We start from the raw sequence: 230,686 nt of genomic DNA on the forward strand, positions 1-230,686 counted from the left end.
GATGCTGAAAATCCTGAAGCATTACCATCCATCTCCATCGACGAACCAACATTGTCTATGGTGTTTTCCGTAAATAACTCTCCATTCGCAGGCCGCGAAGGTGAATTCGTTACATCCCGTCACTTGCGTGATCGTTTATTCCGTGAAGTAGAAACTAACGTTTCTATGAAAGTAGAAGAAACTGATTCTGCAGATGCGTTCAAAGTATCTGGTCGTGGTGAATTGCATTTGGCAGTATTGATTGAAACTATGCGTCGTGAAGGCTACGAATTACAAGTAGGTAAACCTCGTGTAATTTTCAAAACTATTAACGACCAATTGTGTGAACCGCTCGAAGCGTTGACCATTGACGTACCACAGGAATTTATGGGTACCGTAATGGAAAATCTCGGTCAACGTAAAGCTGAGTTGACTAATATGGTTGAATTGGCCGGTTATCTTCGTATGGAATTCGTAGTTCCGGCTCGTGGCTTGATCGGTTTTCGTGCACAATTCTTAACAGCTACAAAAGGTAATGGTATCATGAACCATGTATTCCATGGTTATGCACCATATAAAGGTGAAATCCCTTCCCGTACACGCGGTGCTTTGGTAGCATTCGAAAATGGCGAAACTACTCCATATGGTTTGAACTCCGTTCAAGATCGTGGTACATTGTTCGTTGGTCCTAACCAAGACGTGTATGCAGGCCAAGTTATCGGTGAAAATACACGTGAACTTGATATGGATGTTAACCCATGTAAGAAAAAACATGTTACCAACATGCGTTCCAGTTCCTCTGATGAAGCGGTACGCTTGACTCCACCTCGTATCTTCTCCTTGGAACAAGCTCTTGAGTGGATCAACGATGATGAACTTGTTGAAGTAACACCTGAAAGCATTCGTATGCGTAAAACAATTCTTGATCGTAACGCACGTGCGAAAGCAGCGAAGAATAAAAAATAATATCTCATGCGGATATAATGGCGCTCCTTAAGGAGCGCCTTTTTTATCTAATCTATAAGTATTTATCTAACATATTCTTACAAGTCATATATTCATGAAAATAGGTGATAATTTTATCATTTATGATTATTGGGTATAAAAATAAGTTAATATACTAAATACGCATAATAACTTGCTGATAGGGGTATTAGTATATACGAAATATTTGTAACGCTGTATAATAATAACAAGTTTATTGAAAAAGTTATTGATTATGGAGGTTCTTATGAATAAGAAAATCTTAACTTCTTTATTTGCAGTAGGTTTAGCTGCAGGTTGTGTGTGCTCTTCCGTTGATGCGCATGGCGTATTCTTTGCTAACCGCTTAGATGAAAAAGCGCTAGTACTTGGCGAAGGCCCTGTTGATGATGTGTATAGCCCAGAAATGGTAAAAAGCATCATTGGCTTAGATAACAATGGCATGGTAATTCCTGTACAAGTTATTAAACATGAAAAAAATGTAGTGGTTGTACCAAATGATAAATTGGGTATTACAGTAACTGACTTTGACTATGGTTATTGGACAAAAGACAAAGATGGTAAAACTGTTCATAAACCAATCTCTGAAGTACCAGGTGCTCAAAAAAGTACACATGCCATTAAATATGACGTTCACTACTGGAATGCAGAAGCAAAACCTTTCAATAATAAAGATGCTTTCATTCAAATCATTCCATCTGTTAACCCATTAACTCTTAGAAAAGGTGATACATATGAAATCCAAGTCTTGAAAGACGGTAAACCATATGCAAATGCACCTCTTATTAAAGACGTAATTAATGATCTTACTAATGAAAGCCAAGCAGATGCTAATGGTAAAGCAACTGTTACTGTAAGTGCTAATGGCCTTAACGTAGTAGGCGTTGAAGTGGGCTTCCCAACTCAAACTAAAGGTGAGCAAAATAAATACTTCAGTGCATTGTCCTTTATCATCAATCCTGAATAATATAGGATATAACTATTTACTAAGTGTGTGAAATAAACAAGACCTCCTAAGTTGGACTTAGGGGGTCTTTTTATATTTTTAGGGTGTACGTATAAATGCGTTCTGTGAGAGCCTCGTATTAAACGAGGTAAGAAAGAGAGATTTTTATGAAATTACGACGAAATGTATCGGCTGTGATGGCTGCGTTGGCATTAACTGGAATGACCTGCTCTGCATTTGCTACAGAAATTAATGCCACAAGTGATAAAGCGGAGGAATTGCTTGGCTTAACAATGGGGTCACCGGTACAAACAAAACCGGAAGTTAAGCATATAGAGGACACCTTGACGGTTAATGTGCATGGTAAAAGCTTAACAGATACAGGTAAAACTAAAAATGTATCAGGTATTTATAATGGCTTTGGATCACAATTGACGGTGGATAAGGATTTAATTGTACGTCTTAAGAATGATGCACCAGCCTCAAAAAGGGAACTCGGTCATTACTATATGAGCGCTGTGTATGCTGGTTACGGCGGTAAAGTACCAAGACTCAGCAAGGATAATCCTAATAGAGATTATGGAGATACTAATATTCACGTCAAAGGCAATGTAGATATCGATGCTATCGGTGTCGGTTTACAAGCTAATCAACGTGGTCATATCATTGTTGATGGTGGTGGACGTATCATCACTCATCCTTTAGAAACTTCTGATACTTACTCTGTGGTGGCAGAAGAGGGTGATGTATACGTTAATACAGGCTCTGACGGAAAACATCCAGGTTCTAAAGAATTGGTCGCTGTTGGGAATGTAGGGTTAATTAATAAGGATTATGGACGTGATCCAAATCATAACGAAACGCCAACGAATATAGCATTAGCTTTTACAACATCTAATTCTAAACTTACGGGTGCCGTACTAAATGAATATGCTGAAAGCAATAAGAACCCGCATAATTCTGGTGCTGACATTTACTTACAAAATGGAGGAACTTGGAATAATGAATGGATTGGTATGGAGCGTCCTACCCCTAAAAGAGAACGTCCATCTGGTGATAATGCAGCATATCTATATAAGGGCAGTAAGGTTCGCAATCTCGTAGGTGGATCAAGTCCATCGGCAGCCGGTATACTTCATCCTATTGATGCACGACCTATTACAATTCAAAATTATAGTGGCTATGTGAATGCTGTTTACAAGACCGGTGTTCCAGCTAGTGAAAATGGAAAGGGGAATATCGTTGTTGAACATGCTGCAGATAATAGCCATATTACGTTGCAAGGCGATGGAGCTAATTTGACTAATGATGATAGCTACCGTAAGGAAATACAAGCCTTAGCTGATAAATTACAATATACTGGCAATGATAAGAAACTGAGTACAACTGTTCAAATCAATGAAGGTATTACTAGTCCAGGTGCTGTTGCAGAGCTTGGTGCAAATCATTTTGACTCACAGGGGCGCCTTGTTGTGGGAGATACGACAAAGATTAATCGTGCTAGTGAATCATCCTTGGTAAGTGGCACAAAATCTGCTCTTACATCGACCGCTATGGCATGGAAGAGTAATACCAATGATTTACAACGCCGTTTAGGAGATCTTCGTTTAGCTAATACAAACAAAGGTGTATGGGCGAAATATATAGGCGGTAAATCTAAAATTACAGATGGTGCTGATGCACATATGACGTATAATGGTGTACAAGTCGGCTACGATCATAAGGCTTCTAATGGGTGGATTTTCGGTGGCGCTATTGATTACAGTACATCTAGTAATTCATATGCCAACGGTAGTGGTGATGGCAAACTTGGCGGCATCGCCGTATATGGCACAAAACAACATGATGATGGTCGTTATTTAGATATTATTGCACGTGGTAATAGATTATCCAATGATTATAAGCTCTACTCCGTAGGTGGACAACGTGTAAACGGTGATTACCATACATATGGCACATCCTTAAGCGCTGAATATGGTAAACGTATTAAGAAGGAAAATGGCTTCTACATCGATCCTAGTGTAGAATTTATTGTAGGCCGTTTGAATGGTGTATCCTATGATGCTTCTGTTGTCGGTGGTGGTTCTATGCATGTGAAAGCTGATGCTGTGAACTCTGCTGTAGGCAGACTTGGTATTGGCATTGGGAAAGAAACAGAAAAATCCAATATCTTCGCTAAATTAGCATTAGCGCATGAATTCTCTGGTAAGGCAAATACAACATATTCCGCGCCGGGTAATCCAACAGTACAAACAACAGTAGATTTGAAGGATACATGGCTTGATGCTGAAATTGGTGGGTCTTGGAGTGTCCGTCCTAGTACATATCTATATGGTACATTCACTAAAAACTTTGGTGCTACTGTAGAAAATACATGGCGCATTGATGCTGGGATACGACATAATTTTTAATTGAATATTGCATTAATGGTCCTTATAGCGTATGCTGTAAGGACCATTAGTATATAAGGAGTTTTTTATGATTAAGATTTTATTCATTAGGAGTTATAATGGTTAATATTTTATTCATCTGTCATGGTAATATTTGTCGTTCTACAATGGCCGAGTTTTATATGAAACATATTGTTAATAATGCAGGCTTAAGCGATTCTATTTATATCGAATCCTCTGCCACATCTCGTGAAGAAATAGGAAACGATACTCATTATGGGACTAAAGAGAAATTAGATGAAATGGGTATTCCCTATACTCGTCGCAAGGCACGCCAAGTGACAATGGAGGATTATCATAACTTTGATTATCTCATCATTATGGATGAAAATAATGCGCGTAATTTAAAGCATATTATTGGGGATGACGTAGATGCTAAGGTTTACAAGGCAATGTCTTTCGTTGGTGAAAGCCGTGATGTAAAGGATCCTTGGTATACGGGAAACTTTGACGAAACCTATGACGATATAAGTCGGAGCTGTGATGCTTTACTAGAATTGATTAAGGCAAGAATATAATAGAGATAGCCCTTATAGTTATCTAACAAGATGCTTAACTATAGGGGTCTTTCTGTATAATCCTAGTTGTTCTATATACTTTATACTATCGAACCATAGCGTAATATGGTATAATTTTTAGGTATTCATGCGCCTATAGCTCAGGGGATAGAGTGCCGGTCTCCGGAACCGGGTGCGCAGGTTCGAATCCTGCTAGGCGCACCAAATAAAAGGCTTCTCGATTTCGAGGAGCCTTTTTGTATGTCTATAAATAGTCTTTAGGACAGAGAATTATATATTCGTATATCATAATTTAGCGTACTTTAGTGTTCTAACTTTACTATCTATATTTATTACACTGAATTCCTCTAGATCTAAATTCATTCATGAGTATATTTATTGATTTATCAATGATTTCTTCATTTGTTATATATACCATCTTTTTGTAATAGACCGTACCATCAAATTCTATCCAACGACTTTTCTTACCATTTAGTTTGCAAATCTTCATTCTGCCTGCCCAGCTTCCCATACTGCGGAATTTTTTGCCCTTAGAGAAGCGTACTTCTCGAATATCTTTTAATTTATAGGTTCTTTTCATTAATCCAATGCCTATAGACACTTGATCATCTTTAAAGTAAAGAAGTTTATAACGTTCTTCAGGAGGCATAGACCTAATTATAGATAGGTTATAAGTAGCAAAAGCTACAGCAATGCCGACTAATACAAACATTAGGATTATTATATAGATTCCCATATTTTTAACTCCTTCTTATTTCTATTATAATAAAAATAGGTATCGGATGAAATAATTTGTATAATCAACTTTGAAGCGCTATTTGTTTGTATTAAGGGGAGAGATATAAATGGCGATATATGCATGAACTAGTTAGAGATAGATAAATACATAAGCTGAGGTGCTGATAATCTGTCGATATAGAGTTTTATATTTAATAATATCGAAATAACATAATAAATGTGATTTGGGTAACACATTTTGTTTTGAGAATGATGTACAATAAGGATAGCTATATGAAAATCTGAACATCCTAGCCGGAACACTAGGACATATAGGGGAGCGTTAAATTACATAGTGAATTTAACTAAGTGAAAATTACTTATATATGTATCTATAACTCATCCGTTTGAGGATGTAGCTATTTAGAGGGGATAATATGACAAATAAAATACAGGAGCTCACGGTCAACGAAACTTGGCGCGATGAGCAAGACGCATGGAACCATCGTTCCGAGTACTTTGTAGAAATGCACAATCGCGAGGATCGCAAGGCACAGGTCACTGATTTTTTAGCCTTCTTAAAGGATAAAAATTTATTACCTTCATCGAATGGCCGTACACTTGATGTAGGCTGTGGTGTTTGTGACTACGCACTTGGGTTAGCTCGGGAAGGCTATAAGGCGACTGGTATCGATTTATCTGATGGTATGATTCGCGGTGCTAAACAATTGGCAGAGTCAGAAGGTTTAGATCTTAGCTTATATATCGGACCTTGGTCTGATGAAACTCGTCGAGAACTAGGTTGGGATAAAAGCTTTGACTTGGCATATAGTATCTTCTGCCCGATTATGTTTGATGTAGAAAATATTCGCGCCATGCATGATGCAAGTAATGATAAATGCTTGTGGATTGCTTTCAGTGAACGGAGCGACGAAATGGTAGATATGTTATCTGAACATTTCTTTGGACGTGATTCTTTCCCATGGGATGGCAAGATGAAAGAGTGTTTAGATGCTATCCATGAGATGGGGCATAATGTAAAAGTAATTTATAAAACGGTTCCTGAAACAGAGGTTATGTCTCTTGAAAAGGCAGTTAATTATTTTACCATGCGACTTCATAATAATGGATGGGGAGACATGGAAGACATGAAAGAAGAGATTAGAAATCTCATTGAGCCACTAGCTATTGATGGAGAAATCCATAATAAGACTGTTGATAAAGTGGCTTGGGTTTCATGGTCTGTGAAATAGGAGAGAAACATGACAGTTGATGAGAAACGTAAGTTAGAACTAAAAACTATGTACCAGATTATTGGCATCTATTGTCATAATAAGCACCACACTCCTAAAGGACAACTCTGTGAGGAGTGTCAAAAAGTTTGGCAATATGCTGAACATCGTATAGATGTATGTCCTCATATGGAAAGCAAGACCTTCTGCAGCGTATGTAAAACGCATTGCTATGCGCCTACGTATCGTGAAAAAATACGTGAAATCATGCGCTATGGTGGACCTAGAATGTTATTTATATCACCAATTCAAGTTATTCGCCATATGTATTTAGAGTGGAAGGATAGAAAAAGGAGTCGTACTTCTTATGAAAACTGATATGATTGTAAAGACAGGAATGTTTGTAGCATTGACGGTTTTACTATCTTATATATTTGCTATTCATACTACATTTATACATATTACCTTTGGATTTTTATCAACCGCTATATTTGGTATTCTTTATGGGCCTATGGCAGCAGGTATAATGGCTGCTATTGCCTGTTTTATAGGTATGTCTTTATTTGGACAAGGAGTATTCTTTCCCGGCTTTATCATATCTGAATTTCTTGTAGGCTATGTGTATGGGTATTTTTTACACGGACGTAATGTTACATTTAAACAATTACTTTTACCGGAGACGATTGTTACTGTATGTATACATCTGATATTAAATACAATATGGCTCACAATATTTTATAACAAAGCAGTATCTGCTATATTTATTGGACGTCTTATTAAAAATATCATTTTTTTCCCTTTAGAAATTGCATTGATTTTAATTGTGTATAAAGCAGTCAGTAAGTTTATGGTACAAAAAAAGCCATAATCTTACAGTATACTAAAATGCACCCCTAACATTAGATTATATGTTAGGGGTGCATTATTATTATTGTCTTTAGACTGGTTCGTGACGTAGTCGCGAACCATAAAACCACCCGCTATGCGGGTGCGGCAACGAAAGTTATACAAAAAAATCACCTTGCTTAAGTATAATGTAGGTGTTCAAGCCGCATTATATGCAAAAGAAAGGTGATTTTATATGGCAACAAAGACACAGAGTCTTGCGCACACAAAATGGTTATGCAAATACCACATAGTATTTACACCTAAGTATAGACGTAAAGTTATATATAATCAATATAGAAATAGTTTACGTGAAATACTGAGGCGTTTATGTGAATATAAGGGCGTCAAGATTATAGAGGGGGAGCTTATGGCAGATCATGTGCATATGTTAGTATTAATCCCACCTAAAATAGCAGTTTCATCTTTTATGGGATATTTAAAAGGTAAAAGTGCACTTATGATGTTCGATAAACACGCAAACTTAAAGTATAAATTTGGAAATAGACACTTTTGGTCTGAGGGATATTATGTTAGTACGGTAGGTCTAAATGAGGCAACAGTAAAAAAATATATACGTGAGCAAGAGTTACATGACCAAATGAAGGATAAGTTAAGTGTAAAAGAATATGAGGACCCTTTTAAGGGTAGCAAGTAATACATATCCCCTTTGAGGGGAAGGTTACGAGTCAATGGCTATGCGGCTTGAACGTAGTGAAAGCCAGCGCCTTTAGACGCTGGCCTAGTACTACGGGCTTATAGCCCGTGAGCAAACCACCCGTTTTACGGGTGGTTCTGATTTGTAAATATAGCGTTTTACGCGAGTGCTTTGTCCAATACAGTTTTGATTAAAGATTTTGTTTGGGCATAGCTTTCACCAGGTTGCGCCTCGTATTGTTTGTCGAGGTCGAACCATAAGTTCGGATAGTATTCATATGGGTGAGTTTTGAAGAGCTCATGAGCATCTTGATCTTCAACCCAGTTGATATGAATATCTGCGTATGCAGGATTTTCTGCAACGAGTTCATCGATAGCACGGAATGCATTAGCGCAATAAGGGCAACCGTTTAAATGGAAACCTAATATTTCTTTCATGATATTCAGTCCTTTCAAAATAGAATCTACATATATTTCTATAATTTGAGATTTTATACATATTCATGTACCACAACATATGGTACACTACTGAGTATAACATATCTATATAAGATATTCAATTTTTTAGATATATCTGATGTGAATATTGAGAATTCGATATGCATGCATTATATAAATAAGGAGATACCTATGATTTCAGGCGCACAGTATCTGGTAAAAGCCCTTCAAGAGGAGCAGGTAGAGTTTTTATTTAACTATCCTGGGGCGGCTACTATTGATATCATGGATGAATTATATAAGCAAGATAAGGTAAAAGTGATTTTGCCGCGTCATGAGCAAGCATTGGCCCATGCGGCAGATGGATATGCTCGTAGTACCGGTAAAGTAGGGGTTTGTATGGTAACCTCTGGACCTGGTGCTACAAATCTTGTGACTGGTATTGCTACTGCTTATTCTGATAGTGTTCCTCTCGTTTGTATTACAGGCCAAGTTGACTTGGGGCTCATGGGCAATGATGCGTTCCAAGAAGTAGATACTGTTGGCATTGTACGCAATATCTGTAAATATGCTGTTACCGTTCGTGATCGTAAAGAGCTTGGCCGTATTTTGAAAGAAGCCTTTTATATTGCTCGCACAGGTCGACCAGGTCCTGTGGTTGTGGATATTCCTAAAAATATTCAAAAGGCTATGGGCTCTGATGAGTATCCTACTGAGGTTAATATTCGCGGTTACAAACCAAATACCACTGTTCACGTAGGTCAAGTTAAAAAGGCCTGTTCTATTATTAGTAAAGCTAAAAGGCCTCTATTCCTATTAGGCGGTGGGGTAAGCATTAGTGGTGCTAACGACCTTATGATGGAGTTGGTTAAAAAAACAGGGATTCCTGTAGTAACAACATTGATGGGGAAAGGTGCTATTGATAGCCGTCATCCATTGTATCTTGGTAATGTAGGGATTCATGGTGGCTATGCGCCTAATGTAGCCATAACTGATTGTGACGTGATGATTTCTATTGGTACGCGCTTTAATGATCGTATTACTGGTAAACTAAGTACCTTTGCACAAAATTGTAAGATTATCCATATTGATGTAGATGCGGCGTCTATTTCTAAAAATATTAAGGTTGATATTCCAATCGTAGCAGATGCTAAATTGGCTATAGAAAAAATCTTAGAATATATTGAACCTCACGATCTTGGTGACTGGCCTGCGCAATTACAACAACTTAAGGCTACGCGCCCTGTTACACAAGCTGGTGAAGAGGGTTTAACACCTCAAACTGTTATCGAGTACATTAATCATCACTATGAACATCCTATCGTCACAACCGATGTGGGTCAAAATCAATTGTGGACTACCCAGTTCCTTGATGTGAAAGGTCAATATCAAATGTTGACGTCCGGTGGCTTAGGGACTATGGGTTATGGTTTTCCTGCTGCATTAGGTGCGCAAATGGGAAATCCAGATAAGCGTGTATTTGCTATCTGTGGTGATGGTGGCGTGCAAATGAATATCCAAGAGTTTGCCACTGCTATGCACTACCGTTTGCCTGTGACTCTAATTATTTTAAATAATGGTTTCCTCGGAAATGTACGCCAATGGCAACAATTATTCTACGATAAACGTTACGCTTGTACGAACTTGATGATGGATGAAAGTGCCATTGTTACGCGAGACATAATCGACAATGATGAGTTTGAATATGTACCAGATTTTGTGAAATTGGCAGAAGCTTATGGCGCAAAGGCAATGCGTATTACTAAGGTTGAGGACATCGAAAAAGGGTTCCAATTGGCTGATGCTTTTAAAAATGGTCCGACTCTACTCGAGTTCATCATTCCAACGGAGCTCAATGTGTTGCCAATGGTACCAGCAGGTAAGTCTTTAAGTGATATGTTGTTGAAGGATAAAAAATAGGAGGGGCTATGGAAGTACAAATGAAAAAACGCTGTATTTCAGCGTATGTAGAAAACCAAATCGGTGTACTAGCTAAGATTTCAGGCCTCTTCGCAGGAAAAAATTATAATCTTGATACATTGACTGTAGGGGAAACTGAAGATCCTACCATGTCTCGTATGACAATTGAGCTCACATGTGACGATTTGACATATGAACAAATCATTAAACAGCTTAATCGCAGTGTAGAGGTGATTAAGGTTATCGACTTTACGGACATGCCGATTACGAAAAAAGAATTACTATTTATCAAGGTCAATAGCTGTAAAGAAGCGGATAAACAAGAAATTTTCCGCATTGCCCAAACCTTTGATCTATTAGTTGTGGATTATAATCGTAAATCTGTACTAGTACAATGTGTAAAGACCGTATCTAAAAATAATGACATGATTGCCTTATTTAAAAATATGTTCGTCAATCGTATTGAAGTTGTACGAGGTGGTAGCGTAGCTATCGAAGCATTATCTACACCTGATAGATAAGGTGTGTACTTTAGCACTTTAAAAGCGATTTAGGTCTATTCAAATATATAATACATGTATTTGAATAGACCTATTTTTTGTGGCTTAAAGCGTGTACAACTTAATATGATATAATATGTATATCGAGCATTATTGATATAGAGACCTTGGTTGTATGCCAAAGTCTTTTTATATAGGAGGTACTATGAGCTTATTAGATGATATTTTAGCCCATAATCGAGAATATGTAGAAGATCAAAATACAGGTTATGTAGATACAGATACAAAGTGTAGTAAAATGCCTAGTCGTGAAATGGCAATTGTTACATGTATGGATACACGTCTTGTTAACTTCTTAGAAGATTCCATGGATATTGGGCGCGGTGAAGCGAAAATCGTAAAGACTGCAGGTAACTGTATTACAGGTCCCTTTGATGGCGTTGTGCGTAGTTTACTTGTTTGTATTTATGAGCTAGGTGTTAACGAAATCTTTATCATTGGTCATCACGAATGTGGTATGGCAAAAACTACGGCAAAAGATCTAACAGAAAAAATGTTGGCTCGTGGTATTGCACCAGAAGCGATTCATATGGTCCGTAAAGAAATGGAACGCTGGGCTGATGGCTTTACACATCCTGCTGAAAATGTAGAGGATACAGTAGACGAATTACGTATGAATCCTTTGATTCCTAAAGATGTGCCTATTCACGGTCTTATCTTCCATCCTAGAACGGGTGAAATCGAAGTCATTGTTAATGGCTATACACAAATGAAACAATATTATGAAAAATAGTAGGGGAATTCTTTAATAGAGGTATTGTGAATTGAGCAATATAGATAGATTAGATATATTTGAGGTAGCGTGTAAACATTTTCTTACGGATCTTTCAAATTTTAAAAATCTCATTTCCACTCAAGTTCGATCATTAGATGGTCTAGAATGGGCTTTTGATAAAGGTTCCACTAAGGTTTGTAGTGCTGACGAAACGGGCTTAAAAAAACGCTGTAAGGTTGGCGTAAAATATAGATTACAGGTCGAGTTATCTCAAGCTGATGCAGAAACTATTTGGATGGAATTTAGTCGGTTTTGGAGTGCCACTACTTTAAATCAGGTTGAAAGAGTATGCAGCAATGAAGAATTAGGTCGCTATCAATTTATAGCTAATAATTCTATCGGCGATGAGCTTATCTGTGATATCTATTTACCTAATGAATGGAATATACCGCAATTAAATATGTTGGGATGTATTTCTGCTAGATATAGAAAAGTAGATATTCAAGAAGTATAGAAAAATCTTATAAAACTTAACGTTAAGTTTTATAATGTGTTCATATTAGTACTTAATACATATTTACATAAAGGACCTATATGAATAAGAGTAAACTATTAAAAACAACTGTAGCTATTGTGGTTTTGGCTGTATTAGTTACTGGAGGCTATGTATATAAAGATGCCATACAGAGTCGTATAGCTAGAACAGCGGCTGTGGTGAGTGGCCAAGAGATAAAGCCACTCCTCGATTCTGAAAGTCGTTATATTCGGCAAATTGTAGCTCAAGATAACAGCACGAGTCGTACTATTATGTGGCAATCAGATAGCAGTGAAGCTGATGCGGTAATAGAGTATCGTCTTGTTGGATCCGATATGACTCAAACGATAAGAGCTACAGACAAAGCTTTTACCGATGATGGTAGTACTACCTATATCCATGAGGGGACATTAACTGGTTTGGCGCCTAATACTAAATACGAATATCGAGTTGGTTATGGTAGTGATCGCCGTAGTGCTTGGTATTCCCTGGAAACGGCTGGCGCCAGTGTGTATGATGTTCTTATCTATCCAGACTCTCAGTCGGGGGATTATTCTCAGTGGGAACGAATTGTAAAAGATTCAGCAAAACGCAATCCGAATACAGCCTTGTATATTAGCATGGGCGATCTCGTAGATAATGGGGAGCAGGCATATCAATGGCGCACTTGGTTAAATTCGATTAAACCATTAAGTGCTAATGTACCGTTATCAACGACTTTAGGCAACCATGAGATGTATACATTAGATTGGAAAATGCGTGAGCCTTATGCGTATTTGAATTACTTCGCTGTACCACCTAATGGGAATGAAACCTTTAATCGACGTTATTATTCCTATGATTTTGGCGATGTACATTACGTTGTATTAGATACGATGTTATATGAAAGTAATCATGAGGACAATCATGATACGCATCATCCTGATTTATACGATGTACAGGTTCAATGGTTACGCCAAGATCTTGCAGCTAATACGAAAAAATGGACTGTCGTTCTTATGCATAGAGATTCATTCCAATATGCCTTTGACCGACCAGGTGCAAGTCGAGATGTTGGTTTCGATGACGAGGGTGTATTATTTATGCCTATCTTCGATGAATTTAATGTGGACTTAGTCTTATCTGCTCATTTACATACATATCGCAACCGCGGTCATGTGCGAAACTTTGATCGAGACCCATCTGGTCCATTATATATTCTTACAGGAATAGCTGGTGATGCACGACGTCCTAAGTGGAAGCAACATCCTTTAGATGTATATGTAGCACCTCAGCCTGAAACGAATAATTATATGTCTATGACAGTGACACCGAATAAGCTGATTGTAAAATCATTTTTACCTGACGGCACTCAGCTTGACGAATCAGTCATTGAAAAATAAGAAAAGACACCTTCTTTGGAAGGTGTCTTTTTTGTCTATTTTTCTCTAATCAAAGGTAGCAAGAATCTATGAGTAAAATTGATTTACAATATAACAAATAAAAATACAGTAGATTTGTATAAATACTTGCTAATTATGGTAGGTAGTATTATAATACGTGTATAGATTATAAAAATGCACAAAATATGTATAAAATATACATACAGTGTATAAAGGAGATAGAGTAATGAATGCATTACAAGATTTAATAAAAACTTATGCCTCCCAATATAAAGAACAAGTTGTGGAATGGCGCCGACATATTCATAGCCATCCAGAGTTATCTGGTGAAGAGAAACATACATCTTTATTTATTCAAAAGGTGCTTGGTGAACTAGGAATTCCCTTTGTAAACGATATTTCTGATTATGCTGTTATCGGTAAGATAGAAGGTGCTCATACAGGCCCTGTTATTGCATTGCGTGCCGATATGGATGCGTTACCCATACATGAAATAACAGGCTTGCCCTTTGCTTCACAAAATGAAGGTGTTATGCATGCCTGTGGTCATGATAGCCACATGGCAATTTTACTTGGTGCAGCGGCGATTCTACAATCTATTAAAGATCAATTACATGGGACCGTGAAACTCGTATTTCAACCTTCAGAAGAAGAAGCTTTATTTCCAGGGGCTCAAGGTATTGTCGATAGCGGCATCCTCGACGATGTGGATGAGATATATGGACTTCATGTGTGGCCTCAATTGCCAGTGGGAACTGTAGGTCTTAAAAAAGGTAATCTCATGGCTGCATCCGATCACTTCCTCGTACACATTAAAGGGAAAGCTACTCATGGTGCAGAACCTCATAATGGGGTAGACGCAATTGTAGCAGCCGCAAACTGGATTGTAAATGTGGAATCCATGGTGGCTCGCGAAACGAATCCCATGGAAAATCTCGTGTGTACAATTGGAGTGATTAATGGTGGTGATCGATACAATGTGGGCTGTGGTGATGTGTATTTTGAAGGTACTTGTCGTACCTATGAACCAGAAAAACGTGATTATATTGAGCGACGTTTGGGTGAAAGCTTACAGGCCCTAGATGTGATGTTTAAAACGGAAAGCACTTTGGATTATAAACGTGGTCATGGTGCTACTATCAATAATCCAGAGGTTATCGATTACGCCACATCTATCGTAGAAAAATATTTTGGCAAAGAAGCGGTGGTACATCCTGAATTTCCGTCTATGACGGCAGAAGACTTCTCTGCCTATCTTCATAAAATCAAAGGTGCTTTTCTTTGGTTAGGCACTGGCTTTGAAGGCAATCCAGCCTTGCATAATGCAGCTTTCACCATCGATGAAAGTATCCTTGAACCAGGTATCACAATGATGGCTGCTATTGCCGCCGAATTTTTACAAGAAAAGTAGTTAAATAAGTAGTTTGAAATAAGAGGTTATCATGAAAAGTTTACAACATACATCATTTAAAACAATGCTTCAATACGCACCAGAAGAAATTAAATACTTCTTGGACTTAGCAGCTAAATTAAAAGCAGATAAAAAAGTGGGCAAAGAAATCAAAACATTAGTAGGTAAAAACTTTGCATTAATTTTTGAAAAAGACTCAACACGGACACGTTGTGCTTTTGAGGTAGGGGCTGCGGACCAAGGTGCTCATACAACATATCTTGGCCCTACAGGTTCCCAAATGAATAAAAAAGAATCCTTAAAAGATACAGCTCGTGTTCTAGGATCTATGTATGATGCTATCGAGTTTAGAGGTTTTGATCAAGCCGATGTAGATACATTAGCTGATTATTCTGGCGTACCTGTTTGGAATGGGCTTACCGATATGGATCATCCTACACAAACATTAGCAAATTTCTTAACCATACAAGAAAATATCGATAAACCGTTGAATAAAATTTCCTTTGCTTATGTTGGACACGGTCAATCAAATATGTGCAATGCCTTGATGAGTGGTGCCGTTAAAATGGGGATGGATTTCAGACTCATTGGCCCTAAACAATACTGGCCAGCTGGTCCATTCTACGAAGAGTGCTTAAAAGTGGCTAAAGAAACGGGTGCTACTATTACTTGCACAGATGATGTAGCTGAAGGCGTTAAAGGCTTAGATGTTATTTACACTGGTGTGTGGGTAACGATGGGTGATACTTACGATATGTGGGAGGAACGTATCAATACCTTTAAACCATTCCAAGTAAATGGAGAAATGATGGTATTAACTGGCAATCCGAACACGAAGTTCTGCCACTGTTTACCTGCGTTCCACAACACAGAAACACAAGTAGGTAAAGATATTTATGAACGGTTTGGCATGAATGGCATTGAGGTGACCGAAGAGGTATTCGAAGGTTCAAACTCTTTAGCGTTCCAAGAAGCAGAAAATCGTCTCCACACGATTAAGGCAGTTATGGTTGCTACCTTTGGAGATTATCCATTGAAATAAATTCATCCTCCTAAATGGTGATGAATTGTATAGTTTGTTTCCTATTTATATTGGATAAAGGGCTATATAAATAGGTGTGAGTCACCAATAGGTGAGAAGTGAGGTTTATTATGACACCCCATAGAGTATTTATTGTTGGTCATGAAGGCACAACTGGTCTTAGAATTCATGAACGATTATCCGATCGAAAAGATATAGAGCTCTTAGCGACTGCTGATGAGGATCGCAAAAATGTAGAGGCCATTAAAGTGGTTGCAAAAAAAGCGGATCTTGTATTTCTTTGCTTACCTGATGTGGCCTCTAAGGAAATTATGGCCGCTATTGGTGATTTTCCATGTAAGGTTATTGATACTTCTACAGCGTTTAGAACTACAGCTGGTTGGGCATATGGGTTCCCAGAACTTGGTGAAAGCTACAAAACATCTATTGCAACTAAAAAACATATTGCAAATCCTGGCTGTCATGCGAGCGGTATGATTGCTTGCATAGCTCCTCTTGTAAAAGCAGGACTCGTGCCAGTGGATTATCCTTTCACCATTACATCTTTAACAGGTTATAGCGGTGGTGGCAAGAAGATGATTGACCAATATGAAAGTAGTCCTAAGGACTATTTCCTTTATGCTCCACGTCAATATGGGCTTGGTCAAGAACATAAACATTTACCCGAAGTACAACATGTATGCGGCCTTAGTGAAGCTCCAATTTTTATGCCAATTGTTGATGATTACTACTCTGGAATGGAGGTTACCGTAGGTATTCATAGTCGTTTATGTCATAAACCTGTTTGTATTGATAAGGTACAACAAACGTTAGAATACTTTTACAAAGATAGTACAATCATTACGGTTGCACCATTTACTGAAAATAGCAATAGCGGTATGTTAAACGCTAATCAATTAAGCAATACGGACAGCATGAAAATCAATGTCACTGGTAACGATGAACGCATTATGGTTCATGCCATTTTCGATAATTTAGGTAAAGGTGCATCAGGTGCCGCCGTTCAATGTATGAATATCGCATTGGGCTTACCAGAAAATACTGGTTTAGTATTAGATTAGAGAGGGAACTATGAAGGATGTAACAAATGCAATGCGGGCGCATATCTTAACGGCGGCCGTTCCATATATAAAACAATACACAGATCAGTACGTTGTCGTTAAATACGGTGGCAATGCCATGGTGGATGAAGAGTTAAAGAAATCTGTCATGAAGGATTTACTATTACTTCGATTAGTGGGGGTAAAAGTTGTGCTCGTTCATGGTGGTGGTCCAGCTATTAATAGCACCTTAGAGGCGATGCAAATTGAATCACATTTTGCTAATGGATTACGTGTTACCGATGAAGCAACGATGGATGTTGTACAAATGGTGCTAGCCGGTAAGGTGAATAAAGGGCTCGTGGCGGATTTAACGGATCTTGGTGGCAAAGCTGTTGGCCTTTGTGGCGTAGATGGCAACATGATTCAAGTTCATAAACAAAACGAAGAACTTGGTTACGTAGGTTATATTGATACTATTGATACGAGCATTATCCATGACGTAATTAGCCGTGGCTATATTCCAGTTATTTCTTCTATCGGCATGGGAGCCGATGGCAAGATATATAATATTAATGCGGATACCGTAGCCGCAAAGATTGCAGGCGCTCTCAAGGCGGAAACAATGGTGGCTATGACCAATATTGATGGTGTACTGCGAGATGTGCATGATCCAGATTCTTTAATTTCTAAAATTACGATGGCCGAGGCCGCTCAGTTAAAAGTGGATGGTGTCATTGCAGGCGGTATGATTCCAAAGGTAGATTGCTGCTTAGAGGCCATAGAAGCTGGGGCACAAAAGGTATTTATCATCAATGGTGAAATTCCACATGCTATTCTTATCGAGTTATTAACCGATGAAGGCCTTGGCACCATGTTTGTTGCTTAATATAGTAAACATAATACGGGTAATCATCTATTGGGTATCTTTTACATAGATAGACGACGGCATGACCGTACATTTGGAGGATATAATGAGTAATGCAATCGATTTTGAAAAACAAGATAAAGAATATATAGCCAATACGTATGGTCGGTTCAACGTATGCTTTCAAAAAGGGAAGGGGTCCCTTTTGTGGGACGTAGATGGTAAAGAGTACATCGACCTTGGCTCTGGTATTGGCGTAACGGCTTTTGGTGTTGACGATGATGAGTGGACTGACGCTGTTACTAAGCAGTCTCATGCGTTGAATCATATTTCTAATTTATACTATTCTTTGCCACAGATTGAACTAGCGAAACAGCTCTGCGCGAAAACGGGGATGAAAAAGGTGTTTTTCTCTAACTCTGGTGCGGAGTCTAACGAATGTGCTATTAAGGCAGCTCGTAAATATAGCCATGATAAATACGGAGAAGGTCGTCATGTAGTTGTTACCTTGGTCAATAGTTTCCACGGTCGTACTATTACCACCTTGTCTGCTACAGGACAAGATGTATTCCATCAACATTTCTTCCCATTTACGGAAGGCTTTATTCACACACCAGCTAATGATATTGATGTGGCTTTGAAAGTCCTTGCTAATCCAGCTGTTTGTGCCATCATGATGGAACCTATCCAAGGTGAAGGTGGGGTTATGCCCTTAGATAAAGAGTTTGTCCAAGCGGTAACAAAATATGCGCATGAACACGATCAACTGGTACTCATCGATGAGGTACAAACTGGTAATGGTCGGACTGGCAGCTTATATGCATACCAACAATTTGGTATCGAACCAGATGTGGTATCTACTGCAAAAGGTTTGGCCGGAGGGCTACCCATGGGTGCCACCTTATTCAATGAAAAGATGCAATATGTATTAAATGCTGGTGCTCATGCTACTACTTTTGGAGGTAATCCAATCTGCGCGGCTGCAGGTAATACCATCATTAGTCGTTTAACTCCTGAATTTCTCGATTCTGTAAAAGCAAAAGGGGAATACGTAAAGGAGACCTTAACTGATAAACCTGGTGTCATTGGTGTTAGCGGTATGGGACTCATGCTTGGCATTGAAACTACGGTTGATGCTAAAACCGTTATAGAGAAATGCATTGAAAAAGGTGTTGTATGTTTATCTGCTAAAAATAAGGTACGTCTTTTACCAGCCCTTAATATTCCACAAGAGCAACTAGAAAAAGCGATTGCTATTTTAGCGGAAGTGATTGAAGAATTAGCCGTAAAATAAGAATTCGTCTAGCTTTCATAAATATCGTTTACTATAGTTATGTAACATTGAACTATGGAAATAAACCGATGATTATATAGACTTTAGTCCGTATTCGTGTTACCCTAGAAGAAATAGTCTATATTGGAGGAGTAAATATGAATACAGAATCCTTACGTAATGAAGTATTGGTTCCAGCGGTAGCAAAAACGTTGGACATTGCGGCAAAAGCAAAACCTACAAAAGAAGAACTTATCACAACGGCAAAAATCACTGCTGCTGTGACAGTTGCAACGGCTATTGTATCCTTAGCGGTACAAGCGGTATTGCGCAACCGATAAGAAACTAAGAAAACGACATGGCGTTGCCTGTCGTTTTCTTTTACTTTTACCATGTTATTCCTAGTAATGTTGGGATTTAGTGAGGAGGCGATATCATGCATAGTCGCGATTTAATAGAGCAATATAAAGGCTACGTGCAAGATTGGCGTAGATATTTTCATAAACATCCAGAGCTTAGTAATGAAGAGTTTGAAACGACGAAGACCTTGGCTAAAGAGCTAGAGTCTATGGGCGTAGAGGTTCATGTAGATACAGACCGTGGTATCGGATTAATCGGCATTATTCATGGTTCTAAGCCTGGCAAAGCCATTGCGTTACGTGCTGACATCGATGCATTGCCTGTTCATGAACATAATGCAGTAGATTATAAATCTGAAGTAGAGGGTAAAATGCATGCCTGCGGTCATGATGGACATATGGCTATTTTACTAGGTGCGGCAAAGATGCTAATGTCTATGAAAGACCGCATCGAAGGCGATGTATATTTAGCATTTCAACCTGCGGAAGAAACTGGAGCAGGGGCTCCGGATTTCATTAAGTTTGGCGATTGGTATGATAAGGTAGATGCTATCTTTGGAGGGCATGTGTGGATCGATTTGCCAGCGGGTCTTGTGTCTGTTGAGGAAGGTCCTCGTATGGCTGCAAGTAGCCAAATTACTATTAACGTAAAAGGCAAACAAGGTCATGGTGCGCAGCCACACCAAGCGGTCGATGCTATCGTGGTGGCTAGTGCCATCGTTATGAATTTGCAAACTGTGGTTTCTCGTAATGTGAGTGCCCTTGATTCCGTCGTTGTTACGATTGGCAATATTCACTCTGGCTCAGAATGGAATGTCATTCCTGGGGAAGCTTCCATGGGCGGTACGGTTCGTTTCTTTGATCCAAACCAAGAACAATACATTGTCGATACTATTCGCCGCATTGTGGAACACACTGCAGAAGCCTATGGAGCGACTGCTACATTAGAATATATAAAAAAAGTGCCTCCTACTATTAATGATCCTGAATCCAGTGAACTTGCAGAACGTGTCGTTATTGATACATTAGGTGAGGACAAGCTTTCTAAGATGCGTAAAGTAATGCCTGGAGAAGATTTTGCATGGTATTTACAAGATAAATCAGGATGCTTTGCCTTTATTGGTATTCAAAACCCTGAAGTAGAAGCTACATACGATCATCATAATAATAGATTTAATATGGATGATACCGTATTATCTGCAGCATCTGCGGTGTATACTGAATATGCAATTCAGTGGTTAAAAGAACATAACTAAAATTCTATGTAAGAGGTTCTTATGAATATAGTTATATGTCTCATTATTATTGCTATAACAGGCATATTATTGATGAAGCGCTATCAACCACAGCCTATTTTGATTGGCATGGGAATCCTCATGATGTTCATCGCTTATGAGGGAAAATGGATTGATGCCATATTAGTTGATGGTCAATCTACAGGGGTTCTTATATTTGATGCCATGGATATCGTAAGGATAACGACATCTAATAATATAGTTAATTTGGGCCTTATGATTATGACTTGTGCAGGCTATGCAAAATATATGGAATATATTGGGGCAGGAACGCGACTCGCAGATACTTTTATCCGCCCTTTATATCGCCTTAATCGACCATATATTGTGTTAGCCCTTATGTTTTTACTCAATATGGGATTAGCTATTTGTGTTCCCAATCCTTTGAGTCTTGCTCTCCTCATGATGGTCACAATGTATCCTGTTTTAGTTCGATTAGGTGTAAGTCCTGTAGGGGCGGCTGCAGTTATTGCTACGGGACACCTTATGGATGTAGGACCTGGGGCGGTGTCTACTTTATTGATTGCAAAGGTATTAAATATTCCTGTGCCAAACTATTTTGTAGGCTATCAGTTGAGGATTTATTTCTTAGTTGCTATTGTGACTGCCATAGCGCACTTCTGGTGGCAGAGATATCGAGATCGAATTGATGGCCCTATGGATGTAAATGATCTTGAAAGCATTCCTAAAGCGCCTATTGGTCCCAAGCTATATATGATATTCCCATTATTACCATTGTGTTTTATCTTAGGCTTTAGCCAGTATGGTTTTTCTGGTGTAAAGATGAATGTTACTCTTGCCATGATGCTTGCCTTTGGCATTGCTCTAATGACAGAATTAATTCGTCATCGAAATCTGAGAACTGTACTTAAGAGCACCACAGTTTTCTTTGAAGGTATGGGGAATCAGTTCTCTTATGCAGTGACTCTTATTATAGGGGGGCAAATCTTTGCGCAAGGTTTGGTTAGCCTAGGCCTTATTGATTCGTTAGTTAGTACACTTCAAACACTATCCTTAAACTCTATTGGACTTACCTCTATTCTTGGAGGGGGTATGCTAGGACTTAGTATGGTTACAGGTAGTAACGTAGCACCATTATTCACATTAGTTCCACTAGTACCTGATATTGTATCTAATCTTAGCCTTGATCCGATTACCACTATGCTTGGCATGCAAAATGGAGCTAGCCTTGGTTTGTTCTTAAGCCCAATTAGTCCAGTTATGGTTGGTGTAGCTGGTGTAGCTCATATTAAATCGGTAGATTTACTTAGACGCACGGCTGTGCCAGTTCTTGTGGCATTACTTACAAGTTGTGCGGGAATATGGGTGCTTTTTTAATTTTAATTTAAATTTACAAAACCCTCTTTACATGTTTTGTAAAGAGGGTTATTATATTCCAATATTAAATCATATGTAATTAAAATGGTTTCCTGTTAAAGTACAAGTTTTAGTGCTTTGCGGATAAAAAGGGCCTTTCTTCGCCGGACGGTTCTAGAAGCCAGAAAGGATGTAATGAACGATCAAGTTTCTATTTCAACAGCAAATATTCGTGGTGCTTTTGGGGCATTTTTTATCCCTGGTATGTACACAGCTTTATGGGCTGGTTTTGTGCCATATTTAAAAGCAAAGCTTAGTATTGGTGAAGATGTATTAGGTTCCATGATTTTGTTGCTCGGTGTAGGTTCTTGTTTATCCATGGCTATAGCAGGTAAGCTTGTAGAAAGCTTTGGGTGTAAGAGAGTCGTTTTGTTAGCTAGCTTTATTGGTATGGTATCTCTTGCCATCGTTACTATGTGTCCTACTATTGCTACAACAACAGTAGCCCTGTTCTTTTTTGGTATTGGTGTAGGCCTTAGTGGTGCTTCTGCTAATTTACAAGCTATCCTAACAGAAAAGGTGAGCAAAAAACATTTAATGGGCGCCTATCACGGTGGCTGGAGCTTAGGTGGTTTTGCTGGTGCCGGTGTTTTGCTCGTGCTTTTAAAAATCTTATCGCTGCCTGTTAATCAAAGTATTTGGGGACTTCTCATCGTACTATTTATTGCGATGGTTGTAGTTAGCCAATTTATGTTGACCTTTGGTAGTGATCCAAATGCAAAGGTTACTAAAAAATCTAAAAGCCCATTGTCCTTTCATCCAATCGCTCTTATTTTTGGTTTATTGTCCTTTGTTTCTTACTTGGTAGAAGGTGCTGTAGGGGATTGGAGTGCATTATATTTATTTGAAGATAAAGGGATTGTTATTGAAGAGGCTGTCATGGGTGTAATGCTCTTTAATGGTACTATGTGTATAGGCCGTTTGCTTGGTAATAGATTAGGTAAACACTTAACATCAAAGCAAGTTGTTGTTGGTGGCTACTTACTTGGCTCTATTGCGATGGGGCTTATCGTGTTCTTGCCAGGTCATGCATCCATGTATACTTACTTATTATTGGGTATTTCATTAGCTATGATAGTACCAAACCTATTCTCTGCAATGGGGGAACAAAATGTCATTCCTATGACACAAGCGGTCGCAACATCCACAATGCTCGGTTATATGGGTATTTTGATGGGACCTGCCTTAATTGGTTTCATTGCGCACGGTACAAGTCTTACAGTAGCATTTATCGTATTGACTATATTGCTTGTTGTAAGTGCAGGTATTGGTAAATACGCATACCATTTAATGAGTAAAGACTGTGGTCTTAGTGAAGAACAAATTTAATAGCCTATAATTAAGGAGCTACGATTTTCGTATCGTAGCTCCTTTTTCATATTTTTATATTTTATGTATTTCTCGCATTAAAAAGCCACAGGTCTAGAACCTGTGGCTTTTAGAACTATCATTATATATTGATTAGATTAGCGATCGCCATTGAAGATGGAGTTTTTAACAAGCACATAGTCTACTTTGCGGATGGCTTGTAGAGTCGTACCGCCAGCGTAAGAAATAGCGGATTGTAAATCTTGTTCCATTTCAGTTAATGTATCGAAGATAGAACCTTTGGAATCGATGAAGATTTTTTTACCTTCTACATTTTTGCGTTCCCCTTTTTGGAACTCAGAAGCGGAACCAAAGTATTCTTTTACAGCTTTGCCGTCAACAATCTTTTCTTCCCCTGGGGATTCCTCGTGACCTGCAAAGAGGGAGCCAATCATAACCATAGTAGCACCAAAGCGAATGGATTTTGCGATGTCGCCATGGTCACGAATACCGCCGTCAGCGATGATAGGTTTAGTAGCTGCTTTTGCGCACCAGCGAACAGCCGCTAATTGCCAGCCACCAGTACCAAAGCCAGTTTTCAATTTTGTGATACATACTTTACCAGGACCGATGCCTACTTTAGTCGCATCAGCACCAGCATTTTCTAGTTCACGAACTGCTTCTGGAGTGCCTACATTACCAGCGATAATGAAGGTTTCAGGTAAGTTCTTTTTTATGTATTGAATCATTTCGATGACCGCATTGGAATGACCATGTGCAATATCAATAGTGATATATTCTGGGGTTAAGTTTGCTTTCTTAAATTCATCAACTAAAGCAAATTCTTCAGCTTTTACGCCGATAGAAATAGAAGAATATAGGTTAAGGTCGTGCATGCGTTTTACAAAGTCCATACGACGTTCTGGTTGGAAACGATGCATGATATAGAAATACCCTTCACGAGCTAATTTTTCAGCCAACTCTTCGTCGATAATAGTTTGCATATTAGCAGGTACTACTGGCAAGCGGAATGTGCGTTTACCTAATTTTACATGTGTATCACATTCGCTACGACTGGAGACAATACATTTGTTAGGAATCAATTGCACGTCTTCATAATCAAAGATGTTAGTTGTATTAATCATAGTTTCTATATCTCCTTCGAGTATTACATATTGAACCTGTACCATTATACAAGAGACTCATAAAATTTTCAATACGTTCCGAATATTTTGTTTGGTATAAGGGATAAACTGTAGTACAATACAAGTAGATTGTATAAATAATATATTCATTTATAGATATATGGTAAAAGGAGGTTGATTAATGTGGAACAGTCTAAAACCCGTATGCTTGCTGAAGCTGGCGTAGCAATTGCCATTGCTCAAGTGTTGTCATTTATTACGATTTTTCATATGCCACAGGGAGGCTCTATTAAGGCGGCAGCTTTGGTACCACTCATGATTTACGCATATCGTTGGGGCGGAACACGAGGTATCTTCGTAGGTGTTGTATATGGTATATTACACTTTATTTTAGGCTTTAAATCATCTGTTCATTATTTAAGTATTGTATTAGACTACTTGGTTGCTTACGGTGCTATTGGCGTTTGTGGTTACTTTAAAGATTCTCTTTCTGGACTTATCACTGGATCCATCGTAGGTATTGTATTGCGTTGGGGGGCATCTGTTACGAGCGGTGCTGTGGTCTTTGCTAGCTATGCTCCGCAAGGGCAGAATCCTTGGGTTTATTCCATGATTTATAATGCATCCTATATGGTACCAGATGGGCTTTTAAATATTGCAGTTTTACTATTCATCTACCAAGGTGTTAAACGAGGTTTACAACGTCGTGGATAAATTAGGTTTAATTATTTTGGCTGGAGGACTCAGCACTAGAATGGGGCAACCTAAGGCTTTGTTGTCTTGGATTAATGGTGAAAGTCTTATATCTCATGCCCTTCGTAAGGGCTTAGATGCAGATGTTCAAGATATTCTTATCTCCATTGGTGATGACGAGCAATTAGGACTTGCTATACAGACTCATATTATAGATACATTATCGAACGATGAGAAAAATAAGGTTTCTATTGTTCGTGATTCTGTTGGGCGATGCGGACCTTTAGGGGGGCTGTATAGCACTCTAGCGGTTGGTACTAGTTCTGCTTATGCAGTAATGGCAGTAGATATGCCATTCATGGAAATGGATTTGTATTATGATTGGCTCTATCAAGTAGATCATAATGATTGGAATGCCATTGTCCCATATAGTGAAAGTGGTAAATCTGAGCCGATGGCCGGTATTTATAGGCCATATATTGCGTCCTTAATTCAATCTATTCTTGTTGGCGAAAATGTATCCTTGCATCATGCTCTTGACGTCATTGGGCATGTTGAGTCCATTGATGCTACTGACTATAGCTGGGAATTAAGTAATATTAATCGCTTTGAAGATTATCAATGGGCGCGAGCTTTGGCGGAAAATGAATTTCGCCGTGTACCTTTAATTAGTGTGGTCGCATCAAAACGTAAAACAGGTAAGACAACTGTTGTAACGCGTCTTGTGTCTGAGTTACAAAAAATCGGTTTATCCGTTGGTGTTGTCAAAAGCGATAAACATGGCTTTCAGATGGATCATGAGGGAACAGATACAGATCTTGCTTATAAAGCTGGGGCTGATGCGGTTGCTATTGCAGGGCCTACTGAAACAGCGATTCGCATACGTACAAAAGAACAATCAAATCTGTATGAAATATCACAGTTTATGCCCGTAGATATAGTTATACTAGAATCACGGTCTCAAGGGATTGCCCCTATTATAGAGGTTACCCAAGAGGGACATACGGAAGAGCTTATCTCGGATTCCATGGACCGAGTGGCGACGATAGAAATTGGTAAGTTAGATCAAGACGTACCTGAATTGGTACGTCACATACAGGAAATGATGAGGAGTTTAAATGGCCGTCGTTACTGTTGAGAAGGCGCTCCAATTGTGGGATGAAGCCTTACAAACGCAAGTTCATAAAGTTGAAACAATAGATGTTAAGGCTGCGAAGGGGTACGTGTTAGCAGAGGACATTATTGCACCCACAGACGTACCTGCATTCCCAAAATCTGCTATGGATGGTTATGCCATCGCCTACGAAGAAGGTCGTAATGAATATATCGTTGACGGTATCATTGGTGCTGGTGTTGTATGGGAACATCCCGTAGACGTTGGTCATGCGGTGCGTATTATGACTGGTGCACCGGTACCAGATACATGTGATACTGTCATCATGCAAGAACAAGTGGTTGGCACTGGTGAACCACAAACTACAATTACGATTCAAGGCAAATATCATTGTGGTGATCATATTATTCCACAAGGTGAGGAGTGTGTTGCCGGCACCATTGTGATCCCACGTGGTACAGAGGTAACATCTACAGTACAAACCATTTTGACGGGGCTAGGTATGACGGAAATATCTGTTAATGCCATGCCTCGTGTATTAGTTCTTACCTCTGGCCATGAGGTTATTGAACCTGGTGAAAGTTTAACACCTGGTAAAATCTACAACTCTAATCGAGCTATGATCTGTGGGCTCTTGGAGGATTTAGGTTTTCATAAGATAACACATTATCATGTAAGTGATGCTCCGGAGGAGTTAGACTCTGAAATCAACCATGTGTTGAAGCTTAGTGAAGAAGCAGATGTTATTATCAGTTCTGGTGGTGTGTCGGTAGGCCTTTTCGATACGATGCCTCTTATTTATGAAAAACTAGGAGCAAAATCTATCTATGCCCGTATTCAAATGCGACCGGGTGCAGCATCTTATGGTGCGGTTACCCCAAAAGGTCAGATTATCTTTGGTTTGTCCGGTAATCCAGGGGCTGCCTTTAATGGGTGGCATTTAATCGTAGCACCAACCTTGAAACGCTATAAAGGTTTGGCAAACTGGACTACACCAGTGGTGGCCTGTGTTATGGATTCGGAAATTTTTAAACGCAATGCTTTTGATCGCTATGTACAAGGTAAAGTAATCTTCGGTGGTGGCGCGCCACGCTTTGTGGCTAATCGTCACTTTAACAGTAGTAGCATGTTAGGCTTATATACGGTTAATGCTTTGGCGTGTATTCCGAGAGGCGTACATGAGGTACGGCCTGGCGATACTTTTGATGTGTATCTATTAGGACTGCTACCTGCGATTTAAATTATATGAGATTAATATTTATAGACGTTTAATATTTCAAAATTTAGGATGTTACATATCTGTAATATTTAGTGATAATAATAAGACGAGGTCTCTCTAGAGGTCTCGTCTATTTGTTATATAAAATTATTTCAATTCTGTTGCTATAGGTACTGAAATTAAATCTCAATTAACTTATAATAAAGTCAACAAAAGGACAGTCCTTTTAATTATATTAATTGAGTTTTGACAAAATTTTATTTCAATCTACTTTTTAATTATTTTTACTATCAAATAGTTATATAAGGAGTGATTTCTATGAGTAAGACTTTCACAAAAAATATCCCAGTCAACGAAATTTTACATCTAGGCGATTGTTTAGAGTATAAAGAAGGGCAAGTGATTAGTATTACGATTGCCCAAAATGAACGCCTCAGTATTACCTTATTTGCGTTACCAAAGGGCGAAGAAATCTCAACGCATATAATTGTAGGCGATGCGATTGTGCAAATCCTCGATGGAGAGGCACATATCGTCGTCGGTGATGTGGAACACAATGTGAAAGCTGGTGAAACATTGATCATGCCTTCTGAAGTCCCTCATAGCCTCGATGCCCAAGAAAACTTCAAGATGCTGTTGACCGTTGTTAAATAAATATATCATAATAAATGCATCCCTTAGATTATAAGGGGTGCATTTTTAATGCGTTGAGAGAGGTCGAATGTATGAATGTCGTTGAACAGTATAATTTAACTTTACAAATAGAAGTTCTAAAAGAACAAAGCGCGGAAACATTAGCGCGTCTCTGTAACTTAGTTGAGGAGAGTGACACTAGTGACTGTGTAGAGCTATTAAAAGCGTATTCTCATATTGTAAATACAGAGTTATATTTAGCCACGTCTATACATGAGTTAGACGTTCTAAAATCAGATATGGTAGACCTTGAAAGCAATATTAAAGAGTCATTAGCACAAGCTTCTCATGACATTAGTGATGTTAAAGCTGTTAAAGAGACTAGTGATGTACAAGCTATTGAATCCTATAGCTCTGAAGACTTTGATAAGGCCTTAGAACGTACCATTGATTTCTTAACGTTTAATAAAAATATATCTAGTACACCTCGTGCTGTTATTTTAGGTGGTCAAAGTGGAGCCGGGAAAACCACAATTCATCGTGTGAAAATGCTAGAGTCAAAAGGTAATTATATTATCATTGATGGCGATACATACCGTGCTCAACACCCGTATTTTAGAGAGTTACAAGAAAAATATGGTGTTGATAGTGTAGATTACACAAAAATGTTTGCAGGTAAGATGGTAGAGGCTGTAATTGATAAATTAAGCTCTTTAAAATACAATTTAATTATTGAAGGCACATTACGTTCCGCCGCAGTACCAATTAATACAGCTACATTATTAAAATCTAAAGGCTATACCGTCGACTTTTGTTTGATTGCTACTAAGCCAGAGTTATCTTATTTGACGACGCAATTGCGCTATTTAGAAATGATGATTGTGGATCCTTTACAAGCGAGAGCCACTCCTAAAGATCATCATGATGGAATTGTAAAATCCTTGGTCGCTAATATTACTGAACTAGAACAGAGTGGAGTCTTTGAAACTATTCAAGTGTATAAACGTGATTTAGAACAAGTATATAATTCAAAATTATGTACTGAATCTGTTGGAACTGTTGTAGACCAAATTTTATTTGGTCCTTGGACTCAAGATGAATCGGCCTTGTTAGAAGAGAGTAAATCACAGGAACAGGAGTTAAGAGCGAAATTACCTTAGGGAGTAAAAGTGTAATGGATTACTTCGACTATTCATATAAACATAATTACATAGAGTTTAGTAGCAACATATATCGAGTTGGCACATACCATTACAACTGGCATAGTGAGACGGAGATTGTTATTTTATTAAAAGGCCAAATGGAGATGAGTTGTAATGGTGAGACATTTACGATGGAACCACTTGATGTGGTCATTATCTCTCCTCAAGTGGGACATGCCACATTAGCTCTGGAAGAGGATGTCATTGCCTTTGTCATTCATGTAGGAAATGAATTTTACCAACAGTATGATCCAGATTTTGGCGCCTATCAATTTGTATTGCGTTCAGATAATAGTACTCGTCACAATCAATTCTTTACAACCTTACGGCATCATGCAGCTATGACGATGTTATTGATGACTAAAGGTGAAAGCCCGGTACATCGAATGTGGATAGAGCATCATTACTTAGCGTTGGCTGGGGATGTATTTAGAGAGTTTGATCCCATTAAAAAGGTTCATGAAAATGCTAGACCTGGTGATATGAAACCCGCAACGTTCGATAAAATGATTGCCTATATTGATGAGCATTATGAGCAGAAAATAGAGTTGGAAGATATTGCAAAAATTGGGGGCTATAATGTTGCCTATACATCTCAGTTCTTTAAAAAGCAAATGGGGATTTCATTTGTTGAGTATGTATTGAGGTTAAGAATCCGTGACGCTACTGTTCGCTTAGCTGGTACGGATGAGGCTGTCGCAAGAATTGCAAGCGATTGTGGATTTGCAGATGTGAAAGCCTTTAATGTGGCTTTTAAAAAACACTTTAATATGACTCCCACAGAATATCGTAAGCAAGTCAAAAGCATTGGGCGTAAAACCGTCTTACAAGATTGGAAAGAAATTATTTCTGTAGACAATCAAGATGTTCTTGATGTATTGCATTCATTCTTGTCGTATGAAGATGATTCCCGAGCTAAGAGTGAATTGGAATTTATGAGCAAAAAATTGGAATCTTTGAAAGAAAAGTTAGCAGATGTAGTAAAGGATTTATAAAGGTATTTTGTTATATCTCTATGGCAACTAGATTCTTATAGTAACTAATTCTTATAGTAGCTAATTCTTTTAGTAGCTATATTCTTGTGATAAGAGTTTGGTAAGCAAATTATTTTGATGAATTTATGACACATATAGAAAGATTAGAATTGGGTAAATTTCTATATCAAAAAACCCTATAAAGTTATTGAAAAAGCACTACTGTTGATAAGTAGTGCTTTTTTATATGTATTTTCCGGGTGAATTTATATATTGTTATAGTCCCAAAATACAATAAATCGAGAGAAATCTATCTTTTTTCGTTGATTTTAATATAAAAATTATCTTTTAATTTGGATAGTTATATTCACTAAACTGAGTAGAATATATCTCATCAGGAGTAAAAAAATTAGTAAGTTATAATTTTGGAGGATATATGAATCAAGTAAAATTTATGGAAAACGTAGGTAAAGTTGCAACTGTTACTGCTGTAGCTATGTATGTATCTTATTTCCCACAAATCATGCATAACCTTGCACATCCAGGTACTGGTGATTGGATTCAACCACTTGTAGCTGCAATCAACTGTACATTATGGGTAGCGTATGGTTTGTTTAAAGAACATAGAGATATTCCAGTAGCATTAGCCAATGCACCAGGTATCTTCTTTGGTTTAGCAGCGGCTATTACAGCGGTTATGTAATTTTAAGAATAGATATATAATGCTATAGAAGCATAAAACTATAATTTATTAATATATAAAATAAGATTACTGTTGACCGTTATTAATTATATATATCATAATGAATGCATCCCTTTGATTAATAAGGGGTGCATTTTTTATGTAAATAATTGAGAGGTATTTGTTTGATTTTATGAGGGGTATTACGTTGTTATGGATTACTTTCACTATACCTATAAACACAATCATATAGATTTCAATAGTGATATATATAAGGTTAGTACATATCATTACAACTGGCACAGTGGCGTTGAAGTCTTGATCTTGTTAAAGGGCAGAATCGACATGAGTTGTAATAGTGAGGTTTTTACAATGGAACCTCTTGATACCATTATTATTTCCCCTCAAGTAGGTCATGCTACGTTGGCCTTAGAGGAGGATACAACAGCTCTTGTTATTCATGTGAGTAAGGAGTTTTTCCAATACTTTGATCCTAACTTCGGCATGTACCAATTTGTATTGCGCTCAGATAAAACTAATAGGGATAATGAATTCTTTACGTCCTTACGTTATCTTGCGGCACAAATGATGTTGTTAATGGTGAATAGTGAAAGTCCTGATCGTCAATTATGGTTGGAGAGTCACTTTTTAGCCATGACGAGTGATATATATCGTGAAATTGATGCGGTTAAGACTATCCCTATACATACAAAGCCTGCTGATATGACTGTAGCTACCTTTGATAAAATGATTGCCTATATTGATGAAAACTATAAGCAGAAGATAGAGTTAGAAGATATTGCTAAAATAGGCGGTTATAATGTGAACTATACATCTCAATTTTTTAAACGCCAATTAGGGGTTTCCTTTTTAGAGTATTTGTTGCGGTTGAGATTACGAGAGGCTACAGTTCGTTTAGCTAACTCTGAAGATGGAGTAGCACATATTGCAAGTAGTTGTGGCTTTGCAGATATTAAAGCCTTTAATGTGGCCTTCAAGAAACATTTCCATACAACACCATCTGAATATAGAAAGCAAGCAAAAGAGATGGGGCGTAAGACAAAATTACATGATTGGAAGGAAATTATTTCTACTCAGGAAGAAGATATTATAGACATTTTACAAACTTACTTACCCTATCAAGATGTCTCTATCGATAAGAATAGATTAGATGAGGCTAATCAAAAGTTACAGGATGTTAGAGACCAACTTGAGATGGTTGTAAAAAGATTACAATCATAATTTTCATTCTTATAATAACTTGTAATTAGCTATAATTTCATGATTTTGAAAATTAAATTAGGTGGATATACAATTATTAGGTATAGGTGATTTTGTATATTTGTTAATCCTATTAAAATATATGGTGAAAGAGCACTACGTTCTGATGGTAGTGCTCTTTTTTTTATAATCATATAGGTGAAATTGTATATTTTTAATGGGTTAAAAGAAAATAATTAAGGAAATTTTGTATGTGTTTGACAGACTTTCACCAATAAAAATCAACTTGTAAATTGGATAGTTATATACTGAAAAAAGAGTAGAATAGAATCATCGAAAGGAGCTAAGGTTCCGAAACAGAAATAATCACGTCTTAAATATTGAAGTCTTTTTGGAGGTTTGCGATGAGTACGAAGGAACAACAAGTACAAGAAATGACAAATAAGATAGCTAATTTCATTTCTTATATGGCAAAGGTATTGCCTGATGATGTACAAGAAAAAATTCATGAATTGGCACAGGATGAAAAAAATCCTATGGCCAAATCTATTTATGAAACAATGCAACATAATATGGATTTAGCAGCTCAGCTTAATCGTCCTTCTTGTCAAGATACTGGTGTATTACAATTTTGGGTAAAGGTTGGATCTAATTATCCCTTATTAGGAGAATTAGAAGATATTCTAAGAGAAGCAACTTATAAGGCTACACAAGAGGCTCCATTACGATTGAACTGTGTAGAAACTTTTGATGAGTTTAATACTGGTAAAAATATTGGCCTCACTGCACCTTATATTCACTGGGATATCATTTCTGGTTGTGATGATGTAGAAATCTTCCCTTATATGGCTGGTGGCGGGTGTTCCTTGCCAGGGTCAGGTAAAACATTGATGCCAGGCGAAGGCTATGAAGGTATTGCTAAGTTTGTTCTTGATTTGATGACAAGCTATGGATTGAATGCGTGTCCTCCACTATTGGTAGGTGTAGGGATTGCTACAACTATTGATACCGCTGCTGGATTATCTAAAAAAGCATTAATGCGCCCTGTATCTTCAAAAGCACCTAATGAAAAAGCGGCTTATATGGAACAATTGTTAGAAGATGGAATTAATAAGATTGGTATTGGACCTCAAGGTATGGGTGGGGATAAAACTGTTTTAGGTGTGAACATTGAACATGGTACACGTCATCCATCTGTTATTTCTTGTGCTGTTAGTGTAGGTTGTTGGAATCATCGTCGCGGCGATCTCGTATTTGACAAGGATGGTAATTGCACAGTTAAATCTCATAAAGGAGTGACATTATAATGGCTAAGAAAATATTAACTACACCTATTCAACAATCTGATTTAGCAGGCATTAAGCCAGGCGATGTGATTTATTTGACTGGGCATATTACAACCTGTCGTGATATGGGGCATCGTCGTGTGGTAGAAGAAGGTAAAACGTTACCGGTTGATGTTAAAGATGGGGCTATACTTCATGCAGGTCCAATTATTCGTACTTTAAGCGATAATGAATTTGAAGTTGTATCTGTAGGACCTACTACATCTATGAGGATGGAAAAATACGAATATGAATTTGTTAAAAAGACAGGTGTACGTCTCATTGTAGGTAAAGGTGGCATGGGTCCTGAAACAGCACGTGCCTGCAAAGACTTTGGTGCACTACACTGTGTGTTCCCTGCAGGTAATGCGGTTCTTGCTGCTACAGAAGTCGAAAAAGTAGAATCTGCTAATTGGCGTGAATTAGGTATGTGTGAGACTTTGTGGACTTTTAAGGTTAAAGAATTTGGTCCGCTTATCGTATCCATTGATGCAGACGGTAATAACTACTTTGAAGAAAAGAAAATAGAATATAATAAGAAAAAAGATGAAATATTAGACGAAATATATAAACACGTAGGTTTCATCAAATAATAAGATAAGAATAGCGATTTCTTTATATTATGAATAACTTCATAACTTGTAAATATATCTATATGAGAAATAATTATTAATAATATTGTTTTGTGATTTACAGCGTATCTTCATATAGATATACTATAAGAGTATGACTACCATGAAAGGAATTCTCATGGATTATAGTATTGCTATTACACTGGGATTTCTTGTATTTGCAATCGTAATGTTTGCATTGGAGAAAATTCCATTGTCTATTACGGCTATGATTGTGGCCGTTGGATTACATCTTTCTGGTGTATTAACTGCAGCGGAAGCTTTTAAAGGTTTCGTTGACTCTAATGTTATTTTGTTTATTGCTATGTTTATTATCGGCGCTGCTTTCTTTGAAACAGGTGTAGCTGTTGATGTTGGTAACGTTGTTAATAAATTTGCTAAAAATGAAACTATCCTTATTATTGCTATTATGATGCTTACAGGTATTATGTCTGGCTTCTTATCTAATACAGGTACTGCAGCGGTTATGATTCCTGTTGTTATTGGTATTTGCAAAAAGGGTGGTTTTAACCAAACTAAATTCTTAATGCCAATCGTATTTGCCGCTGCTATGGGGGGGAATATTTCTATGATTGGCTCTCCTGGTAATATGATTGCAAATTCTAATTTGCAAGAAGCCGGCCTTGGATCCTTTAGTTTCTTTGCTTATGGTGAAGTAGGTTTACCTATGCTTATCGTAGGTACTTTATTCTATGCATTCATTGGTAAAAGATTCTTACCTGAAGTTCCAACGCGTGAACCTGATCCAAACTATCAAAAAAATGCTGATTTCAGTCATGTTCCAGTTTGGAAAAAATGGGTAGCTGGTTTGGTATTGGTGTTGACTATCGCTGCTATGATTTTTGAAAAACAAATTGGCGTATCCTTAGCGGTTAGTGCCTGGGTAGGCGCACTTGTTATCGTAGCGACAGGAGTTATTACCGAAAACGAAGCAGTTAAGTCTATTGATATGAAGACTATTTTATTATTTGTAGGTTCCTTAGCTCTTGGCACAGCAATGGTAAAATCTGGGGCAGGTGCATATATTGCAAATCTTATTGTTGATGCTTTGGGGGATACACCTAATCCATTGGCATTATTAGCGGTACTTTTCTTCCTATCTGTATTTATGACAAACTTCATGTCCAATACAGCAGATGTTGCATTGCTAGCTCCAATCGGATTGTCTCTAGCATCTCAATTAGGTTTTGATCCTAAAGCGATTCTTGTTGCCATCGTAATTTCTAGCTCTCTTGCGTATGGTACACCTATAGGGATGCCTGCAAATACTATGGTATATAATGTAGCTGGGTATAGTTTTAAAGACTATGTAAAAGCAGGCGTACCGTTAATTGTAGTATCTGCAATTGTATCTTTAGTGTTGTTACCGATTTTGTTCCCGTTTAACCCATAATTATATAAAGGTTAGTCATACAAAACCGTCACCATAGGTGGCGGTTTTATTTTTGTACTATTGGGAGAGAATATTTTAGTAATAAGTTAATATAATGTATAGATAGGTAAGAATTGATTAGACATAAGGGCTACTTTCATATATAATAGATTACTGTAGTTGTACAAATATACATCTACAGTAGACATTGAATGTGGTTTCATAGTTGTTATATAGTTTTTGAGCTGGCCATGGTGCCGAGGAGGCTTTATGTTAAGCGATATTGAGATTGCCCAACAGAATAAAATGGAGAAGATTCAGGTTATTGCCGATAAATGTGGTTTAACACCTGATGATATTGAACAATATGGTCATTATAAAGCGAAAATTTCCTTTGATGCTATTCGCCGTTTAGAAGCTAAGCCAGATGGTAAATTGGTACTTGTTACGGCTATTACGCCAACACCGGCAGGGGAAGGTAAGTCTACAACGAGCATCGGCCTCGTACAAGGCTTACAAAAAATCGGTAAAAATGCTATCGCTACATTACGTGAGCCATCCTTAGGGCCTGTATTTGGTATTAAGGGTGGTGCGGCAGGTGGCGGTTATGCTCAAGTTGTGCCAATGGATGATATCAATCTTCACTTTACAGGTGATATGCATGCTATTACAGCGGCTAACAATTTGTTGTCGGCTATGATCGACAATCACATCCATCAAGGTAATGAATTACAAATCGATTTGCGTCAACTATCCTGGACTCGTGTTCTAGACATGAATGACCGTGCTCTTCGCAATGTGACAGTTGCACTCGGTGGTAAAGTATGTGGCTTCCCTCGGGAAGATCATTTTATGATTACTGTAGCTTCTGAAATCATGGCTATACTTTGCTTAGCTAAGGATTTAGAAGATTTGAAAGAACGTTTTGGTCGCATCGTTATCGGTTGTAACTTAGCAGGTGATCCTGTTTATGTTCATCAACTTGGTTGTCAAGGTGCGATGGCTCTCCTTATGAAAGATGCTATCAAGCCGAATCTTGTACAAACACTAGAACATACACCGGCCATCGTTCATGGTGGTCCATTCGCTAATATCGCTCATGGTTGTAACTCCATTGTAGCTACAAAACTAGGACTTAAGATTGGTGATATCGTAGTTACGGAAGCGGGCTTTGGCGCTGACTTGGGTGCTGAAAAATTCCTTGATATTAAATGCCGATACGGCGATATTTTCCCTGATGCAATCGTTATCGTAGCTACATTACGAGCTCTTAAAATGCATGGTGGTGTACCAAAACAAGAGTTGAATACAGAAAATGTTGAAGCCGTAACTAAAGGTTTCAGCAACTTACAAAAAGCAATTGAAAACATGCGTTATTTCAATGTGCCTGTATTAGTGGCAATCAATAAATTTGCTAGCGATACAGATGCAGAAATTGCTGAGTTGACTCGCCTATGTGATGAGTTTGGCGTGCCTGTAGAGCTTAATGAATGTTGGGAAAAGGGCGGCGAAGGCGGCACTGATATGGCGAAAAAAGTTGTAGAGTTACTTGAAGGCCCTAAGCCAACACCTAAATTCGTATATAAGTTAGAAGATAGTTTTGAGGACAAAGTTAATAAAATCGTTAAAACTATTTATGGTGGCGATGGTGTTATCTTTACGGACAAAGCCAAAAAGCAAATTAAACAATTAGCAGATTGGGGACTTGATCGTTTGCCTGTATGTATGGCGAAAACGCAATACTCCTTATCCGATAATCCAGCTCTTTTGGGCGCACCAACTGGCTTTACAATTACTGTATCCGATATTCGTGTTGCTAATGGGGCAGGCTTTATCGTATGTCGTACAGGTGACGTAATGGTCATGCCGGGCCTTCCTAAACGTCCTGCTGCTCTTAATATGGATATCGAAGCAGACGGCACAATTAAAGGCTTGTTTTAATAGAAAGTGTTTTTACATGAGGCTATGTTATGAAATTAGTAGAACAACGAGTAATAGATTTTGTGGCTGCTACTGCCTCTAAAGAGCCAACGCCAGGTGGTGGTGCTATTGCGGCATTGACTGCCGCAACGGGGGCGGCTTTAGCAGAAATGGTAGCAAACCTTACATTTGGTAAAAAAGGTTATGAAGCGGTTCAGACCGAAATGGAGGAGCTTCAAGCTAAAGCAGAAGCGATTCGCAAGCGCATGCTCGAATTATCTCAAGCTGATGCAGATGTATTTAATATCTTTATGAACGCCTTAGGATTGCCAAAGAATACAGATGAAGAGAAGGCTGCGCGTACAGCTGCTATTCAACAAGCATACAAAGATGCTGCTATGGTACCTTTTGAAATTGGAGAATTAGCGAATCAAATATTTGATTTAGCAGAATTAGCCTCTCGTAAGGGGAATCAAAATCTTATTACAGATGGTATTATTGCGGCTATTAATGCGCGTGCTGCGGTGAAATCGGCTTTTTTGAATGTGCGTATTAATTTATCTGGTATTAAAGATGAAAGTTTTGTAGCAGAACTAACATCTAAGATGTATGCCATTGAAAAAGATCTTGATGTTAAAGAGTCGTCTATCATAGGGTTATATGAATAATAAGAGATTATAATATAAATCGAATAATATAACCGAGCAAACTATAAAAGTTCGGGAAATAATATAAAGAGAGCCTATTAATACGTATAAAATAATAGACTCTCTTTTTTCTATTGTTATAATCCGAACGATAGTGTAAAATAAATGGGTGATATTTCGAGGTTTTATGTAGGAGACATTATGACAGATCAGAACCAAATAAATACAGTCGATAGTATGTTGCCCATACCACAGCTCTTTGCCTTTGGTTTACAGCATGTACTTGCCATGTATGCTGGAGCTGTCGCGGTACCGATTATCGTGGCACAGGCGATGAATTTACCTGTGGAGGACTTGATTCGTCTTATTACAGCAGACTTGTTTACTTGTGGCATTGCGACCTTAATTCAAACATTAGGCTTCGGTAATATAGGTGGGCGTATCCCTATGATCCAAGGTGTTACCTTTGCATCTGTCGGACCTATGACTATGATTGGGGCACAGCATGGTATGACTGCCATTTACGGCGCCATTATTGTAGCAGGTTTATTTACCTTTCTAGTAGCTCCATTCTTTAGTCGTCTAATTCGACTGTTCCCCCCTGTTGTAACGGGAACCATAATTACTCTTATTGGGATTAACTTAATGCCAGTTGCCATTAATTGGATGGGGGGCGGCGTAGGAAATCCAGAATTTGGAAGCTATACAAACATAGGACTTGGGTTTCTTACGTTCTTAATTGTTGTATTTGTATACAAGTTTGCTAAAGGTTTCTTAAGTAATCTTTCTGTATTAATCGGTTTGATCGCAGGCACAGCAATTGCCTTTGCAATGGGCGTTGCTAATTTTGATGAAGTTGGTCGATCTCAATGGGTTGCTTTCATTGAACCATTCTATTTTGGTTTGCCAACCTTTGACTGGGCTTCTGTACTATCTATGATTATCGTCATGCTCGTTGTCATGGTAGAGACTACAGGTGATAGTATTGCTATTGGTGAAATTGTGGATAAGCCAATAGGTCGAAAAGAATTGGCTTCTGTTATTCGTGCCGATGGTATTTCTACTTTAATAGGGGGAATTCTTAATAGTTTCCCATATACAGCCTTTGCTCAAAATGTAGGACTTATTGCGGTTACAGGTGTTAAAAGTCGCTTTGTAGTAGCTGCATCTGGAGTAATCTTAATTTTGTTAGGTTTATTTCCTAAACTAGCTGCTATAGTTGCTAGTATTCCAAATGCAGTGCTTGGTGGTGCTGGTATTGCTATGTTTGGTATGATTGTTGCCAGTGGTATCCGCGCTCTTGGCAAGGTTAGTTTTGATGGTAATCATAACTTGATGCTTGTGGCGATTAGTATTGGAGTGGCTATGATCCCTATTGCGGCGCCGAACTTTTATGCTAATTTCCCTGATTGGGCACAAATTATATTAAAATCTGGCATTACCTTTGGTAGTATTATGGCAATCTTGCTTAATTTATTACTAAATGGTGTTAATAAAGGTGACGAAATTAAAGAAATGGGTCGCCGATAATAATAACTAGATGAGAACTCTACCTCTTTCGGTAGAGTTTTTTTAGTGAATAAAATCACAGGAAAAACATTAGAATATTATGCTATAATATATAGATAATTGTAGAACTATTTTGTGATGCTTTCATAAAATAGAAATATTAATTTGTATTTACAATTAAGTGTTTATAAAAGTTATGTATATGGAATGTTCCCATAAGAAGGGAAGGGCTACGTGGCAGACGGAAAAATTATTGCTATCTCCATAAGTGAGAGAAAAGGGCAAAAAAAACATAATATTGAATCCGCCAATCTCATTGTTGATCATGGGATGGAGGGAGATGCTCATGCAGGAAATTGGCATCGCCAAATCAGCTTGCTTGGTATTGCGAGTATTGATCACATGAGGGCACAAGGTGCAGATGTCAAACCTGGTGATTTCGCTGAAAACATTACAGTAGAAGGCATGGTTCTTTATGAATTAGCTGTAGGGACTCACTTACAAGTAGGTGATGATGTGATTCTTGAAATTACTCAAATTGGCAAGGAATGTCATCAAGGTTGTGAAATTATGAAACAAGTTGGTTCCTGTATTATGCCTACACAAGGTATCTTTGGTAAGGTTCTTAAAACTGGTATGATTCATGTAGGTGATGAAGTATCTATTATTAAATAATTTCGTATTAGTAAATGAGGTGTGTTATGAAAGACGCATGGGGTCGTACAATTGAATATGTACGTCTGTCGTTGACAGATGCGTGTAATTTTTGTTGTCCCTACTGCCGACCTGCAGAAATTACTCCTCAAAGTCAAACACAACTATTATCTGTTGATGAATGGATGAATATATTAGGGGCCTTCCATCATATTGGTGTGAAGGCAGTACGCCTCACAGGCGGTGAGCCTTTGCTCTATCCACATATCGAAGAGTTACTAGGTCGTATTAAAGAAACAGGTTGGTTTGAAGATATTTCTATGACTACCAATGGTAGTTTATTAGCCTCACGAGCGCAACGGTTAAAAAAACTTGGCTTGAATCGTGTGAATATTAGTTTGGACTCTCTTGAAACTGAAGCTTTTGCCACCTGTGTTGGTAAAGCGGGACAGTTGGAGTCCGTCCTCGACGGTATACGTAGTGCTATTAATGCTAACTTTAAATCCGTTAAGATTAATACGGTTTTATCTCGTTATTGGTCCGATGATGAAGTTAAATCTTTATTACAATATGTTGAAAAATGGCCTGTTGTTTGGCGATTTATTGAATACATGCCGTTCCAAGGTGATGCCTTTCATGGGCCTACCTTTGATGAATGGAAGGAACAACTAGAACGCGTTAGTGGCGGATCTCTCACAGAGGTTCATTCTGTTTATGGCTTTGGTCCTGCTACATATTTGGCACTACCTAGTGGTAAGGCTGTAGGCTTTATATTCTCTATGTCTCATAGCTATTGTGACACTTGCAATCGTGTACGTCTTACATCTGACGGTCAAATGCGATTGTGCTTGTTGCGAGATGATGAGGCTGATCTCGTATCACTCGTGCGCAATGGTGCCTCAGAAGAGGCTTTAGCTAAGCATATCGAACGTGCTTTGCAACGAAAACAAGAACGACATGATGGTATAGGCATGGAGCAACCAGAACGACCAATGTGGCGAATCGGAGGGTAGTATGGGATTTCTTGATTTTTTAAAGCCTAGATCAAAGGAGAATGTTGAATCATGCTGGCCGGGAGGCAAGATGCTTCAAGTCCATATAGAATACAATACACAAGAAACCGTATTTACTTATTTTGGTCGTTATGGTTTACAGTTTAGCGTTCCTAAGTCTAATTTGACGAATGTTATTGTTAAAGAAGTAAGCCGCACTCATAGTGTGCTTCAACTATATAGCGGTGAAGACTGCGTAGGGACTAGTGATCTACTCCTTACTGAGGCCTGTAATATTATGAAAGATTGGGTATTACAATATTAATAATATGAATGTTGATATTTTATAGGAGTGTAATAAATTTTCTTTACATTCCTATAAAATAAGCATATAATTATTCATGTCATGGACCACTAGCTCAGCTGGCAGAGCACCTGACTCTTAATCAGGGTGTCCAGGGTTCGAACCCCTGGTGGTCCACCAGAGTAAAGAACTCACATTTTGTGTGAGTTCTTTTTTTGTGTAAATATTTTTCTTTTAGCTTTTTACATATCTTTTTAGCCTTTATATAGTTATTTACATGGTTAAAATACGTTGTGGTTTAATCTTATTTCTCTCAAACGAGTAGTCATTGATTCAATTAAGTTTATAAATTTTGATATTAATTGAATATAGTATTGATACAATATAATATATTTTATAGACAGTAAAACTATAATAGCTTATGATGGTTTTATAATAGTTTTCTCACTAGGAGGTACCAAATGGCAGTAGATGTTTCTAGAACACAAGATGTGTATAAAGATGCTGGCCAAAGTGTCAACTTCACTACTTTGTTATTAAACCGTAAAGATCATGAGGCAGAGCTTGAAGTGATTCAAGATATGGCAGATCGTATTCAAGCCATTAAACGTTCTGTTAGTATTCGCGCTAATGGGGAAGGTTTGGGCATTGCCTTTGGCTTTAGCCGTAAGGCATGGGATTATTTGTTCCCTAATGCACCGGTACCAAAAGAGTTAGAAGACTTCCAAGGCATAAAAGGTGATAAACAAGATGTACCAGCTGTAGCAGCTGACTTATTTTTGCATGTCCGCTCTAATGATGAATCTGTTACGTATACTGTAGTGGATCAAATTATGGAGTTCTTACGCCCTATTACATCTGTTGTAGATGAAACCCATGGCTTCCACTACGAACAAGGTCGTGCGATTATTGATTTTGTTGATGGTACTGAAAATCCTGTTGGTCAAGAGGCCGTAGAGTGGGGTGTTATTGGCGATGAAGATCCTGAATTTACTAACGGCTCTTATGCATTTGCACAGAAATATGAACATGATCTTGATGCATGGCGTGCACTTCCTACAGAAATGCAAGAGAAATTCATTGGTCGTCGCAAATTTAGTGATATCGAATTAGAGGATGACGAAAAAGACCCGGCAGCTCACAATGTAGTGGCTCAAGACAATCGTGATGATGAAGAACATAAGATCGTTCGTATGAATGTTCCATTTGCTCAACCTGGTCAAGGTGTTCGAGGCACATACTTTATAGGTTATGCTCGTTACTGGGATGTGACCAAAACAATGCTTACCAATATGTTTACACAAAATGATAAATTGCTTGATTATTCTAAGCCTATTACGGGCATGCTATTTTTCATTCCGTCTCTTGATACATTGGATGCTATTGCAGAAGGTGAATTATAAGGGATTTCTGATTGATAGTGGAGACTAAACATTTATCTAATTAGTTAGTAATGTTTAGTTTTATCTATCAGATTAAAATTTATTATACAATTCTATAGAAAGCGCCCCAAGTGGGCGCTTTTATGCTATAATAAATCTATTAAACTCGTAAAAATCCATTGTAGTTATAAATGAGGTATTCTATGAATTATACTAGCACCCGCGGTACCGTTGCGGTAAATGAAACATATGCATTGTTGCACGGATTGGCAGAGGATGGTGGCCTATATGTACCATCTTTATTCCCTACAAATTGCTTAACTTACAATGATGTGAAAGATAAAAACTACCAAGAAGTAGCAGCCGTTGTTTTAGCAAAGTTGTTTCCATGCTTTTCCGAAGCTCATTTAAATGAAATGATTAATTCTGCTTACTGCGATGCTAATTTCAGCACCCGTGATATTGCACCATTACACTCTTTATTGGAAAAGGTTTCTGTATTGGAACTATTCCATGGTCGCACACAAGCTTTCAAAGATATGGCTTTGTCTTTATTTCCATATCTCTTAGTAGCTGCTAAAGAGGCGGAAGGTGAGAAAAAAGAAGTTCTTATCTTAACGGCTACTTCTGGTGATACTGGTAAAGCAGCTCTTGAAGGCTTCAAGGATGTACCTGGCACTCATATTCAGGTATTTTACCCAACTGATGGCGTTAGTCCTATGCAAGCGGAACAAATGCAAAAACAAGAAGGGGCGAATGTCAATGTCACAGCCATTCATGGTAACTTTGACGATGCGCAACAATTCTTGAAACGTCTCTTTGTTGATAAAGTAACTGCAGAAGAGGTTGCTGAAAAAGGGGTTATGTTTTCTAGTGCGAACTCTATCAATATTGGTCGTTTAGCTCCACAAGTAGTTTACTATGTAAATGCCTATGCTGAACTGGTTGCACAAGGTGCAATCCATGAAGACGAAGCTTTCAACGTTGTAGTTCCAACAGGTAACTTCGGTAATATCTTGGCTGCTTACTATGCTAAAAAAATGGGGATTCCTATCGGCAAATTGATTTGTGCATCTAATCAAAATAACGTACTTACTGACTTCTTTGAAAACGGTACCTACGATATGAACCGCCCATTCTATACGACGATTTCTCCATCTATGGATATTCTTGAATCCTCTAACTTTGAACGATTCTTATATTATATTTCTGGTGAAGATAGCGAACGTACAGTAGGATGGATGAAAGATCTTAAAACAACAGGCAAATTAACTGTTAATGAAGAAGAGTTCAAACGTGTTAAGACTGATTTTGCTGGTGCCTACGTTGATGATGAAGAAACAAAAGCAATCATTGAACAAGTATACAATTCTTACGGTTATGTAATGGATCCTCATACGGCGGTTGCTATGGGGGCGTATATGAAGGAGTTGGAGAAGCATCCTGAAGATGGCGCTCGTCATACAGTGATTGCATCTACAGCACATCCGTTTAAATTTCCTACACCAATCTGTGAGGCATTGGATATCAAGGTGGGCGAGACTCCTTATGAAAGCTTAGATAATATCTCTGCTGTAACGGGTGTTGCCTTCCCTAAACAATTGGAAGCCTTACAATCCAAACCATTGCGCTTTACAAAAGCAATCGACAAAGAGAATATGAAACAAGAAATCTTAGATTTTGTAGATACATTCTCTAAATAATACAATGCCGCCTTTCCTTAGAAGGGCGGCATATCTATATGTTTTTTATTGAGTAATCATTTTTTATTGATTAACCAATTAAATTCATTTTCTCATTAAATTAACATTCATCATATATGATATGGAATTTTGTTAGTATGTATTGATGTATTCATTATTTATAGAAATATGGGTTTATAATTATATAGAGAAATATAATTATAGGAGGGGCTATGGCTAAAAAGGGCCTTATATATGCACTGTTATCTGCACTTTTGTTTAGTACGATGAATGTATTCGTAAAACTGTTGGGGACGAATATTCCACCTGGGGAGATCGCTTTTGCCCGTGGGTTCTTTGGGACTGTTGCGGTGCTCATTATCATGTATGTGAAGGGAATCCGATTTTCAAAAGAGAATCGGGGGCTCCTCGTCATGCGTGGCCTATACGGCGGTTTTGGTATGGTATGTAATTTTATCGCTTTGGTACACATAAAATTATCTGATGCAACAATTCTATTTCAGACGACAGGAATATTTGTTTTTATCTTTAGTGCTCTGTTTCTGAAGGAATCGATACCTAAAGGGGCTGGCAAATGGCTCGGAGTCATTTTGATTGCTGTCTTAGTAATGGTAAATCCTTTTAGTTATGAATCATTTTCTTGGTATGCCTTGGTAGCAATTTTAGGTGCTGCTCTAGCTGCGGCGGCTTATACGACAATACGAACTATTAGTAAACGCGGACAACATAGTAATTTTGAAATTATGGCCTATTTTATGATTACTGGTATGATTGCGGGCCTCGTCACTACAGAACAGCTCGTTATGCCTCAAGGTACAGACTGGCTAATTATCTTTGCTATCGGTGGTATTAGTGTAGTGGCTCAGTTTTTCTTGACCGGAGCCTTTGTTACGACCAATGCTGTAGTGGCTCAATTCTTGCAATACGTTGGCGTATTTATTAGTTCCTTCTACGGGTTCTTGATCTTTGGTGAAAGCTTATCCATAGCCACAGTGGGTGCTGGTATTGCCATGTTTATATCTTCTGTTATGTTGGCGCGTCTTAAAGAACAGAGTGGTCCATTAAGAGAGGGCAAGGTCATAGAGGATAAAATCAAATAAATGTCGAATATATACAATATCAGATTGTATATGACAGTGGGGTGCTGATTACATTCGTGATTAGCACCTTTTTACATAAAAGAGATAATACAAGGGTATTAGTTAGTGATTTGTGGTAATGAAATATACTAGAGCTCTTTCATTTTGAAAGTAGCTACAGACGGAGGAGCTATGTATATAAAATGGATGCATATTGAAAACTATAGGAACTTAGCCGATGTAACACTAAGCTTTCACAATGATATTAATTACTTTGTCGGTGAGAATGCAGTAGGTAAGTCTAATTTTCTAGATCTCTTAGAAATTATCATGGAGTGCCATGGGTTCATTGAAAGTGATTTCACGGATGTAAACAAGCCTATCCGCATTGATTTTGAAATATCTTTAGGTGAGTTAAATTATAAAAGCATGTATACTGCTGATGAAGGCCCCACCTACCGTTTACGACTTGAACAAGTTGTACAAGAGGTATATCCACGATTATACAGAGTCACTGATGCAGGGATTGAACCTATGGCGTTATCTATGATTCGTCATGCCTTATATGTGTGTCATCGCGATACATCAGAGCAAGAGCTATTTTCTATACCCTCTGCTGTATATATTGAATTAGGACATCTCTTACAAGCTTATGTATCTCGATTAGAAATGGCGACTGATGATTTGCAGCGTGAAATTGTCAGTTTACGCAAGGATTTAGATCCCTATTGTATGCTCAATATTCAACACCTTATAGAGGTGTTGTCTACATCTTCTGCTATAGAACGCAAGTATTCTGCTGATAATGTGCGTTTAATAATGGCTGTGGCTCTTAAAATTTTAGCTCAAATCTATATGAAGGTGAGTAGTGCGACTACAAATCTAGAAGCTTTACTTGTATATGATGGAAAGGGTCGCAAGTTTTTACCAATCTTTATCAGTGTGGATGAGCCAGAGCTACATTTAAGCCCTTATTTGCAACGGGCTGTGCTCAATTATTACCGCCAAATTGCAACTAATGAAAATGAAGAGTTTTTATCGTTGTTGCGAGATGTATTTAAAATTGATGGATTGTTAGGACAACTTTTTGTAGTTACACATAGTACAGATGCGCTTGTTGATGATTATCGGCACATTATTCGCCTTTATCGGGATGAAAATAATATGGTCTGTGCAGCTTGTGGGGTTACGTTTAACTTCCCTAAAGAGGTAGAGAAACATTTGATTATGCATTTTCCAGAGGCTAAGGAGGCGCTCTACGCTCGGTGTATTATCATTGTAGAAGGAGAGACAGAGTACGGTAGCTTTGCAGGTTTTGGTAAACGATTGGGGGTAGATTTTGATTACTTTGGCATTTGTCTTATCAATGCCCGAGGAGAGTCTTCTATTAGTAAATTACAAAAATTATTTAATAGATTCTCTATTCCAACAGTAGCTCTCTATGATCGAGATGTAGAGGGAAAGTATGCAAAAGCACATAGCAATATATTTTACACACAAGAAATTTGTTTTGAAATGGATTTTGTATCGTATTTGCTTGCGATGCAAAAGCGTTCCATAATGGATGCCATTATCAAGGATATTATTGATGATGCACGGCCAATGGTAACAAAGGACATGGCACGTCGTGGTTATGCGAAACTAGGTATTACTAAAAGTCAAATTGTACAACGATGTTTATCGAATATTTCGGATCGTAAGTTAGATGATTTACATATTTATTACTTCTCTTGGTTCTATGCCAATAAAGGGGTAATTGTAGGGCGTCGTATTAGTCAATTCTTAGATGCTTCCATGATACCACCTGCATTTATTGCAGTAATAGAGCGTGCTAAACTTCTTTCACTAGGTTTAGGTTAATGGAACAATACATTAATACTTCTAATTAATAGAGTCTGACCAAAGTTTGGTTAGGCTCTATTTTCTAGTATGTATCAAAGCGTTTTAGAGTGTAGGTATAGAAAATATGGTGCAAAAAATACGCATAATACGTGATTTATTACAATAATAGATAGAATTATGAAAAACTATATTAACTAAATTTTAAAAACTACATCGAAATTTATTGACATCTTTTTATCTTTATTTTATGATTAGTACTGTTATTAATGCATTCTCAATTAAACGTATCTAGGAGTATGAAAATGAAAGACTTTTTAAACGACTTTAAAGCATTTGCTTTCAAAGGCAATATGATGGACCTAGCTATTGGTATGATTATTGGTGCTGCTTTCACAGCATTGGTTAATTCTGTTGTAAACAACCTATTCATGCCTGTTCTCAGTGTATTCACAGGTGGTATTGATTTTAGTAATTTGTATTTGCCATTGAGCACAGGTTCTAAAGATGCATTCATGGCTGGCGCTGATATTGCTACAGCTCGTGCAGCTGGATCTGTATTGCCATATGGTACATTTATTACTGATTTGATTCAATTCTTGATTTTGGCATTTGTTGTATTCTTGATGGTTCGTGGCTTGGCTAAAATGATGAAATCCGCGAAAGAAGAGGAAGTTGCAGAAGCACCTACAACGAAAGAATGTCAATTCTGTAAATCTGAAATCAATATTAATGCAGTTAAATGTCCTAACTGTACTGCAGATTTGAACTAGTTCAAATTTAAATTATACATAAAAGGAGTGAGGTTTTGGCCTTACTCCTTTTTGTTGTATTACGTTAGCTTTCTAGTATAAAATATAATTATAATATATAGAATTTTTTAGGGAGGGATATACATGGAAAAGAAACCTCTAGTAGTAGTAAATGGACTGGTTCGCAAAGATGCGATTGCATATTTAAAAGAGCATGTAGATGTGCGCCAATGGACTGAAAAAACAGTGATGCCTCGTGAGGTACTGAAGGAATGGCTCGTTGATGCAGATGGTTTATGGTGTGTACGACCTTTAGATGTAGATGCTGATCTTGTAAAGAATGCGCCAAATTTAAAGGTTATAGCACAAGCGGCCGTAGGCTATGATAATGTAAACATTGATGAACTAACAGCGGCAGGCATTCCTTATGGCAATACACCAGGTGTTCTCAATGAAACGGTAGCAGAACTTGCATTTACCTTGATTGCCACGGCTAGTCGTCGTATTATAGAAAATGCTAACTTTGTAAAAGACGGTCGTTGGGCTCAAAGACCTTCTAATATTAAAGGTTTTGATTTAAGTCGTCGCACTCTTGGTATCATTGGCATGGGGGCTATCGGCGTGTCTATTTCTCGCCGCGCCCGTGCCTTTGGTATGACTGTTGTATATCATAATCGTAATCAACGCTTGGATGATAAGATTCATAAGACTACTTATATGGAGCTAGATGACCTTTTAGCGACTAGTGATGTAGTTTGTGTAATGGCTCCATTAACAGATGAAACCTATCATATGTGTGATGAAGCATTCTTCAAGAAGATGAAAAATACCGCTTTATTTGTAAATGTAGGTCGTGGTCCTATCGTTGATACAGAGGCACTCATTAATGCCTTAAATACAGGTGAAATTGATTATGCGGCACTCGATGTGACGGATCCAGAACCATTACCAGTGGATCATCCATTATTAGAGGTAGAAAATTGCCTCATTGTACCACATATTGGCTCTTACACAGATAGGACTCGTTATGACATGTCTATTTTGACAGCAGACAATATTATTGCCGGCGTTTATAAGAAACCTTTAAAAACATGTGTAAATGAAGAAGTAAATTATAAGAAACCTCAAATGGATGTAGAGTCTGCGCTAGAAGAGCTTAAAAAGGCTGGCGTTGATTTAACTGATTTCGACTAAAAGTGGAAGACATTAAAAGATATGCGGTTTTATACAAAATATGGTAAAATAAAAGAATATTTTTCCTATGGAGGTAAGAACGTTGGAACATAAAGACATTGAAAAAGATGTAGCTCCTGAAGAAGTTGTATCTGTTAACTTTATTGAAGCTATTATCAACAAAGATAACGAAACTGGCAAATACGGTGGCCGTGTATTGACTCGCTTTCCACCAGAACCAAATGGTTACTTGCATATTGGACATGCTAAATCTATTTGCCTCAACTTTGGTATTGGTAAACAATACAATGGCTTAACAAATCTTCGCTTTGATGATACAAATCCTGTAAAAGAAGATGTCGAATATGTAAACTCCATCATGGAAGATGTTAAATGGCTTGGATTTGATTGGAATGAACAACCACGTTATGCATCTGATTATTTTGACCAAATGTATGAGTATGCTAAGAAATTAATCACGCTTGGCAAAGCTTATGTAGATGATCAAACTGCAGATGAAATTAAACAAAATCGTGGCGATTTCTCTACTCCTGGTGTCAATAGTCCATACCGTGATCGTAGTGTAGAAGAAAATTTGATGCTCTTCGAAGAAATGAAAGCTGGCAAGTATAAAGATGGGGAAAAGGTATTGCGTGCAAAAATCGATATGGCGCATCCTAATATCGTAATGCGTGATCCTGTTATTTATCGTATTGTAAATACAGAGCATCATAATACGGGTAATGAGTGGAAAATTTACCCTATGTATGATTTTGCCCATCCTATTGAAGATGCTATTGAACGCATTACGCATTCTATTTGTACATTAGAATTTGAAGTTCACCGGCCATTATATGATTGGGTGTTAGAGGAATGGGATGATACTGAAATTCCTCAACAAATTGAGTTTGCTCGCTTGAATGTAACTAAAATGGTTATGTCCAAACGTAAATTGCGTGCTCTTGTTGAAGCTGGTCTCGTAGCTGGTTGGGATGATCCTCGTATGCCAACTATTTCAGGCTTGCGCCGTCGTGGTTATACTCCAGAATCTATTCGTGACTTCTGTGATCGTATTGGCGTTGCTAAAGCTGATAGCGTTGTTGATATTGCTTTGCTTGAGTTCTGTATCCGTGAAGATTTGAAACTCAAAGCTACACGCCCTATGGTAGTTATTGATCCTGTGAAAGTTATTATTACGAACTATCCAGAAGGTCAAACTGAACTTTGCACAGTTGAAAACAATCCAGAAAATGAAGAGTTGGGTAACCGTGAAGTTGTATTCGGTCGTGAAATCTACATTGAACGCAATGACTTTATGGAAGAACCAGTTAAGAAATTCTTCCGCTTGGCACCAGGTAAAGAAGTACGCTTGAAAGGAGCTTACTTCATTACATGCACTGATGTTATTAAAGATGAAAATGGTAATATTACAGAAATTCACTGTACATATGACCCTGAAACTAAGAGCGGTAGCGGTTGTACACGTAAGGTTAAGGGCACATTACATTGGGTTGAAGCATCTACTGCAGTAGATATTGAATCCCGTTTATATGATTACCTGCTCAAAGAAGATTCTGATGGCAAAGATTTCTTAGGTGATTTTAATCATGAGTCTTTACAAGTATTCCATAGTAAAGGTGAGGCAAGTCTTGCTACAACTGTACCAGGTGATCATTTCCAATTCTTGCGTCAAGGTTACTTTGTAACTGATAAAGACAGTACTTCAGACCATATTGTGATGAACCGTATTGTTGGTTTACGCGATAGTTGGGCTAAGGCACAAAAGAAATAATATAACGCTTATTTTATATTACTATAATGTTAAAGAACCGCTCCTTGGTGGGCGGTTCTTTAACACTGGGTTATTACTATAAATACTTTAATGACAATAGATGTTTAGAATAGCCTAAGCCATTGTTTGGCTTTAATCTCTAGATGTTGTATTGCTAGTTTATTATATTAATGCTTTCATGAGGAGAAAAATGAAAAAAATAGTACTACTTGCTACGGTAGCGGCTGCGTTGGTATCTATGCCTGCTACGGGTTCTGCAGCAAACATAAAGTCCATTTTAAATAGAAGTCAAACTATAACATATCAAGGTGTTAAATTGCCTGAAGGTGTTACTATGTATCAAAATAATCCTAAAGCGTTGTTTGCTGGGGAGGGTAAAAAAGATATTAAGTCTGTACTTCTTGGGTTGGGCGCGTCTTCTGCAGACGTATATACATTAAACATTAAAAATGAGAATGAAATGCAATATGCTGTTTATGCGAATGTTGTGTTAGGTAAACAATTATTTGGTCGCATGAGTGAAACAAAACATTTGAATACAGATTCTTCATCTCTTGGAGTATTAGTTGCGGCTATTAACAATGGCGATAGTCCTGTACTTGGTACTTTCACGGTAATAAACCCATTAGTAAAACAAGGCAATGCCTATAAAGGCACATTGAAATATAAAAGTATAGCTAATAATAATTCTTATAATGAGATATTACATATTAGTATTTCTGAAGATAAATATACAGGACCAAATGCTCATTTAATTGCTGTTGACGAAGCTAATGATAGTGTTGTATTCCCTAAAGTTAAAGGTTTATTACATACCAAATAATAAATAATTATTGAAAATATATATCAATTATTCTTGACAATTTTTCTCATCAAGAGTACTATGAGCCTATAGGAATTATTCTCATTAGAGGAAATTCTAACGATGTGCAACAGGCAGGTACTATTATGATGAATTCAATTGACCATATCATTGGATATCATTGTGCACCGGCAATTCGAGGTATTAAGCTATCGAACTTGGTTTCTATTCCACGGGACATGAATGAACAAATCCAATTTGTATTGATAGAGTATAATAAAGCGTTCAATGAAAAAGGATTGTTCTTCTTTGAATTATGTCGTTGTAAAGCGCGAAGACTATTATTGGTATTCCGTGAGAAGCAATTAAGAGACTATGTACGGCAACCTGCGGTGATGTTATTTTTGAAAGCCTACGGTTATCATGATCGAATGAGCATTATGGAGATGCTCGAACATCTTAGATATCGTATGGAAGTAAGCATTGAGTTTCCACATGAAATCGGCATTTTTCTAGGTTACCCATTAAAGGATGTGAAATGTTTTATTTCCTATCGTGGTGGGGGATACCGAATGTGCGGAGAGTGGAAGGTTTACCATGATGTGGTAAATGCACAACGCTCTTTCTTGTGTTACAAAGCATGTCGTGAATTTTGTCAAACTCAATTGATGTTGGGAAAAACATTTAGTTCATTGGTCGCAAGAACGGCCTAGGAGGTACAAGATGATTGGTGTAATTTTTTGGTCCGGTACAGGCAATACAGAACGCATGGCTTATGAAGTAGCTGAAGGTATTAAAGCTGCAGGTCAAGAAGTTGAAGTAAAATCCGTTTCTGAAGTATCTGTTGATGAAGCAGCCGCTTATGAAAAATTAGCTCTTGGCTGTGCTGATATGGGTGCAGAACAATTAGAAGAAGGCGAATTTGAACCATTCTACACTGAACTAGAAGGCAAGTTGAGTGGTAAAAAAATAGCGATCTTTGGCTCCTATGGTTGGGGTGGTACTTGGTTGGAAGACTGGGGCACTCGAATTAAAGATGCTGGTGGCGAATTAGTGGCTGATGGCGTAGCAATCTTGGGCGAACCTGATGATGATGGTAATGCACAATGCCAAGAATTAGGTAAAACATTAGCAAACGCTTAATTTGATTTTAATTACTAACATAAATACTAATAGTTAATAATAAAAGGTTGTAATGACGATAATTCGTTATTACAGCCTTTTTTGTATGTACTTATGATTGATATGATGGAGCAAAGGTCATTAAAAATTTTGATATCGATAAGTAAATGTGATGAAAATCATAATGTTTATTTATCTTTATCTCTATTTGTGTATATAAGCGCATAATTATAAATAACTTTAATACATAATTATATTGCGTTTTTGTACACATAGTCCTATAATTTAGTTAAAGAACCTAACAAAAATTTAGGTTGATACAAAAATAGTTAGGGTTAATTTTATATTAGCTATTAACCGGGCTAGCGTAATTTAAACGGGAAAGGTTAATCTATGACATTGAAAGAGGGGTTATTTCAATGAGTACATTAGAGCGAATAAAAGTCATAGCCCATGGATTAGCGGTACAATTTGGACCATCCTGTGAAGTATTGATTCATGATTTACAAGGGGATATTAATTCTTCTCTTGTATATATTGAGAATGGAACTATAACTAATAGACATGTTGGTGATGGCCCATCGCATGTGGTTTTAGATGTGCTGAGTCATGACGATGGTAGCGAGGGCAGATTTGGTTATCTCACAAAGACTAAAGATGGTCGAATATTAAAATCTTCTACCATGTATATTCGTGATGATACAGGTCGTATAGCATACTTGTTGGGGATTAACCAAGATATAACAGAGTTTGTTATGATGCATCGACTTTTGGATAGTTTGGTCAATACAGGTCAGGAAGATGCAGGATCTGTTGAAAAAATTACGACGAGTGTATCGGAACTATTAGATGATTTATTACTAGACGTAGAACGTTTAGTTGGTAAACCAGGACCATTGATGAATAAGGTGGAACGCTTAAAAGCTATTTCCTATTTAAACGAAAAAGGGGCTTTTCTTATCTCGAAGTCTTCTGAGAAGATAGCAGAGTATTTTAATATTTCTAAGTTTACTCTTTATAGTGATTTAAATACTGTAAAGGAAGAATCCTAGGAGGCAAATATGGAACGAATTCAGTGGAAACGTAATACAATGGTACCATCAAGTGACAAGTTTTTGTCCGTTATGGATGTTAGAGAGGTTAAGAAAGCTAAAGCGTTTCATGAAAGTTTTCCACAATATAGCGTTACTCCACTTGTATCGCTTAAGAATTTAGCGTCTTATATCGGTGTTGATGCACTCTTTGTAAAAGATGAATCCTACCGATTTGGCCTTAATGCATTTAAGGTATTAGGCGGCTCCTATGCGATGGCAAAATATGTGGCGCAACAAACTGGTAAAGCTGTTGAGGATGTACCATATGATGTATTAACATCAGCAAAATTAAAAGAAGAGTTTGGTCAAGCTACATTCTTTACTGCCACTGATGGTAACCACGGTCGAGGTGTAGCATGGGCAGCCAATAAATTAGGTCAAAAATCTGTAGTATTTATGCCAAAGGGCTCTACAGAATATCGTAGAAAACAAATCGAAAACGAAGGCGCTACTGTAACAATCGAAGACTTCAACTACGATGAGTGTGTACGCTTAGCAACTAAAAAGTCTAAAGAAGTTCCTAATGGTGTTGTAGTTCAAGATACTGCCTGGGAAGGTTATGAAGAAATTCCAAACTGGATTATGCAAGGCTATGGCACAATGGCTATGGAAACAGCCAATCAATTAGAAGCTGATAATTGTAAAGTTCCTACTCATGTATTTGTACAAGCTGGTGTAGGTTCCCTTGCCGGTTCTGTAGTGGGTTACTTCACTAATCTATACAGCAATGTGGCTAAAAAACCTAAATTAATTGTTGTAGAAGCGGCAGCTGCAGCTTGTTTATACAAAGGTGCTGTAGCTGATGATGGTAAACCTCGTATCGTAGAGGGTGATTTAGAAACAATCATGGCAGGCTTAGCTTGTGGTGAACCGAACACAGTTTCTTGGGATATTTTGAGAAATCATGCAGATGTATTCGTTTCTGCGCCTGACTGGGTGGCACGTTTAGGCATGCGCGTTGGTGGTGCACCAATTAAAGGTGATACTCCAATTACTACTGGTGAGTCTGGTGCAGTTCCATTAGGCCTTGTAATGGCACTTATGACGATGCCGGAATATGAAGATTTACGGAAAGAGTTAGAACTAGATGCGTCTTCAAAGGTACTCTGTTTCTCCACTGAAGGTGATACGGATCCTGAAAGATATAAAAATATTATGTGGTATGGTGAAGATCGTTAGGAGGCATTAATTATGGATTTACAAGCAATTAAACAAGCAGCGGCAACTTATGGCCCAGCGATGACAAAATTTTTACGTGAGATCGTAGCATTCCCAGGTGAAAGTGCTGAAGAAAAAGATCATGTAAAACGTATAGAACAAGAGATGAAAGACCTAGGATTTGATGAAGTTGAAGTAGATCCTATGGGGAATATTCTTGGATATATGGGTACAGGGAAAACCCTCATTGCCTTTGATGGACATATTGATACAGTTGGTATTGGCAATCGTGACAATTGGGATTTTGATCCATATGATGGTTTCGAAGACGAAACTAAAATTGGTGGCCGTGGCGTATCTGACCAATTGGGTGGTATCGTATCCGCTGTATACGGCGCTAAGATTATGAAAGATTTAGGACTTCTAAGTGATAAATATCGTGTACTTGTTGTAGGCACCGTACAAGAAGAGGACTGCGATGGCCTTTGCTGGGAATACATGATTAAGGAACGCAATATCCGTCCTGAATTTGTAGTATCTACAGAACCAACCGATGGCGGTATCTATCGTGGGCAACGTGGTCGCATGGAAATTCGTGTAGATGTACAAGGCGTATCTTGCCATGGTTCTGCTCCTGAACGCGGTGATAACGCAATTTATAAAATGGCAGATATACTTCAAGACATCCGTGAATTGAATGCTAACTCTGCTGATGAAAGCACAAAAATTAAGGGCCTTGTTAAAATGCTTGATCCAAAATTCAACCCTGACCACTATGAAGAAGCTCGCTTCTTAGGTCGCGGTACAGTAACTACTTCCCAAATTTTCTATACTTCTCCAAGCCGTTGTGCAGTAGCTGACTCCTGCGCTATTTCCTTGGACCGTCGTATGACTGCTGGTGAAACTTGGCAAAGTTGCTTGGCAGAAATCGAAGAATTACCACATGTTAAAGAATATGGTGCGAAAGTATCCATGTACGAATACGCTCGTCCATCTTGGACTGGTTTGACATATCCAATCGAATGTTACTTCCCAACTTGGGTAATTCCTAAAGATCATAAAGTAACAGAAGCTTTGGAAGAAGCATACACTAGCTTATATGGCAACGAACGTATTGGTGCAGAAGATACAGTTGAAATGCGTAAAGCTCGCCCATTAACTGATAAATGGACATTCTCCACAAATGGTGTATCTATCATGGGTCGTAATGGCATCCCTTGTATTGGCTTCGGTCCTGGTGCAGAAGCACAAGCACATGCTCCTAACGAAATTACATGGAAACAAGATCTTGTAACATGTGCTGCTGTATATGCATTATTACCATCCGTATACTGCAAAGACTAATATCACATACGTTGAATTAGATTTATTTTAACGAAAATAACTGAAAATAGTTGATATTAAGAATTTCATATGGTACCTCAACATTTGATGAGGCATCGTATAAAGTTAGATCCTAAGTAGCCCTTTAGGGAATTGAAAGAGAGGACTTACAGATGACAGACTTCAATAAAAGTATTGAAACTTTACAAAAATTAGACGTTAGTAAAATGTACGGCGAAGATTTCTTCTTAACTTGGGAAAAATCTGATGATGAATTGCAAGGTGTTTGGGCCGTAGCTGATGCATTACGTGCTCTTAGAGAACGCAATATTTCTACTAAAGTATTTGACAGTGGCCTTGGCATTTCTTTATTCCGTGATAACTCTACAAGAACTCGCTTCTCCTTTGCTTCCGCTTGTAATTTGCTAGGTCTTGAAGTTCAAGATTTAGACGAAGGTAAATCTCAAATTGCTCATGGTGAAACAGTTCGTGAAACAGCTAATATGATTTCCTTTATGGCAGATGTTATCGGTATTCGTGATGATATGTATATCGGTAAAGGGAATGCTTATATGCATCAAGTATCTGATGCAGTTAAAGAAGGTCATGAAGATGGTGTACTAGAGCAACGCCCAACGCTTGTAAACCTCCAATGTGATATCGACCATCCTACGCAAATCATGGCTGATACAGCTCATATCATCAAAGAATTTGGCGGTGTAGAAAACCTTAAAGGTAAAAAGATTGCTATGACGTGGGCGTATTCTCCATCCTATGGTAAACCTTTATCCGTACCTCAAGGTGCTATTGGTTTATTCACTCGTTTAGGTATGGAAGTTGTATTAGCACATCCAGAAGGGTATGAAGTAATGCCGGAAGTTGAAGAAATCGCTAAGAAACAAGCTGAAGCTAGCGGCGGTTCATTCCGTAGAACTAACGACATGAAGGATGCTTTCAAAGATGCAGACATCGTATATCCTAAGAGCTGGGCTCCATTCGGTGCAATGGAAAAACGTACAAAACTGTATGGTGAAAATGATCATGAAGGTATTAAAGCATTAGAAAAAGTTCTTCTTGAAGAAAATGGTAAACATAAAGATTGGGCATGTACGGAAGAGATGATGAGTCTCACAAAGGACGGCAAAGCTCTTTACTTACATTGCTTACCAGCAGATATTACAGGTGTAAGTTGTGAAGAAGGCGAAGTAGATGCAACAGTATTTGATCGCTACCGCATACCTCTTTATAAGGAAGCAAGCTACAAACCATATGTTATTGCAGCTATGATTTTCCTTAGCAAATTTAAAAATCCTGTAGAAACCTTAAAAGAATTAGAACGGAAGGGAACCGAACGAGTTCAACCGTAAAGTAAAGTTTAGGGGCCATCCGTATTGATGGCTCCTTTTATTCTTAATAGTTTGTTATGAGGCATAACATGAAAAAGAGAGTTGTAGTAGCACTAGGGGGGAATGCATTAGGCAATTCCTTACCAGAACAGAAAATTGCAGTAAAAAGTACAGCTAAAACAATCATTGATTTAGTAGAAGCTGATTGTGACGTAGTGGTAACACATGGTAATGGACCTCAAATTGGTATGATCAACAATGCGATGGCTGCATTGACTCGTGAAGTAGAAGGTCAACCAAACACTCCATTATCTGTATGTGTAGCAATGAGCCAAGCTTATATTGGTTATGACTTACAAAATGCTCTTCACGAAGAGCTCTTAAATCGTGGTATTAAAGATTTGCCAACAATGACCATGGTTACACAAGTACTTGTTGATCAAAATGACCCAGCTTTTCAAAATCCTACAAAACCAATTGGTCACTTTATGACTCAGGAAGAAGCTGAATACGCAGAAAAGAATTACGATTATGTGGTAAAAGAAGATGCGGGGCGTGGTTATCGTCGTGTGGTGGCATCTCCAGCACCAAAAGAAATTATTGAACTAGAAGCAATTAAAGGTTTAGTAGGTAAACAATTAATTGTTGCTTGTGGCGGGGGAGGTATCCCAGTAACTAAAGAAGGTAATGAACTTCATGGTGCAGCTGCTGTTATTGATAAAGATTGGACTAGTAGTTTATTGGCCCAAGAAATTGATGCTGATGTTCTCGTTATTTTAACAGCTGTTGAAAAGGTTGCCATTAACTTTGGTAAAGAAAATGAAAAATGGCTTGATGAAATAACCGTTACACAAGCTAAAGAATTTGTATCAGCTGGTGAGTTTGCAGAAGGCTCGATGAAACCAAAGGTAGAAGCCGCTATAGCATTTGCAGAATCCAAAAAAGGCCGTGTTTCAATTGTCACATTATTAGAGAAATCTAAAGATGGTATAGCAGGAAAAACAGGCACACGTATCGTATTATAATAATATATAAGTTTATAAGTATGCATTTCAACGAATCGTTGAGGAGGTGCCCACATGATTATATTAGGAAAAGGTACTGTTATTACTCGCGACGCTGATAGACCTATCATTTATGATGGTGCTATTGCTATCGACGGGACTCAAATTGTTGATATTGGTATATATGATGAATTATGTAAAACGTATGTAAATGCAGAAATCATTGATGCTCATGGTGGCCTAATTATGCCAGGTTTCATTAATGCACATCACCATATTTATTCCGCTCTTGCACGAGGTTTATCATTGCCAGGTCCGGCACCGACTAACTTCGGTGAAATCTTGGAAGGACTTTGGTTCTACTTAGATAATAAATTGACCGCTCCTGATGTAAAAGCAAGTGCATTACTTACGTATTTAGGCTGTATCGAAAATGGTGTAACTACTATTTTTGACCATCACGCAAGTTATGGTGAAGTGCCTAACAGCTTATCCATCATTGCAGATGTAGCTAAACAGTTTGGTGTTCGCTCTTGCTTGTGCTACGAAGTGTCTGACCGTAACGGTGTTGATCAGATGAAAGCCGCTGTTGCAGAAAATGTACGTTTTGGTAAAGAGGCTAAAAAAGATCCATCTAGACTCGCTGCTATGATGGGCTTACATGCATCCTTTACTCTAAGTCCTGAAACATTAGATTATGTGAAAGCACAAAATGAAGACAAGTTAGGATATCACGTTCATGTTGCTGAAGGCCCAGAAGATGTGGCAGATAGTAAAGAAAAATATGGCATGACACCTGTTAGACGCCTCGTAGAGGCAGGTATTTTAGGCCCTAAGAGCATCGCTGGTCACTGTGTACACGTAACTGACGAAGATGTGGCATTATTGAAAAACTCTCAAGCTAAGGTCGTACATAACCCAGAAAGTAACATGGGTAATGCAGTAGGCACGACAGATATCTTAAAACTATTAGATGCAGGGATCACTGTTGGGCTTGGCACAGATGGTTATACAAATGATATGCTCGAATCTTATAAAGTAGCGAATTGTCTCGTGAAACATGAGCAACATAAACCATATGTAGGCTGGGGCGAAGTACCTCATATGCTATTTGAAAACAACCGCAAAATGGCTAATGAATTCTTCGATACTACGGTAGGCATCCTTAAAAAAGGTGCTGCCGCTGACGTAATTGTTCTTGATTACGCAGCACCAACACCACTTGATGAAAACAACATCAATGGTCACTTACTATTCGGTGCTAATGGTATGTATGTGGTAACAACTATTAGTGATGGTGTACCACGCATGATTGATCGTAAATTACAAGGCATTGATAAAGCTGAAGTAATGGACGAAGTTTTAGCAACATCTAAAGGTTTATGGAAACGACTAAACCCATAACGCAAACGCTTTAAAGGAGTGTGACATTATGAGTGACATTATGTATCCGGTAAGTTTCGGAAATTTGATGAACCACATTATGACTGAGTACAAGATGTACAATCGTATTTACAATGTAAATAAAATTCATCGTACGAATCATGATCAACGCTTATCTATCTTTGGTAAATCTATTGAAAATCCTGTAGGCCCAGCAGCTGGCCCTAATACACAGTTGGCACAAAACATTGTGGTATCCTATGTAGCTGGTGCTCGTTGCATCGAATTAAAAACCGTACAAATTATGTATGGTGAAGAATTAGGTATTCCTAGACCTTGTATCTACTCTGTAGACGAAGCATATAACGTAGAGTGGTCTTCTGAATATAGCTGTGATGAAGCTGCTGATGAATATATCAAAGCTTGGTTCGCATTGAAATTAATCTCTAAAGAATTAGGTTTAGGTGATCCAGATGGATTTTTATTCATCATGAGTGTTGGCTATAACTTGGCTGGTATTAAGAGCCCTATGGTTGATAAATTCATCAATACAATGCGAAATGCATCTCAATCTCCTATGTGGGATACATGTAAACAATGGTGTCTTGACCATGTAGATGAATTTGAGCATATTGATGCTGATTATATCAACTCTATCAGTGATGAACTTTGCCAAGCAATTACATTGTCCACAATGCACGGTTGCCCAGCAGAAGAAATCGAATCCATTTGTTCGTACCTTATCAGTGAAAAAGGTCTTCATTTATACTTAAAATGCAACCCTACATTGTTAGGGCCAAAACGCATTAGAGAATTATTGGATAACGCTGGTTTTGAATACATTGACTTTGAAGATCATCAGTTTGAAGTTGACCTTCAATTCGATAAAGCTGTTCCGATGTTAGAGCGTCTTATCGCTCTTGGTGAAAAACACAATAAGATTTTCGGTGTTAAATTGACAAATACATTCCCTGTACAAATTCACAACAATGAATTGCCAGGCGAGCAAATGTATATGTCTGGTAAATCCTTGTTACCTGTAACAATTGGTGTAGCTGAGCTCTTAAGTGCTCAATTCGGCGAACGTTTGCCTATGTCTTATAGCGGTGGTGCTGTAAAACAAAATATCAAAGCTATCTTTGATTGTGGTATTTGGCCTGTAACAGTATGTACAATTCTTCTACAAGGTGAAGGTTACAATACTTTCAAAGGCTTAGCAGACGAAGTGGAATCTACTGATTACAATGCTGCTTTAAAAGTTCATAAAGATCTCATCGCTAAACTTGCTAAAGACATTAGTGAAAATAAAATCTTCAAGAAGAGCGATACAATGAAGAAAAAACGTGAAGCAATGCCATCCTTCCCAGGCACACGTAGTTCTGACTATCACTGCCGCGTAGTGTGTGGTGCTTGTGTTCGCGTATGTCCTAATAGATGTAATGAAGTCGTTACTGTAAATGATGCTAAATTGATCGTCCATGTTGATCAAAGCTGTAATGAGTGTGGTAACTGTGCATGTCATTGCGTAGAACCTTGTCAACCATACAAGGATCGCATTACATTCTTCCACAATGCTGAAGCTTTAGCAGATAGTACAAATGATGGTTTCTACATCAAAGGCACTAGCTGTGGTTATCGCTTCAAAGGTGAAGAAGCAGTATGTGACATCGATGCATTACCTGAAGAATTGAAAGGAGTCGTACATGCCTTCTGTAAAGAGCATGTGTACTATGTATCATGATTATCATACAACAAGGGGACTTGGTCTTAACTGATCGAATCCTTACCGGAGATTTATTAATTGATAGCGACAAAATTGTCGCCATCGATGAACACATTCCTGTTCCAGACGGGGCTAAAGTAATTGATGCAAAAGGTTGCTATGTGTTCCCTGGATTTATTGATCCTCATACACACTTTCAAATGACAAATGCCTTGGCGTCTACTGCAGATGATTTTGATAGTGGTACAAAAGCCGCTATTCTTGGTGGGACAACATCAATTATTAACTTTGCTTCTCCTGAGGAAGGATCCCTTTGTAAAGGTTTAGAAGTTCACAAGGAGCGTGCCTTAGGGCATTGCTCCTGTGACTACAAATTCCATATGGAGCTTGTAGAAATGAATGAAGAGGTATCTCATGAAATACCAAAGGTTGTAGAAGCTGGTGTATCATCCTTTAAAGTGTACTTAGCGTATGGCTTCCGTTTAACAGATCGAGAAATTTATGATGCTATTGAAGCTATAAAACCAACGGGTGCGCTTGTAGGGGCTCACTGTGAAAACGGTGATCTTATCGATGCCTTTGTAGCAGATAAACGTAAACGTGGTGAATTAGATGTAGACAATCATCCACTCACAAGACCGGCCATGATTGAATCGGAAGCGATTAAGCGATTTAGTACAATTGGTGCTGCATTAGAGTATCCCGTGCATATTGTGCATGTAAGTTCTAAAGAAGGCGTAGATGAAGTTCTACGTGAGCGGGCATTAGGACATCAAGTCACTTGTGAAACATGTCCACAGTATTTGGTGCTTGATGAATCACGATATAAATTACCTGATTTTGAAGGGGTTAAATTTGTGATGAGTCCTCCACTTAGAACGATACAAGATCAAATGGCATTGAAGGATGCACTAGTAAATGGTGTTTTTCAAACCATTGGTTCCGACCATTGTAGCTTTACCTTTAATGACCAAAAATTAAAGAGTCGGTATGACTTTACCCGAATTCCTGGAGGTATTCCTGGAGCCGAAGAACGGGGTATCATTGCTTATGATGTGTTGGTTAATCAATGCAATATGAGCGCTGTAGATTTTATGAAATTAGTTAGTGAAAACCCAGCAAAGCTATATGGCATGTATCCCAAGAAGGGTACATTAGCTGTAGGTAGTGATGGGGATATAACAATTGTAGATAAGCATATAGAACATGTGCTTTCAAAAGAGTCCGCCCATACAAAGGCTGACTATATACCTTACGAAGGAATATCTGTAACTGGCAAGGTTCGAGATGTTATCCTTAGAGGTCACCATGTGGTACAAGATGGATCCTTAACAGAATCATATCTTGGTGAATGTATTCCTTAATGAGAGGAGGGCTATATATGTACCGCTTTCAAGTGAATGGCACCCAATATGAGGTTCAAGAGGATCAACGTTTAATTGATTTCTTGCGAGCTGATTTAAAGTTGACGGGCACTAAAGAAGGTTGTAGTGCTGGTGCATGTGGTACGTGTACAGTAATTATAGACGGAAAAAAAGCAAAGGCTTGTGTAAGCAAACTATCTCAATTAGATGGTAAATCAATTGTCACGATTGAAGGTTTATCTGAACGAGAAAAAGCAGTATACACCTATGCTTTTGGTGAATGCGGAGCGGTGCAGTGTGGTTTCTGTATACCAGGTATGATTATTAGTGCAAAAGTATTGATTGACGAAAATAATGACCCTACACCTGACGATGTTAAAAAGGCGATATTAGGTAATATTTGCCGTTGTACAGGCTATGTAAAAATTGAAGAGGGCATTATGTTAGCTGCAAAAATGTTCCGTGAGAACTTACCAGTTCCAGAAAAGGATACAAATGGTAATGTAGGCGCTCGTTTACACCGTGTAGATGCTGAGGAAAAAGCATTAGGTACTGGACAATACTCTGATGATATCTATATGGATGGCATGATTTATGCCAAAGCATTGCGTTCTAAATACCCACGAGCTAGAGTTGATCGTGTTGATGTGTCTAAAGCTCTTGAACATCCAGCATGTGTAACGGCATTGACTGCTAAGGATGTACCATTCAATAAGACTGGTCATTTAGTACCGGATTGGGATGTACTTATCGCCGAAGGTGATATTACACGTTATGTAGGCGATGCAATTGCATTGGTAGCAACTACTGAGAAGAAGTATCTAGATGAAGTATTGGCTTTAGTTGAAGTTGATTATACTGAATTAGAACCTATACTAGATCCATTGGAAGCGCTAAAACCAGATGCTCCTCAATTACATCCAGAGGGAAATGTATTGTCTCGTCAAACGTTATCTCGTGGCGATGTAGATAAGGCTATTGCAGAGGCTGCTTTTGTAGTAACAAATCATTATTCTACGCCTCAAACCGACCATGCATTTATGGAACCAGAATGTGCCGTTGCATATCGTGAGGGAGACGAAATTCATCTGCATTCAGGTAGCCAAAATGTTTATGATGATCGGCGTGAAGTTGCTCGTATGCTTGGCATTCCAAATGAATCTGTAAAGGTTCATAGCATGCTCGTAGGTGGCGGCTTTGGTGGTAAAGAGGATATGACCGTACAGCATCATGCATCTCTCGTAGCTTGGCTTACAGGTAAACCAACTAAGGTTCTATTCTCTCGTCAAGAAAGTCTTAATATCCATACTAAACGTCATGCGATGGAAATGGATATTACAACAGCTTGTGATGCAGAAGGTAATCTGGTAGCAAGTAAGGTAAATATCATTTCTAATTGTGGCGCGTATGCATCTTTAGGTGGTCCTGTACTTCAACGTGCTGGTACTCATTCTTGTGGCCCTTATCACTTTGATAATTTTGCCTTTGATGGTGTATGTGTTTATACAAATACTGTTCCTGGTGGTGCATTCCGTGGGTTCGGCGTAACACAAACTATCTTTGGTCAAGAGCAAAATATTGATGAATTAGCTGCGTTAGTAGGCATGGATCCTTGGGAATTCCGCTATAAAAATGTTGTGCGCCCTGGTGACTCATTACCAAATGGCCAAATTTGTTCCAAAGAAACCGCTTTAGTAGAATGTTTGGAAGCTGTAAAAGATGCATATTATGCCTCTGATCGTACTGGTCTTGCGGTATGTTTGAAAAATAGTGGTATTGGTGTAGGACTACCTGATACGGGTCGCGTTATTTTAGAAGTACGTGATGGTAAAGTTCGTATTCGTACGGGTGCTGCTTGTATTGGTCAAGGCATGGCTACTATGGCAACACAAGTACTTTGTGAAACAACAGGCTTAACGGCGGATAAAGTATTTGTAGAACGTCCTGATACAGTACGCACACCAGATTCTGGTACAACTACTGCATCTCGCCAAACGCTCTTTACCGGTGAAGCAACGCGCAAAGCAAGTCTTCGCTTAAAAGAAATGTTAGATTCTAAAACATTAGAAGAACTGAATGGCGTAGAGATTTATGAAGAGTTCCTCGGTGAAACAGATCCATTTAATTCTGATAAATCGCATCCAAAAAATCACGTTGCCTATGGTTATGGTGCATGTGTAGCAACAATTGGTGAAGACAATAAGGTTGCTAATTTACATGTAGCATACGATGTAGGTCGTGTAGTGAACCCTCAATCCTGTACAGGTCAGGCCGAAGGTGGTGCCATTATGGGAATGGGTTATGCAGTTACAGAAGACTTCCCTTATAAAGAAGGGTATGTAACATCTAAATACGGTACGCTAGGACTTCTTAGAGCTACCCAATGTCCTCCAATTCATGTAAGTCTTATCGAAAAAGGGACACCAGAACAATATGCATACGGAGCTAAAGGTATTGGCGAAATCTCTAGCATTCCGATTGCACCGGCTATTGCAAATGCGTATCGTCGTATCGACGGAGAACCACGTAGGTCCTTGCCGATTAAACATACAGGTTATAAAAAATAGAATATTTGCTTAATGGTAGGGGCTTTTGCCCCTAGCCATCAAGGTTCCCACGTGAAGTCGATGAGATTTCTAAACTCTATCATGTACGATAGTATGACTATATTGTTTAACTAGTAACTAAAACGTAAGATATGAGGTGATTCTTATGAGTAAAGGTGCATCTGGTGTCGACCATGTAGATGGTATGCTGCCAATCCCGCAGTTATTCGCTTATGGTTTACAGCACGTTCTGGCTATGTATGCTGGGGCAGTAGCTGTACCAATTATTATTGCACAAGCTATGCATTTGCCAATTGAAGATTTAATTCGTTTGATTACAGCTGACTTATTTACATGTGGTGTAGCTACATTGATTCAAACATTAGGATTGGGACCAGTTGGCGGGCGTATTCCTCTTATTCAAGGTGTTACATTTGCTTCTGTAGGCCCTATGATTATGATTGGTCAACAGCATGATATCAATACGATTTACGGTGCGATTATCGTAGCTGGTCTCTTTACATTCCTTGTGGCACCATTTTTCAGTCGTTTGATTCGGCTATTCCCACCTGTAGTAACAGGTACTATCATTACTATTATTGGTATCAACTTGATGCCAGTAGCTGTTAACTGGATGGGGGGTGGCGTAGGCAATAAAAACTTTGGCGATCCACTATACATAGCTCTTGGTGTAGCTACATTTGTTCTCGTTATATTAACTTATCGATTTGGTAAAGGTTTCCTTGGTAATTTGGCAATCTTAGTTGGCCTTATTCTCGGTACAGCCTTAGCTATGATTGTTGGTATTACAGATTTTTCAGAGGTAGGACGTTCTCAATGGATTTCTGTTGTAACACCATTCTATTTTGGTCTTCCAACCTTTGACTTTGCTTCTATTGTATCTATGATTATTGTAATGCTCGTAGTTATGGTAGAAACAACTGGTGATAGTATTGCGGTAGGTGAAATTGTAGATAAACCTATTGGTCAAAATGAATTGGCTGCGGTACTTCGCGCGGATGGCTTGTCTACTATTATTGGTGGTATCCTTAATAGTTTTCCGTATACAGCATTTGCTCAAAACGTAGGTCTTATTGCTGTAACACGTGTTAAGAGTCGTTTCGTTGTAGCAGCATCTGGTGTAATTTTAATTTTATTAGGCCTTTTCCCTAAATTAGCCGCTATCGTAGCTTGTATTCCAAATGCTGTACTAGGGGGCGCAGGGATTGCTATGTTCGGCATGATTATCGCCAGTGGGATTCGTTCTCTTGGTAAAGTTAGTTTCGATGGTAACTATAACCTGATGCTAGTTGCCATTAGTATTGGGGTATCCATGATTCCTCTTGCAGCACCTCAATTCTATACACACTTTCCAGCATGGGCTCAAATTCTTTTGAAATCTGGTATCACAGCTGGTAGTATAGTAGCTGTTATTTTAAATGTAATGTTTAATGGTTTTGGTTATAAAACTGTTAACGAACCTAATCGTGCGACTCGTAAATATCGCCACTTCACACGATTCAAAGGTTATCCTAAACATTTCTACCAATAAGATATAGTTAGACGAGTTTACTCTCATGCGATTATATGTATTGTCTCTCACAGTAGAAACCTTGTTAGTATAGGTAAAACATCAATATATATGGTTTCGTTTGTTAAAAAGATCTCACTCTGATTTGGAGTGAGGTCTTTTTTTATGGAATCGTATACTACTTTGGTATATAATTAAATAATATTATTGCAAAGGAGACGCATTATGAAAGACGAGCGATTTATAGTTACATATAGAATAGAAGCGAGTACATATGAAGAAGCAAAATCAATTGCTTGGGCTGTTCAAGTGGAGCAAACTATAGAATTTCCTTATGAGTTTGTAACGGATCCATACATTAAAGAAACTATTACTGGTCGACTAGAATCTCTTGAACCTATAGTAGAAGACTCTCCTTATATCAATGTAGGTGTGATGCCAAATGCTGTAATTGACACCTCTCGTTACTATTTGGCTCGTATTTCATATCACGTAGATACCACGGCCTTAGAGGCTACACAATTTTTAAATGTTGTCTTTGGTAATTCTTCGTTACAGCCACATATTTGGGTAGTAGATATTGAACTATGTCCAACACTTTACGATGTGTTTAAGGGACCACAATTTGGCTTACAAGGAATTCGTCGATTAGTGGAAACCCCGACGCGTCCAATGATTCAAGCCGTTGTAAAGCCGATGGGCACACCGAATGTAGAATTGGCTCGTATGTGTGGCGCTTACACACGTGGTGGTGCAGATGTCATAAAGGATGATCATGGTATTTCTAATCAGTCCTTCTCTCAATATAAAGATCGTGTAAAACGATGTGCTGCTATGGTACAGGAAATGAATGCTGTACATGGTACACATACTTTATATGCTGCAAACGTATCAGGTGATGGTACAGATGTGTTAGAACGCGCTTATTTTGCCAAAGAGGCTGGTGCTACAGCTCTCATGGTGGCTGCAGGTCTCGTTGGTTTCGGTTGGTTACACAAATTAGCTACTGATGAAAACTTACGATTGCCCATTATTCATCATCCAGCTTATTCTGGTGGATTTGTAAGCCCTGGTGTATCTGGAGTAGCTGACTATTTACAACTAGGTTTATTACCTCGTATCTTTGGGGCTGATATGTCAATTTTCGTATCTTATGGTGGACGCTTTACTTTTACAGAGGAACAATGCAAGAGGATTTCCTCTTACATTAAACGACCAATGGGCTTGATGAAGGCGGCTTGCCCTGCACCAGGTGGTGGCGTTACAGATACTCGTCTTAATGAACTTGTTGAGCTGTACGGAAATGATACGATGTTCCTTGTTGGAGGCGATATGTTCCGCAGAGGGCCAGATATTGAGGCTAATATGTCGTATTTTGTAGAGCGTCTGACTAAATTATCTGAAAGAACGTAATAATAGCTTGAATTTAAATGAGTTAATACAATATTTAACTAAATAACTAAGCTATTGACTTTTACAGAAATAATAGATTTATGATTAAGTATATGGAGTGTTTTGATGAGTGAATCCTCACCGTTGGAGGTCCATGTCCTTGCCAGTGGTAGTAAGGGCAATTGTACAGTGATAAAAAAAGGGAACTCCGTCATATTGCATGATGTAGGCATCAGTTGTCGACGCATTGTCAATGGGTTAAAAGAATTACAAATTGATATGGCACAGGTAGAGGGTATATTTGTCAGTCATGAACATAGTGATCACATTGCGGGATTACAACAATTACTAAAACGATTTGATATTCCTGTGTATACGAAGCAAGGCACCTGGCGTGAAATCCAAGATAAGTTAATCGTGCCAAAGAATCGATTAATCGAGCTTACAAAGGGCAGTTTGACGTTGGGGAGTCTAATTGTGGAACCTTTTTCGGTAAGTCATGATGCGGCTGATCCAATTGGTATAAATGTGTTTGCTGGGAACGATAAGGCAACTATTGTCACTGATACAGGCGTGATTTCAGATGATATTTTACGTAGAATTGATGATACGACTCTGTTAGTGCTAGAGGCGAATTATGATCCTCATATGTTGCGATTCGGACCATATCAGCCGTTTTTGAAACAAAGGGTGGCTAGTGATGAAGGTCATTTGAGTAATGAAATGGCTGCGCAAGCACTACTCATGATGAAACGTCCTGATTTTATGCAAGTTATATTGGCCCATCGTTCTGAAAATAATAATAACTCTGTCCTTGTTACCCAAACTATTGGCAAAATGCTTGTTGATGGTGGTGTTCGTATTGGACCTGAAATGAAGTTACAACATGGTCAGCCTAATGAAATTGTGTCCATCCAATCTGTGAAGAGGTAAAAATGAGATTTTATGTAGTCTGTATCGGCAAATTGAAGGATGCTTATTTACGTGAGGGCGTAGCAGAGTTTGTGAAACGCATGCGCCCCTATGGTGGCATTACAATTACAGAGCTGAATGAAAGTAAAATTGGAGATAAGCCGAGTAATGCGGATCGCAAACAAGTCGTTGCAGAAGAAGGAGACCGTTTATTAAAAGCGGTCCCTAAAAATGCGTATACCGTATTACTTGACGTGTATGGCAAACCAATGTCCTCTGAAGAACTCGCTAAGACGGTATCTAAGCTTGAGGTGGATGGTGTTAGCGATATGGCTTTCATTATTGGTGGTGCCTTTGGGGTGAGTGATATATTACGTCAGGCTGTAAATTATAAATTATCTTTTAGCCCTATGACTTTTACTCATCAAATGGTTCGATTGCTACTTGTAGAACAAATTTATCGAGCATCAAAAATCAATCGTAATGAACCTTATCATTGGTAGAAGACGTAGACTTAAAAATTATTTGTATAATACTTTCAGAAAAAAGGAGTTTTATTATACTGTGGCGAATAGTATAATAAAGCAAGATGTATTTGTAAGGAGGAATTCACTATGAAAATCCAAGAAGTAATGAATAAATACCCTGTTACTGTTGGCAAAGATGCGCCGATTTCTGATGTAGCTGATTTATTGGTTAAATATAATTTAACAGCGGTGTCCGTAGTGGATGATGATAATAAGTTGTTAGGTATTATCTCTGAAGGTGATTTACTATATAAAAAAGTACGTCCTCATGTGCCTCATTATGTTAATGTATTAGGCGCTAGCATCTATTACAATGGCATTGGCGAATACAATGCTCAATTCAAAAAATTATTGGCATCTCACGTTCATGAGTTGATGACTGATGAAGTAATTACAACCACACCGGATAAAGATGTAGAAGAAATTGTATCTGTTATGCTTGATCAACATTTGAAAAATGTGCCAGTTGTAGATAAAGAGTATCGTTTGATCGGGATTTTGTCTCGTCGTGACATTATCAAATTGATTGCTAAAGATAACTAATTAGCATAATTATGTAAAATATGTAAAGACCACCCATTTTGGGGTGGTCTTTTAGTGTATATTGAGAAGAATTGCATTGACCTTGCATTTATGTTATTATTAGGAGTGCATAATATACTACAGAAATTTGGGCATATTGCCCTTCGAGGAGGACATATTTTAAATGAAAGCAACTGTAAATCCTGTTGATCAACACGTAGTAACGTTAACTATTGAAGTACCTGCAGCAGAAGTAGATAAGGGCATTAAACAAGCTGTAAAACGCATTGCAGGTCAAGTGAACATCCCTGGCTTCCGTAAAGGACATGCGCCTCGCCGTATTTTGGAAATGAACTTCGGCAAAGAAGCTATCTTGGAAGAAGCATTTGAAGTATTGGCTAGCCAAAACTATAGTGCTGCACTTCGTGAAAATGATATTGTGCCTGTATCTGAACCTGAAATCAAACGAGAACAATTCGAAGAAGGCAAAGATTTGATTTTCAAAGCTACTGTAACTAAACGCCCTGAAGTTAAACTTGGCGATTACAAAGGCTTAGAAGCAGAAAAACAAGATGCTACAGTATCTGATGAACAAATCGAAGAACAGTTGAACAATATTCGTGAACAACAAGCAAAAATGGTTGTTGCTGAAGAAGGCGCTACAATTCAAAAAGATGACTTCGCAGTAATCGACTTTGCTGGTTCCGTTGATGGTAAACCTTTTGATGGTGGTGAAGGTAAATCCTACCCATTACAAATCGGTTCTGGTAGCTTCATTCCTGGCTTCGAAGATCAATTAATTGGCGCTAAAGCTGGTGATGATGTAACTGTAAAAGTAACATTCCCTGAAGACTACTTCGTAGCAGAACTTGCTGGTAAAGAAGCAGAATTCAAAACTCATATCCATGATATTAAACGTAAAGAATTGCCTGAATTGAATGATGAATTTGCAAAAGAAGCAAGCTCTTACGAAACTATTGAAGAATTGAAAAAAGATCTTCGCACTAAAATGGAGGAAGAAGCTTCCCGTCGTGCAATCGATACTTACAATGCTGACTTGATTCAAACAGCTGTTAAAAATGCAACTGTAGAAATCCCAGAAGTAATGATTAAAGATCGCGTAGAACAAATGATTCAAGAATTGGCTATGAATATGGAAGGCCGTGGCTTGAAACTTGATGACTACTTGAAATTCTCCAATAAAACTATCGAAGATTTACGCTCTGAATACAAAGATTCCGCAGCTGAAAACGTACGCGCTGATTTAGTATTGGATGCTATTGCAACTGCTGAAGGTATCGAAGTAACTCCAGATGATATGAACCGTGAAATCTTCATTATGGCTCAAAACTTTGGGGCAGATCCTAAAGAAGTTTGGGATATTATTGCAAAAGAAGGTCGTGTAGCTATGTTGGCAGGCTCTGTAGCTCGCAAAAAAGCAGCTCGATTCATTATTGATAATGCAAAAGGCGCTGAAGCGGCTGAATAATAGTTTGCTCAACTAGGTACATGAAAAGGTGATTATATGTATGTACCAATCGTAGTTGAACAAGGTGAACGCGGAGAGCGTTCCTATGATATTTACTCTCGCTTGTTAAAGGATCGCATTATTTTCCTTGGTGGCCCCATCGATGATAATGTGGCAAATGCGGTTATTGCGCAAATGTTATTCCTAGAAGCAGAGGATCCTGATAAGGATATCCATTTGTACATCAATAGCCCTGGCGGTGTTGTAACTGCCGGCATGGCTATTTATGATACGATGCAATATATCAAACCAGATGTGTCTACTATTTGTGTAGGCTCTGCAGCGAGCATGGGTGCTGTGCTTTTAACAGCTGGCACTAAAGGTAAACGATATGCGTTGCCTCATGCGCGCATCATGATTCACCAACCATTAGGCGGTGTGCAAGGGCAAGCATCTGAAATTGAAATCCATGCCCGTGAGATTCTTCGCATGCGTGAAGAGTTAAATGGTATCTTAGCTTCTCGCAGTGGACAAGATATTGAAGTAGTAGCTCGCGATACAGATCGCGATAACTTCATGAGTGCTCAGGATGCCGTTGAATACGGCTTAATCGATGAGGTACTCACAAGAGAACCTGTAGAAAGCAAGTAATGGAGGCGCCCCTTGGCAAAAGATAAAGATACTATGCGCTGCAGTTTTTGTGGACGCACAAGCGAAGAAGTCCGCAAATTAGTGGCGGGTCCTAACGTGTATATTTGTGACGAATGCGTTGAAGTTTGTGAACGCATCATTGCAGATGAGTTGGGTGCGGTTGAGACGGACGACTTCAATTTAAAAGAATTGCCAACGCCTAGAGAAATTAAAGCTCATCTTGACGAATATGTTATTGGTCAAGATGATGCTAAAATCTCTTTAGCTGTGGCTGTATATAATCACTACAAACGCTTACAAACAGATAATGTAGTAGATGATGTAGAATTACAAAAGGCTAATGTATTGTTCATTGGTCCTACTGGTAGTGGTAAAACACTATTGGCTCAAACCTTAGCGAAAATGCTAGAAGTACCATTTGCTATTGCAGATGCTACAAGCTTAACTGAAGCTGGGTATGTGGGGGAAGATGTAGAAAACATCCTACTCAAAATTATTCAAGCTGCAGATTATGATATAGCTCGGGCTGAACGTGGCATTATCTATATCGATGAAATCGATAAAATTGCTCGTAAGTCTGAAAATCCTTCTATTACACGTGATGTGTCTGGTGAAGGTGTACAACAAGCATTGCTTAAAATCTTAGAAGGTACCGTTGCTTCTGTTCCTCCTCAAGGTGGTAGAAAGCATCCTAATCAGGAAATGCTTCAAATCGACACTACGAATATTCTCTTTATTTGTGGTGGAGCATTTGATGGTATGGACAAGGTTATTACTAAGCGTACCGCTAAGAAAACACTTGGTTTTGGTGCAGATGTACAGCGTAAAGAAGAACGTAATATATCGGCTATCTTAAAAGATGTTGTACCTGAAGATTTATTAAAATTTGGTTTGATCCCTGAGTTTATTGGACGTTTGCCTGTAATGGTGACATTAGATCAATTAGACAGAGATGCATTAATTCAAATTTTGACAAAGCCTAAAAATGCATTAACAAAACAATATGAAAAAATTCTATCCCTTGATGGTGTAGAGTTAACTTTCACTGAAGATGCATTAGAAGAAATCGCTGATGAAGCATTACAGCGAAAAACAGGTGCTCGTGGTTTGCGTGCTATCATTGAAAAGGTGATGAAACGCGTAATGTTTGAGGTTCCTTCCATGCCGGAAGTAACTAAGTGCATTGTGAATCGTGAATCCGTATTAAGCACAGGTGAACCTATACTCAAAAATGAGGCAGACCAAGACATCCAGTTGAAATCGTAATTCGAAGAAACTCATTTCTGTGTAGGAATGAGTTTCTTTTCATAATATATATACCTGGAGGAAGTATGAATTTACTCGAAGTTGGGATCCCTACCGTACCTCTCAGAGGCATGGTAGTATACCCGAATATCGTGATTCACCTCGATATCGGTCGAGACAAATCCATTAAGGCGGTGGAAGCCGCAATGAATGAGGACCGCATTTTAGCCGTCGTAACTCAAAAAGATGATGCTGTAGATGCGCCAACAGTTCATGATTTAGCCCAAATGGGTACATTAGTAAAAATTAAACAAATGTTGCGCTTACCAGGTGGTATAGTACGTGTTCTTGTAGAGGGCATCACTCGTATTCGTCTTATGAATATTACTAGCATGGACCCTTATTATATAGGAGACTATGAACGAGTGGCGTCTGAATTTGAAGACGATGTAGAGCTTGAAGCTTATCGTCGTTTGGTTCAAGCTAAATTTGGCGAATGGGCAGAAGAAGCTAAATCAGTTACTGATGAAGGTGTAACGCGCGTTATGGAATTACGCAATCCTTGTGAATTAGCTGACCAAGTTGCATTTCTATTGCCTATTAATAATTTGAAACGTCAAGAGTTACTTGAAGAATTATCTGTGGCTCGTCGTCTTAACATGATTGTAGGCATTTTAAATATGGAATTACAAATCTCTGATTTGGAAAATTCCATCAATAATCAAGTGCGTCAATCTATGGAAAAAGCGCAGAAGGAATATTTCTTGCGCGAAAAAATCCGCGTTATCCACGATGAGTTGGGTGATAAAGGAGATCCCGAGGAGGAGGCAGAAGAACTACGAGTTAAGTTAAAAGCACTTAACCTAAGTGAAGACGTACATACGCGTATTGATAAAGAAATTTCTCGTTACAGCCGCATGCCTCAATTGATGCCGGAAGCAACAATTTTGCGCAACTACTTAGATTGGGTATTGGCATTACCGTGGAACGAATTAACGGAAGACCGTTTAGATATCAAGGGCGCTTATGCTATGCTCGAGGCCGATCATTATGGCCTTGAAAAGGTTAAGAAACGCATTTTAGAATTTTTAGCGGTTCGTAAATTAACCGGTAAAAATAGTGGCTCTATTCTTTGTTTAGTAGGCCCACCAGGCGTTGGTAAAACCTCTTTGGCTACCTCTATTGCTAAAGCAATGAATCGTAAGTTTATCCGTGCATCCTTAGGTGGTGTTCGTGATGAAGCTGAAATTCGTGGACATCGACGTACTTATATTGGTGCTTTACCTGGTCGTATGATTCAGGGGTTAAAAAATGTAGGTACTAAGAATCCTGTATTTTTATTGGATGAAATTGATAAATTAGCATCTGATTATAAAGGCGATCCATCTTCAGCGTTATTAGAAGTATTGGATCCAGAACAAAATAGCACATTTAGTGATCACTTTATCGAAGTACCGTTCGACTTCTCTGAAGTTTTCTGGATTACTACGGCTAATGTAGCATCTAATATTCCTGGTCCATTGTTAGATCGTATGGAAATTATTGAGTTGTCCAGCTATATGGAAGAAGAAAAACTAGAAATTGCTAAGCGTTACTTAACACCTAAGCAAATTAAGAAAAATGGCCTTGAAGATTACAAGGTTAAATTATCTGATGCTGTGTTAAGAAAGGTAATTTCCGAATATACTCGCGAAGCAGGTGTTCGTACTTTAGAGAAAACAATTGCTAAGATTTGCCGTAAGATTGCTTTCAAAGTAGTTGAAGAAGGCGGAGACGCACCAAAAGTCACTACTAAGAATCTTCACGAATTCTTAGGCGCACCAATCTTTGTTGACCAAGAGCGAGAAAAGAAAGCACAAGTTGGCTATGTAAATGGATTAGCTTGGACATCTGTTGGTGGTGTAGTATTACCATGTGAAGCTACAACTATGAATGGTACCGGTAAATTGGCTTTAACTGGTAGTCTCGGCAAGGTTATGCAAGAGTCTGGTCAAGCGGCTATGAGTTATATTCGCCATAATGCAAAAGCTTTAAAGATTGAAGAAGATTTTTATAAAAAGCTTGATATTCACGTTCACTTGCCAGAAGGGGCAACCCCTAAAGATGGTCCTTCTGCAGGTATTACAATGACATTAGCTATGGTATCTATTTTGACTAACCGCAAGGTTCGTTCTGATATTGCCATGACTGGTGAAATCACATTGCGTGGCCGTGTATTACCAATAGGCGGCTTAAAAGAAAAATTATTAGCAGCCTTGTCTCATGGTATAAAAGAGGTGTTGATTCCAAAAGGCAATGAAAAGGATATTGCAGAATTACCTGACATTGTGAAAGAAGGCCTCATCATTACGCCAGTTAAGACAATGGATGAAGTATTAGCAAAGGCACTTGTGTAATGCAAAAGAAGAAAAAATCCACTAAACCAATGGGCCCAAAACCACAATATACACGAAAAGAACCAAAGGGGCCTCGTATTATAGCTGCAAAATATAATACTTCCTGTGTGAAGGCGGATCAATATCCTGAAGGGGATACTGTAGAAATCGCCTTCCTTGGACGCTCTAATGTGGGCAAGTCTTCGTTGATTAATTCTTTATGTAACTATCGTGGGTTAGCCCTCGTTAGTGGTCAGCCAGGTAAGACTAAGACGATAAACTACTTTGATATTGAATCAAAAGAGGATATTTCTGAAACCGAGGAACGCAGATATAACTGGTTTCTCGTTGACCTTCCTGGTTATGGTTTTGCAAAGACAAATAAAGGAAACCGCAATCTGTGGTCTTCCTTTATTGCCGATTATATTTTACATTCTGAACGATTGATGTTGTTGTGTTTACTTATCGATGGTCGCCATCCTGAAATGGCCATTGATAAGGTGGCCTTTGATTGGCTCGTCGAAGCTGGTGTTCCGTTACAAATTGTAGTGACCAAGGCCGATAAATTGACGGCTAAAGAAAAGTCTGCAAACTTGTCTATTATTAAAGAGCTATATCCAACGGCTACCCCGCCGATTTTGTACAGCTCTTTAAAGCATACTGGGCGTGAGCTTTTACAACAACGAATCAATAAAATTTTGGTAGGAGATGAAGCATGAGTCAAACGAACGAATTAGAGATTATGGAACGCATTGCTCTAGATTTAGAGCATGTCGAAGAGTCTCTTGCATCATCTTTTAATACCGGTGCAGAGGACTTCAATGCACTGATTCGACCGTTATCAGCAGCAGGTGGTAAGCGTTTGCGCGCTCAATTGTGTCTATTGATTGCTAATGCAGGTACATCTATAGAGCGTCAACGCATTAAAATTGCTGAGGCTGTTGAAATGCTTCATTTAGCAACACTTATCCATGACGATGTTTTAGATCAAGCTGAAATTCGCCGTGGGGAGGATACAATTCACATGCATAAAGGTAATAAGGTAGCTATCCTTAGTGGTGATTATTTATTTGCTAAAGCATTTAAAATCGTATCTGAAATGACGAATATGAAGTATCTTCAAGTATTCTCTCATATTATTACATGCCTCGTAGAAGGTGAGTTCATGCAAATGGAAGATGTATATCGCATCGATCAAGGCATAGAGCGTTATATGACAAAGACGCAAAAGAAAACAGCAGACTTCATGGAAGGCTGTATGGAGCTTGGTGGTCTCTTAGGAGATTGGCAAGAGGATGAAATTATAGAGTTGAAAAAATATGGTCATGCATTAGGCATGGCATTCCAAATTACAGACGATATTATGGATTATCGTGAAACAGCGGAAACAACGGGAAAGCCTGTAGGGAATGATCTTCGAGAGGGACTATTGACGTATCCGTTATTAAGCATCGTTAACGATGGTAATAAAGATAAATTGCTTGAAGATATTAAAGGCTTAAATAATGGTGGTAATGAGCAAGACATTATTGATTATGTTATTGCTCAAGGTGGAATTGATAATACATTAGCTGTAGCTGATAAATATTGTAAAGATGCTCTAGCGGCACTCGCTGCAGTGCGTGATTTCCCAGGGAAGGAATTTCTTGTGATGGCTGTAGAAAATCTGGCTGATAGAAAGGTATAATATGGAACCATTCGAACCAAAATCGGATTTCGAATATCCCATGCAAAAACCTTCTTTTGATAGTGTAGTTCGTCAAAAACGGCGTGAAGCAGAACAAAAGTCTGAGCAAGAACGATATAAGGTGGCAACTCAACACATTCCTGAGGATGTGGAAGATGAACCAGTTTATACGGCTATAGAGCAGAAGATGATGGATGAAGCAAGGGAATTGTCTCTTGTAGGACATCTTTCAGAGCTGCGAAAACGATTGATTATAATAGCTGTAGCAGTTATTGTGGGAACTTGTATTTCTTATTATTATGTAGACTTATTATTGGAAATACTCCTAAAACCGGCTGGCAAGCTCTATTATATGAGACCTACTGAAGCATTTCTTACATATATGAAGGTGTCTGTTGTAGGTGGCTTAGTCATAGCCGCTCCCATTATATTGCATCAGATTTGGCTATTTGTTAAGCCTGCACTAACTGTGCGAGAAAAGCAGCTATCTAACTGGATCTTACCAGTAGCAATTGGTCTATTCGGGATAGGTATTGTATTTTCTTATTTTCTCGTATTGCCTGCAGCAGTGAGGTTCTTTATGGGCTTTGCTACAGATGAATTACAGCCGATGTTTTCTATTGGTCAGTATATGGACTTTGTATTATCCTTTGTACTGCCCTTTGGATTTATCTTTGAGTTGCCGTTGATCTTAATTATTTTGGGATATTTCAACTTAATTACATCACGCTTTTTAAAAACGAAGCGAAAGATATTTATTCTTATATCCTTTATCATAGGTGCTGTCATTTCACCTACACCGGATATGTTCTCGCAAACGATGATTGCATTACCTATGATATTGCTATATGAAACAAGCCTATTTGTATTGGCTAAAATTATGAAGCGCTAAGGAGTCTTTTAGGAGGAACGATGAAAACCTACGAAAATTTAACCACATATAATCCTGGTGAAATAGAAGGCAAATGGTATTCTTATTGGGAAAATCAAGGATACTTTCACGAAGAAGTAGACACGAATAAAGAGCCATTTAGTATCGTATTACCACCTCCTAATGTAACTGGTATGTTGCATATGGGGCATGCCCTTGATAACACATTACAAGACATCCTCATCCGTTTCAAACGCATGCAAGGCTACAATGTATTGTGGATGCCAGGTACAGACCACGCTGGTATTGCTACACAAATCAAAGTAGAAGAGATGCTTGCTAAAGAAGAAGGAAAATCTCGCTATGATTTGGGCCGTGAAAAATTCGTAGAGCGCGTGTGGGAATGGAAAAAAGAATATGGTGATACTATTGTAAAACAAATCCGTAGCCTTGGCGCATCCTGTGATTGGAACCGTGAGCGATTTACTTTGGATGAAGGGTATTACCATGCAGTGCGCGAAGTATTTGTAAGTCTTTATGAAAAAGGTTTGATCTATCGCGGTGAACGCATCATCAACTGGTGTCCTCGTTGTGCCACTGCGTTATCTGATGTTGAAGTTGAGCATGAAGATGAACATGGCCATTTATGGCATATTAAATATCCTGTAAAAGGTGAAGATAATCGTTTTGTTGTTGTTGCTACAACTCGTCCAGAAACAATGTTTGGTGACGTAGCAGTAGCAGTAAATCCTGATGATGATCGTTATAAAGATCTCATTGGTAAAACATTGATCTTGCCATTTGTTAATCGAGAAATTCCTGTAATTGCCGATGACTATGTAGATGCTAGCTTCGGTACAGGCTGTGTAAAAATTACACCTGCTCATGACCCTAATGACTTTGAAATGGGCCAACGTCATAATTTGGAATCCATCGTTGTTATGAACAATGATGCAACAATGAATGAAGGTGCTGGCAAATTTAATGGCTTACCTCGTGAAGAAGCGCGTAAACAAGTAGTAGCAGAACTTAAAGAATTAGGCCTACTTGAAAAAATTGATGATCATGACCATGCAGTAGGTCATTGCTCCCGTTGTAATACAATCATCGAACCAATGGTATCTAAACAATGGTTCGTAGATATGAAACCATTGGCAGAGCCCGCTCTTAAGGTTGTTAAAGACCACGAAGTAGAGTTCGTTCCTGAACGTTTTACAAAAACATATGTGAACTGGCTTGAAAATATCCGCGATTGGACGATTTCTCGTCAATTGTGGTGGGGCCATCGCATTCCTGCATGGTATTGTGATGACTGTGGTGAAACTATCGTTAGCCGTGAAGATATTACAGAATGTCCTCATTGCCACGGTCATGTTACACAAGATCCAGATGTTCTTGATACATGGTTTAGCTCTGGTTTATGGCCGTTTGCCACAATGGGTTGGCCTAAGCAAACTCCAGAACTTAAACAATGGTATCCAACAAGTGTGCTTGTAACTGGTTACGATATTATCTTCTTCTGGGTTGCTCGTATGATCTTTATGGCTCTTGAGTTTGAACATGAAATTCCATTTAAACATGTATTTATTCATGGTCTTGTTCGCGATAGCCAGGGCCGTAAAATGAGTAAATCTTTGGGCAATGGTATTAATCCGCTTGAAGTTATCGACCAATATGGTGCTGATGCATTGCGCTTTACTCTTGTAACTGGCAACACACCTGGTAACGATATGCGTTTCTATATGGAACGTGTTGAGGCTAACCGTAACTTTGCCAATAAGATTTGGAATGCATCAAAATTTGTATTGATGAACCTTACTAATTATGATGAAAGTTTCGTTCCAACAGCAGATGATTTGACATTAGCAGACCAATGGATTGTTCAAAAATACAATGAAACAGTACAAAGCGTAACATCTAATCTCGATAAATTCGAACTTGGTGAAGCGGCAAGTTCCGTATATGATTTCATTTGGAATACGTACTGCGATTGGTACATTGAATTAGCGAAACCTCGTTTGTATAGTGAAAGCGACGAACGTGATCGTCGTACAGTTCAATATTTACTTGTAACAATCTTACGTCATATGCTCGAATTATTACATCCATTCATGCCGTTCGTAACTGAACATATTTGGCAACATTTGCCACACGAAGGGGACAGCATCGTTGTTACTAAATGGCCTGAAGCATTGAAATTCGATAATCTTGAAGGGGCAGCACGTCAAATGGAAGTTATGATGGATGCTATCAAAGGTATTCGTAACATGCGTGCTGAAATGAATGTGCCTTTAGGTAAAAAAGCTGAGGTTATCGTAGCGCCAACAGATGAAGCATTAGCTAAAACTGTAGCAGAACATAGTGACTACTTCGTAACATTGGCTTGGGCTGAGAAAGTAACAATTCTTGGTACCGATGATCCAAAACCAGAAAATGCGACTGTAACCGTTGTCAATGGTATGGAAGTATATCTCTTACTTAAAGACTTGATTGACGGTGAAAAAGAAAGAGAGCGTATTGCAAAGGAAAAAATCCAAATGGAAAAAGAAATTTCTCGTTTGGAAGGTAAATTGTCTAACCAAGGCTTCTTAGCAAAAGCTCCTGAAGCTGTAGTAGCAAAAGAAAAAGAAAAGTTAGAAGAATATAAACAAAAACAACAAGCGTTATTGGAACGTGAAGCGTTCCTTGAAACCTTATAATAGGAGGTTTATATGACATATCAGGAGGCCTTAGCCTATTTGGAGCAGGCATCTTCATTTGGTATTAAACCTGGCCTTGAACGAATTACGGCTCTTATGGATGTGTTAGGGAATCCACAAGAAGATTATAAAATTGTTCATGTTACAGGTACAAATGGTAAGGGCTCGGTTACCTCATATATTTCCTACGCACTGTTTACAAGTGGATTACGGGTGGGGCGATTTACATCGCCTCACCTTCAATCCTATACGGAGCGTATTCAAATTAATGATGGAAATATAACAGAGGAAGCCTTTGGGACATTAATTAGTCGCGTAAAGGTTGCCGTAGATACTATTATTAACAATGGAATAGAAGCGCCAACACAATTTGAAATATTAACAGCTGCCGCATTTTTATTCTTTAAGGAGCAAGGTGTAGACTATGCCGTAGTAGAAGTTGGTTTAGGGGGCTTACTAGATTCTACTAATATCGTGACTCCAAAAGTATCTGTTATTACTAATGTAACAATAGATCATCAAGCATATTGTGGTGATACTGTCGAGGAAATTGCACGCCATAAAGCGGGGATTATTAAACCTAAGGTGCCTGTAGTGACAGCTGCACAAGATACACCTCTTAATATCATTGAGGACGTAGCTAAAAAACGACATGCCAAGCTTTATGTTTTTAATAAAGATTTTGGTATTGATAGCCGCAGCGCTGTAATGGGTGGTCAAATGATTACGGTTAGTTCTAACAATGCTGCACCTGCTATGTTGTTTACGACGATGGCTGGCATTCATCAATCTGTAAACCTCGCTTGTGCATTGATGGCCGTACGCCTGTTGATGAAAGAGGATACGAACATCAGTGAAGAAACAATGCGTGAAGGATTTGCCCGCACTACGTGGGCGGGGCGCTTTGAAGTTAAACGAGGCTTAGATCGTACCTTTATATTTGACGGTGCTCACAATGCGGCAGGGGCTGAGTCTTTTGCCATGACGTACAATGAACTATTTAAGGACACACCGAAAACGGTGGTAATGGCTATCCTTAAAGATAAAGACCAAGAGGCTATTATTCGTGAAGTGGTTAAATCTGGCGACACAGTCCTCGTTGTACCTGCACCAACAGATAGAACAGAGGTACCTGAGAGCTTGGTTGAAGTGATTCGCCGTACTGTGCCTAAGGTGACGGCTCAAACTGCAGAATCTGTTGAGGCTGCGTTAGCCTTAGCATACAAACATACAAAGAATGGTGATATCATTGCTGTATGTGGTTCTTTATATATTCTAGGGGATGCTCGTCAGTGGTTTTTCCATGAGATGAGTCATTGAGGTGAGATTATGGAGCTCTCACTCATTCCTAATCAGAAACGAATTACTTTTTATATTGAACGATTAATCTATGGTGTTGTCATTGCGATGCCACTTCAGCCAATGGTGGGAGATGTACTTCTCTGGTTGGCCATAGGTCTAGCATTATATGATTTAATTTCTAGTAAATCATTGAGTCTGCCGACCGGTTATCTATCTTGGACTGTTATGATCTTTGTTATCTGGACAGGTATATCGTCGTTAATGTCACCAAACTGGGATTGGTCTATTCAGAGTTGGTTCTACCAAATTGTGGCGGGTGGGGGCATGTACTATTTAGTTCGTACCTATATTCGAACACCTAAACAGTGGAACTATTTTCTTCGTGCCTTTTTAGGTACAGCCCTTCTTGTATGCATAATCGGGGCCTATCAGTATATATTTGTTCCTAATATACATATAAAAGAATGGGTTGATGCAGCACAATTTCCTAAATTGATGCGTCGAATGGCGTCTACATTGCAAAATCCTAACTTGTTAGGGGCTTATCTATTGATGGTATTAAGTGTATGTATTAGCTATATTCTTGTTTATATGAAAGAGAATCGTACTCGTGAAGTTGTTACAATGCTGATTATTGGTATTGTATTATTTTTAACGATGTTATTAACCTATTCGCGTGGTATTTGGATTAGTTTTGCGGCCATGATTCTGTATTGGGCTATTTTCGTAGAACGAAGACTATTCTTATCTTTGTTAGTGGTACCGCTAATTCTATACTTCTATGAAGGGGAAGTTGCTTCGCGACTTTGGTCTATATTCCAAGGTCATGATACGTCATCAGATCTTCGCTGGGCTCTATGGGACAGCACAATGTATATCGTACGAGAAAATCCAATCTTTGGTATAGGGTGGAATACATTCTACTTAGTTTATCCAGAGTATAACTATTACATTCAAGGTCCTAATGTGTTGATGTATCATGCCCATAATTTATATTTAAATATATTGGCTGAAACAGGTATTCCTGGCTTGCTATCATTCCTAGCAGTTATCGTCGGTCATGTTATTACATCTGTTCGTTTGAAAGGGGATATGTTCCGACAAGCTGCACAGATAGGTATAGGTGCTTTAGCTATCGGAGTCCTTTTTAGTGGATTGTCTGATTTTGAGCTCTATAGCCATCAAGTTACTATTGTTTTTTGGCAACTCCTTGGTTGGGTTGGGGCCTTTGTGAAAGTACAACTTTCCACAAAGAAACATATGTAAAAGGTACATTTTGTATAATCAGTAAGTTTTATGGTAGAGATATAATTTCATAGTATGGTATAATTTATATATACCTTAGCAGGGTAAGCTTAAGTATATTTAACCGGTTTTCTAATGTTAGGATAATTGAACATTATTGCTTGCATTTGAAAACCGGTTTTTTGTATATCTATATTTTTATAGGAGGTGTAGCAGTCAGTTTTGTATATATTATTTTTTTTATATTGATAAGGCTCTATATGTTGTATTGAGATAGTTCGATATGCATAAAAAACAACAATATATACTATTAAAATGATAATTCCTGTGAGTTATATCGGTGTGAATAAAACTTATGTGAAAATGTAAAAACCTATGCGTTTTAGTCATAATGCACAGTCGAAGTGTGATAAAAAATACATTTTAGTCATATAAGTTGACAATACATTGGATGTGGACTACGATGAAGTCGGTTTAAGGAACGTATTAGACCAAAGAGATTCAATTGTCGTTTAACAATGTTACTCTTAAAGGAGATGGTTATGGTGATAGACATCAAAGACCGCGTAAAAAATGTGGACCTGCAAGGTAAAATTGTCACTGCTTATGATGCAGCTCAGTTGATTAACCCTAATGATAAAGTTGGTATTTCCGGCTTTACACCATCGGGTTATGCAAAAGTTGTGCCATTGGCATTGGCAGAAAGAATGGAAAAAGAACCATTCAAAATCGATTTGTGGACAGGTGCTTCTGTAGGTGATGAAGCTGATGGTGCGTTAACTCGTGCTAATGGTATTAATCGCCGTTTTCCATATCAAACCAATAAAGATATGAGAAAGGCTTTAAATGGTGGAGATGTTAAATACATCGATATGCATTTAAGCACAATGGCACAAAATATTCGTTATGGATTTTTCGGAGATTTAGATGTAGCAATTATTGAAGTATGTCAAATCAACGAAGATGGTTCTTTAGTACCGACTACCTCTGTTGGCAATTCTCCAACATTTGTTAGTCAAGCTAAAAAGGTTATCGTAGAGGTAAATGTATCTCAACCATTATCCTTAGTTGGTATGCATGATATCTATGAACCGTTGGATCCGCCACATCGTAAACCAATTCCGTTGGAACAGGCCGGCGATCGCATCGGTACAGAAGCAATACCTTGTGATCCTAGCAAAATTATTGCTGTGGTTCCAAGTGATGTACCTGATACAACAAGACCTTTAGCTGCTATTGATGATGATGCAAAGGCAATGAGTCAACATCTTATCAAATTCTTTGAACAAGAAATTGCAGAAGGTCGTTTGCCTAAAAACTTGCTTCCGTTGCAATCCGGCGTAGGTTCTGTAGCAAATGCGGTAATCAGTGGCTTGGCTCAAGGGCCTTTCACAGATTTATCTATTTATACAGAAGTAATTCAAGACGGTATGTTTGACTTGATCGATGCTGGTAAAGTAACTGTATGTTCCGGTACTGCATTGAGTCCTTCTCCAGATGGATTGAAACGTTTCTATGCGAATATTGATGAATATCGTAAAAAAATTATTCTTCGTCCGCAAGAAATTTCCAATAACCCTGGTATTGCTCGTCGTATTGGTGTCATTGCCATGAATACTGCTATCGAATTTGATATTTTTGGCAATGTAAACTCTACTCATATTATGGGTAGCAAAATGATGAATGGTGTTGGTGGTTCTGGTGACTTTGCACGTAGTGCATATCTCACTATCTTCTGTACCAACTCCGTTGCTAAAAATGGCGACATCAGTTCTATCGTTCCATATGTATCCCATGTGGATCATCCAGAACATGACACTATGATTTTCTGTACAGAACAAGGTGTTGCTGACTGTCGTGGTTTGAGCCCAGTGGAAAGAGCTCGTTTGATTATTGAAAAATGTGCTCACCCAGACTACAAACCTATGTTAACTGAATACCTAGAAAAAGCATTAGCTGCAACAAAGGATGCCCATACACCAATGTTGCTTGATGAAGCTCTTTCTTGGCATAAACGCTTCACAGAAACTGGAAGCATGAAAAAATAACCTGTTTTTTTAGGAGGATGATGAAAACATGGCTTACGAAAACTTAAAAGCCCAAATTGCTGAGTACAACAAACTTTGTGACGAAAAATGCGCAAAAACTCCAGAACGTCAAAACTTAAAATACAACCGTGTGTATACACCAGTTGATATTGAAGGCTTTGATTATGAACGCGATTTGGGAATGCCTGGCGAATTCCCTTATACTCGTGGCGTACAACCTACTATGTACCGTGGCCGTTTCTGGACAATGCGTATGTATGCAGGCTTCGCTACAGCTGAAGAATCTAACAAACGTTACCGCTACCTAATCGAATCTGGTGCAACAGGTCTTTCCTGTGCATTTGACTTGCCTACACAAATCGGTTATGACTCTGATGATGTTATGGCTGAAGGCGAAGTTGGTAAAGTAGGCGTTGCTATTGACTCCTTGGCAGATATGGAAATCTTGTTCGAGGGCATCGACCTTGGTAAAGTATCCACATCCATGACAATTAACGCTCCGGCGTCTGTTTTGTTGGCAATGTATATTGCAGTAGCTGAAAAACAAGGCGTACCTTCCACTGAATTGAAAGGTACAATTCAAAATGATATTTTGAAAGAATATGCAGCTCGTGGTACTTACATTTTCCCTCCAAAACCATCCATGCGTTTGATCACTAATATCTTCGAATATTGTTCTCAATACGTTCCTAAATGGAATACTATTTCCATCTCCGGTTACCACATCCGTGAAGCAGGTTCCACGGCAGTGCAAGAAATCGCATTTACAATTGCTAATGGTATCGCATACGTAGAAGCAGCTTTGAAAGCTGGTCTTGATGTTGATACATTCGCTGGTCGTCTTTCCTTCTTCTGGAATGCTCATAATAACGTACTTGAAGAAGTTGCTAAATTCCGCGCATCTCGTCGCTTGTGGGCAACAATCATGAAAGAACGTTTTGGTGCTAAAAAACCAAAATCCATGATGCTTCGTGTACATACTCAAACAGCTGGTTCCATGTTGACTGCACAACAAGTTGATAACAACATCGTTCGTGTTGCTCTTCAAACTGCAGCTGCTGTAATGGGCGGTACTCAATCCTTACATACAAACTCCCGTGACGAAGCTTTGGCTCTTCCTACAGAAGCATCTGTACAAGTAGCCCTTCGTACTCAACAAATCGTGGCTTACGAATCTGGTTTGGCTGACGTAGTTGACCCATTGGGCGGCTCCTACTATGTTGAAGCTATGACTAACGCTATCTATGACGAAGCTATGGCATACATCAAGAAAATTGATGAAATGGGCGGCGCTGTAGTAGCAATCGAAAAAGGCTACATCCAAAAAGAAATTCAAGAATCCGCTTACAAATGGCAAATGGAAGTTGAATCTGGCTTGCGCACAATCGTTGGCGTAAACAAATTCCAAGTTGAAGAAGAAGCTCCAAAAGACTTGCTTCGCGTAGACGCTTCCGTAGGTGTTAACCAATCTAAGAAAACTCAAGCAGTTCGTGCTAACCGCGATCAAGCCGCAGTTGATAAAGCCTTAGCTGATTTGAAAGCTGGTGCAGCTGACGAATCTGTTAACTTGATGCCATTAATTCTTGCAGCAGTTAAAACATATGCTACTTTGGGTGAAATTTGTAATGTATTGCGCGAAGTATTCGGTGAATACGAAGCTCATTCCACATTATAATATCGGCTGATTTCGGAGGTAATATATCATGGCAGAAAAACGTATTAGAGTAATTGTAGCAAAACCAGGTCTTGATGGTCATGACCGTGGTGCAAAAGTAGTAGCACGCGCACTTCGCGATGCTGGTTTCGAAGTAATCTACACTGGTCTTCGTCAAACACCAGAACAAATCGTTGAAGCAGCGCTTTCTGAAGACGTTAATGTAGTTGCATTATCTCTTCTTTCCGGTGCTCACAATACATTGTTCCCTAAAATTGTTGAACTTTTGAAAGAAAAAGGCATGGGGGATGTTCTTGTAATCGGTGGTGGCGTTATTCCTGACGCTGATATCCCTGGCTTGAAAAAAGCTGGCGTAGCGGCAGTATTCACACCTGGCACACCAACTAGCGATATCGTTAACTTTATTAAAGAAAACGTAAAATAATTGCTTGGGCAAAGAGGGGTGCAACTCGAATAGTTGGCTCCCCTCTATTCCCATATTCGAAGATAGGTGGTGAGGCGAATGGATTTAGTTAAAGGCCTTTTTGAAGGTTCTAGACTAGCCTTAGCACGGTCCATAACAGCTGTAGAAAACGAGTATGATAATGCCATCGATATTATGAAGGCAATTTACCCTAAAACGGGGAACGCACGTATTCTCGGTATTACAGGGGCCCCTGGTGCTGGTAAAAGTACTTTGACCGATAAGGTAGTTAAACATTATTTAGATCAAGGTAAAAAAATCGGCATCGTTGCCATCGACCCAACTAGCCCATTCTCTGGAGGTGCTATCTTGGGGGACCGTATTCGAATGAATGATTTAACATTAAATGAAAATGTATTCATTCGAAGCATGGGCACGCGAGGTAGTCTTGGTGGATTATCTAAAAAGACTGCAGACGTTGTAAAACTCATGGATGCCTTTGGCATGGATTTAGTAATTATTGAAACTGTAGGCGTAGGTCAATCTGAAGTAGATATTGTAAAAAATGCTGATACTACATTGGTTGTACTAGTTCCTGGTCTCGGTGATGATATCCAAGCTATCAAGGCGGGTATTCTTGAAATTGGCGATGTATTTGCTATCAACAAAGCGGATCGGGACGGTTGCGATCGTTTGAATGTTGAAATCGAGATGATGCTTGATCTCGATTCTCGCGAAGTCAAATGGAGACCTCCGATTAAGCGTACTGTTGCCAGCAAAGATCAAGGTGTAGATGAACTCATCGAAGCCTTGGATGAACATTTTGAGTATCTTGAAGACTCTGGTGAGTTGGATGCTCGCCGGGCAGAACGTACGCGTGATGAAATCATCGCAATGATTAATGAGCAAATTGGTCGTTATGTGGCGGAAAAAATAGTCACTAGCGATGAATTTAATAGCCAAGTGGCAGCTGTAAATGAACGCATGAGCGATCCATATACAGTTGTTAACGGCGTTATGTCAAATGTGCTAAAGTAGACGGCGACTACATAGCATGAGAGATTTAGCCTTATAAAAGGAGATAATCAAAATGGCTTTTAAAGTATTACAAGTGGACCACATCGGTATTGGTGTTAATGATTTAGCAGCAACTAAAGAATTCTATAAAAATGCATTAGGCATTGAACATCTTCCTGAAGACGAAATCGTAGAAGAACAAAAGGTAAAAGTATCCTTCTTCCCTTGTGGTGATGCTGAACTTGAATTCTTAGAAACTACAACTCCAGATGGCCCTATCGGTAAATTTATCGAAAAAAATGGCGGTCGTGATGGCATCCAACACGTTGCATTGCGCGTTGATAATATTGAAAATGCTATTGCTGATTTGATGGCTAAAGGCGTTCGTATGATTGACGAAAAACCTCGTTATGGTGCAGGCGGCTCCTCAATTGCTTTCTTACATCCAAAAGCAACTGGCGGTGTTTTGCTTGAATTATGTCAACGTATGAAATAATACAGTATCCAATTCACATCATTATATATGAGTTGTAGATATACATATACATATAATCCTACGTTATATATTAAATATGTATGCTTCTTGAACTTTATTCATTTATGAAATAAAATGATACTGTAACAAGTTTTATTTGGAGGTGCTATAATGGCAACAGTGCAGGAAAAAATCGAGTTATTGCACGAAAAACTAGCTAAAGTTAAAGCTGGTGGCGGTGAAAAACGCGTTGAGAAACAACATGCTCAAGGTAAAATGACTGCTCGCGAACGCTTGGCTAAATTGTTCGATGATAATTCCTTCGTTGAACTTGATCAATTCGTTAAACATCGTTGTGTTAACTTCGGTCAAGAAAAGAAAGAATTACCAGGCGAAGGTGTAGTAACAGGTTATGGTACTATCGATGGTCGTTTAGTATATGCATTTGCACAAGATTTCACTGTAGAAGGTGGCTCTCTTGGTGAAATGCATGCTGCTAAAATCGTTAAAGTACAACGTTTAGCAATGAAAATGGGTGCTCCTATTGTTGGTATCAACGATTCTGGCGGTGCTCGTATTCAAGAAGCAGTAGATGCCCTTGCTGGTTACGGTAAAATTTTCTTTGAAAATACAAATGCATCTGGTGTTATTCCACAAATTTCCGTAATCATGGGTCCATGTGCAGGCGGTGCTGTATATTCTCCAGCATTGACTGACTTTATCTACATGGTTAAAAACACTTCTCAAATGTTCATCACTGGTCCTGCAGTAATCAAATCTGTAACTGGTGAAGAAGTAACAGCTGAAGATCTTGGTGGTGCAATGGCGCACAACTCCGTGTCTGGCGTTGCTCACTTTGCAGCTGAAAATGAAGATGATTGTATCGCTCAAATTCGTTACTTATTAGGCTTCTTGCCATCCAATAATATGGAAGATGCTCCATTGGTAGATACTGGTGACGATCCAACTCGTGAAGATGAAAGCTTGAATAGCTTGTTGCCAGATAACAGTAACATGCCTTACGACATGAAAGATGTTATCGCAGCTACTGTAGATAATGGCGAATACTATGAAGTACAACCATTCTATGCTACAAATATCATTACTTGTTTCGCTCGTTTTGATGGTCAATCCGTTGGTATCATCGCTAACCAACCAAAGGTAATGGCTGGTTGCTTGGACATTAACGCTTCTGACAAATCTTCCCGTTTCATCCGTTTCTGTGATGCTTTCAATATTCCAATCGTTAACTTCGTTGACGTTCCTGGTTTCTTGCCTGGCACAAATCAAGAATGGGGCGGTATCATTCGTCATGGTGCTAAGATGTTGTATGCTTACTCTGAAGCTACAGTACCAAAAATTACTGTTATCACTCGTAAAGCATATGGCGGTTCCTACCTCGCTATGTGTTCCCAAGATTTAGGCGCAGACCAAGTATATGCTTGGCCTACATCCGAAATCGCTGTAATGGGTCCTGCTGGTGCAGCTAATATTATCTTCAAGAAAGACGAAGATAAAGATGCTAAAACAGCTAAATATGTAGAAGAGTTTGCGACTCCTTATAAAGCTGCAGAACGTGGCTTCGTAGATGTTGTAATCGAACCTAAACAAACTCGTCCAGCAGTTATCAACGCTTTGGCAATGCTTGCAAGTAAACGCGAAAACCGTGCTCCAAAGAAACATGGTAATATTCCATTATAATTCGATTCGGTAAACATATCATCGAATTTGGGAGATACCTTTCTTTACTACTTTTTTAGAAAGGGGAATGATTATGGAAGGACAAGCAGTTACTACCAATCCTTGGTTAATCATGGCGATTAATATGACAGTTGTATTTGCTGTATTGATAGCTTTAGGTATTCTTATGGAAATCGTACATTTAATCGATCCTACTAGGAAGAAAAAAGAAGCACCAGCAGCAACTGCTCCTGTTGTTACTCCAACAGCTACTTTTGTAGCTCCAGCAAATGCATCTGCTCAAAATGAGGATGAAGTAGTAGCAGCTATCGTAGGTGCCATTGTGGCGATGGGGTACTCATCTGAACAAATTGCATCTATTCGACCTACAGCAACCAGTGCTAAATGGCGCTTGGAAGGTCGCTTAAGCGGTAGAGGTTAAAATATTTTTAGGAGGCATTTGTAATGAGCAATGCTACAACAACTAACGGTAAAGCTCCATCTCAAGATGTAGTAGCAGTAATCGTTGGTGCATTAGCGGCAATGGGTTATTCCGCTGATCAAATCGCGCATATCCGTCCAATCGTAAGCTACAATTGGAAAATGGAAGGCCGTTTGCGTGGTAATCGATAAGATAATTGGCTATTTTGATAATCCGTGGGATTACTCAATTTATATGTGTAAAAATATTTATAAGTTTTGTGTAGGAACTACACATTTTGGAGGAATTTAAGATGAAAAAATTCAACGTTACAGTAAATGGTACAGCATATGATGTAGAAGTTAATGAAGTAAAAGCAGCGGCTCCTGCAGCAGCTCCTAAAGCAGCTCCAGCAGCAGCTCCAGCTCCTAAAGCAGCTCCTGCACCAGCTCCTGCTGCAGCAGCAGCTCCAGTTCCAGCAGGTGCTGAAACTGTAAAAGCTCCAATGCCTGGTAAAATCTTATCTGTAGCAGTATCTGCTGGTCAAGCAGTTAAAAAAGGCGAAACTTTGTTGATCCTTGAAGCTATGAAAATGCAAAATGAAATCGCAGCTCCACATGATGCTGTAGTTTCCGAAGTTCGCGTATCTGCTAACCAAACTGTATCCACTGGTGACGACATGGTTGTTCTTGGCTAATACCAAGTGTTGTATGACGTGGCTGCGCCACGTCATCTAACAATTTTATATTTGTGAAAGGGGAACGCATATGGAGGCTTTTGCTGTTGCGATTCAATCCGTTATTACAGATAGCGGGTTCCTCGCATTTACAACAGGCAATGCTATTATGATTCTTGTAGGTTTGATCCTATTGTATTTGGCATTTGCTAAAGAGTTTGAACCTTTATTGTTGGGTCCGATTGCGTTTGGTTGTATACTTGCCAATATTCCTCGTAATGGTTTCGAAGAAGGCGTTATGGCACTTATTAGCGCAGGTATCTCCCAAGAAATCTTCCCACCTTTAATTTTCCTAGGTGTAGGTGCAATGACTGACTTTGGTCCACTCATTGCTAATCCTAAAACATTGCTTTTAGGCGCTGCCGCTCAAATCGGCGTATTCGTTGCTTTAGGTGGCGCAATGATGCTTGGCTTCACAGCTCAAGAAGCAGCTGCTATCGGTATCATCGGTGGTGCTGACGGCCCTACATCCATTTACTTAGCTACTAAACTAGCTCCTCATTTATTAGGTGCTATCGCGGTTGCCGCATATTCCTATATGTCCTTGGTACCGTTGATTCAACCGCCTGTAATGAAACTCTTCACTACGCAAAAAGAACGCGAAATTGTTATGGAGCAATTGCGTGAAGTTACACGTTTTGAAAAAATCGTGTTCCCAATTGTTGCAACGATCTTCATTTCCTTATTGCTTCCTTCCATTACATCCCTTTTAGGTATGTTGATGTTAGGTAACTTGTTCCGTGAATCTGGCGTAACTGAACGTTTGTCCGATACTTCTCAAAATGCGTTAATCAATACTGTTACAATCTTCTTGGCAACTGGTACTGGTTTAACAATGAGTGCGGAACATTTCTTAAGCGTACAAACAATTCTTATTATCTGCTTAGGCTTAGTTGCATTTATCGGTGGTACTGCTGGTGGCGTATTATTTGGTAAATTGATGAGCTTAGTAGATGGTGGTAAAACAAATCCACTTATTGGTTCTGCCGGTGTATCCGCGGTTCCAATGGCGGCTCGCGTATCTCAAGTAGTAGGTGCGAAAGCTAACCCAGCTAACTTCTTGCTCATGCATGCTATGGGTCCTAACGTAGCTGGCGTTATTGGTACAGCAGTAGCTGCAGGTACAATGCTTGCTATGTTGTCTAACCACTAATAATTTAATAATTATTCACCCAGGTGTACCTAAATTGGTACACCTATTGGTGAATCAAAAAGCCCTTGGTCATTATGTAATCATACATAAAAGGGAATATTTGCAATAAATGCTTTTCAGATCGGTCATTAGGTGATTAGCAAGATTTCACAGAATAACCTTCTAGTGCTTTAAATATAGTAGAGGTGGTCACTTGTTATCAATTGAATTAAAAATACTGATTTGTTTTGTTTGGGCATTTATTGTTTTTTTTATTACTGCGCTGATTATCGGTGCTGAAGGTAAAGCTAAATGGTTTCAGCAGAGAACTAAATATTCTTGGTTTAACCGCCGAGGTTTTCTTGGTGAAACTTTATTATTTGGGTATCCTAAAACAAGAGAGGGATATGGGATTACTTTTATAATGGCCTCTGCCATTGGTATCGTAGGTTATATTTTATATCTCTTATAATTATGTCAGTGCATTTCTCTGAAGGGAGATGATGATGTATGGGTACTGCAGAACAAACCTTAATCGTCCTTGCAGTTATGGCTGTTTTATTCGTTACGGAAATTATTCCTCTAGCTATTACTTCTTTAGGCGGCGCAATTACATTAGGCCTTATGGGTATTATTACTCCTAAGGTTGTATTCTCTGGTTTATCTGATAGTACAGTTGTGTTGTTTGCAGGCATGTTCGTTGTTGGTGCTGCATTATTCTATACTGGTTTGGCTCAAAAAATTGGGGAAACCGTAGTATCTCATGCAGGGACTAGCGAAAATGGCTTGATGCTTGCGATTATGCTTGTAACAGCTACCATGTCCGCATTTTTATCTAACACTGGTACAACAGCTGCTTTACTTCCTGTAGTTGTTGGTATCTGTGCTGTTGCTAAGATACCTGCATCTCGTCAATTGATGCCTTTAGCATTCGCTGCAGGTATCGGTGGTATCATTACAATGGTAGGTACACCACCTAATATCATTGTAAGTGGTACATTGACTAAATTTGGCATTGAACCATTTGGTTTCTTTGAGTTTGCTTGGATTGGCATTCCTTTGACTATCGCTACTATCGTATTCATGATGCTCATTGGTAAACATTTATTACCTAAACATGAAATTACTGATGCCGGTGATGTAGAACAAGAAGTAGCTGCTGAAGATATTTCTAACGATCCTAAGAAACAATTGTTCTCTGGTCTTATTCTTTTAGGTGTAATCCTTGCCATGATTTTAGGCGAACCATTGAAAGAACACTTTGGTATTAACTTACCGTTGAGCATGGTTGCTGTTATTGGTGCAATGCTTTGCGTATTAACTGGTTGTTTGAATGAAAAACAAGCTTACACATCTATTGATTGGGTAACAATTTTCTTGTTTGCTGGTATGATGCCAGTGGCAACCGCACTTGATCAATCTGGTGCAGGTAAAATGATTGCTGATGCAGTAATTGGTGTTATGGGTTCCGATCCTAGTCCTTACTTTGCAACAGGCGTATTGTTTATTTTGTCTTGTGTTATGACGCAATTTATGTCTAATACTGCATCTTGTGCATTATTGGCTCCTATCGGTATCTCCATTGCTCAAGGTATGGGGGCTGATCCTCATGCTGTATTGATGGCTATCGGCGTTGCCGCATCCTGCGCATTCGGTACACCTGTAGGTACACCTCCAAATACATTAGTACTTGGTCCTGGTCAATACAAATTTACTGACTATGTAAAAGCTGGCGTTCCATTGATTTTAGTTTGCTTCGTAGTAAGCTTAATTATCATTCCAATGGTATGGCCATTCTTCCCTGGTAAATAATAGGGAATAGGTTACTCTACTATACAAGCACACACGAGGTCGAATCGTAAGATTCGGCCTCGTTTTTTATGATTTTAGTCTATATGATTTTAATATAGATTACATATAAGTGTAATCAAAAGCAATATGAATTAAACTAATTTGCATGATTAATTTTACACAATTGACTACATCGAAAAAAATATGATATAGTATATTGTGTAAGATATAATAATGTAATGTTGAATAAGGAGGTCATCTATGACAAAAGAAAGATTTAACATGTTAGTTGGTTCTATTGGTGCATTTATTGGTGTATTTGTATTTTTAGCCTATATCCCACAAATAATTGCTAATCTTCATGGTCAACCTAGTCAACCATGGCAACCATTATTTGCAGCAGTATCCTGTTTGATCTGGGTATTATATGGTTGGACAAAATCACCTAAACGTGATTATATTTTAATCGTACCAAACCTTGCAGGCGTTATTTTAGGTACACTAACATTCTTAACATCTTTCTAAGTGCTATAAGAAAAAAATAGTATTATTGTTATATAGTGAATAATAGTAAAGATATTACTTTACTTTATAAATATAAATGAGGTCGAATCGTATGATTCGGCCTTTTTTAGAGTGAAGTTTATATGTTAGATTAAAATATAGATAAGCGTTAAATCTGTTGTAATAAAAAAATAGTTTTTATGATAATAAATATTGATAATTGAATTCCTAGTATAATAGTACGTATTTTAATTGAAATGATAATTAGTGCATTCTCAATTATTGATTATTAAACTCAATTACATAAATGAAAAGAAATATCAAAATACATATAAATATAGGCTTTTTATGATAAAAAGGAACAATTATTATGCAAAATATTATATAATTTTTTATCATTTTCGTTTGACTTTCAATTTGAACTGTGTGATAATGAGAACATAAGTTGAGGCAAGTGCCTTTCTAAATGATAATAAAAAGTTTTGATCTATATTTTGATGGAGGTCCTAATTATGAGAGTTATTGCTGATGGTTGCATTAAATGTGGTTCTTGCGCATCTGTTTGCCCAGTTTCCTGCATTACTGAAGGCGAAACTAAATACGAAATTGGCGATGCTTGCATCGATTGCGGTTCTTGCGAATCCGTTTGCCCAGTTTCTGTAATTTCCGCTGAGTAATCACAAATAAAACACGCCCCTCATTGAGGGGCTTTTTATTTTGCCTAAATTTGCGTAACTTAGTATAATAGGACTATTAAGACTTATATTATAGTAAGGGAGTTAATCTTGTTTTATACAGTACTTATCATTTGGTTATTATTGGACCAATTAACTAAATATTATGTAATGAATCATTTTTTGTTAGGTGAATCTTTACCTGTTATTCCTAATGTATTTCATCTTACCTATATTATTAATCGCGGTGCAGCCTTTGGCATGTTAGCGAATCAACGATGGTTTTTCTTACTAGTAGCTTTTGTTCTATTAGCTGTTTGTGCTTTTTATTGGAAGCGATTAGCTAAGGGCCATTGGACTTTGCAAATCGGATCCGCCTTATTAGTCGCAGGTGCAATTGGTAATGGCATTGACCGATACATGATTCATGGGGTAGTGGACTTTTTTGATTTTCGTGTATGGCCTATTTTTAATGTGGCAGATATTGGTATTTGTATAGGTGTAGCTTTTGTTGTATTTTATTTGTTTTCATTGAAAGAGGACCATGAATAGCTTTCATTATTAGGGCTCTTTATAAATCATTGACTTGATTCGTCAATAAATATATATCTTATACTTGACTCAAAGAGGAATAGAGGATGAATGAATATATTGTAAGTGCTGAGCAAGAAGGCATGAGACTAGATGTATTTTTAACTGAACAGATGGAAGGATCTCGTAGCTATATTCAAAGTTTAATTAAAGGTGGTCATGTTACAGTAGGTGGTAAAGTAGGGAAGGCTAATCTTCGGCTTACACCTGATACTGTAATTCGTGTAGAGATCCCAGAGCCTGAATCGATTGAGGTTAAACCCGAGGATATTCCTTTAGATTATTTATATGAAGATCACGATATTGTTATTGTTAATAAACCTCGTGGCATGGTGGTGCATCCTGCAGTAGGAAATTATTCTGGTACACTTGTAAATGCTTTATTATTCCATTGTAAGGACCTATCAGGTATTAATGGTGAAATTAGACCGGGTATTGTGCATCGCTTAGATAAAGATACGTCTGGTGTTATGATGGTTGCAAAAAATGATGCAGCGCACATTGGTCTAGCAGAACAAGTAAAGGCACATTCTGCAAGACGTACGTACTGGGCGCTAGTACAGGGTAATATTGTAGAGGAAAAGGGGACTATTAAGGCGCCTATTGGGCGCCATCCAAAAGACCGTATGAAAATGGCTGTAGTCTTTGAAAACAGTAAAGATGCAGTAACACATTTCAAAGTATTAGCTCGTTATGGTCATCAAACCTTGGTAGAGTGTAATTTAGAAACAGGTCGAACACATCAAATTCGTGTTCACTTTGCTTATATTGGACATCCTGTTGTTAATGATCCGTTTTATGGATATAGACGTATGGATTTTCCTATAGAAGGGCAAGCATTACATTCTAAATCGTTAGATGTTAAACACCCTATTACAGGTGAAGAGATGCATTTTGAAGCACCGGTACCAGCTGATTTTAAGGCATGCTTAGAATTTGCTAAGACCTATCGTGAAGATAAATGAAAATAGTCTAAATGTTTACATTGATTGTTTAAGTACATATTTTTACTACTTATTTGGATATAGGGGCATAGAACAATCCTATGCTGTAAAGGGCGTATATATGGAGAAGAAACGCTTATTAATGGATCAAGACGCTATAATGCGTGCGATTCGTCGTATTAGTCATGAAATTTTAGAACGCAATAAAGGTTTATCTAATGCGTTAATTGTAGGTATTGAACGGCGTGGTGTCATTTTGGCAAAACGTTTACAAGCTGAAATTGAGCGTATAGAAGGTATTCATATTGATTGTGAGTCTTTGAACGTTGCAGTGTATCGTGATGATCGTGATGCTCGTCCTAAAGAGGGGAAACCGTGTACGATCGATACAACGGAAAAGACAATTATCCTTGTAGATGATGTTTTGTATACGGGCCGTACTATTCGTGCTGCTTTAAATGCATTAATGACGGCTGGTAGACCTAGATCTATTCAATTGGCCGTTCTCGTCGATCGTGGTCATCGTGAATTGCCTATACGAGCAGACTATGTAGGTAAAAATATTCCTACATCGCATCTTGAAAGTGTACGCGTTGCCGTCGCTGATCTGGATGGTGAAGAAGGGGTTACAATACAGGAATAATCTGTATTGTAACCCCTTTTTGAGTATTAGCATATAATAAGATGGTTTATCTTAATAAACTTAAATTATTCGACTCTTATATTTATGTGCAGAATGTTTCTATCAGATTGAAGTTTTGCTTATCTTATGTATTGTGGCGTATAGGTGTAGTCCATATGGCCCATTCGTTTAACTTCATTATGTAAGCATAAGGCCTGTACATCTGTAGCTAATGTATCAATTTGATGTATTGTTTGTCCTAACGTATTTAATTCATTAGGTGCTTTGGCCCATTTTTGAATAAGTGGTATTTCAAAATTATTTCGAAGCCATCGACGACCTCTATTGTTGAAGGCAAGTAAACGAGCATATTGTGGACCTTCTTGCATAGCCCTTTGTAGTAAATCCTTTTGTATTCCTAAGGTGAGATAGGCTCCCATTCGTTGTAAACGTGCATAGGTATAGCGCTTTGATTTTATATGCTCCATAGCCAAGTTCCACGTAGGTTGTTGAGCTGCTTTAGACCATAAGTGTTCAATACCTTCGTTGAACTCCCCAAAGCTTTCCAGCTTGGTTGTTGATGTACGACGACTTAAGGAATGGATTATATCATAGTAGCGGTTATAGTTTACATAGGCACCATTAGAAATTATATTAGTCATATCGTCTGCAATAGTCTTAGGAACGATACTGTTTATATTACAATTGTTACTACCCGCAGCCATATTTGTTATAAGTTTACGCAATGCTGTACCAGAAGGGAAATCTTTTGTAATATTTACTTCGTGATGATTTGATATGCGTAAGATTGGCATGTATTTTAAGGTAGGATGATAGTTAAGTCCTGCCCGAATATATTCAAGTCCTAATAGTGCATTGGGTGTGTTTAGTATCTCTGTATCGAGGGCTTTACGAAAGGCAGAGCCATAGGACATGCCTTCGTTAATATAGGTGCGTAATACTGCTTGAGTACTTTCACAATCCATACGTTTAGCTATATCTACGAGTGCATCTAGATTAGCCGTTTCAGAACCAAAGGAAAGGGCGTCGATATGTAAAGCTTTTACCATACGAATAGCACCTGTTCCAAAGAGTTGTGCGCTACCCAAAGAATAGAGCGTAGGTAGCTCAATAACAATGTCTGCACCACCGAGAATGGCCCAACGAGCACGATCAAATTTAGAAAAAATAGCAGGTTCACCTCGTTGTACAAAGGAACCACTCATGATACAAATGCGCAGCGCATCTGAATGCTCTTGTGCTAAGGTATATAATTGATGGGCATGTCCATTGTGAAATGGATTATATTCACAGATAATACCGATTGTTTTCATAGTGTCTCCTTTCATTAGTGTTAGTGTAACAAAGCGAGGAAATACTGTAAACAACATTTCATTATATCTAAATTAAAGGCTTATTTAGATATGTAATATTGTGTGTAAATATTAAGTTTAGTATAGATTTTCTTGTCTCTATAGGCTATAATTAACTGTAAATGCTGAATTGATGTGAGGTATATGATGAAACAAAATTGGAAACGCACATTACAAGGGGCTCTACTCGGTGTTGCTCTACTAGCAATGGCGGGATGTGGCTCAAATAATGTAATGGATACATATAGTTTTGGCCATCAAGTTATCCGTGTTGGTCAATCTGAGATTACCATTGCTTTGCCTTATGAAATGGGTAAAAGCACAAAAAATATGACTGATGATGGATATCCAATCGATATTTATGGATCCGTTACAGAGCATATGGTGATTGAAGTTGAAGCTTTGCGTGCTGGTGATAACAAGCCATTGCCTACGGTTGATGAGTTTTTGAATCGTAGTAAGTCTGAGTTCACTAAGATGGGCGCAACCATCAAGGAAGAATCTGTAGCTTTACAAGGTACATCTTCAAAGAAGCTTGATGTGACGTATACAACACAAGGGCAAACATTTAGATTTTCTCAATACGTATTCTTAGATCATGGCGTATTGTGGAATATAATCTATCAATATCCTGAAAAGGATCAGGTAGGTGCTGATATCAGCAAAGAAATTCAAAACAAGATTCAAGTTACACAACAGAAAGAGGGTTAATCGATGAACGTATTAGTAGTTAACTGCGGTAGTTCTTCCTTGAAATATCAATTACTTGATATGACAACTGAAACAGAATTGGCAAAAGGCCTTTTTGAAAAGATTGGTGATCAAGATGCTATTTTCACTCATAAACGTCCTAATGCAGATAAATTAGAACGCGTTGAGCCAATTTTGAACCATAAAGAAGCGCTTCGCATTTTGCTAGATATTTTAGTTGATGCTGAATTTGGTGTTATCTCTTCCATGGATGAAATCGATGCTGTAGGTCACCGTGTAGTACACGGCGGTGAAAAATTTGCTGACTCCGTATTGATTACACCAGCAGTTATGGAAGCGTTGGAAGAATGTGCTTCTCTTGCACCATTGCATAACCCACCAAACATTCAAGGTATTGAAGCTTGTGAAGCGATTATGCCAAATGTACCTCAAGTTGCTGTATTTGATACTGCATTCCATCAAACTATGCCAAAAGAAGCATATATGTATGCGCTTCCTTACTCTTATTATGAAGATTATGGTATTCGTCGTTATGGCTTCCATGGTACATCCCATAAATATGTAGCACAACGTTGTGCAGAATTAATGGGTAAACATATGACTGATCTTCGTATCATCACATGTCACTTGGGGAATGGTTCCTCTGTGGCTGCTATTAAAGGTGGTCGCTCCATCGATACTACAATGGGCTTCACTCCATTGTCTGGTTTGATCATGGGTACTCGTACAGGTGATATTGACCCTGCTATCGTTCCATTCTTGATGGAAAAAACAGGTATGACCTATGAAGAAATTGATAGAGTTATGAATAAAGAATCCGGTGTATTAGGGATTTCTGGTGTATCCAATGACTTCCGTGTGATTGAAGAAGCTGCTGCTAATGGCAATAAGCGCGCACAATTGGCATTGAACATGTTCCATTACAAAGTTCGTCGTGTAATCGGTGCCTTTGCTGCCGTTATGGGCGGTGTAGATGCTATCATCTTTACCGCTGGTATTGGTGAAAACGGTATTGGTAACCGCGATGCAATCTGTAATGGTTTGGAATACTTAGGTACTCGTATTGATTCTGAACGCAATAATGTTCGTGGTAAAGAACAAGAAATCAGTGCTGATGGCTCTAAAGTTAAAATCTTTGTAATTCCTACAAACGAAGAAATCATGATTGCTCGTGATACTCAACGTATTACTGCAGCATTGAAAAAATAATATAGTTCGTATCTGAACTGAGTGACTAATAGAGTCATAAAACCCCGCCTATATCTTAGATATGGACGGGGTTTTTGTAGTTTTTATGCATAGAATATCTTATAATAGTATGTATAGTTATTAATTAGTGATTTCTTTAAAAGGGGTAAAGCATGACGGTATTATATGAAGAAAAATCTCAGCGCACCAGAAGTGCAGAGTTATTGGTAGTATTTTTTGTGATTTTATTGCTGTGTGCAGCAGCTTATACAACGTATCGCAGTATTCAATTACATACGGTTTTATTAGCTGAGTACTTTATTGAAATCATGGCCATCATTGTTATGGTTAAACAGGCTGTTAGTCGATATACCTATATTTTGACAGATACAAAGCTTGTAATTGAAGAAAACTCTATCTTTAGAAATCGTCATTTTGAAGTAGATTATGACATGATTGATGGGGTGTTCAAGTTTGAACGTGAGTTGTTGACAAATATTAAATACCGCTATAAATATAGAAAATGCTCTACCTCTGATCCACGTCCTATTTGGTCCCTTGTGTATTCTATTGTAGATGGAAATAAGATTAAAAATGGCCGTTTGCTGTTGAAAGCAGATGATAGATTCTTTGAAATATTAGAAGAATATGTACCTGGTCGTATTCGGGTACCTCAAGCGGATATCGTGTTTTATGCAGCGGTGCGAGCTGATGCGGTGAAGCATGGGGAAGATGTACAAGAATATTATGAAAAATTAATTTCTTCTGAAGAAGATAAAGAAACAACTATTTAAGGGACGGTCAGTTTTAGGGGAATAGGTAGATATAACTTTTGTGCACCAAGAATTTTATGTACAAGAATTTTAATGTAAAGGAGTGTATATGGCTGGATTATATTTGGCGAGCCAATCACCACGTAGAACTGAATTATTAACACAGGTCGGGATTGATCATACTGTTGTATCCAGTACTTATGAGGAATCTAATGAAGGTTACGACAACCCTATTGAAATGGTGAAAGCCCAAGCATTAGGTAAGGCTCGTTGTGCTGTAGGTGTTCCAGATGGAAGTATTGTGTTAGGAGCAGATACTATTGTTGTCCTTGATAATAAAGTATTAGGTAAACCTTATGATGAGTCTGATGCACGCCATATGTTGGAGCATTTATCGGGTAGAGCGCATTCTGTAATTACTGGAGTCGCGTTACTCATCAAAGAAAAAGAGGTAGTTTTTTACAATGAAACAAAGGTCTATTTTAAACATTTAGCACCTTTTGAAATCGAGTCTTATATTGCTAGTGGGGAACCGATGGATAAGACTGGAGCTTATGGCATCCAAGGAAAAGGCGCACTATGGGTAGATAAAATAGAGGGCTCTTATACTAATGTGGTAGGGTTACCAGTTGAACATGTATACGATGAACTTTGCAAGGCGTTAGGGGCTAAATAACACTAGCGCATCAGATGAATCGTGTTATAATTGGCTGTGCTGTGCTGTGCTGTGCTGTGCTAAATAAATTTTAAGAGAGTAGATGTGTTTGTTGCTTGATTTACAAATGGTGTTATCTATTTGAATGGAGAGATTCTATGGAAGTACCAACAGTAAGTGTAAAAGATATGTTACCATTCCAGCGACCTCGAGAAAAATTTCTCGCCTTAGGTCCATCACATATGGCGATGGAGGAGTTGTTGGCTATTTTATTACGTACAGGGGTAAAGGGGCAATCTGCGATTTCTTTGGCAAGTGATATTGTACAATCCTTTGATGATGGTGTTTATGGTCTTAACCGAATGACCGTAGATAATCTGATCAAAATCAAGGGTATTGGTAGAGATAAAGCAGTGACGCTATGTGCAGCACTTGAAATGGGTAGGCGATTAGGAGAGTTAAAGATTAAAGAGACTTATGAAGATTTTTCGCAACCTTTTGTAATAGCTCAATATGTGATGGAGCGACTGCGTCACGAAGATGTGGAACATGTGTGGGCTGCCATGCTAACATCTCGAAATAAGCTTATTCAGTTGGAACATATCTCTAATGGTGGATTAGTATCAAGTCTTGTAGAGCAAAGAGCAGTATTTAAAAAAGCTATAGCATGCAATGCGGCGGCTATTATTCTAATCCATAACCACCCGTCAGGCGATAGTAGACCAAGTGATGAAGATATACGGCTAACGAAAATGTTTGTTAGTGCTGGTCAATTTATGGGGATTCCTGTACTCGATCATATCGTTATAGGGGATAATGAATTTACGAGCCTCAGCGAAATTGGTAAATTGAGCTGAGCCTAAATAAACTGAACAAAGCCAAATAAGATTATTAAAAGCACTCATTTTGAACTATACCTAATTTTGATGCATGGGTAAGTTCCTATAAATGAGTGCTTTTCTTTATTGTATATGAGATTTTATGTATGAAGTTATGTAATTTTTATGTATGACTTATGAGTACAGGAATTATGCATTATCAGTGCTTTTAACAAAAGGAAAGGTACTGATATCAATGGAAAAAGTCGCGTTATATATGGTAAAATGGAATGATGATGTAATGAAGGAGAAATTACTATGAGTTCCATTTTACCTACTCTAGGAAAAGATGTAAGTATAGATATTGGTTCCATACAAACGCGCCTCATGGGGGGGACGCGAGGGACTGTTATAAGCGAACCATCGATTATAGCAACTGATACAAAACAAGAAAAAGTAGTAGCCGTTGGTGATGAAGCGGCGCGCCTCGTATTGCGCATGCCCGATATGTGGCGTCCGTTAACGCCTTTAAAGGATGGATTTATAGTTGACTATCGCGTTATGCATACTATGCTTAGCTACTTTCTTAATAAGGTGTCTAATGCATTGCGTCGAGCCCGCGTTGTCGTAGGGGTTCCTTGTGGGATGACCGATGTTGAGCAACGAGCCATGATGGATGCTGTTATTCAAGCTGGTGCTAGAGAAGTATTTCTTATCGAACGACCTGTGGCGGCTGCTATTGGTTGTGGTGTGCCTATCTTTGAAGCGCAAGGATCTATGGTTATTGATATCGGCGGTGGCACTATTGATATGGGGATTGTTTCTTTAGGTGGTATCGTGGATAGCAAAACAATTCGTTTTGGTGGTTCTGATATTAATAATGCCTTATTGCGCTATGTGCGTGAGTGTTTTGGCGTTATCGTATCTGATGAGACCATATTAGATATTAAGCATACATTAGGTACAGCTATCGCTCCTTTAGAGGATGCAGAGTATGCCTTTCAGGGGCGCGATATGATGAACGGCTTAGGTAGACGTTGTGTGATTCATCAATCTGAAGTGTACCAAGTTGTAAATGAATGTTTGATAGGACTCTTGGATGAGGTTAAGCAAATGATTCGTGCTACGGCACCAGAAATCGTGGCTGATATTATGCAACATGGCATATGGCTTACTGGCGGTACAGCAAGACTATCTGGATTAGCGGATCGGATTGGTACTGAAGTAGGTGTACCTGTTCACGTTCCTGAAGCACCTGAAACAAAAGTTGTGGTAGGCCTTAATGGGGCCTCATCTGATTTGGTGAGCTTATCGCGTTTTATTGTAAATTCTAAGAATAGAAAGGGCCGAGACTAGCATGATACAGTCAGATAAAAAGTTAATTATCATCGTTGTCATTGGTTGTATCCTAATGGCATTGCTCGGCTTTGCGTGGAAGCAACGGACTAGTATTCCCTTTGTTACGGTTACCCTTGAAGGAATTACAACGCCTTTCTCTTATGGGTCAGCTCGTTTATTAGAGGGCGTCCAAACTAGCTTTACAGTACTTAATAATGCTATTTTCTCTACTATCGAACGCGAAGAGGAAGCATCTCGTAAAGCTACATTGGAACAAAAGGTAGTTAACTACGATGAAGTAGTGGCAGAGAATATTCGCCTTCGTCAGCTTTTAAACTATAAGAGTAGCCATCCAGAATTCTCCATGACCTTAGCAGGTATCATTACAAAGGATTACGGTACTTGGACAAATACTTTCACCATTGATAAAGGGAGTGAAGAAGGTATGGCAGTTAATATGGCTGTTGTTGTACCTAGTGGTGTCGTTGGTTTTATTACAGATGTATATCCGCATTCTGCTCGCGTTCAAACCATTCTTGATCCGCGTAGCGCAATAGGTATCCTTGTACAACGACCTGAATCTCGTTTGTCTGGCGTTGTAAAAGGTAATGGCAATACACCTCGTACACCATCTATGGTAAATATTGCTCGCGATGGTGATGTATTGGTAGGTGATAAGTTGATTACCTCTGGATATGGCGGAATTTATCCGAAAGGTTTACCTGTTGGCAACGTGCAATCTATCGAAAATGATTCGGAAGGATTTGTTAAAAATGCGGTAGTCACACCGAGTGTAGATTTTCATCGTTTAGAAGAAGTTTTTGTGCTTACCTCGTCTTCTCTAAGCGCACCACAAAAACCAGAACTTGAGCCTAAACTTGTGCCTCAAACACAACGAGATCAAGTAGAGGGTGCAAAGGGGGCCGTTAAACAATGATGCGTCTAGCTTTAGCTCTCTCTGGATTTTTAATATATTTTATACAAGTGCAATTATTGCCTACTATTTTCCATACAAATTGGTTACCAAACTTAATTTTGACGATAATTGTTATGATTACTTTATTTAAAGGTCGTCGTATGGGGCTGATATCCGCTGTTGTTGGGGGTATCGTACATGATGTATTGATATCTAACTTTTTTGGGCTCCATCTATTCCCTTACGTAATTGTGGTATACCTACTATCTGCCGTAAAGCATCGTATCTATGAAGAACGCTGGTATTGGTCTAGTGGTATAGTAGCTATTTGTACGCTGCTAGATGGCGTTATTCGTAGCTTTATGATATTAGCTAGTGGTGGCGATTTGCACTTTGGACTATACTTGTGGCATATGGTATTACCCGTGATGTTCTGGAATGGCTTGTTAGGCGCTATTGTGCATGGTTTGTTATGGCGTAAAGATGATGAACAACAAGGTTATATTTGGTAAGGATTAAGGGGGTGAAAGAGTGCTTGAAGGCCTCTATAAACGAAGAAAAACGAATCGCTTTGATGTACTCTTTTACATTGTAGCCGGCATATTTATAGTCTTGGCATTACGCCTGATGTCGTTGCAAATCTTGTCTGGTGGTTATTACCAAGCTAAGGCAGAAGGCAACCGTTTGCGCATGGTATCCATGACAGCTGCTCGTGGTATTATGTACGATCGAAATGGTCAGATCTTAGTAGGTTCTAGACCGGCATACACTATCTCCATTTTGCCTACGGGGAAGGCTCTAGACGAAGGTGAAGTTGCTAAGTTGGCAACTTTGCTGAAAATTAAACCAGAAGATATTACAAAAAAGGTAAATGATCATAAATATGGTTATGAGCCAATTCGTATTGCTAATGATATTTCTATGGACGTAGTTACAAGCATCGAAGAGCATCGTCATGAATTACCAGGTGTTACCATAGATGTAGAACCACTTCGCTATTATCCATATGAAACGATGGCTTCTCAGCTCTTTGGGTATGTGGGTGAAGTGAGCGAAGAAGAATTAGAAGAGCTAAAACAGCAAGATCCAAATACCCTTATTAGTGGTGGTACTATTTTAGGCCGTTCTGGTCTTGAAAAACTATATGATTCCATCTTGCGTGGCACTGATGGTGGTAAACAGGTAGAGGTTGATGCTACAGGCCGACCGGTTGCGGAGGTAGATAGAAAGCATACAGTGCCTGGATCTAATATCCATTTGACAATAGATGCAAATCTACAAAAGGCTGCTGAAGAAGCTGTTAAGAACCAATTAGAACAGTTGCGTGCCCAAGGCATTCCAGCTCAAGGAGCTGCTGTAGTAGCAATGGATCCAAATACGGGTGCCATTTTGGCCATGGTCAGCGCCCCTGAGTTTAACCCTAATTGGTTTGCGAAGGGGATTACAACGGCACAGTGGAATCAATTGAATAACGATAAGAATCATCCATTTGATAATAAGGTTATTTCTGGTGAATATCCACCAGGTTCTCCGTTCAAGATTATTACAGGTACGGCGGCTTTAGATCTTAAAAAGGTTAGCCCTGAAGAAATGATTTTTGATAGTGGTAAACATTGGCTTATCGATAAACGAAATGCAGAAGGTGAAGCATTAGGGTGGCTTAACTTTAATAAAGCTCTTGCAAAATCAGATAATGTTTACTTCTATGAAATGGGCAATCGCGTTGGCATAGAAGGACTTGTAAAATATGCTGGCTACTTTGGTATTGGCGAAAAGACAGGCATCAATCTTGTTGGTGAGGCCTCTGGTAATATGGCAAGTCCTGCTTATAAACGCAAAGTGTATGATGAAGATTGGTATTTAGGTGAAACCTTTGATGCGGCCATAGGTCAGTCTTTTACTTTGGTGACACCATTACAAATGGCTGTTATGCTCAGTGAAGTAGCAAATGGTGGCATTAAATACCGCCCATATGTAGTGAGCCGTATTGATAATAAGGATGGCACGCCAAAAGAAATCTTTGGCCCAGACAAGCTCGGTATCTTACCTGTACCAAAAAATATTATGGATCTTGTTCGTGAAGGCTTGCGTGATGTTACTAATGAAGGTGGTACAGCAGGGGAGTTGTTTAAAGGATTCCCTATTGATGTAGCTGGTAAAACAGGTACTTCAGAGAATGCACATGGCAGAGATCACGGCTGGTTTGTAGCCTATGCACCATATGATAAGCCACAAATTGTAGTGGTTGCACTTGTTGAGCAAGGTAGCTTTGGTGCGGGCTCTGCAGGGCCTATCGTACGAGATATATTGGCTGCGTACTTCAATGTACCAGTGAATAAGAAATCTAATGATACAAATAGTAAGAGCAATAAGGAAACTGCTACGGGGACAAGTATTAATAAAGGGCAAAAACCTCAGAATGCGGTAACTAGTGGACAACCAAGAAAGGATTAGTATGGGCGAGATAATCGGCGTTGTATCCGGTAAGGGGGGCGTAGGTAAGACTACGATTACCGCTTGCTTGGGTTCAGCCTTAAGCAATGTAGGGCATCGCGTATTGCTCTGTGATGGAGATTTTGGATTGCGCGATTTAGACCTTGTGTTAGGAGTGGCAAATGAAATTATTTACGACGCATTAGATGCGAGCGAAGATAAAGACTATATGGATGATGCCATCGTATCAATTGATGAAAACTTAGATTTCCTACCAGCTAGCCAAAGCGCTCGTTGGGAAGATATAGGTCGTAAAAAATATAAAAAATTAGTCCGTCGCCTCTCTGAGACATATGACTATATTTTAATTGATGCTCCTGCTGGTATTGGTAAGGGCATAGAGTCTATTTTAGAATTAGTAAATCGCTGCATCGTGGTGACGCATCCTTTATGGGTATCCTTGCGTAATGGGGCACGCATGATTCAAGTATGTCAAGAACATAATATTCGTGATTATGCTATTGCTTTTAATGCAGTACCTATCGATGGAGAGGATATCCATTTATATGATATGTTAGAAGTCCTTCGCGCTGAATATGTAGGGGCTATAATTCCTTATGATGAGGATATTTTGACCTATACACAAGATGGTCGTTTGTTAGAATTTGTTTCTAGTGAACTAAAAGCTATGTTAGCACCTCTTGTTGATTATGTAACTACCGGTGAGTGTTGGGAAGACTACGATGTACAAAAGCACTTCGATGCTTATGTAACTAAGAAAAAAACATCGAAGGAGCAAGATAGTACACCAAGTCTTGCAACAGTAGGTGAGTCTATTTTTGAGGATTCTAACAATGTTCATTACATTAATCGTGGCGGTTGGACCACGCAACGCTTATTGGTGCAAGGGAAACAAAGCTTGTGGCGCCGTAGCAAGTTGAAATAGGTGATATGATGTGGCGTAAAATATGGACAGATAGCGATTGGACTATCATCATATGTACTATATTACTTGTCGGAATTGGTCTTACAGCTATTGGTAGTGCTACCCATGTGAATCATGAAGCTATCGGTTTTGGTAGTTTAGTGGTAAAACAACTCGTATTCTTTTTAGCAAATATAGCTGTCGTTATAGGCATGCAATTTCTAGATTACCATCGCCTTAAAGGGTGGGGGAATATGATTTATGTGATTACCATGCTTATGTTAATTGCAGTCATGGTAGTTGGTACCTCCGCACTAGGTGCACAGCGTTGGATTCAACTGGGGCCAATTACTATCCAGCCTTCAGAGTTTTCTAAACTATTGATGATTATCTGTATGGCTAAAATGTTAGAACCGCGCATTGGCAAGTTAGATACTTTTAAATCCCTATTGATGCCAGTGTTATATGTAGGGATTCCTATCCTTCTCGTATTCTTACAACCTGACTTGGGGACATCCCTCGTATATATTGCTATATTTGTAGGGATGCTCTTTATATCTGGTATCAAAACAAAGCTTATAAAAATCATTGCGAGCGTGACTTTACTCTTGATGCCTTTGGGCTGGTTTGTACTGAAAGAATACCAAAAGCAACGTATTCTAGTATTTTTAAATCCAGATATTGATCCCTTCGGTTCTGGCTATCATATCATTCAATCTAAGATTGCCATCGGGTCGGGTATGATTTTTGGTAAAGGTATCTTTAATGGTACTCAAAGTCAGTTGAACTTTTTACCAGAAAATCATACGGACTTTATCTTTTCTGTAATCGGCGAAGAATTTGGCTTTGTAGGATGCATTGTAGTATTGCTATTATTGTTTATGCTTATTTATCGCAGTATTCAAGTAGCATATACCTGCAATGATAATTTTGGTATGTTATTAGCAACGGGTATTGGTACGATGTTTGCCTTTGAAGTGCTCGTAAACGTAGGAATGACGATTGGTATCATGCCTGTAACGGGGATTCCGTTGCCTTTCCTTAGCTATGGTGTTAGTGCGCTAACAACTAATATGCTGAGCATTGGCATTTTATTAAATATTGCTAGACAGCGGACAAAATATATATTTTAATATCCTTTCATAGGATTGATTGTGAAAGAAGTCTTTCATTAAAGACGGAGGATGTATGATTCAATTAGATACGTCATGGTTACAACATGTCCAAAAGCCTGCTCGCTACACGGGCGGCGAATACAATAGTATCGTGAAAGATCACAGTACTGTTGATGTAACTATGGCTTTAGGTTTTCCCGATGTGTACGAAGTGGCCATGAGTCATTTGGGCATCAAGATTTTGTATGGTCTCGTAAACCGTCGTGAAGATGCGGTAGCCGAGCGCGTATTTGCACCGTGGCACGATATGGAAGAGGAAATGCGCAAGCGTAATATTCCATTATTTTCCTTAGAAACACGTACGCCTATTAAAGACTTTGATGTGTTAGCATTTACGCTTCAATATGAAATGAGTTTTACTAACATTTTAAATATGCTCGATTTAGCAGGCATTCCTATGTATGCTAAGGAGCGTGATTTAGATTTTCCACTGCTTGTATGCGGTGGCCCTTGTGCGTATAATGTAGAGCCTATTGCTGATTTCTTTGATATCGTATCCCTCGGTGAATCCGAAGAGTGGGGCGATGAATTCATCGACTTATTTAAAGCAGAAAAAGCCAAAGGCTTCCCAGGTGGCAAAGAAGGCTTTTTGCGTAAAGTAGCCCAAATTCCTGGCACATATTGCCCGGCTTTATACGATGTAGAATACACCGAACAAGGCGATTTTAAATCGATTACGCCGCGTTTTGAAGACGTACCTGCAACCGTTGAGAAACGTATTATAGAGGATGTAGAGAATGTATTCTATCCAACAAAGCCTGTTGTACCGTTCCTTGATATAGTGCATGACCGTGCTGTATTGGAGTTATTCCGTGGCTGTACGCGTGGTTGTCGTTTCTGTCAGGCCGGTATGCTCTATCGTCCGGTTCGTGAAAAGACGCCAGAACGTTTGTTACAGATTGCTAAAGATACAATTGCCAATACGGGGTACAATGAAATATCCTTGATGAGTTTGAGCTCTGCGGACTATTCTAAATTGCCTGAACTCGTAGATATGCTCATGGAAGAGTTTAAAGATAAACAAGTTAGCGTTAGCTTACCGTCATTGCGTATTGATAGCTTCTCTATCGATATTGCGAAAAAGGTACAGCAAGTGCGCAAGAGTGGTCTTACCTTTGCTCCTGAAGCAGGTACGCAACGGATGCGTGACGTTATCAATAAAGGCGTTAGTGAAGAAGATTTGTTGGCCGCATGTACTAATGCCTTCAAATCAGGATGGAACACGGTTAAATTGTATTTTATGATGGGGCTTCCTACAGAAACAGACGAAGATTTGGCTGGTATTGCAGATCTTGCGTACAAGGTGCTTGACTTGCACCGTGATATTACAGGCAAACGTAATGGCTCTGTAACGGTGAGCGTATCCTTCTTCGTACCAAAAACACATTCTCCATATCAATGGTATGGACAACAAGATGTGGAGGAGATTCATCGTAAACAACGTTACTTGAAGTCTCTCATCAATAATCGTAACATTTCTTATCACTATCATGATGGTTATACTGGCTACATGGAAGCCGCTTTTGCTCGCGGAGATCGTAGACTATCTAAAGTTCTCGTAGAGGCTTGGAAAGCTGGTTGTAAATTTGATGGTTGGACTGAGTTCTTTAACTATGAAGCTTGGTTGAAAGCATTCGCTGACTGCGGATTGGATCCTGCGTATTTTGCACGTCGTACACGAGATTTCGATGAGCCATTGCCTTGGGATCATTTAGATTGTACTGTAAGTAAAGCTTTCTTAAAGCGTGAGTGGGAGCAAGCGGTAGCAGCTAATCTTACAGGCGATTGTCGTCGAGCTCCATGTAAGGGCTGTAATGTATGTCCAGAGCTCAATACAGCTATTATTGACTATAAGGAGGGTGGCAGAGTTGAAAAAGTTACGTTTGGCCTTAAATAAGGGCGAAGAATTACGATTCCTGTCACACCTTGATTATGCTCAAGCTGTAGAGCGGATGATACGTCGAGCAGAAATTAAAATGGCATATTCTGAAGGCTTTAACCCTCATATGAAAATTAGCTTTTCCTCTGCTCTTGCTTTAGGCGTAACGGCAGCGGCTGAATATATCGATATGGATGTGCTTGAAGAGGATAGTTTAGAGTCCATTATGGACCGTTTAAATCGCGTAGCACCTCCAGGACTTGAAGTACTAGACGGTAAAGAAATGCCTGAAAAGGTGAAAAAGATGATGGCCATCTGTAATTTTGCTATCTATGAGGTAACAGGTCCTGTGACAGATGAAAATGCTGATTGGGATGCGTTACTCAAACCTTTTAATGAAGCAACGGAAATTTCTTATGAAAAGGTAACACCTAAGAAAACTCGTACCATTGATGTAAAAGAGTTTGTAAAAGAACCCATCGTAGCCTCCGTTAAGGACGGTATGGTGACCCTTACAATGGGCATCGGCATTTATCCGCAAGGTACAATCAAACCTAGCGAAGTGTGGAATTTAGGCAAGGATCAATATAATTGGCCTATTACAACTAGCTACGAAATTCATCGTAAAGCAATTATGGTAGAAAACGAAGAAGGTCGCTATACGCCATTAGAAATTAATTATTAACTACTTACGTAAATATTAATTACCTATGTAAATCTTAGCTATTTATGTAGATGTTAGGGATTTAATATATTATTTTATATTCTGAAAGTATAAAGAAGGGAGGGATAGGATGCATAAAATTTTGGTCAATGTTATGCGCGAAGAAATTCGTATGGCTGTTATCGACGAAGAAGGCCAGCTAGTGGACTTTGTCTTGGAGCGTACCGATGATTCTCATATGGCAAATCATATGTACAAAGGCACAGTAAAGAACGTATTAAACGGTATGCAAGCGGCCTTTGTTGATATTGGGGGCTCTCAAAATGCGTATTTGAACCTTCAACAAGGGAAGGAACAGAAAATTTTGCCACGCCTATCTGTAGGGCAACAAATTCTCGTTCAAGTAGTGAAAGAAGAAATGCTCGGTAAAGGCGCCCGCGTGACTGCAGATGTCAGTTTGGCTGGTCGTTTTATGGTACTATTACCATATTCTGAAGGCATGCATATTTCCAAGAAAATTACAGACGAAACCATGCGCAGTAAACTACAAGAATTGGCAACCCCTTATGTACAAGAAGGTTGCGGTTTTATCATTCGTACTGCAGCAGCTAAGGCCAGTGCCGATGAAATCGGTCGCGATATGGAGTATCTGTGGCGGACCTGGCAACATGTGTTGAAGCGTTTTAAGGTTGCTAAGAGTGGTACTGACCTTTATAGTGATGCGGATTTTTGGTTCCGCCTTGTTCGGGACTATGCGCATCGCAATGTAGAGGAAATCATCGTTGATTCCGATATGGGTGAAGGTCGATTGATGGATCTTTTAGGTCATGGACCTACGTCGCAACAAATTAAAGTAACACGTCATCGCGATAGTACACCTATCTTTAAGGCAAACCACATTGAACCGCAATTAGAAGATCTTATCTCTCGCGATATTAATCTTCCTTCTGGTGGTTCAATCCGTATCGATCATACTGAAGCTCTTACCGTGTTTGATGTAAACTCTGCTCACTATACTGGTAAGTCTAATAAGCTGGAAGATTTAGCTTTCACAGTCAATAAAGAGGCGGCGAAAGAAATCTGTCGTCAATTGCGTTTGCGCGATATTGGCGGTATCATTGTGGTCGATTTCATCGATATGAAAGATAAAGAGCATCAACAAGAATTGTTAAAATTGTTGGGGGTACAAGCTAAGTTAGATAAAATGAAAACTGTTGTATGCGGCATTAGTTCGCTTGGCCTCGTAGAGATGACCAGAAAGCGAGCTCGCCAAGGCTTGCAAACCTTGATGTTTGATACATGCCCTCAATGCGGTGGTACGGGCTATATGTTGTCAGGTCGTACTGTGTATATGCAGATCGTGCGTCGTATCCGCGAGTTATTTAAGTCGGGACGTATTAAAACGAATCTAGAAATCGAAGTTCATCCGGAGGTGGCTCAGTATTTAACAAAGGCTATTCTCGAGGATTTAGGTGAGTCTATAGGGCGCAAGATTTCTATTGTAGTAAATCCACAAATTAGTCGAGAAGGGTATTCCTTGATGGCTATAACTGAATAAGTAAGTAGTTTGTTTATAGGTGAGTATAGTGTCTGTATTTGAAATTATATTAATTAGTATAGGCCTAGCGATGGATGCCTTTGGTGTATCTATCGGTAAGGGGCTAACAATGCCCGTAGGCGAGAATGGCCGTAAGGTAACCTTGGCATTTCTTTTTGGTTTGTTCCAGTTTCTTATGCCTCTTATTGGTTGGCTCATCGGTCGTCAATTTATCGATGTGATTGCTGATTGGGACCACTAGATTATCTTCGGACTTCTTGGTTATTTAGGTATCGCTATGATCAGAGAGGGACTTAGCGATGATGATGAAGAGGACGATGATAAGCAATTCTTGGGTGTCTGGGAAATGATGATGCTCTCCGTAGCGACTAGCCTTGATGCAATGACTGTAGGGTTGACCTTTGCATTTTTACCTATCAATGTATGGGAAGCATCTACGATGATTGGTGTTATTACCTTTGGTATATCTTTAGTGGGTGTTTACTTAGGTAAATTTATGGGCCGATTTGTTGGAAAATATGCAGATATAGTAGGTGGCGGTGTATTGATTCTCATCGGTACAAAGATACTTTTACAACATCTTGGGATTATTGGGGAATTTTAAGGTATATATATATGAAAGTGTCAGAAACTGAGCGGATTCTGTTGATTTTTGTTTGACATGACTGTGTAAATAGGATATACTATATCAGTATTAGTTCGGTTTACTGAACTTTGCAATCCGCGTGAAACAGGTTTAAACGCCCGACCGAAGTTCGGGTTGGGATACCGAATTCAGCGAGTTCGATAACAAGGAGGTGTTCTTATGTACGCAATTATTAAAACTGGTGGTAAACAATATCGCGTTGCTGAAGGCGATGTAATTACTATCGAAAAATTGGAAGTAGCTGCTAACGAGTCCGTTACATTCGAAGAAGTTTTGACTGTAGTGAATGACGGCGACGTTAAAGTTGGCGCTCCTCTTGTAAACGGTGCAAAAGTTACAGGTACAGTTCTTGAGCATGGTAAAGGTAAAAAGATCTTAGTATTCAAATACAAAGCTAAATCCAACTACCGACGTCGTCAAGGCCATCGTCAACCGTTCACAAAAGTTCGTATTGAATCTATCCAAGCTTAATTATGGTTTCCATCGGAATCCAGCGGAATAGTGATGGTCAAGTTATTGGTTGTCATATGTCCGGTCATGCAGGATATGATGAACATGGCTTCGATATCGTATGTGCTGCAGTGTCTGCCTTATCGGCAACGGCGATGTTAGGCCTCACCCAAATTGCTCAACAAGAAGGTGAGTATACGAATAGCGAAGGTCAATGTGATATAGTTCTCTCTGGTACGATTAATCAGAGTGGACAGGATATTCTGGGGACTATGCTTCTCGGTTTGGAGGAAATTAGCCGTCAATATCCAGAGTTTGTCCAAATTCACGAAATATAGGAGGTGAACTTAATGTTTACTTTTGATTTGCAATTGTTCGCACATAAAAAAGGTGTGTCCAGTACTCGTAACGGTCGTGATAGTGAATCTAAACGTCTTGGTGTTAAATGCCATGATGGTTCCATCGTAAAGAGCGGTAACATCATCGTTCGTCAACGTGGTACTCACTTCCACCCTGGTACTAACGTAGGTATCGGTAAAGATGACACTTTATTCGCACTTGTGCCTGGTAAAGTAGCATTTGAACGTGCTGGTCGTTATAACCGTAAAGTTAGCGTATACCCTGTAGAAGCTTAATTTTACATGACTATTAATCCCTAGTGGTTTCCACTAGGGATTTTTTGTTGCTTATTTTTGTTTATTATGGTGTAAGTTGTATTGGTATAATATAATATAGCTTAAAGTGATTATTAAATATATCATAGAGTCTTGAAATATGATCGGAGGCATTATGGCACTATTAGAGTTATCTAATATATCCTATGTTGTAAAAGAAAAGTCTATTATCCGTGATGTGTCTCTATCTGTACATGACGGAGAGTATCTCACTATTGTAGGCCCTTCTGGTAGTGGTAAAAGTACACTTTTAAAATTATGCAGTGATTTAATTAGCCCTACCTCAGGGGTTATTACTTATAATGGACGTGATTTAGCCACTATAGATCCAGAAAGTTATCGTAAAGAGGTTGGCTATTGCTTTCAAAGACCTTACTTATTTGCAAAAACCGTACGTCGTAATATTTTGTTCCCTTATGATATTCGAGGGATGGAACCTGATATGATTCGTATCAAATATCTTTTCGATTTACTTCATATGCCTATTGAATATCTTGAACGCCGTAATGATGAATTATCTGGTGGAGAAATGCAACGGATTTGTCTCATTCGAAGCCTTATCTTTGAACCTAAAGTATTGCTTTTAGATGAGGTAACCTCTGCATTAGACGCTGTCAACACAGCTATTGTAGAACAGGTAATCGATGAGCTCCATAAAAATGGAATGACCATCATAGCAATTACACATAGTGAGGAACAAAGCTTACGTAAGGCTAATCGCCGCATTACAATTGTAGATGGATCATTAGCTAAAGAGGAGGTATTACGGTGAGTCAATTTCATGCTATTTCAGCCATGTCATTATGCCTTGCATCTATATTAGTTATTATAAGTATGTTTATGTCCTATCGGCAGGAGTTGAAGTTAGAGAAAGATATTTTTATAAGTGCTTTGCGGGCTACCATCCAATTATTTGTTATAGGTTTTATTTTAGCTTATATTTTTAGTACTGAAAGTCCTATATTTATAATTGGTTTATTAGGATTTATGGCTATTAATGCAGCTTATAATTCTTCTAAACGTGGCAAGGGAATACCATATGCATTGTGTATTTCTTGGTTTGCCATAACCGTAGGTGCAAGCATTACATTATCGATTTTGCTTCTAACAGGTGTGCTTAACTTTACTGCTTATCAGGTGATTCCTGTTGGAGGGATGGTTATTAGTGGAGCTATGGTGGCAATTGGCCTTTGTTATCGACAAATGCTATCAAACTTTGAGTTACGCCAACAAGAGGTGGAAATTAAACTAGCGTTAGGAAGTACACCTAAGCAAGCGTCAAAAGCCATCGTGCGAGATGTTATAAAGACTGGATTGCAACCTACTGTAGATAGCGCTAAGACTTTAGGAATCGTGGCTTTACCAGGAATGATGACAGGTCTTATCTTAGCGGGGATGCCTCCACTTGAAGCTGTAAAATATCAAATGATTGTGACATTTATGAGTTTATCTACCATATCGATTGCTTGCTTTATTACTTGTCAATTAGCGTATAGAACATTTTTTAATAATAGGAATCAATTAAATAGGTAAATTTAGTGCTTTAAATATATTTTATTGTACATCAAATCAGAATATTTACTCATAACTTAGAGTAGTAGCCTTAAGGTTACTGCTCTTTTTTTATAGAAATAATGTTTATATATGATTATAGGAATAAAAATTGTTGGATATAATTCTGTATAGTTATAAAGGTTTACTTATTTTGTTTTTAACATTGCATCATTGCTATAAATGATACTGAGATTTATTATTGAAATAGATAGAGCATTGTTGATATAATGTATCAGTAAATTCTATAGTATTTCGTATTGTAAGGAGTTCTTATGAGCAATTATGACTTAGAAACAAGGGGAGGGCGCGCAGCTAAAACTACGCTACTAGGTATACTGGCTTTAGCTATTTTAATTGCCACATCTCTTGGTTCACTCTTTATTGGGATACGCTATATCAGCCTAGATGATATTACTTTATCCTTTACTAACTATGATCCTAATAGTATAGGTCAGATGATCGTTCAAACATTGCGCTTGCCACGTATGATAGCAGGTATCGTTGTAGGTATCAGCTTTGCCGTATCAGGTGCACTGATGCAAGGTGTTACCAACAATCCTATGGCAAGTCCTTCTATTTTGGGGATTAACGCAGGTGCCAGTTTTGGTTTAGCTGTTGGGATGATTTTATTTCCTTATTTAACCTTAAATGGAAGTATTTTGTTTTCCTTCGGTGGGGCCGCATTGGCAACAATGTTCATTTTAGCTCTTGCTAAACGCGTAGGTGGTAAAGCTACTCCTGTATATCTTGCACTTGCAGGTACGGCTATTAGTGCAGTATTTGTGGCTGTTACACATATGCTTGTTGTGTACTTCCAAGTGGCACAAGAGTTAAGTTTTTGGACTGCAGGCGGCATTAGTGGTATTCGCATGGAACAAGTATTACTCGTATTACCTTGGACACTCATTGGTATTCTTATTGCCATGTACGTATCTAAATCTGTTACGCTCTTAAGCTTTGGCGAAGAGGTGGCGATTGGTCTTGGTAGTAATTTAAATCGTGTACGTGTATTATCTGGTTTGACTGTACTTATTCTTAGCGGTTCTGCTGTTGCTCTAGCCGGTCCGATCGGCTTTGTAGGTCTCGTTATTCCACATATAACACGTAAACTGGTAGGCATCGATTATCGTCTTGTAATTCCATTCTCTGCACTCTTTGGTGCAGTACTTGTTATGATTGCTGACGTTGTAGCTCGTATCGTAAATCCTCCATTCGAAACACCATTAGGTGCCATTACTGCCCTTGTCGGTGTTCCATTCTTTATTTATTTAGCAAATCGTAAGGGAGGAAAATAAGATGAAAAAACGCTTTTTTGCCTACTCTTTCGTTATGACGCTCATGTTGTTAGGTGCCATGTATGGACATCTTCATACAGGCTTTAGTGATATGTCTACATCTGATCTTATTCGTATTCTCTTTGGCGGTGGTAATGATGTAGAAAAACTCACAGTTTTTGATTTCCGTTTAGTTCGCACCATCTTGGCTGTATTTATTGGTATGGGCCTTGCTATGTCTGGTGCAATTTTTCAAACTATATCTCGAAATGAATTGGCTAGTCCAAGCTTGTTAGGTGTAAATGCTGGTGCTGGTTTAGGTGTAGTTCTTTTAGTATATTTTGCAGGCTCTACAACGGCGTGGGGAATTTGGACATTACCTACTGTTGCCGTAGCTGGGGCTGTTGTGGCAGCGATTTTAATTTATCTTCTATCTTGTCGCGGTAGAGATATTATTTCGCCATATCGTTTAATCTTAACAGGTATCTCTATGAGTGCAGGATTCCATGCATTGCAAGTCTTACTCGTAACGCGTTTGGACCCTAATAAATTTTATTTAGTTAATACTTGGACCATCGGCACTATTTCGGGTAATACCTGGGAGCATGTATGGGTGCTTGCACCAATTGTCATTGTATTATCACTCATTCTTTATGCCCGTTATATGGAGTTAAATTTATTGAGCCTAGCTGATGAAACGGCGATTGGGCTTGGTGTACATATAAATCGCTCTAGATTTGTATACCTTATTATTGCAGTTCTTTTATCTGGGTTCTGTGTAGCTATCGGCGGCAGCATTGGTTTTGTAGGGCTTATTTCCCCGCATATTGCACGTCGCTTAGTCGGTGCCGATCATGCCTATTTCTTGCCATTAACAGGTCTAATTGGAGCTATTTTAGTGGTCACTGCCGACTGGATTGGCCGATCCATTATTGCGCCTGATGAAATCCTCTTAGGGATTATTGTAGCTTTAATCGGGGCACCATACTTCTTGTATATTCTAGCGAAAACAAAAGCGTAAAAGGGGAAATATAAATGAAATTAGAAATTAAAAACCTAACTACTGGTTACGGTGATACAAAAATTATAGAGAACTTAAATCTTACGATTCCAGAAGGCAAGGTAACAGCATTAATTGGTGCTAATGGTTGTGGTAAATCTACTTTACTAAAAACTATTTGTCGTATTATTCGACCAATGGATGGCGATGTCTTACTAGATGGTAAATCTATCGGTTCTTATGGTAGTAGAGAACTAGCAAAAAAGGTTGCTATTTTGCCTCAAAATCCAACGGCACCTGGTGAAATTACAGTTCGTGAACTTGTTATGTACGGTCGTGCACCGCATCAAGGCAGCTTATTTGCCCGTACTACAAAAGAGGATAAAGAAATTGTAGAGTGGGCTTTGAAGGAGACTGAATTACTTCAGTTTGCAGATCGTGGCATTACAAATATGTCTGGGGGGCAACGGCAACGCGCATGGATTGCCATGGCTATCGCTCAAAATACAGACATTCTATTCCTCGATGAGCCTACTAGCTTCCTTGATGTATCTCACCAAATGGATGTATTACATCTTGTGGAACATTTGAATAAAACGTACAATAAGACAATTATCATGGTTATTCATGAACTTAATGAAGCAGCTCGTTTTGCCGATAATTTAGTTGCCATGAAGGATGGAAAAATTCAATACGAAGGTACGCCTCATACTATCTTCCATAATGAAATGTTGAAGGTTGTATTTGGTGTAGATTCTACAATCATGAATGACCCTAAGACAGATCGTCCGTTCTGTATTCCTTATTCTATGAAAAATTATGGCCATACGGCACGTGAGGTGTAGTATGAAGCGTTTGTTAATTTCTGGTCTTTTGGGGGCTTGTATGCTCATGGGAATTGCAGGATGTGGTCCACAGGAAAATGGTATGACTCATGAAGCCATCTATGCTAATCTTGATGATAAGGTAAAAACAGCCCTTGAACGGTCAAATGATCCGAAAGACATTGATAAAGAGTTTAAGAAGCGATTAACGGCTATCCAAAAGGCAGCAGATAAAATTGTTACTGTTGAAGGAGATAAGATTATTGTCACTCATAAGCTCGGGACAACAGTTATGCCTAAAGAACATAAACGTATCGTGGTTGTTCGGACAGAAGATCCTATGATTGCATTAGATGAATCTTTTATAGGGGCAAATTTTAATGAAAAAAGCTATCTTTATAATGAATTAAGTAATCGTAATGTTCAAAATTTTAGTATTAATGATGAAACAAAGACTATCAACTATGAGCAGATTCAGGCTTTAAAACCGGATTTGATTATTATGCGTGACTCTTATGGTAAAGCGGCATATAATGCACTTTCTAAAATTGCTCCAACCATTTCTGTCAACGTAAATAAGGAAGAAGTTGCACTACTAACTATTGCTAAAGCACTTGGGGTCCCTGAAAAAGGGGAAGCTCGTTTGAAAGAATATTATTCACAGGCTAAGAAAACACGGATAGCTTTAGCTGAACATATGCAAGGGGAAACCGTAGCTTTTCTAAGAATTTTAAATAAAGAAATACGATTGTATCCGTATATGAAAAGCGATTTGAATGTCTTTATGGCTGAATTACTTAATATTAAACCGCCTGATATGGTATTAGAAACAGAACTTAACCCTACGAACAATGCGATTTCTTTAGAGCGATTACCCGATCTTGATGCAGGCTATTTAATCGTTTCTGCTGGTTACGGTGCTTCTAGTGCTAATAATCAAGGTGTAGCAGACCAACGATTGGCAAATCTTAAAAAAGATGAGTTGTGGAAAAATTTGCCTGCTGTAAAAGCCGATCATGTATTGCAAGTGGATAGTACTTTGTGGATGGCCCATGGTATTATTGCGAAAGAACGTGCTATGAAAGAGCTGTATGATACATGGGGAGAATAGGACTAAATACATTTGTAATATATAGTTAGTACTATTATGTAAGGGTTTATCTCGTGTAAAAATACATACATACATTTTAGTCATGTTCGATATAGATAATCGATATAGATTAGAAACTCCCATGATATAAAGGTTGCTTCCTCTTATGAGGTGGCAACCTTTTTGCATGTATCAAATTCCTGTGCTTTTTAGTAGGAATAGTGGTATACTATGTACAGTATCAGTGAAATACCAGAAGACTGGTTGTCATATACTTTCATAAACCTAAAGAGGGGTGGCATTGCCACTAGAAAGATTTGAGGTAAGTACTATGTATGATGTAAAATCTCCAAAGGCGGAGGAATTTATTTCCCATCAGGAAATCCTTGACACACTTGCCTATGCAGAGGAAAACAAGGAAAATAGGGAGTTGTTAGATGCTATTTTAGCGAAAGCTGCTACATTTAAGGGATTAAACCACCGAGAAGCAGCAGTTCTCTTAGAATGTCCGTTACCTGAATATAAGGAAAAGCTTTTTGCTTTAGCAAAGGAAATCAAGAAGGCTATCTACGGCGATCGTATTGTTCTATTTGCACCGTTATACTTGTCTAACTATTGTATCAATGGATGTGTGTATTGTCCGTACCACTCCAAAAACCGCGATATTAAACGTAAAAAATTAACGCAAGACCAAATCAGAGAAGAGGTTATTGCGTTAGAAGCGATGGGCCATAAGCGTATTGTAATTGAGTCTGGTGAAGATCCTCTTAATAATCCACTGGAATATATTTTGGAATCCATCAAGACGATTTACAGTATCAAAAATAAAAATGGTGAAATCCGCCGTGTAAACGTAAATATTGCAGCTTGTTCCGTTGAGGACTACAAAAAATTACATGAAGCTGGTATTGGCACGTATACATTATTCCAAGAAACATATAATAAAGAAAACTATGAAGCTTTACATCCTACAGGCCCTAAGAGCGACTACGCCTACCATACAGAGGCGATGGACCGCGCTATGCAAGGTGGTATTGATGATGTAGGCATCGGAGTTCTTTATGGTTTGGAACATTATAAATACGATTTCGTTGGTTTGTTGATGCACGCAGAACATTTAGAGGCTGTGTATGGGGTAGGTCCACATACTATTTCTGTACCTCGTATTTGTCCAGCGGATGATATCGATGTAGATGATTTCAGTAATGCTGTACCTGATGATGTATTTGAAAAAATTGTTGCTCTTATCCGCGTCTCCACACCGTATACAGGTATGATTATGTCCACTCGTGAAAGTCAATCCATGCGTGAACGTGGCTTGGCATTAGGTATCTCCCAAATTAGTGGTGGATCTCGTACTAGTGTAGGTGGTTACAAAGAAGAAGAAAAGCCAGAAGATAATACGGCACAATTCGATCGTAGTGATACGCGTACATTAGATGAAATCGTTAACTGGTTGCTAGACCTTGGGTATGTTCCAAGCTTCTGTACTGCTTGTTATCGTGCAGGTAGAACTGGGGATCGATTCATGGCTCTTGCAAAATCCGGTCAAATTCACAACTGTTGTCAACCAAATGCGTTGATGACATTGAACGAATATATCATGGATTACGGCAATGATGAAACTAAGGCTCATGGTTCTAAGGTTATTGAACAACAGTTAGAAAATATCAAAAATGATTTAGTTAAAGATAAAGCTAAAGCTTATATTGCACAGATGAAAGACGGCGAACGGGACTTCCGGTTCTAAGGAATTCACTGATATGGAGCCTCCTATTGATAATAGGAGGCTCTTTCTTGTTGAGAAAATAGCAAGCTTTAAATGAGAATAAAATATATAAAATAGTTTATTTTATTTGCATTTTAAGGTATAATAAATAAAAATGATAATGATAATACGTTGAATTCAAGAATAATATTGATTATAAACTACTGAGGGATATGATGATTAAGAAAAAACGTTGGCGCCTTTGTAAAGGTGATCAAGAGAAAGAGAATATCTTAATCCGTGAACTTGGTGTAAACCCTATTGTGGCTAAATTAATGGTGAATCGTCACATTGATGTAGACGAAGGTCGTCAGTTTTTACAAGGTACTTTGTCAGATTTGTTAGATCCATTTACATTAAAAGATATGGATGTGGCTGTTTCACTAGTTCTGGAAACAATTGAAAGTCACAAACCAATCGTCATTTATGGTGATTATGATGTAGATGGTATTACTGCAACATCAGTACTTTATCGATTTTTAAAGAAATTAGGTGCCGATGTTACCTATTACATACCAGAACGTCAAAGTGAAGGGTATGGCCTCAATTTAGAGGCTTTAGAGCACCTTATTGAACGGGGAACAGCTTTAGTCATTACCGTCGATTGCGGCATTAGCTCTTACGATATTGTAGAGGCTGTACGAGACCGTATCGATATGATTATTACGGATCATCATACGGCTCCTGATATGATTCCACGAGCCAAGGCCGTTATAAATCATAAGCAAAAGGACTGTCCTTATAAGGATAAAAACTTATCTGGCGTAGGGGTTGCTTTCAAATTATGCCAGGCCTTGTGGCTTACAAAGCACGGAGAATGGTACTTAGATGATTTAGATATCGTTGCACTTGGCACTGTAGCCGATGTAGTACCTTTGGTCGGTGAGAATCGCATCATTGTGAAATCTGGCCTTGAGAAGATGAATAGGGAACCTAATTTAGGGATTAAAAAGCTTATTGATGTAGCTGGACTCCATGAACGAACTATTACATCTGGACATATTGGTTTTACCTTAGCACCTCGCCTTAATGCAGCGGGGCGCGTAACGCATGCAACGCGTGCTGTCGAACTACTTGTGACCGATGGCGAGGATATAGCAGAGGCAATTGCAGAGGAATTAAACGAAACGAATCGTGAACGACAAGAGCTAGAACGAAATATTCACGAGTTGGCTCGTATAGATGTAGCTAATCAAGGACATAAAGCTGATTATGTAACCATTGTGGCCGGCGAAGAGTGGCATCCCGGTGTTATTGGTATTGTTGCCTCTCGTCTAGTAGAGGAGTTTTACAAACCAACCTTAGTTATCAGCATTCATGATGGCGTTGGTAAAGGCTCGTGCCGTAGTATAGATGGCTTTAACATATATGATGCATTAAAATCTTGCGAGGATATCTTGCTACAGTTTGGCGGGCATGCTGCGGCAGCAGGCTTTAGCATCGATGCAAATCGTATTGATGAGTTACGAGAACGGTTAACCAAGTATTGCAAAGCAGTTATTACAGAAGAGGAATATATTCCTGTGGTTGCTATTGATGCGGAACTACCTGTTGATGATATCGATGTCGATATCATTGACCGGGTATCAGACCTTGAACCTTATGGGATGGCCAATAGCACGCCAGTCTTTGCTATTATGGAAGCTACCGTGCAAGATATTATGCTCATGGGCCAATTAAAAAATCATTGTAAGATAATATTTGAAACTTCGAATGGTACATTAGATGCTATAGCTTGGAATCGTCCAGACTTATTTAAATTTATCTTCGTGGGAACTGTGGTAAAAGTGGCATTCTCCTTGCAAAAGAATGAATGGCAAGGCATGGTTTCTCCGCAGCTCATGATTCAAGCTATTGAACCATTGACTGAAGAGCCGATTAAGCTTTCTACAGAAGGGCTTAGACAAATGTATGTCATAATAAAACAGTCCATGCGAGGTCGTAGTCAATCGGTTTATAATGTAGAACAAGATATATTGCGCCGTAAGCCGGCGGATCAGAATAATCGCAGTGCTCTAACATCTATTGATGTATTTAAAGAATTGGGCATTGTTGAAGAATATACAAGTGATGATGGTCAATTAATGCTTAGATGGAATGCCATTGAAGGAAAATTAGATCTTGTCACATCCGTAACATTCCTTACTTATAGTGTATAGGAGGTGACATCATGACAACTGTAAATGAAGAAGGCAAAGCTTTGGTGGGACAAAGTACATTTGATAAAAGTAAAGCCTTAGCTGAGTTTATGGAGTATATCCATACGTATTTAACAGATGATGAGTGTGACCAAGTATTGAAAGCTTTTGAGCTTGCTGATAAGGCTCACGAAGGTCAGTTTAGAGCTTCCGGTGAGCCGTATATCATGCATCCTCTAGCTGTAGCAGATATTTTGGCACATTTACAAATCGACCATATTACACTTATGGCAGCTCTTATGCATGATGTGGTTGAAGATACATCTTATTCGAAGGAAGACCTAGAGGAGATGTTTGGCTCTGAAGTAGCATTCCTTGTTGATGGGGTAACAAAATTAAACCAATTCCAATATGAAACAAAAGAAGATCGCCAAATGGAAAACTATCGAAAGATGATTTTAGCCATGGCGAAGGATGTACGTGTCGTAGTTATTAAATTGGGTGACCGCTTACACAACATGCGCACATTAAAGCATATGCGTAGTGACAAACAAAAACGTATTGCTAAGGAAACCCTAGAAATCTTTGCACCTTTGGCACATCGTCTCGGTATCTTCAATGTGAAATGGGAGTTGGAAGATTTATCCTTCCGTTATTTAGAGCCGGAAAAATACTATGATCTAGTTGATCAAATGAAACAAAAACGTCAAGTCCGGGAAGACATCGTTAATGATACGATGAGTCAACTTACAAAGGCTTTAAGCGAAGCTCATATCAAGGCGGATATCAAAGGTCGTCCAAAACATTTCTACAGTATTTATAAGAAGATGAAAAAGGACAACCGCGATTTGTCTCAAATTTATGATTTGCTTGCCGTTCGTGTAATCGTTGATAGCATTCCTGATTGTTATGCGGTACTTGGCATTGCACATAGCTTGTGGAAGCCATTGCCTTATCGGTTCAAAGATTATATTTCCATGCCGAAGTCTAATATGTATCAATCTTTACATACAACCGTTATCGGCACGATGGGGCAACCGGTAGAGATTCAAATTCGTACTTGGGAAATGCACCGCGTATCTGAATATGGTGTGGCTGCTCACTGGCGATATAAAGAAGGAAATAAAAACGGCGATAAAGAATTTGATCAAAAGGTTGCATGGCTACGCCAGGTTCTTGAATGGCAAGATACTAGTAATCCAACGGAACTCGTTAACGCTTTAAAATTGGACGTTTTCTCTGGTGAGGTATTTGTATTCACGCCAAAGGGTGACGTTGTTAAGTTGCCAATAGGCTCTGTACCGCTTGACTTTGCCTATCGAGTTCATACCGATGTAGGTCATCATTGTGTAGGCGCTAAGGTAAACGGCAAAATTGTGCCGTTGGATTATACCTTGCAAAATGGTGATATTGTTGATATCATCACATCCAAAACAGGTCGTCCTAGCCTTGATTGGTTGAATATCGTAGGTTCTTCTGAAAGTAAGAGTAAAATTCGCAATTGGTTCAAGCGTGAAAATAAAGCTGAAAATATTGAAAAAGGTTTAGACTCTCTTGAAAAAGAAGCGAAACGACTGAATCATAATTGGAAAGAATTATGTGCAGACAACCGTTTACAACATGTAACGAAACAACTTAAAGCCGGTACAGAAGAGGAAATGTTTGCAGCCTGTGGCTATGGTGGCATTCCTGTAAGCACTGTTCTCTTGCGTTTAATTGAACTTTATAAAAAGTCTAAAGAGGTAGAGGAATCTAAGCGCAGTACAGAGCAAATTATTGAGAAATTAAAATCTCAAGGACAAAAGAAAACTAAAAATGGCACTGGTGTTCTCGTAAAAGGTGAAGCTGGTGTGATGGTGCGTATGGCAAAATGCTGTAATCCTGTACCTGGTGATGATATTATAGGTTACATAACCCGTGGTCGTGGTGTTTCTATTCACCGTTGTGATTGCCCTAGCATGGGACATTCTCCTGAAGACTTAGAGCGGATGATAGAAGTCTCTTGGGACGGTTCTTCTGGCGAATCTTTCCACGTAGGCATTGATATTCAAGCTTATGATCGAGCTGGTATTCTCATGGAGGTTATGGCGGTGCTTTCAGAATTGAAAATCACCATTACTAACATCAATGCTAAGGTTCAAGAAGATACAAAAAATGTAAGCATCAATTTGGTGGTTGATATCCGGGATATTTCGCAACTAGATTTCGTAATGACTAAATTGCGTCGTATTCGTGAAGTGTATACTGTTCAACGTAGTAAAGGAGGGGCTTAATGAGCGAACAACAATTAGTGCTTATGCGCATGCCTTTAGGTCCACTAGGAACAAATTGCTATGTTATCGGTGATAAAGTGATAGGTGAAGCTTTCATTATCGATCCTGCAACAGCTGAAGTACTAGATGCGCTAAAAAAACATGACTTAAAGCCTAAGGCGGTTGTACTGACACATGGTCATGGAGATCATATTGGTGGTATTCAAGAGATTGTGAATACCTATCACGTACCTGTATATATTCATAAGGGCGATGTACCGTATTTATCTGATCCTGAACTTAATCTTAGTGCTTATAGCAATCCAACGCCAATTATGGTAAAAGCGGAAATCATCGAGGTTAAACAAGGTGATCACATTATATGTGGTGATATCGATCTTGAGGTGCTTGAAACACCAGGTCATACGCCAGGAGGTGTGTGCTATTACATGGAAGGTCTTGTGTTTGTAGGGGATACTCTATTCAGAGATTCCGTAGGCCGTACAGATTTTCCAAATGGTTCTTATGAGACACTGATATCATCTATTAAGACTCAGCTTTATACATTGCCTGATAATACAATGGTGTATCCTGGTCATGGACCGGAAACAAATATAGGGTATGAAAAACAATACAACCCATTCGTTGGTCAGTAGGTTTAAACGAATTATTTTTTACAGTCGGGGGAATTTTATCATGAACACAACATTAGAAAAATTAAAAGAACGCATTAAAGACAAAAAGTACAAATTGACCACACAACGTCAAACAATCTTGCAAGCATTTATCGATGCTGAAGAAAATCATTTGAGTGCTGAAGATGTATATGTTCTTGTAAAAGAGGTGGCACCTGATATCGGGTTGGCAACAATTTACAGAACTCTTGATCTCTTCACAGAACTTGATTTGTTAAAACGTCTTGATTTTGGTGATGGCCGTAATCGTTATGAATTAAATGACGAAGAGTTCGCTCATTTCCATCATCATTTGATTTGCGTAAAATGTGGTAAAGTATCCGAGTTTGAAGATGACATGCTTGAAACATTGGAGTCTATCATCGCTAAGAAATTGAACTTCCGTACCATTGATCATCAATTGAAAGTATATGGTTACTGTAGTGATTGTCAAAATCATATGACTGAAGCAGAATTAGAAAAGCTTGAGCGTATGTCCCATCATGGTTAATGGATATCTATATACGGGTCCATTACCACTTGGCTCCGTAGTAGCTCATAACTGTGGCGCGGCGGGACTATTTTCTGATAAGGTACATCCAGAGGTTATCCTTGAAGCGCATGAAGTGGAAGGGAAGTACACATTAACTGTTACTATTGGTGATACAGTTCAGATTTTTGAAGGCCCTGTTTCCTCTATGGGGCGTCGTCAAATTGGACAAGCCTTGTTGCGCTATTTGCGTGAATATCAAGGCTTACCTGCTGAGGCTCCATGGGGAACCATGGTAGGTGTGCGCCCTACAAAGCTACTACATAAATATATAGATACATATGGCTCTGTCCACGCAGCAACTCGTCACATTCGGGACGAGTTTTCTGTGTCTATGGAAAAGCTTGCTACTTTGGGGGCCATTGGCGAATATCAACGTCCGTTTCTATCTGATACAGACGATAAAAAGGTAAGTCTCTATTGTGGTATTCCTTTCTGCGATACGCGTTGCGTATATTGTTCGTTTCCATATGGTCTCTACCAGGATTATGCTGGTAAAAGTCAATTTCTAAGGGCTTTAAACCGTGATATAGAAGATATGAAATCTATTGTTGATTCCTATAATCTAACAGTAGATACTCTCTATATGGGCGGCGGCACTCCAACAGTGCTAGAGGATGAAGACTTTCACCAAGTCCTAAAACTGTTGTCTATACTTGTGCCAGAAGGACATGAGTTTACCTTAGAAGCGGGGCGGCCAGATTCTGTTAATCCTACTAAGCTACGTTCCATGCTTGAGCTAGGTGTGAATCGCATTAGCATTAACCCGCAAACGATGCAAGATGATATTTTGCGTCGCATTGGACGCGGTCATAGCGTACGGGATGTTGATGAACTTTTACAATATGTAAAAAACAATACATCATTAGCCGTAAATATGGATTTTATCGCAGGCTTGCCTAACCAAACGATGTCAAACATGATAGAGAATATGGATTATGTATGTCAAAATCTGCCGGGAAATGTTACAATTCATACGTTAGCATTAAAACGTGGTAGCCCGTTGTACGATTTACATATGGAAGATGATATTCCTGAAGAAAATCTCGTAGCGGAAATGGTACAATATGGTAAAGAGCGTCTTGAAGCGGCTGGTTATGTGCCATATTATTTATATCGCCAACAATATATGAGAGGGCAGTTAGAGAATATCGGCTATACCTTGCCTGGCAAAGCATGCGAATACAATATTCAAATCATGGAAGAACGCCAAAGTATTCTATCCATGGGGCCCGGTAGCTCGTCTAAGTGGATGCGAGCCCCTGAATATCGTCAGCTTAAACAGCATATGCCAAAAGACGTAGATGTTTATCACGTAACGATAGATGCACTTTTAGAGAAACGACATAAAATTTGTGAAAGATTTTGGGAGGTTGTGTAATGGCTATAAGAAAACCAAGAGGTACACAAGACTTTTTGCCAGAACAGATGATAAATTGGCACTATATTGAACAACGTATGCGCGAAATTTGTAAAGTATACGGCTTCAATGAAATTCGCACACCTGCCTTTGAAGAAACTAAATTATTTTTGCGAGGTATCGGTGAAACTACAGATGTAGTACAAAAAGAGATGTACACCTTTACCACCGGAGATGACGGTGGTTCTAGCTTTACCTTACGCCCTGAAAATACGGCGTCTGCTGTGCGCGCATACTTAGAAAATAAAGTATATGGTAAAGAAGGTCTCACCAAATGGTATTATATGGGCCCTATGTTCCGTCATGATAAACCGCAAGCAGGCCGTTACCGTCAATTTCACCAATTTGGTGCTGAGGTATTAGGCTCTCAATCTCCAGTAGTGGATAGCGAAGTTATCTGCATGGTTGTGCAGTTGTTAAAAGATTTTGGACTTAAAGATCTCAATGTAGAGGTAAATTCCGTAGGTTGTCCGACATGTCGTCCTGTATATCGTGAAAAATTAATCGCTTTCTTTGAACCTAAAAAGGAACAATTATGTAGCGACTGCCAAGAACGTTTGTACAAAAACCCTTTGCGTATACTGGATTGTAAAAATGAAACATGTAAATCCTTGTCCATAGGTGCTCCTGAAATTCACGAACATTTATGTGAAGAGTGTCATGATCACTTTGAAGAATTAAAGACTTATTTAACAGCTGCTAATGTGCAATATACTTTAAATCCTCGTCTCGTACGTGGCCTTGATTACTATACAAAAACAGCTTTTGAGGTACAATATACTCCTTTAGGTGCTCAAAGTGCCGTAGCCGGTGGTGGTCGTTACGATGGTCTCGTAGAAGAGCTCGATGGACCGCATACCCCAGCTATCGGTTTTGCTATGGGCATGGAGCGCTTATTATTAGCTCTTGAAAAACAAAACCTATTGCCTGAACCAACTGTAGAACCATCTGCATTCGTAGTAGCTCTTGGTGATGCGGCTAAGGTAGAGGCTTTCAAAATTTGCCAAAAACTTCGCAGTCTTGATATTCCTGTTGAAATGGACGGGCAGGGCAAAAGTATGAAGGCACAATTAAAATACGCTAACAAAATTAATGCGAAATATGTTATTATATTGGGTGATGATGAATTGGTTCGTAAAGAAGCCATAATTCGATTCATGGATACTAGTGAACAAGAGACTGTATCTCTTGATACAGTGGCTGAACGTATAACTTCTTTGGTGAAAGGATGACAATTAGAATGGAAACAATGCAAGGCTTACACCGTACGCACGGTTGTGGCACCATCTCTGAACAAGAGGTAGGTAAAGAGGTCGTATTATGTGGTTGGGTTGAACGCCGTCGTGACCATGGTGGTTTGATATTCTTAGATTTACGCGATCGTTCTGGCGTAGTACAAGTAGTGGCATCCCCAGATCACAACGTAGAATCGTTCCACAAAGCAGAGGATGTTCGTAATGAATATGTGCTTTGCGTGCGTGGAACTATTACAAAACGTGATGATTCTGCTATTAATCCTAACCTTCCTACAGGTGCATACGAAATGTTCTGTGAAGAGTTGCGCGTATTGAACTCCGCTAAAACTCCTCCTTTCTATATTCAAGATGATATCGATGTAGATGAAAATATTCGTTTGAAATATCGTTACCTTGATTTGCGTCGTCCTGAAATGCAACGTAACTTGATTTTACGTCACAAGGTAACAAAAGCAATGCGCGACTTTTTTGATAGCCGCGATTTCTTGGAAATTGAAACTCCAATGCTTACTAAATCTACGCCAGAGGGCGCTCGTGACTATCTAGTGCCTTCCCGTGTAAATGCTGGTACATTCTACGCATTGCCACAATCTCCACAAATCTTTAAACAAATCTTGATGGTTGCTGGTTATGAAAAATATTTTCAAATCGTTCGTTGCTTCCGCGATGAAGATTTGCGCGCAGACCGTCAACCTGAGTTCACTCAGCTCGACTTAGAAATGTCCTTTGTTGATGAAGAAGATATATATGCATTGCTTGAAGAGATGATTGCTCATATATTTAAAACTGCATTAGGTAAAGAAATTTCTTTGCCTATGTCTCGTATTACATGGGACGAAGCAATGGATAAATACGGCTCTGATAAGCCGGATCTTCGTTTTGGTATGGCGTTTACTGATGTAACTGATCTTGTAAAAGATACAGAATTCAAAGTCTTCCGCTCTGTTATCGACAATGGTGGCGTAGTTAAAGGTATCGTTGTGCCTGGTGACGCTGGCATTCCTCGCCGTGAACTTGATGATCTTGTTGAGTATGTAAACCGTTACGGCGCTAAAGGCCTTGCGTGGGCTTGCTTCAATGAAGATGGTTCTATTAAGTCTCAAATCATGAAGTTCTTAGGTGAAGATACAATCCGCAATATTGGTGAAAAAATGGGCGCTAAAGGTGGCGACCTTGTATTGATGATTGCTGATAAACCTGCAACTGTGGCACGTGCATTAGGCGAATTACGCCTTGAAATGGCACGCCGTATGAACATGATTGACCAAGATAAATTGGCATTCACATGGGTAACTGATTTCCCTATGTTCGAATATAACGAAGACGAAAAACGTTATGTTGCAATGCATCATCCGTTTACAATGCCACGCCATGAGGATCTTGATAAATTAGAATCCGATCCTGGCAGTGTAAAAGCGATTGCTTACGACATGGTATTGAATGGCGTAGAAATCGGTGGCGGTTCCTTGCGTATCTACCAAGCTGACGTACAAGAAAAAGTATTCAAAGCAATTGGTTTGTCTATTGAAGAAGCAAGATCTAAATTTGGCTTCATGCTTGATGCATTCCAATACGGTGCACCTCCTCATGCAGGCTGTGCATTTGGCCTTGATCGTCTTGTTATGTTGATGGCAAAACGTCAATCTATCCGCGACGTAATCGCATTCCCTAAAACTCAATCTGCTTCTGATATCATGAGCCAAGCTCCATCTGAAGTAGAACCTAAGCAATTAAAAGAGTTGCATATTAAACCAGATGTAGAAGAAGAACAAGAGCAATCTTTAGTGTAAAAACATAGGCAAGAATTGATTGAAATCGAAATGTCAAGACTTGTTAATTGCCAATCTTTCTGATACTATTTAAGTATAAGATATCCCTGCCATGTGCGTGTGATATCGCAGTTTTGAGCCAACACATTTACTTTGGGAGTCTGACTCTCGTCTGAACGTTATGCCCTTACGGGACAATTGCAGGATGAGGAGGACACCCACCTGCCCTTGCAGGATCAAAACGCGGTACATTACGGCATGGTGGGGCTTTTTTGCGTGTAAAAATAGACTGAAATATCATATACTATAAATATATCTTTTGTAAGAACTAAAATTTTTTAAAGTTTTAAAAGTCCTAAATGTCATAAATGTCTTATAAATATTATTAGTGATACCAAGTTACTGACGTCATTGGGCTTTTATGACGAGTAAGACATTGTTTTTTGATTGAATAGTTATAGATATTAAAATACGATAGTTAAACTGGGTGCGAATTGAGGTGATAGAATGGATAGTTTATTTGATATGACACCTACAAATACATACGAGCCACTTCCTGTACGAATGCGTCCTACTAAACTGGATCATTTATATGGTCAAGAGAAGGCCATAGGGAAGGGGACTTTCTTGCGTGCTATGGTAGAGAAGGATACAATACCATCTATGCTTTTTTATGGGCCTTGTGGAACAGGTAAGACGACGTTAGCCGGAATCATAGCTAAGGTGAGCAATAGTCATTTTGTAAACCTGAATGCTACTAACGCTGGTATTGGTGAGTTGAGAACCATCATTGAAGACGCTCGTAAACGGGTTCGTTCTTTACAGCAACGAACAATTCTATTCCTTGATGAAATTCATCGCTTTAATAAAAGCCAACAAGATGTGTTGTTACCCTGTGTAGAGGATGGAACTATCATCCTTATTGGTGCTACTACAGAGAATCCGTTCTTTGAAGTTAATAGACCACTTTTGTCTCGTTTGCGTCTTATTACATTAGAAGCACTTACTCCAAAGGCTATTGGTCAAATTTTACGTCGCGCCATTACTGATGAAGCGGTAGGCCTTGGCAAGCGTCATCTGCAGGTAACAGATGAAGTTTTGGAAGATGTGGGGATTTTCGTCAATGGTGATGGACGTATGGCCCTTAATATTCTTGAACAAGCCGCAGCTATGGTTTCCGATGAGGGAACGATTACTATTGAGGTTCTCGAAAAGGTCGTAGGTCGTCGCATATATACATATGATAAAAAAGGCGATAGTCATTACGATACAATTTCAGCTTTTATTAAAAGTATGCGTGGTTCTGATGTGCAAGCAACGGTACATTATTTAGCGCGTATGATTGAAGCTGGAGAGGATCCTAATTTCATTGCTCGTCGTATTGTTATTTGTGCAGCAGAGGATGTTGGCCTTGCGGATCCACAAGCTCTTATACTCGCCAATGCAGCGGCTCAAGCGGCTCATATGGTAGGCTTTCCTGAGGCGCGTATTATATTATCCGAAGCTGCGTGTTATGTTGCTCTTGCACCTAAAAGTAATTCTGCTTATGTAGCTATTGATGCAGCTATATCTGATGTGCGACATAAGGATTGTGGACAAGTACCTGATCATTTGAAAGATAGTCACTATAGCGGGGCTAGTAAATTAGGTCATGGAAAAGCTTATAAGTATGCTCATAACTATTCTAATGGGTATGTAAAACAGCAGTATTTACCAACGCCTCTAGTCGATGCAACTTACTATAAGGGTATAAAGAGAGGGACTGAGGAACAGTTACTTCACGACTGGGAGAAACGTAGTAAAAATTAACTTAAAATTACGATATATGCTATAATATAATGATAAGTTAATTTACTGTAATGTTATATAAGTAAGGGGTTTGTATAGATTTATGGCAGAAGAAAATACTTCCACCAAAAGACGCACCACACGCCGTAAGCGAACAAGTACAAAACAGCAATCAAAGTCTCAAAGCTTTTCTTTGCGCAGCGAAGTGAAAGGTCTTATTGTCATTGCCTTTGCTGTGATTTCCTTTCTCGGCTTTTTCGGCTTTGAACTCGGCCTTGTAGGGCAGATTTTAACAGGTGTATTCCGTTATGGCTTTGGGCTAGGCGGTATCATTCCTTGTTTATGCGTTTTCTGGTTAGGTTGGAGATTATTATATAAGGATACATTTATTTCCATTACAAAACGAGGCGTTGTAATGACCTTGTTTTTCCTATTTTTGTTAGCTCTTGTTCCTTTGTGGCGCGTTCCTGAGGGGCAGGAACTCATTACTACACAACTGGTTAATCAAGGTGGTGTCGTAGGTGGGGCAATTGCTACATTTCTTCGTACACTATTAGGCAACTTAGGGGCTATTATTCTTGATGTATTCTTACTCATAGCTTTTGGTCTTCTTGTGACACGTTTATCTTTGCGCAGTGGATTACAAAAGGCTGCGGACAAAACGCAAGTTGGTCTAGATGTAGCTAAAGAGGTAGCTGCTGAGAAGGTCGCTGTTGCAAAAGAAGTTTTTGATGACTGGAATGAACAGCGTAAAGAAGCGGCAGAACAGCGTAAAGCTTATAACAGGGAAAAAGACACACGCTTTGCTGACGCAGCAGATCAAGCATTAGATACATTGGAAAAACAAGGCATCGCTACTGGAAGAGATCTCTTTGACTCTAGCACGACTGTAGATGTTGATACTCTTGAAGATACAGTTACTACTGTGGAGTCGCCAAAACCTCCTACATCTTGGAAGGAATTGGCTGAGATAGAAGCACGTAATCGTGCGGCTGAGCAATTGGCTAATATTTCTGAAGCATCTGGTGATGCTAAGTCTTATGAAGCTGATGACTTTGAACAATTCTCTGATACACATAGAACTACGAGTGATGATTATGTATATGTTCCCGATGAGGACTATGCATATACACCAGATGAAGAATATACGGATGAGTTTGGAACTGCAGCAAACTCTGATGACGAAGAACCAGAATTCTCCTATCAAAATACAACGATGGGTCCATTGGAAACTAATCATGGTGCTATCGCTTCTGTTGTGCCAGGAACGGGTGCGGCTGCAAGTTCCGTAAGTGCTGGGGCCGGTATATCCGGCATGGGCTTACAAGTACCGTCCATTATTAGTACTACAGAAGATACGGCACAAGTAGCTGTATCTAAAGATGGCCAAATTCATCGTTCCTATGATAGACCGTACCACTTCCCAAGCCTAGATATTTTGGCGAAAGGGAAGGGAAGTCAAAACAATGGTGAAGAAGTAGCGCAAAATGCGATGATGCTTGAACATGTATTGAGTGACTTTGGTATTACTGCTAAGGTTGTTAATGCTACACAAGGTCCAACTGTTACGCGCTATGAAATTGAACCTGCACCAGGCGTGAAAGTGAGTCGTATCGTTAACTTAACAGATGATATTGCCCTCAATTTAGCAGCGCAACATATCCGTATGGAGGCTCCGATTCCAGGTAAATCTGCCATCGGTATCGAGGTGCCTAATAAAACGACAGAAGCCGTTCATTTACGTGATGTACTTGATTGTAGTGACTTTAAAGATGCTCGTGGTGGTATTCCTGTCGGTCTTGGTAAGGATATTGCAGGGAAACCTGTTATTACGGATCTTGCGAAGATGCCTCACTTGCTCGTAGCTGGTACGACTGGATCTGGTAAATCCGTATGTGTAAATACATTGATTTCTAGTATTCTCTTTAGTCGTAAACCGGAAGAGGTTAAGTTATTATTAATCGACCCTAAAATGGTTGAATTGTCTATTTACAACGGAATTCCTCACTTGATGGCTCCGGTTGTAACGGATATGAAAAAAGCGGCAGCTGTATTGCGTTGGGCCGTTCGTGAAATGGAGGCTCGTTATAAGGCGTTTGCTGCATCTGGTAAACGCGATATCAAGAGCTATAATGAAGCGCATCCTAAGGCTGCTATGCCGTTAATCGTGTTGATTATCGATGAGTTAGCTGACCTTATGATGACGGCTCCTGATGATATTGAAGAATCTATTAGTCGTTTAGCACAAATGGCTCGTGCCGCAGGTATTCACATGGTTCTTGCTACACAGCGACCATCTGTTAACGTTATTACTGGTTCTATTAAGGCTAATGTACCGAGCCGTATTTCCTTTGCTGTAGGCTCTCAAATTGATTCCCGTACCATTCTTGATATGGCAGGGGCAGAGAAACTATTGGGGAAAGGTGATATGTTATTTGCTCCAATTGGTGCGAATAAACCTATTCGTGTACAAGGGGCCTTCATTTCTGATGATGAGGTAGAAAAACTTGTAGAGTTTGTAAAAGCTCAACGAGAACCAGAATATGATAATACGGTAACTCAAGAAGTGGAAAAGGAAGCTGAAAAAGAATCTTCTGATGCTAATGATGTTTACCGCGATGAATTATTAGAGCGAGCTGTTAATCTCGTTATGGAATCTGGTCAAGCTTCCGTATCGATGTTGCAACGTCGTTTCCGTATAGGTTATACCCGTGCGGCACGTCTTGTAGATACAATGGAAGACCTTAAAATCGTTGGCCCTAGCATGGGCAGTAAGGCTCGAGAAATTTTAATGAGCCCTGAACAAGCTAAGGCTAGATATTTCTCCGATTCTAATGATGAGCAATAATGAGCTAATTACTATATGAAATATTACGTAGACTTAGAAAGGAACGAAAATGGCTGAATTAGGCGAAGAATTACGACGTGAACGGGTAAGACGTAATCTGACCTTTAAAGATGTGGAGCAAGTGCTGCACATTAAAACAACCTATTTAGAAGCTATCGAAGATGGCAACTATGATATCATTCCTGGTCAAGTCTACGTAAAAGGCTTTATTCGAAACTATGGCAACTACTTAGATCTTGATGGGGATCGCTTGGTAAAAGTATATCAAGGACAAGTAGGTGACATAGATACTTTTTCCTTGCGTTCTGTTACGAGACGGAAGGCTCAAACGACTCCTAATTTGGTACAAAGTGAGTTCGTTGAATACCAAACATCTAAAAAGCGTATGTCTTTAGAAACGCGTCAACGAAAACGTCAACGCTCTATTGTACAAGAACGCATTATTTTGGGAATCATTCTATTTTGTATGGCATTATTTTTACTATGGTTATTCATTTTCTAATGATTGATTAGGAATGATAGAAAGGCATTTACACAGTCAATGGATAGATTTTTAGTAACAGAACCTTCGGATATGAAGGAACGTGGTTGGGCCGAATTAGATTTCGTTCTCATCAGTGGGGACGCCTATGTGGACCATCCGTCCTTTGCTCCTGCGGTTATCGGTAGATACTTGGAATCCAAAGGCTATCGTGTAGGCATTATAGATCAACCAGATTGGAATGATGTAGAGGCTTTCAAAAAACTAGGTAAACCGCGTCTAGCATCCCTTGTTACGGCAGGGAATCTAGACTCAATGCTCAATAAATTTACGGCAGCAAAGAAAATTCGCCGTCAAGATGATTATTCTCCCGGTGGTGAATCAGGGCATCGTCCGGATCGTGCTACCTTGGTATATGCCAACCGCATGAAGGAGGCTTATAGTGATGTACCTCTTATCATCGGTGGTATAGAAGCGTCCTTGCGCCGCTTTGGTCATTATGATTATTGGTCAGATACGGTACGTCGCTCCATCTTAGTAGATTCTAAGGCAGATGTACTCGTCTATGGTATGGGAGAGCTTCAAATCATTGAACTAGCCGATGCCTTAGATCAAGGACGATTTAAAGAGTCCTTGCCGTCTATACGCGGTATTTGCTACATGGCAAAGGAAATTCCAACCATCGACTATGTAGAGTGCCCATCCTATGAAGCTATTAAGGCGGATAAGATGGACTTTGCCGATGCATTTCGCATTCAATACGATGAACAAGACCCGTTCTATGGTCGTATTGTAGTCCAAAAACATGGGGATAGATATCTCATTCAGAACACACCTGCTTTACCATTGACGCAGGACGAAATGGATGGTGTCTATAACTTGCCATATACCCGAAAGTGGCATCCTAAATACGATGATAAGGGTGGTGTACCAGCGTTAAGCGAGGTTCAGTTTAGCCTTGTAAGCCAACGTGGCTGTTTTGGCAGTTGTTCTTTCTGTGCCATCACGAATCACCAAGGTCGTATTATTCAAAATCGTAGCCATGAGTCTTTGATTGACGAAGCACACAAGATGATCAACATGGATAACTTCAAGGGATATATCCACGATGTAGGTGGTCCTACGGCAAATTTCCGCCATCTGGCTTGTGATAAACAGGCTGTTTATGGTGCTTGTAAAGGGCGGACTTGTGCGGCTCCAGAGCCTTGTGAAAACTTGAATACAAATCACGATGATTATATTGCTTTACTGCGTAAACTACGTAAGCTAAAAGGTGTAAAAAAGGTTTTTGTTCGTTCCGGTTTGCGCTATGATTATGTACTAGCCGATAACAATAAAGACTTTGTGCGGGAGCTTTGTGAGTTTCACGTAAGTGGTCAGTTAAAGGTAGCCCCAGAACATGTATCTAAACGCGTTACCAATATGATGGGAAAAGCTGGTAAGGAAGAATTTCTAACCTTTAAGTCTTGGTTTGAAGAGGCGAATAAAAAGCTTGGTAAGAAGCAATATTTAGTTCCGTACTTTATGAGCTCTCATCCAGGTTGTGCGTTAGAGGATGCTATTGAATTGGCGGAATTTTTACGAGACCACCATATGTACCCTGAGCAAGTACAGGATTTTATCCCTACACCGGGTAGTCTTTCTACTTGCATGTATTATACGGGCATAAATCCACTAGATGGAAAGCCTGTTTATGTTGCTAAAAAGGGGCGAGATAAAGCAAAACAACGCGCTTTGATGCAGTTTAAAAATATTGAAAACTATGATCTTGTTAAAGAGGCTCTCATAGAAGCCAATCGACGTGATTTAATTGGCTTTGGCCCGGAATGCTTAATTCCACCGCGCCCAATTAGTGGAAATTCTAAGCGTATTAGCCAATCTAGTAAATTCCGTAATGGCAAACGAGATTGCGAACCTAGGAATCAATGCCGGACTGCCAAAAGGCGTAGTAGAGATGTGACTAAAGTTCGTACATCTAATAAAAGTTTTGGTGGTCGTTAAACCTAGAGAGTAGCTCTAGCTACTCTCATTTTAAGATACTTTATGTCTTATGGGAGGCATATATGAAACGATGGATTGCTCCGAGCATCTTAGCATTATTTGTGGTAGGAATGTTGATTTATGGTATAAACTTTTACCAACAAGAACAAATAGAACAGGCCAAAGAGCCTATTCGTGGTGAAATTATAGTCTATACGGACTTACCTAATACTTTGACAGCTATGCTTGCTGAGCGTTATGAAGAGGAACAAAAGGTAAAAGTTACTGTAATGCCTCTTACAGAGGAACAAATGTCGCTACGGTCGGCTTCTACCGTGGCTGATACTTCTGGTGATTTGGTGCTAACTTCTGAAGATAATCTCGTAGTTGGTGCCAATGCAGGTAAATATATGCCCATCGTCAATGAACGTATTGACGAGGTACGTGATAATCTAAAGGATCCAAATGGCTATTGGGTTGGTCTCTGGTACGATCCAATCGTATTTGTTCAGAATGATACCTTCCATAATGGCATTGGTAAATATATTACTACATGGGAAACATTGGGAAAACAAGGTGATTGGTCTATCGTTATGACTGATTTTGTAGCATCTCAGAATGCGGCCAATTTGCTATACAATATGGTAGAGTACAAAGGGGAACCAGAGGCTCTTGAATACTTGTATAGTTTGAAGCCTCATGTGGTTCAACATGCTAAATTTTTGTCTACTCCAATACGCTTAACTGCGCTAGGGGAGACAAATATTGGTATTGGTAACTTGTCTGATGCGGCGCAATATAGTCATCATGGGTATCCAATTAAAATCATTTATCCTAAAGATGGTACGTCTTATTATGTGACTGGTGCTGCCGTTTTAAAAAATTCAAAACATAAAGCAGATAGTGTAGAGTTTATTAATTGGTTACTATCTTCTAAAACGGCGAAATATATGGTAGAAAAGAATTTTACCTATATATTTACTAATCCTGAGATGGATGAGCCAAAAGATTCTATAGGGCATGATTTAGTGTTATGGCCTGTGAATGGTGGTTATACCCTAGAAGGTAAAAAGTTATTGTTAAATCATTGGGTTAGCCAGGTACGATTCCGTAAGGACTAAGTCAGTTGTATAAATCCAAGAAATAAATAAAAAAGAATCTAGTGACGAAAGGATATGGAATGGGGAAAAAATTAGGATATGTTAGCCTAGGTTGTGCTAAAAATTTAGTAGATACAGAGGTAATGTTAGGCTTATTGCGAGATAATGGCTATTCGATTACAGAGGACCTAAGCGAAGCAGATCTTATCGTTGTAAATACCTGTACTTTTATTGAGAAAGCTAAGGCTGAGTCTATTAATACCATCCTTGAGGTTGCTCAATATAAAAAAGATGGTGCTTGTAAGGGCCTTATCGTAGCAGGTTGTCTTAGCCAACAATATCAGGATGAATTATTCCAAGAAATTCCTGAAATTGATGCATTAATCGGTACCGGTGCATGGGATCAAGTTATGGTAGCCGTTGATGCTATTGAGCACGGCAATCGTAGTTGTATAATGGAAAATATTACGAATATCTATGATGAGCGCATGCCTCGTATTCAAACAACACCTCGTTATAGTGCATATGTTAAAATTGCAGAAGGCTGTAATAACGGGTGTACATTCTGTATTATTCCAAAGGTACGCGGTGCATTCCGTAGTCGGACTATCGAGTCTATCAAGGCTGAAGTGGAACGATTGGCTGCGACAGGGGTTAAGGAAATTGTTCTTATCGCTCAAGATACAACAAGTTATGGTATTGACCTTAATGATGGTAAACCAATGTTGACTACATTGTTAAAAGAATTAACAACTGTAGAGGGCATAGAATGGATTCGCATGCTATACCTATATCCGACATTCTTTTCTGATGAATTGTTAGATATTATCGTTAATGAGCCAAAGCTTTGTAAATATGTAGATATTCCATTGCAACATGTTAATAACGATATCTTGAAACAAATGAATCGTCGAGACGATCGTAATGATATTGAGCGTTTGCTTAAGAAAATTAGAAATGCACCGACTCATATTACATTGCGCACCTCTATCATCGTTGGATTTCCTGGTGAAACAGATGAACAATTTGAGGAACTTTGTGACTTTGTAAAAGAAATCAAATTTGATAACATGGGCGTATTTACATATTCTCAAGAGGCTGGTACACCAGCGGGTGCTCGTGAAGACCAAATACCAGAAGAGGTCAAAGAAGAGCGTTATCACGTTCTTATGTCCATCCAAGCTGCTATCTCTGAAGAGAACAATTGCGATTTAGAAGGTACCATTGATTATGCAATGGTAGAGGAAATCGAAGAAGGCGAGAATAACACATTGCTTGCAAAAGGTCGATTGAAATCTCAAGCACCTGATGTAGATGGTAATATGTACATTGAAGACTGCGGTGAAGACATTCAACCTGGTGATATTCTTAAGGTACAAGTAGAGCAAGGCTTTGCTTATGATGTAGTAGCTACAGTTGTAGAATAATACACAGTCCGATATATTCGATTGTGGAGGTGATCTGATGATTGTAGAACTTATCTCTACAGGTTCAGAATTATTGCTAGGTGATACAGTAAATACGAATGTATCATGGCTGGCACAAGAGTTGAATAAACTAGGATATACCATTGCCCATCAATCAGTGGTAGGTGATAATCCGAAACGAATGGCTGAAGTCTTTCAGCTCGCTAGTACAAGGGCTGATATCGTTATTAGTACTGGTGGGTTAGGACCTACGCAGGGCGATATTACACGTAATGTACTTGCCGATTCAATTGGTAGACCTATTGTGTTTAATCAAGAGGCCATGAATGAGCTTGAAAGGTTCTTTAAAAGTGTAAACCGTACTATACCTGATGCGAGTCGGCGAGAGGCACAATTACCAGAAGGGGCGAAGGTATTATATAACCCTGTTGGAGTTGCACCAGGTGTCGTCGTTGAAGATGGTGACACTACATACATACTTCTACCTGGACCTCCTGGAGAAATGAAGGGAATGTTTCAAGAGAGCGTAGTTCCTTATTTAAATGGTCGATTTGGTTCTCAAGGGGTTGTTACATCTTATCGTTATGGTGTATATGATATTCGTGAAATTGATTTAGAAAGCACCTTGATGGATCTCATTAAGAAGCAATCTAATCCGACGATCGCTTTGCTTATTAAAAAGGGCTACATTGAGGTTCGTATCACTGCTAAGGCTGAAACATTAGAAGCGGCGCAAGAACTATTAAATCCTTGGGATGCTATCATACGAGAGCGTTTAGGTTCTCGCGTAGGACGCGACTTAACAATTTCTATGGAAGAAACACTAGGCCGTACCTTGCTAGAGGAACATAGCACTATTAGTACTGCTGAATCTTGTACATCAGGATTGGTTGGCAAGCTTCTTACTAATGTCAGTGGTAGTAGTGAGTACTATATGGGCGGTGTCATCTCGTATAGTAATGATGTGAAACATCGTGTTTTAGGTGTACCACAAGATATGCTAGATGCGTATGGTGCTGTTAGTGAGCAAGTGGCTAAGGCTATGGCAGAGGGAGCACGAATTGTTGGTCAAACAACATATGCTGTTTCTACGACAGGCATAGCTGGTCCTGGAGGCGGTACGCTAGAAAAGCCTGTTGGTCTTGTATGGTTTGGTGTTACTGGTCCACATGGTACGGTAGCCCATAAAGCTAATTTAATTGGCAATCGAGAAGATATTAGACAAAGTGCAGCAGAGCTAGCACTTTACTATATTTATACTTATATAACAGAAAAGGGGAAATAAAATAATGGCTGTAGATGGTAGACAAGCAGCGTTGGATAACGCATTAAAACAAATTGAAAAAGATTTTGGTAAAGGTGCTATTATGCGTCTTGGTGAGGCGGCAGATCGCATGAATGTAGAGGTGATTTCCTCTGGTTCTCTAGCTATCGATATTGCTGTTGGTGTAGGTGGTTTTCCTCGTGGCCGTGTAATTGAAATTTACGGTCCAGAATCTTCTGGTAAAACAACAGTGGCTCTTCACGCTGTAGCAGAAGCTCAAAAACAAGGTGGTATTGCAGCATTTATTGATGCGGAACATGCGATGGATCCTGTATATGCTCGCAACTTGGGGGTAGACATTAATAATTTGTTGATTTCTCAACCAGATAATGGAGAACAAGCTCTAGAAATTACAGAAGCTCTTGTTCGCAGTGGTGCAGTAGATATTGTTGTAGTTGACTCCGTAGCGGCGTTGGTTCCTAAAGCGGAAATCGATGGCGAAATGGGCGATGCTCACGTAGGCTTACAAGCTCGTTTGATGAGTAAAGCTTTGCGCAAATTGACTGGTATCATCAGTAAATCCAAAACAGTTGTTATCTTCATCAACCAATTGCGTGAAAAAGTAGGTGTTATGTTCGGTAATCCTGAAACAACGACTGGTGGTCGTGCGTTGAAATTCTATTCTTCCGTACGACTTGATGTTCGTAAAGGGGAATTAATTAAAGCAAACAACGAAAATGTTGGCGCTCGAACAAAAGTCAAAGTTGTCAAAAATAAGGTGGCACCTCCATTTAAGACAGCTGAATTTGATTTGATGTATGGCGAAGGTATCTCTAAAACTGGCACACTTATTGATATTGGTACAAATATGGAAATTATTAATAAATCTGGTGCTTGGTACTCCTATAATGGGGAACGTATGGGGCAAGGTAAGGAAGCGGCTAAACAATACTTGTTAGAGAATCCACAAATAGCTGATGAAATCGATCGCATTATTCGTGATACATTGGCTGTTGGCACTGAAGAAATCGATGTAATCGGTGAAGAAGTAACTGAAGAAGTATAATCATGAGTGACGAAACGATGCAAGCTGCTATGGATCAAGCGTATCGCTTCCTAGCTCAGCGCTTCCTTAGTTCTTATGAGCTGACGCAGAAAATGAGACGTAAACAATTCGAGGACCCTATCATTGAGAGGGTCCTTGAGCGCCTTAAAGATTATGATTACATTAATGATGAACGTTTATCTGAGCAGGTATTAGCCTATTTGATGAAAGAACAGAAATACGGTGCTTATATGATTAAGCAAAAAATGAAACTTCGAGGACTTGCGATTCCTCAAGAAATTTCTGCTTATGATGAGGTAAAAGCTGCTTATCGGGTGGTAGAAAAAAAATTTGGATCTATTCTCAATGAAGAGAAGACTCCTCGGGTAAAAGTTTTTAGTTTTCTCAAATACAGGGGGTTCTCAACAAGCACAATTCAAGTTGTATGCAATGATTTTTATGAATAAATTCTGCTTTTTGAGAGGCCTTGGTAGGCTTGTAAAATCTTGACAGAAAGGGCTTTGAAGTCTAAAATTAATAATAGCCTTATTTATTTATATGATGATATGGCTAATTGATAATTTAATGCATAAAGGGCATAAAAAGGAGCATGAAAGCTCAATTTTGAGAAATAAAAAGGAGGTGAAAGAAATTTTAGAGTATAGTCTAATTGCAGTGGTAATGGTACTGATTGGACTAGGGGTAGGCTATTTTTTAAGAAAAAATATTGCTGAAGGAAAACTGAATCAAGCTGAACAAGAGGCTGCTCGCATCATTGCAAATGGTGAACGCACAGCTGAGTCTAAAAAGAAAGAAGCTTTATTAGAAGCGAAAGAAGAAATTCATAAGCTCCGTTCTGATGTAGAACGAGAAAATAAAGATCGTCGTTCTGAACTTCAACGTATGGAACGTCGTATTCTTCAAAAAGAAGAATCTTTGGATAAAAAATTAGACAATATTGAGCACAAAGAGGAAGCTTTACATCGCAAAGAAGCTGACTTAGCCCAAAGCCGTGAAAAGGTAGAAGCTTTGTATGAAAAACAAATGGCAGAATTAGAACGTATTTCTGGCATGACGTTCGAAGAAGCAAAAAATATCTTGTTAACGAATGTGGAACAAGAAATCCGTCATGAAACGGCGATTATGGTTAAGGAAATGGAGCAGCAAGCTAAGGATGAAGCGGAGAAAAAAGCGAAAGAAATTATCTCCTCTGCTATCCAACGTTGTGCAGCTGACCATGTAGCGGAAACTACCGTATCCGTAGTGGCATTGCCTAATGATGAAATGAAGGGGCGCATTATCGGTCGTGAGGGCCGTAACATTCGTGCACTCGAAACATTAACAGGTATTGATTTGATTATCGATGACACACCAGAAGCAGTTATTCTTTCCGGCTTCGATCCAATTCGTCGTGAAGTGGCTCGTATTGCGCTGGAAAAATTGATTGTAGATGGTCGTATCCATCCAGCTCGTATTGAAGAAATGGTTGGTAAAGCTCGTAAAGAGGTGGACCAAACTATTAAAGAGGCTGGTGAACAAGCGACATTTGAAGCTGATGTTCATGGCTTACATCCTGAAATTGTTAAGATTTTAGGCCGTTTGAAATATCGTACTAGTTATGGTCAAAACGTATTGAAACATTCCATTGAAGTATCTCATTTAGCAGGTTTAATGGCAGCTGAACTAGGCTGTGATGTAACTTTGGCTAAACGAGGTGGTTTAATTCATGATATTGGTAAAGCATTAGACCGTGAACTTGAAGGTTCTCATGTTCAAATCGGTGTTGATGTGGCTCGTAAATATCGTGAAAGTGCAGCAGTAATTAACTGTATTGGTGCTCATCATGGTGATGAAGAGTTCCAAACTGTAGAAGCTGTATTAGTAGCTGCCGCTGATGCTATCTCCGCTGCCCGTCCAGGAGCACGTCGAGAAACATTAGAAAACTACTTAAAACGTTTATCTAAATTGGAAGAAATCGCTGAATCCTTCGAAGGCGTTGAAAAATGTTTTGCTATTCAAGCCGGTCGTGAGATTCGCGTTGTAGTAAAACCGGATAAGATTGATGAAGCTGAGTCTACATTACTTGTTCGGAATATCGTAAAACGCATCGAGTCAGAACTTGAATATCCAGGCCAAATTAAGGTCGTAATTATTCGTGAAACTCGCGTTGTGGATTACGCAAAATAATATGCTATAAGCGATAAGTATAGGCTGCAATGTTTTCATTGCAGCCTATTGTTATCAAAGTTTCGGTAATTATATATTGCTATATACGGCGTATAGGAATCATCATTTACATTGCGTTGTAGATGATGATTCCTATGATTCGTATCAAGTTATTTATACTTTTTTAATAATTTAATTGATTAAAATGCTTTACAAATAGAGGATTTTTTATTTGTATATAGAATTAATATATATATGGGGAAGGAGGCGTTGGCTATGAGCCGATATTTTGAAAATGAGTTGATTGAACAAATCAAAGATGCTAATGATATCGTGTCAGTTGTATCCGAGCATGTAGCCTTAAAGAAACGCGGCAAGAACTATTGGGGTTGTTGTCCATTTCATAATGAAAAAACGCCATCCTTTAGTGTAGCCCCTGAAAAGGGTTTTTATTATTGCTTTGGGTGCCATGCATCAGGAAATGCTATTAAATTTCTTATGGAATTAGAGCATTTAACCTTTGTAGAAGCCCTAGAGCGGCTAGCTAATCGAGCTAATATTCCATTGCCAGAGGCGAAACTTTCACCTGAACAAAGAGCTAGAGATGAAAGACGCAAAAAACTGTATGAAGCTTCTGATTTAGCGGCTACCTTTTTCCATAATTGTCTCACTCAAACGTCTATTGGTAAAGTGGGATTAGATTATTTGAAAAAGCGAGGGCTCACACAAGAGACCATAGAAATATTTAAGCTTGGTTTTGCTCCTGATGGTTGGGATAAGTTATATCGTGCCTTTCATGAGCGTGGCATTGATGATTCCATTCTTTTAGAGTTGAATCTTGTCCGAAAGAACCAAAAGGGTCAATTTTATGATTTCTTCAGAAATAGAATTATGTTCCCCATTATGGATGGTAAAGGGCGAGTAGTTGCTTTTGGTGGACGCGTTATGGATGATAGTACACCAAAATATTTAAACTCTCCAGAGTCATCAATCTTTGAAAAAGGTAAACTCTTATTTGCCTTTGATAAGGCTTATAAATCTATTCGTGAGGAAAAACAAGCTATTCTTGTAGAAGGCTATATGGATGTTATATCCGCTCATAATCATGGTGTTACTAATGTAGTCGCATCATTGGGGACTGCTTATACAAGAGATCATGGGCATATCTTGATGAGGCAAGCTGAAGAAATCGTGTTAGCTTATGATATGGATGGTGCTGGTCGTCAAGCGGCTGCTAGGGCTATTGAATTATTGCAAAATACGGATTTTAAGGTGCGTGTCCTTGCCATGCCAGACGGTAAAGATCCAGATGATTATGTGCGTAATCATGGGGGACAGGCATTTAAGGAGTTAGTTGCTAAAGCTGTTAAACCTCTTGATTATCTATTAAGTGAGTCTTTGATTAAACACGATACAAATGATACAGAAGGGAAGCAGGCTGTTATGGCAGATGTTTTCCCATATATTGCAAATATAGATAGTCAAACACAGAGAGATGATGCTTTAAAAACATTGGCATTGCCATTATGGCTTGATAATAGTACTATTTTTAGATACTTTAGAGATTATGTGAAAAAAGGACAAATTGAATTAGTGGATACTGCATCAACACCTTTGCCAACACAGGATTTACCAAAGGGGGATGCGGAAAAATTATTGTCCTTAGCTTTCACAGATGGCGAAGTATTACAACATATGATGAGCTATTTGCCATTAGAGGACTTTGAAAAAATTGAATATCGAGGTATAATAGAAAAGCTATTCACCTTGTATAAGTCCGAAGGTCGTCTAGATGAAACTGCAATTCAATCTGTTTTATCTTCTCAAGAATACGATATTTACTCTAGGTTGGTCGTCATGAGTGACGATGAATACAAGGTACAAGTGCCTGCATTAATCCGCAAGATAAGGCTCCATTCATTGCGTGAGCAGTATAAAGCGCATTCAATTATGGCGGATCAATTAAAACGAGCAGGAGATTCGACGTTTATTAGCGAATTACATAAGTGTCAGGAAATACAGAATTTAATTAGAGAATGGTCTAAGTAAATCATTAATGGTTAAAAAGGAGAGCGCTGTGGCTAAGAAAGTACAAAAAAGTCAAATAGAGGAGATTGTTGAGCAACTTCTTGAAAAAGGCCGTAAGAGCGGTGTGTTGACACAATCCGAGATTTCAGATGCTCTTCATGAGCAGACGGAAATTACTGCGGAACAATTAGATGATATTTATACGACTTTGGGTAAATTGAATGTTGAGATTGTGGCAGATATTGATGCTGATGATACAGATAGTCATACAATTGAAACGGATGAAGATGAAGACGAAGTTTCTAGCGAGAAGAAAATTTCTATCGATTTAAGTGTTGATTCTGGTGTTAATATTGATGACCCTGTACGAATGTACCTAAAAGAGATTGGTCGCGTACCATTGCTTTCAGCTGACGAAGAAATCGTATTAGCTAAGCAAATCGAAGCTGGTGCACAAGAGGATGCTACATATAAAGATATTCAACTTAGCAAAAAGGCTAAGAAAAAATTGGTAGATGCTAACTTGCGATTAGTTGTAAGTATCGCGAAACGTTATGTAGGTCGCGGTATGTTGTTCTTGGATCTAATCCAAGAAGGTAACCTAGGTCTGATTAAAGCGGTAGATAAATTCGATTATACTAAAGGTTATAAATTTTCGACGTATGCTACATGGTGGATTCGTCAAGCGATTACGCGTGCTATTGCAGACCAAGCTCGTACGATTCGTATTCCTGTACATATGGTAGAAACAATTAATAAATTGATTCGTATTTCTAGACAATTGTTGCAAGACAAGGGTCGTGAGCCATTGCCAGAAGAAATTGCTGAAGGTATGGGAATTACTGTAGAGCGGGTACGTGAAATTCAAAAGATCGCCCAAGAGCCAGTATCCTTGGAAACTCCGATTGGTGAAGAGGAAGATTCCCATTTAGGGGACTTCATCGAGGACCAAGATGCAATTGCTCCAGACGATGCAGCTAGCTACATTTTATTGCAAGAGCAGATTGAAGATGTATTTACATGCTTAACTGATCGTGAGCAACAAGTATTGATTTTACGTTTTGGGTTGAAGGATGGTAAGCCTCGCACATTGGAAGAAGTTGGTCAACATTTCAATGTAACAAGAGAACGTATTCGTCAGATTGAAGGTAAAGCGCTTACTAAATTGCGCAACCGCGGTAAACGTGATAAAATCAAAGACTTCTTATAAGATTTTGAATCTCTTAAGGGTTGTAATGCAGTGTTGTATAGCACTGTATTACAACCCTTTTGTGTTATAATAAAGAATGGTAATATCTTACAATAAAAAGTAATTTATGATAAGACTTACGTAATAGACAAGCGTTTCATGTAATAGCGATAAGTTTTATGTAATAGATATAAGTTGAAAGCTTATGTAATAGATAGGAGATATAATGTTTACAGTTACTAAACGGTTAGAGGTGAGTGCATCTCATCAATTACAACTAGATTATCCGAGTAAATGTCAAAATCTTCATGGGCATAATTGGATTATTACAGTTCATGCACGTTCTGAAGAGTTAGATCATAATGGGATGGTCATCGACTTTACGATTATTAAAGAAAAAATTCATGGTCGATTGGACCATCGCCATATCAACGATGTACTAGGCGATATAAATCCTACTGCGGAGAATATGGCAAAATGGATCGCTGATGAATTGGGCCCAAAATGCTTTAAAGTAGAGGTTCAAGAATCTGAAGGGAACACAGCTATTTATGAACGTGATTGAGATTTTTGCCTCTATTGATGGGGAAGGTAGTCGGCAAGGCTTGCTGACTACATTTTTACGCCTTCATGATTGCAATATTCGCTGTTCCTATTGCGACACGACTTATAGCTACGGCATTGATAGTGTTTTCACAGAGATGACTGTAGCTGAGGTGGCGAATGTTATTGAAAGCTTAGGTAATCATCGCATTACTATTACTGGTGGGGAGCCCTTATTGCAAGAAGCCGCTGTAGTAGAGCTAATCGATGAGTTAAATCGTCGTAAGGCTGAAACAATGCAGGATAATACATCAGGTCAAGCTGGTTCAACTTGTATTATTGATATAGATAAATTTGATAAACGAGAGATGCTTAATGATAGCCTTTATGATTTCAATATTGAAACAAATGGCACGATTATACCGAGCTTTCACAGAGATAATGTGTGGTTTACCTATGATTATAAAACACCGTCCTCTTTAGCCGAAGAGTCTATGAATGTAGATATATTCAAGGTGGCTACAGAACGAGATCTCATAAAGTTTGTCGTTGGCTCCCCAGAAGATTTGGATTGTATGCGTCGCATAATTGAACAATATCCTACAGTGGCTCAAATATATGTATCGCCTGTATGGGGACAGATTGAGCCGGCATCGATTATCGATTATATGAAAGCATATAATTTACAGAATGTACGATTTCAACTGCAAATCCATAAATTTGTCTGGGATCCAGATGCAAAGGGTGTATAGTATTGTTAGGATGTGTAGTGTCAGTATCTTTTCTAATGCATAGTATGATATGAGGTCTGATGGAATCTTGATATAAAGGGGTAAATATGGATACAAAAAAAATAGAATCACTTATATATCAGTTGTTAGAAGCATTAGGTGAGGATCCTAATCGGGACGGTTTGTTAGAAACACCGAAACGGGTGGCTCAAATGATGGAAGAGGTATATGAAGGCATTCAGTATACAAATGCTGAAATTGCAGAAATGTATGGTAAAACCTTCGCTGTAGATACAAATCAAATGGTAGTAGTAAAGGATATTACTTGCTTCTCTCATTGTGAACATCATATGGCATTGATGTATGATATGAGTATCAGTATTGGGTATATACCAAAAGGTCGTGTCATAGGTTTATCTAAGATTCCTCGCATAGCTGAAATGTGTTGCAAGCGTTTACAATTGCAAGAAAAAATTGGTGAAGATATTGCGGAAGTAATTTCTTTAGCGACAGGGTCTGATGATGTTATTGTGCACATTATATCGTCCCACAGCTGCATGAGTGCAAGAGGCATTAAATCTACAGATAGCCAAACGACTACACTAACTACTAAAGGCGTATTTAACGAAGATCATATGATTCACCGTTTTATGCTAATGAAACAGTCTTAAGATTTGAGTTGCCTTGACTAAATGATAGTCTATTCGGTATAATTAATAGGCTAGAAACTAACTGAGGGCCTATAGCTCAGGGGTAGAGCAACCGGCTCATAACCGGTCGGTCCCTGGTTCGATCCCAGGTGGGCCCACCATTATGTTGATATCTACCGTCCTTGAGATTTCAAGGGCGGTTATTTTTATATGTAAATCATTTATTTTTGTAACTTAACAAAGCTTATTTTTGAATAGTATTATGTTTAGAAATAAATAAACGAGAACAAATATGCAAATAAATAAGCATAAAATAAGCAAAAAATAATCAAGAATAAATAATTAAGAATTAAGAATGAATAGTTAGTAATATATAATTAGTAATAGTAGAGGATGTTATGGAACCTAGACCTATGATGGACCGCCTAGAAGCGGTATTCTCAATCGTACCAAAGGCTCATGCCATTGCCGATATCGGTACCGATCATGGCTATTTAGCGGTAGAGCTCATCAACCGTCAACGCGCTGAATATGTCATTGCCGGTGATGTACATAAAGGTCCGTTAGAGTCTGCAAGATCATATGTTGAGTCTTGTGGACTAGCCGATAAAGTAGATTGTCGTTTAGGCGATGGTCTTAAAGTGACAGAAAAGGGCGAGTTGAACGGCGCCATTTGTTGTGGTATGGGTGGATTTTTAATGCGGGATATTGTAGATGCAGGCCCAGAACCATTAGAGTTCTATGTACTCCAACCACAGAATGGACAAAAAGAATTACGTCAATATATGGTTCAAAAGGGATATGTTATCGTTCTAGAAATCATCGTAGAAGATGCTGGTAAGCTCTATACAGCATTTTTAGCCGTGCGCAATGACTGCGTGGAAGCTTATACAGGTATGACTGAATATGTAGATATTTATCAATCGTTACCGGAAGACTCCTTGTTGTGGTCTGTAGGGGCTTTATTGGAACAAGATAGACCACCACTTTGGATGAAATATATAGAGTATTTAATATATCAACGACAATGTGCATTAGATGATATGACAGAGAAATTAAATCATACTGATAAATATCAGGATTTAGAGCAGGAAGTTAATTTTCTTCGTAATCTTTTAGAGAATAAATAGAAAGAAGTGAGTTGTATGATAACGGTTCAACAAGTTATTACCTTGATGGAGCAATTAGCACCGCGTTCTTATGCAGAGTCTTGGGATAATGTAGGTTTAATGGTGGGCGATCGGAATGTAGTTGTTACAGGTGTAGTGACTACGTTAGACGTAACAGAAGAAACCGTAGAATATGCTATTGAACAAAATTGTAATTTAATTGTTAGCCACCACCCATTAATCTTTAAAGGGTTGAAACAGATATCATGTGATACTGCTCAAGGGCGTACGATTAATAAGCTGATCCAACATAAGATTGCCGTATATAGTGCTCATACAAATCTTGATATCGCTCCAGGCGGTCTCAATGATATGTTGGCGAAGCAATTGGGACTTATAGATATTAAGGGCTTCATTAAAACTGGTGAAGAGGCGCTTTATAAGGTGACCACCTTTGTACCTGAAAGCTCGGCTGATGCGGTTCATTTGGCGATGGGCGATGCAGGGGCAGGCCGAATTGGCAATTACGAGCATTGTAGTTTCAGTATCCATGGGGAAGGACGCTTTGTTGGTAATGAAGATTCTCATCCTGTCATTGGGGCAGCTGGCGCTTTGACAGTGGTTCCTGAGGTACAAGTGAATGCTATCGTTGATGGTACGCATTTAAGCAAAGTCGTAGCGGCTATGAAAGCTGCTCATCCATATGAAGAAGTTGCTTATGAGGTTTTGAATATAGTCGAGCCTACTAGTTCAACTCAATATCTAGGACGGGTAGGTCGCTTGCCTAATGCATTAAACTTAGATTCTTTCCGTGAGTGGGTACAAGAAGCGTTGCCTGATGCTAACATTCGTTTTGCTGGTATTGTGCCGAAAGCGATTCAATCCATTGCTCTATGCTCTGGTGCAGGTGCAGAATTTATTAAGGATGCTGCCCGGTTACATGTAGATGCCTATATTACAGGTGATGTGAAGTATCATGAGGCGCAAATGGCTAAGGAATTAGGCTTACTCGTAGTTGATGCGGGGCATTTTGGAACTGAGTCTATAGTGGCACATGGTTTACGTGACTATTTAATCTCTGCAGGGCTTACTGTTCCTGTGAAAGCTTTCACAGAACAAAATGATTTCTTCTTTGTGTAATGATGCATTTTCTTGCAACAAATTGTTAGCTATGATAAACTGAATTGAAGCAAGTATGAAAGACGGTTGCGAGTCTATAAGACTCGAGGAAAGTCCGAGCTCCATAGGGCAGGATGCCAGATAACGTCTGGCGAGGGTAACCTTAGGGAAAGTGCCATAGAAAAGGAAACCGCCACGTAAGTGGTAAGGGTGGAAAGGTGAGGTAAGAGCTCACCAGCAGTCTGGTAACAGGCTGGCTCGGTAAACCCCATCCGGAGCAAGACCGAATAGGGAAGGGTTAAGGGTGGTCCCGCCTACCTTCCGGGTTGTGTCGCTCGAGCGTGCAGGCGACTGTACGCCTAGAAAGATAATCGTCACCGCGCAAGCGGAACAGAACTCGGCTTATTGATTGCTTGCTTCTATATTTAACATATAATTGATAGTATATAAGATTGTAGATCTTTGTTAGGAGAACTTCATGGCAATTACAGCAATTACTAGTGTACAAGAATTTGATGAGAAAGTGCTTGGCGCTAAAGGTTTAGCTATTGTTGATTTTTGGGCTGGTTGGTGCGAACCATGCACTGTTATGCGCCCAGAGATTGAAGACGTAGCAGAGCGTTTAAAAGGTCAAGTAGAATTCTTTAGTGTTAATGCAGAAGATAAAAATCTTCGCGGTATTTTGTTAAAAGAAGATGTTGATGGTATTCCATCCTTAGTATTCTTCCGCGATGGCAAAATGCTCGATTCCCTTGTGGGCTATAAAAAAGCAGATATGCTTGAGTCTCTAATAAAGGAAGTTATCTGATTAATTAATAACTAGGAATTCTTAGGAAATGAATAACATGAGGCTGTATATAAGAAAAGTTAATTTCTTATATACAGCTTTTTTGTTAAATTTCATAGTTTTCAAAAATGTTAAGTGATATAATAAAATAGTAAAAATATGATTGTCATCATGTTGGTTGAACTTCTTCAAAGTGATAGAGGACGCTAATAAAATGATTTCCGTCATAAACGTTGTAGTTTATTAAGTAATATAATTATATTGCGCAAAGTTGTTGTAAGGAGGCTATATTCCATGAAGAATCGTATAAATAGTTTGTGGACACTCTTCCAAGAACGCCGTTTGAGTCGACGAACATTTATGAAATCCTGTGTAGCACTCACTGCTATTTTAGGACTACCTCCAACGATGTTAGACACCGTTGTTAAGGCTGCCGAAATAACTGAATTACCTACAGTGATTTGGTTGCATGGTCATGAATGTACTGGTTGTAGTGAATCTTTTATCCGTTCATCCTCTCCCTTTACTTCTGATGTTATTTTGAACATGATTTCTCTTGAATATGATGATACTTTGGCGGCAGCGTCTGGTGCACCATTAGAGGAACATTTAGAAAAAATCATCAAAGAAAAAGCCGGTAAATATATCTTGGCTGTTGAAGGTGGCGTACCACTTGATGAAGATGGTGTTTATTGCACAGTAGGTGGACGTACATTTAAAGAATCCCTATTAGAAGCAGCTAAAGGAGCTGCGGCGATTATAGAATATGGTTCTTGTGCTTCTTGGGGCGGTATACAGGCGGCAAAACCAAATCCAACAAATACAGTTTCTGTATCTTCCGTTGTATCTGGCAAGCCAATTATTAAGGTCCCTGGTTGTCCTCCAATTCCAGAGGTTATGACTGGCGTAATCATGCACTATGCATTATTCGGTCAAATTCCACCTCTTGATTCTCAAGGCCGTCCTAAACAATTTTATGGTAATCGTATTCACGACACATGCTACCGTCGTGCCTTCTTTGACTCTGGACTCTTCGTTGAAAAATTCGACGACGATGCATCCAAATCTGGTTGGTGCTTGTATAAAGTAGGTTGTCGTGGACCTCAAACATATAATTCTTGTGGTAACTTACGTTGGTGGAATGGTTTATCCTATCCAATTCAATCCGGTCACGGTTGTATTGGTTGCTCTGAAAAAGGCTTCTGGGATAATGACGTATTCTACAAACGTTTACCAGATATTCCATTGGCTAATACCATCACGACTGCTGATACAATCGGTACAGTAGCTGCTGTTGGTGCTACTGCAGCAGTTATCGTTCATGGTGCTGCAACTCTTACGCGTAATAAAATTCTTGATATGAAAGAAGAAAAACGCTTAAAAGAACAAGGCTTATGGGATGAAAAGAAACATAATAATGGAGGAGGTCACTAATGAAACGCGTAGTAGTAGATCCGATTTCCCGTATTGAAGGTCATTTACGGGTTGAAATAAAAGTTGATGAAGCGAGTGGTAAAGTAGAGGATGCATTGTCTTCTGGTACTGCTTGGCGCGGTATCGAACTTGTTGCTAAAGACCGCGATCCTCGTGACCTTTGGGCGTTCGTACAACGTATTTGTGGTGTATGTACTACAACACATGCCTTGGCTTCGTTAAGAGCTGTTGAAGATGCGCTTGGTATTACAATTCCTAAAAATGCAAACTATATACGTAATATTATGCATAGTAGTCTAGATGTGCATGATCATATTGTGCATTTCTATCATTTACATGCCCTTGACTGGGTTAGCCCGGTAGCAGCTCTTAGTGCCGACCCTGCTAAAACCGCACAATTACAAAATGATGTATTGGCTACATATAATGTAAGCGGTTTAGCACCTGCTGAAACAGCATCCAAAGACTCTGCTTATCCTAAAGAGTTTCCTAAGGCTACTACAGCCTACTTTACGGCTGTACAGCAAAAGGTTAAGAAAATAGTTGAATCTGGTCAATTAGGTATTTTCTCTGCGCAATGGTGGGATCATCCTGATTATAATTTGTTGCCACCAGAGGTTCATTTGATGGCTGTATCCCATTACTTGAATATTCTTGACCGTCAACGGGATATTGTAATTCCTCACGTTGTATTTGGTGGTAAAAACCCTCATCCTCATTACATTGTAGGTGGCATGCCATGTTCTATCTCGATGAATGATATGAATGCACCTATCAATACACAACGCCTAGGAGCTGTTGAACAATCTATTGCATTAGCTAAAGACTTAGTAGATAATTTTTATTTACCAGATTTACTAGCTATTGGCAAAATCTATGTAGAAAAAGGTATGATTGATGGTGGTGGGCTTGCGAAGAAACGTGTTATGTCTTATGGTGATTATCCAGATGATACTTACACAGGCACTTCTAATGGTGACTATCATAAGAAATGTATTGTTCGTTCCAATGGCGTCGTTGAAAATTTTGCGTTAGGTGTAGATAAAGCAACCTTTATCCCATTAGAAGGTAAGGATTTTATGGATCCTCAATATCTTAGTGAAGAGGTTGATCATTCCTGGTTTACATACCCGGACGGAACAAAAACACTTCATCCTATTGAAGGTGTTACTGATCCTAAATTTACGGGTCCTAAATCTGGTACAAAAGAAAAATGGGAATTCCTTGATGAAGATAAAAAATACTCTTGGATTAAATCTCCAACTTTCAAAGGGAAAACTGCAGAGGTTGGTCCATTAGCAAAATATATTGTTGTGTATACAAAGGTAAAACAAGGCATAATCAAAGACCCAACTTGGGCTGAATCTATGATTGTTCGTCAAATAGATACAGTATCACAAGTATTGGGTGTACCAGCTCATGTATGGATGACTACTATGGTGGGACGTACGGCATGTCGTGGCCTTGATGCACAAGTAGCGGCAAATATTAGCCAATATTTCTTTAACAAACTTGTATCTAATATCAAAAATGGTGATACTACAGTAGCGGATATGACTAAATTTGAGCCAAACACATGGGATAAAGATGCTAAAGGTGTTGGCCTTGTAGATGCGCCTCGTGGTGGTTTGGGGCATTGGATACATATTAAAGATGGTCGTTCTGCAAACTATCAATGTATCGTACCATCTACATGGAATGCGTGCCCTAAAACTGCAGCTAATGAACATGGTGCCTATGAAGATTCCATGATTGATACACATGTAAAAATTGCAGATAAACCACTTGAAATTTTGAAGGTAATTCACTCCTTTGATCCATGCCTCGCATGTGCAACCCATTTATACAATAAAAAAGGCGAAAAAATTGTTTCCGTCAATACAGATGCATTGTGTAAATAAAGGGTGGTGGGCTTATGTTAATACATACTGACAAAAAGGCGTATGTCGTATTTAGTCTATGGCTGCGCATATTCCACTGGACTATGGTGCTTAGTGTAACGGCTTTATTCTGGACAGGACTATATATTGGTGATCCAGGCTTTGCTGCGATTACGGGTAACCCTGAACCAACTTTTGCTATTGATGGCTGGTTCTCTATGGAAACTATGCGGCGTATTCATTTCATTGCAGGTGTTATCTTAACATTCTCCTTTATCTTCCGTTTTGCAGGCGCTCTTTGGAACCGAGGGGATAGATTATTACCTAAATTCCGTCAAAAACGGTATTGGTACGGTCTTAAAGAAACAACATTGCACTATTTAATGATTCCTCAAAAACATGAACATCATTGGCTTCGTAATTCCTTAGCTAGAACTGCGTATATGATGGTATACATTATGTTCTTCTTTGAAATCTTAACGGGTTTTGCAATGTATTCGATGGTTAATCCTAATGGTATTCTAGGAACTTTATTTGCACCAGTGATTACATTATTTGGTGGTGAATATAAAGTCCATGTTATCCATCACTACATTGCGTGGGGATTCTTGTTCTTTACTATTGTTCATGTGTATATGGCATTCCGAGAAGACGTTATGGAGGAATCCGGCGAAGTATCTGCTATGGTTTCGGGTATGAAATATTACGCTCATGACCCAATTGATATTGAAGATCTCAATGGTAAACGCCGTCGTGGGGAACGTATTGATAAACCATCTGGTACTACATATCGTCCAAGTGATCCTAATGATCCTAGAGAAAGAGAATTACAAGAAAATGACTAATACAAGTACTGATATCATCAGTGGCTTGAAACAATACGCGGACTCAGAGGGTCCGCGTATTGATTTAAACAGCCTTTATGATGATGGAGATAATGAAATTGTCCTACTTGGAGTCGGTAATATTTTGCTTACCGATGAGGGATTAGGTGTTCATGTAGTAAAAGAATTGAAAGAATCTTTCACATTTACACCTGCAATTTCCATTATTGATGGTGGCACTATGGGGATGGAATTACTCACGTATATGCGTGGTATGAAGAAAATTCTTCTTGTAGACGCTATTAATGGTGGAGATGCTCCAGGAACTATATATGAATTTCCTCATAAGGAATTGGAACAATATTTTACGGAACATATTTCTGTACATGAAGTAGGAATGCAAGATATTTTACGCATCCGTGCTATTCAAGACGATCCATTAGAAGATGCAGTGGTTATTGGTGTAGAACCGGAATCATTGGAAATTGGTTTTGAACCTAGCGAGCCGGTACAATGTGCCTTGCCTGAGGTTAAAAAACGTATTTTGCATGTCCTACGAGAATGGGGCGTAACAGTTGAGCCTAAAGCATAAAGTGGAAATTTCATATAATGTATAGATAGCTTATAGAATGTAAAGATAGTTTCTGTATAGGAGTATTTATGATTGAAAATTATGGTAATGTTCGCGCCGTTTTAAATGAGTTGCGTTTGGCTCTAAAGAATTTGCGTGAAAATGGTGAGACATATTCGATTTATATTGAAAAAACAGGTTTAACAGAGGAAGAACAAGTTGAAGTATTAGAAACACTTGGACGCGGTCATATTACGATTAACTTTAATGAAACTGATCAACCTGTAGAATGGTATGAATCACAATTTTCTGGAATCTGGATTGGGACTTATAAAAATGGTCGCGATGATTCCATTTTACATACAGTAGAGGTCGCTAAATATCCAGTTGTAGCTGGTGCTTATATAGAAGATATGGAACTGGCGGAGGAAGATTTACAATCTTGGATTGATGCTGCTGGATTATAGTAAAGGAGACCCTTAACGGGTCTCTTTTTCATGAAAGATAGATGAAATTAGGCGTTTTTGATAATTTTATGATAAAAATTCATATATATTTTTGATTAATAGTTGATAAAGCCAGAAATAATCATATTTGTTTCTATATTAATAAAATAAATATTTTTTATAAATTACTTTATTAAGTAGTTTTACGAATAAATTTATATGAAATTAATTCGTTTAGCTTATATAAAGGATAAATGAAGTGTTTCATTGGTGTTTTACAGAGAAATAGCTTATTTACTGGCTTTATAAACATTATTAGGCCTATTGTTAACCTTTAGCATTTGCCTTAATTTACTAATTAACATAAAATATGTGAGTAAAATACTTTGGAGGATTTATGTTACTTTCTATTGTAGTGCCTGTATATAACGAAGAGGAAAATATAGCGAACTTTTATAAAGCTGTAACTGATGTTATGTCAGGTCTCACGTATGATTATGAATTAATCTTCGTGGATGATGGATCTAGTGATTCGTCAGCTATGATACTGCGTGAAATTGCATTCAATGATAAATATGTCAAAGTGTTATTGCTGGCTCGTAACTTTGGGCATCAAACGGCACTTACATGTGGACTTGATTATGCTCATGGCGATGCAGTCATTACAATGGACGGTGATATGCAGCATCCACCTGCATTGATTCCTGAACTAGTTCGATTGTGGGAATCAGGGTATGATGTGGTGCGTACCATACGCGATTCAACTGATGACGCTAGTTGGGCTAAATCTTTCACGTCTAAGTATTATTACAAATTGATGAACAAAATGGCCGATGTTCCTATTGTTGAAGGTGGGTCCGATTTCCGCCTCATGAATAGTAAAGCATTGGGCACGTTGAAACGATTTAGAGAACATGGTCGATTTTTGCGCGGTATTGTCGGCGCCTTAGGGTATAGACAAGCAGAGTTGCACTTTGTGGCACCACCTCGATTTGCAGGTGTCTCAAAGTTTAGTGTGCGTAAAATGATTCGATTTGCTCTCGATGGTGTAACCGCTTTTTCAAGGGTGCCTTTACGGGCGGCCTTGTATGTAGGTGTACTTTGTGGTGGAATGAGTTTTTTGCTCATCTTACATCTTTTGTATGTATATCTTACAGGACAAGCTTTGAATGGGTGGACAACCTTGGGCGTATCAATCTTGTTTATTGGTGGAATTCAACTCGTCGGACTGGGGATTATTGGCGAGTATGTAGGTCGTATTTTTGAAGAGGTGAAGCAACGGCCTTTGTATTGGGTTAAGTCAGCTATAAATTTTGAAGAGCATGAAGAGGCTCCGTTACTCGGACCAAGCAGTGCAGATGTTTTTATGGCACCAGAGGCTTATACCAACAAGAGCAAAGAAGACTAGCTGTATTTGTGAATGCAAATAAATAGACGGTTAGTATATTTTGAATAAATAACTTACTTTAAAAGTTTTTTGGAAAGGAAGCATATGAAGTCAAAATATAGTAAGGTTAAAATAACGGCATTAACATTAACTTTTGTGTGTGCCACAACAGCCATGGTTGGCGCAACAACATTACAATATGGTGATAAGGGCAAAAGTGTTACAGCGGTTCAACAACAACTAATTAAACACGGCTATAATGCTACAGATAAAAATGGTGTATATGGTAAGGAAACGAAGTGGGCAGTTCGTTTGTTCCAACAAGATCGTGGCCTTCCAGTGGATGGTATCGTAGGTCCTGCTACGTATAACGCATTGATGGGTGCTCCTCGTTCTACGAAGGCAGTATTGACTCAAAATGCAGCGACTAAAGCAGTAGCAACGAAATCCGCTTTTACAAACAGTAATGCGACATCCCGTCGTATTGCTGGTCAATCCATTAATGGCAAGAACGTTAAATTAAACAATATTACGAAAAATGAAACACCTAGCAGCATTCACGCAATCTTGGCAGAAGCTGACAAATACCGCGGTGTACCCTATGTATTTGGCGGTACTACTCCAAGTGGCTTTGACTGCTCCGGTTATGTTAAATATGTATTTGAAAAACAAGGTATTTCTTTACCGCGTTTGGCAGATGAACAGTATAACGTAGGTGTTGAAGTTTCTCGTGCGAACTTGAAAGCGGGGGATTTGGTATTCTTCGAAACCTATGAACCAGGTCCATCTCACTCCGGTATTTATATTGGTGATGGTAAGTTCATCAGCGCCACTTCCAGTCGTGGTGTTGCAGTAGCAGATCTTGATACTGGCTATTGGGGTGAACGTTACATCGGCGCAAAACGCGTTGTACGCTAATTTAATAACTAGCTATAAAAGAGGCTATACGAATCAATTTTGTTTTGTTGATTTGTATAACCTCTTTTTATGTTTATTATTTATGATTTAACTAGCGTTGACTAAATTTGACCTTTACTTTTATTGTAAAAAATATGGATTTAAAATTATATTTTTTACGGTTTACTTGAATTGGTGTGAAAGTGCGTAAATTCCGCATAATCTCAATGTTTTTAATAGATTTTATATCATTTTTGAGTTATAATGAAGAGTAAATAATTTTAGGAGGAATATACACATGAAGGGTAATGAACTGCGTCAAGCATACTTGCAGTTTTTTGAAAGTAAAGGACATTTAAAATTAGATAGTTTTTCTCTTATACCAGAAAACGATCCGTCTTTGTTATTGATTGGGGCAGGTATGGCGCCATTGAAGCCGTTCTTTACAGGTAAGTTGGTACCTCCTTGTCATCGTATTACAACAAGCCAAAAATGTATGCGTACTGGTGACCTTGAAAATGTAGGCCGCACAGCTCGTCACCATACATTCTTTGAAATGCTTGGTAACTTCTCCTTCGGTGATTACTTCAAAAAAGAAGCGATTCACTGGGCGTGGGAGTTCTTAACTGAAGTTATTAAACTCGATAAAAATAGATTATATGTTACTGTATATCCAGATGACCAAGAAGCGTATGATACATGGCACAATGATTGTGGCGTAGAGGAAAGCCATATTACACGCCTTGAAGATAACTTCTGGGAAATTGGTGAAGGCCCATGTGGTCCTGACAGTGAAATCTTCTTCGACCAAGGTCCTGAACATGGTTGTGATGACCCTAATTGTGCACCAGGTTGTGACTGCGATCGCTATCTTGAAATCTGGAACTTAGTATTTACTCAATTTAATAAAATGCCAGATGGTTCCTATGAACCATTACAACACAAAAACATTGATACAGGCGCTGGTCTTGAACGATTGGCTTCCGTATTACAAGGTTGTAAAACAAACTTTGAAACTGATTTGATTTTTCCTATTATTGAAGCCACTGCAAAACGGGCTGGAGTGAAATACAATGAAGATCTAAATACAGATGTTTCTTTGAAGGTTATTGCTGACCATGCTCGTGCTGTCACAGCATTGATTTCCGATGGTGTGTTACCGTCTAATGAAGGTCGTGGCTACGTATTGCGTCGTATTTTACGCCGTGCTGTACGTCATGGACGTTTACTTGGTATCGAAGGTATCTTCTTAACACCTCTTATTGATGTAGTCGTAGACATTCTAGGACCTGGTATTAAATCCATCGCTGAGAAACAAGATTTCGTTAAACGTGTTGTACAAAACGAAGAAGAACGCTTTAACCAAACATTGGAACAAGGTCTTGAGTTGTTAAACTCTTTAATTGATACATTAGCTGCTGAAAAAGCAACTGTTGTTCCTGGTACAGAAGTATTTAAACTATATGATACATATGGATTCCCTTGGGAATTAACAGAGGAAATAGCTTCTGAACGCGGCTTTACAATCGACCATGAAGGTTTTGAAGCAGCTATGAAAGAACAACGTGAACGCGCTCGTGAAGCTCGTGTAAAAGAAGATGCGAAGGTAGCAACACCAGACATTACATTCTTGCAAGATGAAGAACTTGTTGAAGATGAGGCAGAAACTGCATCCGCCGTATTGATGCTTGGTAAAGGTTCTGAACGCTTGCAAACAGCAGCTGATGGCGATGAAATTACTGTTATCGTACGCACTACTCCATTCCATGCTGAAGGGGGCGGTCAATTAGGTGATACAGGCTTTATCGTGGGCCCAATGGGTAAGGTAGAGGTTCATAATACAAAACGTTTACCAGAAGGTACTGTATATCATATCGGTACTGTTATAGAAGGTTCTATCTCTGAAGGTGACGATGTAACGCTTGAAGTGGATACAAATCGTCGTGCAGCAATGGCTCGCAACCATACAGCAACACACTTGTTACATGCAGCATTGAAAAAGGTTCTTGGCGAGCATGTTAACCAAGCGGGTTCTCTAGTAACTCCTGATTACTTGCGTTTTGACTTCACTCATTTCTCCCCTGTAACACAAGAGGAACTTGATCAAATCGAAGCACTTGTAAACGAAGAAATTTTAAAAGCTACGGACCTAGATATCGCTGAAATGTCCATGGACGAAGCAAAAGCGAAAGGTGCGATGGCACTCTTTGGAGATAAATATGGAGATGTAGTTCGCGTTGTAGAGGTTCCTGGCTTCTCCGTTGAATTATGTGGTGGTTCTCATGTAGGCAACACAGCTTTCATTAGTTCCTTCCGTTTAACTTCTGAAGCTGGTATCGGTTCTGGTGTACGTCGTATTGAAGCGATTACAGGTCGTGCAGCTCTCGATGCAGCAAAACAAGATCGTTTGACTATTGAACGCATGGCAAGCGAGCTTAAAACTAAAGCACCTCAAATAGAAGAACGCTTACACCAAGTGTTGACAGAAGCTAAAGACACAGCAAAAGAATTAGAACAAATTCGTAAAGAAGTTTCTGCAGCGGGTGCAGCTGACATCGTTGCTGGTAAAGTTGTGATAGGTGATGTTGAATTTGTTGCCGCAGCTGTAAAGGCGTCCTCCATCGATGAATTGCGTGATTTAGCTGATATGGGCCTTGATAAATTGAATGGCTCTGGTGTGGTTCTTGTAGGCGCTGCTATGGGCGATGATAAGGTAAACTTTGTATGTAAAGTATCTAAAGATGTCGTTGCTAAAGGTGCAAAAGCAGGTAATATTGTTAAAGCAGCAGCTCAAGTAGCTGGAGGTAATGGCGGTGGCCGTCCGGATATGGCACAAGCAGGTGGCAAAGAGCCAGCTAAATTAATGGAAGCATTAAAAGCTGGTGGTGAAGCCTTAAAATCTATGTTACAATAGGCATATAATTTTATAATTATACTTGTATCTGTTATAGAAATTTTTTATAATGCATAAAAAGTTACTGACTTTGTAGCTTTAATTCAAGTATAATAGTAGGTGAGATTTCACTTGTATAGTGAAATCTGCCGATGTAATAAAAAGGAGGGATACGATGAACGTTTCAGATGAAACCATGTTATTCCGTAAAGTAGACGATGAACCGATGACCGCTGAAGAGGTGCTTACGCGTGTTTATCAATCTATTCAAGAAAAAGGTTACAATCCAATTAATCAAATCTTAGGGTATCTAATCTCTGGAGATCCTGCGTATATAACAAGTTATAATAATGCGCGTTCCGATATCCGCCGTTTAGAGCGTGATGACTTGATTGAAGAATTGTTGAAAGAATACGCAAAGGCTAAACAATTATAATGAGAATTATGTCATTAGATGTAGGCAGCCGTACTATTGGTATTGCCTGTAGCGATGCACTGCTCATGACTGCACAAGGTATTGAAACCATTCGTAGAACATCTCTGGAAAAAGACTTTAATCGCTTACAAGAACTCATTTCTGAATATGAAGTACATGAACTTGTGGTAGGTATGCCGAAAAATATGAATGGTACAAAAGGTGAACGGGCTGAAAAGACTGAAGAATTCGTTGCAAAAATGAAGGAAGTCATCGATTTACCTTTTACATATTGGGATGAGCGGTTATCTACTGTTATGGCTGAACGTCAACTCATCGCAGCTGACGTGAGCCGTAAAAAGCGTAAATCTGTTATCGATAAAATGGCAGCGGTTGTAATTTTGCAAGGATATTTAGATCGCTTGCAGTTTAATAAATAAGTATTTTTCCTTAAGGAGGGTTTCCAATGGTTGACCAAAATTTTGAAGGTGAAGTGTATTATTTGGAATTTGAAGACGAACATGGTAATAAACAATACTTCACAGAAGATGTTATCTTGAGCCATGAAGGTCAAGAGTATGCCGTTCTTGTACATGTACAAGATGAAGATGCCGACCATGAAGGTCAAGATGACACATACATGATCTTGGCTCGCATCGAAACAAATGAAGAAGGCGTAGAAGAATACGTACCTTTGGATGAAGAAGATGAAAACTTTGAAACTCTAGTAAAACTGTATGAAGACATGGATGAAGACGAATAATCGTTTTTAGCATAAATTTAGCGTGTTGTCAGTGGACAATGCGCTATTTTTATTTTGTTATACATTATCATTGTTGTAAAAAGCAGAGACTTCATTCATGCTAAGGGTATAACAAATACATAAAATTAATATATTGCATAAAATGGAATAAGCGGAATCATTGCCCTTTTATATAGGGGAAATATAGAGTTTATGGTATAATGAATTGATATACTGTTATGTTACAGAAAGGAACTCAACAACGTGAGAAAAGCCTTAAGATATATTTTGATCCTAGTTATTGTAGGTATATTAATTATTGGTGGAGGCCTTGGTGCATTGTACTTTGTACCGAATACCTTTGCTCAAGATGATGGAACACAAGTAGTCGTTATTGAAAAAGGTCAAACGGGTACTGAAATTGCAGATATGCTTTTTGAAAGAGGGCTTATTCGCTCAACTCAGGGCTTTAAGCTCTGGTTATACTTGAGTGGCACCAATGATAAGCTTCAAACTGGTCATTATCAAATACCTAATAAGGTAACTGTGCGCGAACTCATTTCCTTATTACAAGAAGGTCATGTAGAATCTATTCGTATTACAATTCCTGAAGGATATACAGTTGGTGATATTGCTATCGTTCTTGAAAAGAATCAAATCATGAAGGCGAAGGACTTCTTGGCTGAAGCTAAAACTTATGTACCATACCCATACATGAAAGGTACAAAACCTGCTACATATCCTGTAGAAGGCTTCTTGTTCCCAAGTACGTATGAAATCCCCGTAGGGGCTACACCTCGTGATGTTATTCAAATGATGGCTGATGAAATGAATCGTTATCTCACACCAGCTGTGAAGAAACAAATTCAAGCTCAACATATGAGTATTCATGACTTTGTAACTTTGGCGTCTATCGTTGAACGAGAGTCGTTATTTGATGCAGACCGTCCAACCATTGCAGGGGTGTTTAAAAAGCGTCTAGCTCATGGTATTCCATTGCAATCTGATGCGACTATTTCCTATGTACTTGGTTATGCAAAGGAAAATGTAACGATTGGTGATACACAATTACAAAGCCCATATAATACATATGTATCTAAAGGTTTACCACCAGGACCAATTGCAAACCCTGGTAAAAAAGCTTTAGATGCAGTATTACACTCTGAAAATACAGATTATTTATACTTCGTAGCAGATAAAGAGGGGCATAATCACTTCTCTAAATCATACGAAGAACATTTAGCAGAGGTTAATAAAATTTATGGCGCTGACACAGTAAAAAATTCTTCTGCTAATACTGAAGTAGCTGCACAAGCTGGTCCTAACTATGACGTAGCAGTAGCGACTACAGAGCCTAATTATAATTATAGTTCTGCAGAAGCAGTGGAAGCAGATTCTCAATATGTTGATGTAGAACCTAGTTATAAATACACACCAACTACAGTTCCAGCGGCTGAGGTCCCAGATCCTGTACCAGGTTCAACACAAAATCAATCATCGACGCAAGTTACGCCAACTGCTCCATCCTATGGAAATAATACAAATACCAATACGTATGTACCAACGACGACACCTGTACCTGAATCGATGCAGAACGTTATTCCTAATGCACAACAAGTACCACAAATTCAGGTAGAATCTGCAAATCCGGCTGAACGCTCTACGTTGGTAGTTCCTAGTGGTACTAACAATAGATAATGTAGGAGATTTAATCTACTTTCATGATATTAAATGATATTTTAAATGAACAGCGTATTTACGCGATGATTAATGATGTGCCGATTTTACGAGAATCTGAGGTTCATCTATTTGAAGAATTAATAGGTTTATACCGGCCCACCTCTGTGTTAGAGGTGGGCACAGCCATTGGTTACTCCGCTTTGTTGATGGCACCATTACTCGACGAAGAGGATGGGCATATTACCTCCATTGAATTGGATGATGTGCGCTATGAAATGGCGAAATACTATATTAACCAATCCGATTATACCGATAAAATTACATTGCTGAAAGGCGATGCGTCTCAAGTCTTAACGGAACTCACAGGCGAATACGATCTAGTGTTTTTAGATGGACCAAAGGGGCAATATTTAAAACAACTTGAACTTATTCTGCCACATGTGAAAGAAGGGGGCGTCATTCTTGCAGATAATGTACTCTTTAGAGGCTATGTAAGGGGCGATAAGGAACCGCCAAAACGGTTCAAAACTATCGTAAAACGGTTACAAGAATACTTAACATATGTTGAAAATAAAGAATTGTTTAACACCACCATTTATCCCATGGGTGATGGTATGAGTGTGAGTGTGTGGAAAGGGCACAACAAATAATGGCAGAACATTTTATGGAATTGCTTTGTCCTGCAGGTAATATGGACAAGCTTAAAATGGCTATCCGCTATGGTGCGGATGCCGTATATTGCGCAGGTAAACGTTTTGGCTTGCGCGCAGGTAACTCTAATTTCTCCGATGAGGAATTAAAGGAAGCTGTAGAATTTGTACATGCGCATGGCAAAAAGATTCATGTTACATGTAATATCATTCCTCACAACGAGGACTTCGAAGGCTTAGAGGATTATTTGAAATTCCTTGAAAGTATCGGTGTTGATGCTATCATCGTTGCCGATATGGGTATCTTTAGCCTTGCTAAGCGCGTAGCTCCAGGTTTAGAGCTTCACGTAAGTACACAAGCTTCTACTACGAATTGGCATACAGTTCAGATGTGGAAAGAACTTGGTGCCACACGTGTTGTAGCGGCTCGCGAAGTATCCTTAGCAGACCTTAAAGAAATGAAGGACCATGTAGATATTGAAATTGAGTCCTTTGTACATGGTTCTATGTGTATCTCTTACTCCGGTCGCTGCTTATTGTCTAACTATATGACAGGTAATCGCGATGCTAACCGTGGTCAATGTTCTCAATCTTGCCGTTGGAAATATTCTCTTGTAGAGTCTAATCGACCTGGTGAATATTACCCAATCGAAGAAGATGAACATGGTACGTATATATTTAACTCTAAAGACTTGTGCTTGATTCACCGCATTCCAGATCTTTATGAAGCTGGTATTGATAGCCTTAAAATCGAAGGACGTATGAAATCAGTTCACTATTGTGCCACAGTGGCAAAAGTATATCGTACAGCGATTGATACATACCTTAAAGAAGGTAAAGATTGGTATGTTCGTCCAGAATGGATTGCAGAATTAGAGAAGATTTCCCATCGTCCTTATACAGATGGTTTTGCAGAAGGTCGTCCTGATGAAACGGCTCAAAACTATGGTAAATCTACGAATACGCAGAGCCATGACTTCATCGGTTTAGTTATGGGCTACAACGAAGAAGAAAAATACGTTGATCTTGAACAACGTAATAACTTCAAGGTGGGCGATAAGGTAGAATTCTGCCAACCGAAAGGGGAACTCGTTGAAACTGTTATCGAAAAAATGACAGATGAAGATGGCAATCCTATCGATGTAGCACCTCACGCACAAATGAAAGTACGCATTTACATGGATACACCACTTGAACCGTATTCCATGATGCGTCGTGAGTGCAAACCTAAAGAGGATGAATAGTTTATGAGTGGTGCAGCCTTAGAGCCGAGTAAATCAATTGGTGCATTTCCAGATGTACCCGATTTAACCACCTCTGGAGAAGAAGCGTATGTGTACTTTTACATTGATCCTAAGCATACGAATTTCATCAATCGCATCATTGAAGGCTATGAATATTTAGGTGTTATGACCTCGGTAGATACGAGTGGGCGGTGCATGTTGCGCTGCACACCATCTACAAGGCCTTTGGCGCTTGAAGTATTAAGTAGTTTATCCGACTATGTCACTATAGAAGATAAAGTATAATCATGATTGTAAATTGTATGAGGGAATTTTGTGATTATACTAGATTTACAATTATATTAAATGTATACGAATTGTAGAGAAATGAGAGTATATCTATGAAACAATCTATTTTGAAACGCACACTATTAACAGCTTGCCTTGGAGCATCTATGGCAGGTGTAGCTATGGCGGGCCCTGTAGGCCCTGTAATCATTCCTCAAGCCGGGGATGTGGTTGTTATCAACCATGGTCCTGATATGACTTTCACAGGGAATATCAATTTCGATGTTGAAAGCCAAACTAACAACAATTTACAAATTGGTTCTACTGTGATTCCTAATGTGGTATACGGTGCGGCTTTCAATAAGTCTGGCGCACCAGATACTATCATCCCGGCTCAAACGTATGTATATGTAGGCACAAAAGACGAGGCGAATGCTTTCACAGAAGCTAGCGATGCAGACAAAAAAGGTGCAAGTTGGGACGTGGAAACATTGAAGAAAACTAAATCTGGCGATGTACAATTGGCGAGCCGTGGCATTCCTGAAAAACCATTGGCTAATCAAGTGGCGACCATTAAAGATTCCATTATGCTTAGCGCTGTAGACCTCAGTACTACAGAGGTGGGACGCAATAGCAAGGGCGTTTTATATATGACCGTGCCTAAGGAATTGAAATTGACTGCTGACACAGGCATTCCTGATGATGTGCGCGAAACGATGCCAGCCATGTTCCGGGGCAAAATGGGAGACTCCCTCATGGTAAACCTCATGCCTCTAAATGAGGAAGAGAAGCAACAATTAGCGGCAAATCCACATAATGCAAATACTATCGTATTCAACCGTGGTATGAACATGGCAAAAATGATTGGATCCTCTGCACGTACAAGCAAGGTGTACACATACATGAAGGACCATTATTTGAACCTTGTTATTGTAGCGAAAGATTACGATGATAACGGTGCTCGTGGTAGCGGTGTTATGATGGTATCTAAACAAGATAACTCTAATGACGTGCTCTTAACACTCTACAAAGGTCCAGACCTTTCTACTAGCAAATTGGAAAAAGTAATTGGTGCTATGTTGTCTACAAACTTCAAACGTTAATATACAAATAAAGTATATAAAATGGCTCGAGATTCTGATATGTTCCGCCTTTACTGGTTGTCTAGTAAAGGGGGCCATATCATTCTCGGGCCGTTTTCTTTAAAATATAAATGTATCAATATAAATGAAGAGAAGATTTACAATTTATGGATTTAAAAAATTACAATTTATAGTTTTCAAGAAATTTACAGTTAAACTGTATTGAATTTTTTAGTCCTCTATGATACTATAATCTAGTAAAAGTGATGCAAAGGACATGATTCTTTTATCCCTGTGTACCAGAGAGAGGCAGATGCTGGAAATGCCTTACACATATATTAGAGTTACCCCCTTTAAACTGATTTGTCGAACCTAAGTAGGCAAATACGGCCGCCACCGTTATCGGGCTTAATGAAGTGAATTAACTATACACATATATTGGTATAGGTAGTTAACTAGGGTGGAACCGCGAATGATCTTCGTCCCTTGTTTGTAGGGATAGAAGGTCTTTTTTTATTACCCAATTTCTACAAGCTAATTACTCAATGTTTATGTATTGTGTGGTAAGTAGGTATATTGGTGAAAGTAGAAAATCAAAGCTATCCTAGTTTATAAATTGGAGGAAAGAAAAATGGCAGATGTAAAAATCATTTTACCTGATGGTAGTGCAAAGGAATACGCTGCTGGCACTACTCTTGGGGAAGCAGTAAAACAACTATCTAACAGCTTGGCTAAAAAAGTACTAGCTGCAAACGTAAATGGCGAATTAACAGACCTTCGCGAAGAACTTGTAGATGGTTCTGAAGTTGCGTTCTTAACATTCGAAGATGAAGGGGGCAAACATACTTTGCGCCATACAGCTTCTCATATCTTGGCACAAGCTGTTAAACGTTTATGGCCTGAAGCTAAATTGGCTATCGGTCCTGCTATCGATAAGGGTTTCTACTATGATATCGATATGGAACATACTTTGACTCCTGAAGATTTGGGTAAAATCGAAAAGGAAATGAGCCGTATTGTAAAAGAAAATTTACCGATTACTAAATCCGTTATGCCTCGTCAAGAAGCTATCGAATTTTTCAAAGCTAAAAATGAAGATTATAAGGTAGAATTGATTCAAGACCTTCCTGAAGATGCTGTAATCTCTTGTTATTCTCAAGGCGATTTCATTGATCTTTGCGCAGGACCTCACGTGGCATCCACTGGCAAAGTGAAAGCTTTTAAATTACAAAGCATTGCAGGTGCATACTGGCGCGGCGATGAAAAGAACAAAATGTTGCAACGTATTTACGGTACTGCATTTGAAAAGAAAGAAGAACTTGACGCATACCTTCACTTGCTTGAAGAAGCAGCTAAACGGGATCATCGTAAACTTGGTAAAGAACTTGGCTTGTTTGTTATCAAAGAAGAAGGTCCTGGTTTCCCATTCTTCTTGCCAAAAGGCATGGCTCTTCGCAACGAATTAGAAAACTTCTGGCGCGAAGTTCACCATGAATTTGAATACGAAGAAATCCGTACACCAATCATCTTGAACAAACAATTGTGGGAAACATCTGGTCACTGGTTCCATTACCGTGAAAATATGTACACTACAATTATCGACGAAGAAGAATATGCAATTAAACCTATGAACTGCCCAGGTGGTATCTTGGTTTACCAAAACGAAATGCACTCTTACCGTGACTTCCCATTGCGTTACGCTGAACTTGGTCTAGTTCACCGTCATGAATTATCTGGTGCATTACACGGCTTGTTCCGGGTACGTGCTTTCACACAAGACGATGCTCACGTATTCATGTTACCATCTCAAATGCAATCTGAGTTGATGAAAGTTATCGAATTATTCGACCGCATTTATAGCCAATTTGGCTTGAAGTACCATGTGGAATTATCCACTAAACCAGACAATGCTATGGGGGATGATGCGATTTGGGAAGCCGCTACAGAAGCATTGCGTAATGCTATCGAAGCAAAAGGCATTCCATACGTAATTAACCCTGGTGATGGTGCATTCTACGGTCCTAAACTTGACTACCATATTGAAGACTCCTTGGGCCGTACATGGCAATGTGGTACTATCCAATTGGATATGAACTTGCCAGAACGTTTCCAAATTGAATATGTTGGCGAAGATGGTCAAAAACATCGCCCTATTATGATTCACCGTGCATGCTTCGGCTCCATGGAACGTTTTATCGGTATCTTAACTGAACACTATGCAGGTGCATTCCCAACATGGATGGCTCCTGTACAAGTTAAAATCTTGCCTATCTCTGAAAAACACGTTGAATATGCTAAGGACTTGGCAAAACAAATGCACCGCGACTATGTACGTGTGGAAGTAGACGATCGCAGCGAAAAAATCGGTTATAAAATCCGCCAAGCACAAATAGCAAAGGTTCCATATATGCTTGTTGTGGGTGATAAAGAGGTCGAAGAAGGCACAGTTAACGTTCGTAAACACGGTGGCGATGAATTGGGCTCCGTACCATTCGAAGAATTCTTCAATTCTATTAAAACTGAAATTAAAGAACGCAACTAATTATTTACTCTCCTAGTAATTATAATGCTATAAATCCCCCTCACATCTTGCACAATTTAAATTAGTCTGTATAATTTAATAGTGATGAGATTATAAGAGGGGGATTTTGTATTATATTCGCTTTAATTGTTACCTGTGAGTAGCGAAAGGAAATGACTATGAAAGAAGTAAATTCATACGGTTGGAAAGCTGTTATTGGTTCCTCTATTGGCTATGCCATGGATGGGTTTGATCTCTTGATTCTCGGCTTTATGTTGAGCTTAATTTCAGGGGACTTAGGTTTGACCACAGGTCAAGCAGGTTCCCTTGTGACGTGGACCTTGGTAGGTGCTGTAATTGGTGGTTTTATCTTTGGTACCTTGTCAGATAAGTTTGGTCGTGTTCGTGTGTTGACATGGACTATTGTATTATTTGCTGTATTCACTGGTCTATGTGCTTTTGCACAAGGTTATTGGGATCTTCTCATATATCGTACAATTGCCGGTATCGGCTTAGGCGGTGAATTTGGTATTGGTATGGCCTTAGCAGCTGAAGCATGGCCTGCACAACACCGTGCAAAAGCGACGAGCTATGTTGCCATCGGTTGGCAGTTAGGCGTATTGGCCGCAGCACTGTTAACGCCCGTATTACTCCCTTATATTGGCTGGCGTGGTATGTTCATGGTTGGCATTATTCCTGCCTTTGTAGCTTGGTTCTTCCGTGCGAAATTACATGAACCAGAAATCTTTGTTCAAAGTAAAGAAATTAAGGAACACTCCCATACGAACTCATTCAAGTTATTAGTAAAAGATGTAAGAACTACAAAGACATCTATAGGTGTTGCTATTTTAACATCTGTTCAAAACTTTGGTTACTACGGTATTATGATTTGGTTGCCTAACTTCTTAAGTAAGCAATTAGGGTTTTCTCTTACAAAATCGGGTTTGTGGACTGCCGTAACTGTATGTGGTATGATGGTCGGCATTTGGTTATTTGGACGATTGGCTGATAAAATTGGCCGTAAACCGACATTTATTTTGTTCCAAGTATGTGCTGTGGCATCTATCTTGATTTACTCTCAACTATCTGATCCAACAGCTATGCTATTTGCCGGTGCTATTTTAGGGGCCTCCGTAAATGGTATGATGGGTGGCTACGGTGCCTTGATGGCGGAAGCATACCCAACAAGTGCTCGCGCAACGGCTCAAAACGTATTATTTAACATTGGTCGTGCCGTAGGTGGCTTTAGCCCAATGGTAGTAGGCATGATCATCTCACTGTACTCCTACCAAGTGGCAATCGCTTTCCTCGCGATTATCTATGTAATCGATATTTTAGCAACCGTATTCTTAATTCCTGAACTAAAAGGTAAGGAATTAGAATAAATAAATAATTTTGAAAGCTTTACATTGAAAAGAACATAGACGTTTTATATTGAAATGCATATAAAAATCAAGAGGCTCTGTCATAAGACAGAGCCTTTTATAGTATGTTTAATTTAAAATATTAGAATTATCTAGAATATTTGGTCTATTTAGAATATTTAGACTTAAGCAATTCCGATCCAGTGCCAGTATGTAAGTGCAAATACGAGTATCATTACATATCCAATAATTGTTAATGGAATACCTGTAGTCATAAATGTTTTTACGTCGAATGTATCTGTACCGTAAGCTACCATGCCTTGTGGTGAGTTTACTGGTAATACTAAACCGAAGCAGATTGCATATTGCATGAGCATTGTTACGCCAAGTGGATTAAGTCCTTCTGCGTTATGTCCCATAACGATAGAGATTACGATAGGAATCATGGCAGAAGAGAGGGCTGTAGCTGATGCAAATCCAAGATGGATTAAAATTAGGAAGGCAGCCATAATAGCAATCAAAAGGAATACGCTTGCCGTTTCAAGGGAGAAAGCATTTACGAATACTTGTGCGAGCCAGGTGGCCGCTTTCGTTTTAAGTAATACGGAACCAAGACCGATACCAGCCCCAAACATAACAATCGATCCCCAGTCGATGTTTGGCTGTGCAAATTTCCAGTCCATAATGCCAATTTTAGGGAAGAAGAATAAGGCAATTGCTATAATTGTAGTTGTTGTAGTATCGATGGTATGTAATTTACCTCCCGTTGCCCACAATGCTAATAAACCAATAGAGATGCATAATAGTTTCTTTTCATCAAATGTCATTGGACCGATTTCTTTACGCATTTTAGCGAGTTGTACATCACCGCCAACGAGCTCTTTAAACTCAGGTTTGATAAAAGCTTGCGTTACAAAGTAAGTAATAACAGCCATAATTATGGAGAACGGTGCAGCTGCTGTGAGCCAATCAATCCAACTTACAGATGTATTCATCTGTGTTTGCATAAACCCAACAGCTACGAGGTTTTGAGCGGCAGCTGTTTGAATCATAATATTCCAAAATGTATCTGCTTGTACGGCACCTACCATGAGTAGGGCTGCTACACGGCTTTTACGTTCAATACCTAAGTTTTCAACGATACCGATAATAATTGGAGCGAGACAAGCGATACGAGCCGTTGCACTCGGTACAAAGAAGGCTAGAATAAGACCTGTAATAATAACACCTAAATAGATACGGCTAACCTTTGTACCTACACTAGATAATACGAGCATGGCTATGCGACGATCTAGACCCGTTTTACGCATGGCTACGGAAATAAACATAGCGGCACCGACGAGAATCATTGCTGGGGAAGAATAACCTGAAATAATCAATTTTAAGGCATTAGCTGTGCCCATAGCTTTCGCTGGCGCTTCTGGATTTGGAGAGAAGCCTAGTAATAAGGCAGTGAGTGCCGTAATCATGGTCGCACTTACCGGATAGGATACAGCCGATGTCATCCACAAGATGATTGCAAAGGCGAGGACACCGATCATACGATGACCACCGGTAGATAATGTTTCTGGTGTAGGTAATAATAAAATGCTACCTAAAACAATAAAGGCAAGAATAAGACCTATATTTTGAATTGTTGTACGAGCCTTTTGAGGAGGCAAGCTAGTTGTTACACTCATGATAAAACCCCTTTCAGTTTGTGTAATACCTATTACTGTATAATACTTAGTTAGATAATGTTTAGTTAGATAATAATCAGTTAAATAATATCTAGTTAGATAATACATAGCTAGATAATACTCACTTAAATAATACCCAGTTAGATAATACCTTGCTAGGTAGAATATATTATATATATTATTGTATCGTATTTTTCTATAGAATTAATAATCATATTATAGAAATATTGTATACATAAAGGGGGATAGGTGTCAGTAAGTATGCCTATATACAGAACTTATAATCTCTGTTATACTAAAAGAGTTGTAATAATAAATTGCTGAGAGCAGCTTAAGATTGTTGTTGACTTTCACTATCTAATTTGTTATTATAATTAAGTAATTTATGAAGCAGAGGCCATCCGCCACTCACCTAATACCAAGAAGTATGAGGTTAATATAGAGAATTCTATTCGGATGGTGTTTGCCGTCCGTTTTTTTTATTCTCTTGGAGGTGAACGCTATTAGCAAGGATACACCACGCATTAATGAAGAGATTCGTGCTCGTGAACTTCGTGTCGTAGGTCCTGAAAACGAACAAATCGGTATTATGTCTGGCCGTGAGGCGTTGGCATTGGCTGAAGAACAGCATCTTGATCTTGTGGAAATTGCACCTAACGCTAAACCACCAGTAGCTCGCATTATGAACTACGGTAAATATCGTTATGAACAACAAAAACGCGAGAAAGAAGCGAAAAAGAAACAAAAAATCGTAACTTTGAAAGAAGTCAAATTACGTCCACATATTGAAGACCATGACTTTTACGTAAAAATGAAAAACGCATCCAAATTCTTGGCTGAAGGTAACAAAGTAAAAGTAACCATTATGTTCCGCGGTCGTGAACTTTCACATCCAGAACTAGGCATGGCAGTGTTGACACGTTTTGCTGAAGAACTCAAAGAAACGGCGTCTATTGAAAAAGCAGCTAAATTAGAAGGTCGTAACATGACCATGATTTTAGTAAGTAAATAAGGTATTGGGAGGATTATATTATGCCAAAAATTAAAACTCGTCGCGCAGCGGCTAAACGTTTCGCAGTAACTGGTACTGGTGAATTCAAGCGTGCGAAAGCTTTCAAAAGCCACATTCTTGAGAAAAAATCTCCAGCTCGTAAACGTAATTTACGTAAAGCTACATTGGTTGCAAAAGCTGACCACAAACGCGTAGCTAAATGCTTACCATACGCTTAATCGTTAACTATTAGATCGATACATCGTAATTTAGGAGGAATATACAATGGCAAGAGTGAAAAAGGGCGTTACAGCTCATGCACGTCATAAAAAGATTTTAAAATTAGCTAAAGGTTACCGCGGTACACGTTCCCGTTTGTTCAAAAAAGCTAACGAAACAGTAATGAAAGCGTTGTACTACGCTCGTCGTGACCGTCGTGCGAAAAAACGCGAATTCCGTCAATTGTGGATCGCTCGTATCAACGCAGCGGCTCGCATCAACGGTACAACTTACAGTCGTTTCATCGCTGGTTTAGCTAAAGCAGGCGTTGAAGTAAACCGTAAAATGTTGGCTGACTTGGCAGTTAACGATGCAGCAGCATTCGCTAAACTTGTTGAAGTAGCTAAAAACGCTTAATAGCATAATCATATACATTGAGGACTCTCTTTGGAGGGTCCTTTTTTATGTGGTGAAAGTAATAGATTATCAATAACTTTTATAATATGATATTCTATACATAGAATGTGTGTGATAAATATTAAAAGAGGGGAATTAAAATAATGAAAAAATTATTTTCTATGTTATTGTTAGTATGTATAGTAATACCATTACAGATCCAAGCTATATCGATGGAAGCAATTAAAAATGATAAGAACAATGTTCCTATTCTTACAGGAAAAAATGCTATTACGTATTTTGTAGATAAAAGTTCCATTAAAAGAGTAGAAGAGAATGAGTTTATTTATAAAGCACAGGCCGTTGTATATGAGGTTGAAAATAATAATAGTCGTAGAACTAACTCATATATTCACAAGGTTTTAGTTACTTATCGTTATGATATAAACCATTCTGTAGCCAGCGTATTACGTACTCCACAGTATGCACAAGACTATTCACTTCTCATATATGCTAAACAAGCTAGCTCTGGTATGAAATTAACAATAAATAGTGTGGAAGATTTTAATTATGAAGGTGTGGCTTTAGGTAATTTCGGCAATATTCCAGAACAATACGTTGATGTAGCTTTGCATGATCCTAAATATGTTGTAGGTAACTATATCTTTAAAGAAGCTTATGGTACAACTTTTGAAAATATGACTCTTCATAAGAAATAAGATAAATGAGTTTATGGAAGTAGCTAAAAACGCTTAATAGCATAATAATACAGATTAAGGACTCTCTTTGGAGGGTCCTTTTTGTATGGTGAAAGTATGATATAGCTACATTTATATTTTAGTGTAAAATACTAAATCGTTTTAGCTGTTTTATAAAGTGAAATAAACTATCAAAAAAGTAAAATATAAAAGAGGAGTTTTATTATAGCTTGTAGAACTAACATAGTAATAAACCTATTTAAGGTGCTTGTAAAAGGAGACATTATTATGGGAATCTTTAAAAAGCTATGTATGACCTCTATGTTAGGTGTTATGTTAACTGTACCAACGTATGCAACTGTTGTTACAGGCAGTCAATCAGATGTAAATTTAGATTTAAAGTATCCTTTAGTTTATACAGATCATGCTTATGCTCAAAGAGTTATTAATACAGATATTGCAAATTATGTACTCGAAGCAAAGGATATGTATTACAACCAACATATTTATCAAGTTTCTCAAAACTATAAGGTTACCTATGAGGATAGTCAAGTTGTTTCAATCCTACTAACTACCTATTATTACTACGCCGGAGCTGCTCATGGTATGTATAATACAAGAGGTCTTGTATATAATAAAGTAACAGGTCAAAGCATTCCATTATATAACTATATAAAAATTGCGAATGCAGCACAATTGGATAACGGCTTACGATCCCATGTATTAAGTTATTATACAGGTAATCATACAAAGAGCTATATTCCAAATGGATGGAGTGTAAAATATGTAACCGATAACTATTGCTTACGCGGTAAGGGGAACATTGATCTAGTTTACCAACCATATGAACTAGGACCGTACGCAGCTGGTAATACCTATATTGGTTTTACACCAAAAGCCATTGAATACTTTAACAGAATGAACTCCTGATAAAAGTATGTTGCTATATTGATCCTAACTGTATTTTGATGAATTAAATAGTATTCTTGTAATATACGACAAAAGCCTATAGTACATTTTTAGTACTATAGGCCTTTATCGTATTTACCATATTATCTTCTAAATCCGCCGCATCCTCTAGTATTAGAGTTTGGACCGCAATAATTTTGGTTGTTATTGGTGCCTGGTGCATAGTTAGTATTGTTCGTATTGTTATCGGAGTTGTATTGTGTGTTAGTGTTGCAATTGTACTGAGAGTTATTGCATACATAATCGTAAGCAAATCCAGTAGATACAACAGCGGTTACGGCTAAAGCAGTCATGATGAGTATACGTTTTGTAAATTTCATAGTAATTACCTCCTTGTTCCTATATTTATATTATACTACTATGAGTCAAATAAAATATGATATTCTATATATAATATTGGGGAGACATTATGTGAAAGGATGAGAGTTTATGATGAAACGTGCGTTAATGGCTGCACTATGTTTTAGTTTTGTGACATTAGGTAGCCAAGCAATTGATATTAATATACCAGGTGCGGATCCTACAATATCGAAGGATGCATATCAGAATTATCGTAAGACTGGTAATGAAGTCCAAAAGACTGAAAATATTATAGCTAATCAGATACGAGATGAATATGCTAATAATATGTCTAAAAAATGGACACTAGATGAGTTGCTATACTTTACAAAAGAATTGTATCATTCTACAAAACAGTCTTCTTCTGTTTTTATTCTTAAGGATAATGGGGCAAATATCAAATTTACTTTGCCAGAGAGTAGCCAGTTCGGTAAAACTATAAAAGGGGATCCATTAACTACAGATATTAAAAAAGGGAATTTTCGTTTAATTGAGGGCAACCTACATTATACTATTCGTAAGAGTGGTGAAAGCCAAGCTAAGGAAAATTCGTTCTCGTATCCTACTGTTAGAAATGCTACATGGGAGATTGGGCAGACTAAAAGTGGAGCTTTAGAAGGGGCTATTAACTTTGGTGTGAAATCTGATTCTTCGCTGTCTTATTATATTAGTTATGATTTGATTAAGAAAAAGGAACTAGAACTATTAAAGACACATGATCAGGAGTACGTGTATAAAGAGCTAATGTCACCATTAGTTAATTATGTACTACCTTCAATTGAACCAGCAAAACAAATACTTTCAAAAACAAAACCAATAACTATTAATGGATTCACGTTCCAAACGTTAAAATCAAGTGATTTAGTGTATCATGGCCCTGATAATGATGCAATTTATATCTATGATGGTAAAAAATATCGTGAAGGTATCATGGTGAGAGAATTAAAACCGGAAGAGTTGGCTAATCGTCATCAAATTAATTATAAATTGATACGATTCTTCATTATGTATAAGCCATATTCTGATTTTAAGCCAATTCAATACGCAACAGTTTGGAATGATGCTACTCCTGCTATGTATATGGAAGTTGAACGATCTGCATCTAGAATGTACATTCAATCACTATATGATGATAAATATTTATATACTCACTTTATAATGGCCGATTTAGAGTATAAAACACCATCAAAAGACTTACGCGATATAGTTCAATATGTAGACAATGCAAATGACAAAGATAAATACGCTAAAAGCCAAGCTGGAATGGGAGCTATGCTTAAAGGTATATATGAAAAATCATCTGGAAAATAAGGGAAAAATGATGAATCGTAATGATTTGATTAAGCATCTACAACAAGAATATATCTGTGATGTTGATTATCCGTGGGATAAATACCCTAATTATATCATTATTCGGCGTAGAGATAATCAGAAATGGTTTGTTGGAATTTTTACCGTTAAGGGTTATCAAGTAGGTCTGGAAATAAATGAACTCATGGATGTAGTCAATCTAAAATGTGAACCTGATTTGATTCCAAACCTAATTCATGAAAAGGGAATTTATCCTGCCTATCATATGAATAAACGCCACTGGATATCGGTGGATATAGAACGTTATGAGGATCTAGAAAAGCTAAAGATGATGGTCGATATGAGCTATCGATTGGTAGAGAAGAAGTAAAAGTATTAATTTTAATATAAAATAGCTGACTACGTTTTGTAGTCAGTTATTTTTATGGATATTATTAGAATAAAAATTATGTTATTATGAAAGAAACATGTAATCTATTATATAGGGGAATGCATATGATAACAGGAGAAATTAAGAATAAAGTAGATAAGATATGGGAAAATGTCTGGGCGGCAGGCTTAACCAATCCTTTATCTGTAATTGAACAAATTACATATTTAATGTTTATACGTGCATTGGATGATCAAGAAATTAATAATATTCGTAGTAAGACTTTACTTGGTGCAGATGTGGAATTAATCTTTCCAGAGTCGGATATTGGCCAAGCTATGCGTTGGAGTAATTTTAAATTTAGAAACGCTGATGAAATCTACAATATTGTTTCTAATTTTGTATTTCCAGCCATTAAAGCTATGAAACATGGAAAATTGCCAGATTTTGATGAACATGGAAAGTTAATACCAATTCCAGATACTGATGAAACAAAGGATGGTTTTGATTTCTTTGCTAAGCATATGTCTACAGCTACTTTCATAGTTCCGACTGCACAAGTACTTGAAAAAATTATTACTGGATTGGATGATTTATATACTCATGACATTGCGAATTTAGATATGCAAGGTGATTTGTATGAATATATGCTTTCAAAATTATCTACAGCTGGAAAGAATGGTCAATTTAGAACACCAAAGCATATACGTGAAATGATGGTTCGATTATTAAAGCCTACACCAAAGGATATAATTTGTGATCCTGCCTGCGGTACAGCAGGTTTTTTAGTATCTGCTGCGGAATATGTTAGAGCTAATCATAGTGAAAAAATGGATAGAAATGATTGGAAACACTATGAGAGTAGCATGTTTAGTGGATTTGATACAGATACAACAATGCTTCGTATATCTGCAATGAACTTAATGTTACATTCCATCAAATATCCTCAGGTTGATTATAAAGATAGCTTATCGAAACAAAATACTGTACATGATGCATATACTATTTGTTTAGCAAATCCACCTTTTAAGGGAAGTTTAAATGCTGCTACAGTTCATGGTGATTTACGCAGTATTACCAATAATACAAAAAAAACAGAGCTCTTATTTTTAGCACTATTTTTAAGAATTTTGAAAAAAGGTGGTACTTGTGCTTGTATTGTACCTGATGGGGTTCTATTTGGTTCATCTAAAGCACATGTAGCTCTACGAAAAGAAATTATTGAGAATCATCATTTGCGTGCAATAATATCTATGCCTTCAGGGGTTTTCAAACCTTATGCAGGAGTGTCTACAGCGATTATGATTTTTACGAAAACTCAAGCCGGTGGAACTGATAATGTTTGGTTTTATGATATGAAAGCAGATGGTTTTAGTTTAGATGATAAACGACAACCTATTGAAGATAATGACATTGCTGATATTATTGATCGTTTTGAACATATTGATAGTGAAAGTGAACGGAAGCGTACTGAACAAAGCTTTTTAATACCTAAAGAAGAAATCGTGGATAATGGATATGATTTATCTATTAATAAATATAAAGAGATTGAATATATCCCGGTCGAATATCCTCCAACTAGTGAAATATTAGCTAATATTAAAGCTTTAAATGAGCAAATTATGGCTGATACAGCTGAGCTAGAACGATTATTAAATGAATAAATTCATATTTGGTGAGATAATATGTATTTAAAAGATCTTGTTGAGATTCAAATGGGACAATCTCCTGACTCTAAGTTCTATAACTATGATAAAATAGGACTTCCCTTTTATCAGGGAAAAGCGGATTTTGGTAGAATAAATCCTACACCTAAAATATGGTGTATGAAATCTAAAAAAGAGGCCAAACCAAACGATATCTTAATCTCTGTTAGGGCACCTGTCGGGGATCTAAATATAAATAATGCGCAAAGTTGTATTGGTAGAGGCTTGGCTGCAATAACTTGTAAATCTGATGTTGATATGATGTATTTATATTATTATTTAAAATATTTGAAGCCTCAATTAAAACATATATCAACAGGAAGTACATTTGAGTCTATTAATCGAACTCAATTAGAAAATTTAATTATTGATTGTAAACCCTTTTCTGAACAAATCAAGATTAGTAATATCTTACAAGTTGTGCAACGACAAATTGAAGTTAAAGAAAATCTATTGAGATTGTATAATTTACTTATCAAATCCCGATTTGTTGAGATGTTTGGAAATCCTATAATAAATGATAAGAAATATCCTATCTTTAAGTTAAAAGATATTTCACAAAAAATTGGCTCAGGATTTACTCCACGTGGTGGAGATTTAAATTATATTGAGGAGGGTATAGCTTTTATTAGAAGTATGAATATTTATAATAATACTTTTAAAAAAGAAAATTTAGTCTATATCGATGAATTTTTGGCAAATCAGCTTTCCCAGGTAGAACTATTTTCTGGTGATTTATTATTAAATATTACAGGAGCATCGGTGGCTCGCTGTTGCACTGTCCCTGGCGATATTTTACCTGCAAGAGTAAATCAACATGTCTGTATTATTAGGCAATGTAGGATTTCAAGTGTTTTTTTAGAATATTGCTTAACAAATGAATCATATCAAGAGTATTTGTTATTATTATCCAATAAAAATGGAGCTACACGAGAAGCATTAACTAAAACCCAAGTAGAAAATTTAGAAGTGATATTTCCACCTTTATTAGAAATCGCTAGATTTGAAAAGATAGTGGAGCAAATCAACAAATTGAAATCTGATGTTCAAAAGTCTATTGATGAGACTCAGTTATTAATGGACTCATTGATGCAAGAATATTTTGGTTAATATTCTTTTGGTATACTAATATAAAAAAGAAAAGAGGTATACCTATGCAACAATTAATTAATGATATTTTACATGATATGAGTGAAGTTTTATCTGCTAAAGAGTTATATACTTTACAGATTGTTTTACAAAAAAATTTAAATACACAGAATAATCAAACATATCCATATACAAATATTGAGTATATGGATATGTTTATTTCTGCTAAAAGAATTGAAGGTTGTTCAGAACGAACATTAGCTTATTATAAAGCGACTATTGAACATATGCTTAGTATAATAGTTACGCCACTACGCCAGGTTCAAACTGATGATTTGAGATCTTATTTGGTAGAATATCAATTAAGAAATAATTGTAGTAAAACTACTGTAGATAATATTAGAAGAAATCTTTCTAGCTTTTTCTCCTGGCTTGAAGCGGAGGATTACATAATTAAAAGTCCAATTAGACGAATTCATAAGATAAGAACCGGTAGTAAAGTCAAAGAAACATTATCTGAAGAGTGTATCGAAAAGCTTCGAGATTCATGTTTACATATTCGTGATTTAGCGATGATAGATATTTTGTACTCAACAGGTATTCGGGTAGGTGAATTAGTGAACCTTAATATAGGTGATATAAATTTTGAAGAAAGAGAATGTATTGTTTATGGCAAAGGAAATAAACAACGTAAGGTTTATTTTGATGCTAAATCTAAAGTTCATCTTAAACGATATTTGGAACAAAGAAAGGACTATAATGAAGCATTATTTGTTACATTAGATAGTCCTTTTGAAAGATTAAAAATTAGTGGTGTAGAAATTAGACTTAGAAAGTTAGGTCGATTAGCTTTATTAGACCAGAGGGTACATCCTCATAAGTTTAGGCGGTCTATGGCAACAAGAGCTATTGATAAAGGCATGCCTATTGAACAAGTACAGAAGCTATTAGGCCATCAACAAATTGATACTACAATGCATTATGCAATGGTTAATCAATCCAATGTAAAAATATCTCATAGAAAATTTATCGGATAATCAAATTCATATTTGGTGAGCAAAATGAGTTTTATGATATTGGCTGAATTATGTGATAAAGGATCATCTAGTTTAGCTCAAAAAGATTTATTATTTGATAGTGGTATTTATCCAGTATATGGTGCAGCTGGTGAAATAACGAAAGTTGATTTTTTTCATCAAAGTAAACCTTATTTAGGACTTATTAAAGATGGAGCTGGTGTAGGTAGAGTAATGCAATTACCTGCTAATTCATCTGTTATTGGTACTATTCAATATTTATTCCCAAGAGAAAATGTTGATTTGAAGTATTTGTATTATCTTATTAAATATTTAGATTTAGGTAAATCTAATACTGGAGCAACAATTCCACATATATATTTTAAAGATTATAAAAAAAGAAAAGTTAAGGTTAGAGAATATAGTGAACAAAAACATATTGGACAAATATTGGAGTTAATTGATAGCCATTTGAGTACATATAAAAATGTTTTAGATCAATATGATTTACTTATCAAATCCCGATTTGTTGAGTTATTTGGTGATGTTGTTCTTAATACTTTGAATTGGCCGTTAGTTAAATTAAGTGACATAGCAGAATATAGAATTGGCTTGACCTATAAGCCTGAAGCGGTATCAAGTAGTGGAACAGCTGTTTTAAGATCAGGAAACATACAAAATAGCCAATTATGTTATGAAGATACTATATATGTTGATAGTAAGGTTGAGGCTAAGTTGTTGTTAAAAAAACATGATATTTTAATGTGTGCTAGAAATGGGAGCCAATCATTAGTTGGTAAAGTTGCTCTTATTGAAAATGATATATTGAATACAACATATGGGGCTTTTATGATGGCAATATCTAGTAAGTACTATGTATATTTGTTTGAATACTTTAGAAGTCAGGCTTTTAGACGACTTATTTCAGTTGGATCTACAACCACTATTAATCAGGTAACAACAAAGATGCTTAATTCTGTTGTAATACCATTGCCAGATATCGACACGGTAAATAGATTTGCTTTATATCATTCTCAAATCAACAAATTGAAATTTGCCTAAATAGTGTATAATTAAACTAAGTATTATATAAAACAGATGAAGTTATATGTATAGGGGATTATATATGGCTAATTTTGATTTTCTTAATGGGATAGTTGAATATAAAGTTTTTGCAGATGCGGCTATTGAGGCAGAGCGTGTATTTCACTCCTCTCCAGCTATGTGTGCAATTGGTTGTCGTAAGGCGTTAGAATTAGCTGTAAAATGGGTATATACTGCAGATACTAGCATGATTATGCCTTATAAAGATAATTTACAGTCACTTTTACATGCTAAATCTTTTAAAGATGAATTGCCAGAATCTTTGTGGCGCGAATTACAACCAATTGTAAAAATGGGGAATTTAGCAGTCCATTCCGATGCAAAAATTTTGCCAAGAATGGCTATTATTTCATTACAGGCCTTATTCAATTTTATTGAATGGATTGACTATTGTTATGGTTATGACTATGTGGAACGTACATTTGATGAGAATGCAATTCCTAAGACCATAGTTTCATTAGATATTAAGAAAATCAAAGAGCAAGAAAGTTTGATTGCTCAAAATGCCCATCAAATTGAAAATTTATATTTAGAAATTGAAAAGCTTTCAAAACTACTATCTTCCACAAAATCTGAGCATGTTTTAACTCGTAGTTTACCTAAAATTCCTGAAACAGAAGCTGAAACACGTAGATATATTATTGATGTTGATCTTAAATTAATGGGCTGGGAGTTTGAGGGACCTAATCCGAATGTGTTTGAAGAGTTTAAGGTCTCAAATCCCTATGTTCCTGGTGGATCAAATCTTAGTGTAGATTATCTATTAATGGGACGTGATGGTAAGCCTCTTGCATTAATTGAGGCTAAGAAAACAAGTCGCGATATAAATGATGGTAAGACGCAAGCTTTAGCTTATGCAAATGCATTGGAACGTGAATATGGGCGGCGTCCAATTATTTTCCTTTCTAATGGGTATGAGACTCATATGTGGGATGATCTTGAATGGAATATGCGTCGTGTAAGTAGTGTATATGGTGAAAGTGATTTAGAACGACTAATTACTCGTAGAAATTTAACTAAGCCTATCTTGAGTACAGTTTCAATTAATGATGATATTTCAGCTCGCTATTATCAAAAGGAAGCGATTAGGGCCGTTTGTCAAAATCTTGAAAACAAGGTTAGAAGAAGCTTACTTGTTATGGCAACTGGTACAGGTAAAACTAGAACCTCGGTAAGCTTAGTTGATGTGCTTTTCCGTAGTAACCAAGTGATGAATGTATTGTTTTTAGCAGATAGAATTGCTTTGGTAAGTCAAGCCAAGGATGCATTTAGAGAACATTTACCATCTGCATCGTTATGTAATCTTTGTGAAAGTAAAGATGATAAAAATGCTCGAATAGTTTTTTCTACATACCCTACAATATTAAATGCTATCGAAAAATCTCTTGATGGTGATGGAAAACGCCTTTTTACACCGGGTCATTTCGATTTAATAATTGTAGATGAAAGCCATCGTAGTATTTTTAAAAAATATAGAGCCATATTTGAATACTTTGATGCTATTCTTGTTGGTTTAACTGCTACGCCTAAATCTGAGGTGGATAGAAATACATTTGACTTCTTTGAGGTTGAAAACGGAGTTCCAACATATGCATATAGTTATGATGCAGCTATTAAGGACAATTACTTAGTGCCATATTATAATTTTGAGATGGAATCAAAGTTTTTAACAGATGGCATTGTTTATGATGAGCTTTCAAAAGAAGACCAGGAACGACTGGAAGATGAAGCTATGGATCAGGCAGGGGAGTTCCAAGGTAATTATTCTGCTACGGAAGTAAACTCTATTATTTATAGCACAGATACAATAGACTATGTTCTAAGAGAATTAGACCAGAATGGTATTAAAACTCATAATGGGGACTCTTTAGGCAAAACAATTATCTTTGCTCAAAATAAAAAGCATGCTCGTCTAATTGAAGAAAGGTTTAATTGGTTATATCGTTCTTCAAAAGGTAAGAAGGCACGTGTTATTGTTAGCTCTGATCAACATGCATTACATTTAATTGATCAATTTAAATTTTCAGATGGTGAACCGGATATAGCAATTTCGGTAGATATGTTAGATACGGGAATTGATGTGCCAGCATGTGTTAATTTGGTATTTTTTAAACGTATAAAATCAAAGACTAAATTTTGGCAAATGATAGGGCGTGGAACTCGACTTTGTCCAGAGAAGGAGTTTTTCGATAAAAACAATGGTGATTATGTAGGTAAGAAGTACTTTTATATCTTTGATTACTGTAAAAATTTTGAGTATTTTAGAAATCAAAAAAATACGGTAGAAGTAAAAGGTAATAGTGCTACATTAGGTGAAAGAATCTTTGCTAAGCGAGTTCAAATTATTGCACAACTACAAATAGAAAGATATGGTAGTGAAGACTATCAAAGCTGGCGTTCAGAACTTGTAGATGAGTGCTATAAAGAAATTACTGATTTAGACGTAACAAAACCGGTTGTTCGTTTACAGTTAAAATATGTGGATAAATATAGTGTTAAAACTTCATTTAAGTATTTATCAAATATTAATGAACATGAACTAATTACCTATGTTGCACCTTTGATTTGTGCTGACGTTAAAGAAAATTTGGCACGAGGATTTGACAACTTTGTATATGAAGGGATTTTGAACCTTTTTAATGGTCAATCTATTGACTATTTTAAGAAACGTGTAATAAATCTTTCCAATGCTTTACTACAAAAAATTAGTATTGAACAAATTAGAAAGAAACAAGATTTCTTAAAGTTAATAAAAGAAGATGCGTATTGGCAAATAATTGATGCTTTGCGGTTAAATCATATGAGAAAAGAGCTCAGAGATTTAGTTCAGTTTCTTGATGTTGCAGAACGTAGAGTTATTATAACAACAATTACGGATTCAGTATTATTAACTAGAGAAGGCGATACTCTTATGCCTGAAGTTTTTGAGAGCTATCAAGAAAAAGTTGAGTCATATTTCTTAACACATCAAGGCCATCCAACAATTCAAAAACTTATCAATAATTATCCAATTGACGAATCAGATTACAAAGCGTTGGAATACATTTTTACTCATGAATTAGGAAGTAAAGATGACTATGAAAAACGTTTTAAAGGTAAAGAGTTTGGACTAGTCGTTCGAGATATTGTAAAAATGAGACCAGAAGCTGCTGAAAAAGCTTTTTCAGATTTGATCAATAGTAAATCTATGAATATTAATCAGATTAACTATCTAAAACAAGTCATTAACTATATTGCTGTTAATGGATATATGGAGTCTCCAAAAGTACTGCTAGAGCCACCATTTGATAGACCTTTTGATATGTGGAAACTTTTTGATCAAGCTGAAGCTGTTGAAATTGCAAATATAGTTAAGCAGATAAAAAATAATGCTTGTTTAAAGATATAAAGTGTTGACTCAATATTATTTAATAGGAGTATATTATGTGTAATATTCTTGATAGATATGATGAACAGAATATATTGGATAATCTTCAAAATGAAGAACTTGACTTAGATTCTGAAGAGTTAAGTGATGCTAATGATGTTGTCATTTTGACCGAAGAAAAAAATAAACGAAAATTATATGTTGATAAAGTTGATAAATCTACATCTGATTTATATAGGATGATTATAGAAGGCGAACTTATATTACAGCCTGAATATCAAAGAAATTTTGTTTGGACGACAAAAACGATGTCGAAGTTTATAGAATCTTTACTTTTATCGATTCCAATACCTACAATTTTTTTGGCTGAGAATAAAGACGATACATATGAGGTTATCGATGGGCAACAACGGTTAACGACTATCTTCGCATTTATGAAGGATAATAAAGTAGAAGAAAATAATAAGGTTGATGTTGAACTTAAGGAATTTTCTGCACTAACTCTTAATGGATTAGAAACGTTAGATCAATATAATGGAAAGACATACAAGGGATTTGATGATTCGACAAGAAGAAAATTTAATAATGTTTCACTACCAGTTGTAATAATAAAAAAAGATTCTACAGAAGATATTAAATATGATATTTTTAGTAGAATAAATAGTGGCTCTGTAAAGTTAAATTCTCAAGAACTATTAAATGTTATGTATCGAGGGCCATTGATAAAAAAATTAAATGAAGTAGCTCTTGATGATAAGGTAAATAAAGTATTTGGAAATCGTCCAATATTAAAGAAACGATTTGGATATCAAGAACTTTTATTAAGAGCTAAAGTTATGTGTGCTTTTATTGATAAAGATTCTTGGAAGCTAAAAACTTGTAAAGCAAATAACCCTGATGCATTAGGTAAAGAAGAACGTAAATATTCTGGAATATTAAACAAAGCAATTCTTGAGTATTTAAAGGATAATCGTAATGATGAAAATGAGGCAGAGGAATTATCTCATTTTGTTAGAGAAAGCGTATCTAAAGTTTTATTTGTTTTTGGTGAGAATGCATTTAAACGTGGAAGTTTAAAAAATATAAATAAGAGTATTGCTGAACTTCAATTGGTTGTTTTATCTCACTTTACTATGGAGGAGATTAAGAGACATAAAATTAAAATTAAGGAGTCATTTGATAAATTTGTAGATGATGTTGATGTTACTATTTTTACGAGAACGACTAATAGTACTAGTAATGTAGAAAAGCGTTATGCATGGGGAATAATTGTTTCTAATATAATTAAAGGTTAAAGTTATGTATAATGTTATAAAAGAACGTTTTGATGCATATAAAAAAATACATGATGATATTTTACCTCATATAAATCATGAAACTGAAACTGATAAAGCAAAAGTTTTATTAGAAAATTCTTTATATTTATCAATTTTTACTACTTTTGAATGGTTTTTGCGTTCATTAATTGAAAGTTATGTAACTAATATTACGGAAGAAGGTATTTGCTTTATTGATTTATCAGAAGAAATTGCAAAAAATATTTTTTTAAGTCATCAATCTCGTATTAATGCAGTATTTAATTCTAAATTAGATAAGCAGAATAGGGCCTTTAAAAGTTTCTATTCAATGCTTAAAGATACTTATCGTAGGTCAGATTTAGAACCCTTTATTCATTTTGAATTTTTACATAAGAGTAAATTAGATGGATATTATAAAGATGTCTTTGCTCAAATATTAGGTGATCCAGATTTCTTAGACAACTTAATGGTGGAGGTTACCATTGATGATGCGGGCTTAACTAGTAAAACTAGAGAGAGTGCATCAAAATTTTTAACTGAATTTACTGAACAAGTTAGAAATAATATTGCTCATGAAAACTCTGAATTTAGAATGCCTGAACAATATTCTTTTGATAGTGTAATAGAGCGTTTTCTACAAATTGTTAAAAATTTTGAAGATACTTATAAAACTTATACTAAGTTCGAAATTACTAAAACTTCTGATAATTTACTTGATAGGGTATAATTTATATCAAAGTGAGGCATAAATGGTTTGGTCGCCAAAATTTGCTTCTAGATTTATTGAATTGAAGAAACGGTCTGACATCATGTCAGGCCGTTTCTTCATGTTTAAATGGAGTTATTAGTTGTGCAACTCTCGTTTTCCGTATAATTTCAGAACTATAGCAATAATTGCATTTAACACAAATAGAGCGGCAAAACATTCTAAAGCAGTAGTATAGCCATATCCTGCTTCATGAAAGTATGATACGAGCATAGGACCAACGATGCCCGCCAATCCCCAAGCAGTTAGAATACGGCCATGAATAGTCGATAGTTGACGTATACCGTAGAGATCCGCAAGATATGCTGGCATACAGGAGAACCCACCGCCATAGCATGTGATAATGAGAAGGATTAAAATTTGGAATGTTAGGGCACTATTGGTTTGGGCGAGTAAATAGAATGCGATGATTTCTATCATAAAGAATAGTATGTAAGTTTGTGCTCGCCCAAGGTAATCGGAGATAGTAGACCATGCAATGCGCCCTGCGCCATTGAAGATACCGATGATACCGACCAGTGATGCAGCTGCTGTAGGTGTCATACCAATGGCTTCTTGCGCCATAGGGGAAGCTAAGGATAGTAGGCCTATACCACAGGTAATATTAATAAAGAATACCCACCAAAGGGCACCGAATTGCCAGGTTTTCATGGCATCATTGGCTAGCATGCCATGGTTGTGAACGTACATAGTGGATTTATCTTGCGTAGTTCGAGTTGGTTGTTTTGGTTGAGGTGCTTTCAAATAGAGCGAAGAGGCGCCCATAATCACTAGATAGATTACACCGAGGATAATGAAGTTATTTACTAATCCAAATTGAGCAACGAGGAATTGCATAAGTGGACCTGCAATGAGTGAAGCAAATCCAAAACCCATAATGGCTAATCCTGTTGCAAATCCCGGATGATTTGGAAAGTACTTTACCAGTGTAGAAACTGGTGTTATATAACCAATACCTAATCCGATACCACCGATGATACCATAGAAGAGATAGAGTAAGGTGAGATTGTGGACACTAAGTGCATAGGCCGTACCGAATAATCCAGTTACCCAGAATAACATGGCAAGAAGGCCACTTTTCTTAGGTCCAATTTTTTCTGCAAAGGATCCAAGAAAGCCCGCAGATAGTCCGAGCATTAAAATAGCTAATGAGAATGTCCATGTTGTTTGCGATAAAGTAAAACCCATATCTGCCATAATAGGACGTGTGAGTACACTCCATGCATATACGCTACCAATGGATATGTGCAAACCAATGGCTGCCAATGCAATAAACCAACGATTTCTCATAAGAAAACTCCTTTCATATAGGTGAGATACTCAGATATAGATAAAGAAGCATTTGTTACGAGAAGGCAATAAAAAAGACCATCTGAACAAAAGCTTGCCCAGACGGTCGGCTATCACACGATGTGTGCTACTGTGCATGTAGTCAATTCTACGTATCCGTCAGCCCAGTAGGAATATATTACAAATATAGCAATTGAAAGGATATCTTGTCGGTGATCTAAGTCACTATCGTATGCACTATGAGGATTTATAAAAGCAAACAAGGAAAGAAATGTTTCGATTTCTTTCCTTGTTTAGATATGATATAATTTATATCAAAGTGAGGCATAAATGGTTTGGTCGCCAGACTTCGCTTCTAGAATTTAATGTTGAAGAAACGGTCTGACTTCACAGTCGGGCCTTTTTTCATAGCCTAATTCTGTGAAAAGCTAGCTTTTGCTAGATGTCAATTCATTTAGCTGCCATGATAATGGTCGCCACAAGTATGCCAAAGGAAATCATTAATGATAACACTTTGAATGTACTCATATTGATCACCGCCAATCTCTAGAAGATTAGCAAAGGCTGGACCCATTTAGCGGCCTCAAGTTCAATATAGATGTGTAAATAATAAAAGTAAATAGATTAGAGGTTCCTAATAGTCACCTAGGTGACCAATAGGAACCTCTTTCGTTTTGTAATTATTATAGGATAGATAAATTATGTTACAATACAAATAAGATAATAGTTTTTAGGGAGAGGGAGAGTCATATGAAACGTTATATTATGCTATTAATTCTAGGTTTATGTTTGGTAGCACCAATGCTTTCACAAGCAGTGGATATAAGACCTATCATACATGTTACGAATGTACATAATGGCCAATATGATGAAGAATTAGATGCTATTACAGCAACCAAGTTTTATGGACCGTATCAGTTCCGTGTATTGAAGGACTCTGTGGAGACTAAAGGGGAAACTAAAGATATAGATGGCAGAGCCTTTAGAACCTCTGATGGTGTCTTCATGCATGTGAAGGCTAGATCTATCAATAATACAAGTATCTCTTTAGATAAAGAGATTGAAAAAATTGTTAAAGATAGAACGATTCCTGAACCTACTGTAAAGATGGTATTGCCTATTAAGTATGATGTAACAGAGGTTGATAATGATGGTGTGCGCAGTTTACTAGCTGAATTTATGTATAGCTGGCCATTACATAATAGGACGGACATGGTATTAGTTACAGATTATGAAGACACTCGTTACTATTATAAGTTGCAGTTTTATAGAGACCAGCTACCAAATGGTGTTCGCATTGAGCAGTTGCGCCAGATGATTATGGATGCGCAGTTTAGTTATAAATAAGGTGTATTTGATCAGACTTCCGTATTTGTTTATACTAATGTATTTAGTCAGTCTGTAATATTTAGCTGAATGGGTATAGTAAAAGTAAATTAAAAAGAGGTTCCTATGAGTCAACTTGTGACCATCAGGAACCTCTTTTGCTGTGCAAGATTTTATATAGTTTTCAAACTATTATAATATGCTTTTACCTAAAGGAAATTATTATTTATTTAAGTTTCCAACAATGCTTACAATATCTTCTGCTTTGCGTGCAATATGTGTTACGCCTAGTTCTTGATGGAGAGATTCTTCTCTAAAGCCCCATGTAACACCGATGCAAAGTAGGCCGGAGTTTTCCGCAGTAGCTACGTCAACTTCAGAGTCACCTACATAGATAGATTCTTCTGGTGTAGAACCTAGTTCTTTTAATGCTTGTAGTACCATATCTGGTGCTGGTTTACGTTGTAATCCTGGTCTTTCACCGATGGCAACAGGTAAACGATCGCCAAAGTACTCTTTATTGAGTGGTGTTACACCTTCTTGGATTTTGTTGGATACGATGGCTAATTTATAACCTTTTTCACGCAATACATCTAACATATCTAGGATGTCTGGGTAAGGAGCTGTTGTGTCTTTTAAATGCTTACCATAGTAAGCTTTGAATTCATTGATATATGGCTCTAATTCATGATCAGCTACTGTACTTGGTAAACATTGACGCATTAAATATATTACTGCATTACCTAGAGAAGCCTTTACCTCTGCTAGAGACTTTTCAGGGAAATTATGTGTACGTAGTACATGATTTACAGCATTCGCTAAATCTGTAGCCGTATCGAGTAATGTGCCGTCGCAATCAAAAACGATGGTTGTATATTTCATAGGGACCTCCGATATTAAATCAATATGTACTTTTTAAGTATATGATAAATATGTAGAAAATCAAGAGAATAGACCTATTAGTTACTATAATTATGTTACAATAATAGAAGTAATAATTACAGTGTATAGGAGGCGTAGTATGACTGAAATACAAGCTCTTTTATTGATAAAATCCATCCTTGAATCTGCAGATATTCACGGTATTGAATATATCTTGAGTGAAGATTGTGAGTATATGTCTACGGGCCGTGGTATCATTGGACGAAACCGCAATGAAACTGTTGAGTTTTTGTCCTCTATGACTGAGTCCATCAAGGCTGATAATGTGCCTGTTACGTGCAAGGTGATGCATATTACCGATGTGTACGAGGAGGATGCGCTATTCCATGAGGGCCGTCACGGTTTAACCGTTTCTTATGAAAGTAACGATAATTACGTGTACATGATTTTTGTAGACGTAAATGATAAGGGCCTTGTAGACCGTATCGTTTCTAGTCAGGAGAATTACAGTATTGAGTATGACGATCTTCGCTTTGGTGATGATGAAAGAGAGTATTCTTTTACAACGCCTCCAACAACTGTGAAAGACTGGCTTACGGCCTTAAGTATGTGGTTAGAAACGGCAAATGTCGATATTGATGATTTCTATCAATATATCGATGAAGATACGCGTGTTGTATTCCAAAAGGGTGATGCTGAATCTATTACCCTTGAAAGCGGTCTTGATGTAGAGGATTACTTTGATCAATTAATGAACCAACACTTTGATGCAGTGCCTCATATTATTCGCGATGAAGAAGATGGATTAATCTTAACCTACGGCCCTATGAGTGCCATTGCTACCCTCAATGAAGAAGGTACACTAGTACTTATCAGTATTTATATCGATACACGCGATGAAGATGAAGCGACTGATGAGGTTGGTTATATCGAAGAGGACTTAACGAAGGAAACTATTATTGAAGAGGATCTATATTAGTCGATACTACTCATTTGATATATCTAATCTAATTAGGATTAATAGATAAAATAAAAACTACCAGTTAAACATATATCTTTTAAACAGATCTTCTGCTATGGAAGGATAAGCCACTAGATATTATGAATAACTGGTAGTTTTTTGTATTATTTACATTTCATCATGGTCTTTAATGAGACCAGCTTTTTTCTTTTTCCAATAGGAGTAGTAGAATGGCAAGATTACGATACAGCCGCCTAGACCCCATAATAATTGGTTAGTTTGTGCTTGGGCAAGCATCCATAAGGATGTGCCGATAGCGACGACTGGGATTAAGTAGCCACCAGGGATTGTGTAGGAACGAGCTTTGTCTGCCCATTTACGACGGAAGATAATAACAGCCAAACAAGTTGGTAGGTATTGTGTAAAACGAGATACCGCACTAATGGCTGCTAGTGTTGTAAAGGAACCAGACCAGGCAAGTAATACACTGGCAATGGCAGTAACAATCGCTGCTACATATGGGGCATTGTAACGATTGCGTTTTGCTAAAGCACTTGGTAGCATACCATCTTCCGCCATGGATGTTGCCACACGAGGTGCATAGTAAGCTTCAGCAAAGTTGATACCGCCCATAGAGATTAAGGTACCTACTAATACGATATACATGCCAATAGGACCAACGATCACATTGAATGCATCTTGTACTGGAGCCTTAGTATTTGCTAAATTTGTACCAAGTACGCCAATAGATACGGCGAGGATTGCCATATATAGGACAGATACGAGAAGCATACACATGATAATAGCACGTGGTAAATTCTTTTTAGGATTTTTCATATCCTCTGCAGCAATGGCAATAACTTCAAACCCTGTATAGGCAAAGAATAGAAGAACCGCAGCTTGAGCAAATGATCCATCTACATAGATGTCTTGAGGGAATACTGGTGTAAAGTTAGCTCCATTTATAAAGAAAATACCAATTGCAATAAATAGGGCAAGAGGGACTAGCTTAGAAATAGTGATTAAGTTGTTAACAAATTTGGATACGTTAACACCAAATATATTTACAATCGTAAGGCCTACAATTAAGATAAATGAAATGACATCCTTTGCAAAATCACCACTTAAAGCTGGTACTGCAGCACCTAATGCGGTAGCAAAGCCAACGGCCATAGCCGCCCAGGCAATAACGGTGACGATCCATTTTAGAACGCCTACTTCAAAGGCCCAGAAATCACCTAATGCATGTTTTGCATATAGATAAGGACCGCCATTACGTGTAAATAGGCTAGCTGCCTCTGCAAAGCAAAGGGCGATACAACCTGCGATAACGGCATCAAATAACAGGACGCCTAAGCTAGCGGAACCAATTATAGAATATGCTTTGTTTGGTAGTAGGAAGATACCTGTCCCTACAATACCATTTATTCCTAGGAGTACAATACTCCAAAAGTCAAATTTTCCTGTTTCTTTCATGATACAATCTTTCTACTATTTAGTTACATTTTCTTGAGTTGCTTTTACGAATGCAGTAAATAAACGCTTTGCATTTTCGTCATTTGTAGACATCATTTCTGGGTGGAACTGACAGGCTACTAACCAAGGATAAGATAAATCCTCTAACCCCTCTACAGTACCATCCTTAGCTCTTGCTACAACCTGTAATCCTTTACCGACATTTTTAACTGTTTGGTGATGATGGGAGTTCGTAATCCAAGTATTGCAACCTATAGCACTAGCTAGTTTTGATTTGGAATCAATTTCTACAGTATGGGTGCCAAGAGAAGGTGTTTGATTCTGAGAGTGTTTTATTGTACAGTTTTGATCATATTTTAAATCTTGGAATAAAGAACCACCACGATATACATTTAAGATTTGTAAGCCACGACAGATACAAAAGATGGGAATTTGCTTTTCTTCTGCTGCTTTGATTAAGGCAAAGTCAAATTGATCGCGCTCCGGAAATACATCGCCAAGACCTTGCAGAGGTTCTTCTCCATAGTGAAGAGGGTATACATCATGACCGCCGGATAATAACAAGCCGTCAAGTTTTGCTACCGTTTCGCGAGCTACATCAAGATTTTGGGTAAATGGAATTATAACAGGAATGCCACCAGTCTCCTCAATAGAACGAGGATAGTCTTGGTTTACGTAAGAACGCAATAAATCTACGTAAGGACCACCATTATCTCGTAAGATATTGCCAGATATGCCAATAAATGGTTTCGTCATAATATCACCTCATATGTGTAAAAATCTGTACAACCTGATGTTAGTGTATCAGATTTTTATGGATAAAAACACTACTAATAGATATAATTATAAGACTTATAATAGAGAAAATATGTTAAAGTTGATACATTTTACTATATTTTCTTTCCAGATATAGTTGTATAAGTTTATTGCGAAACATGATATGATAAACTACGAATGAACTGTACGGGAGGTTTACTATGGTTTTTCTAACATCTTTGCAAAGTATCATACCTATTGTGCTACTTATTTTGTTAGGATATATATTAAAAGGGCGGGGCATGTTTAATCCCACCTTTAGTGGTAATTTATCGCGATTTATCATGTCGGTTGCATTACCAGCTGGAGTATTTGTATCTGTATTGCATCACTTACATACTTCAGATATTTGGAATTTACGATATGGCATGTTAGTGGTTGTCCTAACATATGTTATTGCATATATCGTAGCTTTCATTATGATGAAAATGCTGAAAGTTCCTAAAGGACGACGTGGTATTTTTATCAATATGGTAGTAAATGATAACTGCTTATTTATTGGGTTACCAGTGCAAATTGCACTCTTTGGGCAAGATGCGCTGCCGTATTTCCTGTTATATTACATCGGTAACACTATTTCCGTATGGATGGTAGGGGTATTCCTTATAGAACTAGATCCACTACCAAATTCTGAAGTAGATTTTAATAATGGTTCCCATAAGATTGATAGTATAAATAATAGTTCAGAATCTACTGAAGGTAAAAGCAAGAAACCTAAATTTGATTGGAAGAAGTTATTACCACCACCATTGATAGGTTTTTTTGTGGCGTTAATCTTCTTATTCTTTGAAATTCCTTTACTTCCAATTTTGCATACTACCTTGAATTACTTAGGTGACATGGTAACCCCACTATCCTTGATTTATATAGGTATTGTACTTCATGATGCGGGCTTAAAAAGCATGCGTTTAAATAAAGACTCCATCGGTGGGATTGTAGGACGATTTGTCATTTCCCCGATTATCATGTTCTGTTTGATTACGGTCTTACAATATGGAGCAGGCATAGTTCTAGAACCGATTGCAATCATTACCTTTGTTGTACAATCAGCAGGACCTGTCATTGCAGTATTGCCAATTGTAGCTAATGAATCAAAAGCTGATTTGCCATTTGCTACAGGTCTAGTTATGATTAGTACCATATTATTTGTTGTAGTAATTCCAATCATAATGGAAATTTTAATAATGATAGGTATACAAGTTTAAAATAAGGAAAAGATTAAAATAAGTAAATAAAAAATAGGTTCCTAATGGTCATATAGGTGACTATTAGGAACCTATTTTTATGTAAGTATATACAGCTTATCTAAAGAATCTACCAACGAGTGGCATGCTAGCACCATCGTTTTTATTAAGGCCTTTTAAAAGAACCATGATAATTACGTATAGTAGTAATCCTTCAATACCTGTGAGTATAAAGTTAGCCCACATTGGTAGGATGTCTATTAAGTAATGGTAACTCATGAAAATAAGTATACCCATAACACCGGCACTGACCACGTTTTTCCAAAGCAGGGAAATATCAAGGAAGTAGCCTGTGTATTTTTTGATATAAATCAAGTTAAGTAATGCGGCAAAGCCAATATCAGCAACGGTTGCCCAAGCGGCACCGCCGATGCCAAGCCAAGGAATAGCAGTCAGTGTCCAGTTAAGGATGACCTTGATTATGAGGGAAATCCCCATATTTATGACTGGAATACGTGGTCTGTTGAGACCTTGTAAGATACCTGTTGTTACTTGATGTACACCTAGGAAGAATATAGAGAATGCCGTGATTTGCGTTGCTAGTTCTGCCTTAGGCGCATTGTAAATCAGTGTAACAGTTGGGGCAGCAAGTACATATAATAGCACTGTAAATGGTACGGTTGCCATAAATGTTAAACGCATAGAGCCAGCAGTGCGATCATATATACCTTGATGATCGCGTTTTGCAAAGGCATGAGAGATAGCTGGTACAATGCTTGTCGCAAGGGCTGCGGTAATGATGGTAGCCAAGTTGATGAGCGGTACCGCCATCCCAGTAAGGTAACCGAAGAGTTCTGTTACTTCGTTCATTGGGAACCCAGCATCTAATAAGCGACGTGGTACGATGAGCAAGTCGAGATTCGCCGTCAACGGTAACATGATACTTGCTAAGGAAATGGGTATGGACAATGTTAAGAGTCGTGACAAAATTTCTTTAGCTGATTCACGGGGACCATCGTAGCTTTCACCAGTACTACTAGCTTTAGGTAATTTGTAGTAATAATACAACAGCACTAGGAAGGCCCCAAAAGCACCTACACCTGCACCCAAGCTAGCTCCCCCTGCTGCGGCTGGTAAACCGTAAGGTAATAAAATAGCAGCAGCACCAAGCATAACGATAACCCGTAGTAATTGTTCTACAATTTGGCTAATCGCCGTAGGCGTCATCATTTCATAGCCTTGAATATACCCGCGGAAACAGGAAATCCATGTTACAAAGAATACTGCCGGAGCGAGCGCGATGATAGAGTAGTAGGCACGGCCTTCAGCAATGAGACCACTAGAGATTAACCAATCTGCACCAAAGTACATGGCAAGACTGGCGATAAAACCTGTTATAGTCAACATTGTAAAAGAAATATTGAATACTCTCTTAGCACCACCAAAGTCGTGTAAGGCTAATCGTTCTGCCGTCAAAATAGAGATGGCAATCGGCACACCTGCGCTCGAAATTTGTAATAGTAACAAATAGATAGGAAAGGCCATCTGGTAGATGCCGATGCCTTCACCACCCAAGATGCGAGATAGAAGAATCCAGTTGATACTACCGATGGCTTTCACTACGAAACCGGCAATTGTTAAAATTAAGGTTCCTTTTAAAAATCCACTAGCCATTGATTATAGTTTGTTAGAAGAACCTAATACATTTTTGATTTTGTGAGCTACCATGCCTTTAATAGCATCACGAGCAGGTCCTAAATATTTGCGTGGGTCAAACTCAGATGGGTTTTGAGCCAAGTATTCACGTACAGATGCAGTCATAGCAAGGCGAAGGTCTGTATCAATATTGATTTTGCAAACCGCCATTTGAGCTGCTTTGCGAAGCATTTCTTCAGGTACGCCTTGTGCACCAGGGATGTTGCCACCAAATTCATTACATTTTGCTACGAATTCAGGCAATACGGAGGATGCCCCATGCAATACGATTGGGAAGTTAGGCAATAATTCGCCAACTTTTTTCAAACGATCAAAATCGAGGTAAGGGTTGCCTTTGAATTTGTATGCACCATGGCTAGTACCAATAGCGATTGCTAAGGAGTCTACACCTGTGAGATGGACAAACTCAGCTGCTTGTTCAGGATCAGTGAAGCGAGCATCTGCATCAGATACGTTTACATCATCTTCAACGCCTGCTAAACGGCCCAATTCTGCTTCTACTACAACGCCGTGAGCGTGAGCATATTCAACAACTTGTTTTGTGATTTTTACGTTTTCATCGAAATCATGATGCGATGCATCAATCATAACGGATGTAAAACCACCATCTACACAGTCTTTACAAATTTCGAAGGAATCGCCGTGGTCAAGGTGAAGAGCGATTGGTAGATTGCTGTCTTCAAGAGCGGCTTCCACAAGTTTTACAAGGTAAATATGTTTTGCATATTTACGTGCGCCTGCAGATACTTGCAAGATAAGAGGAGATTGTTCCTCTTTTGCTGCATCTACAATACCTTGTACGATTTCCATGTTGTTTACATTGAAAGCGCCAACAGCATAGCCGCCTTCATAGGCTTTTTTGAACATTTCTGTAGTAGTAACTAATGGCATGTTGTCCTCCTTGGCCATAGGGCCTGTTATATCATGTTATTAATACCGTGACTGCTAATATTTCTAGCTCGTAAGAACTAGATGCATTTCTGTTATTGTAATCATATATCAATTCAAGTTAAGTATATCAAGAAACACTATAAAGGGCCAATATTTTTTGTATAACTTATGCATAAATTTCGTCTTGTTTTGTGACCCATGTGGGTTATTTCTGTGTGTTAGCATTTATTTAGTGGTGTTATATTAGCTCAATCGTTCAGCAATACATTCATATCCTCTGGCATTTCTGCATGCAGTTCTAGCCATTCATTTGTTATGGGATGGTAAAAGCTAACGCGCGCTGCGTGCAGTGCTTGGCGTTGGATAGATTCTAGATGACCGCCATATAAGTCATCACCAGCTAGTGGATACCCTAGTTGAGATAAATGAACTCGGATCTGATGAGTGCGGCCTGTGTGCAATACGCATTGCACATGTGTAAAGTGATTATAAGCTAATAGAGAGCTGTTAGCTGGACAAATATTACTATTATTAACCGTATCTGCAGGGTTATTGTTACAATAGCTAATTTTACTTGTATGTTTACTAATTACTGCTATATCCGTACGAGCTGGCTTTCCTTGGTTTGTACAACAACGCTCAATGATGCTCCCTGGTTTACGTCCTATTGGCCAGTTAATGCTTATACGCATAGAAGGGAGATATCCTTCTACAATGGCGTCGTAGCTTTTATAAAAATGAGTGTGTTTTTTATCAAAAGCATGTTGGACTACCGATGTTTTAGCAATGATGACAATACCTGAGGTATCCTTATCTAATCGGTGTACGGGATGGAAATCATAATGCTGATTTGTTTCTTGGTAGTAATGAAGTACACCATTTGCCAGCGTATGATCTCGTACGGTAGAAGTAGGGTGCATAAGAATACCAGCCGCTTTATTAATGACTAAAATATATTCGTCCTCATATATGATATCTAAACTCATAGGGCTTAGGCTAAACTCTTGCTCTGGAGTTAACTTCATAACGAGATGATCGCCACCGTGAATGAGCGTATTCCAGGTAGCAAATTTACCATTAACTGTTATGATGCCTTCATTTCGTAAACGGCGTCTCATGCGCTGGGAGATATGCTGTTGTTTTATAATATGATTTATAGATTGTGTGTGTACATCAGAATCTACAATTAAGTCGATTATTGTTGCTGTTTTCATACGTATTATTATAGCAAATAAAATAAAAATGAAGAATTTTTCATAATTCGTTGTATTTGTGAAGGTCGATATAGTATAATTTGAATTGCTGAATTTTATACATTATTTATGTGTGAACTTTTTACTATAATACTGTGTGTTTAGTTCTAACAGTATATTTTATGAACTATATATGTATGTTAATGACTGTATGGTTATAGCTTATTCTATAAAAGGAGAGGTTTATGAATATTAACAAGAAATCTTTATTAGTTGCATGTGTGTTAGCGGCTATGTCTACAACAACTTTCGCGGCATCTACTACAACATCTACTAGTAGTACAACGGTAACAAACCACGATACACCAACATCGACTAGTACACGTGTAACCCGTGAGCAACATACAACAACTACATCAACTTCTACTGTGCGCACAGAAAGCTCTAGCTCCACTAAAAGCACTAAAGCTAGTGTAGGCGTAATGACTCCTCAAAAACTTGAAGAACGTAGTGCACTTTCTGGTTATATCGCGGCTGATGTATCAAGTGCATTAAACCCTTATCGTGATGCACCAAAATCTTTGAAATCTGGTAAAGGTACTACTTTCAAAAATGATGAAGTTCTTGAGCATGGTGTATTAGCATCTATGAAACAAGGAGGTAAATGGGGTATTATTCGTCCAGATGGTACTGTTGCTATTGAACCTAAGTACAAAGAAATTAAAGATGTTGATTATAAAACAGGCAATGTCTTAGCTCAAGTAGATAAGAAAACAGAAACTTGGGTTACACCTAAGGGTGTGGAAATCTCTGAAGAGGAAGCTTTAAAAGAACGTGTTAAACAAGAAGCAACTCAAGAGTATCCAAGCGATTCCTATGTAGAGTTTAAAGAAAAAGGAAAATACGGCTTTAAGACTACTGACGACAAAGTAGTGATTGCTCCACAATTCCGTCAAATTGTGACTGGTTTTAGCGAAGACCGTGCTTTTGTTAAGAATGCTAAAGGTAAAATCGTAGCTATTGATGGTACTGGTAAAGAATTATTTAATGCTCCTTCTAAAGAGGTATATGCATTCCGCAATGGTCTTGCTGAATATCGTCGCTCCGTAAGTGGGTTTAACTTAGGTGGTCTTGTAGGTGGCTTCATCGTGGGCGGTATCCTTGGAGGTGCACTTTTAGGTGGTCAACATTATCACGTAGGTGGTTTTGCCTATGATGGTGCAAAACGTGGCTATATTGATCGTTCTGGTAATATTGTAATCGATAGCAAAAAAGATAAAGTATGGCCTATCACAGCTTATGGTACAGTAATCAAAGATGCTGGTAACTTATACTTTGTGAACCGTAAAGGTGAAGTTGTTATTCAACCAGGCGATTACGATGCAGGTGAAATGGATAAATTAAATGGTCTATTAGCATTAAGAGACAATAAGACTGAGAAATGGGGCATTTTCGATGTATCAACAGGTAAGCAAGTGGTATCTTTTAAATATGATTCTATTTCCTTTGCAGGGACTGATCGTTTAGTAGTTGTGAAAGATCATGTTAAAAACCTTATCGATATGAATAGTGGTAAATCCTTGTACTCTGCTCAAACAGAAGCAACTATTGAACCGTTCAACAACGATACTGTAACATGGGTTCATACTGGTAAAGAGGGCTATACAATCATAGATAATAATGGTCATATTTTATTTAGAGATACCAACAAACTTATTGAAGATGCTAAGTCCTTTAATCATGGTTTTAGTTCTGTTAAGTCTAAAGGCAAATGGGGAATTATGAACTCCAAAGGCGAATGGCTTGTACAACCTACATATGATGCGGTAAACGTTTTATAATATAATTGGTTGTAGAATTCTTTTGAATTTGTATTGTCTTTAGTTTTGGCTTAATTATTATTGTTTAGTTATAGTTCTTAGCTATAAACTAAATACAACATAATATCGTTATACAGAGACTAGCAATGTACATGTATTATGTATGTTGCTAGTTTTTTATATTATTTGCCTTGTGTATTGTATTGCATAATCGTATTAGAGAACTTCCACTATACTTATAAAAGCTTCATTAATACATAGCTAACAATTATAATTAAGAAAATCGATTTACCTAGAAAATAAGCCTGTTTTAAGGTATAATTATAGAGATGTATTCCGTTTTGGTGTAGTTTTACACTTTCACTTGGAATATGAGGATGATGAAAGTAATGCTATGAACCTTATGCCCAACAGGTTCAGGTGTAGGAGGTATAAAATGGCTAAAGATTGTTCCTTTGACGTTGTGTCTGAAGTGGATATGCAGGAAGTAGATAATGCGGTAAACCAAGCAAAAAAAGAAATTGGTACGCGTTATGATTTCCGTGGCTCTAAAGCGGAAATTAGTCTTGAAGGCGACACTATCAAAATCATCGGTGATGATGAATACAAATTGAATGCCATTATCGATGTATTAAAAGGCAAGATGGTTAAACGTAACGTAGCGATTAAAAATCTTGATTACGGAAAAGTTGAACCAGCAGCAGGTGCAACAGTTCGTCAAATCATTACTATCAAAAAAGGCATTACAAAAGAAAATGCTAAAGAAGTAGTAAAAGCAATTAAAAACATGAAAATTAAGGTACAAGCATCTATCCAAGAGGATCAAGTGCGCGTATCTGGTAAGGATAAAGATGATTTGCAAGCAGTAATCCAAATGTTAAAACAATTGGATATCCCTGTAGAATTGCAATTCGTTAACTTCCGTTCTTAATACTATATGTCCATAGGATAGGTTAGTTAGACTCGTTTGAGTTTCTAATACTATCAGTGTAGGAGGCCTTATGAAAGTGGAGGACATGAAGGGTGGATATACCACAGGTTCATGTGCTACGGCAGGTATGAAAGCTGGTTTATTGGCCCTCTTAGATAAGAATATTGTGGACCAAGTGGTCATCGAAAACCCTCAAGGTCAATATATTGAGGTTCCTATTAAAGCGGTAGAGGTTATATCTGATATAGAGGCGAAGGTAACCGTCATGAAAGACGGCGGCGACGATCCTGATGTAACTCATGGTAATGATGTGGAAACGACAGTGACCCTTGATGATACTGGTGAACTGCGATTTCGAGCTGGCTTTGGTGTAGGTACTGTAACGAAACCAGGTCTTGCTATGCCGCCAGGAGAACCGGCTATCAATCCAGGGCCCCGGGCAATGATGAAAATAGTTTTTGAAGAACATTGTGTCCATGGTCAAGGTGTAACGGTAACCGTTAGTGTTCCTAATGGTAAGGTATTAGCCAAGAAAACATTAAATCATACACTTGGTATCGAAGGTGGCATTTCCATTATTGGTACCACCGGTATTGTTAAGCCTATGAGTGAAGAAGGGTTTAAGAACTCGTTAGTGCCACAGTTGAAAGTTATGAAGGCTAACGGATGTGAAACAGCTGTTCTCGTACCGGGGCGTATTGGTCAAGATCTTGCAGAGCAAGTATTGGGTATCCATAAGAACCAAATGGCAGAAACGAGTAACTTTATCGGATTTATGCTTGAAAAGGCTGTACAGATTGGATTTAAGCGAATCTTAATTATCGGTCATATCGGTAAGTTAATCAAACTAGCTAGTGGTAGCTTCCATACTCATAATCGCATGAGTGATGGCCGTATGGAAAGTATCGTGGCCTATGCTGCTTTAGAAGGAGCATCCCAAGAGGTGTGTGAAGAGTTATTTAATTGCCAAACCACAGAGTCTACATTTCCTATCTTGGAGCGAGAAGGATTGACTGGTGTATACCAACGAGTTGTAGATCGTGCATCTCTACGTAGTGAGCGCTATATTGCTAACGAAGCTGAGGTAGGGATCATCATTACGACCTTAAAAGGCGAGATTTTGGCAATGGATAAGCATGCAAAAGAGATAGGAGAACTTGAACATTGGCACATACCTTGTATATCGTAGGCATTGGTCCGGGAAACCCTGATTATGTGGTGCCTAGAGGCCTTACTTTAATTAAACATGCTACAGTATTGGTAGGCAGTGAACGGTCTTTAGAGGACTTTCAAGAGCCTGGACAAATTACATATCCTGTAACGGGTAAACTTAGTTTATTAGCCGAACAAATTGAGCAGGAGCTCAAGAGCCATGACGTGGTGGTCATGGTTAGTGGCGATACAGGCTACTATAGCTTATTGCCCTATTTAAAGAAAAAATTTACTGCTAACCCTATTGAGGTGGTGCCAGGCATTAGCTCTATGACCTTTGCTTTTGCCCGTCTTAATGAGGTATGGCATGATGCGGATTTAATGAGCTTTCACGGTCGTCAACCGGCGCCCGAAAAACTCGTATATGAAGCAGGTAAAAAGATGGGATTCTTGACGGATCCTGAATATAATCCAGCGCATATTGCGCGTATTTTAATAGATGCAGGTTGGCCAAAAGAAACGAGAGCAGCAGCCTTAGAGCGTTTGAGTTATGATGATGAAAAAATTGTAGACTCCACGCTAGAGGTGTTAACTGAGCTTGAAGGCTTTGGTCATTCTGTAATGGTGGTACTAGGATGAGACATTTTTTCGGAATTCCCGATGAGGAATTTATCCGCGGCGACGTGCCGATGACAAAATGCGAGATTCGCAAAGCCGTTATGAACGAGGCACGCATCGAGGAGGATAGCATTGTCCTTGATGTAGGCGCTGGTACGGGCTCTATTTCTATTGAAGCAGCCTTGGCGGCTCCTAAAGGGCATGTATATGCGATTGAGCGATTTGATAAAGGCATCGATCTTATCAATGAGAATATGAAGAAATTCAATGTTAATAATATGACTGTCATCAAGTCTAAAGCTCCTGAAGGCATGGAAGAATTGCCTGAGCTTGATGCGGTTATCATCGGTGGTAGCGCTGGTGGCATGACAGGCATCATGGACGAGGCGCAACGTCTGTTAAAAGTAGGTGGCCGTCTAGTTGTAACTGCTGTAACGATGGAAACTGGCTATACAATCCTTAAAGAGTTGAAAGGTCGTCCTTTCACGTATGAAGGTTACCAAATGTCCATCAGTCGTTACCGCAAGGCTGGTCCCTACCATTTGTTAGACCCATTGAGTCCAATTTTCATTGTATCTGCAACGCGTATCGCAGAAGGAGAGTAATATGGTTGACGTATATATTGTAGGCGCAGGCCCTGGGGATCCTGAGTTAATTACTCGCAAAGGGTATCGTTTAGTGCAAGAGGCAGATGTTGTAATTTATGCGGGTTCCTTGGTAAACCCTGCCATTTTAGAGGCTTGTAAACCAGGCTGTGAAATTCATAACAGTGCTACGATGAACCTTGATGAGGTGTTGGCTGTTATGAAAGCTGCCGTTGAGGCTGGTAAACGTGTAGTTCGCCTTCACACAGGTGACCCTGCTATTTACGGTGCTATTCAAGAGCAAATGGATGCATTGGCGGGCATGGGCATTTCTTATGAAGTCGTGCCGGGCGTAAGCTCTTTCCTTGCTACAGCAGCGGCATTGAAACAAGAATATACATTGCCAAATGTATCTCAAACAGTAATTATTACGCGTATGGAAGGCCGTACACCAATGCCTCCAAAGGAAAAATTGCGCATGTTAGCATCCCACGAAGCGACAATGTGTATTTTCCTTAGTGTTCAAATGTTAGATAAGGTTGTAGCTGAACTTATCGAGGGCGGTTATGACAAAACGACTCCAGTGGCTATCGTGGTAAAAGCTTCTTGGCCAGACCAACGCATTATCCGTGGCACATTGGAAACCATTGCGGATATTGTAGCGAAAGAAGGCGTATTGCGCCAAGCTATGATTGTAGTAAGCCATGTATTAGATAGTGAATACGAATTGTCTAAACTCTATGACAAAGGCTTCGCTCACATGTACCGCAGTGCTAAGGACTAGTATGATGAAAGAGCTAGAAACTGTTGTGCCTACGACAGAAGCTAAGAAGAATAGAACGGCTATTCTTTCTGTATCTGAACGAGGGGCCAAGCTGGGTCAACACATCAAGTCTTTGGTGGCACCTCATGCGGATTGCTTTGAAAAAGAAAACCGTCCCTCTGGTGGTGAGGCTATTTATTTTGATTCCCTCAAAAATCATATTGGACAGATTTTCAAGGATTACGACCAAGTATTATGCATTATGGCGCTTGGCATCGTAGTTCGCATGATTGCACCGTATATTGAGCATAAATCTAAGGATCCTGCGGTAGTCGTAATGGACGAAGTGGGGCACCATGTAATTAGTTTATTATCTGGTCACCTTGGGGGCGCCAACGAATGGACGCAGTCCATTTCGCTGGCCATCGATGCGGACCCTGTTATTACAACCGCAACGGATGTAAACGGATTGCCTGCGCCTGACGTGTTGGCGCGCCATGAGCATCTATTGGTAGATGATTTTCAAACCTTAATCAATGTGAACTCTGCCATCGTTGGGGGAGAGCGTATTGATTATTATATCGATGAAAGCTTACCGAATGCAGAGCAACTAGAACAAGCTGCGAAAGCTCATATTGGTGAATATGGCATGGTTCACGTTGTTTCTTTGGATCAACTTGAGTCTATTCCATGTAAAAATGAAAGCGCTGAAGAGGGTTCATCTCGCGTGGTTATTACAGACAAAGTAATTGACGAGTATGGTCATCAATTGATTTTGCGCCCTCGTACGTATACGATGGGCATTGGCTGTCGCCGAGACACACCAAAGGAATTGATTCTTGACGCCATACAACAGTCGCTAGCAGCACATAAGCTTTCACCAAAGAGCCTTGTAACGGCTGCATCGGTCATCGTAAAACAAGACGAAGTAGGCCTCTTAGAGGCTATGCAAATTATGGGGTGGCCTATCGTGTTCTATACACAAGACGAGATGGCACCACTCATTGAAGAAGAAAAATTAAAAGAATCTAATTTTGTAAAAGGAACTATAGGAGTAGGAAACGTATGCGAGACAACAGCATTACTAGCGGCCAAGAGCCGAACACTAATACAGCACAAAACAATTTATCCCAAAACAACGGTAGCCATTGCACAGGTAACATCAAAGTAATTGGCATTGGCCCTGGCGATGAAGAGTTCATGACACCTCAAGCGCGCGAAGCCATCTTAGCGGCTGACCGTGTTGTAGGTTATTTGACTTATCTTGACTTGATTAAAGACCTTATTGAAGGTAAAGAAACTGTAGGCACTGCCATGATGCAAGAAGTAGATCGTTGCCAACAAGCTGTTGATTTAGCAGTAGAAGGTCATCAAGTCGTAGTTGTATCCTCTGGTGACTCTGGCGTATACGGCATGGCTGGTCTTGTGTTGGAACTTGCTAATAAAGTACCAGCAGAAAAACGTCCTTCCGTAGATATCGTACCTGGCCTTAGTGCTGTAAACGTAGCAGCATCTGTATTGGGCGCACCTTTGATGCATGACTTTGCGGTCATTTCTCTTAGTGACTTGATGACTCCATGGGATTTAATTAAAAAACGTGCTGATCTTTGTGCACAAGGTGACATGGTTATCTCCTTGTACAACCCGCGCAGTAAAAAACGTGTTACTCACTTAGACGAAGTTCGTGAAATCGTTCTTAAATATCGCGATCCTAAAACACCTGTTGGTATCGTACAAAAAGCAGGTCGCCCAGGGCAACATATGGTAATTTCTGACCTTGAGAATTTCACAAACGAAGAAGTGGATATGCAAACACTTGTTATTATCGGCAATAGTCAAACCTATGTTGAAAATGGTCGCATGATTACTCCTCGAGGCTACAAATTATGATTTGGGTTATCGCTGGTACCTTAGATGGTCGTACCTTAGCGGTAGACATCCAAGAACGGACAGGTGAAGAGGTTCTCGTTACTGTTGTGAGTCAGTATGGGGCAGAACTTGCTGCCCATAAAGGCATCACTGTTCATACGGGCCGTCTTGATCAAGAGGCTATGCAAAATTTGATTAAGAAACACAACGTACGTTTATTAATCGATGCAAGCCATCCGTATGCTGCTATTGTTACGGCTACGGCTCAAGATGCAGCAAAAGCTGAAGGTATTCCTTTTGTTCGCTTTGAACGTAAAGAGGTACCATTACCAGATTATGATAAATTACATATCGTAGTGGATGAGGTAGAGGCCGCAAATTTAGCTGGCAAATTGGCAAAGGAAAATAACAAACATGTGTATTTGACCACAGGTAGTAAGACAATGCACATCTTTGCTAAATCTGATGCTTTACAAGATTGTGAAGTGTGGACACGTATTTTGCCGACTGCAGAGGTGTTACAAATGATGGAAGACCTCAACGTGAGTCCTAAGCGTATTGTTGCTGTCCAAGGTCCATTTTCTTATGATATGAACCGCATCATGTTCCACGATACACAGGCAAGCGTTGTAGTTATGAAAAACTCTGGCCTTGTAGGTGGTGCTGATACAAAATTACAAGCTGCTATGGATCTTGGTATCCATGTTATTGTTATCGATCGTCCACGTGTTAAACTTGAAAGTCACGTGGTATCATCAAATGATGAATTCTTTAAATTATGGGAGGACACTAATGGATTACGTTAAAAATCCTAAAGCTATTGAAGATAAAAGCATGGAAATCATTTATGATTATGTAAAGGATTTAGGCTTAACAGATGATGAAGTGCGCGTTGTATCTCGTACAGTACATGCGTCTGGTGATGTCGAATATGCTCAACTCGTAAAAATGAGCCCTGATGCTGTTCAAAAAGGTATTGAAGCATTGGATAATGGTGCAGACATTTATACAGATGTAGAAATGGTTCGCACAGGTATTTCTAAGCCAGCTCTTAAAATTCGCGGCAATGAAGTGCACTGCTTAATTAAAGACGAAAATGTAGCTAAAATGGCTAAAGAATTAGGTGTAACTCGTTCCATTGCGGCTATGCGTACCTTTGGTAAACAACTAGAAGGACAAATCGTTGCTATCGGTAATGCACCAACTGCATTGTATGAAGTGTTGCGCCTTGCTCTTGAAGAAGGCATTAAACCAGCTCTTATTATTGGTATCCCTGTAGGCTTTGTAGGTGCTGCAGAATCCAAAGACTATTTGATGGAAGTATCCCCAGTTCCTTACATCACTGTAAAAGGCAACAAAGGTGGTAGCCCAATCGCTGCTTCCGTATGTAATGCATTACTTTACACAGACGTAAAACGCAATGACATGCTCTTCGTAGAAGGCAAAGAATCTAAATAGTACAAAACCCGAATCGTGTTTTAGTAGTTTTGCGATTCGGGTTTTACTGTATATATTTTTCACAATAATTGTTAAACATAAATTAGATAAACACAGTAATTATGCTATATTAAATTTCTTATAATGTAGTATCTGTAAAATAGAGTTCATTTTATAAGAGACTTATATTACATTAGGTAGGTTTTGAGAGGGGGTTCATATGGCATCTAGTAATGAACGAAAATTATTTCGTGTATCAGTGATTTGTATCTTAATCATCGCCGTTATTATGAGCATGATTATATCTCTTATTTGGGGATCAACATCCGTATCATTAGCTGAGATTTGGCATACATTATGGTCTAGTGAGCTAACTGACACATCTTCACAAATTATTTGGAATATTCGATTGCCTCGCAATATTGTAGCTGCGTTAGTGGGGGCTTGTCTAGCTGTATCTGGTGCAATTTTGCAAGCAGTTATGAAAAATCCTCTAGCAGATCCACAGATTGTAGGGGTATCCTCTGGTGCAGGGCTGGCTGGTGTTATCATATTTATTTTATTCCCTGGGTATGATCATATAGTTCCGTTGGTAGCCTTTTTAGGTGCTATGGCTGCAGCACTCATGGTGTATGCATTAGCATGGAAAAATGGAGTGCGACCTAGTCGTATTATCTTAGCTGGTGTTGCGGTCGCAGCCTTTTTAGGCTCAGGTATTTCAGCACTACTTGTATTCTTCGGTGATCGTGTACAAGGGGCATTGCTTTGGATGGTAGGAGGACTCGCTGCACGCAGTTGGCCTCAGGTAGAAGTGCTGTTTCCATATGCTATAGTTGGCCTTATTTTTGCCTGTTTAGGAGCTAAACGACTTACCATTTTAAGTTTGGGTGATGAAACTGCAAAGGGATTAGGCCTTAAGGTGGAACAAACACGGTTTATTATGACTGCAGTGGCTGCTCTTTTAGCGGCTGGTGCTGTAAGTATAGCTGGGCTTATCGGATTTGTAGGTTTGGTTATTCCCCATATGTTACGTCTTATAATCGGTAATGACTATGCATATTTACTGCCTGGATCCGCATTATTAGGCGCCCTAGTTCTTGTTGTTAGTGATACAATAGGACGTGTTATGTGGAGCCCTATAGAGGTACCAGTGGGCATTATTATGGCATTCTTTGGAGCGCCGTTCTTCTTGTATCTATTGAGGAGGGATAACTAATGAATACCGCTATTGATGTAAAACAGTTATCCGTAACTCTTGGCAATCGTCATATTCTACATGACATTAATGTATCGGTTCCTATCGGTAAAATTACGACATTAATAGGGCCTAATGGCTGTGGTAAAAGTACGCTTTTACGATCTATGATCGGATATATTCATAGCCCTCATGAATGTATTACCATATTTGATAAACCGTTACAATCATATTCTCAAAACAATCTGGCACGGCAAATGGCATTTTTGCCACAAGTACCGAATATGCCAAAGGATATGACTGTAGAAGAATTGGTATATTGTGGACGGTATCCATACCAAACATGGTGGAAAAACACGGCTAAAGAAGATCGTGAGATTGTTGACTATGCGTTACATATCACGAAAACGAATCATTTGCGAGAACAATTAATCCCATCCCTATCTGGTGGTGAACGGCAACGCGTTTGGATTGCTATGGCGCTAGCACAGCAACCAAAATTATTAGTCTTAGACGAACCAACAACATATTTAGATATTAATCACCAATTAGAAATTATGGAGTTATTGAAACGATTAAATAAGGAACAAGATTTAACCGTTCTCATGGTACTTCACGAACTAACACAGGCGGTTCAATATTCACATTATATGGCTGTTATAAAAGAAGGCCATTTAGTAGCATCAGGAGAGACAAGTAAAATTATATCGGATGAGTTGTTTAGAGATGTATTCTCTGTAGATGTACAACTTGATACATTTGATAATAAAAAATATGTGCGCGTAATAGGATTAGTTGAGTAGCTTGATACTAATAGAAAAAGAGGGCATTCCCTATTTGGGGGATGCCCTCTTTCGCATGATACAATATGTTAGAATGTAACATTAATACCGTATGCTTCTTTAACTAAACGTGTCATAGCTTCAGGTGTTTGTAGTCCTGGGTTTAATAGGAATAGTTTAGATGGTAAGTATATTACGCGGTTATTTTGTACGGCTTTTAAATTAGCCCATGCAGGATTATCTGTCATAGCTTGTTTCATAGCTTTTGTAATTTCTTCTTCTTTACCCATTGTAACAACAAAGATAATATCAGGGTTATCTGCAGTCAATGTTTCAAGAGAGTAAGGGACAGTTTTATCCTTGGTTGTACCTTCTAAGTGGGAGGCAACAACGTTTGTCATGCCTAGTTCTTTTACCATAGATGCAGTAACTGCTTCATCAGTTTCGGCAGTTACACCTTTTCCTGTGGCACGTAATACGGCAACACGTGCAGGCTGTTGATTCTTAACAGCATCTTTTACCTTGGTAATATTGCTTTCATAGGTATTAATAACAGATTTAGCCTTATCTTGATGATTGGTTAACTCGCCAAGGAATGTTAACATTGGTACATTATCTTTAATACCATCGTAATCAAAAAGTACGGTTGGAATATTATTAGCTTGTAATTGGGATTCATATTTTTTATGTTGATTTACTAAACCCAATACTACATCTGGCTTCAAGCCTAATAGTTGTTCCATGTTGATATTTGCAGTTTGACCAAGAGCGGGTAGAGCTTCTAATTCTGGGGCTAATTTATCCGTTGTATTGGCACGGCTAATGGCTTTACCATCGACAGCATAAAGCATAGATAAAACAGAATTAGATAATACAGCAATTTTTTGTGGATCCTTTGGTACAGTATAGGTTTGACCATTAAAGGTCAACTCCTTCGTAGTAGCAGAAGAGCTGGATGTGGATTTACCACACCCAGCTATTGCTAGTACAACCATGACCAAAGTGAGACTACAAAGTAGTAGTTTTTTCATGATGTACTCCTATGTACGTTATATAACGATACTAGTTAAATTATAAATTGATTATTTTTGTAATGCGTCCCAAGATTCGTTAGCACGTTCAACGAATAAGTTACGGATGTTAGGATTTTCACCTAAGCCATGAAGGTAAGTATCTACTTTGAAGCCTTCTTTTTCAAGGATGGATTTATGGGAATCTGGTTCATTACCAGCCATGTCATTGTTTGCATGGTCGCCTGCAACCATCATGAATGGCATCAATGTAACGTGCTTAATACCATGTAATTTTAATTGAGGGATAACTTGTTCAAGATTTGGAGTACCTTCTACTGTGTAGACGAATACATTTTTCATACCAAGAGTATGGATGCGGTCTTGAATTACAGAATAGTAAGCATTGGAAGGATCTGGAGTACCATGAGCCATGATAAGAAGACCGTCTTCTTTGCCTAATTTAGGGAATTGAGATTGAACAGCTTTTAATGTTTCAATAACTTGGTCAGTTTGGTTTTCTTGACCCATCCAGTACATAAGAGATGTACCAAGTGTCATTTTTTTGAAATTATCTTTGTACAAATTATATACTGCTGCATCGTAGTTGTATTCCATACCAGGAATTACATCAAGGGATGCTAATGCAACGCGAGTGTAACCGTCTTTTTTTAGTTCAGCCAATGCTTCTTCAGGAGTTGGGTATGTAATACCTTCTTTTTGTTGGATACGATCACGAATAATATGGCTTGTGAAAGCTGTAATTACTTTTGTGTTTGGATGAGCTGCTTTAATAGCATCTACAGTTGCATCGATTGTTTTCGCACGAGTATCTTTATAAGTTGTACCAAAGCTCATAACAACCATAGCATCTTTGTTTGGCAAGTTTTGTAAAGCTTCAGTATTGTGTGTACGAACACCGATTGCAGAAGCTTCTTTTAATGCTGGAGTAGGGTCTTTTACTTCAGGATTTAATTGGTATGCAGCATTAGATACAACAGGTGCACCAAAGGATACTGCAAGACCTAGAATAGCGGATGCTAAAGCTAATTGTTTTTTCATTTCTATACTCCTAATTTATAACTATAACTACACTAATATGCAATCATTCACATAGTTCTAATATAATGAGAACTATGGATTTATCGCATATATATAACTTTAAATCAATCGTAGCAGAGGGGCTAAGGAGTGTCAATAAACCCTATACCCCTAGAAGTATAGAAAAAATAAGAAAGTATTAATAAATTAATGTGATGAATATAGTATGATAGTACATTTTATAATTATATTCTTGTTGGTTATAAGGGTATGAATATGTGAATATATAAGTGATTTTATTTGATCTTTATTTAGGCATATTTTGATGGGGCCCCATAACATTACTACAAATATATTAAAAATGATGCCCTATACTTGTTTGCTCCTCGTTCCTGATGTCGCTACACAAGTACAGGTCATCATTTTTATTACTGTAGTTATGTAGGCGTCCCATCAAAATATGATATATAATAAATATAAATATAAAATTTTAGTAAAATAAAATTATCATATAAAAGAGAGAAGGACTATGTTTGTTTTTTTTTTGAGAGAGAACAAATTCTTTTAAAACAGAATGTATACGATCTACTACATAATACTAGGATAGGTAGAAAAGCTTTTTTACTTATTGTTTGGTAAGAGATCTTGGCAATTTGTAAAAGACCTATAGGTTCATATTCTATGAAATAGGAAATAGATTATGATATATGATTTATTAATTTTAGGCATTAGTATATGGTTATTATATGATATTTTTCTTATGTATAAAGCAAAGAATAAATCACAAGTCCTAATAGAGTTTATATTGCTTGCTGTATTAATTGCTGGATACTTAATAAATAAACTGTATGAAACTAACTATTTTGTATCAGATACATATTTTTATTTAGGTATGGTATTAGCGGTTATTATATATTGTTGTATATTATGGTTACATAGGTATAAATATATAAATACTGACGACGAGAGAAAAAAGAAAAATATAATTAATTCAATTCTAACAATTCATGCAATCATATTTTTATATGGATTAGTGATAGTTTGGATAGTATTCTTTTAGATTTTAATATGATTCTTAATTAAAACATGGTGTTGGACTCCTTTGAGTTTAACACCATTGGTAGATATGTTTGAGAATATTGTAAATGGAGGATGGATACCATTGAGTAAATCAGATTTTCAAAATAATTTTACTAAATATAAAGGGTAGATTATGCATCTTAAAATAAATATCCCTAATGACTGTAATTTATTCAAAGCTAATATACGAGCATTAGGAGATTCTAATATTTTTAGAAATAGACGTTTAAATATTATAACAGCAATAACATATTATGCTGCGATAGTATTTATATTCTTAATGACAATGGCTTTAGGTTTTTATGTTAACCCTAGATTATATAGCGTCTTTTTTTATGGGATTGATATGATAACTAATATATTGTTTTTAGTTGTATTGGGATATCGATGTCAAGATTATGGGATTCATAGATATATAGGTATTCTATGTGTTGTTATAATTAGTTCCATTATTACGTTATATTGTGGTGGTGATTTTTTTGTAAGCCCTAGTAATTATATTTTAGCGGTATCAGATACAACTATTTCTCTTAATAAACCCTTTTTTTTCGTAGTAATGAATAGAATGATTTTTTTATTACTTTTAATTCCTGGAAGTCAAAAGAATTCGTATGGTGATAGACCTGCATCTGGATTTTGGGATGGCTCTTATTTAGTAATGGATCCTTTAAATATTAAAATTATAAAGATTAAGATTAGAAAATTATGGAATAATTTAATTGGTAAAAAGGACTATGATGATACATTAAGGTCTGGTAATGCTGTAAAAGAGCAAAAGTTTGAGTTTATGGAAGTTCTCCAAAAAATTCTCATTAAAGATATTTTTAATTTTGAGGGCCGATCTTCTAGAGATGAACTGATGATATTTACTATGCTATTTTCTGTGCTATCAATGTTATTAAGTTATATAAATATATCTGATATATTGAATAGTTATGTTGTTAATATTTTTATAATTGACGTCTTAGTCGCTATTATTATATTAGTACCTTATATAAGTTTACTTGTTCGTCGTCTTCATGATAGTGGAAATAGTGGTTTTTGGCTTTTCTTTATGGTAGTTCCTATTGTAAACGTATATGTTTTATATATGCTATTTTTTAAGCCAACCTATAATGATGAGACAATCAAATGCTGAAATTGATTTTTTATTTATTTTTAGAGAAAATTGATAGGTTGGTATGTTTGAGAATATTGTAATTGGTCTCTTTGGCTTATTAATGGTGAATTATCTCGTCATATTTGAAGTATATTTTAATTATTATTCTTTGTGTTGCTTGTGTCTTTGATCTATGGCGTCATAATCGTTCAGGCAAAATCACAGCTGGCGATAAGAGAATGTATGATACCTTTATAGGTCGAATTAAGTTCATTGTTATGTTTTTACTTGTTTTATGTGGTGTTGCATCGGTTATACATTATTTTGGTTAATTTTGATATTTTTTCTCATTGACTTCTATAGATTAATCTTGTACTATTATTACATAGTAGTTGATAACAGTTTTCAATTGTGAAAATTGTATCATGTATGAGCGATATGGAGGTCACATATGAAAGGCATAATTATTGCATCCTTTGGATCAATTTATCAAGATGCTGTGGAGAAATCCATCGGCAGTATAGAGAAAAAAGTACGTTCCATGTATAGCGATATGGAGGTACGCCGTGTATTCTTGTCTGATGCATTAGTAGAAAAGTGGAATGAGAAATATGATGAAAAGATTTCTTCTTTCACAGAGGCTATGCAGGATTTTGCTCGCATGGGCATCGACGAGGTATACATTCAACCTATTACATTGGTGGCAGATCAGTGCTACCAACAAATGCGCAAACAAGCATTAAAGTTTTTACATAGCAATGAATATGGTTTTAGCCAGGTAAATATCGGTAAACCATTGCTTACCTCTTTAGGTGTAAAAAATTATGCCGATGATTATGAAGCAACATTAGAAAGCATTGTTCGTCACGTTAATACAAAAGCACTTAATAAATCTGTTGTGCTCATGGCGAATGGCCAAAATCAATTAGAGTTCAGTACATTGCAATTAAAGGCGATGTATGGTGCAGCACCAAACATAGTAGTATTTACTACAAATGGCTTCCCTACTTTTAAACAAGCTCTTACTTTCTTGGATCGTATGGGGCATAAAGATTTATTAGTTGTACCATTGGCTCTCATAGGTTCTACACATTTAATGGACTATCTTGGCGGTGAACGCTCCGATTCCATTTATGCTTTACTCGCTGAGGAAGGCTACAATGTTGACATCTGGAATGAAGGGCTTGGGGAAAACCCACATGTACAAGATTTATTCTTGAAACATTTAGGTCAAGCTATCCGCATGTCTGATCGGAAGCGGCCCATGCCTAGAGAATCTGTAAAACCTGTTATGACAAATTCTCGCTTGGAAGCGCAAGGTTTGATTTCTTGATATTTGTTATTACATAATTAGACATACAACACTCCACTCTTTCACATTAATAAAAATCCTCCTTGTTGGATATCCAATGAGGAGGATTTTTACTTTTACCATGAAAGATAAGAATAATTTCCATTTTATACGTACCATGGTATGCCCCTAGAGAATGGTCTATGGTATGATTAAGATACATTATTAGTTAATATAAGGAGACATTCATGAAACAAGCTATCTTAGTTGTTGCCTTTGGGTCCACTGTGGACAGTGCTCGTGTACATAATATCGATTCTGTAGTAGAACATATTCGTAAATCGTATCCGGATTATACTGTAGAATTAGCTTTTTCGTCTCGTATCATCGTTAAGCGCTTACGTGAGCGTGGTATTGAGATTCCTACTGAACAAGGGGCGTTAGAGAAACTGATTCAAGAAGGTTATACACATGTATATGTGCAGCCACTTCATTTCACCGGTGGTGAAGAGTTCGATAAATTAAAAAATAATATCCTTGCTCATGAAGGTGAAGGACAACTCGAAGTGTTGCGTGTAGGTAGACCTCTCGTATACTACATGGGACAAGAAGAGCATCCAGATGATTACCAAATTTTGATTGACCGTTTCATTAAATCTCTTAATATTTCCAAAGATGATGGTTTGTTATTGGTTGGTCATGGAGGTCTTGGTTCTGGCAATTCTTCATATGGTAATTTACAGTTTAAGCTAATCCGTAATGGACTTACGAATGTGCGTATTGCTGTACTTGAAAACGCACCATATGTGTCAGATGTAGCAATGCCTTGGGAATGGCTTGATGGTAAACGCCCAAAAACAATTTATGTACATCCTTTATTATTGGTACTCGGGGATCATGCACAAAATGATTTATTTGGTGACGAAGAGGATAGCATAGTGAATGAACTCGCTGGAGCAGGATATGAGGTTAAACCAATTCATAGTGCTCTAGGTGAATATGAAGCGATTCATGATATTTTCCGTCAACATGTGCAAGATTGTATCGACGATTTGTATGGCAAACGTAGCCCACATCGTCCTGCAATACCAAATATTAAATAGTATCTTTGTATATATTGTATAAATTGGTTATAATAAAAGATATTGCAATTATAAATAGAGTGTGACTATAAGAATAGGAGATACCCATGAAAGGTAAATTATATGGTATTGGCGTAGGCCCTGGCGATTCTGAATTAATGACTGTGAAAGCTGCTCGCATCGTAGGAGAAGCAGATATTATTATCACACCTAAAACAGAAAAGAAAGATGGTTCCGTAGCCCTTGATATCGCATCCCCATATATCCAAGAACATACAGAAATCGTTCCCGTAGTATTCCCAATGGTGTTGGATGATTCTACGCAAGAGGAAGGCTGGCAAGAGGCTAAACGCGTTATCTTGTCTTATTTGGATGAAGGTAAAAGTGTTGTATTCTTAACATTAGGTGATCCTATGTTCTACAGCACATATATGTATGTATACCGTTTGATTGAAAACACAGGGCATGAAATTGAAACAATTCCTGGCGTTACTGCATTCTGTGCTATCGGATCTCACCTTGGCTATCCAATCGTAGAGAAGGAAGAGGTATTGGCCATCGTTCCAGCTACAGCGCCTAAAGAAAAAATCGATGCTGTATTGGCTGTTGCAGATGATGCAGTTATTATGAAGGTATATAAAAACTTTGATGAAGTACAAGAAACCTTGATTAAACATAATATGGCAGATGATGCGGTTATGATTAGCCGTGTAGGTTTGCCTGATGAGCAAGTATTCGTAGGTTTAGATAATATGCCAAAAGATACTAAACTCAACTACTTATCTACAATTCTTGCAAAACGCAAGGATCGTTAACAAACACATCGTATTACGAGGTAATATCTATGAACACAGTACAGATTCCACGTGTTGTCATTGCTGGTACCAACTCTGGTGTTGGTAAAACAACTATCGTAGCGGGTTTATTGGCCGCTTATGCAAATGGTGGACGTACGGTGCAATCTTTTAAAGTGGGCCCGGATTATATTGATCCGGGCTTTCATAAAATTGCATCCGGCCGTGACAGCTATAATTTAGATACGTGGCTTGTGCCACCTCACAAGTTGACTCCTTTCTTTGCTACAATGGCACATGATGTAGACCTTGCCATTATTGAAGGTGTTATGGGCCTTTACGATGGTGGTCGAGAAGGCGTTAGTTCTACGGCTCAAATTGCTAAACAGTTAAATGCACCGGTGGTGCTTGTTATTGATTGTAAGGCTATGGGTGAAAGTGCAGCAGCTATTGCTAAAGGGTTCCGTGACTATGACCCAGAGGTAAACTTTGGTGGTGTCATTTTGAACCGCTTAGGCTCTGCTAATCATGAGCGTATGGTTCGTGAAGGGATGGATAAAATTGGTGTACCTGTTATTGGTGCCATTTATCGTGATGATCGTATGCATTCTCCAGAGCGTCATTTAGGACTTACACCAGTTACTGAAATCGATCCAACAGAGGCGATTAATACGATTCGAGAAGCTGTTGAGAAGATGGTAAATCTCGATGCACTATTGGAAATTGCTACCAATGCACCAACTATCGAACTACCAGATGCTATAGATGTTAAATCCATTGAAAAACGTGTGAAAATCGGTGTAGCTTATGATGAGGCATTCTCTTTTTATTATCCAGCTAGTCTTGCTGCGTTAGAGGAAAAAGGGGCTGAGCTTGTTTACTTTAGTCCGCTTAATGATTCGGTAATTCCCGATGTAGACGGACTTGTATTTGGGGGTGGCTTTCCAGAAATGTTTTTATTCCAGTTATCTAGCAATGAGTCTATGAAGGAATCTATCCGCCAAGCTAATGCACAAGGTATGCCTATTTATGCCGAATGTGGTGGCCTTATGTATCTTTGTGAAAGCATTCATGACTTTGAAGGCTCTGTATATAAAACTGTAGGTATTGTACCTGCCAATTGTGTGATGCAACAAAAGCTTCAAAAGGTGGGGTATGTTACAGCAACTGCAAAGAGAGATACTTTATTAGGCGCTATGAATACAGCTATTCGTGGTCATGAGTTCCATTTCTCTACAATGGAGCCAACTATAGATGACTTCCCATGGGCTTTTCATTTAGAAGGAGGCCGTAAACCTCAATCGTATGACGGCGGCTATGCAACAAAAAATGTATTAGCTTCTTACTTACATTTGAACTTTGCTGGCTCTGATGAAGGGGCACAACATTTTGTTGATACATGTGCTGCTTATAAAGCCCAAAAGTAATAGATGTATAAATGTATTTAATAGGTTTATATGACTATGTGTTATCACAATTACATTCTGTGGGACAGTTCGTATTAAAGGAGCTATTATGGAAGAACGTGGATTAATTCTAGTTAATACAGGGAATGGTAAAGGTAAAACAACAGCGGCATTAGGCGTTGTTTTACGTGCTGTCGGACAAGGTTTCAAGGTTCTTATATTACAATTTATTAAGAGCGGCAATGGCTATGGTGAATTGGCAGGTCTCGCTAAACTAGGTGATCAAGTTGAAATTCGCTCTATGGGAAAAGGCTTTATTTACTATAAACGGGATGAAGTAGGGGAAGCTGAGCTTGCTCGCCACAAAGAAGCAGCACAAGCCGCTTGGCGTACATTAGTAGAGGAAGTAAACTCCGATAAATGGGATCTAATTGTTATGGATGAAATAAATAATGCCATTAATTATGAGCTTATCGATGTGCATTCTGTAGTGGAAATGCTTAACAATAAGCCAAAAAGGCTTCATGTTGTTTTGACGGGGCGTTATGCTAAACCTGAAATCATTGATATGGCGGATACTGTAACAGAAATGAAGGTAGTAAAGCATGCTTATGAAAAGGGCATAAAAGCTGCTAAAGGAATAGAATTTTGATTTAATTCAAAAAAATCGAAAAAAATCGAAAAAGAACTTGCTAAAACTATATCGAAAATGTATAATATAGTCATAAGCACAGAGGTGCTCAATATTCTTGACATTAAGTATGTATATAAGACTAACCAGGAGGTTAACTATGGCTGTACATGATTACATTAAATCTGGCGATTTCGCTACTGAAAAACACGTTCCTGTTATCGAAACAGTTGACACTGTAAAAGCAGGTGAAACATTCCACGTTACTTTATCCGTAGGTAAAGACATTGCACATCCAAACACTGTAGAACATCACATTGATTGGATTAAATTGTACTTCGTAGCTGAGGGCACTCAATTACCATTCGAAGTTGGCGCTATCGAGTTCAACGTTCATGGTGACGGTGCAACTGCAAACGAAGGTCCTGTAGCAGCAGTTTCTGAAGGTACTTTAGCAGTAGCTTTGAAAAAATCCGGTAAATTGATTGCTGTTTCCTACTGCAATATCCATGGCTTGTGGGAATCCGAAAAAGATATCGTAGTTGCTTAATTAACTAAAACAACTAATAAAGACCAGCCCTAGGGCTGGTCTTTTTGTATATCTATGTGTTCACATAGTTTAATAATGAGGCAAAGTTAAACTTTTAATAGTAGATATTTAATGGCATTATGGCTAATACATGTTAGGATTGTTTAATGCATATTCATAATATTATAGACATATTATTTGATTTTTAATGTCCGCATAAAAAGGAGTTTTGTATCACTCCAGTGGATTAATTGCTATACATCCCTTTACAGTGCTATTTGTTTGTGGTAAAGTATATGCATATTGATATTTAGTAAACATAGTTAAATGAGGGATTATTGTGGCCTTAATCGTTAAAAAATTTGGTGGTAGTTCCGTAGCTACACCAGAAAAAATATTTAATATTGTTGATCGCGTTCTTCGTGAGAAGCAAGCTGACGATAAAATCGTTCTTGTTGTATCTGCTATGGGTGATACAACTGATGACTTGGTGGCCTTAGCTAAACAAGTTACATCCAAGCCGTATGGTCGCGAAATGGACCGCTTGTTGTCTACCGGTGAACAAGTAACAATTGCATTGATGGCAATGGCTTTTAACGAACGTGGTCAGGAATCTGTATCCTTAACAGGTGATCAAGCAGGTATTACAAGTAGTGATACGTTTAATAAAGGTCGCATTTTGGGCGTTGATCCTAATCGTGTGTTTGAAGCTTTGGATGAAGGTAAAATTGTAGTAGTTGCTGGTTTCCAAGGTATAACTGAATATGGTGATATGGTGACATTAGGCCGTGGTGGCTCTGATACAACAGCTGTTGCATTGGCAGGTGCTATGAAAGCGGATGTATGTGAGATTTTTACGGATGTAGACGGCGTATATTCTACAGATCCTCGCGTGGCGAAGGAAGCTTTCAAATTAGAAGAAGTAACGTATGGCGAAATGCTTGAAATGGCACGCCTTGGTGCCGGTGTAATGCAACCGCGTGCCGTAGAAATGGGTTTCCGTTATGGTGTACCTATTCATGTACGTTCTACATTTAGTGATAAACCAGGTACTATTATTCGGGAGGATTATACTGTGGAAGCAAATAAACACGTAATTACTGGCGTAGCTGATGATACAAATACAGCAAAAGTAGCCCTTGTAGGCGTTGAAAATAAACCAGGCGTTGCAGCGACTGTATTCAAAGCATTAGCTGCCAGAAACGTTGACGTAGATATGATTGTTCAATCTATCCGTTCCGTAGGAGAACCAAAAACTGATCTTATCTTTACAGTAGCTATGGATGATGTGGTATTAGCTCGAGAAGTATTAGAAGAATTACAAAAAGCAGTAGATATTGAAGCTGTTAATATTGATGAAAAAATGGCTAAAGTTTCCATTATTGGTGCAGGTATGTTAGGACAACCTGGTGTAGCTGCGCAAATGTTTGATATCTTGAGCCAAGAAGGTATCAATATTGAAATCATTTCTACTTCTGAAATTAGTATTTCTTGCCTTGTTGCTGAAGATCGCGTAAAAGATGCTGTTCGTGTAATTCATAATGGCTTATTGTTAGATCAACGAGGTTAATCACTGCATGGATAGTCTACGTAGTTTTATGGATGAAATGCTCAATGACCAAGGTCGTAAGGAAGGTTTCATTAGCGATCTACTAGGAAATCTAAAAAATCAGCCTATTCCAACATTGGAACAAGCTCAAACTGGTTACACAACAATGAGTAATTTACATGGTATCTTCTATGATTACGATAAGTCTGAGGTTACTATTACTTACAAGGTTGTACCAGATATGTATCAACCATATACATTGAGTTTTATACAATTCGAAGCCGTGTTAGAAGGCTTATTAACCTTGCGTCGCAATCAAAAGTGGCAGATGCAACATAATAAATAATATGAACCCCATGGGAATACTTGCCTATGGGGTTTTATAATTCGATAATTATTCTTAACATCTATATATAGAGTCATCGATATGATATAATAAATTATTCAGAGAGAAATCATTATATTAGTATAGAAAGAAGGGACAGCATGGAAATAAATAAGGTTTATTCTGGCTTTCGCCTTGACCGTATTGAGCGCATTGATGAGATCAATGGTACCGCTTATGAAATGAAACATGAAAAGTCTGGTGCACGTTTAATTTATATTGATTCGCCAGATTCTAATAAAGTATTCAATATCGCTTTTAGAACAACACCACATAATAGTACTGGTGTAGCACATATTATGGAACATTCCGTTTTATGTGGTTCTCGTAAGTTTCCTTTAAAAGAGCCATTTGTTGAGCTTGTTAAGGGGTCTTTAAACACGTTCTTAAACGCTATGACCTACCCTGATAAAACAATGTATCCTGTAGCCAGC

Annotated in this window: 212 protein-coding genes, 3 tRNA genes, 2 other RNA genes, 1 pseudogene, 1 riboswitch and 1 other annotated feature (2 of these 220 only partly in view); of the genes and pseudogenes, 202 read left to right on the forward strand and 16 right to left on the reverse strand. The window is 38.2% G+C overall.

What is annotated here, in order from left to right:
* The 5 genes from typA to ACLRYO_RS00265 form a co-directional block, all read left to right on the forward strand.
* Positions 1 to 945, forward strand: partial view of a translational GTPase TypA gene (gene typA / locus ACLRYO_RS00245; protein WP_004696644.1) — the 3' portion only. The gene continues 867 nt to the left of window position 1, outside the view; only the last 945 of its 1,812 coding nucleotides appear in the window; its start codon lies beyond the left edge, outside the window; it ends in the stop codon at positions 943 to 945.
* 265 nt (positions 946 to 1,210) lie between these two features.
* Complete coding sequence (locus ACLRYO_RS00250; RefSeq protein WP_316708970.1) at positions 1,211 to 1,930, forward strand: DUF4198 domain-containing protein; 720 nt, start codon at positions 1,211 to 1,213, stop codon at positions 1,928 to 1,930.
* 146 nt (positions 1,931 to 2,076) lie between these two features.
* Positions 2,077 to 4,320: an autotransporter outer membrane beta-barrel domain-containing protein gene (locus tag ACLRYO_RS00255; RefSeq protein WP_195394615.1), complete on the forward strand. Its 2,244-nt coding sequence runs from the start codon at positions 2,077 to 2,079 to the stop codon at positions 4,318 to 4,320.
* Positions 4,321 to 4,418: 98 nt separating this feature from the next.
* Positions 4,419 to 4,877, forward strand: coding sequence for a low molecular weight protein-tyrosine-phosphatase (locus ACLRYO_RS00260; protein ID WP_118091661.1), 459 nt, complete (start codon positions 4,419 to 4,421; stop codon positions 4,875 to 4,877).
* 129 nt (positions 4,878 to 5,006) lie between these two features.
* Positions 5,007 to 5,081, forward strand: a tRNA-Arg gene (locus tag ACLRYO_RS00265).
* Between the two features lie 115 nt (positions 5,082 to 5,196).
* Here ACLRYO_RS00265 and ACLRYO_RS00270 read toward each other — a convergent pair.
* Positions 5,197 to 5,613, reverse strand: coding sequence for a hypothetical protein (locus ACLRYO_RS00270; protein WP_118091662.1), 417 nt, complete (start codon positions 5,611 to 5,613; stop codon positions 5,197 to 5,199).
* 418 nt (positions 5,614 to 6,031) lie between these two features.
* On the opposite strand from ACLRYO_RS00270, the gene ACLRYO_RS00275 reads away from it, so the two are divergent.
* From ACLRYO_RS00275 to tnpA, 4 genes are all read left to right on the forward strand, one after another.
* Positions 6,032 to 6,847: a class I SAM-dependent methyltransferase gene (locus ACLRYO_RS00275; protein WP_195394616.1), complete on the forward strand. Its 816-nt coding sequence runs from the start codon at positions 6,032 to 6,034 to the stop codon at positions 6,845 to 6,847.
* A 9-nt stretch (positions 6,848 to 6,856) separates the two neighbouring features.
* Positions 6,857 to 7,204, forward strand: a complete 348-nt coding sequence (locus ACLRYO_RS00280; protein WP_004696632.1) for a nitrous oxide-stimulated promoter family protein — start codon at positions 6,857 to 6,859, stop codon at positions 7,202 to 7,204.
* Positions 7,194 to 7,694, forward strand: coding sequence for a folate family ECF transporter S component (locus tag ACLRYO_RS00285; protein WP_195394617.1), 501 nt, complete (start codon positions 7,194 to 7,196; stop codon positions 7,692 to 7,694). The genes ACLRYO_RS00280 and ACLRYO_RS00285 overlap by 11 nt, the downstream gene beginning before the upstream one ends.
* Positions 7,695 to 7,907: 213 nt before the next feature.
* Positions 7,908 to 8,369: an IS200/IS605 family transposase gene (gene tnpA, locus ACLRYO_RS00290; protein WP_004693034.1), complete on the forward strand. Its 462-nt coding sequence runs from the start codon at positions 7,908 to 7,910 to the stop codon at positions 8,367 to 8,369.
* 158 nt (positions 8,370 to 8,527) lie between these two features.
* Here tnpA and ACLRYO_RS00295 read toward each other — a convergent pair whose 3' ends face one another.
* The gene (locus ACLRYO_RS00295) at positions 8,528 to 8,806 is read right to left on the reverse strand and encodes a hypothetical protein (protein ID WP_004696628.1); all 279 of its coding nucleotides are present in this window, start codon (positions 8,804 to 8,806) and stop codon (positions 8,528 to 8,530) included.
* A 192-nt stretch (positions 8,807 to 8,998) separates the two neighbouring features.
* Here ACLRYO_RS00295 and ilvB point away from each other — a divergent pair, with 192 nt between their 5' ends.
* From ilvB to ACLRYO_RS00365, 14 genes are all read left to right on the forward strand, one after another.
* A complete protein-coding gene (gene ilvB / locus ACLRYO_RS00300; protein ID WP_195394618.1) occupies positions 8,999 to 10,726 on the forward strand; it encodes a biosynthetic-type acetolactate synthase large subunit in 1,728 nt (575 codons plus the stop codon).
* Between the two features lie 8 nt (positions 10,727 to 10,734).
* Positions 10,735 to 11,247 (forward strand): acetolactate synthase small subunit, encoded by a 513-nt coding sequence (gene ilvN, locus ACLRYO_RS00305; protein ID WP_195394619.1) that lies wholly within the window; start codon positions 10,735 to 10,737, stop codon positions 11,245 to 11,247.
* 184 nt (positions 11,248 to 11,431) lie between these two features.
* A complete protein-coding gene (locus tag ACLRYO_RS00310) occupies positions 11,432 to 12,019 on the forward strand; it encodes a beta-class carbonic anhydrase (RefSeq protein WP_004696620.1) in 588 nt (195 codons plus the stop codon).
* 31 nt (positions 12,020 to 12,050) lie between these two features.
* Positions 12,051 to 12,515, forward strand: a complete 465-nt coding sequence (locus ACLRYO_RS00315) for a hypothetical protein (RefSeq protein WP_195394620.1) — start codon at positions 12,051 to 12,053, stop codon at positions 12,513 to 12,515.
* Between the two features lie 80 nt (positions 12,516 to 12,595).
* Positions 12,596 to 13,918 carry a purple acid phosphatase family protein gene (locus ACLRYO_RS00320; protein WP_278468269.1) on the forward strand — a complete coding sequence of 441 codons (1,323 nt, stop codon included), beginning with the start codon at positions 12,596 to 12,598 and terminating at the stop codon, positions 13,916 to 13,918.
* Positions 13,919 to 14,144: 226 nt separating this feature from the next.
* Positions 14,145 to 15,329, forward strand: a complete 1,185-nt coding sequence (locus ACLRYO_RS00325) for a M20 metallopeptidase family protein (protein WP_413084608.1) — start codon at positions 14,145 to 14,147, stop codon at positions 15,327 to 15,329.
* Positions 15,330 to 15,360: 31 nt separating this feature from the next.
* Entirely contained in the window at positions 15,361 to 16,371 is a 1,011-nt protein-coding gene (gene argF, locus ACLRYO_RS00330) for an ornithine carbamoyltransferase (RefSeq protein ID WP_278468263.1), read from the forward strand.
* Positions 16,372 to 16,481: 110 nt separating this feature from the next.
* Positions 16,482 to 17,432, forward strand: a complete 951-nt coding sequence (gene argC / locus ACLRYO_RS00335; RefSeq protein WP_227037122.1) for an N-acetyl-gamma-glutamyl-phosphate reductase — start codon at positions 16,482 to 16,484, stop codon at positions 17,430 to 17,432.
* Positions 17,433 to 17,442: 10 nt separating this feature from the next.
* Positions 17,443 to 18,300 carry an acetylglutamate kinase gene (argB, locus tag ACLRYO_RS00340; RefSeq protein WP_278468258.1) on the forward strand — a complete coding sequence of 286 codons (858 nt, stop codon included), beginning with the start codon at positions 17,443 to 17,445 and terminating at the stop codon, positions 18,298 to 18,300.
* A gap of 85 nt (positions 18,301 to 18,385) precedes the next feature.
* Positions 18,386 to 19,573: an aspartate aminotransferase family protein gene (locus ACLRYO_RS00345; RefSeq protein WP_278468255.1), complete on the forward strand. Its 1,188-nt coding sequence runs from the start codon at positions 18,386 to 18,388 to the stop codon at positions 19,571 to 19,573.
* Between the two features lie 137 nt (positions 19,574 to 19,710).
* Complete coding sequence (locus tag ACLRYO_RS00350) at positions 19,711 to 19,893, forward strand: hypothetical protein (RefSeq protein WP_042977898.1); 183 nt, start codon at positions 19,711 to 19,713, stop codon at positions 19,891 to 19,893.
* A gap of 95 nt (positions 19,894 to 19,988) precedes the next feature.
* Positions 19,989 to 21,167 (forward strand): M20 metallopeptidase family protein, encoded by a 1,179-nt coding sequence (locus tag ACLRYO_RS00355; protein WP_278468251.1) that lies wholly within the window; start codon positions 19,989 to 19,991, stop codon positions 21,165 to 21,167.
* A 21-nt stretch (positions 21,168 to 21,188) separates the two neighbouring features.
* Entirely contained in the window at positions 21,189 to 22,544 is a 1,356-nt protein-coding gene (dcuC, locus tag ACLRYO_RS00360) for a C4-dicarboxylate transporter DcuC (RefSeq protein ID WP_195394628.1), read from the forward strand.
* 174 nt (positions 22,545 to 22,718) lie between these two features.
* Complete coding sequence (locus tag ACLRYO_RS00365; protein ID WP_195394629.1) at positions 22,719 to 23,912, forward strand: MFS transporter; 1,194 nt, start codon at positions 22,719 to 22,721, stop codon at positions 23,910 to 23,912.
* Between the two features lie 137 nt (positions 23,913 to 24,049).
* Here the strand turns inward: ACLRYO_RS00365 and ACLRYO_RS00370 are convergent, their stop codons facing one another.
* Positions 24,050 to 25,036 carry a GMP reductase gene (locus ACLRYO_RS00370; RefSeq protein ID WP_004696596.1) on the reverse strand — a complete coding sequence of 329 codons (987 nt, stop codon included), beginning with the start codon at positions 25,034 to 25,036 and terminating at the stop codon, positions 24,050 to 24,052.
* 183 nt (positions 25,037 to 25,219) lie between these two features.
* Here ACLRYO_RS00370 and thiT point away from each other — a divergent pair, with 183 nt between their 5' ends.
* The 69 genes from thiT to pyrR all read left to right on the forward strand — a co-directional run bounded on the left by thiT (position 25,220) and on the right by pyrR (position 99,875).
* Positions 25,220 to 25,750, forward strand: coding sequence for an energy-coupled thiamine transporter ThiT (gene thiT, locus ACLRYO_RS00375; protein ID WP_105086691.1), 531 nt, complete (start codon positions 25,220 to 25,222; stop codon positions 25,748 to 25,750).
* On the forward strand, positions 25,743 to 26,867 hold the full coding sequence (gene mobB / locus ACLRYO_RS00380; protein WP_195394630.1) for a molybdopterin-guanine dinucleotide biosynthesis protein B: 1,125 nt from the start codon (positions 25,743 to 25,745) through the stop codon (positions 26,865 to 26,867). The genes thiT and mobB overlap by 8 nt, the downstream gene beginning before the upstream one ends.
* A complete protein-coding gene (locus tag ACLRYO_RS00385; protein WP_195394631.1) occupies positions 26,848 to 28,083 on the forward strand; it encodes a molybdopterin molybdotransferase MoeA in 1,236 nt (411 codons plus the stop codon). The genes mobB and ACLRYO_RS00385 overlap by 20 nt, the downstream gene beginning before the upstream one ends.
* 297 nt (positions 28,084 to 28,380) lie before the next feature.
* On the forward strand, positions 28,381 to 28,716 hold the full coding sequence (locus ACLRYO_RS00390; RefSeq protein ID WP_278618211.1) for a cupin domain-containing protein: 336 nt from the start codon (positions 28,381 to 28,383) through the stop codon (positions 28,714 to 28,716).
* Positions 28,717 to 28,787: 71 nt separating this feature from the next.
* The gene (locus ACLRYO_RS00395; protein WP_004698578.1) at positions 28,788 to 29,855 is read left to right on the forward strand and encodes a zeta toxin family protein; all 1,068 of its coding nucleotides are present in this window, start codon (positions 28,788 to 28,790) and stop codon (positions 29,853 to 29,855) included.
* Positions 29,856 to 29,869: 14 nt separating this feature from the next.
* The gene (locus ACLRYO_RS00400) at positions 29,870 to 30,892 is read left to right on the forward strand and encodes an AraC family transcriptional regulator (RefSeq protein WP_004698749.1); all 1,023 of its coding nucleotides are present in this window, start codon (positions 29,870 to 29,872) and stop codon (positions 30,890 to 30,892) included.
* Between the two features lie 415 nt (positions 30,893 to 31,307).
* Entirely contained in the window at positions 31,308 to 31,574 is a 267-nt protein-coding gene (locus ACLRYO_RS00405; protein WP_004698672.1) for a SemiSWEET family transporter, read from the forward strand.
* 192 nt (positions 31,575 to 31,766) lie between these two features.
* Positions 31,767 to 32,795 carry an AraC family transcriptional regulator gene (locus ACLRYO_RS00410; RefSeq protein ID WP_038150581.1) on the forward strand — a complete coding sequence of 343 codons (1,029 nt, stop codon included), beginning with the start codon at positions 31,767 to 31,769 and terminating at the stop codon, positions 32,793 to 32,795.
* A 383-nt stretch (positions 32,796 to 33,178) separates the two neighbouring features.
* Positions 33,179 to 34,081 carry a L(+)-tartrate dehydratase subunit alpha gene (ttdA, locus tag ACLRYO_RS00415; protein ID WP_004698665.1) on the forward strand — a complete coding sequence of 301 codons (903 nt, stop codon included), beginning with the start codon at positions 33,179 to 33,181 and terminating at the stop codon, positions 34,079 to 34,081.
* Positions 34,081 to 34,692 (forward strand): L(+)-tartrate dehydratase subunit beta, encoded by a 612-nt coding sequence (ttdB, locus tag ACLRYO_RS00420; protein ID WP_195394632.1) that lies wholly within the window; start codon positions 34,081 to 34,083, stop codon positions 34,690 to 34,692. Before ttdA ends, ttdB begins: the two co-directional genes overlap by 1 nt.
* Before the next feature lie 157 nt (positions 34,693 to 34,849).
* Positions 34,850 to 36,124 (forward strand): SLC13 family permease, encoded by a 1,275-nt coding sequence (locus ACLRYO_RS00425; RefSeq protein WP_077708600.1) that lies wholly within the window; start codon positions 34,850 to 34,852, stop codon positions 36,122 to 36,124.
* 249 nt (positions 36,125 to 36,373) lie between these two features.
* A complete protein-coding gene (locus ACLRYO_RS00430; protein ID WP_021148392.1) occupies positions 36,374 to 38,044 on the forward strand; it encodes a formate--tetrahydrofolate ligase in 1,671 nt (556 codons plus the stop codon).
* Positions 38,045 to 38,073: 29 nt separating this feature from the next.
* Positions 38,074 to 38,691: a cyclodeaminase/cyclohydrolase family protein gene (locus tag ACLRYO_RS00435; protein ID WP_004698544.1), complete on the forward strand. Its 618-nt coding sequence runs from the start codon at positions 38,074 to 38,076 to the stop codon at positions 38,689 to 38,691.
* Between the two features lie 180 nt (positions 38,692 to 38,871).
* Positions 38,872 to 40,200, forward strand: a complete 1,329-nt coding sequence (locus tag ACLRYO_RS00440; protein ID WP_038125499.1) for a nucleobase:cation symporter-2 family protein — start codon at positions 38,872 to 38,874, stop codon at positions 40,198 to 40,200.
* 213 nt (positions 40,201 to 40,413) lie between these two features.
* Positions 40,414 to 40,854, forward strand: coding sequence for an MOSC domain-containing protein (locus ACLRYO_RS00445; RefSeq protein WP_004698555.1), 441 nt, complete (start codon positions 40,414 to 40,416; stop codon positions 40,852 to 40,854).
* 26 nt (positions 40,855 to 40,880) lie between these two features.
* Positions 40,881 to 41,846: a GTP 3',8-cyclase MoaA gene (gene moaA, locus ACLRYO_RS00450; protein WP_004698566.1), complete on the forward strand. Its 966-nt coding sequence runs from the start codon at positions 40,881 to 40,883 to the stop codon at positions 41,844 to 41,846.
* Position 41,847: 1 nt separating this feature from the next.
* Positions 41,848 to 42,150, forward strand: a complete 303-nt coding sequence (locus ACLRYO_RS00455) for a hypothetical protein (protein ID WP_316604086.1) — start codon at positions 41,848 to 41,850, stop codon at positions 42,148 to 42,150.
* A gap of 83 nt (positions 42,151 to 42,233) precedes the next feature.
* Positions 42,234 to 42,309: transfer RNA gene (locus tag ACLRYO_RS00460), tRNA-Lys, on the forward strand.
* A 281-nt stretch (positions 42,310 to 42,590) separates the two neighbouring features.
* Positions 42,591 to 43,532, forward strand: coding sequence for a Dyp-type peroxidase (locus ACLRYO_RS00465; RefSeq protein ID WP_004696562.1), 942 nt, complete (start codon positions 42,591 to 42,593; stop codon positions 43,530 to 43,532).
* A 182-nt stretch (positions 43,533 to 43,714) separates the two neighbouring features.
* On the forward strand, positions 43,715 to 45,214 hold the full coding sequence (gene thrC / locus ACLRYO_RS00470) for a threonine synthase (RefSeq protein WP_278618203.1): 1,500 nt from the start codon (positions 43,715 to 43,717) through the stop codon (positions 45,212 to 45,214).
* Between the two features lie 212 nt (positions 45,215 to 45,426).
* A complete protein-coding gene (locus ACLRYO_RS00475; RefSeq protein WP_008714338.1) occupies positions 45,427 to 46,314 on the forward strand; it encodes a DMT family transporter in 888 nt (295 codons plus the stop codon).
* 171 nt (positions 46,315 to 46,485) lie between these two features.
* Positions 46,486 to 48,153, forward strand: coding sequence for an ATP-dependent nuclease (locus ACLRYO_RS00480; protein ID WP_278618202.1), 1,668 nt, complete (start codon positions 46,486 to 46,488; stop codon positions 48,151 to 48,153).
* Between the two features lie 284 nt (positions 48,154 to 48,437).
* Entirely contained in the window at positions 48,438 to 48,905 is a 468-nt protein-coding gene (gene mscL / locus ACLRYO_RS00485; protein ID WP_004696554.1) for a large conductance mechanosensitive channel protein MscL, read from the forward strand.
* A 123-nt stretch (positions 48,906 to 49,028) separates the two neighbouring features.
* On the forward strand, positions 49,029 to 50,078 hold the full coding sequence (locus ACLRYO_RS00490; protein ID WP_278618201.1) for a 2-hydroxyacid dehydrogenase: 1,050 nt from the start codon (positions 49,029 to 49,031) through the stop codon (positions 50,076 to 50,078).
* An 82-nt stretch (positions 50,079 to 50,160) separates the two neighbouring features.
* Positions 50,161 to 51,849 carry a glutamine--tRNA ligase/YqeY domain fusion protein gene (locus ACLRYO_RS00495; RefSeq protein WP_195394635.1) on the forward strand — a complete coding sequence of 563 codons (1,689 nt, stop codon included), beginning with the start codon at positions 50,161 to 50,163 and terminating at the stop codon, positions 51,847 to 51,849.
* 190 nt (positions 51,850 to 52,039) lie between these two features.
* On the forward strand, positions 52,040 to 52,672 hold the full coding sequence (locus ACLRYO_RS00500) for a hypothetical protein (protein WP_413084609.1): 633 nt from the start codon (positions 52,040 to 52,042) through the stop codon (positions 52,670 to 52,672).
* Between the two features lie 104 nt (positions 52,673 to 52,776).
* Positions 52,777 to 53,364, forward strand: a complete 588-nt coding sequence (locus ACLRYO_RS00505; RefSeq protein WP_008714331.1) for a DUF3793 family protein — start codon at positions 52,777 to 52,779, stop codon at positions 53,362 to 53,364.
* A 10-nt stretch (positions 53,365 to 53,374) separates the two neighbouring features.
* Positions 53,375 to 53,794 carry a flavodoxin gene (locus ACLRYO_RS00510; protein ID WP_004696544.1) on the forward strand — a complete coding sequence of 140 codons (420 nt, stop codon included), beginning with the start codon at positions 53,375 to 53,377 and terminating at the stop codon, positions 53,792 to 53,794.
* 398 nt (positions 53,795 to 54,192) lie between these two features.
* On the forward strand, positions 54,193 to 54,825 hold the full coding sequence (locus tag ACLRYO_RS00515) for a transcriptional regulator (protein WP_004696542.1): 633 nt from the start codon (positions 54,193 to 54,195) through the stop codon (positions 54,823 to 54,825).
* Positions 54,826 to 54,834: 9 nt separating this feature from the next.
* Positions 54,835 to 56,046, forward strand: a complete 1,212-nt coding sequence (gene dpaL / locus ACLRYO_RS00520; RefSeq protein WP_278617781.1) for a diaminopropionate ammonia-lyase — start codon at positions 54,835 to 54,837, stop codon at positions 56,044 to 56,046.
* Between the two features lie 12 nt (positions 56,047 to 56,058).
* Complete coding sequence (locus ACLRYO_RS00525; RefSeq protein ID WP_004698551.1) at positions 56,059 to 57,369, forward strand: YgeY family selenium metabolism-linked hydrolase; 1,311 nt, start codon at positions 56,059 to 56,061, stop codon at positions 57,367 to 57,369.
* 152 nt (positions 57,370 to 57,521) lie between these two features.
* A complete protein-coding gene (gene ygeW, locus ACLRYO_RS00530) occupies positions 57,522 to 58,715 on the forward strand; it encodes a knotted carbamoyltransferase YgeW (protein WP_004696537.1) in 1,194 nt (397 codons plus the stop codon).
* Between the two features lie 68 nt (positions 58,716 to 58,783).
* Positions 58,784 to 59,719 (forward strand): carbamate kinase, encoded by a 936-nt coding sequence (arcC, locus tag ACLRYO_RS00535; RefSeq protein WP_101928837.1) that lies wholly within the window; start codon positions 58,784 to 58,786, stop codon positions 59,717 to 59,719.
* Between the two features lie 54 nt (positions 59,720 to 59,773).
* A complete protein-coding gene (ssnA, locus tag ACLRYO_RS00540) occupies positions 59,774 to 61,102 on the forward strand; it encodes a putative aminohydrolase SsnA (RefSeq protein WP_101928838.1) in 1,329 nt (442 codons plus the stop codon).
* 28 nt (positions 61,103 to 61,130) lie between these two features.
* On the forward strand, positions 61,131 to 62,822 hold the full coding sequence (locus ACLRYO_RS00545) for a selenate reductase (RefSeq protein ID WP_278618198.1): 1,692 nt from the start codon (positions 61,131 to 61,133) through the stop codon (positions 62,820 to 62,822).
* A complete protein-coding gene (hydA, locus tag ACLRYO_RS00550) occupies positions 62,819 to 64,168 on the forward strand; it encodes a dihydropyrimidinase (RefSeq protein ID WP_004698618.1) in 1,350 nt (449 codons plus the stop codon). The genes ACLRYO_RS00545 and hydA overlap by 4 nt, the downstream gene beginning before the upstream one ends.
* A gap of 17 nt (positions 64,169 to 64,185) precedes the next feature.
* Positions 64,186 to 66,735, forward strand: coding sequence for a selenium-dependent xanthine dehydrogenase (gene xdh / locus ACLRYO_RS00555; protein ID WP_101928840.1), 2,550 nt, complete (start codon positions 64,186 to 64,188; stop codon positions 66,733 to 66,735).
* Between the two features lie 145 nt (positions 66,736 to 66,880).
* Positions 66,881 to 68,266, forward strand: a complete 1,386-nt coding sequence (locus tag ACLRYO_RS00560; protein WP_413084610.1) for a nucleobase:cation symporter-2 family protein — start codon at positions 66,881 to 66,883, stop codon at positions 68,264 to 68,266.
* 204 nt (positions 68,267 to 68,470) lie between these two features.
* A complete protein-coding gene (locus ACLRYO_RS00565; RefSeq protein ID WP_278457637.1) occupies positions 68,471 to 69,658 on the forward strand; it encodes a RuBisCO large subunit C-terminal-like domain-containing protein in 1,188 nt (395 codons plus the stop codon).
* 105 nt (positions 69,659 to 69,763) lie between these two features.
* Complete coding sequence (locus ACLRYO_RS00570) at positions 69,764 to 70,570, forward strand: MBL fold metallo-hydrolase (protein ID WP_008714316.1); 807 nt, start codon at positions 69,764 to 69,766, stop codon at positions 70,568 to 70,570.
* 2 nt (positions 70,571 to 70,572) lie between these two features.
* Positions 70,573 to 71,052: a 23S rRNA (pseudouridine(1915)-N(3))-methyltransferase RlmH gene (rlmH, locus tag ACLRYO_RS00575; RefSeq protein ID WP_008714315.1), complete on the forward strand. Its 480-nt coding sequence runs from the start codon at positions 70,573 to 70,575 to the stop codon at positions 71,050 to 71,052.
* 111 nt (positions 71,053 to 71,163) lie between these two features.
* A complete protein-coding gene (locus ACLRYO_RS00580; protein WP_004696521.1) occupies positions 71,164 to 71,619 on the forward strand; it encodes a CBS domain-containing protein in 456 nt (151 codons plus the stop codon).
* Positions 71,620 to 71,782: 163 nt separating this feature from the next.
* Positions 71,783 to 73,087, forward strand: coding sequence for a trigger factor (tig, locus tag ACLRYO_RS00585; RefSeq protein WP_278618193.1), 1,305 nt, complete (start codon positions 71,783 to 71,785; stop codon positions 73,085 to 73,087).
* 36 nt (positions 73,088 to 73,123) lie between these two features.
* Positions 73,124 to 73,717, forward strand: a complete 594-nt coding sequence (gene clpP, locus ACLRYO_RS00590; protein ID WP_004696517.1) for an ATP-dependent Clp endopeptidase proteolytic subunit ClpP — start codon at positions 73,124 to 73,126, stop codon at positions 73,715 to 73,717.
* 12 nt (positions 73,718 to 73,729) lie between these two features.
* Positions 73,730 to 74,983, forward strand: a complete 1,254-nt coding sequence (clpX, locus tag ACLRYO_RS00595) for an ATP-dependent protease ATP-binding subunit ClpX (RefSeq protein WP_004698679.1) — start codon at positions 73,730 to 73,732, stop codon at positions 74,981 to 74,983.
* A gap of 65 nt (positions 74,984 to 75,048) precedes the next feature.
* Complete coding sequence (gene lon / locus ACLRYO_RS00600; RefSeq protein ID WP_156697640.1) at positions 75,049 to 77,358, forward strand: endopeptidase La; 2,310 nt, start codon at positions 75,049 to 75,051, stop codon at positions 77,356 to 77,358.
* Positions 77,358 to 78,056 (forward strand): ribosome biogenesis GTP-binding protein YihA/YsxC, encoded by a 699-nt coding sequence (yihA, locus tag ACLRYO_RS00605; RefSeq protein WP_024062006.1) that lies wholly within the window; start codon positions 77,358 to 77,360, stop codon positions 78,054 to 78,056. The genes lon and yihA overlap by 1 nt, the downstream gene beginning before the upstream one ends.
* Positions 78,053 to 79,024: a polyprenyl synthetase family protein gene (locus tag ACLRYO_RS00610; RefSeq protein ID WP_004698598.1), complete on the forward strand. Its 972-nt coding sequence runs from the start codon at positions 78,053 to 78,055 to the stop codon at positions 79,022 to 79,024. Before yihA ends, ACLRYO_RS00610 begins: the two co-directional genes overlap by 4 nt.
* A gap of 1 nt (position 79,025) precedes the next feature.
* A complete protein-coding gene (tatC, locus tag ACLRYO_RS00615; RefSeq protein WP_413084612.1) occupies positions 79,026 to 79,916 on the forward strand; it encodes a twin-arginine translocase subunit TatC in 891 nt (296 codons plus the stop codon).
* A 20-nt stretch (positions 79,917 to 79,936) separates the two neighbouring features.
* Entirely contained in the window at positions 79,937 to 82,594 is a 2,658-nt protein-coding gene (locus tag ACLRYO_RS00620; RefSeq protein ID WP_101928842.1) for a valine--tRNA ligase, read from the forward strand.
* A 12-nt stretch (positions 82,595 to 82,606) separates the two neighbouring features.
* Positions 82,607 to 83,914 carry a bifunctional folylpolyglutamate synthase/dihydrofolate synthase gene (locus ACLRYO_RS00625; RefSeq protein ID WP_101928843.1) on the forward strand — a complete coding sequence of 436 codons (1,308 nt, stop codon included), beginning with the start codon at positions 82,607 to 82,609 and terminating at the stop codon, positions 83,912 to 83,914.
* A gap of 9 nt (positions 83,915 to 83,923) precedes the next feature.
* Entirely contained in the window at positions 83,924 to 85,162 is a 1,239-nt protein-coding gene (locus tag ACLRYO_RS00630; RefSeq protein WP_101928844.1) for an O-antigen ligase family protein, read from the forward strand.
* 521 nt (positions 85,163 to 85,683) lie between these two features.
* Positions 85,684 to 87,189 (forward strand): acetyl-CoA hydrolase/transferase family protein, encoded by a 1,506-nt coding sequence (locus ACLRYO_RS00635; RefSeq protein WP_101928845.1) that lies wholly within the window; start codon positions 85,684 to 85,686, stop codon positions 87,187 to 87,189.
* A 28-nt stretch (positions 87,190 to 87,217) separates the two neighbouring features.
* Positions 87,218 to 88,864 (forward strand): methylmalonyl-CoA mutase, encoded by a 1,647-nt coding sequence (locus ACLRYO_RS00640; protein ID WP_024062000.1) that lies wholly within the window; start codon positions 87,218 to 87,220, stop codon positions 88,862 to 88,864.
* A 28-nt stretch (positions 88,865 to 88,892) separates the two neighbouring features.
* Positions 88,893 to 89,288 (forward strand): cobalamin B12-binding domain-containing protein, encoded by a 396-nt coding sequence (locus ACLRYO_RS00645; protein WP_004696492.1) that lies wholly within the window; start codon positions 88,893 to 88,895, stop codon positions 89,286 to 89,288.
* Positions 89,289 to 89,366: 78 nt separating this feature from the next.
* Positions 89,367 to 90,305, forward strand: a complete 939-nt coding sequence (gene meaB / locus ACLRYO_RS00650) for a methylmalonyl Co-A mutase-associated GTPase MeaB (protein ID WP_024061999.1) — start codon at positions 89,367 to 89,369, stop codon at positions 90,303 to 90,305.
* Between the two features lie 52 nt (positions 90,306 to 90,357).
* A complete protein-coding gene (gene mce, locus ACLRYO_RS00655) occupies positions 90,358 to 90,780 on the forward strand; it encodes a methylmalonyl-CoA epimerase (RefSeq protein WP_004696488.1) in 423 nt (140 codons plus the stop codon).
* A 150-nt stretch (positions 90,781 to 90,930) separates the two neighbouring features.
* Positions 90,931 to 92,460, forward strand: a complete 1,530-nt coding sequence (mmdA, locus tag ACLRYO_RS00660) for a methylmalonyl-CoA decarboxylase subunit alpha (RefSeq protein WP_004696486.1) — start codon at positions 90,931 to 90,933, stop codon at positions 92,458 to 92,460.
* A gap of 73 nt (positions 92,461 to 92,533) precedes the next feature.
* On the forward strand, positions 92,534 to 92,881 hold the full coding sequence (mmdD, locus tag ACLRYO_RS00665) for a methylmalonyl-CoA decarboxylase subunit delta (RefSeq protein WP_024061998.1): 348 nt from the start codon (positions 92,534 to 92,536) through the stop codon (positions 92,879 to 92,881).
* 23 nt (positions 92,882 to 92,904) lie between these two features.
* Positions 92,905 to 93,072, forward strand: a complete 168-nt coding sequence (mmdE, locus tag ACLRYO_RS00670; RefSeq protein WP_004696483.1) for a methylmalonyl-CoA decarboxylase subunit epsilon — start codon at positions 92,905 to 92,907, stop codon at positions 93,070 to 93,072.
* A gap of 101 nt (positions 93,073 to 93,173) precedes the next feature.
* The gene (gene mmdC, locus ACLRYO_RS00675; protein ID WP_008601436.1) at positions 93,174 to 93,557 is read left to right on the forward strand and encodes a methylmalonyl-CoA decarboxylase subunit gamma; all 384 of its coding nucleotides are present in this window, start codon (positions 93,174 to 93,176) and stop codon (positions 93,555 to 93,557) included.
* A 70-nt stretch (positions 93,558 to 93,627) separates the two neighbouring features.
* On the forward strand, positions 93,628 to 94,749 hold the full coding sequence (gene mmdB, locus ACLRYO_RS00680) for a methylmalonyl-CoA decarboxylase subunit beta (protein WP_008601435.1): 1,122 nt from the start codon (positions 93,628 to 93,630) through the stop codon (positions 94,747 to 94,749).
* A 193-nt stretch (positions 94,750 to 94,942) separates the two neighbouring features.
* Positions 94,943 to 95,200: a hypothetical protein gene (locus ACLRYO_RS00685; protein WP_004696478.1), complete on the forward strand. Its 258-nt coding sequence runs from the start codon at positions 94,943 to 94,945 to the stop codon at positions 95,198 to 95,200.
* A 38-nt stretch (positions 95,201 to 95,238) separates the two neighbouring features.
* Positions 95,239 to 96,540, forward strand: coding sequence for an SLC13 family permease (locus ACLRYO_RS00690; RefSeq protein WP_004696476.1), 1,302 nt, complete (start codon positions 95,239 to 95,241; stop codon positions 96,538 to 96,540).
* A 240-nt stretch (positions 96,541 to 96,780) separates the two neighbouring features.
* On the forward strand, positions 96,781 to 97,044 hold the full coding sequence (locus ACLRYO_RS00695) for a SemiSWEET family transporter (RefSeq protein ID WP_004696474.1): 264 nt from the start codon (positions 96,781 to 96,783) through the stop codon (positions 97,042 to 97,044).
* A gap of 491 nt (positions 97,045 to 97,535) precedes the next feature.
* A complete protein-coding gene (locus ACLRYO_RS00700) occupies positions 97,536 to 97,700 on the forward strand; it encodes a DUF362 domain-containing protein (protein WP_004696472.1) in 165 nt (54 codons plus the stop codon).
* Positions 97,701 to 97,808: 108 nt separating this feature from the next.
* The gene (gene lspA / locus ACLRYO_RS00705) at positions 97,809 to 98,249 is read left to right on the forward strand and encodes a signal peptidase II (protein ID WP_004696470.1); all 441 of its coding nucleotides are present in this window, start codon (positions 97,809 to 97,811) and stop codon (positions 98,247 to 98,249) included.
* 86 nt (positions 98,250 to 98,335) lie between these two features.
* Complete coding sequence (locus ACLRYO_RS00710) at positions 98,336 to 99,253, forward strand: RluA family pseudouridine synthase (RefSeq protein ID WP_413084613.1); 918 nt, start codon at positions 98,336 to 98,338, stop codon at positions 99,251 to 99,253.
* 100 nt (positions 99,254 to 99,353) lie between these two features.
* Positions 99,354 to 99,875: a bifunctional pyr operon transcriptional regulator/uracil phosphoribosyltransferase PyrR gene (gene pyrR, locus ACLRYO_RS00715; RefSeq protein WP_012864597.1), complete on the forward strand. Its 522-nt coding sequence runs from the start codon at positions 99,354 to 99,356 to the stop codon at positions 99,873 to 99,875.
* A gap of 119 nt (positions 99,876 to 99,994) precedes the next feature.
* Here the strand turns inward: pyrR and ACLRYO_RS00720 are convergent, their stop codons facing one another.
* Positions 99,995 to 101,188, reverse strand: coding sequence for a nucleotidyltransferase family protein (locus ACLRYO_RS00720; RefSeq protein ID WP_413084614.1), 1,194 nt, complete (start codon positions 101,186 to 101,188; stop codon positions 99,995 to 99,997).
* Positions 101,189 to 101,374: 186 nt separating this feature from the next.
* On the opposite strand from ACLRYO_RS00720, the gene ACLRYO_RS00725 reads away from it, so the two are divergent.
* From ACLRYO_RS00725 to ACLRYO_RS01075, 71 genes and pseudogenes are all read left to right on the forward strand, one after another.
* A complete protein-coding gene (locus ACLRYO_RS00725; RefSeq protein ID WP_413084615.1) occupies positions 101,375 to 101,938 on the forward strand; it encodes a hypothetical protein in 564 nt (187 codons plus the stop codon).
* Positions 101,939 to 101,941: 3 nt separating this feature from the next.
* Positions 101,942 to 103,147: an acetate/propionate family kinase gene (locus ACLRYO_RS00730; RefSeq protein ID WP_198455263.1), complete on the forward strand. Its 1,206-nt coding sequence runs from the start codon at positions 101,942 to 101,944 to the stop codon at positions 103,145 to 103,147.
* Positions 103,148 to 103,299: 152 nt separating this feature from the next.
* Positions 103,300 to 103,920 (forward strand): hypothetical protein, encoded by a 621-nt coding sequence (locus tag ACLRYO_RS00735; RefSeq protein WP_413084616.1) that lies wholly within the window; start codon positions 103,300 to 103,302, stop codon positions 103,918 to 103,920.
* A gap of 88 nt (positions 103,921 to 104,008) precedes the next feature.
* Positions 104,009 to 104,575 carry a Maf family protein gene (locus ACLRYO_RS00740; RefSeq protein WP_413084617.1) on the forward strand — a complete coding sequence of 189 codons (567 nt, stop codon included), beginning with the start codon at positions 104,009 to 104,011 and terminating at the stop codon, positions 104,573 to 104,575.
* Positions 104,576 to 104,712: 137 nt separating this feature from the next.
* Positions 104,713 to 105,411, forward strand: coding sequence for a RadC family protein (radC, locus tag ACLRYO_RS00745; RefSeq protein ID WP_008714282.1), 699 nt, complete (start codon positions 104,713 to 104,715; stop codon positions 105,409 to 105,411).
* A gap of 279 nt (positions 105,412 to 105,690) precedes the next feature.
* The gene (locus ACLRYO_RS00750) at positions 105,691 to 106,728 is read left to right on the forward strand and encodes a rod shape-determining protein (protein WP_004698656.1); all 1,038 of its coding nucleotides are present in this window, start codon (positions 105,691 to 105,693) and stop codon (positions 106,726 to 106,728) included.
* A 1-nt stretch (position 106,729) separates the two neighbouring features.
* Positions 106,730 to 107,647 (forward strand): rod shape-determining protein MreC, encoded by a 918-nt coding sequence (mreC, locus tag ACLRYO_RS00755; RefSeq protein WP_004698531.1) that lies wholly within the window; start codon positions 106,730 to 106,732, stop codon positions 107,645 to 107,647.
* Positions 107,644 to 108,138, forward strand: a complete 495-nt coding sequence (gene mreD, locus ACLRYO_RS00760) for a rod shape-determining protein MreD (RefSeq protein WP_021148353.1) — start codon at positions 107,644 to 107,646, stop codon at positions 108,136 to 108,138. Before mreC ends, mreD begins: the two co-directional genes overlap by 4 nt.
* Positions 108,139 to 108,157: 19 nt before the next feature.
* Entirely contained in the window at positions 108,158 to 110,080 is a 1,923-nt protein-coding gene (mrdA, locus tag ACLRYO_RS00765; RefSeq protein ID WP_004698712.1) for a penicillin-binding protein 2, read from the forward strand.
* A gap of 1 nt (position 110,081) precedes the next feature.
* Positions 110,082 to 111,005: an AAA family ATPase gene (locus tag ACLRYO_RS00770; RefSeq protein WP_004698588.1), complete on the forward strand. Its 924-nt coding sequence runs from the start codon at positions 110,082 to 110,084 to the stop codon at positions 111,003 to 111,005.
* A gap of 8 nt (positions 111,006 to 111,013) precedes the next feature.
* Positions 111,014 to 112,117, forward strand: a complete 1,104-nt coding sequence (rodA, locus tag ACLRYO_RS00775) for a rod shape-determining protein RodA (RefSeq protein ID WP_004698715.1) — start codon at positions 111,014 to 111,016, stop codon at positions 112,115 to 112,117.
* A 55-nt stretch (positions 112,118 to 112,172) separates the two neighbouring features.
* The gene (locus tag ACLRYO_RS00780) at positions 112,173 to 114,056 is read left to right on the forward strand and encodes a TIGR03960 family B12-binding radical SAM protein (RefSeq protein ID WP_021148351.1); all 1,884 of its coding nucleotides are present in this window, start codon (positions 112,173 to 112,175) and stop codon (positions 114,054 to 114,056) included.
* Positions 114,028 to 114,723, forward strand: coding sequence for a TIGR03936 family radical SAM-associated protein (locus ACLRYO_RS00785; protein WP_195213109.1), 696 nt, complete (start codon positions 114,028 to 114,030; stop codon positions 114,721 to 114,723). The genes ACLRYO_RS00780 and ACLRYO_RS00785 overlap by 29 nt, the downstream gene beginning before the upstream one ends.
* A gap of 109 nt (positions 114,724 to 114,832) precedes the next feature.
* The gene (locus tag ACLRYO_RS00790; protein WP_195213110.1) at positions 114,833 to 116,260 is read left to right on the forward strand and encodes an Rne/Rng family ribonuclease; all 1,428 of its coding nucleotides are present in this window, start codon (positions 114,833 to 114,835) and stop codon (positions 116,258 to 116,260) included.
* Between the two features lie 28 nt (positions 116,261 to 116,288).
* Positions 116,289 to 116,864, forward strand: a pseudogene (locus ACLRYO_RS00795) (manganese efflux pump MntP family protein).
* A 201-nt stretch (positions 116,865 to 117,065) separates the two neighbouring features.
* Positions 117,066 to 117,377, forward strand: coding sequence for a 50S ribosomal protein L21 (gene rplU, locus ACLRYO_RS00800; protein ID WP_021148346.1), 312 nt, complete (start codon positions 117,066 to 117,068; stop codon positions 117,375 to 117,377).
* Positions 117,378 to 117,379: 2 nt separating this feature from the next.
* On the forward strand, positions 117,380 to 117,694 hold the full coding sequence (locus ACLRYO_RS00805) for a ribosomal-processing cysteine protease Prp (protein ID WP_004698521.1): 315 nt from the start codon (positions 117,380 to 117,382) through the stop codon (positions 117,692 to 117,694).
* Positions 117,695 to 117,706: 12 nt separating this feature from the next.
* Positions 117,707 to 117,991 (forward strand): 50S ribosomal protein L27, encoded by a 285-nt coding sequence (gene rpmA, locus ACLRYO_RS00810; RefSeq protein ID WP_004696430.1) that lies wholly within the window; start codon positions 117,707 to 117,709, stop codon positions 117,989 to 117,991.
* Between the two features lie 154 nt (positions 117,992 to 118,145).
* Positions 118,146 to 118,802: an ATP-binding cassette domain-containing protein gene (locus ACLRYO_RS00815; RefSeq protein WP_008601398.1), complete on the forward strand. Its 657-nt coding sequence runs from the start codon at positions 118,146 to 118,148 to the stop codon at positions 118,800 to 118,802.
* Positions 118,799 to 119,563 (forward strand): ABC transporter permease, encoded by a 765-nt coding sequence (locus ACLRYO_RS00820; RefSeq protein ID WP_021148345.1) that lies wholly within the window; start codon positions 118,799 to 118,801, stop codon positions 119,561 to 119,563. The genes ACLRYO_RS00815 and ACLRYO_RS00820 overlap by 4 nt, the downstream gene beginning before the upstream one ends.
* A 293-nt stretch (positions 119,564 to 119,856) precedes the next feature.
* Positions 119,857 to 120,879: a FecCD family ABC transporter permease gene (locus ACLRYO_RS00825; RefSeq protein ID WP_021148344.1), complete on the forward strand. Its 1,023-nt coding sequence runs from the start codon at positions 119,857 to 119,859 to the stop codon at positions 120,877 to 120,879.
* Between the two features lies 1 nt (position 120,880).
* A complete protein-coding gene (locus ACLRYO_RS00830; protein ID WP_004698530.1) occupies positions 120,881 to 121,879 on the forward strand; it encodes a FecCD family ABC transporter permease in 999 nt (332 codons plus the stop codon).
* A gap of 14 nt (positions 121,880 to 121,893) precedes the next feature.
* On the forward strand, positions 121,894 to 122,703 hold the full coding sequence (locus ACLRYO_RS00835) for an ABC transporter ATP-binding protein (protein ID WP_021148343.1): 810 nt from the start codon (positions 121,894 to 121,896) through the stop codon (positions 122,701 to 122,703).
* A 1-nt stretch (position 122,704) separates the two neighbouring features.
* Positions 122,705 to 123,793, forward strand: a complete 1,089-nt coding sequence (locus ACLRYO_RS00840; RefSeq protein WP_024061977.1) for an ABC transporter substrate-binding protein — start codon at positions 122,705 to 122,707, stop codon at positions 123,791 to 123,793.
* Positions 123,794 to 124,103: 310 nt separating this feature from the next.
* Positions 124,104 to 125,522 carry a [FeFe] hydrogenase H-cluster radical SAM maturase HydG gene (hydG, locus tag ACLRYO_RS00845; protein ID WP_077708570.1) on the forward strand — a complete coding sequence of 473 codons (1,419 nt, stop codon included), beginning with the start codon at positions 124,104 to 124,106 and terminating at the stop codon, positions 125,520 to 125,522.
* 194 nt (positions 125,523 to 125,716) lie between these two features.
* Positions 125,717 to 127,699 carry a single-stranded-DNA-specific exonuclease RecJ gene (recJ, locus tag ACLRYO_RS00850; protein WP_287531249.1) on the forward strand — a complete coding sequence of 661 codons (1,983 nt, stop codon included), beginning with the start codon at positions 125,717 to 125,719 and terminating at the stop codon, positions 127,697 to 127,699.
* Between the two features lie 11 nt (positions 127,700 to 127,710).
* A complete protein-coding gene (locus ACLRYO_RS00855; RefSeq protein ID WP_413084618.1) occupies positions 127,711 to 129,951 on the forward strand; it encodes a RelA/SpoT family protein in 2,241 nt (746 codons plus the stop codon).
* Positions 129,951 to 130,586 carry an MBL fold metallo-hydrolase gene (locus tag ACLRYO_RS00860; protein ID WP_413084619.1) on the forward strand — a complete coding sequence of 212 codons (636 nt, stop codon included), beginning with the start codon at positions 129,951 to 129,953 and terminating at the stop codon, positions 130,584 to 130,586. The genes ACLRYO_RS00855 and ACLRYO_RS00860 overlap by 1 nt, the downstream gene beginning before the upstream one ends.
* 40 nt (positions 130,587 to 130,626) lie before the next feature.
* Positions 130,627 to 131,115: a Fur family transcriptional regulator gene (locus tag ACLRYO_RS00865; RefSeq protein ID WP_008601380.1), complete on the forward strand. Its 489-nt coding sequence runs from the start codon at positions 130,627 to 130,629 to the stop codon at positions 131,113 to 131,115.
* Positions 131,108 to 132,535: a coproporphyrinogen dehydrogenase HemZ gene (hemZ, locus tag ACLRYO_RS00870; RefSeq protein WP_278622172.1), complete on the forward strand. Its 1,428-nt coding sequence runs from the start codon at positions 131,108 to 131,110 to the stop codon at positions 132,533 to 132,535. The genes ACLRYO_RS00865 and hemZ overlap by 8 nt, the downstream gene beginning before the upstream one ends.
* Complete coding sequence (gene hisS, locus ACLRYO_RS00875; protein ID WP_012864578.1) at positions 132,535 to 133,806, forward strand: histidine--tRNA ligase; 1,272 nt, start codon at positions 132,535 to 132,537, stop codon at positions 133,804 to 133,806. Before hemZ ends, hisS begins: the two co-directional genes overlap by 1 nt.
* Before the next feature lie 8 nt (positions 133,807 to 133,814).
* Positions 133,815 to 135,620, forward strand: a complete 1,806-nt coding sequence (gene aspS / locus ACLRYO_RS00880) for an aspartate--tRNA ligase (protein WP_278457603.1) — start codon at positions 133,815 to 133,817, stop codon at positions 135,618 to 135,620.
* 80 nt (positions 135,621 to 135,700) lie between these two features.
* Positions 135,701 to 135,871, forward strand: a non-coding RNA gene (gene ssrS / locus ACLRYO_RS00885) — 6S RNA.
* A gap of 235 nt (positions 135,872 to 136,106) precedes the next feature.
* A complete protein-coding gene (locus tag ACLRYO_RS00890; RefSeq protein WP_278606687.1) occupies positions 136,107 to 137,408 on the forward strand; it encodes a replication-associated recombination protein A in 1,302 nt (433 codons plus the stop codon).
* Positions 137,409 to 137,490: 82 nt separating this feature from the next.
* Entirely contained in the window at positions 137,491 to 140,235 is a 2,745-nt protein-coding gene (locus ACLRYO_RS00895; RefSeq protein ID WP_278606688.1) for an FtsK/SpoIIIE family DNA translocase, read from the forward strand.
* 49 nt (positions 140,236 to 140,284) lie between these two features.
* Positions 140,285 to 140,737, forward strand: coding sequence for a helix-turn-helix domain-containing protein (locus tag ACLRYO_RS00900; protein ID WP_278606689.1), 453 nt, complete (start codon positions 140,285 to 140,287; stop codon positions 140,735 to 140,737).
* Positions 140,738 to 140,776: 39 nt separating this feature from the next.
* Positions 140,777 to 142,717, forward strand: a complete 1,941-nt coding sequence (locus ACLRYO_RS00905; RefSeq protein WP_278606690.1) for a YgiQ family radical SAM protein — start codon at positions 140,777 to 140,779, stop codon at positions 142,715 to 142,717.
* A gap of 62 nt (positions 142,718 to 142,779) precedes the next feature.
* Positions 142,780 to 143,817 (forward strand): ABC transporter substrate-binding protein, encoded by a 1,038-nt coding sequence (locus ACLRYO_RS00910; RefSeq protein WP_012864574.1) that lies wholly within the window; start codon positions 142,780 to 142,782, stop codon positions 143,815 to 143,817.
* A 59-nt stretch (positions 143,818 to 143,876) separates the two neighbouring features.
* Positions 143,877 to 145,223: a 30S ribosomal protein S12 methylthiotransferase RimO gene (gene rimO, locus ACLRYO_RS00915; protein WP_278606691.1), complete on the forward strand. Its 1,347-nt coding sequence runs from the start codon at positions 143,877 to 143,879 to the stop codon at positions 145,221 to 145,223.
* A 37-nt stretch (positions 145,224 to 145,260) separates the two neighbouring features.
* Positions 145,261 to 146,508: a competence/damage-inducible protein A gene (locus ACLRYO_RS00920; protein ID WP_278606692.1), complete on the forward strand. Its 1,248-nt coding sequence runs from the start codon at positions 145,261 to 145,263 to the stop codon at positions 146,506 to 146,508.
* A gap of 4 nt (positions 146,509 to 146,512) precedes the next feature.
* Positions 146,513 to 147,553, forward strand: coding sequence for a recombinase RecA (gene recA, locus ACLRYO_RS00925; RefSeq protein WP_004696404.1), 1,041 nt, complete (start codon positions 146,513 to 146,515; stop codon positions 147,551 to 147,553).
* 2 nt (positions 147,554 to 147,555) lie between these two features.
* Positions 147,556 to 147,999: a regulatory protein RecX gene (locus ACLRYO_RS00930; protein WP_004696402.1), complete on the forward strand. Its 444-nt coding sequence runs from the start codon at positions 147,556 to 147,558 to the stop codon at positions 147,997 to 147,999.
* Positions 148,000 to 148,117: 118 nt separating this feature from the next.
* Complete coding sequence (gene rny / locus ACLRYO_RS00935; RefSeq protein WP_004696400.1) at positions 148,118 to 149,719, forward strand: ribonuclease Y; 1,602 nt, start codon at positions 148,118 to 148,120, stop codon at positions 149,717 to 149,719.
* Positions 149,720 to 149,974: 255 nt separating this feature from the next.
* Complete coding sequence (gene dnaG, locus ACLRYO_RS00940) at positions 149,975 to 151,747, forward strand: DNA primase (RefSeq protein WP_316603701.1); 1,773 nt, start codon at positions 149,975 to 149,977, stop codon at positions 151,745 to 151,747.
* A gap of 28 nt (positions 151,748 to 151,775) precedes the next feature.
* Positions 151,776 to 152,936, forward strand: coding sequence for an RNA polymerase sigma factor RpoD (rpoD, locus tag ACLRYO_RS00945; protein WP_004696398.1), 1,161 nt, complete (start codon positions 151,776 to 151,778; stop codon positions 152,934 to 152,936).
* A gap of 205 nt (positions 152,937 to 153,141) precedes the next feature.
* Complete coding sequence (gene queD, locus ACLRYO_RS00950; protein ID WP_012864569.1) at positions 153,142 to 153,480, forward strand: 6-carboxytetrahydropterin synthase QueD; 339 nt, start codon at positions 153,142 to 153,144, stop codon at positions 153,478 to 153,480.
* Entirely contained in the window at positions 153,467 to 154,210 is a 744-nt protein-coding gene (locus ACLRYO_RS00955; RefSeq protein ID WP_413084620.1) for a radical SAM protein, read from the forward strand. The genes queD and ACLRYO_RS00955 overlap by 14 nt, the downstream gene beginning before the upstream one ends.
* 86 nt (positions 154,211 to 154,296) lie before the next feature.
* Positions 154,297 to 154,860, forward strand: coding sequence for a GTP cyclohydrolase I (gene folE / locus ACLRYO_RS00960; protein WP_287501481.1), 564 nt, complete (start codon positions 154,297 to 154,299; stop codon positions 154,858 to 154,860).
* 65 nt (positions 154,861 to 154,925) lie between these two features.
* Positions 154,926 to 155,000, forward strand: a tRNA-Ile gene (locus ACLRYO_RS00965).
* Between the two features lie 237 nt (positions 155,001 to 155,237).
* The gene (locus tag ACLRYO_RS00970; protein WP_123137833.1) at positions 155,238 to 155,969 is read left to right on the forward strand and encodes a tRNA (adenine(22)-N(1))-methyltransferase; all 732 of its coding nucleotides are present in this window, start codon (positions 155,238 to 155,240) and stop codon (positions 155,967 to 155,969) included.
* Positions 155,970 to 155,984: 15 nt separating this feature from the next.
* Positions 155,985 to 157,088 (forward strand): Nif3-like dinuclear metal center hexameric protein, encoded by a 1,104-nt coding sequence (locus ACLRYO_RS00975; protein WP_413084621.1) that lies wholly within the window; start codon positions 155,985 to 155,987, stop codon positions 157,086 to 157,088.
* Positions 157,089 to 157,137: 49 nt separating this feature from the next.
* Positions 157,138 to 157,488, forward strand: an RNA gene (gene rnpB / locus ACLRYO_RS00980) — RNase P RNA component class A.
* A gap of 57 nt (positions 157,489 to 157,545) precedes the next feature.
* On the forward strand, positions 157,546 to 157,875 hold the full coding sequence (locus ACLRYO_RS00985) for a thioredoxin family protein (protein ID WP_004698670.1): 330 nt from the start codon (positions 157,546 to 157,548) through the stop codon (positions 157,873 to 157,875).
* Between the two features lie 273 nt (positions 157,876 to 158,148).
* Positions 158,149 to 159,288, forward strand: a complete 1,140-nt coding sequence (locus ACLRYO_RS00990; RefSeq protein ID WP_413084622.1) for a hydrogenase small subunit — start codon at positions 158,149 to 158,151, stop codon at positions 159,286 to 159,288.
* Positions 159,288 to 161,189: a nickel-dependent hydrogenase large subunit gene (locus ACLRYO_RS00995; protein WP_024061955.1), complete on the forward strand. Its 1,902-nt coding sequence runs from the start codon at positions 159,288 to 159,290 to the stop codon at positions 161,187 to 161,189. Before ACLRYO_RS00990 ends, ACLRYO_RS00995 begins: the two co-directional genes overlap by 1 nt.
* A 14-nt stretch (positions 161,190 to 161,203) precedes the next feature.
* Entirely contained in the window at positions 161,204 to 162,013 is an 810-nt protein-coding gene (gene cybH / locus ACLRYO_RS01000) for a Ni/Fe-hydrogenase, b-type cytochrome subunit (protein ID WP_004698529.1), read from the forward strand.
* Positions 162,006 to 162,584: a HyaD/HybD family hydrogenase maturation endopeptidase gene (locus tag ACLRYO_RS01005; protein ID WP_101928400.1), complete on the forward strand. Its 579-nt coding sequence runs from the start codon at positions 162,006 to 162,008 to the stop codon at positions 162,582 to 162,584. The genes cybH and ACLRYO_RS01005 overlap by 8 nt, the downstream gene beginning before the upstream one ends.
* Before the next feature lie 68 nt (positions 162,585 to 162,652).
* A complete protein-coding gene (locus tag ACLRYO_RS01010; protein ID WP_004696374.1) occupies positions 162,653 to 163,030 on the forward strand; it encodes a hydrogenase expression/formation C-terminal domain-containing protein in 378 nt (125 codons plus the stop codon).
* Positions 163,031 to 163,406: 376 nt separating this feature from the next.
* Positions 163,407 to 164,417, forward strand: a complete 1,011-nt coding sequence (locus ACLRYO_RS01015) for a glycosyltransferase family 2 protein (RefSeq protein WP_278457577.1) — start codon at positions 163,407 to 163,409, stop codon at positions 164,415 to 164,417.
* An 84-nt stretch (positions 164,418 to 164,501) separates the two neighbouring features.
* Positions 164,502 to 165,314 (forward strand): C40 family peptidase, encoded by an 813-nt coding sequence (locus ACLRYO_RS01020; protein WP_008714242.1) that lies wholly within the window; start codon positions 164,502 to 164,504, stop codon positions 165,312 to 165,314.
* A 277-nt stretch (positions 165,315 to 165,591) separates the two neighbouring features.
* Entirely contained in the window at positions 165,592 to 168,207 is a 2,616-nt protein-coding gene (alaS, locus tag ACLRYO_RS01025) for an alanine--tRNA ligase (RefSeq protein WP_413084623.1), read from the forward strand.
* A 154-nt stretch (positions 168,208 to 168,361) separates the two neighbouring features.
* Positions 168,362 to 168,622 carry an IreB family regulatory phosphoprotein gene (locus tag ACLRYO_RS01030; protein WP_004696366.1) on the forward strand — a complete coding sequence of 87 codons (261 nt, stop codon included), beginning with the start codon at positions 168,362 to 168,364 and terminating at the stop codon, positions 168,620 to 168,622.
* Positions 168,622 to 169,041, forward strand: coding sequence for a Holliday junction resolvase RuvX (ruvX, locus tag ACLRYO_RS01035; RefSeq protein ID WP_278457575.1), 420 nt, complete (start codon positions 168,622 to 168,624; stop codon positions 169,039 to 169,041). Before ACLRYO_RS01030 ends, ruvX begins: the two co-directional genes overlap by 1 nt.
* Before the next feature lie 26 nt (positions 169,042 to 169,067).
* Positions 169,068 to 169,364: a DUF1292 domain-containing protein gene (locus ACLRYO_RS01040; protein ID WP_008601328.1), complete on the forward strand. Its 297-nt coding sequence runs from the start codon at positions 169,068 to 169,070 to the stop codon at positions 169,362 to 169,364.
* A 243-nt stretch (positions 169,365 to 169,607) separates the two neighbouring features.
* Positions 169,608 to 171,041: an endolytic transglycosylase MltG gene (gene mltG, locus ACLRYO_RS01045; RefSeq protein ID WP_413084624.1), complete on the forward strand. Its 1,434-nt coding sequence runs from the start codon at positions 169,608 to 169,610 to the stop codon at positions 171,039 to 171,041.
* Positions 171,042 to 171,064: 23 nt separating this feature from the next.
* Entirely contained in the window at positions 171,065 to 171,673 is a 609-nt protein-coding gene (locus tag ACLRYO_RS01050; RefSeq protein ID WP_119563189.1) for an O-methyltransferase, read from the forward strand.
* Positions 171,673 to 172,917, forward strand: coding sequence for a peptidase U32 family protein (locus ACLRYO_RS01055; RefSeq protein ID WP_038150033.1), 1,245 nt, complete (start codon positions 171,673 to 171,675; stop codon positions 172,915 to 172,917). The genes ACLRYO_RS01050 and ACLRYO_RS01055 overlap by 1 nt, the downstream gene beginning before the upstream one ends.
* A gap of 3 nt (positions 172,918 to 172,920) precedes the next feature.
* On the forward strand, positions 172,921 to 173,202 hold the full coding sequence (locus ACLRYO_RS01060) for a DUF4911 domain-containing protein (protein ID WP_413084625.1): 282 nt from the start codon (positions 172,921 to 172,923) through the stop codon (positions 173,200 to 173,202).
* 95 nt (positions 173,203 to 173,297) lie between these two features.
* Positions 173,298 to 174,287, forward strand: a complete 990-nt coding sequence (locus ACLRYO_RS01065; RefSeq protein WP_281782915.1) for a hypothetical protein — start codon at positions 173,298 to 173,300, stop codon at positions 174,285 to 174,287.
* Positions 174,288 to 174,523: 236 nt separating this feature from the next.
* Positions 174,524 to 174,756, forward strand: a binding site (T-box leader).
* Between the two features lie 141 nt (positions 174,757 to 174,897).
* Positions 174,898 to 176,808, forward strand: a complete 1,911-nt coding sequence (gene thrS / locus ACLRYO_RS01070) for a threonine--tRNA ligase (RefSeq protein ID WP_281782916.1) — start codon at positions 174,898 to 174,900, stop codon at positions 176,806 to 176,808.
* 158 nt (positions 176,809 to 176,966) lie between these two features.
* Positions 176,967 to 178,172: an MFS transporter gene (locus ACLRYO_RS01075; protein ID WP_119563184.1), complete on the forward strand. Its 1,206-nt coding sequence runs from the start codon at positions 176,967 to 176,969 to the stop codon at positions 178,170 to 178,172.
* A gap of 164 nt (positions 178,173 to 178,336) precedes the next feature.
* Here ACLRYO_RS01075 and ACLRYO_RS01080 read toward each other — a convergent pair whose 3' ends face one another.
* A complete protein-coding gene (locus ACLRYO_RS01080; protein WP_413084626.1) occupies positions 178,337 to 179,830 on the reverse strand; it encodes a DASS family sodium-coupled anion symporter in 1,494 nt (497 codons plus the stop codon).
* 493 nt (positions 179,831 to 180,323) lie between these two features.
* On the opposite strand from ACLRYO_RS01080, the gene infC reads away from it, so the two are divergent.
* The 5 genes from infC to ACLRYO_RS01105 all read left to right on the forward strand — a co-directional run bounded on the left by infC (position 180,324) and on the right by ACLRYO_RS01105 (position 183,064).
* Positions 180,324 to 180,842 (forward strand): translation initiation factor IF-3, encoded by a 519-nt coding sequence (infC, locus tag ACLRYO_RS01085; protein ID WP_038150063.1) that lies wholly within the window; start codon positions 180,324 to 180,326, stop codon positions 180,840 to 180,842.
* A 20-nt stretch (positions 180,843 to 180,862) separates the two neighbouring features.
* Positions 180,863 to 181,060 (forward strand): 50S ribosomal protein L35, encoded by a 198-nt coding sequence (rpmI, locus tag ACLRYO_RS01090; RefSeq protein WP_004696338.1) that lies wholly within the window; start codon positions 180,863 to 180,865, stop codon positions 181,058 to 181,060.
* Positions 181,061 to 181,106: 46 nt separating this feature from the next.
* Positions 181,107 to 181,457 carry a 50S ribosomal protein L20 gene (rplT, locus tag ACLRYO_RS01095; protein ID WP_004696335.1) on the forward strand — a complete coding sequence of 117 codons (351 nt, stop codon included), beginning with the start codon at positions 181,107 to 181,109 and terminating at the stop codon, positions 181,455 to 181,457.
* A 143-nt stretch (positions 181,458 to 181,600) separates the two neighbouring features.
* Positions 181,601 to 182,155, forward strand: coding sequence for a hypothetical protein (locus tag ACLRYO_RS01100; RefSeq protein WP_004697253.1), 555 nt, complete (start codon positions 181,601 to 181,603; stop codon positions 182,153 to 182,155).
* A gap of 267 nt (positions 182,156 to 182,422) precedes the next feature.
* Positions 182,423 to 183,064 carry a PdaC/SigV domain-containing protein gene (locus tag ACLRYO_RS01105; RefSeq protein ID WP_413084627.1) on the forward strand — a complete coding sequence of 214 codons (642 nt, stop codon included), beginning with the start codon at positions 182,423 to 182,425 and terminating at the stop codon, positions 183,062 to 183,064.
* Between the two features lie 122 nt (positions 183,065 to 183,186).
* On the opposite strand, the gene ACLRYO_RS01110 is transcribed toward ACLRYO_RS01105, so the two are convergent.
* Positions 183,187 to 183,423 (reverse strand): hypothetical protein, encoded by a 237-nt coding sequence (locus ACLRYO_RS01110; RefSeq protein ID WP_038125447.1) that lies wholly within the window; start codon positions 183,421 to 183,423, stop codon positions 183,187 to 183,189.
* Positions 183,424 to 183,532: 109 nt separating this feature from the next.
* Here ACLRYO_RS01110 and ACLRYO_RS01115 point away from each other — a divergent pair, with 109 nt between their 5' ends.
* From ACLRYO_RS01115 to ACLRYO_RS01155, 9 genes are all read left to right on the forward strand, one after another.
* A complete protein-coding gene (locus ACLRYO_RS01115; RefSeq protein WP_413084628.1) occupies positions 183,533 to 184,753 on the forward strand; it encodes a hypothetical protein in 1,221 nt (406 codons plus the stop codon).
* A complete protein-coding gene (locus ACLRYO_RS01120) occupies positions 184,731 to 185,123 on the forward strand; it encodes an MmcQ/YjbR family DNA-binding protein (RefSeq protein WP_413084629.1) in 393 nt (130 codons plus the stop codon). The genes ACLRYO_RS01115 and ACLRYO_RS01120 overlap by 23 nt, the downstream gene beginning before the upstream one ends.
* Before the next feature lie 125 nt (positions 185,124 to 185,248).
* Positions 185,249 to 186,787: an N-6 DNA methylase gene (locus tag ACLRYO_RS01125; RefSeq protein WP_413084630.1), complete on the forward strand. Its 1,539-nt coding sequence runs from the start codon at positions 185,249 to 185,251 to the stop codon at positions 186,785 to 186,787.
* 21 nt (positions 186,788 to 186,808) lie between these two features.
* On the forward strand, positions 186,809 to 187,939 hold the full coding sequence (locus ACLRYO_RS01130) for a restriction endonuclease subunit S (RefSeq protein WP_413084631.1): 1,131 nt from the start codon (positions 186,809 to 186,811) through the stop codon (positions 187,937 to 187,939).
* Positions 187,940 to 187,983: 44 nt separating this feature from the next.
* The gene (gene xerA, locus ACLRYO_RS01135; RefSeq protein ID WP_413084633.1) at positions 187,984 to 188,955 is read left to right on the forward strand and encodes a site-specific tyrosine recombinase/integron integrase; all 972 of its coding nucleotides are present in this window, start codon (positions 187,984 to 187,986) and stop codon (positions 188,953 to 188,955) included.
* 39 nt (positions 188,956 to 188,994) lie between these two features.
* A complete protein-coding gene (locus ACLRYO_RS01140) occupies positions 188,995 to 189,996 on the forward strand; it encodes a restriction endonuclease subunit S (RefSeq protein ID WP_413084634.1) in 1,002 nt (333 codons plus the stop codon).
* Positions 189,997 to 190,060: 64 nt separating this feature from the next.
* Positions 190,061 to 193,426, forward strand: coding sequence for a DEAD/DEAH box helicase family protein (locus tag ACLRYO_RS01145; RefSeq protein WP_413084635.1), 3,366 nt, complete (start codon positions 190,061 to 190,063; stop codon positions 193,424 to 193,426).
* 35 nt (positions 193,427 to 193,461) lie between these two features.
* Positions 193,462 to 194,700: a DUF262 domain-containing protein gene (locus tag ACLRYO_RS01150; RefSeq protein ID WP_316692539.1), complete on the forward strand. Its 1,239-nt coding sequence runs from the start codon at positions 193,462 to 193,464 to the stop codon at positions 194,698 to 194,700.
* A gap of 4 nt (positions 194,701 to 194,704) precedes the next feature.
* Positions 194,705 to 195,430 carry a HEPN domain-containing protein gene (locus tag ACLRYO_RS01155; RefSeq protein ID WP_316692540.1) on the forward strand — a complete coding sequence of 242 codons (726 nt, stop codon included), beginning with the start codon at positions 194,705 to 194,707 and terminating at the stop codon, positions 195,428 to 195,430.
* A gap of 117 nt (positions 195,431 to 195,547) precedes the next feature.
* On the opposite strand, the gene ACLRYO_RS01160 is transcribed toward ACLRYO_RS01155, so the two are convergent.
* Together ACLRYO_RS01160 and ACLRYO_RS01165 are read right to left on the reverse strand one after the other, a co-directional pair.
* Positions 195,548 to 196,759: an OFA family MFS transporter gene (locus ACLRYO_RS01160; protein ID WP_316692542.1), complete on the reverse strand. Its 1,212-nt coding sequence runs from the start codon at positions 196,757 to 196,759 to the stop codon at positions 195,548 to 195,550.
* 89 nt (positions 196,760 to 196,848) lie between these two features.
* A riboswitch (ZMP/ZTP riboswitch) is annotated at positions 196,849 to 196,936 on the reverse strand.
* Positions 196,937 to 197,209: 273 nt separating this feature from the next.
* Entirely contained in the window at positions 197,210 to 197,287 is a 78-nt protein-coding gene (locus tag ACLRYO_RS01165; protein WP_223209338.1) for a putative holin-like toxin, read from the reverse strand.
* Between the two features lie 222 nt (positions 197,288 to 197,509).
* On the opposite strand from ACLRYO_RS01165, the gene ACLRYO_RS01170 reads away from it, so the two are divergent.
* Positions 197,510 to 198,106 carry a hypothetical protein gene (locus ACLRYO_RS01170; RefSeq protein ID WP_287531208.1) on the forward strand — a complete coding sequence of 199 codons (597 nt, stop codon included), beginning with the start codon at positions 197,510 to 197,512 and terminating at the stop codon, positions 198,104 to 198,106.
* A gap of 201 nt (positions 198,107 to 198,307) precedes the next feature.
* On the opposite strand, the gene ACLRYO_RS01175 is transcribed toward ACLRYO_RS01170, so the two are convergent.
* Entirely contained in the window at positions 198,308 to 198,967 is a 660-nt protein-coding gene (locus tag ACLRYO_RS01175) for an HAD family hydrolase (RefSeq protein WP_316692543.1), read from the reverse strand.
* Between the two features lie 139 nt (positions 198,968 to 199,106).
* Between ACLRYO_RS01175 and ACLRYO_RS01180 the strand changes: the two genes are divergently transcribed.
* Positions 199,107 to 199,946, forward strand: a complete 840-nt coding sequence (locus ACLRYO_RS01180; protein ID WP_316689382.1) for a hypothetical protein — start codon at positions 199,107 to 199,109, stop codon at positions 199,944 to 199,946.
* Between the two features lie 150 nt (positions 199,947 to 200,096).
* Here the strand turns inward: ACLRYO_RS01180 and ACLRYO_RS01185 are convergent, their stop codons facing one another.
* Both ACLRYO_RS01185 and ACLRYO_RS01190 read right to left on the reverse strand, forming a co-directional pair.
* A complete protein-coding gene (locus ACLRYO_RS01185) occupies positions 200,097 to 201,404 on the reverse strand; it encodes an APC family permease (RefSeq protein ID WP_316584105.1) in 1,308 nt (435 codons plus the stop codon).
* Positions 201,405 to 201,419: 15 nt separating this feature from the next.
* Positions 201,420 to 202,160, reverse strand: a complete 741-nt coding sequence (locus ACLRYO_RS01190; RefSeq protein ID WP_270278605.1) for a gamma-glutamyl-gamma-aminobutyrate hydrolase family protein — start codon at positions 202,158 to 202,160, stop codon at positions 201,420 to 201,422.
* Between the two features lie 221 nt (positions 202,161 to 202,381).
* Between ACLRYO_RS01190 and ACLRYO_RS01195 the strand changes: the two genes are divergently transcribed.
* Positions 202,382 to 203,425, forward strand: coding sequence for an AEC family transporter (locus ACLRYO_RS01195; protein WP_105086622.1), 1,044 nt, complete (start codon positions 202,382 to 202,384; stop codon positions 203,423 to 203,425).
* 96 nt (positions 203,426 to 203,521) lie between these two features.
* On the opposite strand, the gene ACLRYO_RS01200 is transcribed toward ACLRYO_RS01195, so the two are convergent.
* The 3 genes from ACLRYO_RS01200 to ACLRYO_RS01210 form a co-directional block, all read right to left on the reverse strand.
* On the reverse strand, positions 203,522 to 205,078 hold the full coding sequence (locus ACLRYO_RS01200) for a polysaccharide biosynthesis protein (RefSeq protein WP_288580549.1): 1,557 nt from the start codon (positions 205,076 to 205,078) through the stop codon (positions 203,522 to 203,524).
* A 3-nt stretch (positions 205,079 to 205,081) separates the two neighbouring features.
* The gene (fba, locus tag ACLRYO_RS01205) at positions 205,082 to 206,011 is read right to left on the reverse strand and encodes a class II fructose-1,6-bisphosphate aldolase (RefSeq protein WP_004696283.1); all 930 of its coding nucleotides are present in this window, start codon (positions 206,009 to 206,011) and stop codon (positions 205,082 to 205,084) included.
* A gap of 248 nt (positions 206,012 to 206,259) precedes the next feature.
* Positions 206,260 to 207,225: an RluA family pseudouridine synthase gene (locus ACLRYO_RS01210; protein ID WP_413084637.1), complete on the reverse strand. Its 966-nt coding sequence runs from the start codon at positions 207,223 to 207,225 to the stop codon at positions 206,260 to 206,262.
* A 224-nt stretch (positions 207,226 to 207,449) separates the two neighbouring features.
* On the opposite strand from ACLRYO_RS01210, the gene ACLRYO_RS01215 reads away from it, so the two are divergent.
* From ACLRYO_RS01215 to ACLRYO_RS01270, 12 genes are all read left to right on the forward strand, one after another.
* Positions 207,450 to 209,045, forward strand: coding sequence for a WG repeat-containing protein (locus tag ACLRYO_RS01215; protein WP_195394678.1), 1,596 nt, complete (start codon positions 207,450 to 207,452; stop codon positions 209,043 to 209,045).
* A gap of 415 nt (positions 209,046 to 209,460) precedes the next feature.
* Positions 209,461 to 209,955 carry a YajQ family cyclic di-GMP-binding protein gene (locus ACLRYO_RS01220; RefSeq protein ID WP_004696277.1) on the forward strand — a complete coding sequence of 165 codons (495 nt, stop codon included), beginning with the start codon at positions 209,461 to 209,463 and terminating at the stop codon, positions 209,953 to 209,955.
* A gap of 70 nt (positions 209,956 to 210,025) precedes the next feature.
* Positions 210,026 to 211,144 carry a cobalt-precorrin-5B (C(1))-methyltransferase CbiD gene (gene cbiD / locus ACLRYO_RS01225; RefSeq protein WP_215675539.1) on the forward strand — a complete coding sequence of 373 codons (1,119 nt, stop codon included), beginning with the start codon at positions 210,026 to 210,028 and terminating at the stop codon, positions 211,142 to 211,144.
* Positions 211,120 to 211,746, forward strand: a complete 627-nt coding sequence (gene cbiE, locus ACLRYO_RS01230; RefSeq protein WP_105086616.1) for a precorrin-6y C5,15-methyltransferase (decarboxylating) subunit CbiE — start codon at positions 211,120 to 211,122, stop codon at positions 211,744 to 211,746. Before cbiD ends, cbiE begins: the two co-directional genes overlap by 25 nt.
* Positions 211,743 to 212,330 carry a precorrin-6Y C5,15-methyltransferase (decarboxylating) subunit CbiT gene (gene cbiT, locus ACLRYO_RS01235; RefSeq protein ID WP_009351736.1) on the forward strand — a complete coding sequence of 196 codons (588 nt, stop codon included), beginning with the start codon at positions 211,743 to 211,745 and terminating at the stop codon, positions 212,328 to 212,330. The genes cbiE and cbiT overlap by 4 nt, the downstream gene beginning before the upstream one ends.
* Before the next feature lies 1 nt (position 212,331).
* Positions 212,332 to 213,093: a precorrin-4 C(11)-methyltransferase gene (cobM, locus tag ACLRYO_RS01240; protein WP_287541224.1), complete on the forward strand. Its 762-nt coding sequence runs from the start codon at positions 212,332 to 212,334 to the stop codon at positions 213,091 to 213,093.
* Between the two features lie 4 nt (positions 213,094 to 213,097).
* A complete protein-coding gene (locus tag ACLRYO_RS01245; protein WP_278618161.1) occupies positions 213,098 to 214,243 on the forward strand; it encodes a cobalt-precorrin 5A hydrolase in 1,146 nt (381 codons plus the stop codon).
* A 29-nt stretch (positions 214,244 to 214,272) separates the two neighbouring features.
* The gene (gene cobJ / locus ACLRYO_RS01250; protein ID WP_004696265.1) at positions 214,273 to 214,962 is read left to right on the forward strand and encodes a precorrin-3B C(17)-methyltransferase; all 690 of its coding nucleotides are present in this window, start codon (positions 214,273 to 214,275) and stop codon (positions 214,960 to 214,962) included.
* Positions 214,959 to 215,747: a precorrin-6A reductase gene (cobK, locus tag ACLRYO_RS01255; RefSeq protein ID WP_278457147.1), complete on the forward strand. Its 789-nt coding sequence runs from the start codon at positions 214,959 to 214,961 to the stop codon at positions 215,745 to 215,747. The genes cobJ and cobK overlap by 4 nt, the downstream gene beginning before the upstream one ends.
* Positions 215,734 to 216,399 carry a precorrin-8X methylmutase gene (locus tag ACLRYO_RS01260; RefSeq protein WP_004696261.1) on the forward strand — a complete coding sequence of 222 codons (666 nt, stop codon included), beginning with the start codon at positions 215,734 to 215,736 and terminating at the stop codon, positions 216,397 to 216,399. Before cobK ends, ACLRYO_RS01260 begins: the two co-directional genes overlap by 14 nt.
* Before the next feature lie 199 nt (positions 216,400 to 216,598).
* Complete coding sequence (locus tag ACLRYO_RS01265; protein ID WP_021148283.1) at positions 216,599 to 217,594, forward strand: FecCD family ABC transporter permease; 996 nt, start codon at positions 216,599 to 216,601, stop codon at positions 217,592 to 217,594.
* Complete coding sequence (locus ACLRYO_RS01270; protein ID WP_278457145.1) at positions 217,594 to 218,376, forward strand: ABC transporter ATP-binding protein; 783 nt, start codon at positions 217,594 to 217,596, stop codon at positions 218,374 to 218,376. Before ACLRYO_RS01265 ends, ACLRYO_RS01270 begins: the two co-directional genes overlap by 1 nt.
* Before the next feature lie 68 nt (positions 218,377 to 218,444).
* Here the strand turns inward: ACLRYO_RS01270 and ACLRYO_RS01275 are convergent, their stop codons facing one another.
* Both ACLRYO_RS01275 and ACLRYO_RS01280 read right to left on the reverse strand, forming a co-directional pair.
* The gene (locus ACLRYO_RS01275; protein ID WP_012864524.1) at positions 218,445 to 219,386 is read right to left on the reverse strand and encodes an ABC transporter substrate-binding protein; all 942 of its coding nucleotides are present in this window, start codon (positions 219,384 to 219,386) and stop codon (positions 218,445 to 218,447) included.
* Positions 219,387 to 219,437: 51 nt separating this feature from the next.
* A complete protein-coding gene (locus ACLRYO_RS01280; protein WP_012864523.1) occupies positions 219,438 to 220,427 on the reverse strand; it encodes a sirohydrochlorin cobaltochelatase in 990 nt (329 codons plus the stop codon).
* A 1,192-nt stretch (positions 220,428 to 221,619) separates the two neighbouring features.
* Between ACLRYO_RS01280 and ACLRYO_RS01285 the strand changes: the two genes are divergently transcribed.
* From ACLRYO_RS01285 to ACLRYO_RS01330, 10 genes are all read left to right on the forward strand, one after another.
* Positions 221,620 to 222,624 carry a DUF805 domain-containing protein gene (locus ACLRYO_RS01285; protein ID WP_278457142.1) on the forward strand — a complete coding sequence of 335 codons (1,005 nt, stop codon included), beginning with the start codon at positions 221,620 to 221,622 and terminating at the stop codon, positions 222,622 to 222,624.
* Positions 222,625 to 223,036: 412 nt separating this feature from the next.
* Entirely contained in the window at positions 223,037 to 223,918 is an 882-nt protein-coding gene (locus ACLRYO_RS01290) for a sirohydrochlorin cobaltochelatase (protein ID WP_278457141.1), read from the forward strand.
* A gap of 206 nt (positions 223,919 to 224,124) precedes the next feature.
* Complete coding sequence (locus ACLRYO_RS01295; RefSeq protein WP_120055323.1) at positions 224,125 to 224,979, forward strand: sirohydrochlorin cobaltochelatase; 855 nt, start codon at positions 224,125 to 224,127, stop codon at positions 224,977 to 224,979.
* Positions 224,980 to 225,065: 86 nt separating this feature from the next.
* Positions 225,066 to 225,773 carry a precorrin-2 C(20)-methyltransferase gene (cobI, locus tag ACLRYO_RS01300; RefSeq protein ID WP_012864519.1) on the forward strand — a complete coding sequence of 236 codons (708 nt, stop codon included), beginning with the start codon at positions 225,066 to 225,068 and terminating at the stop codon, positions 225,771 to 225,773.
* A gap of 29 nt (positions 225,774 to 225,802) precedes the next feature.
* Complete coding sequence (locus ACLRYO_RS01305) at positions 225,803 to 227,179, forward strand: cobyrinate a,c-diamide synthase (protein WP_021148280.1); 1,377 nt, start codon at positions 225,803 to 225,805, stop codon at positions 227,177 to 227,179.
* 88 nt (positions 227,180 to 227,267) lie between these two features.
* Entirely contained in the window at positions 227,268 to 227,810 is a 543-nt protein-coding gene (cobO, locus tag ACLRYO_RS01310) for a cob(I)yrinic acid a,c-diamide adenosyltransferase (RefSeq protein ID WP_008714156.1), read from the forward strand.
* Between the two features lie 139 nt (positions 227,811 to 227,949).
* Positions 227,950 to 228,339 (forward strand): class II SORL domain-containing protein, encoded by a 390-nt coding sequence (locus ACLRYO_RS01315; RefSeq protein ID WP_004696242.1) that lies wholly within the window; start codon positions 227,950 to 227,952, stop codon positions 228,337 to 228,339.
* Between the two features lie 319 nt (positions 228,340 to 228,658).
* The gene (locus ACLRYO_RS01320; RefSeq protein WP_004696945.1) at positions 228,659 to 229,888 is read left to right on the forward strand and encodes an aspartate kinase; all 1,230 of its coding nucleotides are present in this window, start codon (positions 228,659 to 228,661) and stop codon (positions 229,886 to 229,888) included.
* Positions 229,889 to 229,895: 7 nt separating this feature from the next.
* The gene (locus ACLRYO_RS01325) at positions 229,896 to 230,213 is read left to right on the forward strand and encodes a hypothetical protein (protein ID WP_004696238.1); all 318 of its coding nucleotides are present in this window, start codon (positions 229,896 to 229,898) and stop codon (positions 230,211 to 230,213) included.
* A gap of 140 nt (positions 230,214 to 230,353) precedes the next feature.
* On the forward strand, positions 230,354 to 230,686 hold the start of the coding sequence (locus ACLRYO_RS01330) for an insulinase family protein (protein ID WP_120055321.1). It continues 2,577 nt past the right edge of the window; only the first 333 of its 2,910 coding nucleotides appear in the window; it begins with the start codon at positions 230,354 to 230,356; the stop codon falls past the right edge of the window.

This window comes from Veillonella parvula (genome assembly GCF_047241225.1).
GTDB classification, from domain to species: Bacteria; Bacillota; Negativicutes; order Veillonellales; family Veillonellaceae; genus Veillonella; species Veillonella parvula_O.

Bases quoted from the DNA above. Each gene is read 5' to 3' on its own strand.
- ACLRYO_RS00490 (WP_278618201.1), top strand. From the start codon at position 49,029: ATGGAAAAGAAACCTCTAGTAGTAGTAAATGGACTGGTTCGCAAAGAT.
- ACLRYO_RS00565 (WP_278457637.1), top strand. From the start codon at position 68,471: ATGAAAGACGAGCGATTTATAGTTACATATAGAATAGAAGCGAGTACA.
- mreD (WP_021148353.1), top strand. From the start codon at position 107,644: ATGATGCGTCTAGCTTTAGCTCTCTCTGGATTTTTAATATATTTTATA.
- ACLRYO_RS01245 (WP_278618161.1), top strand. From the start codon at position 213,098: ATGAAAGAGCTAGAAACTGTTGTGCCTACGACAGAAGCTAAGAAGAAT.
- cobM (WP_287541224.1), top strand. From the start codon at position 212,332: ATGGTTGACGTATATATTGTAGGCGCAGGCCCTGGGGATCCTGAGTTA.
- ACLRYO_RS01180 (WP_316689382.1), top strand. From the start codon at position 199,107: ATGACTGAAATACAAGCTCTTTTATTGATAAAATCCATCCTTGAATCT.
- pyrR (WP_012864597.1), top strand. From the start codon at position 99,354: ATGGAGAAGAAACGCTTATTAATGGATCAAGACGCTATAATGCGTGCG.
- ACLRYO_RS00425 (WP_077708600.1), top strand. From the start codon at position 34,850: ATGGATTATAGTATTGCTATTACACTGGGATTTCTTGTATTTGCAATC.
- ACLRYO_RS00430 (WP_021148392.1), top strand. From the start codon at position 36,374: ATGTTAAGCGATATTGAGATTGCCCAACAGAATAAAATGGAGAAGATT.
- ACLRYO_RS01020 (WP_008714242.1), top strand. From the start codon at position 164,502: ATGAAGTCAAAATATAGTAAGGTTAAAATAACGGCATTAACATTAACT.
- ttdA (WP_004698665.1), top strand. From the start codon at position 33,179: ATGAGTACGAAGGAACAACAAGTACAAGAAATGACAAATAAGATAGCT.
- ACLRYO_RS00835 (WP_021148343.1), top strand. From the start codon at position 121,894: ATGAAATTAGAAATTAAAAACCTAACTACTGGTTACGGTGATACAAAA.
- ACLRYO_RS01080 (WP_413084626.1), bottom strand. From the start codon at position 179,830: ATGAGTGTAACAACTAGCTTGCCTCCTCAAAAGGCTCGTACAACAATT.
- arcC (WP_101928837.1), top strand. From the start codon at position 58,784: ATGAAAAAGAGAGTTGTAGTAGCACTAGGGGGGAATGCATTAGGCAAT.
- ACLRYO_RS00560 (WP_413084610.1), top strand. From the start codon at position 66,881: ATGAGTAAAGGTGCATCTGGTGTCGACCATGTAGATGGTATGCTGCCA.
- ACLRYO_RS00250 (WP_316708970.1), top strand. From the start codon at position 1,211: ATGAATAAGAAAATCTTAACTTCTTTATTTGCAGTAGGTTTAGCTGCA.
- rpmA (WP_004696430.1), top strand. From the start codon at position 117,707: ATGTTTACTTTTGATTTGCAATTGTTCGCACATAAAAAAGGTGTGTCC.
- ACLRYO_RS01260 (WP_004696261.1), top strand. From the start codon at position 215,734: ATGGATTACGTTAAAAATCCTAAAGCTATTGAAGATAAAAGCATGGAA.
- ACLRYO_RS01115 (WP_413084628.1), top strand. From the start codon at position 183,533: ATGATGAAACGTGCGTTAATGGCTGCACTATGTTTTAGTTTTGTGACA.
- ACLRYO_RS01125 (WP_413084630.1), top strand. From the start codon at position 185,249: ATGATAACAGGAGAAATTAAGAATAAAGTAGATAAGATATGGGAAAAT.
- ACLRYO_RS01265 (WP_021148283.1), top strand. From the start codon at position 216,599: ATGGCATCTAGTAATGAACGAAAATTATTTCGTGTATCAGTGATTTGT.
- ACLRYO_RS00805 (WP_004698521.1), top strand. From the start codon at position 117,380: ATGGTTTCCATCGGAATCCAGCGGAATAGTGATGGTCAAGTTATTGGT.
- ACLRYO_RS00285 (WP_195394617.1), top strand. From the start codon at position 7,194: ATGAAAACTGATATGATTGTAAAGACAGGAATGTTTGTAGCATTGACG.
- cobO (WP_008714156.1), top strand. From the start codon at position 227,268: ATGGAAGAACGTGGATTAATTCTAGTTAATACAGGGAATGGTAAAGGT.
- ACLRYO_RS00975 (WP_413084621.1), top strand. From the start codon at position 155,985: ATGATAACGGTTCAACAAGTTATTACCTTGATGGAGCAATTAGCACCG.
- ACLRYO_RS01030 (WP_004696366.1), top strand. From the start codon at position 168,362: ATGAACGTTTCAGATGAAACCATGTTATTCCGTAAAGTAGACGATGAA.
- ttdB (WP_195394632.1), top strand. From the start codon at position 34,081: ATGGCTAAGAAAATATTAACTACACCTATTCAACAATCTGATTTAGCA.
- ACLRYO_RS01015 (WP_278457577.1), top strand. From the start codon at position 163,407: ATGTTACTTTCTATTGTAGTGCCTGTATATAACGAAGAGGAAAATATA.
- ACLRYO_RS00475 (WP_008714338.1), top strand. From the start codon at position 45,427: ATGGCTAAAAAGGGCCTTATATATGCACTGTTATCTGCACTTTTGTTT.
- ACLRYO_RS00740 (WP_413084617.1), top strand. From the start codon at position 104,009: ATGGCTGGATTATATTTGGCGAGCCAATCACCACGTAGAACTGAATTA.
- meaB (WP_024061999.1), top strand. From the start codon at position 89,367: ATGGATTTAGTTAAAGGCCTTTTTGAAGGTTCTAGACTAGCCTTAGCA.
- ACLRYO_RS01010 (WP_004696374.1), top strand. From the start codon at position 162,653: ATGATTGAAAATTATGGTAATGTTCGCGCCGTTTTAAATGAGTTGCGT.
- rodA (WP_004698715.1), top strand. From the start codon at position 111,014: ATGTGGCGTAAAATATGGACAGATAGCGATTGGACTATCATCATATGT.
- recA (WP_004696404.1), top strand. From the start codon at position 146,513: ATGGCTGTAGATGGTAGACAAGCAGCGTTGGATAACGCATTAAAACAA.
- argB (WP_278468258.1), top strand. From the start codon at position 17,443: ATGAAGGATGTAACAAATGCAATGCGGGCGCATATCTTAACGGCGGCC.
- ACLRYO_RS00815 (WP_008601398.1), top strand. From the start codon at position 118,146: ATGGCACTATTAGAGTTATCTAATATATCCTATGTTGTAAAAGAAAAG.
- rplT (WP_004696335.1), top strand. From the start codon at position 181,107: ATGGCAAGAGTGAAAAAGGGCGTTACAGCTCATGCACGTCATAAAAAG.
- ACLRYO_RS01040 (WP_008601328.1), top strand. From the start codon at position 169,068: ATGGTTGACCAAAATTTTGAAGGTGAAGTGTATTATTTGGAATTTGAA.
- ACLRYO_RS00260 (WP_118091661.1), top strand. From the start codon at position 4,419: ATGGTTAATATTTTATTCATCTGTCATGGTAATATTTGTCGTTCTACA.
- ACLRYO_RS00825 (WP_021148344.1), top strand. From the start codon at position 119,857: ATGAGCAATTATGACTTAGAAACAAGGGGAGGGCGCGCAGCTAAAACT.
- cbiD (WP_215675539.1), top strand. From the start codon at position 210,026: ATGAAAGTGGAGGACATGAAGGGTGGATATACCACAGGTTCATGTGCT.
- ACLRYO_RS01200 (WP_288580549.1), bottom strand. From the start codon at position 205,078: ATGGCTAGTGGATTTTTAAAAGGAACCTTAATTTTAACAATTGCCGGT.
- ACLRYO_RS00515 (WP_004696542.1), top strand. From the start codon at position 54,193: ATGAGTACATTAGAGCGAATAAAAGTCATAGCCCATGGATTAGCGGTA.
- mreC (WP_004698531.1), top strand. From the start codon at position 106,730: ATGATACAGTCAGATAAAAAGTTAATTATCATCGTTGTCATTGGTTGT.
- ACLRYO_RS00635 (WP_101928845.1), top strand. From the start codon at position 85,684: ATGGTGATAGACATCAAAGACCGCGTAAAAAATGTGGACCTGCAAGGT.
- ACLRYO_RS01275 (WP_012864524.1), bottom strand. From the start codon at position 219,386: ATGAAAAAACTACTACTTTGTAGTCTCACTTTGGTCATGGTTGTACTA.
- mmdE (WP_004696483.1), top strand. From the start codon at position 92,905: ATGAGCAATGCTACAACAACTAACGGTAAAGCTCCATCTCAAGATGTA.
- rplU (WP_021148346.1), top strand. From the start codon at position 117,066: ATGTACGCAATTATTAAAACTGGTGGTAAACAATATCGCGTTGCTGAA.
- radC (WP_008714282.1), top strand. From the start codon at position 104,713: ATGGAAGTACCAACAGTAAGTGTAAAAGATATGTTACCATTCCAGCGA.
- ACLRYO_RS01160 (WP_316692542.1), bottom strand. From the start codon at position 196,759: ATGAGAAATCGTTGGTTTATTGCATTGGCAGCCATTGGTTTGCACATA.
- ACLRYO_RS01270 (WP_278457145.1), top strand. From the start codon at position 217,594: ATGAATACCGCTATTGATGTAAAACAGTTATCCGTAACTCTTGGCAAT.
- ACLRYO_RS00405 (WP_004698672.1), top strand. From the start codon at position 31,308: ATGAATCAAGTAAAATTTATGGAAAACGTAGGTAAAGTTGCAACTGTT.
- ACLRYO_RS00990 (WP_413084622.1), top strand. From the start codon at position 158,149: ATGAAGAATCGTATAAATAGTTTGTGGACACTCTTCCAAGAACGCCGT.
- ACLRYO_RS00480 (WP_278618202.1), top strand. From the start codon at position 46,486: ATGTATATAAAATGGATGCATATTGAAAACTATAGGAACTTAGCCGAT.
- ACLRYO_RS00510 (WP_004696544.1), top strand. From the start codon at position 53,375: ATGATTGGTGTAATTTTTTGGTCCGGTACAGGCAATACAGAACGCATG.
- ACLRYO_RS00690 (WP_004696476.1), top strand. From the start codon at position 95,239: ATGGGTACTGCAGAACAAACCTTAATCGTCCTTGCAGTTATGGCTGTT.
- ACLRYO_RS01210 (WP_413084637.1), bottom strand. From the start codon at position 207,225: ATGAAAACAGCAACAATAATCGACTTAATTGTAGATTCTGATGTACAC.
- argF (WP_278468263.1), top strand. From the start codon at position 15,361: ATGAAAAGTTTACAACATACATCATTTAAAACAATGCTTCAATACGCA.
- hemZ (WP_278622172.1), top strand. From the start codon at position 131,108: ATGGTTAATGGATATCTATATACGGGTCCATTACCACTTGGCTCCGTA.
- ACLRYO_RS01050 (WP_119563189.1), top strand. From the start codon at position 171,065: ATGATATTAAATGATATTTTAAATGAACAGCGTATTTACGCGATGATT.
- yihA (WP_024062006.1), top strand. From the start codon at position 77,358: ATGCAAAAGAAGAAAAAATCCACTAAACCAATGGGCCCAAAACCACAA.
- rny (WP_004696400.1), top strand. From the start codon at position 148,118: ATGCATAAAGGGCATAAAAAGGAGCATGAAAGCTCAATTTTGAGAAAT.
- ssnA (WP_101928838.1), top strand. From the start codon at position 59,774: ATGATTATATTAGGAAAAGGTACTGTTATTACTCGCGACGCTGATAGA.
- ACLRYO_RS00455 (WP_316604086.1), top strand. From the start codon at position 41,848: ATGGGATTTCTTGATTTTTTAAAGCCTAGATCAAAGGAGAATGTTGAA.
- ACLRYO_RS00855 (WP_413084618.1), top strand. From the start codon at position 127,711: ATGACAACTGTAAATGAAGAAGGCAAAGCTTTGGTGGGACAAAGTACA.
- ACLRYO_RS01165 (WP_223209338.1), bottom strand. From the start codon at position 197,287: ATGAGTACATTCAAAGTGTTATCATTAATGATTTCCTTTGGCATACTT.
- ACLRYO_RS00900 (WP_278606689.1), top strand. From the start codon at position 140,285: ATGGCTGAATTAGGCGAAGAATTACGACGTGAACGGGTAAGACGTAAT.
- ACLRYO_RS00325 (WP_413084608.1), top strand. From the start codon at position 14,145: ATGAATGCATTACAAGATTTAATAAAAACTTATGCCTCCCAATATAAA.
- ACLRYO_RS00720 (WP_413084614.1), bottom strand. From the start codon at position 101,188: ATGAAAACAATCGGTATTATCTGTGAATATAATCCATTTCACAATGGA.
- ACLRYO_RS00895 (WP_278606688.1), top strand. From the start codon at position 137,491: ATGGCAGAAGAAAATACTTCCACCAAAAGACGCACCACACGCCGTAAG.
- ACLRYO_RS00570 (WP_008714316.1), top strand. From the start codon at position 69,764: ATGAGTGAATCCTCACCGTTGGAGGTCCATGTCCTTGCCAGTGGTAGT.
- mmdC (WP_008601436.1), top strand. From the start codon at position 93,174: ATGAAAAAATTCAACGTTACAGTAAATGGTACAGCATATGATGTAGAA.
- ACLRYO_RS00440 (WP_038125499.1), top strand. From the start codon at position 38,872: ATGACAGATCAGAACCAAATAAATACAGTCGATAGTATGTTGCCCATA.
- ACLRYO_RS00255 (WP_195394615.1), top strand. From the start codon at position 2,077: ATGAAATTACGACGAAATGTATCGGCTGTGATGGCTGCGTTGGCATTA.
- ACLRYO_RS00465 (WP_004696562.1), top strand. From the start codon at position 42,591: ATGGCAGTAGATGTTTCTAGAACACAAGATGTGTATAAAGATGCTGGC.
- ACLRYO_RS00280 (WP_004696632.1), top strand. From the start codon at position 6,857: ATGACAGTTGATGAGAAACGTAAGTTAGAACTAAAAACTATGTACCAG.
- ACLRYO_RS01075 (WP_119563184.1), top strand. From the start codon at position 176,967: ATGAAAGAAGTAAATTCATACGGTTGGAAAGCTGTTATTGGTTCCTCT.
- ACLRYO_RS01110 (WP_038125447.1), bottom strand. From the start codon at position 183,423: ATGAAATTTACAAAACGTATACTCATCATGACTGCTTTAGCCGTAACC.
- cobI (WP_012864519.1), top strand. From the start codon at position 225,066: ATGAAAGGTAAATTATATGGTATTGGCGTAGGCCCTGGCGATTCTGAA.
- ACLRYO_RS01190 (WP_270278605.1), bottom strand. From the start codon at position 202,160: ATGACGAAACCATTTATTGGCATATCTGGCAATATCTTACGAGATAAT.
- ACLRYO_RS01290 (WP_278457141.1), top strand. From the start codon at position 223,037: ATGAAAGGCATAATTATTGCATCCTTTGGATCAATTTATCAAGATGCT.
- ACLRYO_RS00770 (WP_004698588.1), top strand. From the start codon at position 110,082: ATGGGCGAGATAATCGGCGTTGTATCCGGTAAGGGGGGCGTAGGTAAG.
- ACLRYO_RS00730 (WP_198455263.1), top strand. From the start codon at position 101,942: ATGAACGTATTAGTAGTTAACTGCGGTAGTTCTTCCTTGAAATATCAA.
- hisS (WP_012864578.1), top strand. From the start codon at position 132,535: ATGGCTATAAGAAAACCAAGAGGTACACAAGACTTTTTGCCAGAACAG.
- ACLRYO_RS01155 (WP_316692540.1), top strand. From the start codon at position 194,705: ATGTATAATGTTATAAAAGAACGTTTTGATGCATATAAAAAAATACAT.
- dpaL (WP_278617781.1), top strand. From the start codon at position 54,835: ATGGAACGAATTCAGTGGAAACGTAATACAATGGTACCATCAAGTGAC.
- ACLRYO_RS00865 (WP_008601380.1), top strand. From the start codon at position 130,627: ATGAACACAACATTAGAAAAATTAAAAGAACGCATTAAAGACAAAAAG.
- ACLRYO_RS01005 (WP_101928400.1), top strand. From the start codon at position 162,006: ATGACTAATACAAGTACTGATATCATCAGTGGCTTGAAACAATACGCG.
- tatC (WP_413084612.1), top strand. From the start codon at position 79,026: ATGGAACCATTCGAACCAAAATCGGATTTCGAATATCCCATGCAAAAA.
- thrC (WP_278618203.1), top strand. From the start codon at position 43,715: ATGAATTATACTAGCACCCGCGGTACCGTTGCGGTAAATGAAACATAT.
- ACLRYO_RS00345 (WP_278468255.1), top strand. From the start codon at position 18,386: ATGAGTAATGCAATCGATTTTGAAAAACAAGATAAAGAATATATAGCC.
- ACLRYO_RS00270 (WP_118091662.1), bottom strand. From the start codon at position 5,613: ATGGGAATCTATATAATAATCCTAATGTTTGTATTAGTCGGCATTGCT.
- ACLRYO_RS00700 (WP_004696472.1), top strand. From the start codon at position 97,536: ATGAGAGTTATTGCTGATGGTTGCATTAAATGTGGTTCTTGCGCATCT.
- ACLRYO_RS01195 (WP_105086622.1), top strand. From the start codon at position 202,382: ATGGTTTTTCTAACATCTTTGCAAAGTATCATACCTATTGTGCTACTT.
- ACLRYO_RS00725 (WP_413084615.1), top strand. From the start codon at position 101,375: ATGAAACAAAATTGGAAACGCACATTACAAGGGGCTCTACTCGGTGTT.
- ACLRYO_RS00645 (WP_004696492.1), top strand. From the start codon at position 88,893: ATGGCAGAAAAACGTATTAGAGTAATTGTAGCAAAACCAGGTCTTGAT.
- ACLRYO_RS01215 (WP_195394678.1), top strand. From the start codon at position 207,450: ATGAATATTAACAAGAAATCTTTATTAGTTGCATGTGTGTTAGCGGCT.
- ACLRYO_RS00525 (WP_004698551.1), top strand. From the start codon at position 56,059: ATGGATTTACAAGCAATTAAACAAGCAGCGGCAACTTATGGCCCAGCG.
- tig (WP_278618193.1), top strand. From the start codon at position 71,783: ATGAAAGCAACTGTAAATCCTGTTGATCAACACGTAGTAACGTTAACT.
- ACLRYO_RS01280 (WP_012864523.1), bottom strand. From the start codon at position 220,427: ATGAAAAAACAATTAGCTTTAGCATCCGCTATTCTAGGTCTTGCAGTA.
- fba (WP_004696283.1), bottom strand. From the start codon at position 206,011: ATGCCATTAGTTACTACTACAGAAATGTTCAAAAAAGCCTATGAAGGC.
- ACLRYO_RS00435 (WP_004698544.1), top strand. From the start codon at position 38,074: ATGAAATTAGTAGAACAACGAGTAATAGATTTTGTGGCTGCTACTGCC.
- mce (WP_004696488.1), top strand. From the start codon at position 90,358: ATGGCTTTTAAAGTATTACAAGTGGACCACATCGGTATTGGTGTTAAT.
- ACLRYO_RS00910 (WP_012864574.1), top strand. From the start codon at position 142,780: ATGAAACGATGGATTGCTCCGAGCATCTTAGCATTATTTGTGGTAGGA.
- ACLRYO_RS00735 (WP_413084616.1), top strand. From the start codon at position 103,300: ATGACGGTATTATATGAAGAAAAATCTCAGCGCACCAGAAGTGCAGAG.
- hydG (WP_077708570.1), top strand. From the start codon at position 124,104: ATGTATGATGTAAAATCTCCAAAGGCGGAGGAATTTATTTCCCATCAG.
- ACLRYO_RS00385 (WP_195394631.1), top strand. From the start codon at position 26,848: ATGGCCGTCGTTACTGTTGAGAAGGCGCTCCAATTGTGGGATGAAGCC.
- ACLRYO_RS00985 (WP_004698670.1), top strand. From the start codon at position 157,546: ATGGCAATTACAGCAATTACTAGTGTACAAGAATTTGATGAGAAAGTG.
- ACLRYO_RS00610 (WP_004698598.1), top strand. From the start codon at position 78,053: ATGAGTCAAACGAACGAATTAGAGATTATGGAACGCATTGCTCTAGAT.
- alaS (WP_413084623.1), top strand. From the start codon at position 165,592: ATGAAGGGTAATGAACTGCGTCAAGCATACTTGCAGTTTTTTGAAAGT.
- ACLRYO_RS01295 (WP_120055323.1), top strand. From the start codon at position 224,125: ATGAAACAAGCTATCTTAGTTGTTGCCTTTGGGTCCACTGTGGACAGT.
- ACLRYO_RS01170 (WP_287531208.1), top strand. From the start codon at position 197,510: ATGAAACGTTATATTATGCTATTAATTCTAGGTTTATGTTTGGTAGCA.
- folE (WP_287501481.1), top strand. From the start codon at position 154,297: ATGGATACAAAAAAAATAGAATCACTTATATATCAGTTGTTAGAAGCA.
- ruvX (WP_278457575.1), top strand. From the start codon at position 168,622: ATGAGAATTATGTCATTAGATGTAGGCAGCCGTACTATTGGTATTGCC.
- ACLRYO_RS00365 (WP_195394629.1), top strand. From the start codon at position 22,719: ATGAACGATCAAGTTTCTATTTCAACAGCAAATATTCGTGGTGCTTTT.
- ACLRYO_RS00995 (WP_024061955.1), top strand. From the start codon at position 159,288: ATGAAACGCGTAGTAGTAGATCCGATTTCCCGTATTGAAGGTCATTTA.
- moaA (WP_004698566.1), top strand. From the start codon at position 40,881: ATGAAAGACGCATGGGGTCGTACAATTGAATATGTACGTCTGTCGTTG.
- ACLRYO_RS00545 (WP_278618198.1), top strand. From the start codon at position 61,131: ATGAGTGACATTATGTATCCGGTAAGTTTCGGAAATTTGATGAACCAC.
- ACLRYO_RS00400 (WP_004698749.1), top strand. From the start codon at position 29,870: ATGGATTACTTCGACTATTCATATAAACATAATTACATAGAGTTTAGT.
- ygeW (WP_004696537.1), top strand. From the start codon at position 57,522: ATGACAGACTTCAATAAAAGTATTGAAACTTTACAAAAATTAGACGTT.
- mmdB (WP_008601435.1), top strand. From the start codon at position 93,628: ATGGAGGCTTTTGCTGTTGCGATTCAATCCGTTATTACAGATAGCGGG.
- ACLRYO_RS00410 (WP_038150581.1), top strand. From the start codon at position 31,767: ATGGATTACTTTCACTATACCTATAAACACAATCATATAGATTTCAAT.
- ACLRYO_RS00370 (WP_004696596.1), bottom strand. From the start codon at position 25,036: ATGATTAATACAACTAACATCTTTGATTATGAAGACGTGCAATTGATT.
- ACLRYO_RS00830 (WP_004698530.1), top strand. From the start codon at position 120,881: ATGAAAAAACGCTTTTTTGCCTACTCTTTCGTTATGACGCTCATGTTG.
- ilvN (WP_195394619.1), top strand. From the start codon at position 10,735: ATGGAAGTACAAATGAAAAAACGCTGTATTTCAGCGTATGTAGAAAAC.
- dnaG (WP_316603701.1), top strand. From the start codon at position 149,975: ATGAGCCGATATTTTGAAAATGAGTTGATTGAACAAATCAAAGATGCT.
- rlmH (WP_008714315.1), top strand. From the start codon at position 70,573: ATGAGATTTTATGTAGTCTGTATCGGCAAATTGAAGGATGCTTATTTA.
- ACLRYO_RS00295 (WP_004696628.1), bottom strand. From the start codon at position 8,806: ATGAAAGAAATATTAGGTTTCCATTTAAACGGTTGCCCTTATTGCGCT.
- argC (WP_227037122.1), top strand. From the start codon at position 16,482: ATGACACCCCATAGAGTATTTATTGTTGGTCATGAAGGCACAACTGGT.
- ACLRYO_RS01120 (WP_413084629.1), top strand. From the start codon at position 184,731: ATGAAAAATCATCTGGAAAATAAGGGAAAAATGATGAATCGTAATGAT.
- ACLRYO_RS01325 (WP_004696238.1), top strand. From the start codon at position 229,896: ATGGATAGTCTACGTAGTTTTATGGATGAAATGCTCAATGACCAAGGT.
- ACLRYO_RS00920 (WP_278606692.1), top strand. From the start codon at position 145,261: ATGATTGTAGAACTTATCTCTACAGGTTCAGAATTATTGCTAGGTGAT.
- xerA (WP_413084633.1), top strand. From the start codon at position 187,984: ATGCAACAATTAATTAATGATATTTTACATGATATGAGTGAAGTTTTA.
- ACLRYO_RS00640 (WP_024062000.1), top strand. From the start codon at position 87,218: ATGGCTTACGAAAACTTAAAAGCCCAAATTGCTGAGTACAACAAACTT.
- cobK (WP_278457147.1), top strand. From the start codon at position 214,959: ATGATTTGGGTTATCGCTGGTACCTTAGATGGTCGTACCTTAGCGGTA.
- ACLRYO_RS01055 (WP_038150033.1), top strand. From the start codon at position 171,673: ATGGCAGAACATTTTATGGAATTGCTTTGTCCTGCAGGTAATATGGAC.
- ACLRYO_RS00840 (WP_024061977.1), top strand. From the start codon at position 122,705: ATGAAGCGTTTGTTAATTTCTGGTCTTTTGGGGGCTTGTATGCTCATG.
- ACLRYO_RS01220 (WP_004696277.1), top strand. From the start codon at position 209,461: ATGGCTAAAGATTGTTCCTTTGACGTTGTGTCTGAAGTGGATATGCAG.
- mmdD (WP_024061998.1), top strand. From the start codon at position 92,534: ATGGAAGGACAAGCAGTTACTACCAATCCTTGGTTAATCATGGCGATT.
- clpP (WP_004696517.1), top strand. From the start codon at position 73,124: ATGTATGTACCAATCGTAGTTGAACAAGGTGAACGCGGAGAGCGTTCC.
- ACLRYO_RS00930 (WP_004696402.1), top strand. From the start codon at position 147,556: ATGAGTGACGAAACGATGCAAGCTGCTATGGATCAAGCGTATCGCTTC.
- ACLRYO_RS00620 (WP_101928842.1), top strand. From the start codon at position 79,937: ATGAAAACCTACGAAAATTTAACCACATATAATCCTGGTGAAATAGAA.
- ACLRYO_RS00350 (WP_042977898.1), top strand. From the start codon at position 19,711: ATGAATACAGAATCCTTACGTAATGAAGTATTGGTTCCAGCGGTAGCA.
- ACLRYO_RS00970 (WP_123137833.1), top strand. From the start codon at position 155,238: ATGGAACCTAGACCTATGATGGACCGCCTAGAAGCGGTATTCTCAATC.
- hydA (WP_004698618.1), top strand. From the start codon at position 62,819: ATGATTATCATACAACAAGGGGACTTGGTCTTAACTGATCGAATCCTT.
- ACLRYO_RS01060 (WP_413084625.1), top strand. From the start codon at position 172,921: ATGAGTGGTGCAGCCTTAGAGCCGAGTAAATCAATTGGTGCATTTCCA.
- ACLRYO_RS00890 (WP_278606687.1), top strand. From the start codon at position 136,107: ATGGATAGTTTATTTGATATGACACCTACAAATACATACGAGCCACTT.
- aspS (WP_278457603.1), top strand. From the start codon at position 133,815: ATGGAAACAATGCAAGGCTTACACCGTACGCACGGTTGTGGCACCATC.
- cobJ (WP_004696265.1), top strand. From the start codon at position 214,273: ATGACACCTCAAGCGCGCGAAGCCATCTTAGCGGCTGACCGTGTTGTA.
- ACLRYO_RS01130 (WP_413084631.1), top strand. From the start codon at position 186,809: ATGTATTTAAAAGATCTTGTTGAGATTCAAATGGGACAATCTCCTGAC.
- ACLRYO_RS00630 (WP_101928844.1), top strand. From the start codon at position 83,924: ATGGAGCTCTCACTCATTCCTAATCAGAAACGAATTACTTTTTATATT.
- xdh (WP_101928840.1), top strand. From the start codon at position 64,186: ATGTACCGCTTTCAAGTGAATGGCACCCAATATGAGGTTCAAGAGGAT.
- ACLRYO_RS01175 (WP_316692543.1), bottom strand. From the start codon at position 198,967: ATGAAATATACAACCATCGTTTTTGATTGCGACGGCACATTACTCGAT.
- recJ (WP_287531249.1), top strand. From the start codon at position 125,717: ATGATTAAGAAAAAACGTTGGCGCCTTTGTAAAGGTGATCAAGAGAAA.
- ACLRYO_RS00860 (WP_413084619.1), top strand. From the start codon at position 129,951: ATGAGCGAACAACAATTAGTGCTTATGCGCATGCCTTTAGGTCCACTA.
- ACLRYO_RS01315 (WP_004696242.1), top strand. From the start codon at position 227,950: ATGGCTGTACATGATTACATTAAATCTGGCGATTTCGCTACTGAAAAA.
- ACLRYO_RS00275 (WP_195394616.1), top strand. From the start codon at position 6,032: ATGACAAATAAAATACAGGAGCTCACGGTCAACGAAACTTGGCGCGAT.
- ACLRYO_RS00955 (WP_413084620.1), top strand. From the start codon at position 153,467: ATGAACGTGATTGAGATTTTTGCCTCTATTGATGGGGAAGGTAGTCGG.
- ACLRYO_RS00710 (WP_413084613.1), top strand. From the start codon at position 98,336: ATGAATGAATATATTGTAAGTGCTGAGCAAGAAGGCATGAGACTAGAT.
- thrS (WP_281782916.1), top strand. From the start codon at position 174,898: ATGGCAGATGTAAAAATCATTTTACCTGATGGTAGTGCAAAGGAATAC.
- ACLRYO_RS00320 (WP_278468269.1), top strand. From the start codon at position 12,596: ATGAATAAGAGTAAACTATTAAAAACAACTGTAGCTATTGTGGTTTTG.
- ACLRYO_RS00905 (WP_278606690.1), top strand. From the start codon at position 140,777: ATGGATAGATTTTTAGTAACAGAACCTTCGGATATGAAGGAACGTGGT.
- ACLRYO_RS01105 (WP_413084627.1), top strand. From the start codon at position 182,423: ATGGGAATCTTTAAAAAGCTATGTATGACCTCTATGTTAGGTGTTATG.
- ACLRYO_RS00310 (WP_004696620.1), top strand. From the start codon at position 11,432: ATGAGCTTATTAGATGATATTTTAGCCCATAATCGAGAATATGTAGAA.
- tnpA (WP_004693034.1), top strand. From the start codon at position 7,908: ATGGCAACAAAGACACAGAGTCTTGCGCACACAAAATGGTTATGCAAA.
- ACLRYO_RS00695 (WP_004696474.1), top strand. From the start codon at position 96,781: ATGACAAAAGAAAGATTTAACATGTTAGTTGGTTCTATTGGTGCATTT.
- mscL (WP_004696554.1), top strand. From the start codon at position 48,438: ATGAAAGACTTTTTAAACGACTTTAAAGCATTTGCTTTCAAAGGCAAT.
- ilvB (WP_195394618.1), top strand. From the start codon at position 8,999: ATGATTTCAGGCGCACAGTATCTGGTAAAAGCCCTTCAAGAGGAGCAG.
- ACLRYO_RS00790 (WP_195213110.1), top strand. From the start codon at position 114,833: ATGCATAAAATTTTGGTCAATGTTATGCGCGAAGAAATTCGTATGGCT.
- ACLRYO_RS01065 (WP_281782915.1), top strand. From the start codon at position 173,298: ATGAAACAATCTATTTTGAAACGCACACTATTAACAGCTTGCCTTGGA.
- queD (WP_012864569.1), top strand. From the start codon at position 153,142: ATGTTTACAGTTACTAAACGGTTAGAGGTGAGTGCATCTCATCAATTA.
- rimO (WP_278606691.1), top strand. From the start codon at position 143,877: ATGGGGAAAAAATTAGGATATGTTAGCCTAGGTTGTGCTAAAAATTTA.
- ACLRYO_RS00355 (WP_278468251.1), top strand. From the start codon at position 19,989: ATGCATAGTCGCGATTTAATAGAGCAATATAAAGGCTACGTGCAAGAT.
- ACLRYO_RS01150 (WP_316692539.1), top strand. From the start codon at position 193,462: ATGTGTAATATTCTTGATAGATATGATGAACAGAATATATTGGATAAT.
- cbiT (WP_009351736.1), top strand. From the start codon at position 211,743: ATGAGACATTTTTTCGGAATTCCCGATGAGGAATTTATCCGCGGCGAC.
- ACLRYO_RS01145 (WP_413084635.1), top strand. From the start codon at position 190,061: ATGGCTAATTTTGATTTTCTTAATGGGATAGTTGAATATAAAGTTTTT.
- ACLRYO_RS00750 (WP_004698656.1), top strand. From the start codon at position 105,691: ATGAGTTCCATTTTACCTACTCTAGGAAAAGATGTAAGTATAGATATT.
- ACLRYO_RS01305 (WP_021148280.1), top strand. From the start codon at position 225,803: ATGAACACAGTACAGATTCCACGTGTTGTCATTGCTGGTACCAACTCT.
- rpmI (WP_004696338.1), top strand. From the start codon at position 180,863: ATGCCAAAAATTAAAACTCGTCGCGCAGCGGCTAAACGTTTCGCAGTA.
- dcuC (WP_195394628.1), top strand. From the start codon at position 21,189: ATGAATATAGTTATATGTCTCATTATTATTGCTATAACAGGCATATTA.
- ACLRYO_RS01185 (WP_316584105.1), bottom strand. From the start codon at position 201,404: ATGAAAGAAACAGGAAAATTTGACTTTTGGAGTATTGTACTCCTAGGA.
- ACLRYO_RS00580 (WP_004696521.1), top strand. From the start codon at position 71,164: ATGAAAATCCAAGAAGTAATGAATAAATACCCTGTTACTGTTGGCAAA.
- ACLRYO_RS01100 (WP_004697253.1), top strand. From the start codon at position 181,601: ATGAAAAAATTATTTTCTATGTTATTGTTAGTATGTATAGTAATACCA.
- ACLRYO_RS00780 (WP_021148351.1), top strand. From the start codon at position 112,173: ATGATTCAATTAGATACGTCATGGTTACAACATGTCCAAAAGCCTGCT.
- lon (WP_156697640.1), top strand. From the start codon at position 75,049: ATGAATTTACTCGAAGTTGGGATCCCTACCGTACCTCTCAGAGGCATG.
- mmdA (WP_004696486.1), top strand. From the start codon at position 90,931: ATGGCAACAGTGCAGGAAAAAATCGAGTTATTGCACGAAAAACTAGCT.
- cybH (WP_004698529.1), top strand. From the start codon at position 161,204: ATGTTAATACATACTGACAAAAAGGCGTATGTCGTATTTAGTCTATGG.
- ACLRYO_RS00390 (WP_278618211.1), top strand. From the start codon at position 28,381: ATGAGTAAGACTTTCACAAAAAATATCCCAGTCAACGAAATTTTACAT.
- ACLRYO_RS01285 (WP_278457142.1), top strand. From the start codon at position 221,620: ATGCATCTTAAAATAAATATCCCTAATGACTGTAATTTATTCAAAGCT.
- ACLRYO_RS00500 (WP_413084609.1), top strand. From the start codon at position 52,040: ATGAAAAAAATAGTACTACTTGCTACGGTAGCGGCTGCGTTGGTATCT.
- ACLRYO_RS00395 (WP_004698578.1), top strand. From the start codon at position 28,788: ATGAATGTCGTTGAACAGTATAATTTAACTTTACAAATAGAAGTTCTA.
- ACLRYO_RS00625 (WP_101928843.1), top strand. From the start codon at position 82,607: ATGACATATCAGGAGGCCTTAGCCTATTTGGAGCAGGCATCTTCATTT.